We start from the raw sequence: 230,686 nt of genomic DNA, 5'->3' as shown, positions 1-230,686 counted from the left end.
CGATACCGTCCGGGCCGAAACTGTCGACCCGAAGCAGCGGAAAGACCTGCAGCAGATGCGCGAGATGGTCATCGCTTATGGGGGCGATCTACAGAAGATCGAAACCCTGGTTGACCGGCGGCAACAGCTGGCACGGGAGGGGATCGACGCCTTGGGCGATGCCGCCTCGGCGGCCTTGGCCCGGATCATGGATTCAGCGATGGCGGAAGGCGATCTGGAGGGAGCCGCCCTGACCGGCGTCGCGGTCGATGCCCTTCTGCGCGCGCGTGTCACGGCGGCCCATTTTCTGGCGGCCCCGTCGCAACAAGCCGCCGATGAGTCCATGCCGGTCATGGAAGAGCTGTACAGTCAGGCCTTCGCCCTTGAGGCTCAGTTGCGCAGCCGCAGCCGCAAGCAGATCGCCGGTGAGGTTCTGGGTATTGCCGAGAAACACCGCGATGCGTTCGCCGAGATCGCCACCACGGCCGTGGCGGTCGAGACGCTGATGCAGGGCATGGTCACCAAGTCGGCGGATTTCGCCAAGGCCAGCGAGTCCGTCCGTGTCAGTGCCCAGTCGGCCCTGGCCGGAATCCGCGAGGTCACGGACACCCGGTTGTCCAGCATCCGCAATTTCACAGGCTGGCTCGGCCTGATGGCCGTGATTCTGGGTGGCGCCCTGGCGGCCTCCATCGCCATTGGCACGACACGGCCGCTGCTGCGGATGACAGAGGCCATGGAGCATCTCGCTGCCGGCAATCTCGAAACCGAGGTTCCAGCCCGTGATTTCCGCGACGAGATCGGCGAAATGGCGGCCGCCGTCGAGGTCTTCAAGCAGAATGCGCTGCGTGTCCGGCAGATGGAGGTCGCGCAGAAACAGGCCGAGCAGGTTGCCGCGGAGGAGAAAAGGCGGGCCATGGCCGACTTGGCGCAACGCTTCGAGCAGACCGTGGGCAAGGTGGTGCGGAGCCTGACCACGGCGGCCACCGACATGCAGGCCACGGCCCAGTCCATGTCGGCCATTTCCGAGCAGACCAGCCGGCAGGCCGGTGCTGTTGCGTCGTCGTCGGAGGAAGCATCCACCAACGTGCAGACGGTCGCCGCGGCCGCCGAGGAACTGGCCGCGTCGAGCCAGGAAATTGGCAATCAGGTCAAAGCGTCCACCGCCATTATCCATCAGACCGCCGCTCAGGCGAAGCACACCCATGATGTGGTCCAGGACCTGGCCGATACCACCGGTGAGATCGGCCACATCGTCACCCTGATTTCCGAGATCGCGGCTCAGACCAATCTGCTGGCGCTGAACGCCACCATTGAGGCCGCCCGCGCCGGGGAAGCCGGCAAGGGCTTCGCCGTTGTCGCCAGTGAGGTCAAGAATCTGGCCAATCAGACGGCGAAGGCGACGGAGGACATCACCCGGCAGATCAGTGCGGTCCAGGGCAACACGCGCGATGCTGTCGAGGCCATTGAAACGATCGTCAGCCGCGTCTCCCAGATCAACATGACCAGCGATGCCATCGCCGCCGCCGTCGAGCAGCAGCAGGCGGCCACGGGCGAGATCGCGCGCAATGTCGAGCAGGCGTCCGTCGGTACGCAGGCGGTGACGGAGAACATCGCCGGGGTCAATCAGGCTGCCATGGAGGCGGGCGATGTGGCGGCACGGGTGGTTGCCGCCGCACAGGAACTGTCCGTCGATGCCAACATTCTGGAGCAGGAAGTCCGCCACTTCCTCGACAGTGTGCGCGGCGCCGCGTGAAGCCGGTCCAGGGTCGCGCCGCCGGGAGGTGCCGCGACCCCATGCCACTGCGTGCCCCCTGTGCTGCAACGCCGCTTGTGCGCTGCACGCGCTTTGTCTAGCGTCTGCGCCGTTCCGATCGGGGTAGCGGGCGATGTGAGGGTGTATGGCGGCGGCGACACAGGATATGGAACAGGGCATTGAACGGTCATCGTTCGGTGCCCTGTTCCTGGCTGCCATCGGTGTGGTCTTCGGCGACATCGGCACCAGCCCGCTCTATGCGATGAAGGAGGCCTTCGCCGGCCCCCATCCCCTTCCGGTGGATCATCTGCATGTCCTGGGTGTGCTATCGCTGGTGTTCTGGACGGTTCTGCTGGTGGTGACGGTGAAGTATGTCTCCGTCATCATGCGAGCCGACAACAAGGGCGAAGGCGGGAGCCTGGCGCTGCTGGCGCTGTTGCAGCAGGCGGTTTCGGACCGCCCGCGGTTGGCCGCGTTGGCCGGCACCCTTGGGATCTTCGCGGCGGCCCTCTTTTATGGCGACAGCGCCATCACCCCGGCTGTTTCGGTTCTCAGCGCCGTGGAAGGTCTGCAGGTGGCGGCCCCTGCCCTCGCCCCCTGGGCCGTTCCGCTCGCCATTGTCATCCTCATCATCCTGTTTTCGGTCCAGTCGAAGGGGTCGGGGGCCGTGGGTGGCCTGTTCGGCACCGTGATGCTGGTCTGGTTCGCCGCCCTGGCTGTACTGGGTATCCGGAACATCGGACAGGCTCCATCCGTTCTCGCTGCCCTCAGCCCGCATTGGGCCTTTGCCTTTATTGCCCATGACGGCTGGACGGGCTTTCTGGCCCTGGGATCGGTCGTGCTGTCGGTCACCGGTGCAGAAGCCCTCTATGCAGATATGGGGCATTTCGGCCGCCTTCCGATCCGGCTCGCCTGGTATCTGCTGGTCTGGCCGGCCCTGATGCTGAATTACTTCGGCCAGGGCGCGTTGCTTCTGGCCCATCCCGAGGTTGCGGAAAATCTGTTTTTCGTCATGGCCCCGACCTGGATGGCACCAGCGCTGGTGATCCTGGCCACGGCTGCCACCGTGATTGCGTCCCAGGCCGTCATTTCGGGTGCCTTCTCGGTCACGCGACAGGCAATCCAACTGGGATATCTGCCGCGGATGTCCATCGTCCATACGTCCGAACGGGAAATCGGCCAGATCTACATTCCCTTCGTGAACTGGACCCTGATGCTTGTCGTGGTCGGCTTGGTTCTCGGGTTCGGCACATCGACCAATCTTGCATCGGCCTATGGCATGGCCGTGACGGGCACCATGGTCATCACCACGGCTTTGGTGGCGCTTCTTGCCTTCAATCTCTGGGGATGGCGGGGTAAATGGGCCTGGGCACTGCTGTTGCTGCTGTTGAGCGTCGATATCGCCTATTTCCTGGCCACGGCGACGAAGATCACCCATGGCGGCTGGTTCCCGCTGGCGGCGGGCATTGCCGTCTTCCTGGTGCTGACCACCTGGAAGAAAGGGCGCAAGCTGGTCCAGGCCAAGCTCCGCGATGAATCCATGCCCATTGAGGAGTTCCTCTCCACCTTGTCCAGCACGGTGACGCGCGTCCCCGGCACCGCCGTTTTCCTGACCTCGGCGGCCGAGGGTGTACCCCTGGCCCTGCTGCATAACCTCAAGCACAACCACGTCCTGCATGAACGTGTCGTCCTGCTGACGGTGAAGGTGGAGGAAACGCCGACCGTGCCCGGCTGCGACCGTGTCCGCTCCGAACAACTGCGGGACGATGTGTTCCGCGTCACCGTCCGGTGCGGGTTCATGGAGGATACCGACGTGCCGAAGGCTTTGGCCAATGCCCGGCGCGCCGATCTCGGCTTCGATTACGAACCGCTGCGATTCTCTTATTTCCTGACGCGGGAGACGGTGGTCCCCTCACGCGATCCCGGCATGGAACCCTGGCGGGAACGCCTTTTCGCCTTCCTGTCGCGCAGCGCCACGACGACGGCCGACTTCTTCCATCTTCCCCCGAACCGGGTCGTGGAACTGGGCGGGCACGTGGAGATCTGATCCTTCTTGTGCCCTGACCGGTCAGTTATGAGATGCCGGTGCCATGGCCGGGCGCCGCAGCCTTTCCTCGGCAACCGAGACCAGCCAGAGGACGAAACCGCCAAAGGCAAGGCCGCTGCCGACCCATCCCGTAGAGGCCCAGCCATAGCCGGCGGAAATCGCCATCCCTCCCAGCCAGGGACCGAGTGCATTGGCCAGATTGAAGGCGCTGTGGTTGAGGGCGGCCGCCAGGGTCTGCGCGTCTTCGGCCACATCCATCAGCCGCGTCTGCAGCACGGTTCCCAGACCGCCGCCACCGCCGATCAGGAAGACCGCCAGCGTGACCGTCCAGACATTGCCCACCATAAACGGGAACAGAGCCAGGGCCGCTGCGCTCCATAGCAGGATTCCCGCGGCGGCCGGCATAAGGGCACGGTCGGCGGCCCAGGCCCCGACCAGATTGCCGATGGTCATGCCGATGCCAAAGACGCACAGAACCAGCGGCACGACATCGGCCGACACCCCGGTCACGGCCATCAGCGTGTTGGCGAGATAGGTATAGACAGCGAACATCCCCCCGAAGCCGATGGCGCCGATACCCAGGGTGAGCCAGACTTGGCGCCGGCGCAGCGCCCCCAGTTCGCGCAGCGGGCTCGCCCCTGGCTGCGGGCGGTCGTGCGGAGCGAACAGCCAGACCAGAAGGACGGTCAGTGCCCCCAACAGACCGACGACACCGAAGCCCCAGCGCCACCCCAGGACCTGTCCCATCCCGTTGGCCAGGGGCACGCCCAGGATGGTGGCGATGGTCAGACCCAGCATGACCCGCGCAACTGCCTGCGCCCGCCTGTAGGGCGAGACCAGCGAGGCGGCCACCAGGGCGGCAACGCCGAAATAGGCACCATGCGGAAGGCCGCTGAGGAAGCGGAACGCCAGCATCCAGCGATAGGAAGGGGCCAGGGCGCTGAGAACATTGGCGATGGCGAACAGCGTCATCAACCCCAGCAACAGGGTCCGCCGAGGCAGTTTCGCGGCAAGGACGGCCAGGATCGGGGCTCCGACCACGACGCCCAGCGCATAGGCGCTGATGACATGGCCCGCCGTGGGCTCATCGATTCCCAGGCCCGCGGAGAAATAGGGCAATAGACTCATCACCGCGAACTCGGTGGTGCCAATGGCGAAACCGCCCATTCCCAGGGCGAAAATCACCAGTCCCGGCCGGACCGGTGTCTTCCCGTAAATCGCCGTCATGCTGTGCTCCGTGGCGGCCGCGGGCAGTCTCCTGTGGGTGGGCGACTGCCTGTCAGATGCCGCGTTGCCGACAAATGGTGACCCGGGATAACCGATGGCGCGTGCGCTGTTGCAGTGCAGCTTCGTGGGGATTGCCATGCATCTGGACGGCCTGCGTCAACGCAGGTCTGTCGCAGGCAACAGATCGCTACGTTCGAGTGGGATCGGGAGAGGCTGTCTGCCGTCAGGTCGCTACCATGATTGATTACGCCTTGAAGGTATGGCGGCGCCCGCTGTTGGCATGTTTCTGCGACGTAGTTCGAAAAGGACGTTTGAGTTGGATATAGCGATATTATAGACTACGCGTAGTCGATAATATCGATGCGCTTAAATGAGTCGGAAAGCAGTCACAAACCGAACCGGAATCGCCTCCAAGAGCCGAGGGTTTGGTTTCTGGCGCCTCTCGGCTCTGACCATCAGATGAAAAACGAGAGGGCTGTTTACAGGGCCACCCTGTCACCCCCGCGAGAGTTGGCTATTATTTCGGCGCACACGCCAACCCCTGCGGCGACAGATCTGCTCACATTCCCTCTCCACAGAGACTGACGAGCGGCCGGGGGATCCAGACAGGCGCGATACCGCCCTGTCGCATCCACTCGCATCCAATGGGCGTTGATGCGCCGCCGTCCACGCAGATATAGGGACCGCTGACGGGGCAACGCTTCGATTGCCGCGCCCGTATTTATCAGACCCGGCCTGACGGGACGCTGATTTCATCCCTTACGGGCCGGTGCGCCCTTCAGCAAAGGGAACAGGCCGTGATGCAGCACCAGAACCAGGAGGAAGCCGATCATCAATCCGATCATTCCCGCGCCGGCCGCTCCCACAAGCCACTCGATAACAGCCGACAAATCAGGCAGCGCGTGTCCGGCGCTGGCCGCAACGGCATGCACCGCATGGGCCGGGCCGGCAAGGCCAAAGACCTCCAGACCATGCAGGATGATCCCGCCGCCGACCCACAGCATGGCCATGGTCCCGATCAGAGCCAAAAGGCGAAGGAAGACGGGCATGCCGTGAACCAATCCCCGACCAAGGGCCTTGGTCAATGGCTGCAAGGCCCGGTCCGCCCCGCGCGGGGCCAGACCGCGCCAGGAGCGCAGCCCCAGGAAACTGCTGGCGGGAGCGGGATTCTGCGCCAGCGACAAGCCAATATCGTCGGCCTTCACGATCAATGCCACGGCACCATAGACGGCCACGGTAATGCCGGCACCGACCAGGGCAAGGATCAAGGCCTGTCCCCAGAAGGAGGATGTCTCCGCCGCAACAGTCGACAGCGTGATGGCCATGATCTCGGCAGACAGGATCAGGTCGGTCTTGATCGCCCCGGCGACCTTTTCCTCTTCCAGTTGGCGCGCCGTGGCCGTCACTTCCGCGTCCGCCCCGGCATGTTCGTCCCCATGCCCACCGAACAGGGCCTCGTAGACCTTCTCGGCACCTTCGTAACAGAGGAAGCCGCCCCCCAACATCAGCAGCGGTGTGATCGCCCAGGGGGCCCATACGCTTAACACCAGCGCTACCGGCAGCAGGTAGAGCAGCTTGTTCTTCAACGACCCCAGAGCGATACGGCCGATGATCGGAAGTTCGCGTTCCGCGGTGAAGCCGACGACGTAGCGGGGGGTCACCGCGGCATCATCCACCACCACGCCAGCCGCTTTCACTCCTGCGCGTCCAGCCTGACCGGCGACATCATCCAGCGACGCGGCTGCGACCTTCGTCAGCCCCACCACATCATCCAGCAGTGCTATCAGTCCGGTACTCAAGCCGAAGACCTCCTGCGACACGGCCCGCTGTCCCGGACCGGGGTTGTTTCCGTGGCCCCACCGTAATGCGGTGGCTGAACTTTCTCCAGAAGGCACTGAGGCAGATGAGCCGAAGACAAAGCACAGGCTCCCGCTCCTGCCGTCATCCCCGCTGGCGCCTGAATTCAGTCAGGGCAACTCCGGCGCAAACATCACACCATACCCCAGCGTTTCGGTTTCTGCATTGCAGGCAGAGCCGCAGTCGATGGCATGGTAAAATGGCGAATGACAAGGAAAGAAACACCTAAGGACGAAACTGCCTCTTGATCGCACGCTCGTCTGACTATACATATCGTCTAATATTTTAAGTGGAGACCAAAATTGTCTGATCTCGTCGGCCTGACCGCCAAAATCATATCGGCGTATGTGTCCAACAATCCTGTGGAGCCGGCAGCCCTGCCAGATGCGATCCAGGCGGTCCATATCGCTCTTGCCAATCTCGGCAAGGAGCCGGAGCCGGTGGCTGAACCGCTGGTCCCGGCTGTGCCGATCAAAAAGTCGGTGACCCCCAGCCACATCATCTGCCTGGAAGATGGCAAGAAGCTGAAGATGCTGAAGCGGTATCTGAAGTCGACCTATGGCATGACCCCGGAGGAATACCGGGCGCGCTGGGGCCTGCCGAAGGATTACCCGATGACAGCGCCTGATTATGCCGAACAGCGGTCCACCCTGGCCAAGCAGATTGGCCTCGGCCGCAAGTCGCGGAGAGCCTGATGCCGGACCAGCAGGCGCGCGCTGACCGTGACGAGGCCGTGTCTCCCGCTTCCGCGCGGAGAGCGGCTGTGGATGCCCATATCGGCGCCCGTATGCGCCAGCGCCGCATGCTGCTGGGCATGAGCCAGGACAAGCTGGGTGAGGCCCTCGGCCTCACCTTCCAGCAGGTCCAGAAATACGAACGGGGCACCAATCGCCTCTGCGCCAGCCGCCTTTGGCAGGTCGGCCAGGTTCTCGGTGTCGCCCCGGATTGGTTCTTCGAGGGGCTGGACATCAACGGATTGTCTTCCGACGCAGACAGCGACTCCGCGGTCGGTCCCGCCTTCGAGGGCCGGCGCGAAACGTTGGAACTGGTGCGGGCCCTGGACCGCATCCAGTCCCCTACGGCGCTGGACGCCATGGAACACCTCATTCTTGCCGCCGCCGATCTCGATCCCTCCGGGCGGCCCGCCAAGGTTTGACAGTCCGCGACTCACGGCGCTGTGGGGTTTCGGCCCCAAACAGATTAGACTGCGCCGACTTCCCATGACCGATTGCGGGGGCGGCCCATGGCGGACACGCTGGTGCAGAATGGCGTCGCTCACACGCTTTTCCTGCTCCAGATTCTGTTGCTGCTTGGTCTTGCCAATGGCGCGCCGATCCTCGCCGCGAAATTCATGGGTGAAACCCTGGCCTATCCGGTCGATGGCGGCTGTCGCTTCGGCGATGGCCGTCGCCTGTTCGGGCCGGCCAAGACCGTGCGCGGGCTGGTGGCGGGAACGGCCGCCGCCGCAGGTGCCGCGCCGCTGCTGGGACTCGATGTCCTGACCGGCGCCCTGCTGGGCATCGGATCGCTGTGCGGCGATCTGGTCAGCAGCTTCATCAAGCGCCGTCTCGGCCTGCCGCCCCACGGGCGGGCACTGGGTCTGGACTATATACCGGAGGCCCTGCTGCCGCTGGCCCTGTTGCGCCCGGCCCTCGGGCTGAGTTGGATCGACGTTGGCCTGCTGGTCGTCGCCTTCGCCATCGTCGACTTTACCCTGTCGCGGCTGCTGTTCCGGATCAGGCTGCGCGACCGCCCTTACTGACGGCCACCGGTCCACCGCACCGCAACCGATGCAGGGTCACCTCCGGCGGACAGTTCAGGCGGATATCGACGATGCATGTCCCGGCACCGGGCGAGGTGTAGCCCTGCAGACCATGATAGCGCCAAGCCCCCCGGGCATAGGCCCGGGGGCTGTCGGCATCAGTCAGGATAGGAATGCCGCCTGGCAGGCAGATCTGGCCGCCATGGGTGTGGCCACACAGCATCAGGGCAAAACCGGCATGGGCAGCCCGGCGGTAGACCTCCGGCGTGTGCGACAGCAGAACCGAGACGGCATCGGATGGAATATCGTGGCCAGCCCGATGAAAATTCTCGGTCCGGTAATAATGGGCGTCATCGATACCGGCCAGATACAGAGAGGCGCCGTTCCGGTCCAATCGGACACTCTCGTTCATCAGCATGCGATAGCCCATGGCTTCCATAGGTGGCACCAGACGAATGGTGTCGTGATTGCCGAGGATGCCGTAAAGCGGGCCATGCAGTGCCGTCCGCAACCGCCCCAGTGCCTCGATCACCGCATCAAAAGGGCCGAAGGTCCTGGCCCGGTAATCACCGGTCAGGACGCAGGCATCGTAGCGCAAGTCCCGCACCCGCTCGACCAGCGCCGCGGTGAAGGTCGTATTGATGTCCAGATGCAGATCGGACAGGTGCAGCAGGGTGAAGCCGTCGAAGGCTGACGGCAGGCCCGGCAGGACCACATCCTGCTCCCGGAGCAGGATTCGCCGGGCGTTGCGCTGCCCAACGCTATGCAGGCCCGACAGACGCAGCGTCCCCCGGATGAGCCCATGCACGATCAGCAGGTTTTCCAGATGCAGGAAACGCCGGCCGCGCCGCAGCACCCAAGCCTCATGGTCCTGTTCCAAACCCAGGCGCTGGCGGAGATAGGTGGCACCAAGACGCGGCCGCAACGACTCCAGCACCGCCGTCTCGTCGGGCGTAAGCTGGAGGGGCATCGGGTGAGGAGCATGCATCGACAGACATGGACTCCATACGGAAGCCGCCGTGAAGGCGGGCGGGCACCTTAACGCAGACGACCGCATCCGACCAAGGACAACGGCGAGAAGGCAGGCCAAGGAAACATTGTGCGCCGCCTGCGACGGAATGACCACACACTCGGCATCCGGATGATCGAGGCGGGATATTCCCCCGAAAACGGCAGATCGCCTGCCTGCCATTGTCGCACACAGTGCAGGCATGTCGCTTCGCTGCGCGAAGGGAGCAGACCTGCCGCCTGTGCCACCTTGCCCATCCTGCCGTCTGCGTCCATAGTGCGGCCCCGGTTGCAGCCTGACATTGAGGCGGTAGATGTCACATGCTCAGCAGCAAGCGGCTCCCGTTCTGGAGCGTGTGGTGCATGTCCTCGAACTGAACGGGTTCAGTCGGGATGAAGCAATCCAGCGCATTGCCCTGGTCAGACGGCTGGGGGGCCATCCCGAGGAGATCCTGGGATTGGAGGAGGATGCGCAGGCGGCGAAGGCCTCCTGATCCGGCCGGATCAGGGGACGCTCCAGCTTTCGTTTGCCAGGGCCGGTCCAAGCAGGCCGCGCATAGTCCCACCGGTCCCGTCACCGGGCGGTGTTCTGCCGTGGCGCTGCCAGTCCGGTGAGCCGGCCTTTCCTCCTTCGCGCGGCGTCTTTGGCTTGATTGCAGTGGCACTGCTACCGTCTGCGCGCCGTTGGCCGGACGACTGTCACAGAAATTTCAACAAGACCCCTTGCCACGCCCACCGGATAGCGACGGTTGAGCGTCCGCTTCTCTGCTGGATGGGAGAAACGGTCCATGTCGCGCTGCTCCACACACAGACGACTGTTCGTTGCGCCGCGCCCGGGTCGGGTACTGGCCCTGATCGGGGCGCCTTTTCTGGCGCTGCTGCTGTCTACGACCGTGCTGGCCCAGGATGGTGCGCCGCAACGGATCGACTGGTGGCAACTGGCCATCGAGTTCATCGCCGGCCTGTCGCTGTTCCTCTACGGCGTTACCCAGCTGTCCGGCGCATTGCGCCAGATGGCCGGCGATCGCATGCGCCAAGTGCTGGAACTGTCGGCCCGCAACCGCGTGGTCGGCGTGGGCACGGGAACCCTGGCCACCTTCATCCTCGACAGTTCCTCGGTGACCATCATCATCCTGATCGCCATCGTCAATGCAGGGCTGTTGAGCTTCGCCCACGTCATCCCGGTCATCATGGGCAGCAACATCGGCACGACGCTGTCCAGCCAGATCTTCGCCCTGGATATCGACCAGTACGCGCCGCTGGCCCTTGCCATCGGCCTGCTCCTGGCCTTCCTGCCCCGCTCCGAGGTTTGGCGCCGCGCCGGCATGGTCATGTTCTCCATCGGGCTGATCTTTTTCGGCCTGCATGTCATCGGCAGCAGCGCGGAGCCGCTGGAGGGGCACCCCGGCCTGCTGCGCTGGGTCGAGCGGATGGAAACGCCCCTACTGGGCGCCGTGGCGGGGTGCGTCATGACACTGCTGATCCAGTCGAGCAGCGCCACCATGGGCATCATCATCACCCTGGCCAGCCAGGGGCTGATCACGCTGCCGGCCGGCGTCGCCATGATGCTGGGGGCGGAAATCGGCACCTGCAGCGACACGCTGGTCGCCACCATCGGCCGGTCCCGTGATGCGGTGCGCGCCGGACTGTTCCACCTGCTGTTCAACATCGCCACGGTGGCCCTGGGGCTGCTTTTCATCGAGCAGTTGACGGGCTGGGCCGCGGACACGGCGGGGAACGATGTGCCCCGCCAGATCGCCAACGCCCATGTCGCCTTCAATGTCGTGGGGGTGCTGCTGGTTCTGCCCTTCACCCGCGGCGTGACCCGGGCACTGCGATGGTTGATCCCTGATGCCCGGGCAAAGGGGCCGGTGGAGCAAGAAGCGGCACAGCCGGCCGAATGACGCCGACAGGCACGGCCCGGCGGGCATCCCCGCCGGGCCGCATCCACCGATCCGGCGTTTGCGCTTACAGCAGGAAGCCGTTATGGGCGTTGCCGCCCACATGCAGCGTGAAGGCGTCCTGGCCGATGGCGTGGCCGTCGGCATAGGCTGTGACCATCAGATGATGGTCGCCCTTGTCCCAGGCCTTCGGCGTGAAGCCCAAACTGCCGTCCTTGGTCAGCATCCAGCTCGGCAGGGCCTTCCCGTCCGCCATGCTGACCTTGTATGTGATGGCGTCGCCGTCGGCATCCTTGCCGGTAGGCAGGCGGAAGCTGAAATAGCTGCCCGGCCGCACCGCCAGATCCTTGATCACGTCACCGATGCCGGCGGGCTGTTCCGGAGCGGGAACCGGCGTCGGCGAAGGCGCCGGGGTGGGCACCGGCTGCGGTGCGGGGACGGGCGTCGGCACGGGCTTCGGGGCCGGTGCGGGAACGGGCTCCGCCGGGATCGGCTGCACATCGACCGGTGGCTTGGTCACAGGAATGGCGGAGTCCCCGAGATGGGTGGAGATGTTGTCCGCCGTCAGGCTGGAGGCCTGAACGCCCTTCAAGGTCGCCAGCGTCACCGGGGCGGACTTTCCGGCAGCGCCATCGCTGTCGATCAGCACCAGCGTATCGCTGCCCGACTGCTGCAGGCCGACATGGCCGCCGGCCATGGCGTCCCTGAACATAAGGCCGGCGCGCACCATCAGGGCTCCCAGTTCCAGCACGTCGCCGCCGGCACCGGCCTGGAAGTCGGTGATGACGTCGCCCCTCTCGTTCAGGTCATGGAACATGAAATGGTCGCGGCCGGCCCCGCCCGTCAGCACGTCGCTGCCGGCTCCGCCCCAGATCACATCGCCGCCGCCCTGGCCCGACAGGGTATCGTTGCCGGTGCCCCCCAGCAGGATGTCCAGCCGGTCGGTGCCGGTCAGGGTTTCGTCGGCTGCCCCGTTCTTCAGTTGGGTGACATTGTCCAGCTTCAGCGTGCTGCTGGCCTGGAGCTTGTAGTCCTTCACCGTCTCCAGCACGGCATTGCGGACCAGATTGTCCTGGGTGGCGCCGGCGGAATAGACGGTCTTGTCCCGGATGTCGCGGAAGGCGACATTGTCCAGCACCAGTTGCTTGCCGTCACCATCGCCATAGCGGAACAGCTGCACCGCGCGACCCAGGTCGCTGCCGCCGCTGTTGATCATCTTCACGTCGATGCCGCGTAATACGGCTCCCTGGCTGGGGCCGCCGAAGGCGAAGACGTGGTCATAGACGGTCTGCTTGGCCTCGGAATGGGTGGAATAGGCAGAGTTGGCATTGTCGAAGGTGACGGCGTTCCGCACCGTCATCCCGATATCGCCGCCATATTTCTGGATGCCGCCATTGGCCGGGTCGGACCCGGAATTGTTGTCGGTGACGTGCCGGGTGTTCTGGCCGTAGATGCCGTCGACCGTGGTCTGGAACGAATTGGCGGAGTGGACGCCATAGCCGTAATGGCCGTGGGCGATGTCGTCCTTCAGGTTGATGACGGCAATTTCCGTGACCTTGGCGCGGACGGCATTCTCCAGTTCCAGACCGGGGCCGCCGCCGTCGCGCAGCATGATCTTGTGGATGTCAGGCTCGACCAGCGACATGGTCCGCACCAGCGGCGAACCACTGACGCCATCGCCCTTGATGGTGCCGTTTTCCAGGGTGAACTGGCCGCCCTCATAGGCCGCGGCCCGGATGTTGGTCTTGTAATGGCTCTGCTCATGCAGCGGCGGCTCGCAGATCACCTTGTTGCCGTCGATGGCGACGATCTTGGTGGCCTGGCCGATACGCACCGGATTCTTCGAGGTATGGGTGCCGCCGGGCAGCTTGTCCTCGGCCCCGATCTTCAGCCAGTCCCCGACCTTCAGCCCTTCCGGCGCAGACTTGAAGGTCACGACGGTCTTGCCGTCCTGCAGGCCCAGGCTGCTGACGGCCTGGGTCTTTTCCAGCGCACCCTGGATGTTCAGGACGCTGCCGGCACCCTTCTGCTGCACCAGTGTGGAGCCGTTGAGGTCCAGGGTGATGGTCCGGCCCTGCAGGTCGAACTTCACGGAACGGTCGATGGTCAGCGTTTCGTTTTTCGGGAAGACAATACGAGTATTCGCACCAGCTCCATTGATCGCCGACAGAATATCGCTGGCCGCAGCCCCGGAACGAAGGTTGATCACATCGGTCATTTCGGCATCTCCGCTTGGTCGTCTTGATGCCGCAAAAGGTAGGACAAGCCCCCATTCCGTGGTTGTGACCGATGGCTTTACCGCATCCGAGTGGGTAGCGAAGCGTAAACCATGTTATTCAAATGGCTTTTCGTCTCCACGCCGCGACACTCAAGGCCTTTCGCGCTGGGACAATTCGCAGCCCATCCCGTCACACAGCTTAATTTACATTAACCTTTCCGATCGCATATAACAATCCGATATTATCCTTCTACATCTTGATTTCGATCCGGATTACTGCCCGGCTCCTGATGCGGATACTATCACCGGCGCCCGCCCGCCGATTTCCGCCATGATGCGACCGGCCGTCTCGACCGCCATCTGCCCCAGTACCGGCACGCGCTCATCGGTGATGCGCGCCTTGGGTCCGGCCAGCGACACGGCGCAGGCGGCGTCCCCATGCTCGTCGAACACGACGGCAGCGACACAGCGCAGGCCGATGGCATGTTCCTCATCGTCAATGGCATAGCCGCGTTGGCGGATCCGTCCCAGATCGGCCCGCAGGACATCCGGGCTGGTCAGGGTCAGCGGCGTCAACGCCGGCAGCAGCGACGGCAGCCTTTGCCATTGCGCCTCCGGCACGGCCGACAGCAGGGCCTTGCCGACACCGGAGCAATGCAGCGGGATGCGCCCACCCAGCCGGGCAAAGCTGCGCATCATCTCCCGGCATTCCACCTGCCCCACATAGACGGCGCTGCCCTGATCCTCGATGGCCAGATTGACCGTTTCGCCGCTGCGCTCCATCAGCGTGCGCATATGCGGCCGCGCCATCTGCACCACATGCCGGGTTTTCAGGAAGCCGCTGCCGGCGATGAAGGCCTGTACCCCCACCGACCACAGACGGGTTTCCGCGTCGAAGCGCACATAACGCTCCGCCTCCAGCGACGTCAGGATGCGGTGGGCGGTGGATCCGGCCAGCCCGGCCGCCCTGGCCACCTCGGTCAGGGACAGGCCGCTGTCCGACTGCGCCAGATGGTTGAGGATGGCAATGGCCCGGCCCAGCACCTGAACCGGATTCTGTGCTGCGCCCATCGCCACCTCCCCCTGCCAAGACCACCCCTGCCGGCGCCGCTGGACGTGGCCGTGGTGCAGCATCCTACCCCATCTTTCCACGATGCGGAAAGTATTCCACTGGAACTTGTGGGCAGTCCGGCGGGGCCTTATTCCTGTGGCAACCGTTGTCGCATGAGATCCAAGCCTGCCAGGGGGAGCGCGTACCATGTCCCAGACTGTCGATGTCCATGGCCTGAGGGTGGATGCCGGACTGCACCGCTTCGTGGAGAGCGAAGCCCTGCCCGGCACCGGGCTGGACCCGGCCACCTTCTGGACTGGGTTCGCTGCCCTGGCGACCGACCTGACGCCGACGAACCGTGCCCTGCTGGCCGAGCGCGACGCGTTGCAGGCCCACATCGATGCCTGGCATCAGGCCCGCCGCGGCCAGGATTTCGATCCCGCCGCCTACGAGTCCTTCCTGCGGGAGATCGGCTATCTCGTGCCGGAAGGCCCCGATTTCCACATCGGCACCACCAATGTGGACCCGGAGGTGGCCAGGGTGGCCGGACCGCAGCTGGTGGTCCCGGTCACGAACACCCGCTTCGCCCTCAATGCCGCCAATGCCCGCTGGGGCAGCCTCTATGACGCGCTTTACGGCACGGATGCGCTCGGCATCGTGGGCGACCCGTCCGTCAAGGGCTACGACCCCGTGCGCGGGGCTGCCGTCATCGCCAAGGGGCGGGAGATCCTGGATCAGGCCGCCCCCCTGTCCGGCGGTTCCTACGCCGATGTCACCGGCTTCCGCGTCAACAACGGCACGCTGGTGGTGATGCTCGCCTCCGGGTCGGAGGTGGGGCTGACTGATCCCGACAAGTTCGCCGGCTATCGCGGCGAACCCGCGGCGCCGACGGCCATCCTGCTGCGGAACCATGGTCTGCATCTGGAGATCGTGATCGACCGCAGCCACCGAATCGGCAAGGATGACGCCGCCGGAATCGCCGATGTCGTCGTGGAATCGGCCCTGACCACGATCATGGACTGTGAGGACAGCATCGCCGCCGTCGATGCCGACGACAAGATCACGGTCTACCGCAACTGGCTGGGCCTGATGCGGGGTACGCTCACCGCCAGCTTCGAGAAAGGCGGGCGCACGCTGCAGCGGGCCCTCAACCCCGACCGGGACTATACGGCGCCGCACGGCCAGACGCTGACGCTGCCCGGCCGCAGCCTGATGTTCATCCGCAATGTCGGCCATCTGATGACCACCGACGCGGTGCGGCTGCCCGACGGCTCGGAGCTTCCGGAGGGCATTCTCGACGGCGTCGTCACCGCGCTGATCGCCGTCCACGACCTCAAGGGCACCGGCACGTACCGTAACAGCCGCGCCGGCTCCGTCTATATCGTCAAGCCGAAGATGCACGGACCGGAGGAGGTCGCCTTCGCCAACACCCTGTTCGACCGGGTGGAGGATCTGCTGGGGCTGGCCCGCAACACGCTGAAAATCGGCATCATGGACGAGGAGCGGCGCACCACCGTCAACCTCAAGGAATGCATCCGCGTGGCCAAGGACCGGGTCTGCTTCATCAACACCGGCTTCCTCGACCGTACCGGCGACGAGATGCACACCTCCATGCAGGCCGGCCCGATGATCCGCAAGGGCGACATGAAGGCCGCCGCCTGGATCGGCGCCTATGAGAATCAGAATGTGGATATCGGTCTCGCCACCGGCTTCCGCGGCAAGGCGCAGATCGGCAAGGGCATGTGGGCCATGCCGGACAAGATGGCCGACATGCTGAAGGCCAAGATCGGCCATCCCATGGCGGGCGCCAACACAGCCTGGGTGCCCTCGCCCACCGCCGCCACGCTGCACGCGCTGCATTATCATCAGGTGGACGTGGCCGCACGCCAGACCGAGCTGTCCACCCGCCAGCGTGCGCCGCTGCGCGACATCCTCACCATCCCCGTGGCCCGTGGCATCAACTGGTCGGCCGAGGAGATCCGGCAGGAGTTGGAGAACAATGCCCAGGGCATCCTGGGTTATGTGGTGCGCTGGGTCGATCAGGGCGTCGGTTGCTCGAAGGTGCCCGACATCCACAATGTCGGACTGATGGAGGATCGGGCCACCCTGCGCATCTCCAGCCAGCACATCGCCAACTGGCTGCTGCACGGGATCTGCACGCGTGAGCAGGTGTTGGAGGTGATGCAGCGCATGGCCGCCGTGGTGGACAAGCAGAATGCCGACGACCCGCTCTACCGCCCCATGGCGCCGGACTTCCAGGCCAGCGTCGCCTTCCAGGCCGCCTGCGATCTGGTGTTCAAGGGTGTCGAGCAGCCCAGCGGCTATACGGAGCCGCTGCTCCATATGCATCGCCGCCGCCTGAAGGCCCAGGACAAGGCCATGACTCGCACGGACGCGTCACCGGTGTGATACCGGACAAAGCGCGGGGCTGCCGGGTGCCGGTATCCCGACAGCCCCGCTTCGCCGCTCAGGCCCGCAGGTCCTGGTAGTCCGGGTGGCGTTGGATCCAGAGGGCGGCATAGCTGCACACCGGATCGACCTTGACCCCGTCGATCCGGGCCTGGTCCATGACCCCTTGCATCAGCCGGCCGGCGGCACCGCTGCCACGCAGGGCGGGCGGCGCCTCCACATGCAGGATCGACAGGACCGTACCGCTGCGGCGGTAGCGGGCGAAGGCCACATGGCCGTCCACCTCCAACTCGTAGCGGCTGTCGGCTTCGTTGTTGCGGATATCCGTGCTCATGCCGTCCCTCATTTCGGCTCCCCGGATTTGGGGGCCACGGACCGATCATCGCCGCTGCCGTCCGGCGGTGGCAAGACCGGCATGGTGTTGGGGCCGGGGTCCGGCGGTGTCCGCTGCATGCCCGGCCCCTCCTCGGGGTTGGGGGGCACCAGAACCCCATCGGAACGGGCCAACCGTTCGCTGAGACTGTCACCGGGAGCCGGGGCACTGGCCTCCGGCCGGGTCGGATCGACGATGGGCGGGCCGGTGGGCGGCACCGGTTGCGGTTCCCCGGGCTGGGGCTGATCGGGTGCCGGTTGATGCAGGCCCGGTGACGTCCAGGGCGCGTCCTTGGGGGCCGCGGGCGACGCTGTCGATGGCCTCTCCTGGGCAAAGGCGGCACTGCCGCCCTGCAGCAAGAACGCCAGGATCAGCGCCGCTCCGCCGCAGCCGGCGGATGCTGTGCCGGAAATCGATGTCATGGCCGTCACTCCACAAAGGGGGACATGCCCTCTGCAACAGACGGGGATGCTCCCCGTCCCGGCCCGCCCTCGTCAGGGTATCAGCGCCGCCTGCCGGTCCTGCCCCAGCAGCGACAGGGCCTGGGCCAGCTGCACGTCCGTGGTCGGATCGGGCGTGGCCCCCCAGCCGACCGGGGCAGCGTCCGGCTCCCCGATGACGATGTCGGGCGCGATCCCGGCCTCGTGCACGGGATGACCCAGCGGCGTGTAATAGCGCGCCGTGGTCAGCTTGAGGGCGCCACCGCCGCTGATGGACCGGGTGGTCTGGATGACCCCCTTGCCATAGGTGCGCCCGCCCACCAGCTTGGCCCGGCCATTGTCCTGCAGCGCACCGGCCAGGATCTCCGCGGCGGATGCCGTGCGGCTGTTGACCAGCAGCACCAGCGGCAGCCCGCCGCTGTCATCACCGGACTGGGCCTCCACCTGCTCATCACCGCCATCGCGGGAGCGGGTGGACATGATGCGCCCCCGCTCCAGAAAGGCGTCGGCGACGCGGATGGCGCTGTCCACCAGCCCGCCCGGATTGTCGCGCAGATCGATGACGATGCCCCGCAGCGTCCGCTGTCGCCGCAACGCCCGCAGCGCATCGCCCAGCCCCGGAACAGTCTGCCGGTCGAACTTGGCGATGCGGATATATCCTATCCCGGACAGCAGGGTCGAGCGCACGGACGGAACGGTCACGGCCCGACGCTCCAGCACCAGCACGCGCCGGGCTTCGCCCGCCTCGACTGTCAGGCGCAGCCGCGTGCCGTCCTCACCGCGGATCAGGGCGCGCACCGCATCCAGGTCCAGCCCGGCCAGCGGCTTGCCGTCCACTTCCAGCATCCGGTCGCCCAGCGTCAAGCCGGCCTGCTCCGCCGGCGTGCCCGGAAACACCTCGGTCACCCGCACTGCCCCCTCGCGCAGGGCATAGCGGATGCCGATACCCACCAGGGTCCCCTGGTTGTCGGCCTGCATGTCCTTGTACTGCCCCTCGGACAGGTAACGGGACCAGCGGTCGCGCCCGGCCATGGCCTGCACCGCGATCTCGGCCAGTTCGCGGTTGCTCATGGGATCGACGTAATGATCACGGACCTCGCGCAGGGTGCGCAGGAACAGCATCACCGCCTCGTCCTCGCCATCGCGGCTGGCGGGAGCGGCAGCCGGGGGCGCCGTGCCCATGCTGGCTTGCGGCTGCGGCGCCGGATCGGCGGACCAGGCCGGCAAGGCCCCCACCGCCAGGGCCAGGATGGAAGCTGTCAGCAGGAAGCGCCGGAAGATCATGGTCTCTGCCCCAGAGATGCGGCGCGGTAACACGCGCTGGTCCTGGGTCGCAGTATCCGAAGGGGGTGGTTAACAGTCCCTTCGCGCGGCCGTGACGAAAAAGGGCAAGGCGGCCCTTGTCACGGGTCCGTCATCTCAGCCCAGCCGCCCGGTGCGCACATAGGCGGCGGCGGCATCGGCCGCCCCGGCATGGCGCAGGATGCCGGTATGGGTGGAGCGGATGAACAGATGCGCCCCGGCCCCGTCCAGTTGCGCTTCGCGCGTGCGCACGACAAAATCGTTGTCCCCGTCCAGCAGGGGATTCCAGCCGCACCGGGCATCGCCCCGCCCGGCAGCGATGGTGGCGAAGCCGCATCCCGGTGGCGGCAGCGTGCGCACTGGCTCCGGACGGATCTGGGCGGCGCAGGGTCCCATCAGGCCCAGAAACGGTGTCCGGGCGAAGAACTCGGCCAGCGACGCCCCGCGGTTCGGTGTCGCCACCAGCACGGCCCGGCGCACGGCCATCCGGTCGGACCAGGGGGTGCGGTCGCGGCCGGTCAACATGCGCACCAGCAGCCCGCCCAGGCTGTAGCCGACAAAGGACAGCGAGCGCACGCCGTGATCGGCCAGGAAGGTCAGGGCCTGATCGATGGCCTCCAGATGCTGGGGCATGTCGCCCAGCGTGCTGGCATAGCAGATGCTGACAGCCGACAGGCCGGCGGCGGCCATGGCCCGCTCATACTCGTGCATGCTTTCCGGGCGGCAGGACAGGCCGTGCAGCAGCACCGCCATATGCTTGCGTGGCCGCGGCAGCCGCGGCAGCCCGGCCAGACACGCCTCCGCCGTGCCGATGCGCCGCACCACGCCGTCCGGACCGACCAGCCGGCAGGACTGGTCGATGGCATGGCGCTGCACGCGCCAACCCGCCAGCACGGCCAGATCGGTCCAACTGTGGCGGCGCCCCCAGACGAGGGGCAGGCGGGCACGCCGGCGAAGCGGCCCGGGAATGGGCTCAGCAGGGGTCATGGGACAAGGCGGATGTTGGCAGAAGCGGGCCGGAGGCCCCTGCCGCAACTCTGACAGTTCTGACGTTACGATTTTGTTACCCTACCCCCTTCGCGGCTCCCCCGCTCGCGGTTTGACAGCAGGTCTCGCCTGCGCCTATATCGTTTCATATGATACAATCACGGGAAGGACGCGCCATGAGCATCGACCCGACCACCACCGCAGGCGGAGCCGCAGCGGCCCCGCTGTGCGGCTTTGGCAACCATTTCGCCAGCGAGGCCGTACCGGGCGCACTACCGTCGGGCCGCAACTCCCCCCAGCACGTCCCGTTCGGCCTCTATGCCGAGCAACTGTCCGGGACCGCCTTCACGGCGCCGCGGGCGGAGAACCGGCGCAGCTGGCTGTACCGCCTGCGGCCCACAGCCTCCCACCCACCCTTCCAGCCCTATGGCAAGGCGACGCTGCTGTGCGCCGGCCCGTTCGACGAGGTGCCGCCCACGCCCAACCGGCTGCGCTGGGACCCGCTGCCCCTGCCGGCGTCGCCGACAGACTTCGTCGATGGCCTGGTCACCTATGGCGGCAATGGCGACCCTGCCACAGCGGCGGGCATCGCCATCCATCTCTATGCCGCCACCGCCTCCATGCAGGACCGGGTGCTCTGCAACGCCGACGGCGAACTGCTGATCGTGCCGCAGCAGGGCCGGCTGCGGCTGGTGACGGAACTGGGCATCCTCACCGTCGACCCGCAGCAGATCGCACTCATTCCCCGGGGCCTGCACCTGCGGGTGGAGGTGCCGGACGGAGCTGCGCGCGGCTATGTCTGCGAGAATTACGGCGCCCTGTTCCGCCTGCCCGAGCTTGGCCCCATCGGGGCCAACGGGCTGGCCAATCCCCGCGATTTCCTGGCGCCGGCAGCCTGGTTCGAGGATGTGGAGCGCCCGACCGAGCTGGTGCAGAAGTTCGCCGGGCGCCTCTGGCACACCACGCTGGATCACAGCCCGCTGGATGTGGTGGCCTGGCATGGCAATCTGGCACCGCTGACCTATGATCTGCGCCGCTTCAACACCATCAACACGGTGAGCTACGACCATCCCGACCCGTCGATCTTCACGGTGCTGACCAGTCCCAGCGACACGCCGGGCACGGCCAATTGTGACTTCGTCATCTTCCCGCCGCGCTGGATGGTGGCCGAGGAGACGTTCCGCCCCCCCTGGTTCCACCGCAATGTCATGAGCGAGTTCATGGGACTGGTCCATGGCGCCTATGACGCCAAGGAGGGCGGATTCGCCCCCGGCGGCGCCTCGCTGCACAGCTGCATGGCCGGCCATGGCCCCGACCGGGCCAGTTATGAGAAGGCGGTGGCCGCCGACCTCGCACCGCACAAGATCACCGATACCATGGCCTTCATGTTCGAAAGCCGCTGGATCATCCGCCCGACCCGCTTCGCCATCGAAACGCCGCTGGCCCAGCTCGACTATGACACGTGCTGGTCCGGCTTCCGCAAGGCCGAGGTGCCTCCGTGCCGCTGACCACCGACCGCATGATCGACATCCTCGACGAAACCCACGACCCCGCCCGGCGCAGCTGGGTGGACTCGGCCAACGGGCACCCCGACTTCCCGATCCAGAACCTGCCGCTGGGCGTGTTCAGCCCTGCCGGGGATGCGCCGCGCATCGGTACGGCCATTGGCGGCCATATCCTTGATCTCACCGCCACGGCGCGGGCCGGGCTGCTGCCCGAAACCCTGACCGGGTGTCTGGGCGCCGACAGCCTCAACGCTCTGTTCAGCCGCCCGGCGGCTGAGCGGCGGACCCTGCGCCGGCATCTCTCGGCCCTGCTGTCCGATCCGGCGCAGAAGCCGGTGCTGGCGCCGCTGCTGTTTGCCGCGGCCGACTGCCGGCTGCATCTCCCGGCCCGGATCGGCGACTACACCGATTTCTATGTCGGCATCCATCACGCCACCAATGTGGGCCGGCTGTTCCGCCCGGACAATCCGCTGCTGCCCAACTACAAGCATGTACCCATCGGCTATCATGGCCGCGCCTCGTCGGTGCGGCCCTCCGGCACGGCGGTGCAGCGCCCCTGCGGCCAGCGCAAGCCGCCCGATGCCGATGCGCCCCTGTTCGGTCCCAGCCGCCGTCTCGACTACGAGCTGGAGCTGGGCATCTGGATCGGTCCCGGCAATGCCCTGGGCCAGCCGATCCCCATCGCCGAGGCACCGGCCCATGTGGCCGGGTTCTGTCTTCTGAACGACTGGTCGGCGCGCGACCTGCAGGCCTGGGAGTACCAGCCGCTGGGTCCTTTCCTGGCCAAGAGTTTCCTGACCAGCATCTCACCCTGGGTGGTGACGGCCGAGGCGCTGGCTCCCTTCCGTTTGGCCCAGCCCGCGCGTCCCGCCGGCGACCCGCAGCCCCTGCCCTATCTCTGGGATGAGGCCGACCAGGATCGCGGCGCCCTGGCGCTGACACTGGAGGTGCATCTGTCCACGGCCGCCATGCGGGCGGGCGGGCTATCCCCGCACCGCCTCAGCCGCGGCGAGGCCACGGCCATGTACTGGACGGTGGCGCAGATCGTGACGCACCACGCCAGCAACGGCTGCAATCTCAACCCCGGAGACCTTCTCGGCAGCGGCACCCTGTCGGCCGCCGATCCTGGCGGTTACGGGAGTCTGCTGGAAATCACGGCAGGCGGCAGCCGACCGGTCACGCTGCCCAATGGCGAGCAGCGCACTTTCCTGGAGGACGGTGACGAAATCACGCTCAGCGCCAGCGCCCAGGCCGACGGCTATGTGCCCATCGGCTTCGGGCCCTGCACCGGAACGGTGCTGCCAGCGCTGTGACAGCACCGCCCGCCCCAGACCGGCGGTCAGGCGGTCTGGCGCTGATACAGATAGGGGTGCGGATTGGCCCTGGCCGCCGCCTGGGCCGCCTCCAGCGTGTCGCGGCCGCCCTGCTCATCACACAGCACGAATCGCAGCGCCGTGATGATCCAGTCGCGGCCGTCGCGGGCCAGGGCAAAATCGTACCGGCCACAGACCTGCCAGTGCCGGTCGTCGATCCAGTGGTCGGCCACGGCGGTTGCCGTCGCTTCCGCGTCATTGCCATGGACGCGGACGGTCAGGTCGCTGAGGGCGTGGCGGGTACGCTCGAATCCCGGCAGCAACGCCGCCCAGCCGGACACCAGATCCAGCGGGCGCTGGACCGACGCGGCACTGCCGGTCAACGAGCTGTAGTCGACCAGCACCTGGCTGGCGAACAGCTGCTCCAGGCTGCGGAATTCACCCCGATCCGCCAGGGTGGTCATGCTTTCGATGACGGTCTTGATGGCGGCTTCGTCGGGAGTTTGGATCGGGGCCTGTACGGCACCGCAGGGAAGAATGGGCATGGTGCGGACTCCAGTTCCGGCGGGGGCGGGAGACCATCGTCCCTGCGGCGGCGAGGCCACGCCAGTGTCGCATTGTCGCTGCGCGCAAATGGCCGCCCCTGTGCCCGCGTGCCTGGCCAGAACCGGGCACGCGGGTCACTGCGGTCAGCCCTTCAGGCCGACAAAGGCGGCATGGCGTTCGGCCATGTCCGCGGTTGCCGCCTCCAGCAGCCGCAGCCCGTGTTCGGCACTGGACAGGTTGGGGTTCGAGCCGATGCGGCCATCGGCATAGGCCGCCCGGTAATCCTTGGCGTCGGTCCAGCTGTGGCCCTTGGGCGCGATCTCCGGCGATAGGTCGCCCTTGCGCTCCAGCTCGGGATGCAGGGCCCAGGTCACCGACACCTCGCTGGCCGTGGCGTGGCTGCCGTCGGCTACCCCGTACAGTTCCTTGCACAGGGTGGCCACACGCTGACCATCCCACCAGTTGACCAGCTGGCAGCGCGCCGGCGCCCCCTCCCCGAACGACGCGCGGGCGTTGATCTCCTGGAAGGCGGTGTTGGCGGTGGCCACATTGCCACCATGGCCGTTGATGAACAGGATATGCTCGAAGCCGTGCAGGCGCAGCGACGCCACCACGTCCTGGATCAGCGCCATCAGCGTGCTGGGGCGCAGGGCCACGGTGCCGGTGAAGGCCAGATGATGATGGGCCATGCCGATGCCCAGCGTCGGCCCGACGATGGCGCCGACGCGCTCACCCAGACGCCAAGCCACGGCCTCCGCCGTCAGGGCGTCGGTGCCGATCAGCCCGGTCGGGCCATGCTGCTCCGTGGATCCGATGGGAACGATGATATCGCGCCGGCTCCGCAGATAGCTCTCCACCGCAGGCCAAGTCATCAACTGCAAACGCATCTGTCCGTCCTTCCGACACAGGCAAAACCGGCAGGGGCATGGCGGTGGTAAACCGGACCGCGCCCTCTGGCCCCGTGGCCAGGGCCGCCGCAGGGTCACACCCTACAACGCGGCGTCGGTCAGGCAAGCGCCAGCCGGACCATGCCAGATCTGAAAGAAAGCACGGAAACCGGACCTGCAGCGAATCACGGCCGTCTCGCAGACGGATCCCTGGACGGGAAGGCGGATTCGCAATGGCCGGGTCCCCCGGACACATCGCGGCCATCCATAGGGAAATGGCGGGAAACGCCCGTCAACCTATCCGTAAGCTATCTCGCAATCCCGCCATATCTCGATACTCTCCCTCTTTCGGTCTAGCCTCAAAGATGTGCTCATTCGGAGATCTATCGGTGGGACAGAGGTTGGGACATAAGCCTGCGGCCCTCTCCGCCCGACAAGGCTGGCCGGCGCCGGCTGTGCCGATCCGGCGCAGCCCATGATCGGGAACGGCGCATGAGTCGCAACGGTTCGCGCTGAACCGGCTGCCGATTACGACATCCTCCCGGCGCTCTCCACCCCCTGCCCCCTCCTGATCCAATGCCTGACACCACGCCTCATTCCCAGGACAGCGCCCCCCTGACCAGCCATGCCGCTCTGGTCGGGCATCGTCTGCTGTCGCTGGGTCTGATCAGCAGGGATCAGCTGGACGCCGCGCTGGCGGTGAAGGCACGTTCCACCAGGATGCTGGGGTCCATCCTGGTGGATCTGGGCTTTATCACCGAGGATGCACTGTGCGCCGTGCTGTCGGAGGGCATGGGGCTGGACCGGTTCAATCCGACAGGTACGCTGCTGGACGCCGAGACGGCGCGGCGTTTACCGAAGCAGTTGGCCCTGTCCTGCCGGGTCCTGCTGCTGTCCCAGACCCAGACCACGGCCGAGGTGGCCATGGTCGATCCCTACGACGTGCTGGCCATCGACCAGGTCCGCCGCCACCTGCCGGCCCAGGTCCAGGTGGTGCCGCGTGTCTGCACCGCTGCCGACATGGCCCAGGCCATCGACCAGGCCTATGGCCATGAAATGTCGATCGACGGCATTCTGCGGGAATTGCGGAACGGGACCGACCACTTCGCCCGATCCACCGGTGAGGAGGGGTATACCCACCCGGTGGTCCGGCTGGCCCATGCCATCCTGCTGGATGCAGTCAAGCAGGGCGCCAGCGCCCTGCATTTCGAACCGGAAGACCTGTTCCTGCGCCTGCGCTACCGCATCGACGGTGCCCTGCACCAGATCCGCGCCTTCCACAAGGACTTCTGGCCACCCCTGGCGCATCGGCTGAAAACCCTGGCCGGCCTCACCGACACGCTGTCCCCGCAGGACGGCCGCTTCTCCCTGAACCTGGGCAGCCGCAGCATGGAATTCCGGGCGGCGGCCCTAGACACCATCCAGGGCGAGAACATCGTCCTGCATGTGGTGGACAAGAGCAAATCCGTGAAGTCACTCGCCGATCTCGGTTTCAGCGGCCGGAGCCGCCTGCGGCTGGACCAGGCGCTGAAACGGCCGGAGGGGATCATCATCGTCACCGGTCCCGGCGGCAGCGGCAAGACCACCAGCCTTTACGCCATGCTCAGCCGGGTCAACCGTGTGGATGTCAACCTGATGACACTGGAAGCCGGGGTTGAACACCGGCTGCCGCTGATCCGCCAGACCGAGATCCGCGACCAGAGCGGCCTGCCCGCCGCCGAGGGAGTCAGGGCGCTGCTGCGCCAGCACCCGGACATTCTGTTCATCGACGAGTTGCGTGATCCCGGAACGGCGCAGATGGCGCTGCACGCCGCCATGAGCGGCCATCAGGTCTTCACGACCCTGGATGCCAACGACGCCATCAGCGCCTTTGCACGCCTGCTGGATCTGGGGCTGAAGCCCGGCCTGCTGGCCGGCAACATCATCGGCATTGTGGCTCAGCGCCTGGTGCGCACGCTCTGCACCCGTTGTCGGCGCGAACGGCCCGCCACGCAGGAGGAATGCCGGCTGCTGGGCATCTCCGCAGAGACACCGCCGCGGCTCTACGACGCCACCGGTTGTCCCGAGTGCCATCATACCGGCTATCGTGGCCGCGTGGCCGTTTCCGAACTGATCCTGGTCGATGAGGACGTGGACGACGCCATCGCCCGTGGTGCCGATCGCGCCGAACTGCGGCGCATCCTGCCACGCACCGGATTCCGACCGATGCGGGAAGAGGGGCTGGAGAAAGTCCTGGCCGGGGAAATCTCGTTGGAAAGCCTGGGACGCGCCATCGATCTCACGCCCCTGCTGCGGCAGGTCGAAACCGGAACACGATGACGACGATGCGCCCCCGTGTCTGCGTACCCGCCAACCGCAGGGTGCCCCTCACCCGACCGGCGCTGATCGCGTGGCACCTCGCCCGCTATCGCTGTCGCACGCCGCCCCCTCATTGTCGCGGATCTCGCGTCGATAGGGGTGGGTATGTTAACCTTCCACCGGCCCTTTGCTTCGGAGTCGCTGATGCCGATCCAGGATGAGGAGACGCATCCTCTGTCGCCATCCGTGCGGGAAATCCCATGCCCAGCGGCCCTCCACCGGACCTGGATCGAGGCAGGCATTGCTCTGGCGGATAATCCGGATCTGGTCTGGAGCTGCCGCATCCTCGATATTTCCAGCGGCGCCTGCGCCCTGTATTGCGAGGAGCCGACGCCCCAGCTGGCCGCAGTCCTGCTGACCCTGCCGGGGCTGGAGGACAGCATCATCGGCCGCATCGTGGCGGATCAGGGCTTCGTCAAGCACCTCAGCTTTGCCCTGCCGCTGGATCTCTCCCGCCTGACGCCAGCCCTGGCGCAGGGAACGTGACGGTCTTGCCGGCCTCGCTGGCAACTGCGTCGCTCGCCTTCCTTCTCGGTCTGAGCGTCGGCAGCTTCGTGGCGGCCGCAGCCATCCGCATTCCCTGCGGGACAACATTGTGGGGCCGGTCGGCCTGTCCCCACTGCGGCAGCAGCCTCGGTGTGGCCGATCTGGTTCCGGTCCTGTCCTGGCTTGTCCTGCGCGGCCGCTGCCGCCACTGCCACGCCCCCGTTCCCGGCCGTTACACCCTGGTGGAACTGGCAACGGGCTGCCTGTGGCTTGGCTGCTCCCTTTGTCTGCCGGACCCGGTCTGGGGTCTGACGCTGGCTCTGCTGGGGACGATCCTGCTGTTGGCAGGATTGATCGACCTGGACCATCTTTACCTGCCGGACCCGCTGATGCTGGCCGCGGCCCTGTTGGTGCTGTTGCCCTGGACCGCCGGTCTGTCCAGCCCGGTGCAAGGCTTGGCGGGTGCCGGATTGTTCGGGGGGCTTGCGCTGCTTCTCCGCTGCATCGCCTCCTGGCGCGCGGGACGGGAGGCGATGGGACTTGGCGATGTCAAGCTGATGACGGTCGCCGGACTCTGGCTCGGCCCCTGGCTGCTGGCCCCGTTCCTCTTCTTGGCCGGGACGATGGGCATCGGTCTGGCTCTGCTGCGGCAGCGGTCGGGGCCGGACCGGGGGCCGGAAGTGCCATTCGGCCCGGCACTGGCTCTGGCGCTGCTCATTCTTCTGTTCCTCGTCATTCGGCAGTGGCCGCCGCTCGCCTCGATCAGCGGACCGCTTTGACCGGCAGGGAATTGGCGACGGCAGGATGACGGTTGCCCGGGCCATGCAAGGGGCGGGCCGGCTGCCGGGCGCCGAACGCATCGCACCCCCGTTTTTCATTGTGCCAAAAATGATTGCGCACAATTCAATTGCTCGCCATATTTGACTCACCACACGGCGCCCGGTCCCGTCCCGGCACCAGGCAGCCCCCTCGTCCTGACGCAAGGAGACTGACAATGAAGGTTCTTTACAGCACCAAGGCCACTGCCACGGGTGGTCGTGATGGCAAGGCCGTGACCGAGGATGGCCTGCTGTCCGTCGCCCTGGCCACCCCGAAGGAACTGGGCGGTGCCGGGGGCGCCACCAATCCCGAGCAGCTGTTCGCGGCCGGCTATTCCGCCTGCTTCATCGGCGCGCTGAAGTTCGTGGGCAACCGCGACAAGATCGCCGTACCGGCCAATGTCGCCGTCTCTGCCCGGGTGGGCATCGGCCCGCGCGATGATGGCGAGGGTTTCGGCATCAGCGTCGATCTGGAGGTGTCGCTGCCCGGCCTCGACCGTGCCCTGGCTGAGGATCTCGTGGCCCGCGCCCACAAGGTCTGCCCCTACAGCTTCGCCACCAAGGGCAATGTGCCGCTGACCACCACCCTTGTCTGAACGCACACCGGACCGGCGCCGGCCGGTCCGGCCGATATCATACCGCGATATGGAAGCGATCCCCTGGCCCGCCAGGGGATCGCGCGCTATTCCTGGGCCTGTGTCCCGTCGGAGGAGTCCATGCCCGCCACGCCCGATCCGCTGAACCCGCTGCTCCTCTGCAACCAGCTCTGCTTCGCCCTCTATTCCGCCCAGCATGCCATGACGCGGGTGTACCGTCCGCTGCTGGAGGCCATGGGGCTGACCTATCCCCAGTATCTCGTCATGCTGCTGCTGTGGGAACAGGACGGACGCTCGGTCAAGGCGCTCGGCGAACAGCTCGGCCTGGACAGCGGGACACTGACTCCCCTGCTGAAACGTATGGAAGCCCAGGATCTCCTCCACCGCTCCCGCGACCCCGCCGACGAGCGCGTGGTCCGCGTCCACCTGTCGGACAGTGGCCGGGCGTTGAAGCAGCAGGCGGCCTGCATCCCGACACAGGTCGCCGCCGCCACCGGCCTCTCGCTGACGGAGCTGGTCACCCTGCGGGAAGAGCTGAAGCGGCTGCGCGCCGCTCTGGACCGGTCCGCAAATAGCTGACTGCCCCGCCGGGGCTGCCATCCCCGACTGCACTGCCGCGAACTGGCAGACGCATGGGCCGCCCGGCACGCCGCAACACACCGGATGGAGCGCTGTTTCCCGCGCATGGACCGGCCGATGGCCGGCCGGTCGCCACCTCCGGAGTGCCCATGCCCCCTGTCGTCGGAATTTCCGGCTCCTATGGCGGCCTCAATGTCGGGGACGAGGCCATCCTCAGCTCGGCCATCCGGCAGCTGCGCACGGCCTGCCCCAGCGTGGAGATCGTGGCCTTTTCCCGCGATGCCGAGCATACGCGGCGCCACCAGGACGTGGACCGGGCGTTGAACGCCCGCACGGCTCTGCGCGACCAGATCCTGCCCGAGGTCGGGCGTCTGGACCTGCTGCTGCTGGGCGGCGGCGGTATCCTGTATGACAGCGAAGCTCAGGCCTATCTGCGCGAAGTGCGTCTGGCCCATGAGCTGGGCATTCCCACCTTCGCCTTCGCCGTGGGCATCGGCCCATTGAAGGAACGGGATGAGCGGCGTGCCGTGCGCGACGGACTGAACCGCATGGCCGGCATCACCGTGCGCGAGGTCACGGCCAAGCGCCTGTGCGAGGAGATCGGGGTCCGTGTGCCGGTGGAAGTGACGGCCGATCCGGCCTTGCTGCTGGAACCGCTGGCCTTCACCGACGCCATGCTCCAGGCCGAAGCCATCCCCAGCGACCGCCGTCTGGTCGGGCTTTCCGTGCGGGAACCCGGTGCCGCCGCGCCCGGTCTGGCACCGGGGGCCTATCACGCGCTGGTAGCCGATGCCGCCGACTTCATGGCCGACCGCTTCGACGCCGATGTGGTGTTCGTGCCCATGGAACGGGTGGACCGCAACGAAAGCCATCAGGTCATTGCCCGCATGCGTCGGCCGGAGCGGGCCCATGTGCTGCGGAGAGCCTATGATCCACGCCAGATCATGGGGCTGGTGGGCCGCTTCCAGGCCGTGGCCGGCATGCGGCTGCACGTCCTGATCTTCGCCGCGGTCATGGGCGTGCCCTTCATGGCCCTGCCCTATGCCGCCAAGGTCCAGGACCTCGTCGACAGCCTGGGCATCGCCGAACATATGGCAGCCGGCGACGCCCGCACCGGCGCCTTCCTGGCCGCACTCGACCGGCTCTGGGACCAGCAGGACATCCAGCGCCGGCATCTCGCCGGGCGGCTGCCGGACCTGCAGGCGCTGGCCCGCCGCACCGTACCGCTGGCCCTGGCCTGCATCGGCCAGGGGCCGGGGGGCGATGCGGCCCCACCGCCACGCACGGGAGAAGACCTTGCCAATCCTCCGATTGCTTTCTGAGACTGAAACCCTGGCCCTGCCGCCCCGCGCGGCCCCGGTGGCGGCCCGGTGCGACGTGTTGGTCATCGGCGGCGGCCCGGCGGGCATGGGTGCCGCCCTGGGTGCCGCCTGGGCCGGGGCCGATGTCATCCTGACCGAACGCCAGGCCTTCCTCGGTGGCAACCCGACCGTCGCCCTGGTCAATCCGCTGATGTCCTGGCACACCCAGCGCAAGCCGCCGGCGGCGGCGGACATGACCCGTCTGCTGCCCCAGGATCATGGCGAGGGCGACCCCATCGTCGCCGGGGCGCTTCAACATGTCCTCGACCGGTTGCTGGCGGCCGGTGGGGCCCTGCCACCGACAGTGGAGACGGGCTACACCGTCCCCTTCGACCCCGAAACCTATAAATCTGTCGCGCTGGAGGTTCTGGACGAGGCCGGTGTGCGGATATTGCTGCACGCCTTCGCCACCGATGTCTGCCGCCGTGACGGCCGGCCCCGCGGCGTCATCTATGAAAGCAAGTCCGGCCCCTTCGTCATCCAGGCCGGCTGCATCGTCGACGGCAGCGGCGATGGCGACATCGCCGTGAAGGCCGGGGCCGATTTCGCCATCGGTCGCAGCGAGGATGGGCGGGTGCAGCCGATGACGCTGATGTTCCGCATCGGCGATTTCGACCCCGATGCCTTCGCCGCCTATGTCCGCCAGAATCCGGACCAGTGGCGCGGCGTGCACGGCCTGTGGGACCTGATCCGGCAGGCCACCGAAAGCGGCGAGCTGGACCTTCCGCGGGAGGATATTCTGTTCTTCGCCACCCCCCACCCGCACGAGCTGTCGGTGAATTCCACCCGCGTCACCGGCATGCTGGGCACCAGCATCTTCGACGTTTCCCGCGCCGAGATCGAGGCGCGGCGGCAGATGGGCCAGATCATGGGGTTTCTGCGCCGGCGGGTGCCGGGCTTCGCCCATGCCTATGTCATCCAGGCCGGCACCCATATCGGCGTGCGCGAAACCCGCCGCATCGTCGGCGACTACACGCTGACGGCCGAAGATGTGCTGGGGGCCGCCAAGTTCGACGACGGCATCGCGCGCGCCAGCTACCCCGTGGACATCCACAATCCCACCGGCAAGGGCACGGTGTTGAAGCGACTGCCGCCCGGCGCCTGGTACGATGTGCCGCTGCGCTGCCTGCTGCCCAGGGGCGTCGAGAATCTGCTGGTGGGCGGCCGCTGCATCAGCGGCACGCATGAGGCCCACTCCTCCTACCGCGTCACGCCCACGGCCATGGCCACGGGGCAGGCCGCCGGGGTCTGCGCCGCGCTGGCCGCCCGGCAGGGCCTGCGCACGCGGGAGGTGGCGTCAGAGGCGATCCGCACCGAACTGCGGCGCCAGGGTGCGATCCTGTAAAAGGAAACCCCGCCCGGACATCCGGTCCGGGCGGGGTCTGGTCACAGACCGGTGTCAGCGGACCCGCGTCAGCTGGCCCGGATCTTGGCCAGGGACGCATCCACCGCCTGGCGCAGACGACCGGACTCCTCGGCCAGCTGCACCGAAACCGACAGCACCTCCTCGGCGGATTTGCCGGATTCGGCGGCGGCATCGCGGACACCGGCGATGTTGCTGCTCACCTCCTGGGTGCCGCTGGCGGCTTCCTGGACGTTGCGGGCAATTTCCGTGGTGGCGGCGCTCTGTTCCTCCACCGCGGCGGCGATGTTGGAGGAAATGTCATCGATCTGGGCGATGATGCTGCCCACGCTCTTGATGACATGGGCCGTATCTCCGGCCACCCGCTGCATGTCGCTGACCTGGGCCGAGATGTCCTCCGTGGCCTTGGCCGTCTGATTGGCCAGGGCCTTGACCTCGCTGGCAACGACGGCGAAGCCCTTGCCCGCCTCACCAGCCCGCGCCGCCTCGATGGTGGCGTTCAGCGCCAGCAGATTGGTCTGACCGGCAATGTCGGAGATCAGCTGGACCACGGCCCCGATGCGGTTGGCGGTCTCGGTCAGGCTCATCACCTGACTGTTGGCCTGCTCCGCCGCACCGACAGCATCGCGGGCGATGGTGGCCGAGCGCGTCACCTGCTGCCCGATCTCGCGGATGGAGCTGGACAGTTCCTCCGTGGCCACGGCCACCGTCTGCACATTCTGGTTGGCATTGAGGGACGAGGTGGCCACCACGTCGGCCTGCTGGCTGGTCTGGGTAGCGGTGGCGGTCATGGACTGGGCCGTCCCGTTCATGGTGCGGGCAACCCCGTCCACGCGCTCGACCACGGTCATGACCTGCTGTTCCAGTTGATCGGCCAGTTGCAGCATACCGGCCCGCCGCTCGGCCTCCGCACGGGCCTGATCCTTGGCCCGCTGATCGATCATCTGCTTCAGGTCGTTCATCATCTTGCGCAGCGCATCGGCCAGGGTGCCAATCTCGTCGGATTGCTGCACATCCAGCGTCTGGTCGAAACGGCCCGTGGCGATGCCTTCGGCGAAGCGCACGCTGGCCCGGATCGGACGGGCGATACCCCCGGCCACCAGCCACATCAGCCCCACGGCGGCGGCTGTCACCGCGATGCCGACGACGATCTGCCACAGCAGACTGGTGCCGGCACGGTCCTCCAGCGCGGCGCTCAGTTTGAAGCTGTCGGCCAATACCACATCCTGCGCCACCTGGATCATCACGGCCCAGGGCTTGCCGGTGTTGCCCAGCGGGATGGGAGAAAAGACGCGGATCTGGCCGGGAGTGGTCTGGGTGTCGATGCTGGCCTTGCCGCTCTGGACCACGCCCAGATCCTGCTGCCAGCTGCCAGCCAGTTTCGACAGGGGCTGACCGATCAGATCCGGCTTGGTGCTGTGGGCCACCACCAGCCCCATGTTGCTGATGATGACCACCTGATTCTGACCGCCATAGACGGCCTTGCTGACGTCCTCGGCCAGCTTCTGCACGAAATCCAGATTGAAATCGGCGCCGGCGACGCCGCGGAACTTGCCGTCGATCACGACGGGCACGGACAGGGTCGCCAGGAACACCGACTTGCCCTGAACGATGTAGGGCAACGGATCGAGCACGCTCTCCTTGCCGTTTTCCTGCGGGCCGATGTACCAGCCACCCTTCATCACCCCGTTGGGATGGCGTTCGCGGCTGTCATACTCGACCAGCGTCTGCATGGCGATCCGGCCATTCTGGTCGCGATTCCAATAGGGCAGGAAGCGGCCGGTGCCATCCGTCCCCGTCTCCCGGCGGCCGCGGAACTGAGCGTCGGCAGCGTCCAGCGCGTCAGGCTCCCAGGCGCTGTAGGTGCCGTTGAAACGCGGATTGTGCTCCAGCACCTTCAGCAGAACGGCGTTTAAACCATCGCGGCGCCGGTCCACCGGCAAATTGCCCGGGTTCTTCGGATCGGCCAAGGCAGCGAAACCGTCGGCCATGGCCCGGGCCGCATCCAGTGCCTTCTCGAACTCCGACTGGATGTCGCCGGCCTGCGCATCGGCCAAATTCTGCAAGGACTGGGTGGCCGAGCGCTCGACGATGCCACTGACGGCGTTCTCGACGAACTGGTTGTTGGAGCGGCTGCTCAGCACCGCGAACATCACCAGAATGACGACCGTGCCGACCAGGCACAAGCCGGCCAGCAGGCCAATCTTGGCCTGAATCGATTTCAATTGCATAACGCCCCTCCTGAACATCTGCCGCCGCCGACCGTTCGGCACCCGCGCAGGGGCCGCCACCTATGGTATAGGACGGCCAAAATCAACCACAACTCAGAGCGGGTCGCATCGAGAAATGCTTCACTCGGCAAATCAATGCGAGGGTGAAAATATCCGCTTTTCAATTATGGTCGGGAGAAGAGCCGCAATTCAAAAGTTCTTAGGGATAGATTGCGCGACGTTGGCGGCTAAGGAATTTCTCGTTATTCTTTGATTTGCACTTCTCGCGCCTTAGTAATTCCGTAACGAACCAGTTCGTATTCGAAGGGTGAGCCGGTTTCATGATAGCGGAAGGGCACGCGGGCACGTGCGTCGATCGGTTGCAGCGTGTAGCTGGAGATGGCATAGGCATCATTGTGCTGGATGCCGTCGGGCAGCACAAAATCAAAGGCGACCCAATCCGCCACCCGCCCGACCCCGTCGCGCAGGTTTGACGGGCCGAGAGCCGGCAGCACCAGATAGGGGCCGGGCGCAACACCCCAGTAGCCCAGCGTCTGACCGAAATCCTCGTTTTCCCGCTTGATCTCCAGATCGGTTGCCACATCGAACAGGCCGAAGACGCCGACGGTGGAGTTGATGACGAAGCGCGCCAGAGTGGGGGCGGCCTTGGTGACGCGGAGTTGCAGCACCGAATTGAGGAAGGTGTTCACCTCCCCCAGATTGAGGAAGAAATTCGAGACCCGGGTTCGCACGAAGCCGGGCGTCACCGCCTCATAGGCATCGACCACGGGGATCAGCACATAATCGTCCAGCTTGGCATTGAACTTGTAGAGCTGGCGGTTGGTGCTCTCCAGCGGATCGGCGACATAGAGCGGGTCCCGCACCTCCGGCGGGCGCTGGTACAGTGCGGGCAGTTGGCGCTCCGGCGCCTGGACCGGCGAAGCGGCTTCCGGGCCGGACGCACAGCCGCCCAGGGTCGGTCCGCCCAGAGCCAGGACGCACAGCAACGGGATGAGGCGGGTGCGCTGCGGCATGGTCGGCCTCAGGGAAGCGACGGGGTGGGAGCGGCGAAGAAGCGGGTGATGGTGTCCATCACGGCCCGGTGCGCCAGATTGCCCATATGGCCCCCGTTGGGAAAGATATGGGCGCGGCCGGCGAAGATGCGGCGCAGCCCATCCAGGTCGCCCGGGGCCAGGATCACGTCGTCGGCATTGGTCATCAGCCAGACACGCCGGTTCTGCGCCAGCCAGGGGCCGATGCTGGTGAGGCTGGTCTGGGCCAGCAGGTCGGCCTGCGACAGACCGGGATACTGTTGCAGGTAGTGGCCGGCATAGATGTCCTGGAAATAGTCCAGCAGACTGGTACGGATGGCGACCGAGAAGACATCCGACAGCCGGGTTTCCGAGGTGAAGGTCTGGTCCTTGGGAAAGATGTAGCCGGCCCGGCGCATCACATCGGCGGAGAAGATCAGATTGGCCGCGGAGAGGCGGAAAGACAGACCGATGATGGTCGCCAGCCGGTCATCGCTGGGCTGCAAGCGGTTGAACGCCTCGAAGGTCACATCGGGGTCGTTAAAATCCAGCGCATCGGTGCCGGCCGTGCTGGTCAGCCGCGCCACAGCCTGATCGAGGAAGCGGTTCAGCCCGTCGATGCCACCCGGCAAGCCGCGCAGAAGCATGGCATCGATCTGCTGGATCGAATGATAGAGGCTGAGCGGCGGGTTGATCAGCAGCACCCACTCGAACCCGAACCGCTTCTCCCGCTCATCCAGCCGGGCCACGAAGGCGGCATGCCAGGCGCCCAGGCTGTAGCCGGTCAGCATATGGCCGGTGATCCGGTGCCGCTTGCGCAGCCGCTGTTCGATCCGGTCCATGACCCGGTACAGATCGGCCGCATCGGCGTCCGCCCGTCCGGGCAGGCGGGTTTCGCTGGCGGTGATGATGAAATTGGGATGGGTGGGCGATGGCAACAGCACCACATGCAGCCCGGCCCGGTACAGGGCCTGGGCCAGCATCAGCATGTGGCGGGACTGGTCGTCGGCCCCGGTCCCGGCGATGACGAAGGCCAGGGCGGCGGGACCGGGCTGCATCAGTTCGGAATAGTGGAGCCGGTCCTGGTACCAGAACCCCTCGGGGATCTGACGATCCGGGAAGACCAGGAGATCGCGCCGCCGCGGCTGCAAGGCGGGATTGTCCGGCAGTTGCTGCGCATGCGGCGTCCCCAGCACCGTCGCCGCCCAGCCATTATCGATGGCATAGTCATACGGGGGCGGGGTCTGCGGCAGCGGACCCGCCGGGTCCGGCCCCTGGGCGCACCCTGCCAGCAGCATCAGCAGGATCAGCCCCAGCACCGGCCATGGCCGGGTGGCGGGCCACGCCCTCATGCCCGCGCCGCCGACGCAGCGGACGGGGGCGCGGCGGACCGCCAGCACAGGACTTGCCGCATGGATCACTCCTTCGGACGTCGTGTCGTGCAACATCCCTGACCGGCGCGATCGCCCGGATGCCGTCCCATGTCCGCATCCATGAACGCGCAAAAGAGGATGGGGGTTGCACGCACCGCCACTTTTCCGTGGATGGCCCCATCCGTCAACCCTGCCCCGCCGGTCCGCCCGGCAACAGGGATATCGCGCAGGATCAGACCGCTGGACGGGGGACGTCGGAAGGCGGGACAGGCTGACACGCAGATCTTGCGGCGGCACGCTGATCCGTATGGGCGTGGTCAGCAGCCGGACCATCCGCTCCAGCAGGGCCAGGGGGGGCCATTCGCCGGGCCAGCGATGGTTGGCGGCATGCCGTCCACCGCCGGGGAGAAGGGATGGAAGCACCGGCCTCATGCAGGGCGATGGCCTGCCTGGGATTGCGGACCTTGCGGCCGCCCCGCGTTTCCAGCGCACCCTCCGTGAAGGCGTGCGTGACCCGTTGGATGGTATCCCGCTGGGCTGTCGACGGGCGCCGGGGCATGGCGGTCCCCTGTGCTGGCGGCTGGGTGGCGGCTGGGTGGCGGCTGGGTGATGGTGCGGGCCGGACGGCCCCGCCGACAACAGCGCCGCCGGCCGGTGGGGACCCTGCCCCTTCCGGGTTTGCTCCCGTCCCACCAAGCCGCCCACGCCTTGACAGCGGATCGATATCGGCATTTAATGACTGACCAGTCAGTTATGAGGGAACCATGGACCCACGGCCCACCCGCAGCCGCCGCAAGGAAGCCCGCCCCGCGGAGGTCCTTGCCGCCGCGCTCGACTGCTTTGCCGTCACCGGCTTCGCCGCGACGCGGATGGAGGACATCGCTGCCCGTGCCGGCGTGTCAAAGGGGACGGTCTATCTCTACTACCCCTCCAAGCAGGCCATCTTCGAAGCGCTGGTGCAGAACAGCCTGGTGCCCCGCATCGCCCAGATCGAAACCGCCCTGGCGGCCTTTCCCGGGAGCGCGACCGACCGGCTGCGCCTGTTCGCCAGCGTTCTCGGCAACACCATCGCCGAGCCGCGCCTCGTCGCCATCCCCAAGCTGGTGATGGCGGAAGCCGGCAATTTCCCGGACATGGCCCGCTTCTACCGGCGGGAGGTTGTAGGGCGCGGTCTGGCCCTGGTCGGCGGCATTCTGCGTCAGGGAGTTGAGGCCGGGGAGTTCCGGCCCCTGGACCCGGCCATTACGGCACGACTGTTCATGGCTCCCCTGATGCTGGTGGCCATCTGGCAGACCACCTTCGCCCCGGTGGAGGAACAGCCGATCCCCCCCGACCAGATCCTGTCCCAGCATCTCTCCCTGTTCCTCGCCTCGATCCGTGCGCCTGGAGGCTCGCCATGACCCGGCTCCCTATCACGTTGCTTCCCCTGCTGCTCCTGTCCGCCTGCGGCGGGGACGAGCCGCCCGGCCATTTCCAGGGCTATCTGGAGGGGGACTATCTGCACATCGCGGCTCCGGAGGCCGGGTGGCTGGCCGACCGGCCCGTGCGGGAGGGGGAGCGCGTCAGCGCCGGCACCCTGCTCTTCACCCTGGAGGATACGGACCAGATCGCCGCCCTGGCCCAGACCCGGGCGCAACTGGCCGAGGCCGAAAGCCAACTGGCCGACCTGCGGCTGGGCAGCCGGCCGGAGGAGTTGGCCTCCCGCGCCGCCCAGGTGGAGGAAGCGCGGGCCACCCTGCGCCTGGCCCGCCTCGACCTCGACCGCCAGCGCAAACTGGCCGCCACCAATGTGGCAGCCCAGGCCCGGCTGGACCAGGCGGAGGCCACGGCCGCCAGCGCCGCCGCCACCGTGGCCCGACAGGAAGCCGACCTCGCCACTGCCCGCCTGCCCGCCCGCAGCGACCGTATCGCCGCCGCCGAGGCGACGGTGGAGGCGGCCCGCGCCGCTGTGGCGCGGGCGGAGTGGCAATTGTCCCAGCGCCGCGTGGTCAGCCCGGCCGACGCGCTGGTGGATGATCTGGTGCGCGATCCCGGCGAATGGGTGCCGGCCAACGGCACCGTCGTCAGTCTGCTGCCCGCCGGGGGCATCAAGGCCGTGTTCTTCATCCCGGAACCGCAGCGCGCCAGCGTCAAACCCGGAGACCAGCTGACGGTGCAGTGCGACGGCTGCGCCGCCGGCCTCACGGCCCGCGTCAGCCGGCTGGCGACCGAGGCGGAATATACCCCGCCGGTGATCTTCAGCGGGGAAACCCGGGCCAAGCTGGTGTTCCGGGCCGAAGCCCGCCTGGAAGGGTCGGCGCCGGCGGAAGGGGGAGCCGGACTGCTGCCGGGCCAGCCCCTGACACTGACGGTGCAGCCATGACGGACCCGGTCATCGCTGTGCGCGGCCTGACCAAGCGCTTTGGCGGCCGTGCCGTGGTCGACAGCGTCGATCTGGAGGTGGAACGCGGCCAGATCCACGGCTTCCTCGGCCCCAATGGCAGCGGCAAGACCACGACCATCCGCCTGCTCTGCGGCCTGTTGGTCCCCGACGGCGGACAGGGCACCTGTCTCGGCTACGACATCCGCCGCCAGAGCTGGGCCATCAAGCAGCGGGTCGGCTACATGACCCAGAAGTTCAGCCTGTACGAAGACCTGACCATCCGCGAGAATCTGGACTTCGTGGCCCGGCTCTACGCTCTGCCCGACCGGCGCATCCGGGTGGCGGCGGCGCTGGACCGGCTGGGACTGGCCGACCGGCGGGACCAGCTGGCCGGGACATTGTCTGGGGGCTGGAAACAGCGGCTGGCCCTGGCCGCCTGCATCCTGCACGAGCCCGACCTGCTGCTGCTGGATGAGCCCACCGCCGGCGTCGATCCCAAGGCCCGACGGGAGTTCTGGGACGAGATCCACGCGCTGGCCGCCGACGGCATGACCGTCCTGGTCAGCACCCATTACATGGACGAGGCGGAGCGCTGCCACCGCATCGCCTATCTGGCCTATGGCCGGCTGCTGGCCACCGGCACGGTGGAACAGGTGGTTCAGGGCTCCGGCCTTGCCACCTGGCATGTCAGCGGCCCGGACCGCCAGATCGCGGCCCTGGCCCGCGATCTGAGCGGGCGGCCGGGGGTGGAGATGGTGGCGCCCTTCGGAGCCACCCTGCATGTCAGTGGCGGCGACGGCGCCCGGCTGGACGCGGCCGTCGCCGCCTTCCAGCAGATGCCCGACCTGCGCTGGAGCCGGGGCCTGCCGACGCTGGAGGACGCCTTCATCCATCTCATGGGCGGTGCCCGCGACAATTTCGCGGCGGCGCCGACTGCGGCGCGGAGGTCCGGGCCATGAGCCGCCGCTTCTCCCTGTCCCGCCTGCTGGCCATGATCATCAAGGAATTCATCCAGATGAAGCGGGACCGGCTGACCTTCGCCATGATGGTCGGCATTCCGGTGCTGCAGCTGCTGCTGTTCGGCTATGCCATCAACTCCGATCCCAAGCACCTGCCGACAGCGGTGCTGGCCCAGGACAACAGTCCGTTCAGCCGGGCCATCATCGCCGGCCTGCAGACCAGCGACTATTTCCGCCTGACCCGCACGGCCGCCACCGTGACGGAGGTGGAGGATCTGGTCGCCCGCGGCCGCGTGCAGTTCGCGGTGGAGATCCCGGCCGGTTTCGGCCGCGACCTCCTGCGCGGAGACCACCCCGCCCTGCTGGTCATCGCCGATGCCACAGACCCGGCCGCCACCGGCAATGCCGTCGGTGCCCTGCAACGCATCGTCGACAGTGCCCTGACACCGCTGCTGGACGGGCCATTGACGGCCCTGGCGCCGGTTTCCGGGCCGGTGGAGGTGCGCATCCACCGCCGCTACAACCCGGAGGGACTGACCCAGTACAACATCGTGCCCGGCCTGGTCGGCACCATCCTGACCATGACCATGATCATCATGACGGCGCTGGCGGTGACGCGGGAACGGGAGCGCGGCACCATGGAGAACCTGCTGGCCATGCCGGTGCGGCCGCTGGAGGTCATGCTGGGCAAGCTCGCCCCCTTCATCCTGGTCGGGGCCGCGCAGGTCATGGTCATCGCCGCGGCGGCGCGGCTGCTGTTCGGTGTGCCGATGGTGGGCAATCCCGCCGTGCTGGCCCTGGGCATGGTGGTGTTCATCAGCGCCAACCTGACCATGGGCTTCCTGTTCTCGACGCTGGCGCGCAACCAGCTCCAGGCCATGCAGATGAGCTTCTTCTTCTTCCTGCCATCCATCCTGATGTCGGGCTTCATGTTCCCCTTCCGCGGCATGCCCGACTGGGCCCAGGCCATCGGCGAGGTGCTGCCGCTGACACATTTCCTGCGCATCGTCCGCGGCGTCATGCTGAAGGGAAACGGGCTGCCGGAGATCTGGCCGGAGTTGTGGCCCCTGCTTCTGTTCCTTCTGGCTGTTTCGGCTCTGGCCATCCGGCGCTACCGCCAGACCCTGGATTAGCGGTCTTGACGCGGACCTTGAGCGGATTTGCGTGGAAATCCAGTCTGTTTCTTTAATCCTGTGAAAACCGGGACAAGGCACCATGACGCCTGCAGAGGTAGGGAGAACCCGTCATGGATGCCTGGACTGACCAGAGCTTGAACCTGCACGACACGGCCTATCCCGGCATTTTCGGGCCGGACCGGTTCACGGCAGACGATGCCCCGGTCGATGACCGGGTGGCCGAGGCGATGCCCTCCTCTTGGGCGAAGGCCGGGGAACGGCTTATTCTCTGGCTGGGACAGGCCATCGCCCAGGCCAACCATGCCCGCTCAAACCTGTCGCCCGACCGTCTGACCCATCTCGGCGCCGACGCCGCGGAAACCGTGGTCAAGATCCAGCTCGACCTGCTGCATGCCGCCCGGGCCACCATCCTCAACGCCCAACAGGCCATCCGCGACCAGTTCACTGTGGTCGGGGAGCTGGTGACCTGCCGGGCCGATGGCGCCCTGGCCTTCGGCGATTTCGCCCTGGTCAAGGGCGATGGCGCCGGCGGGGTCTGCATCACCAGCGCCGCCGGCACCTTCCTGCGTACCGCCGATGGTGGTGTGGTCCAGGCCACGGAAACGCGACAGGATCTGGAAAGCCACTATCTTCCGCCCTCCTTGGCGACGGCGCGAATGGCCGGCATCGGCTGACAGCCATCCCTTCCCGGCGAAAATCCGGGATTCCGGCATCGAGCCGGGAGGCCGCCGCCCGATTGCCTGCTATGCTCCCCGCCGGAAACGGCCGCGGTCCGGCGGCCGGCCAGGAGAAGGGGACCATCACCATGAGCTGGCAACCCGGTCACGATCCCGTGCAGGGGAATGTCCCGTCCTGTGAGGCCATCGAACTGATGGTGGTGCCGCGTGCCCGCGACATCGGCGGCTTCGAGGTGCGCCGCGCCCTGCCCCATATCCGGCGGCAGATGGTCGGCCCCTTCATCTTCTTCGATCAGATGGGGCCGGCGCAGTTCCTGGCCGGACAGGGCATGGATGTCCGCCCGCATCCCCATATCGGGCTGGCCACCGTCACCTATCTGTTCGATGGCCGGATCATGCACCGGGACAGCGAGGGCAACGCCCTGGAGATCACGCCCGGCGCCCTGAACCTGATGACGGCCGGGCGCGGCATCGCCCATTCCGAACGCAGCCCGGCGGACGCCCGGCGCACCACCCAGCCCATGTTCGGCATCCAGAGCTGGATCGCCCTGCCGCGGAGCTGCGAGGAGATCGCCCCCTCCTTCCAGCATGTGGGCGCGGACCAACTTCCCCTGGTGGGGGATGCCGGCCTGCGGGCGCGGGTCATTGCCGGCAGCGCCTTCGGCGCCACCTCCCCGGTGGAGACCCTGACCGAGACGCTGTATGTGGACCTGTCATTGCAGCCCGGCGCCGCCGTCCCCCTCGACCCGGATTACGAGGACCGCGCCCTCTACGTGGCCGCCGGCACGGTGGAGATCGCCGGCGACCGTTTCGAGGCGCCGCAGCTGCTAGTCTTCCGTCCCGGCGACAGCATCACCGTCCGCGCCGTCACCCCCTGCCGGCTGATGCTGCTGGGCGGCGCCACCATGGACGGGCCACGGCACATCTGGTGGAATTTCGTCTCCTCGTCGCGTGAGCGCATCGAGCAGGCCAAGGAGGACTGGCGCAGCGGCCGCTTCCCGCCCGTGCCTGGCGAGAGCGAGTTCATCCCGCTGCCCGGCGCCTGAGCCGCCCCGCCCCTCACCCCCCGTGCGGGTCGAACAGGCGGCGGTGCCGCTGCGCCAGATCATGGATGAAGCCGACTGTGGCCCGGATGCGCGCCAGCCGCTGGCTGTCGGCATGGATCAGCAGATAGAAGGTGCGGACCAGGCTGATCTCGGCCGCCAGCACCGGCTTCAGGGCCGGATCGGTCTGGGCGATGAAGGCCGGCAGCACGCCGATGCCCAGCCCGGCCCGCACCGCCTGGACCTGGGCGATGAGGTTGGCACTGCGGAAGCGCGGCGCCGCCTCCGGGCAGATCAGATGCAGATAATCCAGCTCGGGCGTGTAGAGCAGCTCGTCGATGTAGCCGACCAGCCGGTGCCGGGCCAGGTCCGTGGCGGCGCGTGGCAGGCCGTGGCGCGCCAGATAGTCCGCCGTGGCATAGAGGCCCAGGTGGTAGTCCGTCAGCTTGCGTCCCACCACCCGGCCCTGGGCTGGCAGCGACAGGGCAATGGCCACATCGGCCTCGCGCTTGGACAGGCTGAACAGGCGGGCCGTGGCCACCAGTTCCACCTCCAGCCGCGGATGGGCATCGCACAGGGCCGCAATGTGGGGGGCCAGGAAATAGGTGCCGAACCCGTCGGGCGCCCCGATGCGCACGGCCCCGCTGACGGCGGCGTTCTCATCGCCGATCTCCGCCTCGCCGGCCAGCACCGCCGCCTCCACCGCCTCCGCCGTGCGCAGCAGCCGCTCGCCGGCGGGTGTCGCGGCATAGCCGGTCTTCATGCGGTCGAACAGCTTGGCGTTCAGCGCCCGCTCCAGCCGGTCGATGCGGCGGCCGACCGTGCTGTGGTCCACGCCCAGCCCCTGGGCGGCACCGGTCAGCGAGCCGGCCCGCGCCACTGCCAGCGCGAACCGCAGATCATCCCAATCCATGCCGCTTTGTCCTCCCGCCCTCGCGCTATTTGGCCCCGGATGGGGAACGTTGTGCGATTCCGCACAACGGTTTCGCATTTTCTTGCCTTCGTCGAGGGAGTTCTGCACAGGATAATCGACATCAAGCGCGGGCGTGCCGCGCGGGAGCGGGCCGCCATGGCTGCGCGTTTCCCGTGGGCGGACCCGCACAGACACTGGGAGAGAGACGCCATGACCACCGCCACGCCCGCGTCCCCATTGACGCCGACCCTGGACCCCCATGCCCTGGCACGCACGCTGTCGGGCAAGCATCTGATCGGCGGCGCCCTGGTGCCCGCTGCCTCGGGCCGGACCTTCGACGTGGTCAACCCCGCCCGGGGCGACGTGGTCGGCCAGGCTGCCTTCGGCGAGGCGGCGGATGTGGAAGCCGCCGTGGCCGCCGCTGCCAAGGCGCAGAAGGAGTGGGCCAGGCGCCCGGCGCGCGAACGCGGCCGGCTGGTGGCGGATTGCGGCCGTGCGCTCCAGGCCCATGTGGAGGAGCTGGCCCGCCTCATCACGCTGGAGACGGGTAAGGCCCTGCGCACGGAAAGCCGGGTCGAGGCCGGGGTTCTGTCCGACAGCTTCGTCTTCTATGGCGGGCTGGCCCCGGAGCTGAAGGGGGAGACCGTGCCCTTCTCCCCCACGGTCATGACCATCACCCAGCGCGAGCCCATCGGCATCGTCGGCGCCATCATCCCCTGGAATGTGCCGCTGCTGCTGATGGCGCTGAAGATCGCCCCGGCCCTGGTCGCCGGCAATGCGGTGATCGTCAAATCGGCGGAGGAGGCACCGCTGGCCGTGCTGCGGGTCTGCCAGATCATCAACCAGATCCTGCCGCCGGGCCTGTTCAACATGCTCTCGGGCTTCGGGCCGGACTGCGGTGCGCCCCTGGTGGCCCATCCCAAGGTGGGCAAGATCACCTTCACCGGCAGCGTGGAGACGGGCCGCATCGTCTATAGGACGGCGGCCGAGAAGCTGATCCCGGTGACGCTGGAGCTGGGCGGCAAGTCGCCCATGATCGTGCTGGCCGATGCCGACCTGGACAAGGCCGTGGCCGGGGCCATCACCGGCATGCGCTTCACCCGCCAGGGGCAGAGCTGCACCGCCGCCAGCCGCATCTTCGTTCACCGCTCCATCCATGACGATTTCGTGGCCCGCCTGAAGGCGAAGGTGGACGCCATGGTCATGGGCGACCCGCTGGACGAGAAGACCGACATCGGCACCATCGTCTCGCCGCAGCAGTTCGAAAAGGTGCAGGGCTATATCGCCGCCGGCAAGGCCGAAGGCGGCACCGCCCACACCTGCTCCGCCCTGCCGACGGCGGAGGCCCTCAGCCCGGGCCTGTTCGTCCAGCCCGTGATCTTCACCGGCCTGACCAATGACAGCCGGCTGGCGCGGGAGGAGATCTTCGGCCCCGTCACCTGCGTCATCGTCTTCGACGATTACGAAGAGGCCATCACCCAGGCCAATGACACAGAGTACGGTCTGGCCGCCACCATCTGGACCAACGACCTGAAGAAGGCCCTGGACGCCACCCAGCGGCTGGAAGCCGGTCTGGTCCAGGTCAACCAGAACCTGGTGGTGCAGCCCAACATCTCCTATGGCGGCGTCAAGACCTCCGGCCTGGGCAAGGAGGCAAGCCTGGAAGCCATGCTGGAGCACTTCACGCACAAGAAGACCATCATGATCAACATGGCCTGACCCGGCCCGGATTCGACCAAAGAGGACATGATGGATTTCGAGCTGAACGACGATCAGCGGGCCGTGCAGGATCTGGCCCGCGGCTTTGCCCGCGATCATCTCGCCCCCTTCGCCGCGGCGTGGGACGAGGAGGGCATCTTCCCCGTGGATACGCTGCGCCGCGCCGCCGAGCTGGGATTCGCCGGCCTCTATTGCCGCGACGAGTTCGGCGGCACCGGCCTCGGCCGGCTGGACGCCGTCCTCCTGTTCGAGGAGCTGTCGGCGGCCTGCCCCTCCACCGCCGCCTATATCTCCATCCACAACATGGTGGCATGGATGATCGACAGCTTCGGCGATGCCGGGCAGCGGTCGCGCTGGCTGTCGTCGCTGTTCAGCATGGAGACACTGGCCAGCTATTGCCTGACCGAGCCGGGCAGCGGCTCCGATGCCGCCTCGCTGCGCACACGGGCCGAACGGGACGGCGACCATTACGTGCTGAACGGCACCAAGGCCTTCATCTCCGGCGCCGGTGCCACCGACCTCTATCTCATCATGTGCCGCACCGGCGGGCCGGGGCCGAAAGGCATCTCGGCCATCGTGGTGGAGAAGGGCACGCCCGGCCTGTCCTTCGGCAAGAAGGAACGCAAGATGGGCTGGAACAGCCAGCCCACGGCCACGGTCATCCTTGAGGATTGCCGGGTGCCCGTCGGCAATCGCCTGGGGGCGGAAGGCGATGGTTTCAAATTCGCCATGAAGGGGCTCGATGGCGGGCGCATCAACATCGCCGCCTGTTCCCTGGGCGGAGCGCGGGCCTGTCTGGAGCAGGCGCGCGACTACATGAACACCCGCCAGCAGTTCGGCAAGCCGCTGGCCGATTTCCAGGCGCTGCAATTCATGCTGGCCGACATGGCCACCGAGTTGGATGCCGCCCGGCTGATGGTCCACCGCGCCGCCCTGTCCCTGGACCGCGGCCACCCCGATGCCACGGCGCACTGCGCCATGGCCAAGCGCTTCGCCACCGACATCGGCTTCCGCGTCGCCAACGAGGCGCTGCAGCTGCATGGCGGCTACGGCTACATCAAGGACTATCCGGTGGAGCGCTTCGTCCGCGATCTGCGCGTCCACCAGATCCTGGAAGGCACCAACCAGGTCATGCGCATGATCATCGCCCGCCGCCTGCTGGCCGGCGACTGACAGACAAGAAGAACGGGAGGATACCATGGCGACGGTCGCCTTTATCGGGCTGGGCAATATGGGCCTGCCCATGGCCAGGAACCTGCTGAAGGCCGGGCACGGCGTGACCGGCTTCGATCTCTCGGCGGCCAGCCTGACGGCCCTGACCGAGGCCGGGGGCCGCACGGCCGCCACGGCCGGCGACGCGGCCGCCGATGCGGACGTGGTCATCACCATGCTGCCGGCCGGCCAGCATGTGCGGCAGGTCTATCTGGGCGAGGACGGCGTGCTGGCCCGGGCCAGGACCGGGGCGCTGCTGATCGACTGCTCCACCATCGATGTGGACACGGCCCGCACCGTCAACGCCGCCGCCGCTGCCAAGGGCTTCGACATGCTGGATGCCCCGGTGTCCGGCGGCACCGGCGGCGCCACCGCCGGGACCCTGACCTTCATGGTCGGCGGCAGCGATGCGGCCTTTACCCGCGCTCACCCGCTGCTGGAGGCCATGGGCAAGACCATCGTCCATGCCGGCGGGGCCGGCACCGGTCAGGCGGCCAAGATCTGCAACAACATGGTTCTGGGCATCTCCATGATCGCCGTGTCGGAGGCCTTCGCCCTGGCCGACCGGCTGGGGCTGGACCGGCAGAAGCTGTTCGACATCAGCGCGAAATCCTCCGGCCAGTGCTGGTCGCTGACCAGCTATTGCCCGGTGCCGGGGCCGGTGCCCACCTCCCCCGCCAACCGCGACTATCAGGCCGGCTTCACCGCCGACATGATGCTGAAGGACCTGAAGCTGGCGCAGCAGGCCGCCTCCAGCGCCGGCGCCTCCACGCCCCTGGGCGCCCAGGCCGCGGCCCTGTACCAGCTGATGTCGGCACGGGGCCAGGGCGACAAGGACTTCTCCGCCATATTCAAGCTGCTGTCGGGGGGCTGATCCGGGCCTCCACCCATCTGCTGCCGTGAAGCCGGGCGGTCCTGCGGGGCCGCCCTTTTTCGTGAAGGCACCGCGCCGGACTCCGCTTGCGCCAAGAAATGAACCATGTTTCATTTCTTCCATGGCCTATCGCCGCACCGACAGGGTCGAGATCCGTCTGGCCGAGACGCGGGAACGCATCGTCGGGACAGCCCTGGCGCTCGTCGCGGCCCAGGGCTATGGCGCTGCCGGCATGCCGGCCGTCGCTGCCGCGGCCGGCGTGTCCACCGGCCTGCTCTACCGCTATTTCCCCTCCAAGGCCGCCCTGTTCGACGAGGTGTTCCGCCGGGCCACGGCTCGGGAGATCGAGGCCTGCACCCAGGCCGTGGCCGCCCCCGGCCCGGCCCGGGACCGGCTGTCCCGGCTGGTGCAGACCTTCGCCCGCCGCGCCCTGAAGGGCCGGCGTCTGGCCTGGGCGCTGCTGGCGGAACCGGCGGAGCCGGTGGTGGAGGCCGACCGCCTGCGGCTCCGCGAGCCGTACCGCGCCCTGCTGGCCGGGATCATCCGCGATGGCATGACGGCCGGCGAGATCCGGCCGCAGGATGAGGCCCTGACCGCCGCCGCCCTGGTCGGCGCCATCGCCGAAGCCCTGCGCGCCGCTCTGACCGGCGCTCCGGCGGGGGAGCCGGCGGGCGCACCCATGGATGAGGAGACGCTGGTCGCCGGCCTCACCCGCTTCTGCGTACAGGCGCTGGGGCCGCCACCGGACTGACGCGGGGGCGGGCCGGCAAAAACAGACCGGGAAAAACCAGGATCAAGGGGAGGATCGCCATGGACAACCGCATCGACACCACGCTCATGCCGCCCAGCCGCATGCTGGCCGCCACGCATGAAGTTCAGAACCAGCCCCTGCCGCTGGAGGATTACAACAGCTTCCGTCAGGACCGGGCCCTGCAGGAGGGCGTGATCCGCAACGGCGCCGGCTGGGCCGAGGCCGGGCTGGAAGCGTTCGGCGCCCTGACTGGCCGCGCTGACATCATCGAGCTGGGCTTCCAGGCCAATGAGAACCCGCCGGTGCTGTATACCCATGACCGGCACGGCCACCGTGTCGATCTGGTGAAGTTCCATCCGGCCTATCACCAGCTGATGCGCACATCGCTGGAGAACGGCCTGCACAGCAGCCCCTGGACCGATCCGCGCCCCGGCGCCCATGTGGCCCGTGCCGCCAAGGTTTACCTGCTGAGCCAGGTGGAGGCGGCGCACCAATGCCCCGTCACCATGACCTTCGCCGCCGTACCGGCCCTGCGCCACCAGCCCGATCTGGCCCGGGACTGGCTGCCGAAGATCACCGCCCGGGCCTATGATCCCCGCAATGTGCCGGACGGGCAGAAGCAGGCCGTCACCATCGGCATGGCCATGACGGAGAAGCAGGGCGGCTCCGACGTGCGGGCCAACACAACCCGCGCCCATCCGCTGGGCGCCGGCGGCCCTGGCCAGCCCTATGAACTGGTCGGCCACAAATATTTCGTCTCCGCCCCCATGTGCGACGCCTTCCTGGTGCTGGCCCAGGCACCCGGCGGCCTGTCCTGCTTCCTGCTGCCGCGCTGGCGTCCGGACGGGGAGAAGAACCCGCTGCAGATCCAGCGGCTGAAACGCAAGATGGGCAATGTCGCCAATGCTTCCAGCGAGACGGAACTGCGCGGCGCCCTGGCCTGGATGGTGGGGGCTGAAGGGCGCGGCGTCGCCACCATCATCGAAATGGTGGCCATGACCCGGTTCGACTGCATGATCGGCTCCGCCGCCGGCATGCGGCAGGCCGTGTCCCAGGCGCTGCATCACTGCCACCACCGCAGCGCCTTCGGGGCACCGCTGGACCGGCAGCCGTTGATGCAGAATGTGCTGGCCGATCTGGCGCTGGAGGCGGAAGCGGCCCTGGCGCTGACGCTGCGCATCGGCCGTGCCCTGGACACCACCGCCGATGAGGGCGAGCGGCTGCTGGCCCGGCTCGGCACCGCCGTCGGCAAATACTGGATCTGCAAACGCGCGCCCAACCACGCCTATGAAGCCATGGAGTGCATTGGCGGCAGCGGTGTGATGGAGGATTGCATCATGCCGCGGCTGTTCCGCGAATCCCCAGTCAACGCCATCTGGGAGGGCAGCGGCAATGTGCAGTGCCTGGACGTGCTGCGCGCCCAGGCCAAGGAGCCGCGTGTGCTGGACGCCTATCTGGCCGAACTGGCGCGGGCGGCGGGGGCCGATGCCCGCTATGACCGCTTCCTGGCCCGGCTGAAGGATGATCTGGCCGACCGGGACGGGCTGGAATACCGTGCCCGTGATCTGGTGGACCGGCTGGCCCTGGCCCTGCAGGCCGCCCTGCTGCTGCAGGACAGCCCCGCCGCCGTGGCCGACGCCTTCTGCGCCGGCCGACTGGACCGGGGGGACGGGGCCAATTACGGGACCCTGCCCCGCGGCATCGATGCCCCCGCCCTGATCGAGCGCGCCCGCCCGCGGCTCTGATGCAGGACACCCGCCGGCCGCAGGCATGACCTCCGGCCGCGTCGGGCGCACCGCTGGCGTCGAGCACGGCCGACGGATCTTGACGCCTCCATACATTTCCATCATTCTGGAATTATGAAAACCGACACCGCCATCGCTGCCTTCGCCGCCCTGGCCCAGGAAACCCGCCTGGGCGTGGTCCGTCTGCTGGTGCAGGCGGGACCGGCGGGATTGAGCGCCGGGGATATCGCCACCCGGTTGGCGGTGCCGGCCTCCACCCTGTCGCACCATCTGGCGCAGCTGGAACGGGCGGGGCTGCTGCGGTCCTGGCGGCTGCAACGGCAGATCTTCTATGCCTGCGACTATGACGGCCTGCGGAGCCTGCTGACCTTTCTGATGCAGGATTGCTGCCAGGGCCGACCGGAGCTGTGCCCCCCCTGACGCGGGGTTCCCGACTGCCGGACTGATCGCCCCCGGCACACTGACGCCACCACAGAACAGGACACACCCTCATGGCCGCCATCACCATCTATCACAACCCCGCCTGCGGCACGTCGCGCAACACCCTGGCCATGATCCGCAACAGCGGGGTCGAACCGACGGTGGTGGAGTATCTCAAGACACCGCCGACCCGGGCGGAGCTGGTGGATCTCATCGCCCGCATGGGCGTGCCGGTGCGCGATGTGATCCGGCAGAAGCAGGCGCAGTACACCGATCTGGGTCTGGACGATCCGGCCCTGACCGACGACCAGTTGCTGGACGCCATGATCGCCCATCCCATCCTGATCAACCGGCCGATCGTGGTGACGCCGCTCGGCGTGCGTCTGTGCCGCCCCTCGGAACGGGTGCTGGACATCCTGCCAGACGCCCAGCGGGGTGCCTTCAGCAAGGAGGATGGGGAAGCCGTGGTGGACGCGGCCGGTCAGCGCATCGCTCCGGCGGAGTGACCGGCATGACCCGTGTGACGCCTGCCCGTGCGGCACCGCCGGCCATGGGCCTGTTCGAGCGCTATCTCAGCCTCTGGGTCGGGCTCTGCATCCTGGTCGGCATCGGGCTGGGCCATCTGCTGCCCGGTCTGTTCCAGACCATCGCCGCCGCCGAGCTGGCCCGGGTCAATCTGCCCGTGGCTGTGCTGATCTGGCTGATGATCGTGCCCATGCTGTTGAAGATCGATTTCGGCAGTCTGGGATCGGTGGCGCAGCATTGGCGGGGCGTGGGCGTCACGCTGCTGGTCAATTGGGGGGTGAAACCCTTTTCCATGGCCCTGCTGGGCAGCCTGTTCATCGGGCACCTGTTCGCGCCGTTGCTGCCCCCGGACCAGATCCCGTCCTACATCGCCGGCCTGATCCTGCTGGCCGCCGCCCCCTGCACCGCCATGGTCTTCGTCTGGTCGAACCTGTGCGAGGGCGAGCCGACCTACACTCTCAGCCAGGTGGCGCTGAACGACCTGATCATGGTCTTCGCCTTCGCGCCGCTGGTCGGACTGCTGCTGGGGGTCGCCTCCATCACCGTGCCCTGGGGCACGCTGCTGCTGTCGGTGCTGCTCTATATCGTGGTTCCGGTGGTGGCGGCCCAGCTATGGCGCCGCAGTCTGCTGGCCCGCGGTGGCGCGGCGGCTCTGTCCCGCACCCTGTCCCGGCTGCAGCCGCTGTCGCTGGCGTCGCTGCTGCTGACCCTGGTGCTGCTGTTCGGCTTCCAGGGCGAGCAGATCCTGGCCCAGCCGCTGGTCATCGCCCTGCTGGCCGTGCCGATCCTGATCCAGGTCTATCTCAACGCCGGCATCGCCTACTGGCTCAGCCGCCGGCTGGGTGTGGCCTGGTGCGTTGCCGCCCCGGCCGCCCTCATCGGCGCCAGCAACTTCTTTGAGCTGGCGGTCGCCGCCGCCATCAGCTTGTTCGGCCTGAATTCGGGTGCCGCCCTGGCCACCGTGGTCGGTGTGCTGGTGGAGGTGCCGGTGATGCTGTCCGTCGTGCATCTGGTGAAGCGCACCCGCCCCTGGTACGAGCGCCGGGCCGGCTGATCACATCCCCCGCCCTTCCCACACGGAGAGCCCCCTGTCATGGTGACCGATGGCAGCCTGCCCAGCTTGGACGAGACCTATTTGGATATTCCCGCGCCGGCCAAACTCGCGGTCGCGTCCCCTTCAACGCACCCGCCCCGCATCCTGCTGCTCTACGGTTCCCTGCGGGAACGCTCCTACAGCCGGTTCCTGACGGAAGAGTCGGCCCGGTTGTTGGGGCGCATGGGGGCGGAGACCCGGATCTTCGATCCGCATGGCCTGCCGCTGCCGGACAGTGTCAGCTCCGATCATCCCAAGGTGACGGAACTGCGCACCCTGTCACAATGGTCGGAAGGCCAGGTCTGGGTCAGCCCGGAACGGCACGGCACCATCACGGGCATCCTGAAATGCCAGATCGACTGGCTGCCGCTCGAAAGCGGCGGAATCCGTCCGACACAGGGGCGGACGCTGGCCGTGATGCAGGTCAGCGGCGGGTCCCAATCCTTCAATGCGGTCAATGCCATGCGGGTGCTGGGCCGCTGGATGCGCATGGTCACCATTCCCAACCAGTCCTCCGTGCCCAAGGCATTTCAGGAGTTCGACGAACAGGGCCGCATGAAACCCTCCGCCTATTATGACCGGGTGGTGGATGTGATGGAGGAAATGGTCAAATTCACGCTGCTGGTACGGGATCGCAGTGACTATCTGACCGACCGCTACAGTGAGCGGCGCGACGCCGGGCGGAAGGAAACCACCCAGGCGGCGGCCCTTGTCGCAACGGCCATGGCAGCGGAAAGGCCAAGCCGGACCTAGGGCGCCGATGCAGAAGCGCATCCGCCCCTGGCACGAGCGCCGGGTGGGCCGATCCCGACCGCGCCGGAGGTTCCGCGTCCGCGACAAGGGCCAAGCGCTTCCAGCCCGTACTGCCGCTGGCGCCACCGACAGGGTGTCTGTGAGATCGGCAGGAGCAGACGCACAAGGGATCATGGATGTCCACAAGGCAATCGCCGGGAGCTGCGGAAGAGTGACGATGCTTCGGACAAGGCGATGGGGATGGAATCGAAAATGGCTCCGCGACGAAACTATCGCACTATTATATCAATGATTTAACGCCCCGATTCGGAAACATTTTGTTTACTATTTGATGCGATTCTTATGACCCATTTCTCTCGTTGCCCCCTTGACGGCAGACGGCCGGTCAACGGCCCGCGACTTTCCGAATTGGAGTAAAACAATGATTATCCAGCGCCTGCGCGATGCGTCGATCACCACGCGTCTCCTGGGTAGCTCCGTTCTGGCCGTCGTGATGATGGTCGCCCTCGGCACCATCGCTTACACGACCCTCACCGCGACCATCACCAACGCCATTGCCGTCAACAAGGCGACCGAAACCTCGCGCATTGCCATGGACGCCAAGGTGAAGGTGCTGCAAAGCGCCACCCTGCTGCGCGACATGTACCAGGCCTCGACGGTCGATGAGGCGACCGCGGCCGGGGCTGCAGTCGCCGAGGCCGCCGGCAAGGCGGCGGAATCGCTGAAAGAGATTATTGATGAGAGCAGCAGTGCCGGTCAGCGCGCCCGGCTGGTCGCCCTGGCGGAAACCTGGGAAGCGCACCGCCAGTCTCTGGCCGAAGTGACGGAACTGGTCATCGAGCAGTTGCGGGTCCGTCAGAATGAGCTGTTCGGCCTCGGACCGCAGGTCGCGGAAAAGATGCGGATGCTGGCGACGGCTGCCTCGGCTCCGGGGGCCCCTGCTGATGCACCGGCCAAAGTGGCCCGGGTCCTCGAACTTTATAATGATGCCCGCGGGGCCACGCTGCGCTTTCTCAGCGAGAATGATCTCAAGCTGATGGAGCGCGTGCGCAAATCCAGCAGCGAAGCCGACAAGATCCTGCAGGATCTCCAGAAAGTCCCGTCTCTGGCAGCACCGGCCACGGCGGCACAGGAGGTTCTCACCACCTATGTCGGGATCTCGAAGAAACTGGGCGATCTGAACCGGCAGGTCACCGACATCCGCTTCAACCATGCGACTCCGACCCGGGAGAAGGTCATGGACGGGGTGAACGGCTTCGTCGATGTCTCGGCCATCGAGCAGACAAGCCGGCTGGATGAGATCGAAAGGTCCAGCATCGACACCCGCGCCACCATCCTCGTGTCGCTGACGGTGATCGCGATCATCCTTTTCGTGGCTCTGTTCATGATCTCCCATTCGGTCAGCCGGCCTGTGCGTGCCCTGACGGCGGCGATGCAGCAATTGGCCGGCGGCGACCTGCACACCTCTGTCCCGGCCACCGAGCGTGGCGACGAGGTCGGCGCCATGGCCAAATCGGTGCTGGTGTTCAAGGAAAGCATGGTCCGCAACCGCGACATGGAAATCGTGGCCAAGGATGCCGCCGAGCAGGCGCAGCGCGAACGGCGCGAAGCACGGCTGCGTCTGGCCGAGGCCTTCGAAGCCAGTGTCAAGGGCATGGTCGAGGCCGTGGCCTCCGCCGCCACCGAGATGCAGTCTGCCGCCTCGGCCATGACCGGAACCGCCCAGCACGCCAGCAGCCAGTCGACCGCCGTCGCCGCCGCCGCCGAGCAGGCCAGCGCCAATGTCAACACCGTGGCCGGTGCCACGGAGGAGCTGTCGGCCTCGATCCAGGAGATCAGCCGTCAGGTCGCCCAGTCCAGCAACATCGCCACCGACGCGGTGCAGGAGGCTGAGCGCACCGCCCGGACCATGGAAAGCCTGGTGCAGGCGGCGGCCGAGATCGGTCAGGTGGTCGAGCTGATCAGCGAGATCGCGGCCCAGACCAACCTGCTGGCACTGAATGCCACCATCGAGGCGGCCCGCGCCGGCGAGGCCGGCAAGGGCTTCGCCGTCGTCGCTTCGGAGGTGAAGGCGCTGGCGACCCAGACCGCCCGCGCCACCGACGAGATCCAGGCCAAGGTGGTCGAGATCCAGACCGCCACCGGCGGCGCCCACAAGGCGGTCGAAGGCATCGGCAGCACCGTGACCCGGGTCAGCGAAATCTCCGCCACCATTGCCGCGGCGGTGGAGGAACAGGGGGCGGCCACTCAGGACATCGCGGCCAATGTGCAGGAGGCCGCCCGCGGCACCCGCGACATGTCCGGCAACATTACCGGCGTCAGCCAGGCTGCCACCGAAACCGGCGCCGCGGCGGAGCAGGTTCTGGCGGCCGCCGGCGAGCTGTCGCGCAATGCCGAAGGGCTGCGCAACGAAGTGGACAAGTTCCTGTCCAGCGTCCGCGCCGCGTAAACCACGCAGACGCCGCAGTCTGGATATGAACGGCCGGGAGCGATCCCGGCCGTTTCCTATTCCGCGGCCGTGGGCAGGCTGCGCGCCTGCAACTGCCACATGCGGGCGAAGGGACCTCCCTGCCGGATCAGGTCACCCGGCGGCCCGTCCTCGACGATATGGCCGTCCACCAGCACGATGATGCGGTCGAATCCGGCCACGGTGGACAGGCGATGCGCCACCGACACCACGGTCCGTCCCCGCATCAGACCATCCAGGGCCTGCTGGATCTCAATCTCAGACGCCGTATCCAGGGCGGAGGTTGCCTCGTCCAGGATCAGCACGGGCGCGTCCTTCAGAAAGGCGCGGGCGATGCCGATGCGCTGGCGCTGCCCGCCGGACAGCAGGATGCCCCGTTCCCCCACCAGCGTGTCATAGCCCTGGGGCAGCGACCGCACGAAGTCGTCGCAGCGGGCAGCCCGGGCCGCAGCCTGGACCGCCGTGTCGGGTGCGTCCGGACGGCCATAGCGGATGTTCTCCAGCACCGAGCGATGGAAGAGCGAGACATCCTGCGGCACCACAGCGATCTTGCGCCGCAACCCGTCCTGGGTCAGCGCTATGACCGGTTCGCCATCGATCAGCACCCGCCCCTCCTGCACATCCTCCAGCCGCTGGATCAAGGCCAGCAGCGTCGATTTGCCCGCCCCCGACGCCCCGACCACGCCCAGCCGCTGGCCGGCCGGGATATGCAGGTCGAGATCGCGGAACAGCGGCGTCCGGCCGGCATGGGCGAAGGTGACACCCTCCAGCCGCACCTCGCCCCGGGATTCCGCCGCAGGCGGGCGGGCATCCGGCCGGTCCGGCACGTCATGGGGCCTGGCGATGATGCGCAAGGTGTCGGCCACGGCCCCAAGCTGCTGGGTGATGCCCACCAGGGCGAAGGCGAGATCGCGCGAGCCATGCAGGATGCGGAAGGTCAGGGCGCTGACCATGACCACGTCGCCGGGCGTGACGCCGCCGCGCTGCCACAGCGACACCACCCAGACCAGCATGGCGCCCGCCAGCACGGTCAGGCAGAGATCGTGCAGGACACGGGTCTTCTCCAGATGCATCCAGCTGCGCACCTGCGCCTGCCCCTCGATCCCCAGGGCCTGGTTCAGGCGCGCATGTTCGCGCTGCCGGGCGGAAAAGGCCTTCACCGTCCAGATGTTGGAGACCACATCCACCAGTTCGCCGCCGACGCGCGCCCCTTCCTCCGCATAGAGGCGGTGCAGCCCACGGCCTCGGCTGCCATACCACAGCACCGACAGGCCGGTGATGGCGACGAACAGCACCAGCGCCAGCCCCATGCGCCCATCGACCGTGGTCAGCACGATAACGGCACCGATGAAGTCGATCACCGGCGGCATGATGCTCCAGGTCAGGGTGCCGAGGACGCTGCCGATGGCGCCGGCCGTGGCGGTGATGCGTCCCCCCAGCGCTCCCACCATGTTCTGCGAGAAATAGCGCAGCGAATGGCCGCTGAGGTGACGGAACAGGTCCAGCCGGATGTCGATGCCGCTGGCCACCACCGCACGGCAGCCCAGCCAGCCACCGGCGCGCCACAGCACATTCTCGGCCAGGATCAGCCCCAGGAACAGGGTCAGCGGCGTCCAGACATCGGCGGTGGCCCGGTCGGACGACGCCATGGCGTCGACCAGCAGCTTCATCCCCCACTGGACCGCCACGGCGCAGCCGGCCGCCCCCAGGATCAGCAGGAACAAGCCGCCGAACTGCAGCGGTCGCCGCCGCATGTAATGCAGCAGGAAGCGCACCGGCGTACCGGGAATGGCTGCGTCGCTCCACATCGGCTCCATCCCCGCCCGTCAGGCCGCCGTGGCCCGGCGGACGGTATCACCGGCCATCGCGAACCGCGGTTGCAGCCGGGCCAGTGCCTCCGCCAGCGGCGCATGGACCGGCCTTTCGCCGCCGGCATCCCGGTTGCCCAACAGTCCCACGGGGCAGTGCCGGTCATTGTCCCAGCCGGGATAATCCAGCACGGGATAGAGACACAGTCCCTGAACCGGGACTCCGCCGCCGATGGCCGCCGCCACCTCGTCGGCCACATAGTGCAGCCAGGGCGCACGGGCATCGCCCTCCGCCCCGGTCTCCGCCACCAGCAGGGGACGGCCGTAGCGGGCATGGAATTCGGCCAGGATCTCCCGGAAGGGCCGATAGTCCGCCGCCCCCGGTTCGATGGTCCTGCCGCCGATATACCATTGATTATCGGCGTAATAGTTCACACCGACGATGTCCAGGCACTCCGGCGCGCCGCCCAGCTCGGGACACATGCGGCCGGTGACCATGTCCATGGCCTCGAACTGGGCCAGGCGGTAGCACTCGGCCTCGCGCCGGTCACCGGACCTCCCGGGCCGCCCCACCACATGGATGGCGGGATCGACCTGTATGATGCGGGCGCGGGGGTCCACCAGGCGCACCTGCTCCACGGCGGCGATGTGGGCGCGGACCAGCTGGCGTTTCAACTCCGCCCCGCGGCCGCGGGCCAGGGGATTGAAACGCGCCACCTCACCCCCGGCCCAGGCCCAGAAGGAGATCTCGTTCACCGGGCACCACAGGGGCGGTGCGTCCGTCTCCGCCGCCACCAGCCGCGCCGCCGCGCGCGCGAAGCGGGCGAAAGCGAAGACGAAACCGGGGTCCCAGATGTCCAGATGGTCCGGCCAGCCATAATGGCACAGATCCCAGATCACCTGGGTTCCCGTCTCCCGCGCCGCCCGCAGCATGGGCAGCACGCTGGACCAGTCATAGCGTCCCGGGGCGGTTTCGATCCTGTGCCAGCGGAACCCGTCACGCACGGTGCGGATGCCATGCCCGGCCAAGGCCCGGTAGTCCGCCGCCGCCGCATCGTCATGGCCGGTGGAGGCGAGAAGATCCAGCCGCCGTCCGTCCCGTCGCCGGTGGGTGGAACACTCGAACCCACCCTGGAAGAAGCTCAGGAACGGGGATGCTGGCACAGCGGCGTCCGAAGCGTCACGTCGATCAAAAGGCATGCGCAATCCTCATTCCGCCGCGGGCACCTGGGGGCGGGCATCGGCCCCCAGGGCCAAGTGCCGGTCCTGCGCCCGCAATTCCTGCGCTGCGCGTCGCAGGCCTGTCCCCGTCTGCTCGGCCGCCGCGATGCGATTGAACACTGAAAGTGCCTGCGCCACCACCTGATCCATATTGTAATATCTGTAGGTGCCCAGCCGGCCGACGAAGGTCACATTCGGTGTGGCATCGGCCAGGGCCTGATAGCGGCGGTACAGTTCGGCATTTTCCGCCCGCGGCACGGGATAGTACGGGTCGCCTTCGGCGGAGGGGAACTCGTAGGTGATGCTTGTGCGTGGATTCTGCTGCCCGGTCAGATGCTTGTATTCGGTGATGCGGGTATGGCTCACATCCTCCGCGGGATAATTGACCACGGCCACGGGCTGCAGCCACTCCCGCTCCAGCGTCTCATGCCGGAAGGTCAGCGAACGGTAGGGCAGCTTGCCGAAGCGATAATCGAAGAATTCGTCGATGGGTCCCGAATAGATCAGCTTCTCGTACTGGACCTCGTTGCGGATCTCGGCGAAATCCGTGTTCAGCATGATCTTGATGTTGGGGTGGTCCAGCATCCGCTCGAACATGCGGGTATAGCCGTGCTTCGGCATGTTCTGGAAACTGTCGGTGAAATAGCGGTCGTCCGTGTTGGTACGCGTCGGCACCCGCGCCGTCACGGCCTTGTCCAGGGCCGCCGGGTCCACGCCCCACTGCTTGCGGGTGTAGCCGCGGAAGAAGGTCTCATACAGTTCCCGTCCCACCTGACTGACCACCACATCCTCTGACGTGCGGATGCTGGGCACGGCCTCCGCACGTTCGGCCAGGAACCGGGCCGCGCCCGCCTCATCCAGCTCCAGCCCGTACAGGCGGTTCAGCGTGGTCAGGTTGATGGGGATGGGCACAAGCTGGTCCCGCACCTTGGCCAGCACGCGATGCTGATACGGCCGCCATTCGGTGAAACGGGACAGGTATTCCGCCACCTGGGTGGAATTGGTGTGGAAGATGTGGGGACCGTAGCGGTGGATCAGCAGCCCCGCACCATCATGGCAGTCATAGGCATTGCCGGCGATATGCGGACGCTTGTCGATGATCAGCACCCGCTTGCCCAACTGGGACGCCAGCCGTTCGGCCAGCACGCTGCCGGCGAACCCTGCCCCGACGATCAGATAATCGAAGCCGGTGCGCCGGCTCCGCTTCTCCACCAGGGCCGGCCTTTGCGTCGGCGGGCGGCGCAACAGGATGGCATTGTCGGCCGCCCGGGTCTGGGCCCGGGCGATGGCATCGACCATGCGCTGCCAGGTACTGTCCCAGGACATGCTGCTCAGCACCAGGTCGATACGGGCCTGGAGACGATCGGCACTACGGCCTGAATCCAGGGCCGTGTCGATGGCCCTGACGAAGCCGTCCCCATCGCCGGCGATATGGACCACGCCACTGTCGCCATAGCCACGCACCACATCCGTGACCGGGGTGGACACCACCGGCCGCCCGGCGGCCAGATATTCCGGCGTCTTGGTCGGGCTGATGAAACGGGTGGACTCGTTCAGGGCGAAGGGCATCATCGCCACGTCCCAGCCGGCCAGATAGAGCGGCAGCTCGTCATAGACCTTGGGGCCGAGATAATGGATGTTCGGGCGCCGCGGCAGATGGGCCGGATCGATCTTCACCACCGGCCCGATCATGACGAAGTGCAGGTCCGGGCGGGCGGCGGCGACCGCATCCAGCAGGGCGATATCCAGCCGCTCGTCGATAACACCATAGAAACCGACACGCGGATGCGGGATCGCCGCCTGATCGGTGGGGTCCGGCATCGGGCGGCGGGCAGCGGCGAAATGCGCCACATCCACGCTGCTGGGAAAGGCATGCACATCATGGTGCAGGGGACGCTTGGCCTCGTACAGGCTGACACCGCCGGTGAAGACCAGATCGGCCCGGCCGAGCAGAATCCGCTCGCGCTCCACCAGTTCCGGCGGCGCACCGCGGAAGGCCGACAGCTCATCCATGCAGTCATAGATGATGACCGACGCCTTGAGGTGGTCGGAATACGCCAGGCTCATCGGCGTGTAGTACCAGAGCACCGGCGCCGTCACGCCGGCCGCGGCGAAGTGCCGGTCCAGCAGCATCCGCTGGATCAGCGTCGTTTCCGCGGTATCGCCCAGCACCCGCTCCGGGATGCGGGGCACCAGGATCTCGACGGCCGCCTCCTCGCGTACATCCAGCCAGGGCTGCGGCGCATCGGTCGGCACCGGCTCCTCGACGAAGAAGACCCGGTGGGTGCGGGCGAAGCGCGACATCAGATGCTGGGGGCGCTGAAAGACGAAGCTCCAGCGCAGATGGGAAAAACAGACCAGATCACCGTGGCGGACCCGGCTGCCGGGGAGAGTGCTGCTGCCCTGGCCGCCGGTACGCAGGGACTTGCCGATATGAACCTGGAAAGGGCCGGCCCAACTCATTCCGATCATCCCTCATTGCCAGTCGCAGAACTCCGTTGCCGCCGGTGCGGATGCAGACCGTGCGGCCGGAGCGGTCGCGGCAGGAACCCGCCCTGCAGGCGTAGGGTTCCTGGGGCGTTGCAATCGGACCTGGGAGTACTTCGCATACCGCGGAAAGAAACGGCCCTTTCATCTTTCGATAAGGCGGATAAAGACCAGGGCTACCGCAGATTATTACGCAGCTGCGAGATAATGATCGGCAGACAATCCAGCGCGAAAACCGTCATCCTCTGTGGTACATTGTGACAATACTCGGCATTTCTCAGAAAACCTGCGACCGCAGGGAATAGTTCCACTCAGTGCGGTGTTTATTGCCGTCGGCCCGCGCAGCACCCGGCAACGCCGCACAAAGCGGCGGAACGCCTTGGTGCCAGGCAGGCCGGCATGCTGGCTAGACACGGTCGGGCCGGCCTTGCAGCGAGAAACCAAGGGAGGAATGCATGTCTTATGTCGACGGATTCGTCCTGGCCGTGCCGAAGCAGAACATGGATGCCTACAGGGACCTGGCCAGCCGGGCTGGCCGCCTGTGGATGGAGTATGGCGCCATCGCCTTCGTGGAATGCGTGGGCGACGACGTTCCGTTCGGGGAACTGACGTCCTTCCCCCGCGCCGTCCAGGCCAAGGACGATGAGATCGTGGTGTTCTCCTGGATCGTCTACCGCTCGCGGGAGGACCGCGACGCCATCACCGCCAAGGTCATGGCCGATCCCCGGTTGCAGTCCGATCCCGCCAGCATGCCCTTCGACGGCAAACGCATGATCTATGGTGGCTTCACACCCATCGTTGAATTGTGAGTCCTTGGCGGGTGCAGACTGCCTGCCTGTTCATCCTTCCGCCGGTCCCGATGTCGGGACCACCAGAGGCGGCCCCACCGGGGGCGAAAGCGGCGCAGGCGCAACCGATGGGGGCCGGCCCGGCAACGGGTCCGGCCCTCCATCCACGGAGCGGATCAGATGGTCGGCCAGCCGCTCCGCCGCGGCTGACAAAGTGCCGGGCGCCTTGTAGAGAGCGATTTCCGTGTCGGCCAATGCTGGCAGGTCGCGTTCCAGTACCCGGAACCCGTCGGGCACCATCTCCCGCGGCAGGACGGTGACGCCCAACCCGGCCCGCACCGCGGCCAGGATGCCGGCCAGGCTGGGGCTGGTGTAAACGATGCGCCAGGGAATGCCGGCGTGTTCCAGTGCCTCCAGCGCCCGCTTGCGATAGACGTCGGGCCGCGGCGCCAGCACCAGCGGCAGTCCACCGTCCCGGCGGCTGACGGCCCCCGTGCCGGCCGGGCCATCCGCCCAGACCAGCGGTTCGCGCCAGACTCTGACGCCCCCTTCCGGCCCTTGCGGTTCACGTTTCACCAGCACCAGATCGAATTCCCCGCGGGCGAAGCCGTCCAGCAGGTTCAAGGTGAAGTCGCAGCGGACCTCCAGGCTGACCCGCGGATGGGAACGGGAGAAGCGGGCCAGCGCATCGGGCAGGTGGACAGTGGCGAAATCCTCCGGCGTACCCAGCCGGACTGTGCCCTGCATGTCCGGGGCGGCGATGCGGGCCTGGGCCTCGTCGGCCAGATCCAGGATGCGGCGGGCGAAGCCCAGCAGCACCTCGCCGGCCGGCGTCAATTGCAGACCGCGCACGCCCCGTTCGAACACGGGCTTGCGCAACTCATCCTCCAGCCGCTTGATCTGCAGGCTGATGGTGGACTGTGTGCGTCCCAGCCGCTCGGCTGCACGGGTGAAGCTGCCGCAATCCACGATCATGGCGAAGCTGCGCAGCAGGTTCAGGTCGAACCCGGCCTCGGGCGACAGCATGGGTGGCGTATCGGCGGGAGATCTGGTCATGCGGCCTCGAACGGAACGGGGCGGCCGTCGGCCGCCCCGCAATTGAAGCGCAGCGTGCGATGCTGCAGAACCGCTTTGTTGGGATGACGGACTATTGCCCCTGGCCCAGGCTGAAACCCGGCTTGCCGTCGAACAGATAGAGATGCTCGGTCTTGATCACCTCGATCCCGGCCTGCGCCAGCCGGCCGGCCAGGGCGATGGCGGTGGCGCTATCGACCGGCTGCTCCGGGCGTGGCTGGAAGCGGCAACGCCAATGGTCGGTGCAGAAGGTTTCCGGCAATCCCTCCGGCCAGACCTTGACCCCCCGGTTGGTGATCAGGGTCAGCGTCAACGGCCCAGCGGCCATGGCCTGCACCTCCGCGGCCAGCGCATCGACGGTGCCGCGATGCTCGACGAAGATGTCGATGCCCGCGAACTTCTTGTCGGCCGGCTCCCGACGGTGCGGTTGCTCCAGGATCACGCGCGGAGCCTGTCCGGCGAGGCGGGCCGGCGTCAGCCGGGTTGGCGTCCGCCCCAACCGATCGATGACCGCCTCGGCAAAGCCCCGGGTGCCGACACGGCGGTGCGACAGCCCATCCCGGTACAGGTCGGCAGTGTGGATGCCGTCCTCCAGCGTGGTCAGCCAGGCATTCTGGATGCGCTCGGCCACCGTTCCCTGGCCGATATGCACCAGCATCTGCACCGCCGCCTGCAGCAGGCCGGACGGGTTGGCGATGTCGCGTCCGGCGATATCCGGGGCACTGCCATGGATGGCCTCGAACATGGCCCCCTGCAGACCGATATTGGCGGAACCGCCAAGCCCGACTGACCCGGCCACCTCGGCGGCGATGTCGGAGATGATGTCGCCATAAAGGTTCAGGGTGACGATGACATCGAAGCGTTCCGGGCTGTCGGCCAGCCGGGCGGCGCCGATATCGATGATCATGTGCTCCTGCTCCAGATCGGGATACTCGGCCCCGATCTCATCGAAGACCCGATGGAACAGCCCATCGGTGAGCTTCATGATATTGTCCTTGGTCATGCAGGTGACCTTGCGCCGGCCATGGGCACGGGCATAGTCGAAGGCATAGCGGATGATCCGCTCGCAGCCGGGCCGGCTGACCAGCTTCAGGCATTGATAGACCTCATCGGTCTGCCGGTGCTCGATCCCGGCATACAGGTCCTCCTCGTTCTCGCGGATAATGACCAGATCCATGGCCGGATGCCGGGTGGCGACCATCGGCGCGAACGCCGTGCAGGGCCGCACATTGGCGAACAGCCCCAGCGTCTTGCGCACGGTCACGTTCAGGCTCTTGAAGCCGCCACCCTGCGGCGTTGTGATCGGCGCCTTGAGGAAGACACGGGTGCGCCGCAGCGACTCCCAGGCCGACGGTTCGATTCCGGCAGTGATGCCGCGGCGATAGACAGCCTCGCCGATCTCGACGGTTTCCGGCGCCAGCCGGGCACCGGCCGCCGTCAGGATGTCCAGACAGGCGGCCATGATTTCCGGGCCGATACCATCACCATGGGCAATGGTGACGGGAACCGGTGCCGCGATCAGGCTGCTCTCGACCGCCGGGTGGACGATCATGTTCATGCGGGTGCTCCCAAAGAGGATTGGTCCGCCCAAGGACCTAATCCCCTCACCCGCATTTTTGAAATTGATAGAGCAAAAGATCTTCATTGAAAAAATCAATGAACATAAGCAAGGCCACGCCAGCCCCGCCTCTCGACGGACACCCGCTCAGCCCATACGGGCGCGCCGCCGCAGCTTCACCAATCCATAGTGCAGTTCCCGCAGCCGATAGCCGCGCCCCCCGGCCAAACCCTGGCGCAGCAGATAGCGGCCGATGCGGGTACGCAGATAGGTCAGCGGCGTCCGCCAGTGTTCCCGCGTCAGGTCGGTCTGGCTGCCATCGGCCATGGCCAGGCGGGCCATCAGTTCCATGGCCCGGGCCGGCAGGGAGTCCTGGATCTCGGCTTCCACCGTCGCCGGCAGCGGCAAACCGAGCCAGCGCCGGCATAATGCCAAGGCATGCAGCAGGGCGGGCCGCAGCCCGATCTCGGCGGCGGCCATGATTGCCGCCTCCATATCGGCCGGGCGGCGCAGCATCACGGCCAGATCGGCCAGCCAGCGCAGACGCTCCCACCCATGAAACAGGGCATGGACCAGCAGATACAACGGCTCCTGCGCCGACGACAGGACCGGCACGGCGATACCGCCTATCCGCACGGTTTCATGTCTGGCCCACAGCGTATCGAAGTCCCAGGGCAGCACATGCGGGTTCGAAGTCAGGCGCCGATGCACCTCGACCACGGTTCCGGTGCTGGGACAGCAATGGCGCACCTCGTGGTGGACCAGATCCTCTTCCGCCGCGTCACCCACCGGTTGACCAGCCTGGCTCCAGGATTCCCGCGGCAACCCCATGGCGGTCAGCCGTGCCGCAGCCCGCTCCAAATGGTCAGGGCGCACCAGAATATCGATGTCACCGGCTCCGCGCATGTCCAGCCGGCCGTACAGACGCTGGGTCAGGCCCACGCCCTTCAGCAACAAGGCGTCAATGCCATCGGCCTGGAACGCCTCCCAGATCCGCTTCACCTGCCCGGCCGTCATCAACGACCGCCGCGCCTCGAGGGCAGCCCGCTGTTCCAGTGCGCACCGGGCCACTGGGTCCATCCGGTCCAGCCACCCCTCGCGTTTCAGCGTGAACAGCAAGGGTTGAACCAACCGATGCCGACGGGCCGCCGCCACCAGATCCTCCCAGTTGGATTCGTTGGAAAGACTCTGGTGCAGCAGAGCCGCTGCGCCGTCAGCGAAGGGAGCACACGCACAAAGGCCAAGAATGCGGAACCGACCCTGTCTCTCAAGCAGTAGCTGACCCATACCCTTCGACTCTTCGTGGTACCTCCGGCCATTCTATCGGGGGACAGGGGGCGGAGCGACCGGAAAGGTGCGGGGGCGCCCATTTTATCACGTCGGCTGGACGTCACCGCCACGGGGACGGCACGCCAATAATTTGACACATATCAATATGCCGGATCAGCACAACCATGTCACATCCGGATTAACTCTTCAGTAAGAAATACCACAGGAAATAGCAACCAGAACACGTGGAGAGGGGGCCGCACAATGTCTTCCTGGTTTGCCAACCTGCGGTTGGTCACAAAGCTGCTTTTCCCTGCAGCGCTCATGCTCATGATGGTCGGCATCATCGTCTGGCAAGCCTCCAGCTCGCTGGACAAACTGGCAGACAGCCTCCAGGAGGCCACGGGTCGGACGGCTGTGCGCACTGGCCTGGCTTTCCAGATCGAGGCGGCCGTCAATGGCGCCGCGGTGGCCGAGAAGAACGTGATTATCGAGACTGAAGCGGACAAGATGGAGGAAAGCACCGGGATTTTTAACGACCGCATCGCCCGCGCCCGTCAGGCCGCCGAACAGATCATGCCGCTGGCCCAGCCCGACCGGCAGATTGTGCTTCGGCAACTGGGAGAAAAGATCACCGCCTATGAAGCCATTGCCCGGGACGTCATCCGCCTGTCCCGGGCGCAGAAGCCGGAGGAAGCGCAGGCCATTTCCGGCACGGCAGGCCGCAGCATCCGGGCCGAACTGGCGGCCCTGATCCAAGACATCACAAGCTACAACCTGAAGGCGATGGGCCAGGCCCGGACCGATGGAACGGCACTGGCCGCTTCGTCCCGCAGCCTTCTGCTTTCGGTGGCGGGCATCGGGTTGCTGGTGGCGGCCCTGCTGATCGGCGTCATCGTGCTGGGCTTCGTCGTGCGTCCTCTGCGGCGGATCAGCGATGCCATGGACCGTATTGCCGGCGGGCAGCTGGACACGCAGGTGGTCGGGGCCGATCGCCACGACGAGGTCGGTCAGTTGGCACGGGCTCTGCAGACCTTCAAGGACAACACCCTGCATATGCGCCAGCTGGAGGCCGAAGCGGCGGAGCAGAAGCGGCAGAGCGAGGCCGCCCAGAAGGCGGCGCTGCATGCCATGGCCAATACGTTCGAGGCCAGCATCAAGGGGGTGGTCGATACGGTGGCCGCGGCGGCCACGGAGATGCAGTCCGCCGCCCAGTCGATGGCCGCCATCGCCGAGCAGTCCAGCCATCAGGCCGGGGCTGTGGCAGCCGCCAGCGAGCAGGCCAGCGCCAATGTCAATACGGTGGCCGGCGCCACGGAGGAACTGGCGGCCTCGGTGCAGGAGATCAGCCGGCAGGTCGCCGAATCAACACGGATCGCCGGACAGGCCGTCACCGAAGCCGGCCATGCCAACGATCTGACCGCCGAACTGGCCGGCACGGCGCAGCAGATCGGTGATGTGGTGGAACTGATCACGGCCATCGCCGCTCAGACCAATCTGCTGGCCCTGAACGCCACCATCGAGGCGGCCCGGGCCGGTGAAGCCGGACGGGGCTTCGCCGTGGTCGCCGGCGAAGTGAAGAATCTGGCCACCCAGACCGCCAGGGCGACTGATGACATCAGCGCCAAGGTCACGGGTATCCAGCAAGCGTCGCAACAGACGGCCCAGGCCATCCAGGCCATTGCCGCCACCATCGGCCGCGTCAATGAGATCGCAGCCGCCATCGCCGCCGCGGTCGAGCAGCAGGGCGCGGCCACGCGTGACATCGCCGGCAATGTCACCCAAGCGGCGCAAGGGACGGCCGAGGTCAGCGCCAACATCACCGGCGTCAACCAGGCCGCCGGGGAAACCGGTTCCGCCGCGAGCCAGGTGCTCGATGCCGCAGCCAGCCTGTCCCGCGATGCCGAGGCGCTGCGGGCCGAAGTCGCCCACTTCCTGGCCAAGGTGCGCGCGGCCTGACATCGACCGGCTGCATGGCCGGTGACGGCCAGACACTCCGCCGTGGCCGGCTAAGGTCACGGCGGAGTGTCATGGGCCGAAGCGGCGACGGGGCATTGCGACAAAGTGTGCCAAGGGCAGCGCCCCGCTCCCTGTTCTAAAGTTAAAGGCTTTGCAGCACACCTGCTGTTGGAGGCGGGCCGTGCGATAGACGGGGACAGGGCGTGGCGGACAGCGATACCCGATCAGGAATCGGCTTACGAATCCCATATTCGTCGCCGCACATTTTCCTTATTGCCTTCGTCATTTCCCTGTCTGTCACCGTTCTGGCCATCTGGTCCCTTATCAACAGCTACCGGGAACGCGCCGAGCGTCTTGCCATCAACGCCAGCAATCTCGCCGGCAGCCTGGAGCAGAGCGTCGGCATCATCATCGACCGGGCGGATCTGGCGCTGCGGGCCGTCGTGGATGATTATCAACGCCGGCTGGCCCAGCCGCCGTTCGACGATGCGGCCTTCCGTCAGTTCGTGGACCGGCAGGTCACCCAGATGGGCGCCTTCGAAGGCCTGCGCATTTCCGATGCCGATGGCCGGATTCGCTACGGAACGGGCGTCGAACCCAATGGAACGGCAACCATCGCCGACCGGGCCTATTTCACCCGGCTGCGCACCGAGCCGGCGGCAGGACTGGTCATCGCCGCCCCCCTGACGGCGCGGATCAGCGGGATTCCCGCCATGGTTCTTGCCCGCCGCATCAACCAGCCGGATGGCTCCTTCGGCGGCGTTGCCATTGCCGTCATCGAGTTGGACCACTTCACCCGCCTGTTCTCCACCCTGGACCTGGGGCATGAGGGGGCCGTGGCCCTGCGTGGGGCCGATCTGGGCGTCATCGCCAGATTTCCCGATCAGGTCAACGGTCAGCCGGCCATCGGCCAGAAGGCGGTGTCACCGGAACTGCTGGCACATGTGCAAAGCAATCCAGTGCGGGGCACCTATCGCGCGCGGGCCGGTATCGACGGTGTCGAACGCATCCTGTCCTACCGCCGGATCGGCCGGCACCCGCTCCACATCGTCGTCGGGCAGTCCTGGACTCTCGGCATGCAGGAATGGCGGAGCAACGCCGTATGGGTGGGCAGCTTCATCCTGCTTTTCGTGCTTGTCACCGCCATCGGCGCCTGGATCGCATCAAAGATCTGGACCCGCGAAGTCGCGGCCGTGCGCCGGGCCGAGGTGGCGTCGGCGCGGCTGCACGCCGTGTTGCAGAACGCACCCATTGGACTGGCGATCCTCACGGGCGACCGCATCATCCAGCTGGCGAATTCGGCACTGACCAGCATGTTCGGCGTAGACGGGGAGTCCCTGGCCGGGCAGTCCATCGCCCCCTTCTATGAGGTCCGGCAGCAATTCGAGGCCATCGGGCAGCAGGCCTACCCCATCATCAATGCCGGAGGCGGTTTCGAGCAGGAATTGCTGATGCGGCACCGGGATGGGCACAGCTTCTGGTGCCGCATCAGTGGCCGGATGGTCGATCATACCCAGCCGGCTCTGGGCACGGTCTGGATCTTCGAGGACATCAGCGAGCGGAAATCCTATGAACAGCGGGTCATTCATCAGGCGACTCATGACCCGCTGACGGGCCTGCCCAACCGCGTGTTCCTGGTGGAATGGCTGCGGACCCGCCTCAACGCCAGACCCCAGCAGCATCCGCTGGCCGTCCTTTCGCTGGATGTGGACGGTTTCCGGCTGATCAATGATTCGCTGGGTCATCCCTTTGGCGACGAATTGCTGACCATGATGGCCGACCGGCTGCGGGCGGCGCTGACGGGTGGCGAGACCATTGCCCGGATCGGTGGTGACGAGTTCATCCTGGTGGCCGATGGGGCCGACACGGCCCACGCGCTGGAGCGTGCGCGGCAGATGGCCACGGAAATGGAACTGCCCTTCCTGGTCCAAGGCACGGCTGTCCGCATCAGCGTCAGCATCGGAATCGCCGCCCATGACGGCGACCCCACCGATCCCGAGAATCTGCTGCGGGATGCCGATCTCGCCCTGACCCATGCCCGGGAGCGTGGCAAAGGACATATCGAGCTGTTCAGCCCGCGTCTGGGCGAGGAGATCGTGCTGCGCCACCGGTTGCAGACCGATCTCGGGCAGGCCATCCCCGCCGGCCAGATCTCGGTCGCCTATCAGCCCATCGTCGCATTGCGCGATCTGCGGCTGGTGGGCATGGAAGCGCTGGCACGTTGGAGCCATCCCGATCTCGGCGCCATCCCGCCCTCCATCTTCATTCCGCTGGCAGAGGAAACAGGGCAGATCCTGCCTCTGGGCCGCTACATCCTCGAAACGGCGGTGACCGATGCCGCCCGGCTGCGACAGTTGGCAGCGCCGGGCCAGGGGCTGTTCGTCAATGTCAATCTGTCGGTGCGGCAGCTCTGGGACGAGCGCTATGTCGATGATCTCCTGGCCTATCTGGCCGATGGTCACACCGACCAGCTGAAAATCGAGGTGACCGAAAGCATGACCATGGTCAATCCGACCATGGCACTGGCGGTCTTCCAGCAGTTCCGCACCCTGGGCATCTCCCTCTGCATGGATGATTTCGGCACCGGCTATTCCTCCCTGGCCCAGCTCAGCCGCTTTCCCTTCGATGTGCTGAAGATCGACAAGGGTTTTGTCAGTGCCCTCGGCCAACGGCCGGAACAGCGCAATCTGTTGCAGGGCATTGTGCGGCTGGCGCACAGCCTGGGCCTGGAAGTGGTGGCGGAAGGGGTCGAAACCGAAGAGCAGCACCGCATTCTCTGGGAGATCGGCTGTGACTACGGCCAGGGCTTCCTGTTCTCCCAACCGGTTCCTGCCGAGGAGATCAAGGCCATGCTGCACCGGAAATGGCCCGCGCATTCCGCGCATATCGGTGTCGCCGACATGGCCGACGCCGACCTGGTCAGCGGCTGATCCGGCCGCATAAACCTTTTCCGATCATATTTTTCTAATATTCTCTTTTTTGCTCGCCTTCACATACACGCAAAGATACATTACATAAAATTTTATCATTCCCTGACGAGCATCAGTCACCCCACCCCATCCCCCTCAAAATCCGGCATACGATTGGCTGCTTCATCGAAACGATGAAATGTATCGCCATTTTTCGCTTGCGCCGCGAATGGTACAGCCATGGACCAGAGCTGCCGAATCCATATCTTCCTTATCGAAGATGACCAGACGGATGCCGATCGCATCCAATCGGTCTTGCAGTCGCCACAGTTCAACCTGACCCTGACCCGATTTGGCACACTGGACGCGGCGCTGCTGGCCTTCGCCAGCACCCGATGCGACCTGCTGCTGCTGGATCGGGCTGCCCCCCGCCTGGACCCAGCCCTGCGCCATCTCGGCAGCGTCCACCCGGACTTGCCGGTGATCGTGCTCTCCACCCGGGATGACGAGGATGCCGCCATGGCCGCCGTCTCGGCGGGCGCGCAGGATTATCTGGTCAAGAATGGTCTCGATGGGCACGGGCTGGTGCGGACGATCCGCTATGCCATCGCCCGCAAACAGCTGGAAGACCGTCTGCGCCGGTCGGAGCGGCGTCTGTACAGCATCATCACCATGGCCCAGGACGCCATCATCTCCGTCGACCGCGAACATCGCATCGTGCTGGTCAACCCGGCCGCGGAGCGCATTTTCGGCTATACGGCCGCGGAAATGTTGGGACAGCCGCTGGACCTGCTGCTTCCGGAGCGGCTACGGACCACCGTTAGCAGCAGTCTAGACGCCTATGCTGCACGCGGATTGGCCACGCCCCTGCTGGACAGCCGCCGGGAGATGCTGGGGCAGACGCGCGGCGGGCGGGAATTCCCGGTGGAAGTGTCCTTATCGCCGGACATCCGGCCCGACGGGTTTCCCGTGACTGCCATCGTCCGGGATATCACCGAGCGGCGGCGGTTCGAGGACGAATTGCGGCAGCTGGCCACGACCGACGCTCTGACGGGCCTGTTCAACCGCCGTGCCTTTCTCGACAACGCCCAGCAAGTGGTCGGGCGCTGCCGCCGCCATCATCGGCCATCCTGCGTGCTGATGTTCGATATCGACCATTTCAAGCTGGTCAATGACACCTACGGCCATGCCGAAGGGGATCGGGTGTTGGCTCTCGTGGCCGACACCTGCCGTCGTTTGTTGCGCAACGGCGATCTCATCGGGCGGCTTGGAGGGGAGGAATTCGCGATCCTGCTGCCGAAATCAGGCATGGACGCCGCCATGGCCGCGGCCGAACGGCTACGACTGGCCGTTGCCGCGCTGGCCATCCCGATTCTACGGGACCAGACCCTGTCGCTCACCGCCAGCTTCGGCGTTGCCCCCATCCGCGGACAGGAGGCCGGCATCGAACAGGCGCTAAGTCAGGCGGACACGGCGCTGTACCGGGCCAAGACCGACGGCCGCAACCGGATCATGGCTGCGGACGCCGATCATAGTCCGTTCCCCGCGGCTACGACCCCGACGGCAGCTTGAAGGTGCGGCGGCGCACCACCACCACCTCCGGCTCCGGCCGCTGACGGACCGGCGCGGCAATGGCGGGCGCGGCCGGACGCAGGCGGGGCCGGCGCAGCGTGGTCGGCCCATCCTCCGACTGGCCCCCGGTCGGGCCTTCCCACAGGCTGACCGGATTCACCGGCATGATGGTGGACAGCGCATGCTTATAGACCAACTGCTGCACACCACGATGTTCCAATAGGATGCAGTACTGGTCATGGCCCACGACCTGCCCCTGCAGTTTCACGCCACTGGCCAGGAAAAGCACAAGATCCACCTGTTGGTTCAACAGGTGATCGAGGAACTGCTTCTGAAGGGGATTGGGCTTCGGCGCGGCGGTCATGGGACAATCTTCGTTGATGGCGGCGCATCATGTCAGCCCTTTCGCGACACCGGTAGCGACTTCTTCGCAGCCCAGAACCAGCGTCGCGGCATTGAGTATGGATGGACAGGGGAGGATTCCCGCGCACCTCCGCCGTCTCAACCGGTCAATGGGCGATCAGCAACGGCAGATCCGCCTGCCGCAGAAGGCTGCGCGTGACACCGCCGAACAGCATCTGCTGGCTGCGGGAATGGCTGTAGGCCCCCAGGACAATAAGGTCGGCCGCCGTCGACCGGGCCCGGTCGCGGATGATCTCGGCCACGGGCCGGCCGGCCGCCTCCATCTGGTCGACGGTGACCTTGACCCCTTGGCGCGCCAGCGCCAGACCCAGATCGGCACCGGGCTCGGCACCATGTCGCGCATTCTTCTCGGGATCGATCACCAGAACCCGGACCGCCCGGGCCGCCAACAGCAACGGTGCGGCGTCACGGACCGCTCGCCGGGCTTCCCGGCTGGCGTTCCAGCCGATCAGCAGGGATTCGGCAACACTCCCGGTCCAGCCGGTGGGCACCAGGATCACCGGAATGCCGGTGGTCAGCAGCAGTCCCTCGGCCGTGGCCACGCCGCCGACACCCTCACCCAAGACCAGCAGATCCGCATGCAGGCAGTGCAACGGCAATTCCCGGCTCGCCGCATCGGGGCCGAGAACGCGGAATTCCACCGGGATATCGTAGGGCATGGTCGTCGCCTGCACCTGGCCCGCGACCATGGCGATGTCGGCCCGCTGCCGGACCCGACAGCGCTCGATGACCTGCTGGATGGCGCTGTCACCACGGGCGAAACAGTCGGCCGGAGTCGCCGGCCACCCCGGCGGCAGGACGAACAGGGCGACCAGGTGGGCGTGATGGCGGGCGGCCAGAAGGGCTGCATAGCGGACCCGCCCGGCACTGGCGTCGGTGGTGTCGACAATGACGGCGATGGTCTTCATTGGCATGACGTTTTCCCCTCTCTGCGCGCCGGCCGATCCATGCGACCGACGCATATCTTTGTTCTCTCACCATTTTAGAGGCGCAGGGAAAATGGGAAATGACGCGGGTCACAGCCGAAGCCAACGGGTACGGAAGAGGGCGACGCCAACGAGCGAGGCTGCATTGACGCCCTTCGGCGCCCCCCTGTATGACACGGTTCATATCGCTTGCAGGGGATGGGGGCTGGCCATGCGCGGGTCAGGCCGCCATTGGTGACGCATGCGAGGAGGTTCCATGCTGAGCACCCGCCGTGAGCTGCCCGCCGGCTCCGTACTGTTCCAGGCCGGCGAGGCGACGGACCACGCCTATGTCATCGAGAATGGCCATGTCGCCATCCTGTTGCCCGGAAACGGTGAGGATCGCCGGGTGGTGCTGGGGCCGGGTGAGTTCGTCGGCGAGATGGGGCTGCTCGACGGGTTGCCCCGGTCGGCGACGGCGGTCACCCTGACACAGGCCAGCCTTCTGGTGGTCACGGCGGAGCAGATCAGCCGCCGCATCGATCTCGCCGATCCGGTGCTGGCGGCCCTGGTGCGCAGCCTGTCGCTGCGCCTGCGCGGACAGCAACAGCACAGGGATGACGATGCCGCGCCGGGTGAGTCGGCGGCCCGCACCGAAAGCGAGGTGCTGCGCTGGTTGCGGCAAGAGCGGGATCTGGCCCGCGATCTGGCTGCGGATCTGATCGTCCCTTACCTGCAGCCGATCGTCAGCCTGGAGAGCCGCCGCGTCGAGGGATACGAAGCCCTGGCCCGCTGGCATCATCCGGCCCAGGGGCTGATTCCGCCCGGCATCTTCATTCCGCTGGCCGAAACAAGTGGGCAGGTGGCAGACATCGACCAAACGGTGATGCGCCAGGCCTGTACGGCACTGGCACGACATGGCGATGCCCCGTTTCTCAGTTGCAATGTCTCGCCCTGCTGGCTGGCGGATGCCCCAGCGGTCATCGCCGATATTCTGACCGAGACCGGGTTTCCGGCGGCCCGTCTCAAGGTCGAAGTGACGGAGAGCGCCGCCGTCTCGCCCCAGGCGGTCAGCGCGCTGCATGCGCTGCGCGCCATGGATATCTCGATTTCCCTGGATGATTTCGGAACCGGATATTCTTCCTTCTCCTGCCTGTCCGACCTGCCACTGAGCGTGGTGAAGCTGGACCGCTCGCTGGTGGCTGATGTGGCCGGCGGTCGGCGACCGCGCGCCGTGGCCGCCGGCATCCTGGCCCTGGCACGGGAGCTGGGATTGCATGTGGTGGCGGAGGGCATCGAGGAGGAAGCGGTCGCGGCGACCATCGCCGCCCTGGGCGGGCGTTGGGGCCAGGGCTGGCTGTTCGGCCGGCCGGCACCGCTGGAGACGCTGCGCTGGGAGTAGCCGGAGCGTCCCCGGCGATTCGGCACACTGGCCCTGTCAGCGTCGCTCTGGCAGGCTGCCATCCCCTGCCCCCTACGCACAGCCGCACCATGTCCCGTCCCCGCCTTGTCGTGACCCGCCGGCTTCCTGTTCCCGTGCTGGAGCGGATCAGAGCCGAGTTCGAGGCCATTGTGCCGGACACCGACCTTGATGCCGGCATGGCTCTTGCCGCGATTCGGCGGATTCGGGCTGATGCCCTGCTGCTGACGCCAAAATTGCGGCTGGATGCCGATTTCATCGCCAGTTTGCCGGACCATCTGCGCGTGGCCGCCACCTGCAGTGCGGGCTTTGATCACATCGACGTGGCAGCGGCCCGGGCCCGGGGACTGGTCGTGACGAACACGCCCGATGTCCTGACCGAGGCCACGGCCGACCTAGCATTCCTGTTGATCCTCGCGGCCGCCCGGCGGGCCGGCGAGTATGCCGCCATCATGCGTGCGGGCTGGCGCCGCAGCTTCGGCCTCGACGAGATGCTGGGCGTGGATGTCAGCGGGCGGACCCTCGGCATTCTTGGCATGGGGCGCATCGGTCAGGCCGTGGCCCGCCGGGCCCGGGGTTTCAACATGCCCATCCTCTATTGTAACCGCCGCCGGTTGCCGCCTGACCTGGAGCAGGGTGCCCGCTATTTCGCCGACCTCCATGCCATGCTGCCGCACTGCCAGATCCTGAGCCTGCATGCGCCGGCCAGCGGCGATACCGAAGGCCTGATGAATGCCGATGCCTTCGCCCGGCTGCCGCGCGGGGCCATCTTCGTCAACACGGCCCGGGGAACGCTGGTCGATGAGGAGGCGTTGATCGATGCGCTACGCTCCGGCCATCTGTTCGCCGCGGGACTCGATGTTTTCCGGCGCGAGCCGGATTTCGATCGTCGGCTGGCCGAACTGCCCAACCTGATCCTGACACCGCATGTGGCCAGCGCCACCCTTGAAACCCGCACGGCAATGGGTTTTCGCGCCCTCGACAACATCGCCGCCGTCTGTACCGGCCAGACACCGCGGGACCCGCTCTGGCCCTGACGGCCGGCGCCCGGCACATCCGGAACGTGGCGTTTGCTGCCGTGTGCATAAGGAATTGTGAATAAGGGTTGGATGTTTCGCCGTATTCGCTTAGAAAGAAACTCTATAAGCCGCTTGGGAAACACTCTCCCGAATGTCGAAATTTTTAATTTCTGCAATAAACAGGTTATCATTTGCCGGCCTGCGGCGGCGGGCGGCGCATATCGCGCTATGTTGTTCTCTGCTTCTTCTGCCCAATTCGCCGGCCCACGCGGAAGGGCTGGTTATGCTCTATCCGGACATGCGGCCCTTCATCGAAACGGGAAGTCATCCCAGCGGCTATGTGGTCGATCGGATTGAGGAGATCTTCTCCCGGGCCGGGCTGACGCCGCTCTGGTCGGGACCGGTGCCGCGTCCGCGGATATTGAAGGATCTCGCCCGACCGGATCTCGTCGCCTGTCTCCCCAACGCCCGGCTGACTCCCGACCGCAAGGGGGTCTTCCAGTACACCGACCCCCTGTTTCCCGCCCCGCACTGGACCATCATCTTCCGCCGGGATGATCCGCGGCCGGCCCGGCATCACAGTCTGGCCTCGCTGCTGGCCGATGAAACGCTGATTTTCGGCCACCAGCAGAGCATGCCGCTCGGCCCGACCCTGGACCCGCTGCTGCAGGACGGACGCCCCAATGTGCAGATCATCCGGGGGTCGCCGGCATCGGTGCTGGAAATGCTCCAGGCCAAGCGCATTGATTATGCCGTGGCCGACGCCAACAGCCTGGATGCTCTCGAAGAGAAGACACCCATCCAGCGCAGCGCCCTGGCGGTGCATGATGTCGAGGACCTCGGCGAGGATGAGCCCGGCCGCATCCTCTGTTCCCTATCGGTGCCGGTCGAGGTGATCTCGCGCCTCAACCAGGCCATTGCCGCCATCCGTGAACGCGACACGGCGATAGAACCGCGCAAATCATAAGCTTACCCTCCCCGGTCGATGCCATGAAGGGCATCACAACCAGCCGTGGAGAAAGCTATGTCTGTGAAGAAGATCGTTGCTGTCACCCTGACCATTGCCGGCCTGTCGTCCCTGGCTGTCACGGCCCTGTGGTCGTCGGCACAGAAGGAGGGTGAGGTGCAGATTTCGGCGACCAAGCCCAATCAGGGCTGCCGCAGCTGCTGGCCCATGTGATCGCGGGCGGGCAGAGGAAGGAAGACCCGCCGCCCGGCTTTTCCTCACTCCCGCCCCGACTGTAAGGCGGACTGTGAGGCAGCGGCGGCGGACCGGGGCTGTGTGGCAGACCGCACGGCCCCGGACCTGCTGTCATCCGCGTGAGCGGCCGGCCCTGGCAATCAGGGCCGGTCGATACGCCGATGAACCGGATCAGCCGTTGACGGCGTCCTTCAGCCCCTTGCCGGCCGAGAATTTCGGCTGCTTGCTGGCCGCGATCTTGATGGTCTCGCCGGTCCGGGGATTCTTGCCTTCGCGCGCCGGACGATCGGACACCGAGAAGGTGCCGAAGCCGACCAGGCGGACATCGTCGCCCTTCTTCAGCGCGCCGGTGATCGCGTCGAACACAGCGTCCACGGCCTTGCCGGCCGCGGCCGAAGTCAGACCGGCGGCGCTGGCAACAGCAGCGGCGAGTTCACCTTTGTTCATTTCCGTAATGCTCCCTTCGTATCGCAGAGGCTGAACGGCCTCTTACGCCCTTGTGACGCGGGTTTCCGAGAATGGCAAGCGGCAGTATTCGGGCGACCCTATGACAAAGGCGCTTCCGGCCGCCGGTCCCACGGCCCCGGATGCGCCCCGGCACCGATGACGACCGCCCCGCGCCTGTCCGCCGCACCCCGGCAACGACCGCGCCATTGATGTGAGTCATTTCACGGCCAGCTTGTTCGGCTTTTACCACAGCTTAAGGGATTAAGCCCTTATGGTGAGCATGAAGAGAATGACGCTGGCGGCAAGCGTGATTCGCGCCAGTAATATGCCGGGGATGAAACGATGAACACGTTATCGATCAGAGCGAAACTGCTCAGCCTGGTGGCCGTCTCCAGTCTCGTCATTTTTGCCATTGCCGGGCTTTGTCTGTACCAGAACTATCAGCGGATGTACGCGGACCGCCTCCAGGAGTTGAAATCCGTGACGGAGTCCGCCGTCGGCATCGCCGTCAAGCTGGAGGATGAGGTCACGGCCGGGCGTATGACCCGGGACGAGGCGAAGATCCGCTTCCAGCAGGCGGCCGGCGCCATCCGCTACCGTGGGGGCGAGTACATGTTCGCGCATAGCTGGGATCTGATTGGCTTTGTCCATGCCAATCCCAAGCTGGTCGGGGCCGATGTATCCGGGATCAAGGATGCCAACGGCGTCTATCTCATGCGCGAGCTGGCCACCATGACCAAGCGGCAGGGCGGCGGCTACATGGAATATGGCTGGCCGCGCACCCAGGGCGGCACCGACTATGCCACCAAGCTGGCCTATGCCCAGGGGTTCGCACCCTGGGGCATTTTCGTCGGCACGGGCGTGTTCATCGATGACCTGCAGGCCGATTTCCGCGGCATGCTGTGGAAGATCGGCGGCATCATCATCGTTCTGGCCCTGCCGGCCATCGGTCTGATCGCCCTGGTCGGCACCGATCTCAGCCGGCGTGTCCATGGTTTGGCGGTCAAGATGCGGGCGCTGGCCGATGGCGATCTGTCCGTCAGCTTTCCCGAGGCCGATCGCGGCGACGAGGTCGGCGCCATGGGCAAGGCTGTTCTGGTGTTCAAGGACAGCATGGTCCGTAACCGGGAGATGGAGGCCGACGTTCGGGCGGCGGAGGAGCGGGCGGCCCGGGAACGGCGGGAGGCCCGCCTGCGCATGGCCGAAGCCTTCGAAGCCAGCGTGAAGGCGACGGTTGACGCCGTGGCCGCAGCCTCGACCGAAATGCAGACGGCGGCCGGCTCCATGACCGACATGGCACAGCAGGCCAATGCCCAGGCCGCGGCCGTGGCCGCCGCCGCCGAGCAGGCCAGCAGCAATGTCAGCACCGTGGCTGGCGCCACCGAGGAACTGACCGCCTCGATCCAGGAGATCGCCCGTCAGGTGGCGGCGTCCAGCAGCATCGCCGGAGATGCCGTGTCGGAGGCAGAGCGGACGGCAAGCACCATTGCCGGCCTGGTTCAGGCGGCGGCCGATATCGGCCATGTGGTCGAGATGATCAACACCATTGCCGGCCAGACCAATCTGCTGGCGCTGAACGCCACCATCGAGGCGGCACGCGCGGGCGAAGCAGGGAAGGGTTTTGCCGTCGTGGCCTCGGAGGTCAAGGCGTTGGCCACCCAGACCGGCCGTGCCACCGAGGAGATCCAAACCAAGGTCGCGGAGATCCAGGCCGCCACCGGGCAGGCGCGGCAAGCCGTCACCGGCATTGGCGGCACCATCACGCGCATGAGCGAGATCTCCGCCACCATCGCTGCCGCCGTCGAGCAGCAGGGCGCCGCCACCCGCGACATCGCCGGCAACGTCCAGCAGGCGGCCCGCGGCACCCAGGATGTGTCGGGCAATATCACCGGTGTCAGCCAGTCGGTGTCGGAGACCGGCGCCGCAGCCGAGCAGGTGCTGGGAACGGCCGCCGAACTGTCCCGGAATGCCGAGACTCTGCGCCAGGAGGTTGACCGCTTCCTCAGCAGTGTGCGGGCTGCCTGAGGTCATCGGGGCGGCACGGGTCCGCCCCCTGGCTGCCGCCGGTATCACAGATCCGGGCGGCCACCGGCACGGTCCCACGGGGCCGTGACCGGGGCGGCCAGCGGCGCCAGGACTTCTGCCGCCGCCATCAGCGTCCGGTCCAGCATGGCTTCCAACGACAGCAGGCGCATCAGCCGGGCCGATGTCGCCGCCATCAGGGTTCTCACCGGAGCCGATGGCATCGGCTGCTGCCGCAACTGCCACAGCAGTCGGGTCGCAGCATCGACCTGTGCCGAGGTCTCCTCCAGATGCCGCAGGACCGACCGCACCGCCGTCGTCTCGGGCAGAAGACGGCGGTGCCGGCGCATCCGATCGATCATTCCGGCATATTCACTTCCGGCCTGCATGCCGTACTCCATCCCAATCGGGGTTCGCCCAACAACTCCGCATCGGACCACCCACCAGCCCAACCAGTAGACACAGCCACGTTGCCAGACATAACCTTTTTGTATGTATCTGCATAATATGTGCGGATTCGTTTAATTCTTGCTAATTCTGCGGATGACAGGCCCACGCCAACAGCGCCATCAGACGAACTTCGTTGCGCACGGAATGATCGATATGGATTTTGCTGCGTTCATGGCCGCCAGCGGCTTCGGTGACTGCCTCCGCTATTGGTTGCGGTTGCCCAGAACGGATGGTGTCCCGGAAAAGCGGCAATTGGACCCGGCACAGATGCCGCGGCATATCCTGCCCTGGCTGGTCCTTTACCAGCGCATGCCCAACGGGCGCTATCTTTGCCGTCTGATGGGCACGGGGGCCTGTGCCATGTGGGGGGAAGACCCGACCTGGCGCTATGTGGACGAGATCCTGCCGCCGGCGGCCTACGCAGCCCGGCGCGCGCCCTTTGATGAATGCCTGGACCAGGGGCGACCTCTGGGGTTCCAGGCCCGGCTGGTGATGCGCGGCCGTGAATGGAAAACGTATCGCCGCCTGATGCTGCCCCTGCGGTGCGGGGCGGTCGTGGACCATGTGTTCAGCATGGTGTCCGCACTGAAGGTGGCAGAGGCCGGACGGATGCAGGCCCCTCCAACCCTGGACGGCCCGGAGACTATCGTCCGTCCGACGGACAGGGATCTGGCCCCCTGGTCCTGACCGCGATCGGCCGGCGCCATCACGGGCCAGCGCCGGCCGGTCCCATCGCTTCCCGGTTGGTCGCAGAGGCAGCCCCATTGGCAAACCGCACGAGTTTGCCGCGGCTGACCGTGCCGGTCACGGCATAGGCATAGGCGCCTTGGCGCCAATAGACCACGGGGCGCCCATCGATGCCCACCACCTGCGGAACCAGATCCAGCGGCCGCGGCGGCCGGCTTCCCGGGTCCTCCACGGCAAAGATCACCAGCAGATCGCCGTGTTTGTCCCGCCAGAAGACCTGTGCGGCATCCCCCTCGTCCCAAGGTGCCAGCCGCGCACCCAGCAACTGCCAGCCGCGGCCCTGCGGCGATGGCAGGGGAACTGGAATGTCAGGATCGGCGGAGGCCAGATGGGCCACCTCCTCCACTGCATCATCGGCCAGCCCGCGCTCCGCCACACGCTCACGCAGCGCCGTATGGAACGCCTCAGCCGCCTCGTCGGCGAAGACCGGCACTGGCAGGGCGGCATCGGCCGGGGCGGTGAAGCCGGGACTCATCGCGTTCAGGCCCCAGCCCACCGCAATCAGCAGACAGGCCGCAAGCCCGCGCTGCACTCCGCGGCGCACCAGCCGCAGCAGCAGCTGACGCTGCAGCCGGCCGGCCAGCTGATCGGTCGCGACCAGACGGGTCGGCGGCACCTCCGGGGCGACACATCCCACCCGCAGCAGATCAGACAGGCTCTTGTCGGCCATCACCCGGGCCGCCACCGCGGGATGACCGGCAAGCCACTGCTCCACCACGGCTTGCCGGGGCAGGTCCAGCTGCCCGTCGATATAGGCGGTGAGGTCATCCTCGGTCACAGGATCATGCATGGGCAGCATCCTCCTATTCCACGACCGTGAGGTGGGGCCGGCGGGAAGCCGGGATCGGCGGCGCCGCGGCCAGTTGCTGGCGCAGCTGTTCGCGCGCCCGCGACAGACGGGACATCACCGTGCCCAGTGGCACGCCCTGGACCTCGGCGATCTCCCGGTAACTCAACCCTTCGACGGCGGCCAGCATCAGGATGTCGCGCGCGCCGTCCGGAAGGCGGAGCAGAGCGCCCATGACCTGATGCGCCTCGACCACGGCGATCTGGCTCGGCGGTTCCGACGGCTCCGCCGCATCGGGGAACAGCTGGGCCAGCCCGCGGCGCTCGGACTGTTCCCGGCGCCAGCCCGAGACACAGGTGTTGTGAACGATCGACAGCAGCCAGGTCCGCAGATTGGCTCCCGGCTGCCAGGTGGAGGCCCCGGCCAGTGCCCGGACCAGACTTTCCTGCACCAGATCCTCGGCCCGGTCCGCATCACGGGTCAGAACCATGGCATAGCGCCGCAGCGCAGGAAGATGGGAACGGATATCCGGAAGCACGGGGAAATCACCTGCCGGCCAGAGCGGGGCACCCCGCCTCACCTTATTATACGCCGCACCGGCACACCTATTCCCAGGAAAACCGTCACGCCCGATCAACGCCGCACCGGATGGGCATCAAGGCTGGGTTGCGGGAAAAAGCCGGCCCTGCATGGACGTTTTATGACATTTCCATGTGCGTTTTATTTCACCCACGGGCGGCATCAATGCCGCCCTTCTGCTTTTTGCGACCTGGATATCATGTTCCTGACTCACAGCGATGCCGTCGCTCCGGTGACGACGCCCCACCTCACTGTCCGCCTTCTCACCCTCTACGCCCCGGCGCTGAGCTTCATCCTGATTCTGTTTCTGGAGGGTCAATTGCAGTGGCCCCTGACGGGTACGGAAATGGGGCCGGTGGAAAGCCTGCAGGTCCTGCTGCTGCTGCTGGGCATCGGATACGGGCTGCGCTGCTGGCATCACTGCCGCCGGCAGGATCCCGCCCACAGCTGGTGGTTTCTGCTGGCCGTCGCCGGCTGCACCTATGCCATGCTGGAGGAAATCAGCTATGGCCAGCATCTTCTCCACTGGGCCACGCCGGACCTGTGGCAGCAGCTCAACGATCAGGGCGAAACCAATCTGCACAACACCTCGGCTTGGTTCGACCAGAAGCCGCGCATCATCCTGGAGATTGGCGTCCTGGCCGGCCTCGTCATCGCCCTGCGCCGTTGGCGCGGCCGGCCGGTCCGCCTGGGCTGGCTGACCCCCGTGCTGCCTGGATCGGCCATGCTGATGCCAGGCCTGCTGGCTGTAGCCGCCTTCATGCTCGACAGCATCCTGACCAACGGCTTCGACCTGTCTTTCGGGCTGGCCCGCCCCAGCGAACTGGAGGAACTGTTCCTCTACTGGTCGGTATTGGCCTATCTGGCCGGGTTCGCACAGGAAGCCGCCCGGCGCCGCTGACTGCTGCAAAAAGTTCGGCCCGGGTCGCGAAACCCGGGCCGAAACCATCCTACTCAAGTGCCCCACGCCGCGGACGGCCGCGGGGAGGTCGACGTCAAAGCTCCGGCCACTGGCGCACGACCAGGGCCCGCACCTCTTCGGCACTGTCGACACCCAGGGCCGCCTCGGCCACCGCGCGGCAATCTTCCATGCGCAGGGTGCGGATGAAGGCCTTAAGGTCGGCGATGACCGCCGGCGTGGCCGACAGCTCGGTGACACCAAGGCCCAACAGCAGCGGTGCCGCCATGGGATCGGAAGCCGAACCGCCACAGACCGCAACAGTGCGTCCCAACGGCGCCGCCCCCTGCACCGCCTGCCGGATCAGGCGCAGAACGCCCGGATGCAGCGCGTCCAGATGGGCCGCCACATGCGGGTTGCCCCGGTCCATGGCCAGCACATACTGGGTCAGGTCGTTGGTGCCGATGGACAGGAAGTCCGCCAGAATCGAGATGCGGTCGGCAATCAGCGCCGCCGCCGGCACCTCGATCATGGCACCCAGGGCGATGGGTTCGGCCCGGCCCAGCTTGGCCCGCTCCTCATCGACCATGGTCCGGACGATCTTCATCTCCGACGGAGACGCGATCATCGGCACCATGATGCTGCAGACACCATAGGGTTTGACCCGCAGGATGGCCCGGATCTGCGTGCGCAGCAGTTCCGGCTCACGCAGACCGACGCGCACGCCGCGCAGGCCCAGCACCGGGTTTTCCTCCGGTGGCAACGGCATGTAGGGCAGCGGCTTGTCGCCGCCCACGTCCAGCGTGCGGATGATCAGCGGGCGGCCGCCCAGACCATCGGCGATCTGCTGGTACTGGTCATACTGCTCCTCCTCGGTCGGTGCCGACTGGCGCTCCAGGAACAGGAACTCGGTGCGCAACAGACCGCAGCCCTCGGCCCCTTCCTGCACCGCTTCGGCGGTATCGCCGACACGGCCCAGATTGGCGAACACCTCGATCCGGGTGCCGTCGGCCATGACGCACAGTTCACCGGCCGACTTGCGGTTCTCCGCCCGGCGGGCGGCCCGCTGCGCCGCAACGTCGCGGGTGGAGGCCAGCGCATCTTCCGGCGGGAACACGCGCAGTTCGGCACGGTTGCCGTCGACGATCACCGGCGCCCCGTCGGGAATACGCTCCGCCTGGCGTCCCAGCGCTACGATCGTCGGCACGCCGAGAGCCGAGGCCAGGATCACGGCATGGGAAGTGGGGCCGCCATGGGCCATGCAGATGCCGCCCAGCAACCCGGCCGGAACACCGGCCAGATCCGAAGGCAGGATCTCATCCGCCACCACGACGCTGCCCTTGGGCAGATCGGCCAGCCCGGCCCCGGCACTCCGCCCGGCCAGGACGGCCAGCACCTGCTGCTCCAGGTCACGCAGATCCGCGGCGCGTTCGGCCATGCGGGCGTCGGCCAGGCGCGACAGCACCTCCGCATGGGCCTGCGAGGCCCTGCTCCAGGCCCATTCGGCGCTCTGGCCCGCCCGCACACCGGCCAGGGCGGCGTCGACCAGTTCAGGATCTTCCAGCAGCGCCTGATGCGCCTGGAAGATGGCCCCCTGCTCGGGCATGCGCGTGGCCGCATCCGCCAGCTGGGCCGTGACCTGGGCCAGGGCCCGGGTCAGCCGCGGCTCCTCGACGGCGGCACCGGCCCCCGTCTCGTTGACGGCCTGGACCGTGCGGAAGCGTCGCACCACCGGACCGACAGCCACGCCGGGGACGGCGATGGTGCCCTTCAACAGCACCTCTTCACCGGCCGCGAATGGCGGGCCGACCGCCTCCTCCGCCGGAGCCGGCACCGCAACCGCCGGAGCGGCTGGTGCTGCGGCCACCGCCGGGGCACTGCCCGGCTGCACGACCGGGTCGCCCAGGCCGGCGCGGATCAGCCCGACAAGCTGTTCGACCACGGTCGCGGCGTTGCCGCCGGAGACCTGGACGGTCAGCTCGTCGCCCAGCACCGTGCCCAGGCCCATCAGCGACACCACGCTCTTGGCATTGGCGCTGCGGCCGCGACAGACGATCGCAACGGCACCCGGATGGGCCTTGGCCGCATTGGCCAGGGCCGCGGCGGGACGCGCATGCAGGCCCTGGGCGATGCACAGCTGCACCTGCCCTTCGGCCGTCGGCGCGTCGGCCGGCACCGCGTCGGCCGCGGCCGGGCTGCTGTCCGCGGCCAGGGTTCCGCCGATCACGGTCATGATGCGGTCACCGATCTCCACCGAGCGGCCGGTGGCACAGTCGCCCACCTGGAAGGAGTCACCGTTGACCACCACCATCATGCTGACCAGGCTACGCGCCCGGCTGGCTAAAACGTTGATGTCGAAGCTCAAAAGGAGATCCCCGGCGCGCACGGCCTGCCCGTCCTTGACATGGGCGGTGAAGCCCGTGCCATTAAGGGCAACCGTGTCGACACCGACATGCAGAAGGATCTCGGCGCCGCTGGCAGCCCGCAATGTGCAGGCGTGCCGAGCGCGGTGGACGGACAGGATCACGCCGTCGCACGGGGCCCGCAGCTCGTTGCCGACGGGATCGATTGCCAGTCCATCGCCGACCAGACGCTGGGCGAAGGCCGGGTCAGGCACCTCCTCCAGCGACATGGCCCATCCAGCAAGTGGAGCAGTGAGATTGATCTCGGTCATAGTGGTCCCACTTATTTCAGCCCATAAGCCATCACCAAGGGTGTATGGCGGAGGTCGCAGCACGGCCTTCCCGGTACGGCTTCAACACCGTCCGGACATGCTTCCGAACCGCGGGGTGCCGGGGAAATGTAGCTAAACCTTCGGCACCATCGCAGAGCAGGAAACCTTCACGGCTCCATGTTGTATTAGGCTTAATTAAGGGTACGACACGGCAGCTGTCAACCAACAAGCGGGGAACCGCAATGACACTAAATCCCTTCGCGTTCCTGCAAAAAGTCGGTAAGTCGCTAATGTTGCCGGTGGCTGTTCTGCCGGTAGCTGGCCTTCTTCTTGGTATTGGTGCGGCGAATTTCGGCTTCATGCCCGAAATCGTCTCGCTGATCATGAAGAATGCCGGCGATGTCATATTCGGAAACCTGCCTCTCATCTTCGCCATCGGCGTGGCTCTCGGTTTCACTGAAAACGACGGTGTGTCGGCTGTGGCCGCGACCATCGGTTATATGGTGATGCTGGCGACCCTCGGCGTCATGGCCCAGGTCTGGGGCATGGAGCCGAAGACCATCATGGGCATCAAGTCCATGGAAACCGGCGTGTTCGGCGGTATCCTGGCTGGTGGTCTCGCGGCGGCGATGTTCAATCGCTACTACAAGATCAATCTGCCCCCCTATCTCGGCTTCTTCGCCGGCAAGCGCTTCGTGCCGATCGTCACGGCCCTGGCCGCGATCGTGCTCGGCATGGTCCTGTCGGTGATCTGGCCGCCCATCCAGGACGGCATCAACGTCTTCTCCCGCTGGGCCGCGGAAAGTGATCCGCGCATGGCGGCGACGGTGTACGGCTTCGTCGAGCGTCTGCTGATCCCGTTCGGTCTGCATCACATCTGGAACGTGCCGTTCTTCTTCGAGATCGGCAGCTTCACCGATGCGACCGGCAAGGTCGTGCATGGCGACATCGCCCGTTACTTCGCCGGCGACCCCACTGCCGGTATCCTGGCTGGCGCCTTCTTCTTCAAGATGTTCGGCCTGCCGGCCGCTGCCATCGCCATCTGGCATTCGGCCAAGCCGGAGAACCGGGTGCGCGTCGGCGGCATCATGATCTCGGCCGCTCTGACCTCGTTCCTGACGGGCATCACCGAGCCGATCGAGTTCTCCTTCCTGTTCCTCGCCCCGGTGCTGTACCTGATCCATGCCGTGCTGGCCGCCTCGACCCAGTTCGTGGCGAACACGCTCGACATGCATATGGGCTTCACCTTCTCCCAGGGTGGCATTGACTTCGTGGTCTTCAACGCGCTGAGCCCCTATGCCAAGAACTGGTGGCTGGTGCTGATTGTCGGCCCGATCTACGGCGCCATCTATTACACCGTGTTCCGCACCGCTATCCGGGTCCTCAACCTGAAGACCCCGGGCCGTGAGGATACGACTTCGGAAGATGTCGGCGTGCAGGTCGGCACCGGCCGCGCCCGTGATCTGGTCGTGGCCTTCGGCGGCCGTGGCAACATCCGCAACCTGGACGCCTGCATCACCCGCCTGCGCGTGGTGGTCGGCAACCCGGCCGCGGTGGACGAGCCGAAGCTGCGGGCCATGGGCGCCTCGGGCATCCTGCGGGTCGGTGACAGTGTGCAGGCCGTGTTCGGCACGCTGTCGGAAAACCTGAAGACCGAAATGGAAGAGTATCTGCGCGGGACCACCGCGGACGCCGACGGCCCCATCGCCGCCCCGGCTGCCGCGGCCCCGGCTCCGGCCGCAGCTGCGCCGACCACGACCACCCTCTCCCCGGACCGCATCCGTGCGGCCCTGGGTGGTGCTGGCAACATCAAGAGCCTGGACGTCTTCGCCGCCACCCGGCTGCGGGTGGAACTGGTGAATGTGGCCAAGGCCGATCAGGCTGCTCTGAAGCAGGCTGGCGTGCGGATGATCATGGGTGTGGGCACCACCGGGCTGGACCTGGTTGTCGGCACCGAGGCCGAGGCGCTTGCCGCGGCCATCAACGGCGGCAAGCGGGCCGCCGAGTAACGGGTCAAAAGGTCGCCGTCCCTCCGGGGACGGCGACGCTACCTGTGAAGGGTTTGTCCCAGGCGGCCATCCGGTCCATCCGGATGGCCGCCGTCTTTTTGATCAGAAGCTGGCGTTCAGGCCGACGAAGAAATAGCGGCCCAGCTGATCATAGACACCGACACCACCGCCGGTGATGGCGCCGCTGGGCGGCTGCCGGTCGAGTACATTGTTGACGATGAAGCGCGCCGTCACATCGTCCGTCAGATCGTAGCTGACCGTGGCATTGAACAGGTAATAGGGTGCCACCTCCAGCACGTCGCGGGTCTCGTTGGTGAAGTCGTTGTTGAACTTGGCCGAGCTGATGTAGTTGGTCTGCACCAGCAGAGCCGCCGGTCCATACTGGTAACGGGTGTTCAGCTGCCACGTCCATTTTGAGGAGCCGACCTCGCCGCGGTCGTCATCCTCGTCCGCCTTCTGGCCGGAACTGGACTGCTTCAATTTGTCGATATAGTTCAGGTTGAAGCCGAGATCGACGCTGCCGTAATCACCAGCACCGAGATCCGCCAGGTCGAACTCGTAGTTCACTTTGGCCTGCAGGCCGGAATATTTGATGTAACCGGCGTTGATGTAGCCCGTATCGATGGACAGGACCTGGCCGGCATCGCCGCCAGCCGTGCCGCGGGTGAAACGGTCGCAGGCCGGGGTCGACGGATAGGACGGGCTGTCATAGCAGGCACGCAGCGTGTCACTGGCATCGAAATCGACAATGGCGTCCTTGATCTCGATATTGACCCAGTCCAGAGAGGCGCTGAAGCCCGGCAGGAAGCGCGGCGTGACCACACCGCCCACGGTCCAGCTCTTGGCCCGCTCATTCTCCAGGTCCAGGCTGCCGGCGCTGGTGCCCTCCACCGTGGCTGTTTCGATGTTCGAAACGAAACCCGCGGGATCGACGCCGGCGGCCGACAGGGCGGCGCGGCAATTGGCCTCGCGCACGGCGGCGTTGGGACCGGCGTTGAAATTGCCGCTGCTGCAAGGGTCGGTCGCCGTGGTGAAGACGGGCGAGGTCGGCAGGAACAGCTCCACCACCGCCGGAGAGCGGATGGATCGGGTGTAATTGCCGCGGAACTGGACGTCGCGGATCGGCGCATAACGCCCACCGGCAGTCCAGGCCTCATCGCCGCCGGCCAGACTGTTGTCGACGTAGCGGAAGGCCCCTTCGAACTGCAGATTGTAGATGAAGGGCACATCCATGTCGGGCCCGACGAAGGGCACGACGGTTTCGGCATAGGCTTCCTTGCTGGTGAAATCGCCCTCCACGCCGCTGACGGCGATCGTGCGACCCAGACCGGCCCCGGTGATGGCGCCCGGCTGGAACTCGCCCGATTCCTTGCGCCAGGTCAGACCACCGGCGATGGACAGGTCACCGCCCGGCAGCGTGAACAGCGGGGCCGAGAAGGTGCCTTCGAACACCTGCTGCTGCAACTCGCCGCGGGAGGTGTCGGTGATGGCGACATAATCGATCGCGTCGGGATCGGGCACGCCGTTGCCGAACAGGTTCAGCGGGCGGCAACCCGACAGCTGGCTGTCCGGCACAGCACCGCCCGTCGCCGGCGGCGCCGGGAAGACATTGCCGGCGCAGATGATCTGACCGGAGGCGTTGCGCGCCACGTCGATGGCCGAGAAGAAACGTTCGTCTGGAATCTGGGTGTCGCGGGTGGTGCCCGTGGTCTTGCCGAACTGGTAGTAGACGTCCCAGGTCACCGTGCGGTCGGCCACGTCGAAATCACCCTTGAAGCCGCCGACGATGCGGTACAGCTCGTTCTCGGCCTCGGTCACCGAGCGCCCGACCAGATCGACCGAGGCGCGGTTGAGGAAGAACTCGGTGATGCCCTGGCTTTCCAGCAAAGCGCGGTCGGCCGGGTCCAGGAACGGGTTGTCGGTGGTATAGGCGATGACGTCGCTGTCACCGCTGAAGATGGTGGAGTTGTAGATGGGCTGGTCCGCCAGTTCCTTGCCCTCGGTGCGGGCATAGTCGAATTCGAAATAGGCGGTGATGTTCTCGGTCAGGTCCAGATGCGCCAGGGTGTTGGCCAGATAGCGCTCGGTCGGGGCCAGCAGGTTGGTCACCTCGGCCAAGTTCAACCCATCGCCGCCGGACGCGACGGAGGTTGAATAGATGGTGCCGGGATCATACGGGGCCAGGCGCCCATTGATGAACTGGGCCGGTACCGTGGCGCCGGGATTGTTCGGATCGGGGATGCGGATGAGGTTCGATCCGCTGCGCCCGCCGATGCTGCCGGTATTGGCCAGGATCGGCACGCCGTTGGTGTTGACGATGGGAATGCGCCGGTTCTCGATCAGGATATTGGCGGGAATGCCATCGCTGGCGCCGGTGTTCAGCGGGTTCGGCGCAAAGAACTGCTGTTTGGACGGCAGCGGCCGGTCGGTATAGAGCAGGCCGTTCTGCTTGTTGTACTCCAGGCTGACCGTGACATTGCCGCGATCGTTGGAGAAGTTGCTGCCGACCAGTGCGCGGGCGCGGTAATTCTCGGCATCGCCTTCCTCGGCAATGCCGTATTGGGCGTCGAACTCGGCCCCCTCGAAATCGTCCTTCAGGATGATGTTGACGGTGCCGGCCACAGCGTCGGCGCCATAGATCGGCGCCCCGCCCACGGCGATCACCTCGACCCGATCGATCAGCGCGGTGGGGATGGAGTTCAGGTCCACCTGCAGGCCGGGGCTGGCGCCGTTGAAATTGCTGGGCGCATTGCCGGGCACGAAGCGGCGGCCATTGACCAGGGTCAGCGTGCGCTGGCTGCCCAGATTGAACAGGTTGACGAAATTCTGGCCGATATTCTGGCCGGCCTGATCGCCGACGGTGCCCACCGGCACGCCGAACCCCGGCAACTGGTTCAGCGCATCCGCCACATTGGTGAAGCCGCGCTCGTCCAGGAACTCGCTGCCCACAACCGAGGTGGGTTGCAACGTGTCATAGCCGGGTCGCGCGATGCGCGATCCGGTGACGATGATCTCCTCGATTTGCGGCGCCCCTTGCTGGTCTCCCTGCTGCGCCATCGCCGGCGCGCCGATCAGAAGTGCAAGCGCCGTCCCGCCGAACGCCAGTCGTCGAACGCCTACCCGCTTATTAGAAAGCATAAATATTCCCCCGTTATTTTCATTGTCATTACAGGCCCGCTCCGGGCCTTTTTCGAGTCATGCCAAGACAGACAAATTCAGCGCAATCAAAAATCAGCAAAAAAATCGAGATGGATCCACCACTGTGATCTGCCAAACACATATATTTTGACAGATATGCTGCCGACATATCCGCATTATCGAATGCAATACAACTATACTTGCCGAAGTCATGCGCAATTACTTATGACATATGCCCATACTTCTTTGGATGCGCGCCTTGGAGATGAGGCTGTGACGCCCGTCGCAGAAGGATCACGGGCACCTGCTGTTATGTCGGCAGTCGCCGCCGTAGCAAGCAGAGGCCATCCATGATCCCCTATTCCGTTCTGGACCTCGCCCCCGTGCCGGAAGGGGCCGATGCCGCCCAGGCCTTCCGCAACAGCCTGGACCTGGCCCGCCATGCCGAGCGCTGGGGTTACACCCGCTTCTGGCTGGCGGAGCATCACAACATGCCCGGTGTCGCCAGCGCGGCCACGGCCGTGGTCATCGCCCATGTGGCCGGCGGCACCAGCCGCATCCGGGTGGGGGCCGGCGGGGTGATGCTGCCCAACCATGCGCCGCTGGTCATTGCCGAGCAGTTCGGCACCCTGGCCTCGCTTCATCCCGGCCGTATCGATCTGGGGCTGGGACGGGCGCCCGGCACCGACCAGCGCACGGCCCGCGCCCTGCGCCGCACGCTGGACGGCAGCGACGATGCCTTTCCCGCCGACGTGGCCGAATTGCTGGGCTATTTCCAGCCGGAGCAACCGGGACAGCCGGTGCGGGCCGTGCCCGGCGCCGGGCTTGACGTGCCGGTCTGGCTGCTGGGGTCGAGCCTCTACAGTGCCGATCTGGCGGCACGCCTGGGATTGCGCTTCGCCTTCGCCTCGCACTTCGCGCCCGACCATCTCCTGGATGCGCTGGAGCTGTACCGAAGCCGTTTCCAGCCGTCCGCCTGTCTCGCCCGGCCCTATGCCATGGTCGGCCTCAACGTCTTCGCCGCCGACAGCGATACCGGGGCGCGGCGCCTGTTCAGCTCGTTGCAGCAGCAGTTCATCGCCCTGCGCCGCGGACGGCCCGGCAAGCTGCCGCCGCCGGTGGACGGGATGGAGGATCTTTGGTCGCCGCAGGAACGGGCCGGGGTGTCGCATGCGCTTGCCTGTTCCGCCGTGGGCACGCCCGAGCGGGTGCGCGACGGAATCGAGAGTTTCCTGGCCCTGACCAAGGCCGACGAGGTCATGGTCACGGCGCAGATCTTCGACCATGCTGCCCGGTTGCGCTCCTTCGAGATCGCGGCGCAGGTCTTCCAGGACATCGGCCGGACCCCCGCCGCTTGAACCGGCGGACCGGGCTGGGCATGGTGGTACCGCCCCCATTGGCCGCGCCCTCTCCCGGCCCACCAGCCCAGCCGAGCTCCTCCGCATGCCCGACGCCCCGCCGTTGACCGCAAAATTCACCCAGGGCAGCATCCTGCGCCATGTGGTGACCATGGCCCTGACCGGAACGTTGGGGCTGCTGGCCATCTTCGCCGTCGATCTGGCCAACCTGTTCTACATCTCGCTGCTGGGGGTGCAGGAGCTGGCGGCGGCCGTCGGCTTTGCCGGCACGGTGCTGTTCCTGCAGACGGCCCTGTGCATCGGACTGACCATCGGGCTGGGCGCCACAGTGGCCCGCGCCATCGGGGCCGGCCGACGGGACGAGGCCTGCCGTCTGGCCGGCAGCGGTCTGGCCGCCCTGGTGGCCATTGCCGCCGCCGTCGGCCTGCTGGCCCTGCCGCTGCTGGATCCGATGCTGTCGGCCCTGGGTGCCGCGGGGGAGACCAAGCGGCTGGCGCTGGGATATCTCACCATCGTCTCGCCCAGCCTGCCCCTGCTGGGGGCAGCCATGGGTCTTTCGGCCCTGCTGCGGGCCGTGGGCGACGCCCGCCGCGGCATGAATGTCACGCTCTACGGCGCGGTGGCGACGCTGGTGCTGGACCCGCTGCTGATCCTGGCCCTCCACCTTGATCTCACCGGCGCGGCCATCGCCACCCTGGCGTCGCGCACCACCATGCTGGCCTTCGGCTGGCACGGGGCCGTGCGCGTCCACCGCATCGTCGGCCGCCCCAGGGCTGATCATCTCTGGCGGGATCTGCGCCCGCTGTTCACCATCGCCGGGCCGGCGGTGCTGACCAATCTGGCCACGCCGGTAGCCTCCGCCTATGTCACCGGGGCGCTGGCCCGCTTCGGCGATGCCGCCGTGGCCGGTCAGGCCATCGTCGACCGGCTGGTGCCGGTGGTGTTCGCCGCCATCTTCGCCCTGACCGGCGCTGTCGGTCCCATCTTCGCCCAGAATCTCGGCGCCGGGCGCGGGGACAGGCTGCTGGAAACGCTGCGCGCCAGCCTGCAGCTGGTTCTGGCCTGCGTGGTTGTGGCATGGCTGCTGCTGTTCCTCGGCCAGGACCTGCTGGTGGCCCTGTTCTCGGCCCGCGGCATCACTGCCGATCTGGTCCGCCTGTTCTGCACCGGGCTGGCTGCGACCTTCCTGTTCCTGGGCTGTCTGTTCGTTGCCAATGCCGCTTTCAACAATCTGGGCTTCCCCTGGCTGTCCACCCTGTTCAACTGGGGCCGGGCCACGCTGGGCACCATCCCGCTGGCCGCGCTGGGCGCCGAACTGGACGGGGCGCGCGGCGTTCTGCTGGGACAGGCGGCCGGCATCGTCCTGTTCGGCACCGCCGCCCTGCTGACGGCCTTCCGCGTGGTCGGCCGCCTGGGCAAACGGCTGGAGACGCGGACCGGGGCGCCCGCCCCTGCCCCGTCCTTCTGGCGTCCCCCGCTCAGCCCGGCCGCCTCCGGCAAGGCCAGCATCGCCACCCTGGCCGTGTCGGAGGAACCGGCGCCGGCAGAGGACAAGCCGGCCTGAAGGCGCGGCCCTACCGCCGCGGCAGAGCGAAGGCGATCACGTGATCGCCGGTGGTCGTGCCGATGGAGCCGTGGCCGCCAGCCACCTGCACCACGAACTGCCGGTCGCCCACGCTGTAGGTCAATGGCGTGGCCTGACCGCCCGCCGGCAATCGGTGCCGCCAGAGCTGCTCGCCCGTGGTCAGATCATAGGCCCGGATGTAATTGTCGATACTGGCGGACAGGAAGACGACGCCGCCGGCAGTGATGATCGGCCCGCCCAGTCCCGGCACACCGATCCTGATCGGCAGCGGCACGGGTGCCGCGTCACGGATGGTGCCGTTCTTGTGCATCCAGACGATTTCGCCGCTGCGCAAATCGACACCGGCCACATAACCCCAAGGGGGGGCCTGGCAGGGCAGCCCCAGGGGCGACATGAAGGGCTGCATGATGACGCCGTAGGGGCCACCCACATTGAGGTTCAGCCCGGCCTCGCCGGTGTTCACCACCTGGCCCGGGCCGATCTCGTCACTGGGGATCAGCTGCGACGTGAAGGCCAGATAAGTGGGCATGCCGAACATCACCTGCCGCACCGGATCGACGGCGACCGACCCCCAGTTGAACACACCGAAATTGCCGGGATAGACCAGCGTCCCCTGCAGGGACGGCGGCGTGTACCGCCCCTCATAACGCAGGGAGCGGAACTTGATGCGGCAGGCCAGCTGGTCGAACAGGCTGACGCCCCACATGTCTGACTCGCGCAGCGCCGGCGGGTTGAAACTCAGGCTCGACACGGGCTGTGTCGGCGCACTGAAATCCTCCGGAATGGTCCCCGTGGGCGCCGGGACCTCCTTCACCGGCAGGATGGGCTGGCCGGTACGGCGGTCGAGCACGAACACCTCGCCCTGTTTGGTCGGCTGCACCAGCGCCGGAACCACCCCGTCGGGGGTGTCGAGATCCAGCAGTGAAGGCTGGCTCGGCACGTCCATGTCCCAGAGGTCATGATGCACGCCCTGGAACACCCAGCGCACCTGTCCCGTGCGCAGGTCCAGCGCCGTGATGGAGGAAGAGAAGCGCTCCACCGCCGCACTGCGGCCCATGCCCAGCTGGTCCGGCGTGCGGTTGCCCAGCGGCACATAGAGCAGGCCGAGATCCTGGTCCGCGCTCATGATCGACCAGCTGTTGGGGGAATTGGGCGTGTAGGTCTCCCCCGGCCCCAGCGGCTCCGTCCGGTCTGGATTGCCGGAATCCCAGTTCCAGACCAGGACACCGCTGTCGATGTCATAGGCGCGGATGACGCCGGACGGCGCCTCCACCGCGTAGTTGTCGTTGACGGCGCCGCCGACGATGATCAGGCCCTGCGCCACCACGGGCGGCGAGGTCGAATAATAGAAACCGGCCTTCTGGTTCGGCATGTTGGTCCAGAGATTGACCGTACCGCCCTCCCCGAAGCCAGGGCAGATGCTGCCGGTTCTGGCATCCAGCGCGATCAGCCGCGCATCCGAGGTGGGCAGATAGATCCGTGCCCCGCAGCTCTGCCCGGTCAGGGCCGGATCGGCATAATAGGAGACGCCACGGCAGGTCTGGTGCTGCCGGTTCTGCTCCATACCGACCTTGGGGTCGAAACGCCAGCGCTCCTGCCCCGTGGTCGCGTCGATGGCGATGGCCAGATTGTGCGGCGTGCAGAGATAGAGAAGATCATCCACCTTCAGCGGCGTGACCTGATAGGTGGTCTCGGTCACGTCGGTGGGGCGCTTCATGTCTCCTGTGCGGTAGGTCCAGACCTGTTCCAGCTGCCCCACATTCTGCGGTGTGATCTGGTCCAGCGGCGAATAGCGCTGAGCCTTCAGCGTGCGTCCGTAATGGTGCCATTCGCCGGGTGGCACCGGACTGTCCGCCGTGGCACCGGCCACCCGCTGGTCGTTCAACCGACCGTTCCGGTCATGGGGATCGCGGATCAGGGCTGCCCCCGCCACCAGAATGGACAGCACCACCGCCAGGGCCAGGGCCGCCCGTCCGGGCCGCCAGGGCGTCTCCTCGCGCACGGCCCAGGGGGTCAGCAGCCAGATGCCCAGCAGCACGATGAGGCCGCCGCGCGTGCCCAGGGGCCACCAGTCGAACCCGACTTCCCACACGGCCCAGGCCAGGGTGACGATGATGATGACGGCGTAGAGCGGACGCGCCAGCCTGTGACGCCGCAGCACCAGGAAGGCCGTCACCAGAAAGGCGATGCCGGCCAGCAGATAATACCAGCTGCCGCCCAGGGTGATCAGCCAGGCGCCGCCGATCCCCAGGAACAGACCGGCGATCAGCAGAAGCAGGAAAGAGACGACCATCAGTCCCGACCCCAAATATGTCACGGGAATACCGATGGTTGTCGAACAAGCGGGCTGCCGATTGCGCCCTTGCGCGATACGCGCACCTCCCATGTCTGCGGGTATTCATTAGAAACAAAAGCAGGCACCGGTTGTCAGGTTGCGGCCTTCAGCAATTCGGTCAAGGCGGCCAGCAGGGTGGCAATGGCCAGGATCAGGGCCGTGATCTCCCGCAGGCGGGCGGTCCACCGTCCTGTCCACCGTCCGGGCCGCCGGTCGGTCTTGCGCATAGTCCACTCTCCCCGTGTTGAGAGGGATCATTAGCAGGTAATGGGTTTTTTGTCCTTATCGCTGCGGACATAGACCGCCATCACAGGCCCTATATCCCGGCAAGACACCGGAAGGGCACAGCCGCTAACGGTGCTTATTCCTATTTTCTGGTCCTGCGCCACTCCCCCACCGGCTGTGTTCCCGGTGTATCCGCCGTACCGCCGTCGGCGGCGGCAACTGTGGCTGCCGTCCCGACGTTCCGCCGTCAACGAACAACAGGTCCAGCGGGAGGCTCACACGCATGCCCTGGTCACAGATCTACGATCCCCTTGGAAATCCGTGGCTTTCAACCCTGTTGGCCGCCATTCCCGTTCTGGTGCTGCTGGGCGGTCTCGGCTTCTTCCATATGAAGGCGCATGTGGCCGCCCTGCTCGGCCTCGCCTCCGCCCTGGGGGTTGCTGTCCTGGTCTTCGGCATGCCGGCCGGGATGGCCGGCGAAACGGCGCTGTTCGGCGCGGCCTACGGGCTGTTCCCCATCGGCTGGATCGTGCTGAACATTATCTTCCTCTACAAGCTCACGGAGGAACGGGGCCTGTTCAAGGTCCTGCAGGAAAGCATCACCGGCATCACCGTGGACCGCCGGCTGCAACTGCTGCTGATCGCCTTCTCCTTCGGCGCCTTCTTCGAGGGGGCGGCGGGGTTCGGCACGCCGGTGGCCGTGACCGGCGCCATCCTGATCGGGCTGGGCTTCTCGCCCCTGGCGGCGTCGGGCCTATCGCTGATCGCCAATACGGCGCCGGTGGCCTATGGCGCGCTGGGAACGCCGGTCATCGCCCTGGCCGGCGTCACCCAGCTGCCGCTGGAGGATCTGTCGGCCATGATCGGCCGTCAGCTTCCCTTCTTCAGCGTGCTGGTGCCCTTCTGGCTGATCGTGGCCTTCGCCGGCTTCCGCGGCATGGTGCAGATCTGGCCGGCCATCCTGGTGGCCGGTGTGTCCTTCGCCATTCCGCAGTTCCTGGTTTCCAACTATCACGGTCCCTGGCTGGTGGATGTGGTGGCGGCCATCGTCTCCATCCTCTGCCTGACCGCCTTCCTCAAGGTCTGGAGGCCGGCCCAGGTCTGGACGTCGCCCCATGGCGCCGCCCCCGATGCCGCCCCGGCGGTGGCGGCACCCGGCAATCACGGCCATGACACCGGCCTGGTCATGCGTGCCTGGGCGCCCTGGTTGATCCTGTCGGTGCTGGTGTTCCTCTGGGGCATTCCCCAGGTCAAGGCGGCGCTGGACGGGATCTTCGCCCCGTCCATCCCGTTCGAAGGTCTGGACAGGATGGTGCAGCGCGTGCCGCCGGTGGTGGCGGCACCGACACCGGAAGCGGCCATCTTTAAGTTCAACCTCCTATCGATGACCGGCACCGGCATTCTGGTTTCCGCCATCATCGCCGGCCTGCTGATGGGCTTCAGCCCCCTGGGCATGCTGCGGGTCTATGGCCGCACGCTGTACACGGTACGGTTCAGCCTGCTGACCATCGCCGCCATGCTGTCGCTGGGCTACACCACCCGCTATTCCGGCCTGGACGCCACGCTGGGGCTGGCCTTTGCCCAGGCGGGCTTCCTCTATCCCTTCTTCGGCACGCTGCTGGGCTGGCTGGGCGTGGCGCTGACCGGTTCCGATACGGCCAGCAACGTGCTGTTCGGCAGTCTGCAGCGCATCAGTGCCGAGCAGCTGGGCCTGTCGCCCACCCTGATGGCGGCGGCCAACAGCTCCGGCGGGGTCATGGGCAAGATGATCGACGCCCAGTCCATCGTGGTGGCCGCCACGGCCACCGGCTTCACCAACCAGGAAGGCACCATCCTGCGCTATGTCTTCATCCACTCCATCGCGCTGGCCTGTCTGGTGGGGCTGGTGGTCATGCTGCAGGCCTATGTGCCGCCCTTCACCGACATGGTGATCCATTCCGGGCATTGAGCGGCGGCGGAGAACCGGACGCTGCGCCTGGCCGTCAGGCTCCGGCCAGACCCAGGCGCAGCAGGATCTCCACCAGCCCGGCCTCGCCGGTGGTCATGGCCGCCTGGCCGGGGGTCATCCAGCGCCGTTCACGCTGCCCCTTCTCCGGCCAGTCCTCCAGGATGCGGGTCACGGCCAACGGGTAGACATCGACCTCCAGCGGCACCAGCGTCCCGTCGGCCAGCCGCTTCTCATAGCGGTAGCGGCCGAAGGGGGTGGGATCGATCTCCCCCACCACGCCCGCCTCCTCGAAGGCCTCCAGCGCCGCCAGCTCATGCGGCGGCACGCCGGACTCAGCCCAGCCCTTGGGCACCAGCCAGCGCCGGGTCTCCCGCGAGGTCACCAGGAGCACCTGCAGGCCTTGCGGGCCCAGCCGGTAGGGCAGCGCTGCGAACTGCCGGTCGGATTTCTTCTTGTTCTTCGCCATACCTTCTCAAAAGCGCCGGATAGGGGATGGTGTCCCCGGCCGGTCATCCATGGATGTGTCGGAATCTAAAGCACAAGCCGGCAGGCGTGATAGGCCGCCCAGCCCACCGCCCCCGCCGCCGGGATGGTCAGGACCCAGGCCCAGACGATACGCCCGGCCAGGCTCCAGCGCACGGCCGAGGCCCGGCGGGCCGAGCCGACACCGACAATGGCGCCGGTGATGGTGTGGGTGGTGGAGACCGGCACGCCCAGCCAGGTCGCCCCGAACAGGCAGGCCGCGCCCGCCGTCTCGGCACAGAAGCCCTGGAACGGGCGCAGATCGGTGATGCGGGAGCCCATGGTGCGGACGATGCGCCAACCCCCCATCAGCGTGCCAAGCCCCATGGCCGTCTGCGCCGACAGCACAACCCACAGCGGGACGTGGAACTCCGACCCCAGATGCCCCTGGGAATAGAGCAGAACGGCAATGATGCCCATGGTCTTCTGGGCATCATTGCCGCCATGGCCCAGGGAATAGAGCCCGGCCGACAACAGCTGCAGATGGCGGAAGCGCCGGTCCACCGCGAAGGGTGTCGCCCGCCGCACCAGCCAGGACAGCAGCAGCACCATCAGCATGGCGAGAAACAGCCCGATGGTCGGCGACAGCACGATGGCCGCCGTCGTCTTCTGGAAGCCGCTGGCGACGATGGCCCCGGTGCCCGCCTTGGCGATGCCGGCCCCGGCCAGTCCGCCCACCAGGGCGTGCGAGCTGGACGAGGGAAAGCCCTTCCACCAGGTGAACAGGTTCCAGCCGATGGCGCCCAGCAGGGCCGCCAGGATCACCGCCGGGTCAACCACATCGGGCGTGATGATGCCGGTCCCCACCGTCTGGGCCACATGCAGGCCGAAGAACAGGAAGGCGATGAAGTTGAAGAAGGCGGCCCAGACGACGGCCAGCTTCGGCGGCAGCACACGGGTGGAGACGACCGTTGCGATGGAGTTCGCCGCGTCGTGCAGGCCGTTGATGAAATCGAACGCCAGCGCCACCAGAATGATGAGGGCCAGCGCCGGCAGGGCGAGTTGTGCCGCGTCCATGGGAATGCGCGTCCTCAGGCGTGGTCGAGGACGATGCCCTGGATCAGGTCCGCGGCGTCCTGGCAGCAGTCGGTGATGCCTTCCAGCTTGTCATAGAGCTCGCGGGTGCCGAAGAAGGCGATGGCGTCCGGCCGGGTGGCGATCAGCGCCTTCAGCGCCCGGCGCAGCACCTCGTCGGCCGCTGTCTCGATCTCATCCACCCGGGCGCACAGGGCGGCGATGCGCGTCGCGTTGGCGGCCACATTGCCCAGCATCGGGATGATCTCCGCCAGAACCCGGGCGCCCTCCCGCGACAGAGCCGCCAGTTCGCGCATGGGCGTGTCGAACTCGCTGATGCCATAGAGCGCGGCCTGGCGCGGCACGTCGTAGATCAGGTCGACGGCGTCATCCAGCGCATTGATCAGCGCCAGAATGTCGGAGCGGTCGAACGGCGTGATGAACGAGCGGTGCAGGCCGCGCGTAACATCGCGGCACACCTCGTCCGCCCGTTCCTCGATGGCGGCCAGCCCCTTCTGGCGGTCCTCATGCTCGGCCGCGGGCGCCGCCATCAGCTGTTGCAAGGCTTCGGCTGCTTCCACCAGCAGCCCCGCATGGGCGGCAAACTGGGTGACAAACCGTTCTTCCTTGGGCATAAGACGGCGGAACAGGGACAGCGGCATTGCGGCAGAACTCGTCATCGGCGGGCCGGGTCACCCAGGCTCCGTGCGCTGGCCCGGCAAGGGGTAAGCGCTGGCTTCTATCACTGTCATAAAAATGAAACAAATGGAATCCGTGGCCATCCGCGGCCGTCGGGATGCGCCCGCGCCCGCCAGCCACCGGCAGGGCGCGCTCCGGCGATTCCCAGCCCTTTGAAACAACGGACGAATTCGGCGCGCCCGTGCCCGCGGGCCGGTGGAGTGCGGCCTCGTGACACCGGGCCGCCGCCCCTTGAGCAGACCAGGACTGTGCAAAGGGCAATCCCCGGCGGACAGCCGGCGGCCCAGGCTGCAGTCAGTGGCCGCCGGCCCAGGCCGGCAGTCTGAACGGAAACCCCGGTGCGACGACGCGGCCCCGGTCGCGCGGCCCGGCACCTGCTACCGTGGCGGCCCGGCCCCGTTGCCACTGATTTCGTGCCCAGGACTGGTTCCATCATGTGTTTCGCCCTGCTGCGTCCCATCCTGGTTGTGCTGGTGGCGGCGTTCATGATGATGGCCGGCATGGGCACCTTGGCCACGGTGCTTGGCATCCGTCTGGTTGCCACCGGCTCCTCCACCCTGGTGATCGGGCTGGTGATGGGGGCCTATTGGGCCGGTCTGACCATCGGATCGGTTTACACCGGCCGGCTGATCAAGGGTGTCGGCCATATCCGCTGCTTCGGCGCGGCGGTGGCGGCGATCTCCGCCGCCACGCTTCTGCATGCGATGATCCCTGGCGCCGCGGCCTGGGGCGTGCTGCGTCTGGTCGAAGGTGTCTGCATGGCCGGCGTCTTCGTCTGCATGGAAAGCTGGCTGAACCAGAAGGCCGCCAGCGACAGCCGCGGCCAGATCCTGGCCTTCTACATGATCGCCCTCTATGCCGGTCAGGCCAGCGGTCAGACGCTGCTGCTGCTGGAGGATGGCCAGGGGCCGACCATCTTCCTCGCCCTGTCGGTGCTCCTGTCCCTGACCATGCTGCCGGTGACGCTGACCCGGCAGACACCGCCGACGCTGCCGGATATCGTCTCGTTCGGGCTCAGCCGGCTCTACCAGGCTTCCCCCCTGGGGCTGGCCGGGGTGGTGGCCGCGGGTCTGGTCGGCGGTGCCGTGGTCAATATGGCGCCGGTGGTGCTCGTGCAATCCGGCCGCAGCGTCGGCGACACCGCCCTGTTCATGAGCGCCGTGATCCTGGGCGGGGTGCTGCTGCAATGGCCGCTGGGGCGGCTGTCCGACCTGTTCGACCGGCGCACGGTCCTGGTCTCCCTCTTCATCGCGCTGGCTGTCATGGGCATGTCCATGGCGCTGACGGTGGAGGCCGGCTTCGGGCTGATGCTGACGGGCGGGGTGCTGTTCGGCGGCATCATCTTCACCCTCTATCCCGTCTCGGTGGCCCATACCAACGACTGGCTGCGGCCCGCCGACATCGTGCCGGCCAGCGGCGGGCTGGTGCTGGGCTACTCCATCGGGGCCGCCGCCGGCCCCTTCGCCGCCAGCCTGGTCATCGACAGCGCCGGTCCCGGCGGGCTGTTCCTGTTCAGTGCCGGCATGGGCCTGCTGGCGGCCCTGTTCGGCCTCTGGCGCATGCTGATGCGGCCGCCGCAGCCGGGCGAACGCCAGTCGCCCTATCAGACCCTGCCGCAGACGACCCCGGTGGCCGCGCCGCTGGACCCGAGGGCCCCGCTTCCCCCCCGGCCGCATCGCTGACGCAGGCGAACGGATCAGGACGGCGACAGCCGGCGTTGTCTGAGCGTCCGATCCGGGTCAGGATGCCGGGGCCGGTGACCCCACAGCGACGGGAGGAACGCATGGCGGAGTGGTGGCGTGGCGCGGTGATGTACCAGATCTATCCGCGCAGCTTCCTCGATACCAATGGCGACGGCATCGGCGACCTGGCCGGCATCACCGCGCGCCTGGACTATGTGGCGGGACTGGGCGTGGACGGGATCTGGCTGTCCCCCTTCGCCAAATCGCCGATGAAGGATTTCGGCTACGACGTCTCCGACTATTGCGACGTCGATCCGCTGTTCGGCACGCTGGACGATTTCGACCGGCTGCTGCGGGCCGCCCATGACCGCGGGCTCAAGGTCATCATGGACATGGTGCTGAGCCACACCAGCGACCGGCATCCCTGGTTCCAGGAAAGCCGCGCCAGCCGTGGCACTGCCAAGGCCGACTGGTATGTCTGGGCCGATGCAAAGCCAGACGGCACGCCGCCCAACAACTGGCTTTCGGTCTTCGGCGGCTCCTCCTGGCAGTGGGACACGCGCCGCCAGCAATATTATCTGCACAATTTCCTGGCCAGCCAGCCCGACCTCAACCTGCACAACCCGGATGTCGTCGACGCGGTGTTCGACGCCGTGGCCTTCTGGCTGGACCGCGGCGTGGACGGCTTCCGCCTGGACACCGCCAATTTCTATCTGCACGACCCGCAACTGCGCGACAACCCGCCCCGGCCGCCCAGCGCCGGCAACGCGCCGGACGTGCCGCTGACCAACCCCTATGGCCGGCAGTACCATGTCTATGACAAGTCGCGGCCGGAGAATCTGGAGTTCCTGCGCAAGCTGCGCCGGGTGCTGGACCGCTATCCCGACCGCATGACCGTGGGGGAGGTGGCGTGCGATGCCGGGGTGAAGCGCATCGCCGAATATTGCGCCGGCAACGACCTGCTGCACACGGCCTACAGCTTCGACCTGCTGAGCCCCGGCTTCAGCGCCGCCAAGATCCGCGGGGCCGTCACCGCCTTCTTCGACGAGCCGGGCGGTGGCTGGCCGGCCTGGGCCTTCTCCAACCATGACGTCATCCGTGCCGTCACCCGTTGGGGCGGCGACAGCCCGGCCGGGGCCTCGGCGGCTCTGGCCAAGCAGTTGCTGGCCCTGCTGACCAGCCTGCCCGGTACCCCCTTCCTCTATCAGGGGGAGGAACTGGCCCTGCCGGAGGCGGAGATCGCGTTCGAGGATCTGCAGGATCCCTACGGCATCGAATTCTGGCCGGTCTTCAAGGGCCGCGACGGCTGCCGCACGCCGATGCCCTGGCAGCATGACGCGCCCGCCGGCGGCTTCAGCACCGGCAAGCCCTGGCTGCCGGTCGTGCCGGCCCATCTGGAGCGTGCCGTCTCCCGGCAGGAGGGCGACCCCGCCTCGCCCCTGGCCTTCGCCCGCAGCTTCCTGCGCTGGCGCAAGACCCGCCCGGCCCTGATCCATGGCCGGGCCAGCTTTTTCGATACGCCGGAGCCGCTGCTGGCCTTCGAGCGCAAGACTGCGGGCGAGCGGCTGCTCTGCCTGTTCAATCTGGGGGCCGATCCGGCCCGCTGGACCCCGCCCGCGGTGGCCCTGACGCCACTGGACACCGGAGCGGCCGCCCATGGCCTGCAGGGCCGGCTGGAGAATGGCAGCGTGCTGCTGCCCGGCCATGGGATCTTCCATGCCGTGCTTGACCGCTGATGGACCGCAGATACGGGCGGTCGGACACGGCATGACACAAGATGCATTGCAGACGAAGGGCAGGCCGGGTCCGGCCCGACCCGCCGCCCGTCCCCTGACCATCCTGGTCATGGGCGTCAGCGGTTGCGGCAAATCCAGCGTCGGGGCCGCCCTGGCCCTGGCGCTGGACCTGCCCTTCCTGGAAGGCGATGCGCTGCATCCGCCGGAGAACATCGCCCGCATGGCGGCCGGCATCGCGCTGACCGACGCCGATCGCCGGGGCTGGCTGGACAGCATCGCCGACCGGCTGGACCAGGCCCGGCGCGCGGGAGCCGGTCTGATCGTGGCCTGCTCCGCCCTGAAACGGCGGTACCGGGACCGGCTGCGCGCCGCCGCCCCGGATCTGCGGCTGCTGTATCTGGCCGGCAGCCCCGATCTGATCCGCGCCCGTCTCGCCGGCCGCACAGGACACTTCATGCCGCCCGGCCTGTTGGACAGCCAGTTCGCCGCGCTGGAACCGCCCACTCCCGACGAACACCCGCTCATGGCCGATATCGCCCGGCCCGTGGCGGAGATCGTGGTCGGGGCCGCCTCCCTCTGGCGGCCCGCGGCCGGATAAATGGGTCTTACAGCTTCGGCTTGGCGGAGGAGGAGTTGGAGAACTGCTTGTCCACCGCTTCCTTCAGCTGAGTATCGGCGGCATTGGTCGCTACCACGGTGTTCTCATAATCCTCGATGGTCACGACCAGAGAGGTGAGCTTGTTCGAATCGGCCTTGGTGTAAAGTAACGCACTGATCCCAACCTTGAATCCGGCCTTCATCGCCCGTTCCGCCACATCGGGGCTGTCCCGGTTGGACGCAACCGTCACCGGGCACATCGGCACTTTCCGCCCGGGGTCAACCGGACAGACATAATCGCCGGCATCCTTCACCAGCCAAGTCAGAGTCATGAGCTTCTCACTCTGCGACTGCCCCGACGGCTTACCGTACTTGGCCGTCAGCGCGGCCACCACATCCTCCCGCGTCGGCGCCTTGAACGGGTCACGGTAGTCGACATTGCGCAGCAGACTGGTCAGCTGGTTTCCCGAAGCGGGGCTGCCGAAAAAGAGAGAAATCAGGCCATTGGCGTCGCCACCATTGACAAGGAGGCCGCCGGTGTACTGTTGGAACTTGACCGTCGCCCCTTTGTAGTTCAGCCCGACCGTCAGCATGTTGGTGCGGATACTGGCGTCAGGCATGTCGGCCTTCAACTTGGCCGTGACCTCCTGCAGTGTCATACCGCTGGAAAGCCCGACAATGTCGACATTACGGCCCGGAAAGGTCCGGCTGACAGGCTCCGTCGTCTTCTGCGGCTCGATAACCAGATCGGCGGCGGCAGCCTGCTGACTTGTTACCAGGACGCCAGCAAGGAGAACCATCTTAAAAGGCGACATCCAAGACTCCATCCATAAGATCGTCACCGTCCGTAAAGGCGAACCCCATTCCGGGACAGGACTAAACCAGGACGGTCAAGGGATCATGAAATAAAGACAAGATTTTGTCCGTATGTGCCTGACTGCGTGACGCTTGGCCGCAACCGACGATCCCCATGCCGCCAGCATCCTCTCCGGTAACGGCCTGGATGCGGGGTTGCCGACCTCTCGCGGCCATGGCTTAATACGCATGATATGCGCATTAAATGCGCATTCACTGCTGCGTCCGGGGATGGACCATGGATCACCGCCTCTATGACCCGACTGCCGCCAAGCGGCCGACCAACCTCAGCCTGAACCAGGATCTGGTGGCCAAAGTCCGCGCCATGGGCGGCAGCCTGTCGGAACGGGTCGAACGCTTACTGGCCCGCGATCTGGAGACCGAGGCGATGCGCCGCGCGGCCCTTGCCGCCAGCATCGATGAGTCCAATGCCCTGATGGAAAACCACGGGCTGGTCGGCGAGGATTTCAACGACGGGCGCTTCGCCTGATGCCACAGTATGATGTTCATCGCAATGTCGGCCGCGCGCAGGATGCAGCACCCTACCTGCTCGTCGTGCAGTCGTCTCTGTTCAACCGCTCGGCCTCCCGCGTGGTGGTGCCGCTCTTCCGGGCGGACCTGTTCCGCCAGCCCGATCCGGGCTTCCATGTCCGCCTGCATGTGCAGGGCGCCAGCGTCGTCATGGACCCCTTGCAGATCTTCGCCATCCCGGCTGCACGTCTGACACCACCGGTCGAGAACATCGAGGATCAGGGCGATGCCATCAGTGCCGCGCTCGACCTGCTGCTGTCGCGCGCCTATCGCTGAGCCCCCGGCGCCGGAACCGGGAGGCGTCGCCGCCTCCCGGTCCACCAGTCAGAACGCCGCTCCCGCCGGGGCCGGCAGCGAGGCCATGTCGATGACGAAGCGATAGCGCACATCGGCCCGCTCCATGCGGGTGAAGGCATCGTTGATCTCGGCCATGCCGATCATCTCGCATTCCGGCAGGATGTTCATGCGGGCGCAGAAATTCAGCATCTCCTGCGTCTCGGCGATGCCGCCGATCAGCGACCCGGCCACGCGGCGGCGGCCCATGATGAAGGGCACGGTCAGCGGCTCGTTCAGCGGGCCGACCTGACCGACGATGACCAGCGTGCCGTCCACATCCAGCAGCGGCATATAGGGGGTGACGTCATGTTTCACCGGAACGGTGTCGATGATGACGTCGAAGCTGGCCGTCGCGGCCTTCATGGCGTCCTGATCGCTGGACACCAGCAGCCGGTCGGCGCCCAGGTCCAGCGCATCGGCCTCCTTGTCCTTGGTCCGGCTCAGCACCGTCACCTCGGCCCCCAGAGCCACGGCCAGCTTCACCGCCATATGGCCCAGCCCGCCCAGGCCGATGACGCCGACACGGCTGCCCGGGCCGACACCCCAGGTGCGCAGCGGCGAATAGGTGGTGATGCCGGCGCACAGCAGCGGCGCCACCCGCGACAGCTCCAGCCCCTCCGGCACCGCCAGCACGAACGCCTCCCGCACCACCAGATGCTTGGAATAGCCGCCCATGGTCGGCGCGCCGGTGATCCGGTCGCGGTCATTGTAGGTCTGCGTCATGAGGTTGCGGCAGAACTGCTCCTCGCCGGCATGGCACATGTCGCAATCCTGGCAGCTGTCCACCATGCAGCCCACGGCCACGGCATCACCGACCTTGAATCCGGTGACATCCGCGCCGACGGCGGCGACGCGGCCGACGATCTCGTGTCCGGGTACCAGCGGATAGCGGCTGAAACCCCAGTCATTGCGGGACATGTGCAGATCCGAATGGCAGACGCCGCAATAGAGCACGTCGATGGCCACATCGTCCGGCCGCAGGGCGCGCCGCTCGAAGGTGAACGGGGCCAGCGGGCTTTCCGCGGCCTGGGCCGCATAACCGATGGTCTTCATGCCGGGAACTCCGTGAAAACAGGAACAACGCGGGATAGATCGGCCGCCCGGACGGGAAATCCAAGCGACCGCGCGGGGGAAGGTCGGATTACCCGACCCCGGATCAGCGATCCACCATCGCCTGCGCCTGCGGCGTGTAGCGGTCGCCCTGCACGGGAATGTCGGCCAGGGCCGCATCGATGGTGTGCAACTCGTCGGGGGTCAGCGACACTGCCGCCGCCCCCAGATTCTCCTCCAGCCGGTGCAGCTTGGTGGTGCCGGGGATCGGCACGATCCAGGGCTTCTGCGCCAGCAGCCAGGCCAGGGCGATCTGGGCCGGCGTCGCCCGCTTCGCCGCGGCGATCTCTCCAAGCCGGGCGACCAGCCCCTGGTTGGCCTCGCGGTTCTCGGCGCTGAAGCGGGGGGCGTTGGTGCGGAAATCCTTGGCATCGAACCGGGTCTCCGCCGTGATGGCGCCGGTCAGGAAACCGCGGCCCAGCGGGCTGAAGGGCACGAAACCGATGCCCAGTTCCTCCAGCGTCGGCAGGATCTCGGCCTCCGGTTCACGCCACCACAGGGAATATTCGCTCTGCAGGGCCGTGACCGGCTGTACCGCATGGGCACGGCGGATGGTGCGCACCCCGGCCTCGGACAGGCCGAAATGCCGGACCTTGCCCTCGCGGATCAGGTCCCGCACTGTACCGGCCACGTCCTCGATCGGCACGGCCGGATCGACCCGGTGCTGATAGAACAGGTCGATGACCTCGGTCCTCAGCCGCTTCAGCGACGCCTCGGCCACGGCCCGGATATGCTCCGGCCGGCTGTTCAGCCCGCGCTGCGCCCCGGTCGCGGGGTCGATGTCGAAGCCGAACTTCGTGGCGATCACCACCCGGTCGCGGACCGGCGCCAGCGCCTCGCCCACCAGCTCCTCGTTCGTGTAGGGCCCATAGACCTCCGCCGTGTCGAAGAAAGTGACACCCCGGTCGACGGCCGCCCGGAGCAGGGTCACGGCCAGCGGCCGATCCAATGCCGGCCCATAGGCGAAGCTCAACCCCATGCAGCCCAGGCCCAGGGTCGAAACCTCCAGCCCGCTGCGTCCCAGAATACGTTTGCCCATGCCGATCCTCCGTTGGGTCTGCGTGCAGGGTCCCCACCGGCCGGCAGACTGGCTCATTCCATGTCCCGGCGACTAGCTGGTAAAATCGGCATGGACTTGTGAATGGAATTCAGCAAATGGCACGCGAAACCCTGGGTGACCTTCTGGCGTTCCTGGCCGTGGCGCGGGACCGCAGCTTCACCCGCGCCGCCGCCCGGCTGGGTGTTTCCCCGTCGGCCCTCAGCCACACCATGCGCGGGCTGGAGGAGCGGCTGGGCCTGCGCCTGCTGACGCGCACCACCCGCAGCGTGGCCCTGACCGAAGCCGGGGATCGGCTGTTCCGCGGCATTGAACCCAGGCTCGACGCCATCGCAGGCGAGTTGGAGGCGCTCAGCGCGCTGCGTGACAAGCCGGCGGGCACCATCCGCATCACCACGGGCGAACATGCGGCAGCCTTCGTGCTCTGGCCCAAGCTGCAGCGGTTCCTGCCGCTTTATCCGGACATCCGGGTGGAACTGTCCATCGACCAGGGCCTGACCGACATCGTGGCCCGGCGCTTCGATGCCGGGGTGCGCCTGGGGGAACAGGTGGACAAGGACATGGTGGCTGTGCGCATCGGCCCGGATGTGTGCTTCGCCCTGGTGGGGGCGCCGGCCTATTTCGCCCGCCGCTCCCCGCCACAGACACCCCAGGACCTTACCGGCCACGACTGCATCAATCTGCGCCTGCCCACGTCGGGCGGCCTTTATGCCTGGGAATTCGAAAAGGACGGGCGGGAAGTGCGGGTGCGGGTCGAGGGGCAGTTGACCTTCGACAGTCTCGCCTTCTGCCAGCGTGCCGCCCTGGACGGGTTCGGACTGGCCTTCCTGCCCGAGGATCAGGTACGGGCCGAGATCGCAGCCGGCCGTCTGCTCCGGGTGCTGGCGGATTGGTGCCCGCCCTTCCCCGGCTATCATCTCTATTATCCCAGCCGCCGCCATCCGGCTCCGGCCTTCTCCCTGCTGCTGGAGGCGCTGCGTCACCGCGACTGACCGCTGGCCCGGCCATTGCCGATGCCGGCGCAACGCCCTATAGGCACAGGCCCGCGCGCGACGTCCTGTTCGCCGCCGCGCCGACACCTGGATCTCCCTGTCATGCCCCTGCCCCACACTGCCACACCCCGCCCCGCCCCGACGGGGATTGCCCGGGGCGCCGTCGGCCTCTTCCTCCATGATCGCCAGGGGCGGGTGCTGCTGCTGCGCCGCCGGGGGGCGCATGGGGCGGGGCAATGGGGGCTCACCGGCGGCAAGGTGGATTTCGGCGAAAGCCTGCCCGCCTGCGCCGCCCGCGAACTGCGGGAGGAGACCGGCATCAGCATCGACCCGACCGAGGTGCGCATCGGTCCGACCATCACCGATTATTGGCCGGTGGAGGGGCGTCATTTCGTCGATGTGTTCTGCTCCGCCCCCTGCCCCGCCGGAGCGCAGGCCCGCATCATGGAACCGGACAAGGCCGACGCGCTGGGCTGGTTCGGCCTGCAGTCCCTGCCGTCGCCCTTGTTCACGCCGCTGCAGCGGGTGCTGTCCCTGGGCATCACCCTGCCATTCCCGTGGACCGATGCCGGGGCTTGCATGCGGCCGGCCGGCGGATGATATGGTCCGCGGCCCGACCCTCCTGCCGGATCGACTTGGATGAACAAGGCCCAGCTTGCCGATGCCCTGGATCGCATCGACCGCCTGTACCCCAACGTGACCCGCCCCGATTACCGGGATGAGGTGCGGCGGATCGGCCGTGCGCTGCCGCCACTGGGCCGAACGGCCCGGCAATTGGCGGACCTGGTGCAGGGGCAGCGCTCCGTGCCCCAGGAGCAGCTGTTGCAGGAGAAAGGCGAGATGATCCGCCATCTGCATGACAGCCTGCGCGACCAGGGGCTGAACCTGCTGCACGGCCCCGACTGGGACTACGACTGACGGCTGTCCCGCTCATCCGGCACCCCGCCCTTGGACAGAGGGATCACTTCCTCTGTGCAGGGGAACGGCATCGCAATCCGGGGTAGATGTGGCGGAGACTTATAAAGCCGAATGGAAGCGGAAAACCCCATGGCGCTGCATGATTCCCCGACACGGCGCGATCCAGGTGATGTGCTGCTGCTGTTTGCCGCCATCATCTTCGCCGTTCTGGCCCCCGTGCTGCCGGCCCGCCTGAAAGCCGGGGACGACAAGACCCTGGCCACGGCGGTGTCTCCGCCGGGCGACGCTGCGACCCCAGAGTTTCCCACTGTCACCGCCCCACCGGAACAGCCCGCCGAACGGCCAGACGGGCAGATCCCCGCAGCCACCGTCCCGTCTGCGGCTGGTCACCCGGACCGGATCGACGAGGGCTGATCTCAGGCTGGCACTGGCTCCAGATCGGCTTCCGCCACATATTTGACGATGGTCCCGTCCTGGAGGCGGATGTCGTAGCTGGGTTCGCCCGACAGCACGCGCCCGACCACCGTCCCTTCCCGTCCTTTGAACCGGACCTTCGTGCCCAACCGGAACATCGTTTCCCCCGCCGCAAAGCCGTTTCACAGCGGGACCGTAGTGCGGACGGTCCGGCTCAGGGTGTGGCTTCTTGCGGACAGGACGGCATTCGTACCCCGTCCAGGAACAGACGGACAGACGCGCGCACCATGGTCTCCACGGCCGCCATGTCCACGGGTGCCTGCGGCAGCATCAGCCGCCGCATGATCATGTTGGTGGTGATCATGGCAATGAAGGCATGGGCCGCCATCAGCGGATCCTCGACCCGCAGCTGCCCGCTGGCCGCGGCATGACGCAGATAGTCGGCCACCCGCTGCACGCCGGTGTCCGGCCCGATTTCCCAGAAGGCTTCGGCCACGGCCGGAAGGCGCTCGGCCTCGGTGATAAGGATGCGCAGCACGGCGAAGATCTGCTCGTCCATCAGAGCCCAGACGAAGCGAAGGCCGAAACTGGTCAGCGCCGCCTCGGGGCCGCGCCAGCTGTTGGCGTGGGCCGCCGCCATCTGTTCGCTGATGCGGCGGTTGTTCTCCTCCATGACGGCCCGGAACAGCCCTTCCTTGTCGCCGAACTGCTCATAAAGCGTCGCGCGCGACCCGCCGGCCAGATGGACGATGTCGCTGAGCGTCGTCTTCTCGAACCCCTTTTCCACGAACAGCTTTGCCGCCGCATCCAGCAGGGCCCGGCGCCGGGCCTGACCGCGCGGTCCCAGCATCGGCGCATTCCTGCTGCTCTCCCCCGACATTCTTTCCCTCCTTGCCGAGCCCCCGGCATTTGCGTACCGTACAGTACAGTGTATCCGTCAGTACAGTCGCAAAGCGTCGCTGCCGCCTGCTAAATATCGTTGCGATAGCGTGGATGGCGAAGGCCCGACGGTGTGTCCAGGGAAGGCCAGGGAAGAGATGATGTCGAAGCTGAACAGGATGATGGGCCTCATGGCTCTGACGACGGTCGCGCTGTCCGTCGCGGGCTGTGGTGAGAACAGTCAGAAGCAGGCGGGTGGCCCGCAGGGTCCGATGGAAGTGGGGGTGGTGGAAATCCAGCCCCGCCGCCTCGATGTGACGACCGAGCTGCCGGGACGCACCTCGGCCTACCGCGTCGCCGAGGTCCGGCCGCAGGTCAACGGCATCATCCAGAAGCGCCTGTTCCAGGAAGGCGGACTGGTCAAGGCCGGCCAGCAGCTCTATCAGATCGATCCCGCCCCCTACGAGGCGGCCCTGGCCAGCGCCAGGGCCCAGCTGGCCGAGGCCGAGGCCAACCTGAAGGCGCTGCAGGCCAAGGCCGAGCGCTACAAGGATCTGGTGAAGAACAGCACTGTCAGCCGCCAGTCCTATGACGACGCCATCGCCGCCGCCGGCCAGGGCGTCGCCCAGGTGGCCGCGGCCAAGGCCGCCATCGAGACGGCCCAGATCAACCTGGACTACACCAAGGTCTTCTCGCCCATCGGCGGCATCATCGGCAAATCCTCGGTCACCGAGGGCGCGCTGGTGACCGCCAACCAGGCCACGGCCCTGGCCACGGTGCAGCAGATCGACCCGATCTATGTCGATATCAACCAGTCCACCACGCAGCTGATGCAGCTGCGCCGCGACGTGGCCGAGGGCCGCATCCAGACGGTGGAGGGGCGTGCCACGGTGACGCTGGACGTGCAGGGCCAGCCCTACGGCCAGACCGGCGAACTGCAGTTCGCCGAAGTCACGGTCGACCCGACCACCAGCTCGGTGCAGCTGCGCGCCGTGTTCCCCAACCCCAACCATGAGCTGCTGCCGGGCCTGTTCGTCCGTGCCAAGGTGCAGCAGGGTGCGCGCGAGAACGCCATCCTGGTGTCGCAGCGCGCCGTGACCCGCCGGCCCGACGGCGGCGCCCAGGTCTGGGTGGTGGGGCAGGACGGCACGGTCCAGGCCCGCCCGGTGAAGACGGCGCTGGCCGCCGGTACCGACTGGCTGATCACCGACGGGCTGAAGCCCGGTGAGAAGGTGGTGGTGGACGGGCTGCAGAAGATCCGCCCTGGCGTTCCGGTCAAGCCGACCCCCGTCGAGGGACAGCAGGCCGCCAACCAGACGACCCCGCCGGCTGCGGCCCGCTAAGGCCCCGGAAGGATAGATCCCATGGCCAGGTTCTTTATCGACAGACCCGTGTTCGCATGGGTCATCGCCATCGTCATCATGCTGGCGGGTCTTCTGTCGATCCGGGCGCTGCCGATCGAGCAGTACCCGAAGATCGCCCCGCCGGCGGTGACCATCACCGCCTCCTATCCCGGCGCCTCGGCGAGCACGCTGGAACAGACGGTCACACAGGTCATCGAGCAGAAGATGACCGGCATCGACTATCTGCGCTACATGTCGTCGTCCAGTGACTCCGCCGGCAATGTCAGCATCACGCTGACCTTCGAGCCGGAGGCCGATCCCGACATCGCCCAGGTGCAGGTGCAGAACAAGCTGCAGCTGGCCACCCCGCAGCTGCCGCAGGAAGTGCAGGCGCTGGGCCTGACCGTCACGAAGTCCACCAACGACTTCCTGATGATCATCGGCTTCGTCTCCGCCGATGGCAGCATGAACCGCGGCGACATCGCCGACTATGTGGCCTCCAACGTCCAGGACCCGATCAGCCGCGTCAACGGCGTCGGCGAGGTCAACGTCTTCGGCCCGCAGCATGCCATGCGCATCTGGCTGGACCCGGACAAGCTGACCAGCTTCGGCCTGACCATCACCGACATCACCGGCGCCATCGAGACGGAAAACTCCCAGGTTTCCGCCGGCCAGCTGGGCGGCCTGCCGGCCGCGCCGAAGCAGGAGCTGAACGCCACCATCGTGGCCCAGACCCGCATGCAGACGGCCGAGGAGTTCGGCAACATCCTGCTGCGCGTCAACACCGACGGGTCGCAGCTGCGCCTGCGCGATGTGGCCCGTATCGAGGTCGGCCAGGAAAGCTATGCCGTCGAAGCCCGCTACAACCGCAAGCCTGCCGGCGGTCTGGGCATCAAACTGGCGACCGGCGCCAACGCTCTGAATACCGCCGACGCGGTCAAGGCCCGCATCGAGGAGCTGAAGCCTTTCTTCCCGCAAGGGCTGGAGGTCATCTACCCCTATGACAGCACGCCCTTCGTAAGGCTGTCGATCGAAGAGGTGGTGAAGACGCTGCTGGAGGCCATCGTCCTGGTCTTCGTGGTGATGTATGTCTTCCTGCAGAACTTCCGGGCAACGCTGATCCCCACCATCGCCGTGCCGGTGGTGCTGCTGGGCACCTTCGGTGTGCTCTCGGCCTTCGGTTTCACCATCAACGTGCTGACCATGTTCGCCATGGTGCTGGCCATCGGCCTGCTGGTCGATGACGCCATCGTCGTGGTGGAGAACGTCGAACGCGTGATGGATGAGGAGAAGCTGCCTCCCAAGGAAGCCACGCGCAAATCCATGGACCAGATCACCGGTGCGCTGGTGGGCATCGCCCTGGTGCTGGCCGCGGTGTTCGTGCCCATGGCCTTCTTCGGCGGCTCCGCCGGTGTGATCTACCGCCAGTTCTCCATCACCATCGTCTCGGCCATGGCGCTGTCGGTGCTGGTGGCGCTGGTGCTGACCCCGGCGCTGTGCGCCACCCTGCTGAAGCCGGGCGCCCACGGACACGAGCCGCGGCGGGGCTTCTTCGGCTGGTTCAACCGCAACTTCGATCGTGGCAACACGGCGTACCAGCGCGGTGTGCGCGGCGCCCTGGCCCGCATGGGCCGCTATGGCCTCGCCTATGTGCTGATCCTGGCCGGTCTGGGCTTCCTGTTCGCCAGGATGCCCACGGCCTTCCTTCCGACCGAGGACCGCGGCCAGCTGTTCGTGCTGTGGAGTACGCCGCCGGGCGCCACCAACGAGCGCACGCTGGAGACCACCTATACGGTCGAGGACTACTTGCTTGACCAGGAAAAGGACTCGGTTGAAGGCCTGTTCGCCATCAACGGTTTCAGCTTCTCCGGTCGCGGCCAGAATGCCGGCATGGCCTTCATCCGCCTGAAGGACTGGTCCGAGCGCAAGGGAAGCGCGCACAGCGCCACAGCCATCGCCGGCCGGGCCATGCGCACCCTGGCCAGTGTACGTGACGCCATGATCTTCACCATCCTGCCGCCGTCGGTTCCGGGCCTGGGCAATGCCACCGGCTTCGACCTGCAGCTGGTGGACCGTGGTGGCCTGGGCCATGAGAAGCTGGTGGCCGCGCGCAACCAGCTCCTGGGCATGGCAGCCCAGGACCCGCGTCTGGCCGGTGTCCGCCCCAACGGGCTGGAGGACACGCCGGAATACCGCATCGACATCGACCGCGAGAAGGCGCGCGCCCTGGGTGTGGCCCTGTCCGACATCAACCGCACCCTGTCGGCGGCCTGGGGCTCGTCCTACATCAACGACTATATCGAGAATGGTCGCGTGAAGCGCGTCTACGTCCAGGCCGATGCACCGTTCCGCATGCTGCCCAGCGATCTCGACCGCTGGTATGTACGCAATGCCGAAGGGGGCATGGTGCCCTTCTCCGCCTTCAGCACCTCGCACTGGTCCTATGGCTCGCCCAAGCTGGAACGCTACAACGGCGTGCCATCGCTGAATATCCAGGGCGGACCGGCACCGGGCGTCAGCTCCGGCACGGCCATGCAGGTGATGGAGGAGCTGGTCGCCAAGCTGCCGCCGGGCGTGGGGTATGAATGGACCGGCCTGTCCTACGAGGAACGCGCCTCCGGTGCCCAGGCCGCCCCGCTCTATGCCCTGGCCATGCTGGTGGTGTTCCTCTGCCTGGCAGCCCTGTACGAGAGCTGGTCGATCCCGTTTGCGGTGATGCTGGTGGTGCCGCTGGGCGTTATCGGCGCCGTGGCGGCGGCCACGCTGCGCGGGTTGCCCAGCGACGTCTATTTCCAGGTCGGCCTGCTGACCACCATCGGCCTGGCGGCAAAGAACGCCATTCTGATCGTGGAGTTCGCCAAGCTGCTGCATGAGGAAGGGATGGATCTGGTCGAGGCGACGGTGATGGCGGCCCGCCAGCGCCTGCGCCCGATCCTGATGACGTCGCTGGCCTTCATCCTGGGCGTGCTGCCGCTGGCCATCGCCAACGGGGCCGGCGCCGAAAGCCAGAACGCCATCGGTGTCGGCGTCATGGGCGGGATGATCTCGGCCACGGTCCTGGCCATCCTGTTCGTGCCGGTCTTCTACGTCGCGGTCATGCGGGCCACCCAGCGCTTCCGGAAGGCGCCGGAGCCGGTCCCCGTGCCGGGCGAATAATCCGCCGGCCACGGGGACGTCCGGGCCGGGTGGCGTCCGCGGGGTATCCCGCGGTCAGCCACCCGGCCCTTTTCTTTGGCGGCAGGCCATGGCCTGCATGCCCGAGCGGGCCATCGGAAGGCCGAGCACCGAACGCCACATATGGACAAAAGTCCTATTTTATGCTCGCATGTTCCTGGCTCCCAAGGGGCCGGGTTCTTGGACACGGTCAACAGCAAGGTATGGCCGACGCAGCGTCTGTCACTCATGTCACCGACGCGACAGTCCCATGAGCGGCAGATCGTGCGGCAAAGGGCTGCTCTGCAGCTCTCTCATGAGCGCATGGAGACCCATTCCCGTGATTGCGGAAACCACCTCGACATGGGCAAGGCGACCGGGTCTGGAAATGCGTTACGTTTGTCGCATTAAAGATAATAATCCTATATTTACAAGACCATGCAAGGCGACATCCCCCGCCACCATGTCAGCTTAGGGTCATGTTTGTCACCTTACCGTCAGCTTGGGGTTGCCTTTACGGTGCATTACGTCCGCGGTCAGGACCAGAACAGCGGGATCATATCGGCGGCCGGCCGAGTGCTGGTGCCCTGCGGGGCGGCCCTGCCCCTTCCGATGGCAGCCCTTCTTCCTGCCCGCATTCTAGGCAAGAGCCGGCGAGATCCAAACGAAAGACGCATGCCAGCCCCCGCACCGGCGCCGACCAGAGACAGATTTGCAGACAAGCTCCAGCAGATACGAAATTATAATTCTTTGTCTGAGGTAATTAAACTACAACAAAGGCCGCGTCACGCCGAAATGGCCTATTTTTTAGGCTTTTTGCTCGCACAATGCGCATGTCAAGATATTTCGGTAAAAATATCACTATTGCATCGCCCGGCGCCTGCCCTTAGTCTTTGCAGTGCAGCACACGTGCTGTAACGCACTTCTTGGGCGTTTCCTCCCTAAACTCAGGCCGCCTCCGGGCGGCCTTTTTCTTTATATTCAAAGTGTTATTGCTTCGCGCCGCTCCATCCGGCGCAAGTGGCCGGCGACGATCAGCGCGGCAAGCAGCAGCAGCAGCACCAGACCGACGACACCGGTCCAGTGCCAGCATCCGAAGAGGACGCCGCCGAACCCACCGGCCAGACTCGATCCCATGTAATAAAAGTACAGATAGAGCGACGACGCTTGCGCCTTGGCCGCCCCGGCCCTACGCCCGACCCAACTGCTGGCCACGGAATGGGCACCGAAGAAACCGAAGGTCAGGGCGGCGATGCCGGCCACCACCGCCGGCAGCCAGGGCAGCAGCGTCAGGACCGTTCCCAGCAGCATCAGCAGCACCATGCCCCCCAGCATCAGTCCGCGCCCCAACCGACCGGCCAGATTGCCGATCCAGGCCGAACTGCCCATGCCCAGCAGATAGGCGCTGAAGATGAGGCCGACCTGGGTCTGGCTGAGATCGAAGGGCGGCCCCAGCAGCTGGAACCCGATATAGTTATAGACGGTGACGAAGCTGCCCATGACCAGGAAGGCGGACAGGAACAACAGGCGCAAGCCGCGATCGCGGAACTGTGCCCCCAATCCGCGCAGCAGCAGCCCCAGGCGCAAGGGCTGAGGCTGGAACTGACGTGAAGCCGGCAGCCAGCGGGCCAAAGCCAATCCCGACAGCAGTCCGCCCATGCCGATGGCCAGGGTCGCCACCTGCCAGGGGACATGATCGGCCACGACGCCGGTGACCAGCCGACCGGCCATGCCGCCCAGCGCCGTGCCGGAGATGTAGAGTCCCATGGCCAGACCGATGGCCCGGGGATGCATCTCCTCCCCCAGATAGGCCATGGCCACGGCCGGCAGTCCGCTGAGGGTGATGCCGGCCAGCGCCCGCATCAGCAGGAAGGCATGCCAGGACGACACACCGGCGGAGGCCAGCGTCAGCAGGGCCGAGGCCATCAGTGACGCGACCATGACCGGTTTGCGGCCCCAGACATCGGACAGCGACCCGGCCAGCAGCAGCGAGACCGACAGCAATCCCGTGGCCAGCGATAGGGACAAAGCGCTGGCCGCGGCACTGACGCCGAATTCCTGTGCGAACAGCGGCAGCAGTGGCTGCACATGGTACAGCAGCGCGAAGGTGGAGAAGCCGGCTGCGGCCACGGCCAGCGTGATGCGGCGGAAACCGGCCGTCCCGGCCTCGATCATCGGGCCGGCCTCGCCTTGCTGCTGTACGCCCATCATCCCGCCCTGTTCCGGTGCCATTCCTGCTCTGCATTAAGAAATGAGAATGCTCTGCGGGAAGCGCAGAGCTTGCATGGATGCTGCCCGCCCGGCACGTCGGGCGCCCTTTCATAAATCCGGTATGCGAATTACCGTGGGAATGCAGAAAACGCGTAGCAATTATTCCTGTGGCAAACCGGCACGGCTTGGCATAGGATCAGGCCATCCAGAAAAGCCGCTCTTAAGCGGCTCCTGAGTTTAGGGAGCAAACGCCCGGGAAGGTGCAGTGGTCGGGTCGGAGCCGAAATCGGCACGGCCCTCACCTCCCGGGTTCCGCGGCACCGGTATGGTGCCGCGACCTCCGGGTTCCATCCGACATTCTCCGAAATTCGCTGGCATTGAAGAGTTGGTCCAGAATGCGACCCGCTGGGTCCTGTCTGCGACTGACGCATGGTTGTCCGCGCATCACGCGATGAGCGCGCGGATCTTGGCGGCATCGTCGGGCGCTGCCGGGATATAGACCAGCATCATCAGATCCGGCCGTCCATCAACGGCGAAGGCGGAATATTCCAGGGCCAGATTCCCCAGTTGCGGGTGGTGGAGATGCTTCGTGCCTTCACCGAAGTTGCGGACATCGTTGGACGCCCACAAGCGGGCGAAGTCCGGGCTCTGCCGTGACAGGTCCGCGATCAGACTCTGCACCTCGGCTCCTGCATGGGTGGCGTCGGCACGGGCAGCGTCGGCGCGGAAGGCGCCGACGACAAAACGCGCCACGCTTTCCCAATCGAACTGGGCAGCCCGCACGCGGGAATCGCAGAAGATCTGCCGCAGAATGTTGCGCCGCCCAGGTGGCAGGGTGCCATAGTCGGTCAGGACTGCCGCGGCCGCCCGGTTCCAGGCCACCACATCCCAGGTCACGGTCTTGATCAGAGCCGGGTTGGGGTTCAGGGCATCCAAGACGCGCTGCAGGCGCGGCGTCACATCCTCACCCACGGAACAGCGGACCTCTGGCGGGCGGCCCAGCCCGAGCAGGAACAGATGCTCCCGCTCCGCATCGGTCAGCATCAACGCCCGCGCGATGCGATCCAGCACATCGGCCGAGGGCGAACCGCCACGACCCTGTTCGAGCCAGGTGTACCAGGTGGCGCTGATATTGGCGCGCTGGGCCACCTCCTCCCGGCGCAGGCCGGGTGTGCGCCGCCGACCAGCGGGGAATCCGAAGGCGACCGGGTCCAGCCTCGTCCGGCGGTCCTTCAGGAAACTGCCCAGCCAGTTCTCTACTGTCGCCGACATGCCGATCCTGTTGTTTTCTATACCATGATAACATCACTACTTTACTAGGATAGTGCGTGCACGAACAGTGGAAGTCGCCCCCTTCCTTCCAGAGGTTCGTCATGCGCGTCTTTGTCACCGGTGCCACAGGGTTCGTCGGCTCCGCCATCGTGCAGGAGCTGATCGCCACCGGCCACCAGGTCCTGGGGCTTGCCCGCACGGAGGCCAAGGCCGCCGTGCTGACCGCCGCCGGTGCCGCTGTCCACCGTGGCAGTCTGGAGGATCTCGACAGCCTGCGGCGCGGCGCCGCCCTGGCCGACGGGGTCATCCATACCGCCTTCAACCATGACTTCTCCCGCTATGCCGCCAACTGCCAGCAGGATTGGGCGGCGATCCTGGCTATGGGCGAAGTCCTCTCCGGTTCGGACCGGCCGCTGCTGGTGACAACGGGGGCAACCCTCCAGGCCCGCGGGCCTGTGGCCGACGAGGAGGATCCCCACCGGCCGCCCTCCGAGTCCCTGCCCCGCCTGTCCGAGGTCGCCGCGGCGGATCTCGCGGCCCACAATGTCCGCGTCGGGGTCGTCCGCCTGCCGCCCTCCACCCATGGCGTCGGCGATCACGGCTTCGCCCGCATCCTCCATGACATCGCCCGGCGCACCGGCGTCTCGGCTTATATCGGCGACGGCGAGAACCGCTGGCCGGCGGTCCACCGCCGGGATGCGGCGCGACTGTACCGTCTGGCGCTGGAGGCGGGTGCCCGGGGCGGCCCCTTCCATGCCATTGCCGAAGAGGGCGTTCCCATGCGCCGGATCGCCGAGGCCATCGGGCGGCAATTGGATCTGCCGGTGGTGTCCATCGCACCGGTTGCGGCAGCAGATCATTTCGGCTGGTTCAGCCGGTTCGCCGGCCTTGACTGCCCGACATCCAGCGCACGCACCCGCGCGCACCTGAACTGGTCGCCCCGCGAGATCGGCCTCATCGACGATATCGGGCAGACGGGCTATTTCGGGGCCTGAGCCTTCCTCATTGGGGCGGTCCCGGGTCCGTCGGAGGCCGGGTGCCGACGCCCGGATCGCGTCCATCAGGAAGCGGCACAAGCCGCCGGCACACCAGATGGTCAGCACCTCCCCGCACGCGAACCGAATCGACTGGACCTCGGGACCGGGCCTGCTCACACCGAGCCATCATCCCCTCCCCGAGTCATCACCCTGGTCGACGCCTCAATCCTCATACTGGATGCGGATACGGGCGGCGGCCTCGCGGGCCGTGGCGCGGGCCTCGTCGGTGTTGGCACCCTTGGCCAGGGCCACGCCCATGCGGCGGTAGGGGCGTGTGGCCGGCTTGCCGAACAGACGCACATCCACCTCCTGCTCCGGCCGACCGACGGACAGGGCCTCGGCCAGACCGGTGATGCGGAACCGCTCCGATCCCCGGTCGGCCAGGATCACGGCCGAAGCGGTCGGCTGGGGCACGGCGATCGCGGGAATCGGCAGCCCCAGGATGGCGCGGGCGTGCAGGTCGAACTCCGACAGGGTCTGGGACCGCAGCGTCACCATGCCGGTGTCATGGGGGCGCGGCGACAGTTCGGAGAAGATCACGGCGTCACGGGTGACGAAGAACTCCACGCCGAAAATGCCGTAGCCGCCCAGATTGTCGACAACCTTGCGCGCCATATCCTCGGCCTGGGCCAGCAGGGCCGGCGCCATGGGGACGGGCTGCCAGGATTCCTGATAATCCCCGCGCTCCTGCCGATGCCCGATGGGCGGGCAGAACACCACGCCGTCGCGGCCGCGCACGGTCAGCAGGGTGATCTCGTAATCGAAGGCGATGAATTCCTCGACGATGACCTTGCGGCGGTCACCGCGCATGTTGGCCACGGCATAGTCCCAGGCCGCCTCCAGCCCGGCCTCGTCCCGGACCGTGCTCTGGCCCTTGCCGGAGGAGGACATGACCGGCTTGATGACACAGGGCAGGCCGGTATGGGCCACGGCGGCCCGCACCTGCTCCAGGCTTTCGGCATAGCGGTAGCGCGAGGTGCGCAGGCCCAGCTCGGTGGCCGCCACCTCACGGATGCGGTCGCGGTTCATGGTCATGACCGTGGCGCGGGCAGAGGGCACGACGGTGTAGCCCCGCTCCTCCATCTCCTGCAGCACCTCGGTGCGGATGGCCTCCACCTCCGGCACGATGAAGTCCGGCTTGTGCCGCTCGATGGCGGTGCGCAGCAGCCCGGCATCGAGCATGGGGAAGACCTCGCAGGCGTCGGCCACCTGCATGGCCGGCGCCCCGGCATAGCTGTCGCAGGCCACGACATGGCAGCCCAGGCGCTTGGCCGAAATGACGAACTCCTTGCCCAGCTCGCCGGAGCCGAGCAGCAGGATCTTGGCGGTGACGGTCATGATGGCGGCTTCCCCTGTCTGCACCCGCCCTGTCCGAACCCGGTGGCGGCGGGACCTCGCGCCGCTGTTTGTCAGATGTCGGCGCCGGCGTCCAGGAAATCCCCGAACAGATGGTCCATGCTGCGGGCCGGGTCGGCACAGCCGGCCTGACCGACGATGCGGGCCGGCACCCCGGCCACGGTGACGCAGGGCGGCACCGGCTTCAGCACCACCGAGCCGGCAGCGATGCGCGAGCCGCTGCCCACCTGGATATTGCCCAGGATCTTGGCATAGGCGCCGATCAGCACGTTGGAGCCGACCTTGGGATGGCGGTCACCCGTCTCCTTGCCGTTGCCGCCCAGATTGGCCCCGTGCAGCATGGAAACCCCATCGCCCACGACAGCGGTCTCGCCGACGACGACGCCGGTGCCATGGTCGATCATCACGCCGCGGCCGAAGCGGGCGGCAGGGTGGATGTCGATGGCGAACACCACCGAGGCGCGGCTTTGCAGGTAATAGGCCATGTCGCGGCGGCCGGCCTGCCAGAGCTGATGGGCCAGACGATGGGTCTGCAGCGCGTGGAAGCCCTTGAAGAACAGCACCGGCTCCAGATAGCGGGTGCAGGCAGGGTCGCGGTCATAGACGGCGCTGATGTCGGCGCGCATGGCCTCGCCGATACCGGGGTCACCGGCCAGGGACTGGACAAAGGCCTGCACCAGCAGGTCGCCGGGCAGGTCGGGGTGATCGAGCCGGGCGGCGATGCGGTGGATCACCGCCTCTTCCAGCGACCCGCGGCTGAGGATGGCACCATAGAGCAACGTGGCCAGCATCGGCTCCTGCCGCACCGCCTCTTCCGCTTCCCGGCGCAGGCGGGCCCAGACCGGGTCGAGCTGCATCAGGGGCGAGGTCTGGTCCTGGGACAACCGGCCGCGTTCACTCATCTTCGTCTCCACTGGCTGGCCTCCCTGACCTCCACCGGCCGGCGTCGGCCGCCGGGCCTGCCGCTGTGCTGGAAAGCTGGGAGCGGTTGGGCAGGCCGACAAGGCATAGCAGAGATCGGGCGGCGCTGCTGCCCCAACGCATGTCCTGGCCGTGATGCGGCACTGGCATGGGCAGCCCGCCTGGGGAAAGAAGCCCGTCAGCGCACCGGCGGCGGCAGGGCCTGCAGGAAAGCGACGACCACGCGGGCGGCATTGCCCGCGGCCAGGGACAGGAAGGTGTACATGCGGTTCTCGTCCTGATCGCCCCCGGCCAGATCGGACAGGCTGCGGAAAGCGATGAAGGGCACACCGTTCTGCTGCGCGACCATGGCGACGGCAGCACTTTCCATATCGACCACCCGGGCCTGGAAGGTGGAGAAGAGATAGGCGCGCAGCCGGGCATTGTCGACAAAGGCCGGTCCCGTGACGCCATTGCCCCCCACCCGAACCGCCGGCGCATGGTCGAGGCAATGGTCCGGGCCGTTGCAGCGCTCCAACGGCACCTGGGGCGCGACACGCTCCGCCACCGCCAGCAGGGCCGGATCGGCCGCGAACCAGAACTGCTTCTCACCGGCGGGCCTGGCGGTGCTGCGCATGGTGACCGGCGCCGGGAACAGCATGTCGAAATTGGGGTAGGGCGTGGTCGCCCAGACCGGCGGCTTGAAGCGCCCCTGTTCCTCCCGCGCCATGTAGCTTTCCATGAACTGGCCCCATTGGCGGGGCACGGCCACATCGCCGACCATCAGCGCGGGATCGACGCCCCCGGCGATGCCGCTGAACACCAGGGCCGTGACCTGGAACCGGTCCAGCAGCATCTGCGTGGTCATGGCGGCATTGACCATGCTGATGCCACTGAGCACCAGAACCACGGGCTGTCCACCCAGGCGGCCCGTGGTGAAGTCGATGCCGTTCTCGCTGAAACGCTGCGGCTGCTCCGTCGCCTCCAGCAGCCGCGCCAGTTCGGGCGCGAATGCCGACATCACCGCCACCCGCGGCGTCGGGTCGAGCCGGCCGGCCGCAACAGCCGGTCCCACCGGTAGAAGCAACAGCATCAGACAGAGAAACAGCCGCATGATCCTTCCCCCTGGCCGGTGCCGACGGGGGCACCGGCGGTAGGGGTAGCAAAGGCCGGACCAGCCGGGAACCGCAGGGTCTGCGGCCCCGCGATGCGCCCCGGATGCGGCGGATGCCGCTGTTGCTCCTGCCATGGGCAGCCGGGCTGCACGCTTTGCAGGCACGTCAAATGCAAACCCCGGGACCGATCGGTCCCGGGGGTATTGTTCCGCGGCGGGAGCGGGCAGGTGTCAGCGGCTGGCCGACACCACCGTACCGTTGTTGCCGTCCACACGGACGGTCTGGGCCTGGTCGCCCTTCAGCACCGATACCTCGTACTGGATGGCCCCGTCATTGCTTTCCACATCCACCTCATAGGCTTTGCCGCCGGCGCGCTGCTCGGCGACGCCAATGGCCTGGCTCAGTGTGGTGCGGGCGGTATTCAGACTGGAGGCGTCGGCCCCCAGGCCCAGATCCTTGGCCCAGCTTTCCAGGGTCTGCTGCTCGGAACCGACCACCTGACCGGAGCGGGCATCGATGGCATATTCCGTCACCGTCTGACCGGCCAGGACCTTAATTTCATATCGGCCGGCCCCGTTCTCTGTATCGAACTCAGCTTCCAGGGCCTTGCCCTTGCCCTGCTTCTCCGCCGTCTCGATGGCCTGAGTCAGCGACACCGACGCGCTGCGCAGCGCCTGGGCGTCCTCCTTGTCCGGGGCGGCGAAGGCGACCGGGGCCGTCAGCATCAGACCAAGACCGAGGGCGAAAGCCGGAATCATCCGTGTCATCATGGGTCTCCACGTTGTGGCGTCCTGCCATCAACGACAGGGGGCCACCCCGGGTTCCGCCGCCACAGAATCGCCCTGAAGCCGCATGCCCCGCAGCCGTACCGCCAGTCGTGAGAGGAACCCGCGGACCTGACCCGGTGAGGACAGATCCGCGGTCCAGCTGTCAGGGGGCCATTGTCCGCGGCGTCACAGCCGCCGTCCCGGTCAGGACGGCCTCGGCCGCCGAGGGGCCGACCACCACACGGTAAGGGCCGCCATCGATGCGCCAGCGGCGTCCGGCCTCGTCGAACCGGGCCAGCAGCCGCGGATCGGCGCGCAACGTCACCGTGCGGCGCTCCCCCGGATCCAGCGCCAGTTTCTCGAAACCGATCAGGCGCCGCAGCGGCTGGCCGCCGATCCCGGCCAGATAGACCTGGGGCACATCCTGTCCGGCGCGTTTGCCGGTGTTGGTGACCTGGAAACGGACGGTCAGCGTCTCGCCACCGGTGACCGTCAGCCCGCCATAGCTGAACGTCGTGTAGGACAGGCCATGGCCGAAGGGGAACAGCGGCGTCAGCCCCTTGGCCGCGTAGCGGCGATAGCCCACATCGGCACCCTCGTCATAGACCACGTCGAAAGGCTGCGTGGGCAGCAGCCCCCAGCCCGGCAGCTGTGGGCGCGGGACCTGGTCGGCCCCGGCCGGGAAGGTGATCGGCAGCCGGCCCGACGGATTGACGGCGCCGGTCAGCACATCGGCGATGGCTTCCCCACCCTGCTGGCCGCTGTACCAGGCCGACAGCACCGCCCCCACCCGACCCAGCCAGGGCATCAGCACCGGTCCGCCCGTCTGCAGGACGACGATGCAATTGGAATTGGCCGCAGCCACCGCCTCGATCAGTGCGTCCTGTCCTTCGGGCAGGGTCAGGTCGTAGGCGTCCTGTCCCTCAGCCATCCACTGGTTGGCGAAGACGATGACCACGTCCGACGCCCGGGCCAGGGCCGCTGCCGCCGCGGGATAGCGCCCGTCGTCGAACGTCACGCTGGCACCGGGCAGCCGGGCGCGCAGGGCTTTCAGCGGTGACGAAGCGTGGAAAACCATGCGCCCCCAGAAGGCCAGCGCACCTTCCCCACCGACGGGAACCGAACGGGCATCGCCGCCGATGCCGGTGACCTGGGACGACCCAGCGCCGGACAGCACACCGGCATCGGCATGGCCACCGATCACGGCGATGCGCTTCACCGCCGGTGCCAACGGCAGCAGCCCCTTGGGATTGGCCAGCAGCACGATCCCCTCGTCCGCCACCTGCCGGGCGATGGCGCCATGGGCCGCCAGATCAACGGGCGGTCGGGCAGGCCCGGCATCGAACAGGCCGGCGGCAAACATGGAGCGCAGGATGCGCCGCGCCATGTCCGACAGCCGGTCCTCCGGCACCGTACCAGCGGCAACGGCCTGTTTCAGCGCCGGGCCGAACCAGACCTGACCGTCCAACTGCTCGCCCGATTGCTGGTCCAGCCCCTTCAGCGCGAAGTCCGTCGCTTTCACCGCGCCCCAATCGGACATGACCCAGCCGGGATAGCCCCAGTCGCCCTTCAGCACACCGTTCAACAGATGCTCGTTGCCGCAGGCATAGGCACCGTTGACCTGGTTGTAAGCGCACATGACGGCACCGGGCCGTCCGCGTTCGATGGCGATCTGGAAGGCCAGCAGGTCACTTTCGCGGTGTGCCGCCTCGTCGATGACCGCGTTGGCGACGAAGCGGCCGGTCTCCTGCCCGTTGAGACTGAAATGTTTGACGGTGGAGATCATACCCTGGCTCTGGATCCCGCGGATGCTCTCCCCGGCCATGATGCCAGCCAGCCAGGGGTCCTCGCCCAGATATTCGAAATTGCGGCCGTTGCGGGGGTCGCGGGCCAGATTGGCCCCGCCGGCCAGCAGCACATTGAAGCCCTTGGATACCGCCTCGCGCGCGATCATGGCCCCACCCTCATAGGCGAGGCGGGGATTGAAGCTGGCAGCCAGGGCCAGGCTGGCCGGCAGGGCCGTGGCCGTATCGCCCGGCCGCACATTGGCGGGATTGGTCACGCCCAGGCTGGCGTCGGTCTCCTGCAATGCGGGAATCCCCAGGCGCGGCACGCCGGGAATGAACCCGGCCCCGCCCAAGGCGCCGGCCGGCAGCGGCTTGCCGTCGAGGCTGAGTGCCATGGGGCCGTGCAGCAGGCCGATGCGCTCCTCCAGGGTCAGCGCGGCATCCAGCAGACGCGCCCGCTCGTCGGGGGAGAGCGACGGGTCGCGCCACGCCTCACCCGCCGCGGCGGAACCCGCCATCAGCGCCAGGCCCATTCCCACTGTCGACAATACAATCCGCGCGCCCATCATGACTTCCCGTCCCTTCCGGCGCCGTGCCACGCCGCTGCTGGTCCGATGCCGACCGTAGGTGAGCGGTGCGGGGCTTGTCACGGCGCAGGGTGTCGCTGCCGGGGCGGGCGGGGAAAGATCAGACGGCTTCCAGGACCGGCGACAGCCCCTGCTGCCGCAGGAGCGCTGCGATCTCATCGCGGTAGACCGGGTTCATCACCACCACCACATCCGGCCGGATCTCGGCCAGATCGGCGGGACCGACCACGGGATGGCCGGTCCCGGCCACATAGCTGCCGCGCCGGTGGGGATTGATGTCGACGACGGCCTGGACGCGATCATCCAGTCCGACCATGTTGGCCAGGGCCGTAGCACGGGAACCGCTGCCCCAGAGCACGACTTTCCGTCCCGCCTGTCCCCAGCGTTCCATCCGGTCGCGCCAGCCGTCCAGCCTCAACCGGGCCGCATCCCCGAACCGCCGGGCGGCATCCACCACCTGCTGCGGCTTCTCCTCCGGCAGATCCAGTGCCGTGATCGCCCCGGCCGCGTCCGGCATCGCTTCGATGATGAGGTAATGGCCGTCAAAGGCCGTGCGCAGGACCGTGGGCGCCAGCCCGTGGGCACGGAACAGCCGGGCCAGTGACCCTGGTGTGAAGTTGCTGCAATGCTCGTAATACAGGTCCCAGACCTGGAGCCGGTCGAGAATGACCAGGGTTTCCGGCACCATGAGCACAAGGGGGGCGTTCCCGCTGGCCCGTGCCGCCCGGCCGATCAGGTCCAGGAAGTCCGGCGGGTACTGGATATGCTCCAGCGTCATCTTGCAGACGAACAGATCACCCCGAACCCTGTCCGCCTCCGCCGACCCGAACAGGATCGGCTCCACCCGGATGCGATCCTGACCCGGACCAGCGCGGCCGGGGACGAAGGCGGGATCGAAGCCGTGGCCGCTGCCCATGGCCATCCGGGCCAGCAGCGCCAGGAACTCCCCCTTGCCGCAGCCGATCTCCACGATACGCCGACCCCGCAGCCGGTGGCGCCGGACCAGATCTGCGGCCAACGCTTCGTGGAAGCGCACGAAGGTGGGAGAGAATCCCTGGGTTTCCTCCAGATCCGTGTCCATGCGGATCCGGGCCGGATCGAAGGCACTGTTGAAGAGGAAGCCGCAACCGGGGCAGACGCACAGACGCAGGCGTCCCCGCGGCTCCGCCAGAGCCGCGGGGCGGCTACGCATCAGCGTGGTGCTGTTGACTGGCAGCTGGCCGCCATCGAAAAAAAGTTCCGCCACCGTCCCGCAACAGGGACAGTCCTGGGAGGATCGGGTGTTCACGGGACCATGCTCCTCGATCGGCGCATCGGCTCAGGCGTGGAGGGGGTGGACACCGACCCGGCTCTTCACGAAATGGACCCAGTCCACCCGCCCGAGAACCACGGCGGCGCAGTGCAGGCGCTGGGCTGGGCCGAGGCCGGGCACCCGCAGGCAAGCCCCCAGGATCTGCAGATACTGCTGCCGTTTGGGCGACCAGCGGGACACCTCGGCCCGGGTGTCGATCCAGCGCCGCTGTTCCTCCGCCGACAGAGTCAGCGAGGTACGGTCGTGATCGCGCTTCATGAACAGCGGCTCCGGCACCTCATGGAACCGCCCGCGCAGGGCCAGTTCGGTCAGCAGCGCCTTGTCCGAGCTGTAGTAGGACCGGTGCAAGGGCGTCTGACGCAACACGTCGGCCCGGATGAGGCCGAAAATGTCGGTGCAACGGATGGTGCGCAGGAACAGGTCCGTGAAACGCTCCACCGGATCATCGGAACTGGCCCGTCCGGCCGGCGGCGGACCAACCCTTAGGTTGCCGGCCCGGTCCCGATAACAGCCCGACAGCGAATCGAAGACCAGATCATGCTCGTTCTCATCCACCAGCCGCGTCCGGCTGTGGGCCAAGACCACACCGGGATCGGCCTCAAGAGCGGCAACGGTCCGCTCCAGAAAGGTGGGTTCATGCACGTCATCAGACGCGGCCCATTTGAAATAGCGGCCACGCGACAAGGTGAAGACGCGGTTCCAGTTCGGCGCCGCCCCGATATTCTCCGCATTGCGGTGCACCCGCAGACGCACATCGTCGGCGGCCAGCCGCGCCAGGATCTCCGGTGTCCGGTCGGTGGAAGCATTGTCGCAGACCACCAGTTCAAAATCGGTAAAGCTCTGCGCCAGGATGGCGCGGACGGCCCGCTCCAGATACGCCTCACCGTTAAAGACGGGCAACCCGATGGAAACCAACGGCATGATGGCGATCACTCCCCCATCCCCACGCTGCGTTCCCGCATTGCCGGAACCAAGCTGCCAGAGCCAGCGGCACACCGGAAGCAGTCCAGGGGGCCTTACACCACAGGGCATTGGGCTACCACGACCGGCGACCCACCTGCACGTTCTCGCACCCGGTGGCAGCACCACCAATCTGACACTTCATCAATTGGACGATCTTGCCGGTTCTGAGAAGTAATGAACCTGCCCGCCGCACAATTGATGCGGGCCGTATCCGGGGCGGACATTTTCGGTATCGATGTCAGATTCTAACGGAAACGGCCGGCAATTGTTCGACACCTCTTCCGGGCAATACGACTGTTCCAGAATTCTCCTTTGGGGAATTTGCGCTCAACGCCGCGGTGCAGCACCCTCACACTATCCGCAGATGTGCGGCGGACCTGTGGGGCCAAGGTGCAAGGAGGCGCAAGTGGATTCGATTCTGCCCGATCCGATCGTGACGGCGGACGGACGGACGGAGGGGCGTGGACGCACGGTCTGCCGGGCCTGCGGTCACGCGGGCCTGCTGCCCTTCGTCGATCTCGGCCTCTCTCCCCTGTGTGAAAGCTTCGTGCCGGCACAGGCGCTGGGGCATGGCGAACAGTTTCACCCCCTGGATGTGAAAGTCTGTCCCGCCTGTTGGCTGGCGCAGCTGGGCGAGTATGTGGCGGTGGAGGAGATCTTCAGTGAATACGCCTACTTCTCCAGCTACTCGCAGGCCTGGCTGGAGCATGCACGCCACTATACCGAAATCATGGTCGGGCGCCTGGGTCTGGACGCCGGCAGCTTCGTGGTCGAGGTGGCATCCAATGACGGCTATCTGCTGCGCAGCTTTGTCGAGCGCGGCATTCCCTGCCTGGGCATTGAGCCGGCGGCCAATGTGGCGCGGGCGGCGGCCGATGTGGGCGTGGACACGCTGGTGCGGTTCTTCGGGCGCGATCTGGCAACAGAACTGGCGGCCATGGGGCGGCAAGCCGACCTGATCACCGGCAACAATGTGCTGGCCCAGGTGCCGGATCTCAACGATTTCGTGGCCGGGCTGGCCCGGCTGTTGAAGCCCGACGGGGTGCTGACGCTGGAGTTCCCGCATCTGGCCCGGCTGCTGGCGGAAAACCAGTTCGACACCATCTACCACGAGCATTTCAGCTATTTCTCACTGGGCACGGTGCGGCGTCTGCTGGCCGCCCACGGGCTGCGCGTCTTCGACGTGGACGAGCTGTGGAGCCATGGCGGCTCACTGCGCGTCTTCGCCTGCCGGGAGCAGGGGCGTTGGGCCACAATGCCCGCAGTCGCCGCACTGCTGGCGCGGGAAGAAGGGGCCGGACTGTTCCAGGCGGAAACCTATGCCGCCTTCGGCCGCGCCGTGGCGGAAACCAAATTCCGGCTGCTGGACCTGCTGATCGACCTGAAGCGCCGGGGCAAGCGCGTGGTCGGCTACGGGGCCCCGGGCAAGGGCAACACGCTGCTGAACTACTGCGGTATCCGCACCGACCTGCTGGACTTCACAGTGGACCGCAACCCGTACAAGCACGGGCGGTACCTGCCAGGAACCCGCATCCCCATCCATGCGCCGGAGCGCCTGCTGGAAGCGAAGCCGGACGCCATCCTGATCCTGCCCTGGAACCTCAAGGACGAGATCATGGCCCAGCTGGCCGAGGTCCGGAGCTGGGGCTGCCGCTTCATCGTTCCGGTCCCGGTGCCGACAGTGCTGGACTGATCCGTTGCGCACTTCTGATCAAAGGAGTCACCCATGAAGGTGGTTCTGTTCTGCGGCGGCCTGGGGCTGCGCATGCGGGATTACTCGGAGACGATACCGAAGCCGATGGTCCCGCTGGGAAACCGTCCGATCCTTTGGCATGTGATGAAGTATTATGCCCATTACGGGCATACGGATTTCATCCTGTGTACGGGCCACAAGAGCCATGCCATCAAAGAATTTTTCCTCAATTACAATGAGTGCATTTCCAACGACTTCGTCCTGTCCGATGGCGGGCGGCGCGTGGATCTGCTGTCCCGCGACATCGACGATTGGCGCATCACCTTCGTCGAGACCGGTCTGAACGCCAATATCGGCGAGCGGCTGCTGGCGGTCCGTCCCTTCCTGGAGGGGGAGGAGATATTCCTGGCCAATTACAGCGACGGGCTGACGGACTGTCCGCTGCCGCGGGTGCTGGCGCGGCTGGACCGGCCGGAGGTGGTGGGCGCCTTCATGGCCGCCCGTCCCAATACCAGCTTCCATTTCGTGCAGCAGGATGCCGATGGCACGGTCTGCGGCGTTGAGGATGTGCAATCGGCCGATCTCTGGGTCAACGCCGGCTACTTCGCTTTCCGGCAGGAGATCTTCGATTTCATCCGACCGGGCGAGGAACTGGTGGAGGAGCCCTTCTCCCGGCTGATTGCCGCCCGCCGGCTGGTGACCCATCGGCATGACGGGTTCTGGCGCGGGTGCGACACCTTCAAGGATCTGCAGACCCTGGAAAGCGCGGTGCAGCGCGGTCCCGCGCCCTGGGAACTGTGGCGGCGTCCCACGATGGCGCCCCCGCTGCGCGCCCTGGCACCGGCGGCGGAGTGACACCCCATGCTGTCGTTGCTGCCGGGGAGGGATCTGGGACGACCGCTGCGCCTGCTGTGCATCGGCGCCCATTCCGACGACATCGAGATCGGCTGCGGCGCCACGCTGCTGCGACTGCTGGCCGGACCGCAGCCGGTGACGGTGGACTGGGTGGTGTTCGCCGCTGCCGGGGACCGCGGGCGCGAGGCGGCGGAGAGCGCATCGGCCCTCCTGCGCGGAGCCGCAGCCGTGCGCACGCGCCTGCGTGGCTTCCGTGACGGCTTTTTCCCGGCCGACTTCAGCGGAATCAAGGAAGCGTTCGAGGATCTCAAGCGCTGGTCCAGCCCGGATCTGGTGCTGACCCATTGGCGCGGCGACCGACACCAGGACCACCGGCTGCTGGCGGAACTGAGCTGGAACACCTTCCGCGACCATCTGCTGCTGGCCTATGAGATCCCGAAATATGACGGCGATCTGGGCAATCCCAACCTGTTCGTGCCGGTGACGGCCGAGACGGCCCAGGCCAAGATCGACGCGCTGATGGCCGGCTTCGGCAGCCAGCGCAGCAAGGGCTGGTTCAGCCCCGACACCTTCCATGGCCTGATGCGTCTGCGCGGTGTGCAGGCAGCCTCCCCCACCGGGCTGGCGGAAGGATTCCATGCCGAGAAACTGAACCTTTCCCTATGGTGATGCCCATGACTTCCTCTGCCCTTACGGCGGCGAAGCAGTTGCTGAAGCCGCTGGTGCCCCGGTCCTGGCGCCAGTCGTTCCGCATGCGCAAGGCCCTGGCGACAGCCGAGATCGAGCTGCCCCTGGTGCATCTGCTGTGCGACCCGCAGGGGTTGGCCGTGGATGTCGGGGCCAATCGCGGCCTCTACACCTGGCAACTGGCACGCGGGTCGCGCGCCGTGCTGGCGTTCGAGCCCTTTCCCGATCTGGCCGACCGCCTGCGCCAGGAGTTCGGCCCCAAGGTGAGGGTGGAGGCTTGTGCCCTCTCCGACCGGGAAGGGGAGGCCGTGCTGGCTGTCCCCCAGCATGGCGGCGGCGACCTGCCCACGCGCGGCACCCTGGAAAGCGGTGTGAACACCGAATTCCCGCGCCGGACCCTGACCGTGCCCGTGCGCCGGCTGGACAATTATGACCTGAGAGATGTGGCCTTCATGAAGGTGCATGTGGAGGGTCATGAATATCCGGTGCTGCGCGGTGCGGAACAGACCATCGCCCGCAGCCATCCCACCCTGATGGTCGGCAGCGAGGAGCGGCATGTTCCCGGCGCCCGGGATCGTATCCGCACGTTCCTGGAGGGGCTGGGCTATGGCGGCTGGTTCCTGGATCATGGGCGGCTGACGCCCATCGCCGAATTCCATGTCGAGCGGCACCAGCGGCCGGAGTTGGCGAAACCGCCCGGCCAGGGCGGCTACACTCCGGACTATGTCCATAACTTCTTCTTCGTGCATCCCGGGCGGGCGCAGGGCCTCGACCGGCTTCGACAGGCGTTAGGGTAACGGCATCAGGGAGCCAGGAGCATCAACGGCGCCAAGCTGGCCGACAGCCGGTCGAAAGGCAGGTTGGCCAGTTCACCCCGCCAGCGGCGCAGCTTCAAGGCCCAGCGCTGGACACGGCGCCGATGACGGCTGTCGAGGGCGGGATTGACAGGCATTGCCGCCAGGCCCGGTGCGGCCAGGGCGATGATCCGGTGTTGCAGGGCGCCACTGCGACGGGCCTCGGGCGTGGCCGCCAGCATGAGATCATGCTGATAGGCACTGTTCAGCACCTGGACACAGCGACCATCCAGAAGGTCGACCCCCTGCTCCACCGCCGACAGCCAGCCGGCCATGCGCTGGTCACGGTAGAAGTGATCGCCCAGGGAATAAGCGCGGCTGCCACGGGCTGCCCAGCCAAGCCAGCGCGCCGCCTGCCGGCCCAGCAGCCGGGTACTGCCGAAGCTGTCATAGGACGTGAACAGCCGTTCCGGTTCTGTCAAAGCCTGCTCCCAGTCCAGTCCCCGGAGCCGGTCCTCCATGCGGTCGCGGCCGATCTCGAATCCGCCGCCGCGCAGCAGCACCTCGCCCGATTTCAGGTTGGCGTAACCGCCACGTGGCCATAACCCGTTGTCAGCATCGGCAACATTGCCGAAACAATGCTGCTGGAACTGGCGCTGCCGCTCCGGGTCCAGGCGGCCCGGGCGGATCAACCGGTGGGAGACGCCGGCCTTGGCCGCGATGGTTGGCGGCAGGTCTCTGTCTGCCCGGCTGATCTGCGGCACGGCATGGGTGACGCAGTCCACCTCGACCCCCGACGCCAGGGCAGCGGCCAGGAGCGTCCGGCTGTCCAGCCCCGCGGTCAGGCCCAGCACCAGCCGGTCGTAGCGGGCAGCCATGACCCGCATGAAGCATGACAGGCTGGACAGCAGCATGGCCGCCAGAGCCGCCTCCCCCATCCCCCGGAACCGCGTCGGCTGCCAGCGCTCCGCCCGGTGAATATCGCCCGAGCGGAGATCCAGAGCCTGGTCGGGCAACAGCTTGTCCACACCCTTGATGCGGGAGCCGGGCGGCGGAAACCAGTTGGCCCCATACCAGCCGAGCCGGCGGGGGTGAAGCGGCAGGTCGGGCCGTAGCCCATGCAGCAATGCCAGACTGGGACTGACCAGTACGGACTGACCACAGGCCGACGATGTCAGGAACAGGCCGAGCAGGCCGGACGGGTCGGTCAAGACGACGCCACCGGCAATCAGGCACCAGCGGCCCGACCAGGCATAGGTCTGCCGCGCCAGTTGCTCCGGCGTCGACCAGGGGCCGAGACGCAGACCCGGCGGGCTGTCGGGATCGATGTTCACCGCGATACCCAGCAGCAGCGCTTCCCCGCCATTGCCGTCCGGCAATCTCTCCAGCTCCAGCCAGGGACAGCAGGCCAGCTCCAGACTGTTCTGAAGCGGGACCCGGCGCCAGCCGGCGGGTGCGGCAGACCCCGGCGGGCTGATCAGAAACTGCCGGCGATGAAGAGGGGACATCGTCATCGATCTGTCCGGTGGGAGGGTGGCTTGCTTAACATCCGGAAACACCGTTGCTCCCGGCGCATCCGGCTGGCGCAGTGGTCGCAGGCGCGGTGCAGTCCCTCCCCGAATGGGTGGGATCGCCCCCCATCCGTGTGTTGGAAATGAACGGGCCGTTCAGCCGGGATCTTCGCGCAGTGCAGATCCGGGTCCGGATTTCCGACTGGCGATCCTCGACACCAGCCCCCATCTCCTGCGCTAGAACCACACCGTTTCGCCTTCGCCGTTTCCGTCGCCCAGGAGTGCCGTTCCGGTGGACCGGACCACCCGTTTTAGCCCCGCCCTGCCCTGCCTGCCGCCGGATCGGTATCCGGCTGGGAACCGCCGGCGGTTCGTCGGCGCCATGGTGGCCGTGCTGGTGCAAGTGGGGCTGGCCGGACTGTTGCAGACCGGCGGCTGGCGCGCCATACAGCTCGACGGCGCCCCCGTGGTCAGCACGTTGGTGCGGGTACTGGGGCCGGAGGACGGACAACCGGTTCGGATCCAGGCGGTGGCCATCACGCCCCCCCCCGTACCGATGGTGACTGCACCGCCGGTGCGGCTGGCCGTACCGACCATCCGTCTGGCCTCCACAGCCGCGCACGGCAGCCTGGTCATGACGCCGGCCGCACAGGTGGCCGGCCGCAGCGGCCGGGATGATTACATCGCCCGGATCCAGGCCCATCTCGACAATTTCCGCCGCCGCACCGACACTGGTCTGGTCTATGTGCGCTTTTCCATCGACCGCGGCGGCCGCGTGCAGAGCGTGGCGGTCGAACGCAGTTCCGGCGCCGCCGATCTGGACCAGGAAGCGTTGCGGCTGCTGCGGCTGGCCTCACCGCTGCCGCCGGTACCGCCCGCGCTGGCCGGACAGACCTTCAGCGTCACCATGCCCATCACCTTCGGCCCCCGCAGCACTTCCTGAGGCCCATGACCACGGATGAGCCTTATAATCCCTGCATCAAGATCTGCCGCTTCAGCCCGGAAGGCATCTGCCTGGGTTGCCATCGCAGCCGGAGCGAGGTGAAGGGCTGGAAACAGCTGAGCCGGGAGCAGCGCATCGCCATCAACCGCCGGGTGCGGCCGCTGATGACAGCGGCGGCAATGGACAGGGGCGGCCGCAAACGGGCCAAGCGGCTGAAGACGCTGGACCGCAAGATCGCCAAGCTGACGGCGCGGCTGGACAAGGCCCGCATCAAGCGGGCAGCCTTGATGGGTGGCGGATGACCCTCCACCATCAACCGCGCCTGTCGGGAACCCCCAGCCGTATGTCTACCATGATCTCGCCCGACAGATCCTCCAGCGCGGCCTGGAGTTGATCCAGCTTCAGGCTGTCGGGGATCAGCAACGCCGCCCGCGCCCTGAACAGCCGTTCCCCGGACCAGGCGCCGTGCGCCAATTCGGTGGTGAAGGACTCGATGTTGACTCCAAGACCGGCCAGGACGCGCGTCACCTCCCGCACGATACCCGGACGATCCTGGCCGACAAGATCCAGCTGGATCGGCGTTGCCACGGATTCAGGCGTCGGTCCGGCCTCCACCAGGGTCACCGTCAGACCGGCGGAGTCCGCCTGCTGAAGACGTTGCCGCAGCCCGTCCAGCGCCGTGGCCGGCACCTCCACCAGCACGGCGCCGACGAAGCGGCCGGCCAGATGGGACAGGTGGCTTTCAAGCCAGTTGCCGCCGGCCGCCAGCACGGCATCGGCCAGGGTTTCGACGAGGCCGGGCCGGTCACTGCCGACCACAGTCAGGATCACGGTGCTTGTCACGGGGGCGCCTCCCTGTATTGGCCGTGGACAGGATGGACCCGGCCACCGCGGCTGCCAAGCGGACTTCAGGTGCAGGTCAAGGCTTCGATCCGTGCCGCCACCAGCGCCGCCGGGAAGCGGCGGGCATCGCGCGGGGAAATGGCGGAACCGAAGCGGAAGCGTCCCGGCCGTGTGCCGCGCCCAGGGCGCTCCTGCCGGTCCGGCAGGTAATCGGGCGGCGGCAGGAACCCCTCACCCTCGCGCAGGGGCAGGTGAAAGCCGAAGCGCAGCCGCTCCACCCGCACCTGGATATCGTAAAGGTCGTTGTAATCCCCGACCGGATAGATCTGACAGTCTGGACAGTCGTCGATAAGGCCCCGGTTCCACAGCAGCCATTGACCCTCCGGCAGCGGATCGCCCGTCGCCCCCCGACTGGCAGCGGCATCGGCAGCATAGATCGCCTGATGGGCCGGGCAGAGCAGCACCTCGTCGCGCGGCAGCGCCCGAAGTACGGACACCTGGGCAAACCCGGTGCGGGAGAGCTTCCGCAAGGCGGCATTCTTCAAGGCATAGAAACGCCCGGCCTCGTCCTCCCGCCCCTCAAGCCGGTGGCGCTTGGCCCACTGGCTGGCGATGCGCGCATAAGCGGCCAGCCGGACGACATCGGCCGCCGCATGGCTGCCGCTACGCAAGCCGACAGCAGCGGCCAAGCGCTCGATGCTGTTGGTGGACATATCGGCCATTAGCGGCAGATCGGCAGGGGAACAGGCCATGGATCAATGCTCCTCGCCCGCCATCCTAAGACCGTTCGCAGCAGATGGATACAGATCGGCAACGCCGCGTCAGAACCGACGCCCAGCGCAAGGGGACACAGAACAGAACTGCAGGAGTCCTAGACGCACACGAGAAGAAAAGATGAAACCAATCCCCCCATGGCCGGGCCGATCATCCCCACGGCACGCACAGCGCATACATTGAGGGGCAAAACACGTGGCCGCAGTCAAACGATGAATACAAAGCCATTCACGAGTACGCATAAAACAATATATTGTTCTTTTTAGATTTTGTTTCACATCGACTCGGCCGGAGCCGAGGTTCACGAAACTTTAGCAATGATTACTCGTGAATTTGGTTCCGGGAGCCCACCATCTGTGCAATAAGCACCACCCATCCAGGTTGTTTTCTTACCAATCGCGCAGGGTATCGGGTGTGATCATCTTCACTCCCTCCACCCCGCGCGGTGTTTCTGTCTGCCCCGCAGCATCTGCGGCAAAGAGGGCGCAGGCAGGGATGGCAGCGCCGGCAGCCGCGGCGGAGATGGTGACGACGGGGGTTCGCGTGATGCGCGTTTGGGGTTGCAAGCCGCTGCCGCGTTGGCAGCGACGGATGCTTCTCGGCTGTGTGTTCGGCCTGGGGACGCTGGCGCAGGCTGCCATAGCCGTGGAGGCGCGGGCCGATACGCCCGCACCGGCCGCCGTGCGCACCTTCGACATCAATGAGATCGTGGTGGACGGCAACAGCGTGCTGGATGTGCGCAGCATCGAGCGCGCCATCCTGCCCCATGTCGGCCCGGGCCGCAGTTTCGCGGACCTCGATGCCGCGCGCGCCGCGCTGGAGGAAGCCTATCATCAGGCGGGATACCAGACTGTGCTGGTGGAGATCCCGCAGCAACGGGTGGTCGCCGGTGTCATCCATCTGTCTGTGACCGAAGGGCGGATCGGTCGGCTGACGGTCAGCGGGGCGCAATATTACGACGGCGATGCCATCAAGGCCGGCGTGCCGGCGTTGCGGGAAGGCACGGTTCCCAACTTCACCCAGGCCCAGCAGGAACTGGCCGAGCTGAACGGACAACCCGGCCGCCAGATCCAGCCGGTGCCGAAGCCGGGTTCGGCTCCGGGCGAGATCGATGTCGATCTTGTCGTCAAGGACGAGAACCCGCTGTCCGTCGCCGCCGATCTCAACAACGACCACGGGCAGGACACCACGGCCCTGCGGGCCAGCGCCACGATCAGCTACGCCGATCTGTGGAATCTCGGCCACACGGCCTCGCTGACCTATGTGGTCGCGCCGAAGGACCGCAAGGAATCCGAACTGTTCGCCGCCTCCTACCGGGCGCCGTTCCCGGGCAGCGGCTGGAGCCTGGACCTGTCCGGCTATATCTCCAACAGCAATGTCGCCACCCTGGCCGGGGCCACCGTGGTCGGCGACGGCGGTGCCGTGTCGCTTCGAGCCTATTACCAGCTGCCCGACGCCCGCGACGTCGCCCAGACCTTCCTGATCGGGGCGGATTACAAGGATTTCAAGGAGAAGCTGGGCTACGGCCCGGACAGCATCGGCTCGCCCGTGCGTTATTGGCCGGTGACGGCGGGCTACAGCGCGGCCTGGGCCATTGACGACTGGTCGGGCTCGGCGCTGCTCAGCGTCACCATGGGCACGCGCGGGCTGGGCAGCGACAGCGACGAGTTCGCCAACAAGCGCGCCTATGCCCGCACCAACTTCGTCTATGCCGCCCTGAACTATGGGCAGACGCTGACGCTGCCCTGGGATCTGCAGCTGGTCTCGCGCCTGTCGGGCCAGCTGGCCGACGGCCCCCTGATCTCCAATGAACAGTTCGCGCTGGGCGGTGCATCCAGCGTGCGTGGCTATCTTTCGGCCGAGGCCCTGGGCGATGACGGCATGCTCGGCGCCGTCGAACTGCGGAGTCCCTCCGCCGCCCCGCTCTGGCCCGACATCATCCGCGATGCCCGGCTCCATATCTTCGTGGAGGGTGGGCGCGTCTGGCTCAAGGACCCGCTGCCGGAACAGGTCGCGCGCTATGACCTGGCCGCCGTGGGCGTCGGCGCCACCCTGGAACTGCAGCGCTATCTGCAGGGCGGCCTGGATGTGGCCTGGCCACTGCGGGACAGCACTGTGACTCAAGCCCATGACCCGCGGCTGCACTTCAATCTCCGCTCCCAATTCTGAACCGCCCGCCAAGTCGAGGAAGACAATGTCCCTGCGAATCCTCCCCCTTCTCCTGGCAGCCTTGTGCCTGCTTGGGCCCGGCCCGGCGAAGGCCTGGTGGGACCAGGCCTGGACCTTCCGCAAGGAAATCACTGTGGATACGGCCGCGGCCGGCAGCCAGCTGCCGGATACGGTCCGCCGCTTTCCGCTGCTGGTCCGGCTCGACAGCGCGGCCTTCGCCTTCGCCGACGCCGACCCCAGTGGCAAGGACCTGCGCTTCATCGCCGCCGACGACAAGACCCCGCTGTCGTTCCGCATCGAGAGCTACGATCCCGGAGCCGGGCTGGCTATGATCTGGGTCGAGTTGCCGGAGCTGCTGCCGGCGGGCCAGACCAAGCTCTGGCTCTATTTCGGCAACAAGGATGCGGCGGCGGCCGGAACTCCGGCGCGCACCTATGATCCGCTCTACCGGGCCGTCTACCATTTCCCCGGCACCACCGAGGATGCCACGGCCAACCGCACGCCGCTGGACGGTGCCGCCGCTTTCGGCACGGCCGGCATCGCCGGACGCGATCTGCGGCTGACCGGCACGGCGCCGCTGACCATTCCGGCCCCGGCTGCCAGCATCACCCAGCCGGACGGCTTCACCGTGGAAATGTGGGCCAAGCCCCAGGCCACGCCCGGCGACGCCATCCTCTATGCTCTGCGCAACGATGCCGGAACTCTGACCCTGGGTCTGGCCGCCGGCATCCCCTATGCCGAACTGCAGCTGCCTGGCGTCGCGCCCAAGCGCATCGCCAGCACTGGCCCGCTGGGCAGCGATTGGACGCATCTGGCCGTCACCGGCACTACCAGCGCCCTGATCCTCTATGTCAACGGCCAGGCGGTCGCCACCCTGGCCGAGGCCGTACCGGTCCTGACCGGCACAGCCATTCTCGGCGGCGCCCCGGCCCCGCTCCCGGCGGCTCCTGTCACCGGCACGTCCGCCGGCAGTGCTCCCACGACCGGAAGCGATCCCGCGGCAGCGCCCCCGGCCGTCATCCCCGGCTTCGTCGGCGAGGTCGACGAGTTGCGCCTGTCGAACACGGCCCGCAGCGCCGCCTATTTCCAGGCCGTTCGCCTCAGCCAGGGCACCGGCACGCCGCTGCTGCGCTTCGGCGCCGACGAGGAGCTGGCCGCCGGCGGCTTCGGCTATTTCGGCGTGATCTGGAAGAACCTGACCGTCGATGCCGTCGCCATCATCATCGTCCTGGGGATCATGGCCGTGATCTCCTGGATCGTGATGGGCGCCAAGAGCCGCTACATCAACCGCACGGTCGAGGCAGACGAATATTTCCAGGAGCTGTTCCGCGAGCGGCGCGGCGACCTCAGCACGCTGAGCGCCAACGAGCAGTCCGAACTGCGCCACTCCGCCCTCTTCCGCATTTATCGCAGCGGACTGGCCGAGTTGCTGGACCGACATGCTGAAGAGCACAACCCGCACCTGTCGGACGAGGCTGTGGAATCGATCCGCGGCGCCATCGATGCAGCCCGGGTCGAGGAGACCGAGGGGCTGGACCGCTGGATGGTGCTGCTGACCATCGCCATCGCCGGCGGCCCCTTCATCGGCCTGCTGGGCACGGTGCTGGGTGTGATGATCACCTTCGCCGCCATCTCCCTGGCCGGTGACGTCAATGTCAACGCCATCGCCCCCGGTGTCGCCGCGGCCCTGGCCGCCACCGTGGCCGGTCTGGCCGTCGCCATCCCGGCCCTGTTCGGCTACAATTACCTGTCAACCCGCGCCAACAGCGTCAGCAACCGCCTGCAGGTCTTCTCCGACCGGCTGGTGGGGCGTCTGGCCGAACTGCACCGCCGCAACGGTCTCGGTGCCATCCCCCAAGCCGGTGAGTAAGGGGGCCGCCATGAACGTCCAGGGCAAGGGCAAGCGCTACGACGAGATCAACATCACGCCGATGCTGGATCTGGCATTCGTGCTGCTGGTGATCTTCATCATCATGACCACCGCGTCGGTCCAGGGGATCAAGGTCGATCTGCCCAAGGCCAGCACCGCGGCCCAGATCGAATCCCAGACCAAGGCCATCACCATCAACGATGCCGGGGACATCTTCTATGAAGCCGTCCCCGTCACGCTGGAGGTGCTGGAACAGCGCCTGCGCGTGCAGCAGGCGCTGACACCGGAATTCCCGGTGGTGGTGAAGGGCAGCGGCGGCGTGCCCTATTACCGCGTCGTCGAGGTGCTGGACCTGCTGCGCAAGCTGGAACTGACCAAGGTCGGGCTGGCCACCGGCAAGCTGCAACCGCCGCCGGCCGGGTCCTGACGCCCCCCATGCGAAGGCACAGACCATGAGCCCCCATCATCCTCATCGGGGCCGGACCTGGCTGAAACGGGGCGTGGTGCTCCTGGTCCTGCTGGGTGTCGGCGCGCTGCTGTGGTCGCTGTCCGGGGAGGAGACAACCCGGACACGGCAGCGGACCATGCTGTCCGCCATCCTGCCGGTGACGCCCCCGCCGCCGCCGACGCCTCCACCGCAGCAGCAGCCCAAGCCGGAACCCGAACCACAGAAGCCAACCGCCATCCCCCCGCCGAAGCCCAGCGCCGCACCGAAGCCGGCAGAAGCGCCGAAACCGGCGCCCTCGCCCCCGGCCGGCAACCGCATGACCATGGATGCGCCGGCCCAGGCCGGCGGGGACAGTTTCGATATCGCCGCCGGCAGCGGCGGCGGCGGTATGGGCAGCGGCACGGCCGGGGGTACCGGCGCCGGCACAGGTTTCTTCGAAGGCACCTATGGCCGTTATCTGACCGCCGTGATGAAGCAGGCGCTGGAGGCGGACCCACGCACCGCCAATTTCCGCGGCCAGCTCCGCTTTTCCCTGTGGCTGGACGCCGCCGGCCGGATCACCCGGGTCCAGCTGGCGGATTCATCCGGCACTGCCGACATGGACGAGGCCCTGGTGGCCGTCCTGACCAAGGTCACGCTCGATCAGCCGCCCCCCGCCAGCATGCGCTTTCCGCGCACCGTCATGCTGACCGGACGGGCCGTGGGGGGATGAACAAGTGAACAGCGTAAGGAAGATGCACATGGTTGCTCACGTTGCGTCGCTGCGCTCCGCAGCCATGGCGGGACCGGATCGCGTGTCCCGCACCGCCCGGCGCGCCCGGCTCATCGGCGGCGTCTCCGCGGCCGTGCTGCTGGCCATGACGGCCGCCCCGGCCCTGGCCCAGCAGACCTCGCCGGAAATGGCCGTTGTCGACAAGCTGATCCAGCGTCTGGTGGCCCGCGGCGTGCTGGACCAGTCCGACGCCGATGCCCTGCTGGCCCAGGCCAAGGCCGAGGCGGCGCGGGCTGCTCCCCAGGGGCAGCCGCCGGCTCCGGCGGCTGCGGCGGTGGCCCCTGGCGCGGTGCGCGTGCCCTATATCCCACAGACCGTGCGCGACGAGATCAAGAACGAGGTGCGCGGCGAGGTCATGCAGCAGGCCAAGGAGGAAGGCTGGGCCGCGCCCGGCTTCCCCGACTGGGTCCGCCGCATCCGCTGGAGCGGCGATCTGCGCGCCCGCCTGGAAAGCCAATATTATGATTCCGGCAATTTCGCCGGCTACCTGGATTTCAACGCCATCAACAATGGCGGCGGTCTCGATGTGAACCCGGTGACCAATCCGGCTGGTGGCGCGACGCTGAACACGCGGAACGACCGCGAAGCCGTGGCCCGGCTGCGGGCGCGGCTGGCCGTCAGCGCCGATGTGGCGGAGAATGTCACCGCCACCATCCGTCTGGCCACCGGCTCCGACGGCAGCCCGGTTTCCACCAACCAGACGCTCGGCGGTGGTCTCAGCAAGAAGGAGATCTGGCTCGACCGCGCCTATGTGGAGATGAAGCCGATCGACGCGGTGACGGTGGCGGTGGGCCGGCTGCCCAACCCCTTCTTCACCACCGAGCTGATGTTCGACGACGATCTGAACTTCGACGGAATGGCGGTGTCCGGCACCGTGCCGCTGGGCGGGGCCAAGCTGTTCGCCACCGCCGGCGCCTTCCCGCTGGATTTCCGCTCGAACAATAGCCCGTCCGTGGCCGCTGACAAGCCCACGGTGGACAATGAGAACCGCTGGCTCTGGGCCGGACAGCTGGGTGCCAGTTGGGAGGAGAAGAACCACTGGCGAGTCAAGGGGGCTGCCGGTTACTTCTTCTTCGACGGGGTGCGCGGCCGGTTGGACCCGGCCTGTGAGATCACGCCGGAAAAGAGCTATTGCGCCACCGACGGCACGCGCCCCGGCTTCATGCAGAAGGGCAATACGCTGTTCCTGCTGCGTAATCTGCTGTTCCCCACGGCCACCAACCCGGATCAGCAGAAGCAGGTCCAGTATTTCGGCCTGTCGCAGGATTTCCATATCCTCAATCTCGGCCTGGAGGGCGAAGCCTCGATCGGCCAGGGCCGCGTCGTCAATCTGCGCGGCGACTATGTCAAGAATCTGGGCTTCAGCCAGCGCAAGGCCCCGACCAGCGGGCAGTTCTATGTCCCGGTCACCAATGTCAACACCGCCGACCCGGACCGTTATTACGGCGGCGATACTGGCTGGATGGTGCGGGCCACGGTCGGACACCCCAGCACCACCGAGCCGTTCCAATGGAACCTGTCGGCCTCCTACCGCCGGCTGGAGTCCGATGCCGTGCTGGACGCCTTCACCGACAGCGACTTCCACCTGGGCGGCACCAACGCCAAGGGCTACACGGTCAGCGGCAATCTGGGCCTGTTCCACAATGTCTGGCTGAACGCCCGTTGGCTCAGCGCCGATGAGGTCAACAACCTGCCCTTCTCGGTCGATGTGCTGCAGATCGACCTCAACGCCAAGTTCTGAACCGTGGCGGGACGGGGCGCGCCGACCGGCCGCCCCACCCGTCCCAGTCCGCGATCCCCGGCTGTCCGACCCCCGGCTGTCCCATCCGTCCGCCACGCCGACCCGACCTGATCCGTAGGAGCCCGCCCATGTCCGGCACCACCGCCTTGATCCGCCCGTGCTCCCCCTTCAAGCGCGGACTGCTGGGAGGAACCAGCCGTGCGGCCCTGGCCCGCACTCTGGCCCTGGGGTCGCTGGCGCTGATGGCAGGCATGGTGCCGTCCGGACCGGCCGCGGCGCAGAGCCTGTCCAGCGTGCGCGGGCAGGGCAAGGCCATGGCCGCCGCCCTGCCCGCCGGGGCCGGCAGCTCCGCCGTGCTGACCGGAGCGCAGCAGAATGCCATGCTGCGGCAGATCCAGATCCAGGGCCGCGTGGGTGCCTCCGCCGATCTTGCCCGCCAGGCGCAGGCCGCGGCACGGGCTGCTGCCATCGCCGCGGGTTCGGGTATTCCCGACGGGATCGCCACCGGCGGCCTGATGCCGGTCACCGACAAACGCCGCAACAATGACCCGACCAATCTCGAAGGGCTGCTGACCTGGGATGGCGCCGCCGAACAGGTCAAGAGCAGCACCAGCGACGGCAAGACCACCGTCACGGTGGACCAGACCCAGTCGCGCGCCGTGCTGTCCTGGAACAGCTTCAATGTCGGCAGCAACACCACCCTGGTCTTCGACCAGAAGGGCAACAGCGACTGGAGCGTGCTGAACCGCGTTGTCGGCTCCACCGCTCCCAGCACCATCGCCGGTTCGATCAAGGCCGACGGGCTGGTGATGATCCTCAATCAGAATGGCGTGCTGTTCACCGGCTCGTCCCAGGTCAACACCCGCTCGCTGGTGGCCTCCACCCTGGAGATCGGTGCCCGGACCAAGACCGTCAACAATGTGCAGGTCCAGCGCACCTTGGTGGAGCGCAGCCAGGAATTCCTGGATGGCATGACCCGGCTGCAGCTGGAAACCGCCCCCACCACCAGAACCGGCACGGTGGAGGTGGCCGCCGGGGCGCGCCTGACCAGCACCGGCGACGGCTATCTGGTCCTGTCCGGCATGACCGTGAAGAATGCCGGCAGCCTGTCCGCGGCCAATGGCGATATCGGGCTTCTGGCTGGAACGGCCTATATCGGTGTCAATAAAAGCGATACCAACGAGGCCAATCCCAACGACATCAAGCTCAGTTCCACGGAAAGCCAGAATTTCCATGGGCTGACCTTCCGCGCCGCCAGCACGAACACCAGCACCACCGGCCTCGGTGGTGTGGCCACCAACACCGGCCTGATCGAATCCGCCCGCGGGTCCATCCAGATGCTGGCCGGCAAGGCCAATTATAACACCCGAACCGGTCAGCTGGATCAGGAAGCGGGTGTGGTCGTCAATAACGGTGTTCTGCTGTCCAGCACCTCGGTATCGCGCAACGGCGCCATCAAGCTCAGCGCCCCCATCGTGTCGCTGCTGTCCAACAGCGTCATCAGCATCCTGCCCGACAGCAGCCCCACCGCCCTGCCCACCGACAGCACCTCGCTGGCCAATTTCCGCCCGTCCTTCATCCAGATCGACGGCACCCCCACCACCACGGGGGTCGACAAAACCACCGTCGGCGTGGAGATCGCCGGTGGCAGCCTGATCTACGCCCCGTCAGCCGATATCCGCATCGGCTTCAACACCACCACCGGCGGTGCCAGCACGGACGCATTCGACACGGTGTCCCAGTCCGCCATCAGCGGCGGCCAGGTGCTGATCGACAGCGGCGCCGTGATCGATGCGTCCGGCCTGAAGGACGTGACTATTCCGGCCAGCCGCAACCTGATCAAGATCAGCCCGGTGACCGGCAATGATCTGGCCAACACCCCCAATTACCGCGATGGCAGTGTCCTGAAGGGCGCCACCGTCTATGTGGACCCGCGGCTGTCGGGTGTGCGCGCCGACGGCACCCGCTGGGTCGGCTCACCGCTGATCGATGCCGCCGCCTATGCCGAGCAGGTGGGCGCAACAGCAGCCGAACTGATGACCAGTGGCGGGACCATCACCATCGCCGGTGGCACGGTTCCCACCTCCGGCAGCCGTCCGGCCAATGGCCTGACCCCCGGCCCCGGCGTGGTGATCAAGCAGGGCGCCAGCCTGGATGTTTCCGGCGGCTGGACCCGGTTCGAAGGCGGGCCGGTCCGCACCACCAAGCTGATCGCCGCCGACGGCAGCATTGTCGATATCGGCAGCGCTGATCCCAACGTGCAGTATGTCGGCATCTATACCGGCACCACCGTCACCCAGCCGCGCTGGGGCGTCAGCACCACCTATGGTGATCCGCTCAGCAACATCTATCGCCAGACCAGCCCCTATGCCCTGGGCGCCGACGCCGGTGCCGTGCTGATCTATGGCTCCAGCCAAGTGCTGGACGGGACTCTCTATGGCGAAGCCTATGCCGGCCGTATCCAGGCCAGCCTGGGCAAGGAGGGGACGGCCAGATCCGGCCTGACGGGTGATCGGCGGCACATGCAGGGCAGCAGCGACGAGTTGCCGGCCGATGCCCTGCTGGTCATCAACGATCTGGGCCGCGGCTCCGGCACCGGGAACCCCTATCCCGGCGGTGGCGATGTGGAGATCGTCGCGGCGGGCGCTTACGGCGCCCTGGCCGGCGATCTGCCGCTGCTGCAGACCGTGAGCATGGATGCCGCCACCGGGACCGTGACCCTGACGGCGCCGACGCGCAATGCCGAGCAGCAGGCGGCGCTCGACGCCCGCCTGCGCGTGGTCACCCTGTCGGACTCCATGCTGACGGGGCTGGGGCAGGTCTCCGTCACCACCAACGGAACCTTCACCATCGCCGACGGCGCCCATGTGCGGCTGGGCTATGGCGGCATCCTCGACGTGCTGGCCGGCCAGACCATCACCATCGCCAAGGGCGCCGCGATCACCGCCCCCTCCGGCGAGATCTTGCTGAAGACGGCGCGGCTGGGCACCTACTACACCGCTGTCAACGACACGCCTCTGGCTGGAAACGCGATCGGAGCCACCGGCTCGATCTTCGAGCCACTGCGTAATCCGACCAGAGGCAATCTGCCCATGGCCGGCGATTATGATGTCATCGTCGATGGCGCGCTGTCGGTGGCCGGGCGCTGGGTCAATCTGCTGCGGGACCGCAGCAACGAGGACGTCACTGGCGGTGCCTATCTCGATGGCGGCAGCATCACCATCACCGCCGCTGCCAATGTCGTCGCCCCCAAGGCGGGAACGGAAGCGGCCACCGTCGGCCTCTCACGGACCGGCGAGTATGTCGATGTCAGCGGCAGTGTGCTGGTCAACGAAACCGCCCTGCTGGACCTGTCGGCCGGCGGCCGGGTCCTGGCCGATGCCGGGTTCGACCTGTCCGGCAGGGGCGGCAATCTCAGCCTCTCCGCCGACACGGCCTATTTTACGGGGGCAACCAGCCAGGGTGCACGGACCAGCCAGACATCGACAGGCGTGGCGACCGGACCGGACGACGGCAATTTGCCCAGGAACCCGGACAAGGTGCGGGCACGGGTGCTGATCGCCCCGGCAGCCCGCATCCGCAGCGACGGCTTCGCCGGTGGCGGCAGCTTCTCCCTGGTCACACCGGAATTCTCGTTCGGCGACGGCGTGGCCGCACAGACGGGCACACAGCTGCCGCTGGATTTCCTGGCGACCCATGGCTTCGCCACCTACACCATCACCTCCAACAAGACCGCGCTGTTCGCGAACACGCTGAACAATCTGGGCGGCTATCATGCCATGCTGGCCACCCAGACGCTGGAGATCGGCGAGGGGCAGACGCTGCGCCTGACCCACACCGCCCTGCCCGGGGCCGCGCTGTTGACGGCTGACCAGGCAACGGCCCTGCGCGATCTGGCCAGCGGTGGCAATGTCTACAGCGTCCTCACCGCCGCCATTCCCACGGATGCCTATGACCGGGAGAGCACCAGCCTGGCCCTGGGCGGATCGCTGGAGCTGGTTGTGAGCTCCGGCGGAGCCATCCTGGGCGATGCCGGCAGCCGGCTGACCGTGGGCCGCCTGCTGAATGCGGGCAGCATTGTCATCCATGGCGGCACCATTACCCAATCCGCGTCCCTGTTCAGCTATGGCACGCTCGACACATTGGACGCCCGCCTGATCCGGGGCATCCAGGTCGAGGGGCAGGACATCACCCGGCTGTTGAATCTCGATGCCGGCTGCATCACCAGCAACCGCTGCGAGACCCGGACCAACACAGGCGGCGTCCTGATCAAGGTGACAGGGGCGAACAGCTTCCGCTTGGCCACCAATGCCGAAATCTTCGGCACCAACAACACGATGGAGACAGGCTATTATCTGCTCGGCGAACTGGGGGCCATGGACGGCATCGTCCTGGCCGCCGGCAGCACCACCGACCTCAGCGGCATCAGCCTGCATAATCCCCGCGCGTTCGGCCTGAAGAACGGCGTCTATTCCGCGCTGACCCAGGGACGGATCTATGCCGGCGGCACCCTGGAAGCCGCGGCCCCCGTGGTGGGCCAGACCCTTGGCGGGACGGGCCGCGGGTTCCACATCACCATCGAGGGGACCCGGACCGCCGACGACGGCACGGTCCAATCGGGCGCCGTGCTCGATCTGCGCGGCAGCAGCGACCGCTATGACCAGCTGGGCCGCGGCAGCGGCCTGGTGCAGCGCTCCGCCTACGAGTTGTCACCGGTCTGGAGCAATGGCGGCACACTCTCCGCCTATGGCGGCCTGGACCTGGGGAACGGTGCCCGCATCTCTGCCGGCGGCGGTGGCGGCGGCGCCAGCGGCGGCAGTCTGCTGGTGCGCGATCCGACCCTCAGCCAGTCCACCGGCCCCCTGGCCGCCGACGCCATCACCGCGGCCGGTTTCGTCAATTTCACCGCCGTCGGCACGTTGACGGCCACGGGCAATGTGCAGTTGAGCCTGCCCGGCCGCTTCACCCTGACCGGCATCACCGCTGCCGACGTCAACTATCCCGCCGGCGGCATCAACAGCTGGCTGCGTGCCGGTGATGGTACCCTGCGCATTGACGCCGCCTATGTCCGGCTGGAAAGTGCCGCCCAGACCGCCTCCAGCGCGACCCTCGGCGGCAGTGGCAGCATCACCCTGCATGGCGGCCTTGTGGATGTGGCGGGTGGCATCCGCGCCACCGGCAATCTGGCCCTGATCAGCGACGGCGACCTGCGCCTGATCGGCGCCCCCTATTCCGTCCAGATACGCTCTCTTGGCACCGACGGGGTTCTGGGCGGCACCCTCTCGGTCACCGGCGATCTCAACCTCAGCGCTGCCCAGATCTACGCCACCACCGGAACCAGCTTCAATCTCAGCGCTCCCGGCCGCACCATCACCCTGGGCCGGACCACGGCGGTCCTGCCGGCCACGCCCTATTCGGCCGGGTCCAGCCTGACGCTGACCGCCAAGGACATTGTCCAGGGTGGCGTGCTGCGTGCTCCTCTGGGCAGCCTGACCTTCAACGCCACCGGCGCGGTGACCCTGCGTGATGGCAGCCAGACCTCCGTCTCCGCCAACGGGCTGAAGATCCCCTATGGCACCACCACCGACGGGGTGGAATGGTATTTCACGCCCACCGGCGGCAGCGCCCTGGTGGCCCCGCCGGAGAAACGGCTGACCATCAACGGCAGCACCGTGGATATCCAGACCGGCGCCACCGTTGACATCTCCGGCGGCGGCGATGTCTATGCCTATGAATTCGTGCCCGGCAACACCGGCACGCGCGACGTGCTGGACCGCTACAATGCCGACCGCTACAGCAGTGGCAACGGCTACCTCTATCCCGACGGCCGTCAGGTTTATGCCATCGTCCCCGGCCTGTCCGACGCGGCCGTGGCCGGCGCCTATGATCCGATCTATTCCGCCGATTATGCCAACCTCTATAGCGGCAGCCTGGTCGGCCAGCGTGTCTATCTCAGCGACGTGCCCGGCCTCGCCGCCGGCTGGTACACGCTGTTGCCGGCCAAGTACGCCATGCTGCCTGGCGGCGTCCGCGTGGTGGAACGCACCGAACTGGCCGGCAAGATCGCCCCTGATTTCCACAGCGGTTCGCTGGACGGCACCGTCACCGTGGCCGGACAACTCGGCACCCTCACCGGCACCGACCATACGCTGCGCGCCTTCGACGTGCAGAGCCAGGACGTGTTCCTGAAATACTCGAAGATCGTCCTGACCACCGGCAACGACTATTTCGCCAAACAGGCCGCGCATAACTCTACGACCGTGCCGCAGCTGGCCCGCGATGCAGGCCGGCTGATCCTGGCCCCGACCCGAAGCCTGACCGTCAACGGCAACATGCTGACCGCGGCCGCCGAGGGCGGACGCGGCAGCCAGGTCGATCTCTCCGCCGCGGTCATCGACATCGTCTCCACCCTGCCGGCCACCCCGGCCAGCGACAGGCTGGTGCTCACCGCCGGTACGCTGTCCGCCCTGAAGGCCGACAGCCTGCTGATCGGCGGCACCCGGGTGGAGCAGTCCGACGGCTCCACCCTGCTGGGCGCCAGCCGGACCACCCGCCCCTCCAACTCCGCCGCCCCGCCCGTCGAGATCTATACCCCCGTCATCGCCAGCCGCATCACCATCGCCAATGATGCCGCCCATGTGCTGACGGCAGGCGAAGTGCTGCTGCTGGCCAGCGGCAGCATCACCCTGGCCGACGGCGCCGCCATTGCTGCCACCGGGACCCTGGCCGACAGTCGCACGACCAACTACGTCGTCGGCCGCGCCGCCGACAGCGCGAATGCGGCCATCGCCGGCACCGGTGCCCTGGTCCGCATCGCCAACGGGCCGGAGCGTCTGCTGGCGCGCAACGGCACCGTGGCCGGCACCGCCATGCTCAGCGTCGGCGCTGCCAGTCTGGCCGGCCAAAGCCTTCTGCTGGACAGCAGCGGCGGCTTCAGCCTGTCCAGCGATGTCCGCCTGTCGGAGGTCAAGAGCGTGGCGCTGGGGGCCGACCGCATCACCCTGGGAGCCAGCGCCAGCACCGGGATCGTGCTGACACCGGCGTTGCAGGCCACGCTGACCGGCCGGGCCCTGACCCTCAATGCCCGCAGCAGCATCGATCTGGCCTCCGGTAGCTACAGCTTCGGCACGCTGCGCCTGGACGCGCCCACCCTGCGCAGTCTCGATGGCGGCAGCGTCAGCATCAGCGCCGACCGCCTGACCCTGGGCAATGTCAACAGCGCCGCCGCCGTGTGCAGCGCCGATTGCGGCAGCGGCCAGCTGGCCCTGACGGCGAAGGAGATCGTCGTCGGCCCCGGCATGGTGACCCAGGCCGGCTTCGGCGGCGGCCTTGATCTCAGCGCCAGCGCGGGCCTCTTCACCCGCGGCAGCGGTGGCCTGGCTGCCGGCCTGGCCGACCTGCGCCTGCATACCCCCTATCTCGGCGACCGCGACGAGCAGACAGCGGCCGGCGCCGATGTCGCCCCCCAGGCCAGCCTGACCAGCCTGGCCGCCCTGTCGATCGACACGGCCGGGGCCGGCAGCATCACCCTGCCCGCGGGCCTGTCCGGATCGTCCCTGGCCCTCAGCGGTGCCAGCGTCGATATCAGCGGCAGCCGCGTGCGTGCCACCGCCGGCAAGCTGGATATCAAGGCCACCCGTGGCGACATCCGTATCGGCGATGGCGCCGTGGTGGAGACGCCCGGCTTCACCGCCCGGTTCGGAGCCAGCGATGACCAGGTCAACGCTACGGCGCCCGGTGGCAGCCTCAGCCTGACCGCCGTCACCGGCACGATCCGGCTCGGCAGCAGCGGCACCCTGTCCGTGGGCGGCAGCAGCGGGGCGGGTGGCAGCCTGTCGCTCAGCGCCGGCGGCAGCGTGGCCCTGGACGGGCGGATCGACGGCAAGGCCCCGGAGGGCGGCGCCCGCCTTGCCATCGACAGCGGGGCGGCCCTGGACGTGTCCGCCCTCGTCCGCTCCGGCACCGCGGCCGGCTTCGACAAGAGCATCAGCCTGCGCAGCGGCAGCGGTGATCTGGTGCTGGAGGCCGGGCAGAGCGTCAAGACCGGCAGCCTGTCCCTGACCGCCGACGGCGGCGCTATCCGCATCGCCGGAACCATCGACACCTCCGGCATCAATGGCGGCGATGTCAGCCTCTATGGCCGCAGCGGCGTCACGCTGGACTCCACCGCCATCATCGATGCGTCGGCCAAGGGCTATGGCAGCGACACGGTGGGCCGCAATGACGACAGCCGCAGCGCCAGCGGCGGCACCGTCACCCTGGGCACCGACTTCCTGGCCGGCAGCACCAGCACCGATGCCGACGGTGCCATCAGCGGCCGCAGCGGCGCCATCCGCATCGACAGCGGCGCCGTCATCGATGTCTCGGCCAGACGGCCGGGCGACCGGCTGGTGCGCATCGTGCGCGCCGGCGTGGTCAATTATCAGGTGGTCACCGGCGACCGGGGCGGCAGCGTGCATCTGCGCACGCCCGTTATCGGCAGCGCCGGATCCGGCAGTGTCAATGTCGCCGTGGCCGATGCCGTCGGCAGCATCCGCGGCGCTGCCAGTGTGGTGCTCGAAGGGTACCGCCGCTGGGATCTGGCCCAGGTTGCCGCCAGCGGCACCTATACCGGTGTCACCATCAGCAATGGCACCGCCAGCCTGAACCCGGCCACCGGCCAGGACGGGCTGCGCTACAGCGACAGCACCGGCTTCAGCTATGATGTCCGGGGCGGGCTGAACTTCCTGGCCGACCGCGACGCCAGCGGCAGACACGAGACCATGGTCAGCTTCGTCCAGGATTTCGATGTCTCCGGCTCCATCGGCAGCCTCGCCCGGCTGACCAACTTCACCGCCGCGCCGGGCGTGGAACTGTCCTACAGCGGCAGCATCAGTCTGGATGCGCCCTGGAACCTGGCCGCCGGTGCCGTGGACTATGCCGCCGGTGTTGCCGACGGCTCCATCACCCGTCTGGCTGACGGCACCCATGTGGCCGTCAGCGGCCGCGAAGGTGACATCTTCTCCCGGCATACGGGCCTGCTCTACCGCGTCGACGGCACGGTCGGGGGGGCAGCCGGTATCCTGGCCCTGCGCGCCGGCGGGGACGTGAACATCAACAAGGCTGTGAATGATGGCTTCTTCACCTTCGCCGATGGAGAGAATCTAACCTATCTGCGCGGCCAGACCGGTAACCGCATCATCCCGCTGACGGGAACGACGCTGGTGCTCGTCAACAACGATAGTGCGAATCCACCTGCCATCTACAACCCGGTCCGGTTGACGGCCGATGCCAATGCCGTTTCGCCGACGGACAGTGCCCGCCCCTTCAATGCCGCCCAACTGTTCCCCTCTCTGGGCGACGGCAGCGCGGCCGACAGCTGGTCCTATCGGCTGGTGGCCGGAGCCAGTGACAGCACGGCACCGGATCGTACTCTGCCTGTCTCCACAGGCCGGCTGATGATAAGCGGAGCCACATCCGGGACGGTGACAACCCCTGCGGCCAGCTTCACCGGCGATGTGCTGTTCGATACTACAAGTGCGACCGGTCTGCCGACCGGTGGTTTGGCTCTGAACGCATGGGCCGCTTGGTATGCCGCCACCTACGGCACGAATGCCAGGGTCGCACTCAACTATAATGGCAACCAACTGTCGGCAACCGAGCGCGCAGCCTATACCAATGCTTATGCGGCCTACGGCCTGAACTTCACGATCACCCAGGTCGGCAATGTTCCCATCGGCATTCTGGCCGGGCTGCTGACCCGCACGGACCTGACCAGCAATGGCGTCTCGCTATTGTCGCGGGTCAATTGGAGCATTTCCGGAACCACCAACTATTATACGGCGCAGACTTTCGTGCGCACGGGAACTGGAACGATCCGCCTGGGCGCCGCCGGCAATGTTCAGCTCTATGATCCCAGCACGGCATTGCCCACCTTCCGTGAAGGCAGCAACACTCGGACCCTGGGCGGGTCCGCGGTCTATACGGCGGGACGGCAGCTGACATCGCTGCCGGCACGGACCCTGTCCGACCCGCTGACCGGCGCCGTGGTTAACCTCCCAGCCTTCCGCCTTACACCTGCGGCTGGCAGCTACTATTTGACTGACGGTGGCGATATCCGCGTGACCGCAGGTGGCGATGTGCTAAGTGTGCGGGTGAACAGTCAAAGCTCCACTTACGGTTTGGGCGGCTCCGCTTATCAGACGACCCAGGGCACAATCCAGGCTGGTGCTGTGGTCAACGCGACCTGTACCAGCCTCGCCTGCGCGCTGATGGGCTTTCCTGAGGGCTTTGGCGCGCTCGGCGGCGGGGATATTTCCGTGGTAGCCAACGGCAATATATCCGACGTCACCCTGGTCGCCGCGGCCAGCACCGTTAAATCCAGTGCTGGCAGTACCAACCTGCTGTACCTGTTCGGCGGAGGAGATGTCACAGCCAGCGCTGGCAAGTCACTGCTGGGCAATCGGGTGGACGTAGCGTCTGGCCGGGCCGACCTAAGCGCGCTGGGCAATGTCGCTACTGCATCGGCAACTGGCAGTGCTTTCCCGCCGGTCACCAACGGTCTGCGTCTGCGCCTCTATGATGCCGATGTCACTGTCAGCGCCGGCGGCAGTCTGTTCCTGTCGGAGGTGGCAACCTATACCGCCAGTGACAACAACAATACGGAAAACCTGGATTTCACCTATGCCCCCGGCGCCAGCCTCGACCTCCGCGCCAACGGAGATGTCGCTTATCAAGCGTATGAAAGCGAATCCAGCAAGACCTACGATCTGCTGCCCGGCAGCTTGTCGGTGCTGTCGGTAACCGGAGATGTCGACCTCTATTCCATGCCTGAAGCCGGCAGAACTCGGCACCTGACCCTCTATCCTGACGCCACGGGCCAGTTGCAGGTCCTGGCCGGTGGCAACATCGGCGCCGTGGTGATCAATATGGAGGACAGCGATCCCGGCTATCTGCCCGGCCTGTTCTCCAACGTCCTGTTCAGCAATGCCAGCAGCAATCCCACCCCCAACGGCCGGCAATGGGGACTGCCCTATATCCTGCCGGGCCAGAGCGAGGCGCAGAAGCGCTACAACCACAGTGAATTTCTCCTGACCAACCGCGACAACAGCCCGGTGCGGATGGCGGCCGGCGGCGATATCAGCAACCTGTCGCTGTTCCTGCCGAAGCAGGCCCGGATCAGCGCCGGAAACGACATCGTCAACATGGTCTTCATCGGCCAGAATCTCGGCGCTGACGATATCAGCCGTATCACCGCTGGCCGCGATATCACCGCCAGCTCCGTCCTGGCGCGGCGCTCGCCTTATGGGCTGGTCAACAGCAACGGTGCCGTGGTCACGGGCGACTATCGCCCCACCGTGGCCGGCAACCTGTTCATGATCGGCGGCTCCGGCGCCCTGTTCCTGGAAGCCGGGCGCGATCTGGGACCCTTCGCCTCCAGTGCCGAGATCGGTCTTTTCCTGTCGAACGGATCCGGGAACTCCTGGTCCACGTCCAACATGAACCTGGGCGGCGGTATCCTCTCGGTCGGGGCCGAGATGAACCCCTATCTGCAAAGCCTGGTGGCTGCGGCCGGCGGCACCGACCTCTATACCTTCTTCGGTGTCGGCAACGGCGCCGACTGGAGCGCGCTGCGCGAGACCTATCTGAACCCGGCCAATCTCGACAAGCTGGAGGATGATCTGTTCGAGCAGAAGCGCACGGTCCGCACCGTCGCCGGCTTCACCGTGGAGGAAACGGAGGTCTTCCGCGACAAGCCGCTCTATGCCCCCATCCTCATCGCCTGGATGCAGGCCGAGCATCCCGAGGCACTGGCGGCCAAGGGCGTGGCCGCCGGCCAGAGCCCCAGCTTCCAGCAGGCCTATGAGGCCTTCACCAGCCTGGATGTGCTGACGCAGCGCCGCTTCCTGATCGACAAGGTCTATTTCAACGAGCTGGGAGCGGCGGCCGATCCCAAGGGCAATTCCTACCTGCAATATTCCCGTGGCTATACCGCCGTGAACCTGCTGTTCCCGGCCAGCCTGGGCTACACCCAGAACGGCCTGAGCGGCGGGCTGGGGGCCGTGGGCGAGACGAAATCCACCGGTGATCTCGATCTGCGCCTGGCCACGATCCAGACCGGCTGGGGCGGCGATATCCGCATCCTCGGCCCTGGCGGCCGAATCCTGGCCGGCTCCACCGTGCGCACCGATCAGCAGATCCAGCGCCGCAACAGTGCGCTGACCAACCTGCTGCTGGGCCGGCCGCGGACGGACGATTTCATCTCCGGCATTCCCGGACAGAATACGGTCTACACCAGCACCATCATCTCCATCCCCTCCGGCCTCGAGGGGATCCTCAGCCTGCGCGGTGGCAGCATCTACAGCTTCACCGACGGCAGTCTGGTGCTGAACCAGTCGCGCCTGTTCACCCAGGCCGGCGACAACATCATCCTCTGGTCCTCCAATGGCGACCTCAATGCCGGCCAGGGACCCAAGACCAGCGCCAACTATCCGCCGGTGACCATCACCACCCAGCCCGGCCCGGTCTATCTGGTGGATGCCCAAGCCGGCACCAGCGGCGCCGGCATCGGTGCCTTCGATCCGGACACGGAGGATGATCAGGTGCCCTCGGTGGCCCTGCTGGCCCCGCGCGGTACGGTGGATGCCGGCGATGCCGGCGTGCGGGTGCGCGGCACCCTGTCCATCGCCGCCGCGGCAGTGGCCAACGCCGCCAACTTCGATGTCTCCGGCCCGAGCTTCGGGATGGTCGCCCAGGGTGGCATCAGCAACAGTGTCCAGGTCCAGTCCCTGGGCGCCACGGCGGCAGTGGATGCGGCGGTGAAGGAGCTGACCAGCCGCGACCGCCCCACCACCCGCACTGAATTGCTGCTGGAACTGGTGGACGACCCGAAGGACGACAAGGACAGCACCCTGCAATGAGCCGGCGGGGCGCACCCGGGGGAGCCGGGTGCGCCCCGGGCTGCTGCCGGGCACCGGGCATGGCATGGGCCGAGCGCGGGCGGGGGATCAGGGGAATGGCTTGACGGGCCGGCAGCCGTGCCAGGCTGAACCGGAAGGGGCGCCGGGTCAGGCGTTGCCGCCCTCCACCCGGCGCAGGAAGCGTCCGACGCCAATGCCGCGCAGCAGGGCCGCCCGGTATTGATCGTTCAGTACCGACTGGTTCCAGCCCATGGCCGCCAAGTCGGCCGTCGGCGTGTCGGCAGCGGGCAGGCTGTCCACCAGATCCTGCATCCGGGCGACATCCAGGGCACGGCCGGCCAGACCGGACCGGGCCTGGCGCTGCACCTCCTCGGCCAGTTCGTCGCGGGCGGCGACGACCCCCTCGTACCAGTCGGCAGCCTGCAGGCCTCGGCAGCGCCGGCGCAGCAGGGCCGGCGGCAGCAATCCCGCCATGGCATCGCGCAGCAGGGCAGCGCGGCGGCCGCCATCGATATAGTGGCGCTCCGGCACCGACAGGCAGAATTCCAGCAGCTGCCGGTCAAGCAGCGGGTTGCGGCGGTCGATCCCTGCCAGCGCGGCGTCGGCAGCGACATAGGGGCCGGGATCAATGCGCTGAAAGCACTGTTTCCGCACAGTCCAGCCATCGGCTGGCGGCGGATCGCTGAAGCGGCGGTAACCCTTCTGGTCATACAGGCGCTCCAGGCCGGACGCCGCCGCGAACTCCGGTACCAGCATACTGAACTGGCTGGTACTCCCGATGGCATGCCGCCCGGCCAGCCGACGTAGCTGCCGGTGCAGGCCCGGCGGCAGATGCGGCGCCAGCGCCAGCCACAGGCCGCGCAGGGCCGCCCGGTTGTCCCGGTGCATGCCGGCCAGCAGCCGGGCCAGCTCAAGCCAGCGGCCCCGGATGAACAGCTGGGGCAGATACTTCTCGCCCTCATAGCTGACGCCGAAATTGCCGCCGGCACCACTCAGCAGGACCCGCGCGCCCCCCTGACGCGCCTGCTGCGCCAACCGGCTGGTCCAGACGGCGTTGCAGGGGTTCAGCACCGGCAGATCCGTATGCTGAAGGAACAGATCCACGGTCTGCAGGTGCGAGCGCGTGCCCGAGGGGACCAGCATATGGTCGATGTTGGGGTGGAGCGCCGCCACCCGGGCCGCCAGGGTGGATTCGTCCACCACCCGACCGGCACCGGCCGAGGCCGGGAAGCCGGACCGCGGCACCGCGGTCAGCGCCAGCAGCCGTTTGCCAGCCGTCCCCAGCAACGAGGCGGCGATGGAAGTCACCGAGCTGCTGTCGAGGCCGGCGCTGAGCATGCTGGCCACCGGACCGCTGCTGCGCAGCCGGCAGCGCACGGCGCGGGTCATCTCCGCCCGCAGCGCCTCGGCATAATCCTGCTGCCGCGGCAGATGCAACTCCCGGCCGCGGTCGGGGTTCCAATAGCGATGCAGCCGCACCCCGTCGGCGTCGGCCAGCAGCAGATGGCCGTTGGGAACCCGCTTGATGTCGCGATACAGCGTGTCCGGCCCCTCCAGCATCAGCAGCGCCAGATAGGCGGCCAGTTGGCTGTCATCGATGGTGCGGGAGATCTCGGGCACGGCGAACAGGCCCCGCGGCATGCTGGCGAAGGCGATGCCGTCGCCACAGCGGGCCCAGAACAGCGGCCGGGTGCCGGTGGCATCGCGCGCCAGCAGCAACCGCCGTTCCTGCGTGTCCCACAGGGCGAAGGCGAAATCCCCCAGCAGCCGGGCCACGCAGCCCACGCCCCAGCGGCGATAGGCGTCCAGGATCAGCCGCGATTCCACCCGCGGCTGCGCCGATTCCGGCGGCCAGCCCAGTTCGTCAGCCAGTTCGGCGCCATTGTCGATGCGGGCATCGGCCACCAGCACGTGGCGGCCATCGGCGGACACCAGCGGCTGCCGGTCATAGAGATCCTCGGGCAGCACGGACAGCTGGCGCCAGACCAGGGCGATCCCGTCGCCCCGCCATTGGCCCTTGCGGTCCGGACCATAGGCCGACAGGCCGCCGCCCATGCGTTCCACCACCGCCAGCAGGTCGGGCCGATCCCTGCCGGGCCAGAAACCGCCGATCGCGCTCATTCCGCCACGTCCTGCTGTTGCTCCGCCGGCATCGGCGGAAAGGTCGCCACCACGGCGAAGCCGGGCGCCTCGCGCCCGCCCACCACATCGCAGCCGGCGGCGCGGACCCAGACATGGGCCTTCAGCGCTCCGTCCGCCTGTTTCAGCCCATAGTAAAGCCGGCTGCCGACCCGGCGGCGGGCCAGCATCATCTGCGCCGCCAGTCCCTGGGGGAAACAGACGGCGGGCACCGGCCCGCGCCGGGCGGCCGTGCGCACGGCCCAGCCGACGCGCCGCACCCGCTCCGGCGCTTGCAGCCCGCTTTCCCGGTCACCGCCGGCCCGGACCATCAGGCGGGCCAGGGTGCGGAAGGGCAGCAGCAGCAGCGCCAGCCGTGCGACGGCGAGACAGAGAACCGCTTCCGCCAGCAGGCCGTAATCGGCCGGCGGCCGCCGCCACCTAGTCCTGCGGCGCATCGATCAGAACCAGCCCCTTGGCCTGCATGCGGCGCAGCAGGGTCAACACCTCGGCCTGGCAGACCTCCGGTGTGACACGGAACCGAGCCAGCAGATCCTCGCACAGGTCGCGCACCCGTGTGGCTGTCTCGATCCCGTCCCAGATGCGGGTGCCGACCGGGTTCAACCCGAAGCAGGTGCCGGCCGACACATCCAGCATCATCACCTCCGCCCCGATCTTGGTGGCCAGGATGTCGGGATTGCGGCGGATCACACTGTCCAGGCCGAGACTGCCCGGATCGGGGGAGGCAGAGACGGCGGCAAGGGTGGTCGCAGGGGTGGTCGCGGTCGTCACGTCAGTTCTGTGCATGCTCGTCACCATGGGAAACCGTAGAAATGCCGGGTGCGTCGGGCCGGGCTGCGGCCAGGGTCCGGTGATGCGCGAGCAGCAGATCGACACTGTCCTGCATGCGCCCCAGATCCCAGGGCCGGGTCAGGCGGAACACGGGGACCTGGGCGGCCAGACGGGCGCAGGCCAGACGCAGGGCCGCGCCTTGCCCGCTGCGCAGCGCATAATGCCGCCGGAAGATATTGGCCCATACCGCCTCCAAAGCGGACAGGCCGGATATCGGGGCGATGCCCGGCACCTCCCCCCGGTCGAGGATGTACAGCGCCCGCAGCGGCGCCGGCCGGGCCGCGGCCTGTGGCGGCGGCGGCAGCGCCCGCTTGTCCAGCTGGTGCTGCACCGGCGGCAGCCGGTCGGCATCATGGCCCAGCGCGGTCAGGGCATCGCGCCACAGCTTCAGCCGGCGGACGCCGGGAAAGGCCAGGGCCCGGTCCGCGTCCAGGCGCAGGATACAGAGATCATCGGTCATCAGCCCGTGCCCCTGCGCCGCCAGATGGGCGGCCAGGGTGGACTTGCCATGGCCGGACGGGCCGGAAAAGGCAACGACACCCGCATCCGGCCCCAGCGCCACGGCACTGGCATGCAGCGGCAGCAGGCCGCGCTGATGCGCCAGCGCCCCCAGCCCGGACCCCAGCAGGAAGGTGCGGATTCCAGCCGGGTCGTCCGGCGCCGTGGGCCGGATTTCCAGGGTCTCGCCCCCACGGATCACCAGGCTGCAGGGCGGCGGATGCAGGGCGATCTCCCCGTCGGAGAAGACGGGACCGCCCGGCCGGTCGGGGTCCGCTGCCCCGGCCAGGGTGATGCGGATGGCGGCCTTCCCTGCACCCCCGGCATCCGGCGCCAGTTCCGGCAGGGGGAACGGGCAGGCGATCGGCCGGTCCAGCCCCTGATAATACCAGATGCTCATGGATCCACTTCCTCGGCCTTCCGCGGCAACGCTTCCCGATTCCCCGGACTGTTCCAACCGTCATGCTGTCAGCGATCGTGATACCCCCATGCAGACGGGAACAATCTTATCGAAGGGGCGACATCTTTATGCGTATGGCCTATGTGATTTTCAACATCAGTTTTATCGTCATTCAAATTTCACAATTATTAATAATCATTTCCTCAATATCTGCCACCGCATTACTGGACATTTTCTTGGCAGAACCGGCATCGGAAACAAGGGACTGCGTGGGGTGAGCCGTATACGATCTGCGCATTTACGGCTGGCCTCTACGCTCGGCCCTGCCTATGCCTGCGCTGCCGGATCGAGGTGCGGCCATGCCAGCTTTCACCGCCGGCCGTCGGACCGCCGGCGGTGTTGAGACCACAGGACCGGTCGTCCCCTTCTGTCTTCCCCCGCACAGGCGGAGCGGACAGTGGGGGACACAGACCGCGCCTCCCCGGGTGCCCGGCTGCGCGAGCACGACGCCGGGGTACGGGCCACCGCCCCCAGACGGAGCGCAGGCGATTCGGCCCCGAAAAACAAACCCTCCCGTCCGGGGACGGGAGGGTCGTTCAGAGCCGGCCGATGCGATCCGGCGCCGGCAAGATCAACTGTTGTAGGTATCCGTGTCGGCCAGGGTGGGTTCAGTAAATCCGGATTCCGCCGCGTTCACGGGCAGTTCCACCATCTCCGGCGTCTGCCATTCCAGCTTTTCCGTCACCATCATCATCCTCTTGCTCTGCGTTATAGTCCTGATTGGACTTACACGCTTTTTACCCGACAGCCGTATGTCTGTCTAAATCACTGATCGATCTTCACAATACAATCATATATCTTAATGATCGGCAGGACAAAAGACCCCCGCCTGGCGGGCGGGGGTCGAAGTCATGGGCCTTTGTCTGCCTGGATCAGGCGCCGGTGCCCGTCACGCCGGACGCGCAGGTGCCGGCTTCCTTGGAGCCGATCGCCAGGCTGGAGCTGCTGTTGAAGAAGGTGCTGGTGATGGCGTTCCGCAGCGCGGTCGGAAGGGCAACAAAGCCGGCCTGCCCCAGCAGCGGCGTCACCACAGAGGGCGTGTTGTAGTACCAGTAGAGATAGCCGGGGGTGGCGCCGCTGGCATTGGTGCCGGCCACGGCCAGACGCCGGGCCTCCGTGCTGTAGCAGCTGTAGACCAGATGATTGCTGGTGCCGATGATGGGATAGCCGGCGGTGGGGTTCTCGATGGCCGAGTTGGCCGCCAGCGGCGCCCACTTGGCCGGATCGGCGGCATCAGCACCGGTCGGAGGAGTGAAGCCCACGGCAAGGGAAGCCGCCGTGATGCCGGCCACATTCGGATCGTAGGCGGTGCCGTTATTGGCGTTGATGATGCGGGCGGCGGTGATGCCATAGCCGGCCCAGGCGCTGCCCGGACGGGCATGGTTCAGGCCATTGACGGCATCGGACAGGTAATCGTTGCTGAGATAGCCGATGCGGATGGTGTTGGCCGGGGTGGCGGTGCTGTAGTTCAGGGCGGCGGCCACGCCGTCATTGCCATTGGCCAGGGTGGTGTAGATGCCGCTGTTCGGCAGGGTCTGGGTCCCTTCCGGATTGCTGAACACGCCACCGCAGGCCGAGGCCAGGAAGCGGGTGAACAGCTCGGTGGTGCCGGACCCGTCCGAGCGGCCGACCAGCTGGATGGCCAGGCCGTTCAGGGTGGTGATGCTGCCGGTGAAGATGCCGCAGACATCGCTCTGGCTCAGGGTCACGCGGCCCAGGCTCTGCTCGACGCCATTTTCATCGCGGTAGGTCGGGTCGAAGGCCACGGCGACGGCGGCATACAGCGCCGGCACCTGGATCACGGCGCCATAGTTGGCGACGAAGTTCTTGTAGTCGTTGGCATTGCTGGGATCGTCGGCCACGCCGTCGGCGCGGATGTCAACCGTGCCCTGGACATTGTCGGTGGCACCGGCGGAGGCCAGGGCCGCCAGCTGGGCCGTGGTCAGCGCCGCGTCGGAGCCGCTGAACAGCGGCATGGTGCTGTTCAGGGTCAGCAGGCTGCTATCCGCCGCCCGCACCTGGAAGCCGGCCGCGGAGCTGTCCTTGTCGGTATAGAGATAACGGGCCGCATCATTGGCGATGTAGCCCTCGATGCCGCGGCCCGAGCCGGTGGAGACATAGCCCAGCGACACGCCGCTGTTCACGGTGCCAGGGCAGCCGCTGTAGTTGGCGATGACCTGGTCGGTGTTGTTGTTGACATGCAGCGTCTGGTCGGTGTTGCCGTAGCAGTTCATCGCCTGGGTGTAATAGGCGTTGGGCAGGCTGGCGCCGCCGGCCAGATAGGCGTCCTCGGCCGCCGCGGTCTGGGCGAAGCCGGCGCCGGCCAGAGCGGTGGCGGCCAGCAGAAGGCTGTGAATGCGCGTCATCGATCACTCCCTGATTGTCGGTCTATAGGCAATATTCGATGGTCTGCCCGGATGGTTATCCGGCACAGGAACAGTGTTCACGGCAATGACCCGTGTAGAACAGGAACCCTTGCCGTCGCACCCCCCACACCGGAATGACGCATCGGGCCGGCAGACCATATATCCGTGGGGTTGCATTGGTAAAATGATCGTATCGTGAAAGATTGATGTCGCATGCTTAAAATGCCGTGGAGTTGCGCGGATTTCCGACATCATCGCCATATTGGGTATGTCCTTATGGGTGGCGACAGCCTCAGCACCCACCCCACACCACATCTTTGAGGCGATGTCGCCGGCCCGATCATAAAAACGCAATATATGTTACGAATATTGTTTCATGCCGCCCGAAATCATATTGTCATTTGACCGCGAGTCCACAAAGACGTCATATACATGAACTTTTCGAGCGACTACTTATGTAGTCAGAGCGGCCCTGCCGGAGCGGCGGGGTGCGGAAGGGGAGTGTGCTGGTGTGACGGACCCGCGGACGCTGCCACGGCCGGCCCTGGATTCTGCCCCGGACCCGACCCTGGATTCCGGCCCGGCCGCCCATGCCGCTGTGGCGCCGCTGCCGGCTGGCGGCGACCTGGACCGCATCCTGCTGGAGCGGGCGCTGGTCAGCCCCGATGGTCTGGCCCGCGCCCGGCTGGTGCGGGACCAGACCGGCGACCGGCTGGATGCGGTGCTGACCCGGCTGGGTCTGGTCAGCGAACAGGCGTTGGCGGAAGCGCTGGCGGCGGCCTGCGGCCTGCCGCTGATGCGGCCCGGCGACTGGCCGCAGGCGGCGCACGGGACCGACCGCGCCGGCCCGCGCTTCCTGCGCAGGGTGCGGGCACTGCCCCTGGGCCAGCCCGGCGCGGTGCTGGAGCTGGCGGTGGCCGATCCCACCGATCCCTATCCGGCCCGCGCCCTGTCCTTCGCCTTCGGCCGGCCGGTGGCGCTGCGGGTGGCGCGGCTGGGCGACCTGGACGCCGCCATCGACCGGCTGTATGGCGGCGAGGCCGGCCCCGCCCCCGCCGATGACGCCAGCGCCGACGATGCCGATCTGGAACGGCTGCGCGATCTCAGCAGCGATGCGCCGGTGGTGCGCGCCGTCAATGCGCTGATCGCCCGCGCCGCGGAGGCCCGCGCCTCCGACATCCATATCGAACCCACCGAGGACCGGCTGCGGGTGCGGCTGCGGGTCGACGGCGCCCTGCGCGAGATCGAGGGATTTCCGGCCGGGCTGCGCGGCCCGCTGGTGTCGCGCATCAAGGTCATGGCCGGGCTGGACGTGGCCGAACGGCGCCTGCCCCAGGATGGGCGGCTGCGGCTGGCCGTGCGCGGGCACGACATCGATTTCCGCGTGGCCACCGCCCCCACCATCCATGGCGAATCGGTGGTGCTGCGCATCCTCGACCGGTCCGGCCTGGCGCTGGAGCTGGAGACGCTGGGCTTCGGGCCGGACCTGCTGCCGCTCTATCGCGGCATCCTGGACCGGCCGCACGGCATCACCCTGGTGACCGGTCCCACCGGCAGCGGCAAGACCACCACGCTCTATGCCTCGCTGGCCGTGCTGAACACGCCCGACCGCAAGATCCTCACCGTCGAGGACCCGGTGGAATACCGGCTGGAGGGGGTGAACCAGATCCAGGTCAAACAGCAGATCGGCCTGGATTTCGCCGCCACCCTGCGCTCCTTCCTGCGCCAGGACCCGGACGTCATCATGGTGGGGGAGATCCGCGACCTGGAAACGGCCCAGGTGGCGGTACAGGCGGCGCTGACCGGCCACGCCATCCTGTCCACCCTGCACACCAACGACGCCGCCAGCGCCTTCACCCGCCTGCTGGACATGGGGGTGGAGCCGTTCCTCATCGCCTCCACCGTCAACGCCGCGCTGGCGCAGCGGCTGGTGCGCCGCCTCTGCCCCCACTGCCGCCAGCCCGCCCCCGCCGGGTGGGTCCCGCCCCTGCCGCCCGGCCTGACCCAGCCGGCCGGCGCCCGCTTCTGGCAGCCCGCGGGCTGTCCCGCCTGCCATGGCGAGGGCTTCCGCGGCCGGCTGGCCGTGCTGGAGCTGCTGCCCATGGACGAGGCCGTGGCCCGGCTGGTGCTGGCCCGGGCCGAGGCCCGCGACATCCGCCGCGCCGCCCAGCAGGCGGGCATGCGCGCCATGCTGGCCGACGGCCTGGCCAAGGCCATGGCCGGGGAGACGACGCTGGAGGAGGTGCTGCGTGTCACCCAGGACGCCTGAGACCACCGGCCTGTCCCCCGGCCACCCGGCCCCCGGCCGGACCCTGAAGCGCTTCCGCTACCGGGCCGTGCTGCCCGGCACCGGCGAGGTGCGGCAGGGCACGGTGGAGGGGGCGGACCAGAGCGCCGCGCTGCACCGGTTGCGGGCCGACGGGCTGCTGCCCATCGAGGCCCACGAGATCGCCGCGGCGGCAACACCGGACGGGCTGGCCGTGGATCGCCGCGCCCGCGCCCGCCTGCCCGACAGTCTGGGCGAACTGGCCGTGCTGCTGGGCGCCGGCCTGCCGCTGGAGCGGGCGCTGGCCGTGGTGGCGGAAACGGCCCCGCATCCCGGACTGCGCGCCGCCTTCGCCGGGCTGCGCGCCCAGGTCAAGGCCGGGGAGCCGCTGTCGCGCGCCATGGCCGGCCTGCCCGGCCTGTTTCCCCCCGTTTCCTGCGCCATGGCCGAGGCGGGGGAGATGAGCGGGCGGCTGGATGCCGGCCTGTCGCGGCTGGCCGAGCTGCTGGAACGCGCCGCCGCCCTGCGCCAGACCCTGATCTCGGCCCTGATCTATCCGGCCATGCTGGCCCTGGTGGCGATGGGCGCCATCGGCGTCATGCTGGGGCTGGTGGTGCCGCAGTTCGAGACGCTGTTCGCCGACATGAAGGGGGAGCTGCCGCCGGCCACGGCCCTGGTGCTGGGCGCCAGCACCGCCCTGCGCCAGCACGGGCTGACCGCCCTGGCCCTGCTGGCGCTGCTGGGGCTGGGACTGGCGCGCTGGCTGAAGCGTCCCGCGGTCCGGGCAGCGCTGGACCGGCAGGTGCTGCGCCTGCCGCTGCTGGGGCCGCTGCTGTCCACGGCGGAAACGGCCCGCTTCGCCCGCACCCTGGCCGGGCTGGTGGAGGCGGGGGTGCATCTGCCGGTGGCGCTGGCCATCGCCCGCAAGGCCCTGGGCAACAGCCATATGGGTGCCGCGGTGGAGCAGGTGGCCGCCGGCCTGCGCGAGGGGGGCGGCCTGTCCGGTCCCCTGGCCGCCACCGGCTGCTTTCCGCCCATCGCCCTGAATTTCCTGCGCACCGGCGAGGAGACAGCCCAGCTGCCGCTGATGCTGACCCGGCTGGCCGATGTGCTGGACCGCGACCTGCGCACGGCGACGCAGCGGCTGATGTCGGTGCTGACGCCCGCCATCACCGTGATCCTGGGCCTGATCGTGGCCGGGATCATCGCCGCCATCCTGTCCGCCATCCTTGGACTCAACGATCTGGCCCTGCGATGAAAATCCTCCTCCCCTCCCCCGCCCGTCCGGCCCCCGTCCGTCCCGCGACGCCCCCCGACACCCGCGCGTCCGGCCCCGGGTCAGGCCCCCGCCGGTCCGGCCGCGAGGCCGGCTTCACCCTGCTGGAACTGCTGGTGGTTCTGGCGATCCTGGGCCTGCTGGCCGCCGTCGTCGGCCCGCAGGTGCTGAAATATCTCGGCTCCTCCCGTGCGCAGACGGCGCGGGTGCAGATCCAGAACATCGTCTCCAGCCTCGATCTCTACCGGCTGGATGTGGGCCGCTATCCCAGCGAGAAGGAGGGGCTTAAGGCCCTGGTCGAACCGCCGCCCGGCGTCGTCGGCTGGAACGGCCCCTATCTGCGCAAGGCCGAGGGGCTGACCGACCCCTGGGGCGTCCCCTACGGCTATCACTATCCCGGCAAGCGGGCCGAACTGGAGGTGTTCACCCTGGGCGCCGATCGGGCCGAGGGCGGCAGCGGCGAAAACCAGGATATCGGGACCTGGTGATGCCCCCCCGCAGCGCCCAGGCCGGCTTCACGCTGATGGAGATGCTGGTGACGCTGGCCGTCGCCGCCCTGATCGGCGCCATCGCCGCGCCGCGGCTGGAGCTGGCCGTGCAGGCGCTGGAGCTGGGCGGCAGCGCCCGCCAGCTGGCCCTGGATCTGGCGCGCGCCCGGGCCATGGCCCTGCGCCGGGGTGAGGTCGTGGCGCTGTCGCTCCTGTCCGACGGACAGGGCTATCGCAGTCCCGCCGGAACGGTACGGCTGCCGGCCGGGCTGCGGCTGGACGGACCGGCGGAGATCCGCTTCGGCGCCGACGGGCAGACCGCCGGCGCCCGCCTGCTGCTGACCGGTACCCGCCGCCGCATCGCCCTGGAGATCGGCCCGGTCGCCGGCACTATCAGCCTGGAGCGGCTGCCTGCCGCCGGGGGGCGGCCATGACGCCACATCCGCCTGCCGGCCGGCCCGGCGGCCGCCGCTCGGCCCAGGCCGGCTTCGCCGTCATGGAAGCCCTGGTGGCCACCCTCATCGTGCTGGCCGCGCTGGGCATGCTCTATCAGGTCATCGGCAGCGGCAGCCGGAACGCCAGCCGCACAGCCCAGATGCGGGACGCGCTGATGCTGGCGCAATCGCGGCTGGCCAGCGTCGGCGCCGATATCCCGCTGCGCCCGGGCCGCTGGAGCGGGCAGGAGAACGGGCTGGTCTGGCAGGTGGAGCTGACCCCCCAGCCCGGCCCGCCCGGCCTTGGCCAGGCCCTGCTGGTCACGGTCCATGCCGGCGGCCGGACCGCGGACGTCACCCTTCGGAGCCTGCGCCTTGCCCGCCCCTGATCCCCGCCGCCAACGCGGCTTCACCCTGATGGAGCTGCTGGTCAGTCTGGCCCTGCTCGGCCTGCTGGCCAGCCTCATCGCCGGGGGCCTGCACACGGGTCAGCGCGTCTGGGAGCGCGGCGACCGGCGCGACCAGATGGTCGACCGGATGGCCGCCGCCCAGCGGGTGCTGCGCGAGCGGCTGGAACGGGCCGCGGTGCAGCCGCCCTCCGCCGTCAGCGACGGGTCGGTCGACTTCACCGGCATGCCGGCCCGGCTGAGCTTCGTTGCCCCGCCGCCGCCCGACGAGGCGCCGGGCACGCTGCGCCTCTATACCCTGACCCTGCGCGACGGCAGCCTGATCCTGTCGTCGGTCAACACCGCCTGGCGCGGCCAGCGCGAGGCGCCGCAGCGCAGCCTGACCCTGGCCGACGGGGTGCAGGCGCTGGATCTGGCCTATTTCGGGTCCGCGGCCCAGGACGCGGCCGGCCCACCCGGCTGGCAGCAGCAATGGCGCCGCCGCAGCACCCTGCCGGCCGCCATCCGCATCCGTCTGCGCTTCGCCGCCGATGATGTCCGGCGCTGGCCGGATCTGGTGATCCGCCCCGGTGCCGACGCCGATGTGGGCTGCCTGATGTACAACCGCACCGACTGCCGGAAAGCAGCCTCCTCATGACCACCGGACCGCTGCACCGCCTCTCCCTGGCCGGATTGGAACCCCTGTGGCGGGCGGCGCGGACCGGCCTCGGCTGGTGGGGCCGCGAACTGGCGCTGCTGGTGCCGCCGGCCCTGGCGCGGCGACTGCACCGGCCACTGGCCATCGTCTGGCTGCAGCCGGAGGGTGTGCGGTGGGGGCGGCTGCAGCACGGCCATTGCCGCCCCGCCCCGGCGTCCGACGGCGCCTCGGCCCTGCTGGTGCTGCCGGCGGAGGAGGTGCTGGAAGCGCGGGTGGAGCTGCCGGCGGCGCTGACGCCGGACGATGCGCAGCGCCTGCTGGCGCTGGAGCTGGACCGCTACACCCCTTTCCCCGCCGCCGCGGCACTGTACAGCCTGGACCCGGCCGGAACGGACGGCGGCAGTCAGCGCCCCTACGCCCTCACCGTGCTGCCTCGGCCGCGGGCCCTGGATCTGGCCCGGCAGGCCGCGGCGGCCGGCGTGCGCCTGGACGGGTTCGTGGTTGCCGGGCCCGATGGGCGGGCGCGGCAGCGGCTGCCGGCTCCGGCGACGGTCGGCATCGGCCTGCGGGCGCAGCTGCGCCGGCACGGCTGGTGGGGGGGCGTGGTCCTGCTGCTGCTGGCCAATCTGGGCCTGCTGCTGGGCCGCGATATGGCCGGGCTGGCGGCGCTGGAGACCGAGGTGGCGTCACAGCGCGATCTGGCCGCCCGCGCCGCCGGCCTGCGCCGGTCGGTGGAGGAGGAGGAGGCTCGCCGCGCCACCCTGCTGCGGGACAAGCAGGCGGCGGCCCCGCTGCCGCTGCTGGAGGCGGTGGCGTCCGCCCTGCCCGACGGGGCCTGGGTGCTGCGGCTGGAATGGGACCCGGCCGGCCCCCGCCTGCATCTGGTGGGGGAAGCCGATCCGGCGATCGATGTGCTGGCGCTGATCGAGGCCTCCCCCCGCCTGGAGCAGGCGCAGACGGCCACGGCCGCTCCGGCCGCCACCGCGGGCAAACGTCCCTTCGACATCACCCTGCGTCCGGAGAGCAGCCCATGATCGCACTGCCGCAGCGCCCCCTGTCCGCACGGGAACGACGGCTGGTCGCCGCCGGGCTGCTGCTGCTGGCCCTGGCCGCCGGCTGGTCGCTGCTGCTGCACCCGGTCCTGGAGGGCATGGCGGAGCGGGCCGAACGGCGGGAGCTGCTGCTGCGGGAACGGGAGCGCAGCCAGCGCCTGCTGGCCGGGCTGGCATCGTGGCGGGCGGCGGCCGAGCGGCAGCGGCAGAGCGCCGGCGATTTCGCCCTGCAGGCACCCACGCCGGCCCTGGCCGCCGAGGCGCTGCTGGTTCGGCTGCGCGATCTGGTTGCGGCCCAGGGCGCCGGCACCGCCGCCGTCACGGCGCTGGACGCCGACGACCGCTGGCCGGGCTGGGTCCGCGCCCGCATCGAAGGGCCGCTGACCGAGGCGCAGCTGACGGCGCTGCTGCACCAGCTGGAGGCGCCGCCGCATCTGGTGCTGACCGATCTGGCCATCAGCGCCAGCCCCCTGCCCACGGCGCCGGACCAAAGCCGGCCGGTGGAGGTGCGGCTGGATCTGGCTGCCCCCGTTGCTTCCGCCAACGCCCCAGCCGCCGACCCGGCCACAGCCATGGAGGGCCGCTGACATGCGCCGTCTCCGCCTGCCGCCGGCCCTGGCACTGGGTCTGACCGGCCTGCTGGCGGCCCAGATCCTGCTGACGCCGCCGGACATCGCCCCTGCCCCCGGACCGGGCGCCGCACCGCCGCCGCCGGCGGTTGCCGCCGACCCGCCGGTCACGCCGGATCTCGCCGCCCGCCCGCTGTTCACCCGCCTGCGCCGGCCACCGGCCAGCAGCACGGACAATGCGCCCGATGTGGCCGGGCTGGCCGTGGTCGGCATCGTCACCGGCCGGGGGGCCGATATCGCCCTGGTCAAACCCCCGGACGGTCCACCCGGCAGCAAAGCCCGCACCCTGCGCGTGGGCCAGAATCTCGGGGATTGGACCCTGACCGGTATCGAACAGAACGCCCTGATCTTCCGCCGGGGTGACAGCATCCACCGCCTGACCTTCAAACGGCCGCCGCCCGCTCAGCGGCCCTGACCCATGCCCAGCCCCGGATCTGCCATGAGACGACCGACCCTGCGGGGCCCCCTCGCCCTGTTGACCATCCTGGCCCTGGCCACGGGCTGCGCCACGCCCCAGGCCGGCACGCCGCCACAGCCGGCCACCACGACGCCGGCCGCCGCCACACAGCCCCCGGCGGCACCGGCAGCACTGGCCACGGCCCAGGCCGGTCCTGGGCCGGCCACACTGCCGCAATCGCCGTCCACCCGCATCGTGCGCGGCTCCGGTACCTTTCTGGCCCCGCCGCGAGCCCTGGCGCAGACCACCCCGGCGGGGGACATCACCCTGGCCTTCGCCGCGGCCGATGTGCGCGATGTGGCCAAATCGGTGCTGGGCGACATTCTGGGGCTGGGCTACAGCGTCGATGCCGCCGCCCAGAGCGTGGTGACGCTGGAAACCGCCCAACCGATCCGGCGCGAGGATGTGCTGCCGACACTGGAACAGGCGCTGCGGACGGCGGGACTGGCGCTGATCCGCCGTGATGGCGGCTACACCATCGTCCCTCTGGCTGAAAGCCGGCGGCAGCCGGCCCTGCTGCCGGCCGATGCCGCGGGCTACGGCACCATGGCGGTACCGCTGCGCTTCGTCGGGGCGGCGGCGCTGAAATCGGTGCTGACGCCGCTGATGGCGGAAGGGGCGCTGACGCAGGCGGATCCGGCCCGCAATCTGTTGCTGGTGACCGGAACCGAAGCCGAACGCCGCAGCATCCGCGACCTGATCGCCCAGTTCGACGTCAACTGGCTGCACGGCATGTCCTTCGCTCTGTTCACACCGCGCCGGACCGATGCCGCCCGGCTGGCGGATGAGCTGGGCCAGATCACCGGGACGGAAGGGTCGCCCATCCGCGACCTGGTCCGGCTGGTACCGATCGAGCGGCTGAACGCCGTGCTGGCCATCTCGCCGCAACCGGCCTATCTGGAGACGCTGCGCGTCTGGATGGAGGAGCTGGACCGGGCTGGGGAGGCCGCGGAGAAGCGGCTGTTCGTCTATCGCGTGCAGAACGGGCGGGCCGGCAATCTGTCCCGCGTCCTGGCCGCGGCCTTCGGCGGTGATCCCGGCACGGACATGGGGGGAAACAGCAGCGGAGCAACGGACACCACCGGCACACGCGCAGCCGGCAATAGCACCAAATCGATGTCCGCCGATGCCGGAGCCGGTCAGCTTGTCGCCGATCCCAGCCGCGCCGACCACGGCATCGCCGGCCCCACGGCCATGGCCGGCGCCGGCACACGCACGATCCAGGTGGCCGAGGGCCGTACCGTCAGCCTGACCGCAGACGAGGAGAACAATGCCCTGGTCATCTATGCGGCCCCGCGTGATTACGAGACCGTGCAGCAGGCGCTGCGCCAGCTGGACGTGGTGCCGATGCAGGTGATGATCGAGGCCGTCATCACCGAGGTGACGCTGAACAATGATTTGCGCTACGGCGTGCAGTGGTATCTGCGCTCCGGCAACCATGGCTTCCGTCTCAGCACCAATGACAATGGCGCCCTGACCCCGACCTATCCCGGCTTCTCCTATCTCTTCGACAATGGCCGCACCATCACCGGTGTGCTGGACGCGCTATCATCGGTGACGGAGACCAAGGTGCTGTCCTCGCCGCAGCTGCTGGTGCTGAACAACCAGACGGCCCTGTTGCAGGTGGGCGATCAGGTGCCGGTGGCCACCGCCTCGGCTGTCAGCACCGTCGGCAGCTCTCCCATCGTGAACTCCATCGACTACCGCGACACCGGCGTCATTCTGCGGGTGACGCCGCGGGTCAATGATGGCGGGCTGGTGCTGCTGGACATCGCCCAGGAGGTCAGCGACGTGACCACGACCCGCACCTCGAAGCTCGACAGCCCCACCATCCAGCAGCGCCGCATCGCCAGCTCGGTGGCGGTGCAGGACGGCCAGTCCATCGCCCTGGGCGGGCTGATCCGCGACAACAGCGACCGCGGCAAGGACGGCGTGCCGCTGCTGAAGGACATTCCGGTGCTGGGGTCGCTGTTCAGCAGCACCAACGACAGCAAGAGCCGGACCGAACTTCTGGTACTGTTGACGCCGCGGGTGGTGCGCGGCAGCCAGGATGCCAGCATGGTGACGGAGGAGCTGCGCCGTAAGCTGCGCAGTCTGGCCCCGCTGGCCGGCTCATGACCCCGGGCCGCCACAGGACGCGCAGGGGGCCGGACGGTGCCGGAGCCGACAGGCGGGCCGGCGAGCGGGGCTTCGCCGTGGCCATGGCCGTGGCCGCCTGTCTGGTCTTCTCCTATCTGGCCCTGGACGTCATCGCCCGCGGCCGCGCCACCCTGCTGACGGTGGAGGCGGAGCGCGTCCGCGCCCGCCTGTCCGCCGCCGCCGATGCCGGCGTGATCCTGGCGCTCCAGGGTCTGGGCAGCGACGATCTGCGCCAGCGCTGGCCTCTGGCGGGTCCGGCACATCACCTGATGTTCGGCGGTACGGCACTGACGGTCACGGTCGAGGATGAGCGTGGCAAGATCGCCCTCAACCAGGCGCCGGAGGCGGAAATCAAACAGCTGCTGGCCGCCGCCGGCCTGGAGGGGGAGACGCTCGACGCCGTGACCGACGCGGTGCTGGACTGGCGCGACAGCGACGACCAGCCGCGCCGGCCCGGAACGGAGGAAAAGGGATACCGGGCCGACCGGCTGCCGGTGGTCCCCCGCAACGGCCCGTTCCGTACCCTGGACGAGCTGGGGGATGTACGCGGTATGTCGGCGAACTTGGTGGAACGGCTGCGGCCGGCCTTGTCCGTCTCCTTCCTCGACCCCGGCCGCTTCGACCCGCGGACCGCAGCTCCCCTGGCCCGCGCGGCGAAATCGGCACTGGATGGCCCCGGGGCGGAACGCCCCCCCGCCGCCCTGGACGGGCGCGGCCCGGCCCTGGACACCGAGATCGCGCCGGACCTGGATGGCCGCCGCCTGACCATCCGGGTTCTGGCCGAAGCCGAGGGCGGACGCTTCATCCGTACCGCCCTGATCGAGTTCACCGGATTGCCCGACGCGCCAGTGCGTGTGATCAGCAGCGAGTAGCGCTTGCATCAGGGCGGCCTGTCCCGGGGCCGACAGTCCCGGCGCCATCAGCATGGTGGCAGCCGGGGCTTTCTCTATCCCGCCAGCAGCGGGCCGTAGAGCCAGGCCAGCCAGCCGGCGCCGGCCAGGAAGGGGCCGAAGGGCAGCGGGGCGCGCCAGTCCGGCCGGGACCCGCGCATGCGCGCCAGCAGCAGCGCAGCCAGCCCGCCCGCGGCGGCCAGGAACAGCAGGCCGGGCAGGGCCTGCCAGCCGGTCCAGGCTCCCAGCCCGGCCAGCAGCTTGGCATCCCCCTGGCCGAGACCGTCATGGCCGCGGACCCGGCGATACAGGCCCGCCAGCAGGCGCAGGACACCATAGCCGGCCAGCGCCCCCAGGACGTGATCCAGGGGCCGCGCCCCATCCAGCAGGGCCGTGGCAGCGGCCCCCGACGCCAGCAGCGTCAGCGTCAGCCGGTCAGGCAGCAGGCCGGTGCGAAGGTCGCTCCAGGCCAGCAGCGTCAGCAGCAGGGCCAGCCCGACCGTCAGCGGCAGGGCCCAGCCGCCACCGGCGGACAGGGGCATCACGGAACAGGCCCAGAGACCCAGGGTCGCGCCGGTCAACAGCGGCCCCCAGGACCTGACCGTGTCCCCCGCCGACAGTCCTCCACCGCCCCATCCCCTGTGCATGGTCTCTCCCGCCGCCGGCCCGTCCGGGGAAAGCGCCACCCCGCTGGCCGGGGTGGACATTCGGGCGCAGTCCCAATGAACCCGGTGCCCGAGGCTTCCCATCTTCCGCTGCCGTTCCAACATAGGCTATCCATGCCCGCAACGGCCCCGCAATCGCGTCGCCTGTCGAGGAGAAGTGACCCATGTCCCAGGGTGAGGCAACCCAGGCCAAAACCATGCTGTTGACCGGGGCCAGCCGTGGCATCGGTCACGCCACGGTGAAGCTGTTCTACCGGCATGGCTGGCGCGTGCTGACGGTGTCGCGGGCGGCGTTCGATGCGGACTGCCCCTGGCCCGGCGGGCGGGAGAACCATATCCAGGCGGACCTGTCCGATCCCGCCGGCTATGAGGCACTGGCCGACGAGGTGCGCAACCGGCTGGGCGGCGGCGGCCTGGGCGCCCTGGTCAACAATGCCGCCATTTCCCCGAAGCAGCCGGGCGGGGCGCGGCTGGGCGTGCATGACACCGACTACGCCACCTGGCTGACCGTCTTCAACGTCAACCTGTTCTCGGCCGCGGCACTGTCGCGCAATCTGCTGCCGGAGCTGCGGGCGTCGAAGGGCACCATCGTCAACGTGACCTCCATCGCCGGCTCGCGCGTCCATCCCTTCGCCGGCGTGGCCTATGCCTGCTCGAAGGCGGCCATGGCGGCGCTGACACGGGAACAGGCCTTCGATTTCGGTCCCTTCGGCGTGCGCGTCAACGCCATCGCCCCCGGGGAGATCCACACCTCCATCCTGTCGCCCGGCACCGACCAGATCGTGGAGACGCAGATCCCGATGAAGCGTCTGGGTGACCCGGCCGAGGTGGCACGGACCATCCTGTTCCTCTGCTCCGCCGACGCCTCCTACATCAACGGCGCCGAGATCCACATCAATGGCGGCCAGCACGTCTGACCGCACCGGGCCACGGCCAGGACGGATCAGGCCACCACGCCCCGGTCCCGCAGATGGTCGATATCCCCTGGCTCCAGGCCCAGCAGGTCGCGCAGGATGGCAGCCGTATCGGCCCCCAGGGCCGGCGGTGCGGCGCTGTCCACCACCGGGCTGGCGGAGAACTTCACCGGGCTGGCCACGCCGGGCACGGCGCCCAGGGTCGGGTGCGGCATCTCCAGGGCCAGACCGCGATGGCGCACCTGCGGGTCGTCGAACATCCGGCCCAGGCTGTTGATGGGGCCGGCCGGCACCTCCGCCGCCTCCAGCCGCTCCAGCCACCAGGCGCCCGGCTGCGTGCGCAGCCGCTCGGACAGCAGGTCGGTCAGGACCAGCCGGTTGGTGACGCGGGCGCTGTTGCTGGCGAAACGGGGATCGTCCGCCAGCGCCTCCAGCCCCAGTACGGCGCACAGGCGCTGGAACTGCCGGTCGTTGCCGACGGCCAGATTGATATGGCCATCCGCCACCGGAAACGTGTCATAGGGGACGATGCTGGGATGGGCATTGCCGAGACGACCGGGGTCGCGCCCGCCCACCAGCCGGTTCAGCGCCTGGTTGGCCATGGCCGCCACCATGCAGTCCAGGAGGGCGATATCCAGCCGCTGCCCCTCGCCCGTGCGCGCACGGTGGTGCAGGGCCGCCAGCATGGCGTTGCCGGCATAAAGCCCGGTGATGATGTCGGCCAGGGCCACGCCGGCCTTCAGCGGCCCGCTGTCGGCGCTGCCGGTCACGCTCATCAGCCCGCTCATGCCCTGGATCAGGAAGTCGTAGCCCAGGCGCTGGGCATAGGGGCCATCCTGGCCGAAGCCGGTGATAGAGCAATAGATCAGGCGCGGATTGACCGCGCGCAGACTGTCATAATCCAGGCCGTACCTGGCCAGTCCGCCGACCTTGTAGTTCTCGACCAGGATGTCGGAGCGGGCCGCCAGATCCCGGACCAGCGCCTGCCCGTCCGCCGTGGTGAAGTCGATGCACAGCGACCGCTTGTTGCGGTTGGCCGTGAGGAAATAGGCGGAGGGGCCGTCCGGCCCGTCCAGGAAGGGCGGACCCCAGCGGCGGGTATCATCCCCCTCCCCCGGCCGTTCGACCTTGATGATCTCCGCCCCGAAATCCCCCAGCATCTGCGTGGCCCAGGGTCCCGCCAGGATGCGGGACAGATCGAGGACGCGGATGCCGGCCAAAGCCCCTGCCATGGATGAACGCTCCCGACTGGAGATGGAGAGACCGGCGCGCCACCGCCGACGCTAGGCGCCCGGCGCCTCGTCCTCAGAAGAATGCCTGGATACCGGTGATGGCCCGGCCCAGGATCAGGGCGTGGATGTCGTGCGTGCCCTCGTAGGTGTTGACGGTTTCCAGGTTCAGCATGTGGCGGATGACCTGGAACTCCTCGGAAATGCCGTTGCCGCCATGCATGTCGCGGGCCTGCCTGGCAATGTCCAGCGCCTTGCCGCAATTGTTCCGTTTCACAATCGAAATCATTTCCGGCGCCACCGTTCCGGCATCGAACAGGCGGCCGACCCGCAGGGAGGCCTGCAGGCCCAGCGCGATCTCGGTCTGCATGTCGGCCAGCTTCTTCTGGACCAGCTGGGTGGCGGCCAGGGGCCGGCCGAACTGCTTGCGGTCCAGCGTGTACCGGCGGGCGGCCTCGAAACAGGCTTCCGCCGCACCCATGGCGCCCCAGGAGATGCCGTAGCGGGCCCGGTTCAGACAGCCGAACGGCCCCTTCAGGCCGGAGACGTTGGGCAGCAGCGCCTCCTCCGGCACCACCACCCCATCCATGACGATCTCGCCGGTGATGGAGGCGCGCAGGGACAGCTTGCCACCGATCTTCGGCGCCGTCAGACCGGGCAGCCCCTTGTCCAGCACGAAGCCGCGGATGGCGCCATCATGGGCGTCAGACTTGGCCCAGACCACGAACACATCGGCGATCGGCGCGTTGGAGATCCACATCTTGCTGCCGGTCAGCCGGTAGCCGTCGGCCACCTTCTCGGCCCGGGTACGCAGGCCGGCGGGATCGGAGCCGGCGTCCGGCTCGGTCAGGCCGAAACAGCCGATCCACTCGCCCGAGGCCAGTTTCGGCAGATAGGTGCGCCGCTGCGCCTCGCTGCCATAGGCGTGGATCGGATGCATGACCAGCGAGGACTGCACGCTCATCATCGAGCGGTAACCACTGTCCACACGCTCGATCTCGCGGGCGACCAGCCCATAGGAGACATAGCCGACGCCGGCGCCGCCATAGGTTTCCGGAACGGTCATGCCCAGCAGGCCCAACGCCCCCATCTCCCGGAAAATGGCGGGATCCGTCTCCTCGGCGGCGAAGGCCTGGGTCACCCGCGGCTGCAGCCGCTCCTGGGCATAGGCGCGGGCGGTGTCGCGGATCATCCGCTCCTCCTCCGTCAGCTGATCCTCCAGCAGGAACGGATCATCCCAGCGGAACGCCTCGGCCATCGCGCATCTCCTCCCCAAATCTCCCGGCAGGCAGCGACCCCGCGCCGGGCTTCCCGCTCCGTTTACGCCGGGATCGGCCCCGGATCAAACCAGCTTTGATCATCCACTTCATGATTTTTACTCATCAACAGGGCAGACCGGACTGGCGATGTCGGCACGGGCGTGTAAAGTCGCCATGATCATCATGCACAGGAAGACCGCCCATGTTCGCCCGCCGCCTGCTGCCCGGCACCGCCGCCCTGGCCGCGTTCGAGGCGGCGGCCCGGCTGGGCAGCTTCACCCGTGCCGCCGCTGAGTTGAACCTGACCCAGGGGGCCATCAGCCGGCATGTGGCCCAGCTGGAGGCGCAGCTGGGCGTCGCCCTGTTCCACCGGGTGCGCCAGCGCATCGGCCTGACCCCCGCCGGCCGTTACTTCGCCGAACAGGCGCGGGAGGTGCTGTCGCGGCTGGCCCAGGCCAGTGCCCGCACCATCGCCTTCGACAGCGGCGGCGGCACGCTGGATCTGGCCATCCTGCCCACCTTCGGCGCCCGCTGGCTGATGCCGCGCCTGCCCGATTTCTTCGCCCGGCACCGCGACATCAGCATCAATTTCTCCACCCGCGTCCGCCCCTTCGATCTGCGGGCGGAGGGGATCGACGCGGCCATCCTCAGCGGCGCGCCGACGGCGCCGGGTCTGGTCTGCCTGCGCTTCCTGGGGGAGGAGCTGGTGCCGGTGGCCGCCCCCGCCCTGGCCGAGCGCGCGCGCGCGCCCGCCGATCTGCTGCACCTGCCGCTGCTGCTGCAGGAAACGCGCCTGGATGGCTGGGACCGCTGGTTCCGGACCCAGGGGCTGCAACGCGGCACGGACCAGCCCGCCCTGGTGTTCGAACAGTTCCTGCTGGTCATCCGCGCCGCGGTCGCCGGGCTCGGCTGTGCCCTGGTGCCCAGCATCCTGGTCCAGGACGAGATCGACAGCGGCGAGTTGCGCAGGCTGCCCGGCCAGCGACTGGACGGGAGCGGTGGCTATCATCTGGTCTATCCGCCGGAGCGGGATGCCTATGGCCCGCTGGCGGCCTTCCGCAGCTGGCTGGTGGAGGCGGCCGGCGCAGCCGCCCGGGCGGCGCCGGTCTGATGCCCCATTATTCCGCCGCCACCGGTGCCGTTGCCTGACCGCGCCGCGACAGGCGCACCTGCAAGCGGTCGAGATAGAGATAGATGACCGGCGTCGAATAGAGCGTCAGCACCTGGCTGACCAGCAGGCCGGCCACGATGGTGACACCCAGCGGCGTTCGCAGCTCCGCCCCATAGCCGCTGGACAGGGCCAGCGGCACACCCCCCAGGATGGCGGCGAAGCTGGTCATCATGATCGGCCGGAACCGCTTGAGACAGGCCTGACGGATGCTCTCGGCCGGGCTTCTGCCCGTCCGCTCCTCCTGAATGGCGAAGTCCACCATCATGATGGCGTTCTTCTTGACGATGCCGATCAGCATGATGATGCCGATGATGGCCACGACGCTCAGTTCCAGCCCGGTGCCCCACAGTCCCAACAACGCCCCCAACCCGGCCGAGGGAATGGTGGACAGGATGGTGATGGGATGGATGAAGCTCTCATACAGCACGCCCAGCACCACATAGACGGCGAACAGCGCCGCCGCGATCAGCAGGGGCTGGCTGGACAGGGAACGCTGGAATTCCTGCGCCGTGCCCTGGAACAGGGCCGAGATGGTGGGCGGCGCCCCGATCCCGGCCGGAATGGCCTGGATCTGCGGGATCACCTGGCCCAGCGAGGTGCCGGGGCGCAGATTGAAGGACAGCGTGACCGACGGGAACTGCTGGGAATGGTTGACCGACAGGGCCGCCACCGCCGGCTTCACCGTGGTGAAGGCTGTCAGCGGCACCAGCCCGCCGCTGCTGGAGCGGACATAGAGCCCCTCCAGCGCGCTGGCGTCGGTCTGGAAACGGTCGGCCACCGACATCACCACCCGGTACTGGTCGGTATCGGCATAGATGGTGGAGACGAAACGGTCGCCGAAGGCCCCGTAAAGGGCCGCATCCACCGACTGGATGGTGACGCCCAGACGGCCCGCCTGCACACGGTCCACGGTCAGGGCCAGACGCGGGCTGATTGATTGCTGGTCGGAAGCCACATCCTCCACCCCGTCCACGGTCCGCAACGCCGCCTCGATCCGCGGCGCCCAGCTGTTCAGAGTCGCCGCATCCAGGGAACGCAGCGTGAACTGATACTGGGAGCGGGTCTGCATCCCGCCGATGCGGATATTCTGGCTGGCCTGCAGGAACACCTTCACCCCCTGCAGTCTGGCGAATTTCGGCCGCAGCGAAGCGATGACCGCATCGGCACTGCGGTCACGGTCTCCCCGTGGTTTCAGGGTGATGAACATGCGTCCCGTGTTTCCCGAACCCGCGCGGCCTCCCAGGAAGGCCGCGGACGCCTGGACGTCGGGATCGGCATTGACCACGGCCGTGACCTCGCCCATCAGCTGCAGCATGCGGGTGAAGGAAACGTCGGGGGACGCCTCCACCTGTCCCTGGATCTGGCCGGTATCCTCCTGCGGGAGGAAGCCCTTGGGCAGATGGATGTAAAGCGCGACCGTGCAGGCCATGACCAGCAGCGTGGCCAGCAGCGTCACGAGCTGGTGACGCAGCACGACATCCAGGCTCCGCTCATACGCCTGCAGCATACCGTCGAAAGCACGCTCGGACAGGCGGTAGAGCCGGCCCCGGCGCTCTGGCGGAGGCTCAGGCCGGATGTAGCGGGAGGCCAGCATCGGCGTCAGTGTCAGCGACACCAGCATGGAGACGATCAGTGCTGCCGTCACGGTGACAGCGAATTCCCGGAACAGCCGGCCGACGATGCCCCCCATCAGCAGCAGCGGGATGAACACCGCCACCAGACTGATGGTGATGGAGACGATGGTGAAACCGATCTCCGACGCGCCCTTCAATGCCGCGCGGAACGGCGGCAACCCTTCCTCGATATGGCGGACGATGTTTTCCAGCATGACAATGGCATCATCCACCACCAGCCCCACGGCGATGGTCAGCCCCATCAGGCTGAGATTGTTCAGGCTGTAGCCGCAGGCATACATGACGGCGAAGGTGCCCACCAGCGACAGCGGCACCGCCGTGGCCGGTATCAGCGTCGCCGTGATGTTGCGCAGGAACAGAAGGATGGTCAGCACCACCAACCCGACGGTCAGGACCAGCGTGAACTCCACCTCGTGCACGCTGTCGCGCACCGAAAGCGAACGGTCGGAAACGACGGCGACCGAGACGGTCGGCGGGACGCTCTGGGTCAGTTGCGGCAGGCGCCCCAGGATGCCGTCGACCGTGTCGATGACGTTGGCATCGGACTGGCGGGTGATCAGCAGCAACACGCCAGGACGGTCACCGAAAATGGCGCGCTGCCGGTCGTCCTCGACTCCATCATAGACACGGGCCACGTCCTGCAGCTTCACCGCTGCCCCGTTGCGGTAGGTCACCAGCACGTCGCGGAAGGCCTTGGCCTCCTTCAGCTGGTCGTTGGCATCCAGCCCCACGGCCCGCCCCGGCCCCTGCAGCTGGCCCTTGGGCTGGTTCTGGTTGCTCTGCTGGATGGTGGTGGCCACCTCGTCCACACCGATGCCCAGGGCCGCCAGCGCCGTGGGGTTGAGATCGATACGGACGGCGTATTTCTGCTCACCGGCGATGCGGACCTCGGCCACACCGGGTTCTGATGAAATCTGCTGCGCCAGCGTGTCGGCCCAGCGCGTCACCTCGTAGCTGGGCAATTGATCGGAGGTCAGGGCCAGCAGCAGCACGGGCGCTTCCGATGGGTTCACCTTGCGATAGGTTGGCGGATCCGGCAGATCGCTGGGCAGGCGCCCGCGGGCCGCCTGGATGGCCGCCGCCACGTCCTGGGCCGCGGAATCGATGTCCCGGCTCAGATCGAACTGCATGGTGATCTGCGTGGTGCCGGTTGAGCTGGTGGAGGTCAGCTGGGTGGTGCCGGCGATGGTCGCCAACTGCCGCTCCAACGGAGCCGCCACGGAACGCGCCATCACCTCGGGGCTGGCTCCCGACAGGCTGGCACTGATCTGGATGGTCGGGAACTCCACCTGCGGCAAGGCCGCCACCGGCAGCAACAGGAAGGCGACGCTGCCGAACGCCAGCAGGGCCAGTGACAGCAGCACCGTGGCGATGGGACGGCGGATGAAGGGGGCGGAGATGCCGGCATGGCTTTCCGTTGGGGGCGGAACGTCCGGTTCGCCGGTCCCCGGCTGATGGGTATCGTTGCTCATCGTGCCGGCGCTCCCTGCGGCAGGGCTGAAGCCTGGGCCGGACCGGGCATCTGATCCGGTGCGGGCGCAGTCTGCCGGACCCGTACCTTGCCCCCCGGCACCACGCGCAGCTGACCATTGACGATGACGCGCTCACCACCGCTCAGACCCGCATCGACGACGGCCCGCGCGTCCTGCAGATCGGCCAGGGTCACCGCCCGCGCTTCCACCGTATCATCGGGACGAACCACATAGACGTAATAGCCGTCGGGTCCGGTGGCTACGGCCGCCGGATCCAGCAGCACGGCATCGGGCCGCTGGTCAATCTGTGCCGCCATGGTCAGGAACTGACCCGGCCAGAGCACCCCGTCCTCGTTGGCGAAGCGGGCCTTCATCGACACCGTCCCGGTCGCGGCATCAACCGTGTTGTCGATGAAGACCAGCGCCCCTTGGGCCAGCGTACGGCCTGTCTGTGAATCCCGGGCAATGACCGGAACAGGTCCCTGGCCGTTGGCCGTATGCATCTGGGGCAGGCGCGCCTGCGGCAGGGCGAACTGCACGTCGATGGGACTCAGCTGGTTGATGGTGGTCAACGGGGTGGTCTGACCCGGACGGGCGATATTGCCGACGGTCAGTTGCGCCTGCCCGACCTTGCCCGCCACCGGGGCCGTGATCCGGGTCCGCTCCAGATTGACCCGGGCGGCCGCCACCCGGGCCTCGTCGGCCTTGACTGCCGCCGTGAGGGCTTCGACCGTGGCGCGCTGCTGGTCCAGGGACTGCCGGCTGGTGAAGCGCTTCTCCGCCAACTCTTCCGCCCGCGCCAGATCGAGCCGGGCCGAGGTAAGATTGGCCCGGTCCTGGGCCTGCTGCCCCTCTGCCTGATCAAGAGCGGCCTGATAGGGGCGCGGATCGATTTCGAACAGCAATTGGCCCGGCTGGACCAGTTGTCCATCGGTGAAGGCCACCCGGATGATGGGTCCCTCGACCAGCGGCATGATCTGCACGGACTGGATGGGCCGAACCGTGCCGACGGCAGCAACCGACAAGGCGGCTGGCCCGCGGCTTACTGTGGCGACCGTAACCTCGGGCGGAGGTGCGGCCGCGCGGCCCTCCCCCCCGGACCGGCGACCAAAACCGTACCACGCCCCGGCTGCCACTACCGCCGACAGGACCAGGACCACCCACACCGAACGCTGCATCGTCACTCCTCAAGCCGGACTGTCACCGGCTCATGGCCGCCCAGCCGAAGGATGGAGGCCGGATCGGGGCTGATTGTGCCGTTACCGCTTCAACGGACCAGGAGGGCAAACCCTGCACATCGCGGTTCATTCTCCCAAGGCGGCATGATGATGCGGCCCCGGAGCGGCAACAGACCCGCCCCCCCCCCCCCCGCAGACGCCAGACCCGCATCCCGCCCGCCGTCCGAAAAAAAGGCGAGGCCGGCGTAGGGCGAAGGAACAGCAGAACAACCAATGAGTTGGACGGCACGACTTTCCCATCGGGGATGCCGGCATAATATCCCTGATACGGTAAGGAAAATCCTGCACCAGGCGCGACGAATGAAGGATTTCAGAAAGCCATCGGATGATGGGCTCTGGGATGGGACACACGGCCCCCCCATCCCCGATTGCCCGCATGCACGCGCAACATTCTGCCATCTCGCCCGGGTCACACACCAGGTGGATAGCTTGCAGCATCAGCTGAACCATCTGTGTGCGCCGGACGCCGAGAAGGATGACGATACGGCCCGCCGGACACAGATCAGCATGGCGGCGGCCCGCCTGATCCGTTTGCGCGCCGTGGAGGATGCGCTGGACGCCACGCTGTTGCTGGTGGCGCAACTGCTGCGCCGACGCTCATCGCAACGCGTGGATGTCACCGGCCCGTCTGCGCGGATGGGCAATCCCCCTCCGCGCCGCCCCTCACCCCGGACGGTCTGACCGACCTGCCGATCCCGCATCCGAAGCGGGTCCCGCGGCATCCCACTGGCCGCGGCGGTTCTGTTCATGCAACAAGAGGATCAATCTGAATTCCTCGGAACAGAGGTAATTCTGCAGATCCCGATCACTGACATCGCCCATATCGGCGGATGTCCGCATGGTCACATACAACTCCATCGCCGACATATGCAGGTCGATTGGAACGTTGGCATAGAGCAATGCTTGTAATGACTGCGGCGCTGACACGGCCATCACCCCGCGGAAGTGGGACACGCCCCGGCAAGGGGCGGCGTTACATCGAATAAATACCTCCAATTCGTTAGGCCCCTCTTAATGCCAGGGGCATGGATCAGGCCGATTGCCGTCCTTTTCCGGCACCGTCCCCTAACCGGTCCGATCCGGAGCGGTCTGCCGATGGTGTCGCGGCGAAAAATGTTACGGCACGCTCGCCGCCATTCCGGATTTCCGCCGCACATCCCTTCCGCTGCTGCACTGCACAGTCGGATTGGACAAAGGCCACCACTGGTTATGCGGCCGAATTGTGCGCGCAACGCAGCACTGGCATGCATCCTGCTAAGTGGGATCGGCAATGTGCGGCCGGTTCGCCCCGGCCGCACCGAACAATGTCGATAGGGACGAAACCTCATGAAAACGCGCTTGCGCCTGTTCGCCGCCCTTCTTGCGTCTGCAAGCCTGCTCTCCACCGCCGCGGCCGCCGAGGATGTCATCCGCGTCGGCAACCTGAAGCTGGCCCATTTCGGCGCCGTCTCCTATGTGCAGGAGATCGCCCCCTCCTGCGGCATCAAGGTGGAGACCAAGATCTTCGCCAAGGGTCCGGACATCATGCAGGCCATCATGGCCGGTGAGCTGGATGTGGGTGCGACCGCCTCGGAAGCCGCCATTTCCGCCCGTGCCAACGGCGCGCCGATCTATGTGGTGGCCGGCTTCGCCCAGGGCGGCGCGCGTCTGGTCGCCACCCCGGCCTCCGGCATCAAGACCGTGGCCGACCTCAAGGGCAAGACCGTTGGCGTGACCCGCGGCGGCATCCAGGAGGTGCTGCTGGCAGCCGAACTGGCCAAAGTCGGCCTCACCGGGTCAGACCAGCCGGGCAAGGACGTCAAGCTCATCTATCTGAACTATCCCGACCTGAACCAGGCCCTGCTGCTGAAGCAGCTGGATGCCATCATGCAGACCGAGCCCCAGGGGTCGCAGGCCGTCAGCGCCGGCTTCGGCATCGAGGTGGTCAAGCCCTATGACACGCCCATCGGCTCGCCGGTGCGCACCCTGGTCATGACCGAGACCTTCGTGAAGGAACATCGGGATCTGGCCGAGAAGTACATGCGGTGCTTCGTCAAGGCCACCAAGACCTTCATGGACAGCAAGGAGACCGCGTCCAAATTCGTGCGTGAGAAGCTGTTCAGCAACCAGCTGTCGGAAGCCGACTTCGACGCCGCTATCGGCAATGCCCCCTACACCCTGTCGATCACGCCGGAGCACATCCAGGCCACCACCGACACCATGGCCAAGCATGGCATCGGCAAGATGTCCAAGCCGCCCAAGGCCACCGACTTCGTGAAGACGGAGTTGCTGGACGAGGCCAAGCACGCCCTGAACGTCAATTGAGCCTCGCGGGGGGATCGGGACAATGAAAGCCGTTACCTGGAAGTCCGTGGCGGAAGGGGCGATGGTGCCCCTGGCCACTCTGGTGGTCTGGCAGGCCGTGTGCAGCATGGGCTGGGTCAATGCCCATGTCCTGCCGTCTCCGCTGGCTGTGGCGGAGAAATGGTGGGCCTATCTGCTGCCGCTGACGGAGTATGATCCGGCCAGCCAGTCCTGGCTGGGCTGGGCCCTGTCGGGTGAGCTGATCATCGACAGCATCGGCAGCCTGTACCGGGTGCTGATGGGCTTCCTGGTCGGCGGCGTGCTGGCCTTGCCGCTGGGGCTGCTGATGGGGTCGTCCAACCTCATCTACCGCTGGATGAACCCGCTGATCCAGGTGCTGCGCCCGATCCCCCCCATCGCCTACATCCCGCTGTCGATCCTGTGGTTCGGCCTGGGCAACCCGCCAGCCATCTTCCTGATCGCCATCGGCGCCTTCTTCCCGGTGCTGGTCAACACCATCGCCGGCGTGCGCCATGTGGACGGCATCTATCTGCGCGCTGCCCGCAATCTGGGCGCCGGCCGGGGCACCATCTTCCTGCGCATCATCCTGCCGGCGGCCACGCCCTACATCCTGTCCGGCGTGCGCATCGGCATCGGTACCGCCTTCATCGTGGTGATCGTGTCGGAGATGATCGCCGTCAACAACGGGCTGGGCTTCCGCATCCTGGAGGCGCGCGAGTATTTCTGGTCCGACAAGATCATCGCCGGAATGCTGACCATCGGCCTGTGGGGCCTGGCCATCGACGCCGGCGTCTCCCGCATCAACAACCACCTGCTGCGCTGGCACCGCGGACTCGACCATTGAGGTCGCGGCGGACAGGCCGGCCACGTGCCGTTCGCCCGGCCGCCACACCGCATCAGCGACCGCCAGACGATCAAAGGACCAGAGCATGAGCAGCGCGATCGAGATTCGCGACGTCCATAAGCGTTTCCCCATCCCCGGCGGGGAGGTGGTGGCGCTTCAGGACATCAACCTGACCGTGGAGGCCGGCGAGTTCGTCTGCCTTCTCGGCCCCTCCGGCTGCGGCAAATCCACCCTGCTGAACGCCGTTGCCGGCTTCTCGCAGCCGACCTCGGGAACCATCCTGGTCGATGGCCGCCCGGTGACGGGCCCCGGCCCAGACCGCGGCATGGTCTTCCAGGAATACGCCCTGTTCCCCTGGATGAGCGTGGCCGAGAACGTGGCCTTCGGCCTGGATATCAAGGGCCTGCCCAAGGCCCAGATCGCCGAACGCGTGAACGTCCTGCTGGAGAAGCTGCATCTGCGGGAATTCCGCGACCGTTATCCCAAGGACCTGTCGGGCGGCATGCGCCAGCGCGTCGCCATCGCCCGTGTCCTGGCCCTGGACAGTCCGGTGCTGCTGATGGACGAGCCCTTCGGCGCCCTGGATGCGCTGACCCGGCGCTCGCTGCAGGACGAGTTGCTGAAAATCTGGCAGGAGTTGGGCAAGACCATTATCTTCGTAACCCACTCCATTGAGGAGTCCATCTATCTGGCCGACCGTATCGTGGTGCTGACCTACCGGCCGGGCACGGTGAAACGGGATGTCCGGGTCGATATTCCGCGCCCGCGGGATTCCGGCACCAACGCCTTCAATGAGTTGAAGCGCGAGTTGGCGGTCATGGTGATGGAGGAACAGCATCGCCACGAGGCGGCGGAGCAGGCCGGTCTGACCACCGATTAGCCACACCGCCCGCGGCCAAGACGGGACGCCATCCGTGAGCAAGCGCCTGAGCCCGGGCCTTCGCCTTTTCCTGCTGGTCGTTGTCGTCCTGCTGGCCGGGTCCGCCGCCATCATGGCGGGCCGGCAGGCGGCGGCCTGGGCCTTGCGCGGGCTGCTGGCCGAGGTCCAGGGCCGACTCGAGGTCTATGCCCAGAGCCTGGATGTGGCGGTGGAGCGCTTCGCGCATCTGCCCTACACCGTCGCCCTGGACCCGGCTGTGGCCGCACTGGCCCGCACCCCGGATGATCCGGCCCTGGCCGGCAGGGTCAACCGCTATCTTGCCGCCGTGGGCGACCGGGCCGGCAATGCCGTGCTGTATCTGATCGGTCCCGACGGCAACACGCTGGCCGCCGGCAACTGGGACCGGCCGGGCAGTTTCGTCGGCGTGAACTTCGCTTACCGCCCTTACTTCCAGGCGGCCCTGGCCGGTGGTGAGGGCCGCTTCTACGGGGTTGGCAACGTCACCGGCATCCCCGGCTACTTCATCGCCAGCCCCGTTCGCGACGGCGGCCGCGTCATCGGGGTCGTTGTCGCCAAGGTGTCGCTGGATACCGTCGAGGCCGTCTGGCGGGAAGCCGGCGATGCGGTGCTGGTCACCGACCGTTTTGGTGTCGCCTTCCTCGCCTCGCGGCCCGACTGGACGTTGCAGAGCATCCGCCCGCTCGATGAACCGGTGCGCCGGCAGTTGGCCGAAACCAAGCAATACGGCACACATCCGCTGCCGGAGCTTCCCTTTTCCACCGCCCTGGCCATGGCGGACCCGGTACGGTGGATTCCGGCAGGTCCGGCCGGGGAGGAGATTCCCTTCGTTCTGGCCCGGAAACCGCTGGGCCAGGAGGGCTGGACCATGCTGCTGCTGGGCGATGCCTCCCTCGTCGTCCGTACCGAACGCACGGCCATGGCGGGTATTGCCCTTCTCGCGGTGCTGGCCGCTGTGATGCTGTTCGCCTGGCGCCAGCGCCGCCGGCGTCTCAGCGAGCAGATCCAGGCCCAGGCTGCGCTGGAGCGGGCCTATGGCGACCTGGAACACAAGGTGGCGGAGCGCACCGCTGATCTGGAGGCGGCCAAGGGCCGGCTGGAACGCGAGGTGGAGCAACGCACCCAGGCCGAGCAGGAGCTGCGCGCCGCCCAGAACGATCTGGTGCAGGCGGCCAAGATGGCCGTGCTGGGCCAGATGGCCGCCGGCGTGACCCATGAACTGAACCAGCCGCTGACGGCACTGCGCGGCTTGGCCGACAATGCCGCCCAGCTTCTCGACCAGGGACGGGAGAGCGAGGCGCGGGAGAATCTGACCTTCATCGCCCAGCTGGTGGACCGCATGTCGAAGATCACCGCCCAGCTGCGCGGTTTCTCCCGGCGCGGCGACGGTGCTCCCGGTCCGGTTCCAGTGGCAACGGCCGTGCGTGAGGCCCTGGCCCTGGTGGAGCGGCGCTTCGCCAATGAACGCATCATTGTCGATGTGGATGTGCCGTCGGACATCAAAGTGGCGTTCGAGCCGGTGCGGCTGCAGCAGGTCCTGGTCAATCTGCTGCGCAACGCCGCCGATGCGGTCAAGGGCATGCCCGACCCCTTCATCGAGATCGCGCTGCAGCGGACAAGCCGGCCCGGCCTTGTGGCGCTGGTGGTGCGCGACAATGGCCCTGGCATCCCCGATACCGTCCGCGGCCGCATCTTCGACCCCTTCTTCACCACAAAACCCGCCGGTGAGGGGTTGGGCCTGGGCCTGGCCATCAGCCTGGCCATCGCCCGGGACTATGGCGGCACGCTGGAGGCCAGCAGCCTGCCGACGGGGGCCGAATTCATTCTGACCCTGACGGAAATCCGCACCGGAGGGAGACCCGCGTGAGCAACAGGCTTTCCGTCCTCTTCACCGACGATGAGGAGATGATCCGGCTTACCTGCCGGCAGACGCTGCAGCTGGCGGGGTTGACCGTCCGCACCTTCGCTTCCGCCGAAGCCGTGCTGCCGGAGCTGGCGGCGGAGCTGCCGGGAGTGCTGGTCACCGATGTGCGGCTGGGCGGCATGGACGGGCTTGAGCTGCTGGCGCGATGTCGGGCGATAGACCCGGAACTGCCGGTGGTGCTGATCACCGGCCATGGCGACATCGCCATGGCGGTGCGCGCGATCCAGGAAGGCGCCTACGATTTCATCGAGAAGCCTTTCGTCAGTGAGCATTTCGTCGGCGTCGTCCGCCGCGCCCTGGAGAAGCGGGCCCTGGTGCTGGAGAACCGGCGGCTGCGCCGGGCCCTGGACCGGGAGGGGGATATCGGCCGCGCCCTGCTGGGCCAGAGCGCAGCCATGGTGCGGGTGCGTGATCTGGTAGCCAATCTGGCCGCCACCGACGTGGATGTGCTGGTGCTGGGCGAAACCGGCACCGGCAAGGAACAGGTGGCCCGCGCCCTGCACGCCGGCAGCCCGCGCAAGGACAAGCCCTTCGTCGCCGTCAATTGCGGTGCCATCCCCGAGAGCATGTTCGAAAGCGAGATGTTCGGGCATGAGGCCGGCGCCTTCACCGGCGCCGCCAAGCGCCGTGTCGGCAAGATCGAACATGCCGGGGCCGGCACCCTGTTCCTGGACGAGATCGAGAGCATGCCCTACCCGTTGCAGGTCAAGCTGCTGCGGGTGCTGCAGGACCGCATGCTGGAACGGCTGGGCGGCAACGAACCGGTGCCGGTGCGCTGCCGGGTTGTGGCCGCCACAAAGGAGGATCTCAAGCTCCTGGGCGACCAGGGCCGTTTCCGCCCCGACCTCTATTACCGGCTCAATGTCGTCACCCTGACACTGCCGCCGCTGCGCGACCGCCGCGACGACATCCCGCTGCTGTTCGAACATTTCGTGCTGCAGGCCGCCAGCCGCTACCAACGCGAGGTGCCGGAGGTGCCTCCGGCCCTGGTGCGCCGGCTGATGCTGCAGGACTGGCCCGGCAATGTGCGCGAGCTGCGCAATGCCGCCGACCGCTTCGTGCTGGGGCTGCTGGGGCAGGAGCTGGCCGAGGCCGGGGACATCCCCCTGACCCTGCCCGAATTGATGGATCGGGTGGAACGCCAGCTGATCCAGGAAGCGCTGCGCACCGCCGGCGGCCAGGTCACGGCCGCCGCAACCACGCTGGGGGTCCCGCGCAAGACCCTGTACGACAAGATGAAGCGGCTGGGACTGGCCGTATCCGATTGAGGCGCCGATGACCGTTCCCCCCTCCCCCATCGACTGGACGCCCCTGGCCATCACCGTGGCGCCCAACGGGGCCCGCCGCCTGAAAGCCGATCATCCGGCCATCCCGCTGACGGCCACCGAGCTGGCCCGCACCGCCGCCGCCTGCCGGGAAGCCGGCGCCGCCATGATCCATGCCCATGTGCGCCGCCCCGACGGCCGCCATCTGCTGGATGCCGACGCCTACCGCGAGGCCACGAACGCCATCCGCCGGGAAACCGGGGGCCGCATGATCGTACAGATCACCACCGAGGCCGCGGGCCTGTACCAGCCGACGGAGCAGATGGCGGTAGTCCGGGCCGTGCGGCCGGAGGCGGTGTCGCTGGCCATCCGCGAGATCGTGCCCGATGCGGCCCATGAGGCGGAGGCGGCCCGCTTCTTCGCCGACCTGCGGGCCGGGCACTGTCTGGTCCAGGTCATCCTTTATGACCCGGAGGATGTGGCCCGCTATCTGGACCTGAAATCCCGTGGCATCATACCCGATGGCCGGGACGTCCTGCTGTTCGTGCTGGGCCGCTACACCGTGGGCCAGGTCTCCGCACCGCAGGACCTGCTGCCCTTCCTGTCCGCGACGGCGGAGCCGCTGCCCTGGACCGTCTGCGCCTTCGGCCGGCGGGAGAATGCCTGCGCCCTGGCCGCGGCCGCCCTGGGCGGACATGTACGGGTCGGGTTCGAGAACAATCTGCATCTGGCCGACGGCACCCTGGCGCCGGACAATGCCGCCCTGGTGGCCCAGATCGCCGCCGGTGCCCGGCTTCTGGGCCGGCCCCTGGCTGGCGTGGATGACATCCGGGCCCTGCACGCCGCCTGATCCCCCCCTGGGAACCGCGACCGATCCATGCGCCGGATCTTGTCACGGTGGAAAATTCAGCCGGGAAATTGCGCGCCGTCCGCCTTATGCTGCGCCCCCGTTTCCCTGCCACGTCACAGGTGCCGGCCATGTCCTTCTTCAGCCCCCTGCAACAGCAGCCCGCCGACGCGCTCCTGGCCCTGATCGGCCAGTACCGGGCCGACCCGCGCCCGCACAAGCTGGATCTGGGTGTCGGCGTCTATCGTGACGAGGCTGGCAACACGCCGGTGCCAGCTGCCCTGAAGGAGGCGGAGCAGCGCCTGTGGCAGCGGCAGGACAGCAAGTCCTATCTGGGGCCGGAGGGAAACGAGGCCTTCACCGCCCATATGCAGCGGCTGGCCTTCGGCGGCATGGACTTCGGTGGCCGCATGACCGGGGTGCAGACGCCCGGCGGCACCGGCGCCCTGCGCCTGAGTGCCGAACTGATCGCGGCCACCGTGCCCGGCGCCCGTGTCTGGCTCGGCACGCCCACCTGGCCGAACCATCCGCCGATCCTGCGCGCCGCCGGTCTGACCGTGGAGACCTATAGCTATTTCGATCCGGCCAGCCAGACACTGTGCTTCGATGCGCTGATGGCGGCGCTCAACCGGGCCGGGGCCGGCGACGTGGCCCTGCTGCATGGCTGCTGCCACAACCCCACCGGTGCCGACCTGACGCCGGTGCAGTGGCAGGAGGTGGCGGCCCTGCTGTCCGCCCGCGGGATCATCCCGTTCCTGGATCTGGCCTATCAGGGGCTGGGCACCGGCTTCGACGCGGACGCGGCCGGCGTGCGCACCGTGCTGGACCATTGCCCCGAGGTATTGGTCGCCTATTCCTGCGACAAGAATTTCGGCATCTACCGCGAGCGTGTGGGCGCCCTGTTCGTGCTGACCGGCAGTGCCGCCGATGCCGCCCGTGTCCATTCCAACATGCTGGCGCTGGCCCGGGCCAACTGGTCGATGCCGCCGGACCATGGAGCCGCCGCCATCGCCCTGCTGCTGGACGATACCGAGCTGACTGCCCTCTGGCAGGCGGAGCTGGATGCCATGCGCAGCCGCCTGCGCGGCGTGCGCGCCGCCCTGTCCGCCCATGGCGGGCCGCTGGCGGCGGTGGAGCGGCAGAACGGCATGTTCTCGCTGCTGCCCCTGGCCACGGACACCATCGCCCGGCTGAAGAGCGAGCATGGCATCTATATGGCCGGGTCCGGGCGCATCAATGTGGCCGGCCTGACTCTGGACACCGTCCCGGTGCTGGCCGCCGCCATCGCCGCCTGCGCCTGATTGGCCGGAGCCCCCGGTCCCGACGTCGGGACCGGGGTCGGCAGGCGCCTCACGCCTCCACGGCGTCGAAATGCAGCAAGGTGGCGCCGCCGCTGGCATAGTTGGCCACGTCGCCGGCCACCGCGCGGCCGATATCCGACCCCAGCGCCGCCATCAGCGCGTCCTCGCTGTCGAACTCGCCCTCGAAGATGCAGAAATAGGGGGGCTCACCGCCCAGCGCCCGGGGGGAGAAGCTGTAGCGCCCGGCCCGCAGGCCGGGCAGCCGCATGGCCAGCGGCACATGCGTCTCCACATAGTAGCGGCGGAAATGGTCGGGGTCCTTGGGATGCCCGTAGAGAACCAGCAGCCTGTGCATGATTGTTCCTCCCTGGTGTCGCGCCGGGACTTCGTCGGTGCCCCCGGTCGCCGATCATGCAATGACAGTCCGGGCCGGACCACGCAAGCGTCCTGCCCGGGCTGCCCCCATCGCATCAGAAGTCGAGGGAGGCGGACAGCAGGAAGGTCCGCGGTGCGCCGAGAACCAGATAGTTGGAACCGGGATAGCCACCCACCGAGACCCAGTCCTTCTCGTCGGTGACATTCTCCACACGGCCGCGCAGCGTCACGTCCTTGTCGGCGAAGGCCGTGGTGTAGCTCACGCCCAGATCCCAGCGGGTCCAGGACGGGGCCTTGGCCGTATTGGCGGCATTGATGTACTGGGAGTCCGTATAGGTCAGGCGGGTATCGAGGCTGAGGCCAGAAACAACCGGCACATCCCAGGTGACGGTGATATTCGCCTGCCAGTCCGGCACACCGACCGCCGTATTGCCTTCGTTGGCACCCCCCTGGGTCTTGCGCAGTTCCGCATCCAGGTAGGTGAGGCCGCCGATCACCTTCACATCCTCCACAGGCTCGCCGAAGACACTAAGTTCGACGCCGCGGTTGCGCTGCTCGCCATCCTTGGTCAGGCGGACCTGTGTGCCGGCCGGCTCCTCCACCGTGTTGGGAAGGGTGATGGAGAACAGGCTGAGGCTGCCGCCGAAGCGGCCACCATCATACTTGGCCCCGGTTTCGTACTGCTTGGCCTTGAAGGGGGACAGGACCTGGTTGGCGTTGACATAGGTCTGGTTCGACGTGTTCCGCTCGGGCACGACGCTGCCGGGCTGCAGGGCTTCGGCATAGTTGGCATAGAGAGAGATCTGCTCGGTCGGCTTGTAGACCAGGGCCACGGCCGGCGTGACGGCATCATCCTTGTAGCGCGAAGTTTCCACCGCCGTGCCATAGGCGAACCCCCGCGTCTCGATCTCCTGATAGCGGGCACCAACGGTCAGCAGCACCTTGCCGTCCCAGAACGACAGCATGTCGGCCAGGGCGATGCTGGAATTGTCGGTCTGCTCGGTCTTGCGCGGATTGTCCAGATCACCCCCGACATAGGGCGTGGCCGGCGCCGCGACACGGACCGTGTTCCGCAACGTGCCGGCATTGAAGCTGTCCGAAACAGCATAGGCATTGAGGCCCTTTGTGGAAATGGCCGAGCCCGACAGAACGACCCGGTGTCCGATCGCACCGGTCTTGAAATCGCCGCGCACACCGACATCGGCGGACAGCACCTTGTCCTTGCGCGCATTGTCGAAGCGGGAGTTGGTTATGCTGCCGTCCGCCGCTGCTGTCGGGTTGGCCAGGACATTGTGTTCCTTGCCGTCGCGGCCGCCGGCCGCCGCCCAGACGGTGATGGCATCGGTGAGGTCATACTCGCCGCGCACGGCCCCGAACAGCTGTTGCTCGTCGGTGTAGGTCCAGGACTGGGCGAAATTGGTTGAAGCGTCGGGCGCAGCAGGCACCGCTGCACCGATATAGACACTCGGCCGCGGTGAATCGATGTGGTGGTCCTGATAGCCGGCATCGGCGGAAAAACGGAAACGCTCGCCCTCGTAATCGACCCCCAGCGAGACGACGTCGAGATTCCGGTCCTCACGGTCGACCCCGGTCTTGCCGTCGCGATGGACGGCATTGACACGGCCCCCCCATTCCTTGCCCGAACCGAAGCGCCGGGCCAGATCGACAGCGCCATAGATTTGGCCGTCGCTCTCATAGCCCAGGGTGACCCGGTTCAGCGGGTTGGTCGGCGCCCGCTTGGGCACGATGTTGATGGCACCACCGACGCCGCTGCCACCCGGCGCCGCACCGTTGAGGAAGGCGTTGGCACCGCGGAACACCTCGACGCGCTCCACCAGTTCGGCGGCCAGGAACTGGCGCGGCAGGATGCCGTAGACGCCGTTATAGGTCATGTCGTCGGAATAGACGGCGAAGCCGCGGATGACATACAGCTCCTGGAAATTGCCGAAACCGCGGGCCACCCGCACCGTGGGATCGTTGCGCAGCACATCGGCCACGCTGATGGCCTGCTGCTGGCTGATCAGGTCGGCGGTATAGGCCGTGCCAGCATAAGGCGCATCCATCATGTCCAGATTGCCCAGCAACCCGGCGCGGCCACCGCGGGCCACCTGTCCGCCGGCATAGCTGTCCGTCAGTTCCACCTGGGAGGCGCGGCCGATAACGACGATCTCCTCGATCTCCGCTGCGGTCTGCTGCGCCCGGACCGGCGCCACATATCCAACCGCCAGCGCCAGAGCCGCCGATCCAAGAAACAGGGTCTTCATCATCTGCTGTCCCACGCCATGAGGCATAAATTCTGCGAACGCCTCTCAATTTCATATCGAGGACAAATCCGCAAGAGGGGCAGCACAGAAAAGGGCTGCTGTGGCAAAGTTCACACGCAAGCAACCCGGAATCAGAAAAGCTCGTCCCGAGCGAAGAGCTACGTCCTGAACAGCCAAGACGGATCTTCAGCTGGAGCGTTGCAAATTAAAGTAACCCGGCAGCATCTTTATATTGCAGAACGACATCAGCCGACAGCGTCGATGCTGGATCCGAGATAACGGCCGGGTCTGTGATTGATGGCGATGATCATGTTGGCGATGACGGCGCCCAACACGGAAAACACCAGATTCTGCACTGGCAGCACGAACAAGGCGGACAGCAGGATGGCCCCATCGATGGCCATCTGCACATAGCCGGCGCGGATGCCCCAATGGTCCTGCAGATACAGGGCCAGGATATTGATGCCACCGACCCCGATGCGGTGACGGAACAGGATCAGCAGCCCCGTCCCGATCAGCCCGCCGCCGACAATGGCGGCATAAGCGGTGTTCAGGCTGGCGAAGTCCACCCACTGGCTGGTCAGTCGCGTCAAGGCCGAGACCAGACAGACGGCGATGAAGGTGCGCAGCGTGAACTGCCAGCCCATGCGCTTCCAGGCCAGCACATAGAAGGGCAGGTTCAGCACAAAGAACAGCAGCCAGAAGCCGACCCCGGTCACATACTGGAACAGCAGGGCCAGACCGGCGATGCTGCCCACCAGCAACATGGCCTTGGCATAGATCATGGTGCCGAAGGAGACGAACAGCGTCCCCACGCCCATGGCAATGCAATCCTCATAGAGCCGGTGGCGCTGAAGACCAGGCGTCTGCATGTAGGAACCGTTTTCCTGCGGGGGTGATTGGATTGCATGAATCCGGTCTGACGCCAGCCCTGTCCATGCGCCCCTTTGTCGCGGCACATGCGGAAGCCCCCGGACGCGATCGGCCGACCAGGAACCCGCTGACAAATAAGAAAGTTCAGTGACAGTCCGGATTTTCGGAAACGGCCGCGTCTTGGCTGGTGAAGGCGGACATGGGGACCGCCTGCGCAGACTGAGGACGAAGATGCGCCCTATTCCGTTCAAGAGCCTGTTGCTGGTCACCGCCGCCCTGACCGGCCTGACGCTTGTCGATGCCGCCCGCGCCGATGATGCCACCCAGTTGGAAGAGATCCTGGTGGTGGCCAACCGCTATCAGGCGACCGATGCCCAGATGCAGGCGACCAACAGCGTCAGCATCCTGTCGACCGAGGATCTGGAACATACTGCCGTACACAATGTGGCCGAAGCGCTGGGCCTGCTGCCCGGCGTCACCGTGGTCAATACCGGCCAGTCCTTCTTCGGCGGCATCGACGGCGCCTCGCGCGGCGAGGGCATGTTCACCGCCGTGCGCGGCCTGAACAGCGAATACAATGTCAACATGATCAACGGCGTCACCGTGGCCCAGGGCATGCCCTACAGCCGCGGCGTGCAGTTGAGCCTGCTGCCCCCGTCGGGCCTGCAGACCATCGCCCTGAACAAGACCTCCACCGCCGACATGGATGGCGATGCCATCGGCGGCACCATCGATTTCCGCACGCCCACCGCCTTCGACTTCAAGGACGATGTGCATGCCAGCCTCGGCCTGTCCGGCCGCATGGAAAGCCGGGCACGCGACTATGACAAGGACGGGCTGGGCGGCGGCGCCAACGGCGATGTGGCCTGGACCTTCGGCCGCGACCATCAGTTCGGCGTCTATGTCAGCGCCTTCTACGACAAGCGCAACTACACCAACAGTGAGATGGCGGGCAGCATGGCGGCCCGCAATGACGGTGGCTGGTCCTACGCCCTGACCAGCGATGCGGCCGGCAAGCTGAACCCGGCCGGCACCGACCCACTGTCGAACCTGGTGCAGACCGGCCTCAATGTCGGCGTCTCCAACGGCAGCACCGAGCGCTATGGCGGCAACCTGTCGCTGGACTGGCGGCCGGACGATAGCTTGAGCGCCTATTTCCGCGCTTCCTACGCCTATGCCGAGACGGTGCAGAACAGCACCTTCAGCCAGATCGTCAGCACCAACAAGAGCCGCGTGCTGCAGCCCAGCGGCCTCTACGCCCTGTCCATCGACAAGTTCCGCACCTCCGTCTGGTATGAGACCAACCCGGAGGAAGCCGATCTCGCCACCTTCCAGCTGGGGGGCGACAAGACGGTGGGCGCCTGGACCATCTCCCCGCAGCTGTTCTACAGCTTCGGCAACAATGACCGGCCCGACCATATCGAGGCCTCGGCCCGGAATGACCAGTTCAGCTCGGCCGACCGCTTCAACTATGGCGGCGGCACCTCCATGGGGTATCAGAACAACTTCCCCATGCCGCTGCTGACGCCGGAAATGGCCAATGCGCTGAACAATGCCGGGACCGCGCTCTGGGCCCGCCGCGCCGGCCAGCTGACATCACAGTACAGCGGCCAGGACAAGGGCGGCGCCAAGCTGGACGTGCAGTATGATGCCGGCAATGACAGCGCGCTGCGTGCGGTCAAGGTCGGGGCCAAATACATCGACAGCAAGCGCACGGTCACCAACCGTGACTGGACCAACGCCTATTTCTCCGATGCCACCGGCAGCCGCCAGACCTGGGACAGCCTGGGCATCGCCAAGGGCGTCTATGACGACGTCTTCCCCGGCAAATACAGCTGGTCGATCCCCAAGGTCGACCACGACCGCATGCTGGAGCTGTTCTACAAGTACCAGACCCCCGGCAGCTTCGACAGCTGCGGCAGCAACCGTTCCTTCACCGACAACATGAACTGCAATACCCAGAAGGGGACGGAGGCTGTCACCTCCGCCTACAGCATGGCGACGCTGCAGTTCGGCGATCTGGAGGTGATCCCGGGTCTGCGCTTCGAGCACACCGCCATCAGCAACACCTTCTGGCAGCTGCCGGCGTGGGATGATACGAAGACCGCCGAACAGAATACCGGCAGCTGGGGCAAGAGCCACACTACCTACAACGAGGTTCTGCCCAGCCTGTTCGCCAACTGGCGGCCGGATGGAGACAGTGTCTACCGTGCCGCGGTCTGGACCTCCTACACCCGTCCGGCCTTCGTGCAGCTGGCCGGTGGCGCCCGCTACGATCTGTCGGATGACGGCGTCACGACCATCACCATGGGCAATCCCGACCTGAAGCCGATCCGGGCCACCAACGTGGATCTGGGCGGCGAATGGAGCAACGACCATGGCGGCCATGCCGCGCTGGGCGCCTATTACAAGCACCTGACCAACTACCTCTATGAGAACGGCTCCGACGGTGTGAATGCGGCGCTGGGCGGCAGCGGCAAGACCCGCACCATCCAGCCGCGCAACGGCGGCGATGGCGATGTCTACGGCATCGAACTGTCGTTGCGGCAGAAGCTGGTGGATCTGCCCTCGCCCTTCGATGGCTTCGGCTTCGGCGGCAATGTCACGCGCCAGTGGACCAAGGTCGATCTGGGCAATGACACGGTCGGCCGCAACCAGCGCATCCAGAACGCGCCGGACTGGCTGGCCAACCTGCAGCTGTTCTACGAGAAGGATGGTTTCTCCTTCGACGTGATCTACAGCTACACCGGCTCCTATGTGTCCGTGTACAACTACCTGGACCAGCCCGGCACCTGGGACGATCTGTGGGCCCGGCCGTCCAAGCGGCTGGACCTGCATGCCGGTTACGCCATGGACAACGGGCTGAGCCTGGACCTGTCGGTGTCGAACCTGCTGGGCGACTACACCTACTGGACCCATGTGGGCCAGCACAGCCTGGCCCTGTCCGATGTGGTGGACAGCGGCACCACCAGCCTGCTGACCCTGCGTTACAGCTACTGATCTCACCGCTTGTGGGGCTCCGGCGCGGCCGGAGCCCCTTTTTCGTTTCAAAAAGCCCGGAAGACCGCCCGATGCGCCCTTCCCATTCCGGGAGCATGGTCCCGCTGCGGACCGCACCGGACCCCTTCGCCGCCCCGGTACGCCGGGCGGCCCTGCAGGATCGGCAAAGCCCATGAGCGCCACCGTCATAAAATGGCAACCGCGTTCGGATAAGACCGCACACGCCGATATGCAGCGGCAGCGGATCGCGGGTATGTGCGCAACCATGGCGGATCAGGCGCCGATCATCGACGCGGCGGGACCGGACGTACCCGCCCTGGACAGGCTCGGCGGGCCTGAGCAGCAATCGCTGCTGCGTTCCTATTTCAGCCGGCAGGTCGCCACACGTCAGGACGTGGACGACTATGTGCAGGACGTGTATCTGCGTGTGCTGAGTGCGGCGCCGCAGGAAAAAATCGGCAACTGGCGCGGATTTCTGCTGCGCGTTGCGTCCAGTCTTATGGTGGACCGGTTCCGCCGCGACCAGGTGCGCCATCGCGACCAGCACCAGGATCTGGAGCAGACCGGCGAACTGGTGGATGACAAGGCAGCCTGTCCGGAACAGGCGCTGATCTGCCGTGAGGAACTGGCCCTGCTGGAGGATGCGCTGAAACAGGTGGACCCGATCGCCCGCAATGTCTTTCTGCTGGTGCGCGTGGACGGCCTGCGCCACCGCGAGGTGGCCGACCGGCTGGGGCTGGAGGTGAAGACCGTGTCCCGCCATGTGGAGCGGGTGCTGGCCCATCTCGGCCGCACGCTGGGGGAACGGGCACTGTGACCGCCGCCGATCCCGATCAGACCATCCTGACCGAAGCGGCGGCCTGGCTCCGCCGCAGCAGCACCCACGGCCTGACCCCGGCCGAGCGCACAGAGTTGCGGGCCTGGATGCAGCGCAGTCCGCAGCATGTGGCGGCCTTGGATCTGGTCAGCCGCGCCTGGACCAGCAGCGGCGGCATCACCGACCAGGGGGCGTTGCGCCCCGATCTGCTGCGCGCCCGCAGCCTGCGCCTGGCCCGCGGCCAGGGTCCGGCTACGCGGAACTGGTCTCGGTCCCTGGCCGGCAGCGTCGCGGCCGTGGCCGCCATGCTGCTGCTTGTGGTCGGCTGGAACGCCAGCGTCAGCGAAGCCGATTTCGCCAGCGGCCCCGGCGAGGGCCATGCCGTGACCCTGGCCGATGGTACGCGGATACAGCTGGATGCCGGCACACGGCTGCATGTGCGCATCGACCCGCTGGGCCGCCGCGTCACCCTGGAGCAGGGGGAGGCCGATTTCCAGGTGGCGCATGAGGCGCTGCGTCCGTTCCGGGTCCTGGCCCGCGACCTGGAGGTGCGTGACCTCGGCACCCGCTTCACCGTGCGCCACCGGGCCGACAAGGTGCGGGTGGTGCTGCTGGAGGGGGCGGCCGACATCCGCGACGCCGACAACGGCCGGGTGCTGACCGTGCTGAAGCCGGGGCAGCAGGTGGAGCAGGCTGCCGATGGCGCGGCCCTGCGGCAGAAGCCGGCCAATCTGGCCCTGGCCCTGGCCTGGCGCGACCGTCAGGCTGTGTTCGAGGATACGCCGCTGGGCGAGGCCCTGGCCGAGATCGAGCAGCGCGCCGGGGTGCATGTGGCTCTGGCCGACCCGTCCCTTGCCGCGCTGCGGGTCAGCGGCGTGTTCCATCTGGCCGATGTCAGCGGCTTCCTCACCGCCCTGTCCGGCCTGCATCCCGTGGTCTGGCGGCAGACGGCGCCCGGGGAATACCGGCTTGAGCGGCGCCGGCCCTGACGCCGGCCGGGGGCGGCCCATCCTGGCCGGCCTGATGGCCGGCCTGCTGCTGACCCTGTCCGCCCGGGCCGCGGAAAGCGGCTTCACCATTCCGGCCCAGGACCTGGGGGCGGCTCTGCTGGAGCTGGGCCGCCAGTCCGGCCGCAACCTGCTGTTCCGTCCGGACATGGTGCAGGGCCGCCGCTCCACCGCCGTGACCGCGATGGAAGATGTGGAGACCGCCCTGGGCCAGGTGCTGCGCGGCCAGCCGCTGGACTACCGTCTCAACCCCGACGGCACCATCCTCATCCTCGCCGCAGCGGCGGAGCCGGCCCCCCGTCCGTCACCGGCCAGGACGGCGGCGGAACCGGCGCTGGAGGAGATCCTGGTCACCGGCCTGCGCCCCGGCACCGCCGTTCTGCTGGAAATGGCCGATCCCCAGGTGACCAGCGTGCTGACCGCCGACGGCATCGCCCTGGCCCCCGATCTCAATGTGGCGGAGACGCTGGGGCGGCTGGCCGGGGTCAACGTCATGCTGACCTCGCTCCAGGGCGATCTGGGCGGCATCGACCGCGCCGCCCGTGCCGAAGGCCAGTTCACCGCCATCCGCGGCCTGGGCAGCGCTTACAACCAGGTGCTGGTCAACGGTGTCGCCGTGGCCCAGAGCATGCCCTATGGCCGCGATGTGCAGCTCAGCCTGCTGCCATCGCTGGGGCTGGAGCGCATGGTGCTGGAAAAGACGCTGGGCGCCGACCGCGATGGCGATGCAGCCGGCGGCGTCATCGATGTGCGGACCCCCGACGCCTTCGACACGGCGGGTCCGCGCACGCGTCTGTTGCTGGAAGGTCGGCTTGAGGATCAGGCCCGGGACTATGGTCTCGATGGCGGCGGCGGCACCCTCCAGGCCGAAACCCGCCACCGCTTCGGCCGGGACGGGGCCTTGGGTCTGGCCGTCGGCGCCTATTACGGGCGGCGCCACTTCGCCAACAGCCAGCAGACCTATCAGACCGGCCAGATCGAATACCGCATCACCGACGCCGCCAACCAGAACCCCGCCGGCATGGACCCGGCGGCCAATCTGCTGCTGACCTCGCTGAACGCTCAGTTCGTCCGCGGCCGGACCGAGCGCTATGGCACCAGCGCCGCCCTGGACTGGCGGCCTGACGCCCCCTACAGCGGCTATGCCCGCCTGACCTGGGCCAGGGCCGATACCGAACAGGATGTCTATCAGATGGGCTTCCAGGGCGGCCGGGACTCCAGCTTCCTCAGCCACACGCCCCTGGGCAATGGCCTCTACCGCACCGAGAGCGTCAAAACCCAGCTGCACGCCTGGTTCCAGACCAATCCCGATGTGGCCGTGCTGGGCACGGCCCAGCTGGGCGGAAACGTGCATCTGGGCCGGCTGACACTGGCGCCGTCGCTGTTCACCAGCTGGGGCCGCAACGACAAGCCCCGTCATATCGAGATCTCGTTCTGGAATCCCACGGCCACCACCGTGGCCGAGGGGCTGCGCCTTGCCAGCCGGGATGGCTATCCCGTCCCGCAGCTGGGGCCGGCCACACAGGCGCTGCTGGCCACATCCGACGGCTTCCCCGTCTCCAACCGGGGGGAGCATGCCAGCCTGCGCAGCCGCCAGGACCGGCGCGGCGGCGCCCTGGATCTGCGGTACGAGTTGGGGGAGCAGGGACTGACCCGGATCGAGGGCGGGATCAAACTCAGCGACAGCGACCGCACCCTGACCCGGCGCAACCAGCGCCCCCAGGACAGCGACGGCGGCACGGCTCTGGCGCCGGGAACAACGCTGGGCGATCTGGCCGGACTGGGGCTGGTCACCGGCCGCTTGGACTCGCTGCTGCACGGCCGTTACGACTACGGCCTGCCGCTGATCGACCATGACCGGCTGCTGGCCCTGTTCACCCAGGCCAGCCGTGGCTTCGTCTGGACTGCCGACGCCTGGAACGGCAACAGCGTCGATGGCGGCGAGCGGGTCCTGGCCGGCTACGCCCAGGCCCGCATCCTGGCCGGTGGGCTGGAGATCCTGCCGGGTCTGCGGCTGGAACAGGCCGATCTGGACAGCCGCTATTGGCTGTCGGGCAATGACGGGGTGCCGAAGGACGGTATCCCCTATGGCTGGAACGACAGCCGCAGCGATTTCACGGCCCTGCTGCCCCGGCTGCAGGTGAATTACCGCCCCGACGGGCGGACGGTCTACCGGGCCGGGCTGTGGACCAGCCAGACCCGCCCCTCGCCGCACCAGCTGGCCGGCGGCGCCAGCACCGACGTCGCGGACGACGGCAGCATCACCATCAGCCGCGGCAATCCCGACCTCAAGGCCGTGGACGGGCTGCATGCCGACCTGTCGGCCCAGTGGCGCCGGGATGACGGCGCCCATGCCAGCCTCGCCCTCTTCCACAAGCGCCTGTGGCATTACCTCTATGATGCCGGCGCCAACTACGCCACGCCGACCACCCAGGACCAGCGCGGCCTTCGCGTCACCATGCCGATCAATGGCGGCACCGCCCGCATCTGGGGGGCGGAGCTGACGGCCGGCTACGACTTCCACGGACTGCCGGCCCCGTGGGATGGATTGTCCGTGGAAACCGGCGTGACCTGGCAGGCCACCCGCGTCCGCCTGAACCACCCGCTGCTGGAGCCGGTGGAACGGTTGCAATATGCGCCGGACTGGCAGGCCGTTGCCCAGCTGCTCTATGCCCGTGACCGTTTCTCCGCCGCCCTCAGCTACCGCTGGACCGGCGATTACATCCAGGAATACGGGCTGTTGGGGACCTCGGCCGGCGGCGGCGCCTCCCTCAACGGCAGCGCCCTGGATGTGTGGGTGCGCGCCAGCCGCCGCCTGGATCTGGAGGCCGGCTACCGTCTGGCCGACCATGCCGAGGCCGGCCTGTCCTTCCGCAATCTCCTCGGCGATCTCGCCTACCGCGCCACCATCGGCCGGCACACCGACACCGTGCCGGAAACCATCGATGGCGGCCGCACCGTCCTGCTCTCCCTTCGTCTGGATTATTGACCATGCGCCTGCGTCCACTTCTCGCCGGGGCCATTCTGGCCCTGTCCGTCCTGGCCCCGGCGGTCGCCGCCCCGGCGGCCGAGCAACCGCCGCCGGGCGATCTGGCCCTGGACCGGGTGGTCCTGCTGCTGCGCCATGGCGTGCGCGCGCCGCTGCCGACGGAAGCCGCCGTCACCGGCCTGACCGAGCAACCGCTGCCGGTCTGGGACACGCCGGCCAGCCATCTGACGCCACACGGCTATGAGGCCTCGGTGCTGCTGGGCCGCTATGACCGCCAGCTGTTGGCCCGGTGGGGCCTGCTGCCGGCCACGGGCTGCCCGACCCCGGCCCAGCTGTCGATCTGGACCAACACGGCGGAGCGCACCATCCGCACCGGCCAGGGCTTGGCCGAAGGGCTGGCCCCCGGCTGTCCGGTGGAGGTCGGCCATCTGCCGGGCGGTCAGCACGACCCCCTGTTCGAGCCGGAGCCCGCGCTGACCGGCTTCGATCCGGCCGGCGCCGTCGCCGCCATCCGGGCGGAGATCGGCGATCCCCAGGCCCTGACCGCCCCCTATGGCGCGGAGATCAGACTGATGGAACGGGCGCTGGGCTGCGACCGCCGGCCGGTGCCCTGCGACATTGCCAACAGCAAGGCCACCCTGTCGGTCAGTGCCGACGGGCGCGGCATCGACCTGCTGGGGCCGATCTACATCACCTCTGGCACGGCCCAGGTGTTCATCCTGCAATATCTGGAAGGCATGCCGCTGGACCAGGTGGCCTGGGGCCGGCTCTCGGTGGCGGATCTCGGCCGCATCTCCCGCCTGCACGCGCTGTTGTTCGATGTCTATGCCCGGCCCGCGGTCATGGCCCGGCGCACCGCCATCCGTCTGGCCCCGCATATCGCCGACCGCCTGTCCGATCCGGCCGCCCCGGCGCTGACGGTGCTGGTGGGCCATGACAATACCATCGCCGCCATCACCAGCCTGCTGGGTGTGCATTTCCAGATGGACGGCTATGGCCAGGACGACCCGCCCATCGGTGGCGGCCTGCGTTTCGAGGTCTGGCGCGACCGGCGGAGCGGCGACCGCTCCGTCCGTCTGGTCTACCAGGCCCAGACCATGGACCAGATCCGGGCACTGACTCCGCTGGACCCGGCCCATCCCCCGGCGACGCAGATCCTGGTTCCGTGCGGCCCGGCGGCGGTGAACGGTCGCTGTCCGCTGACCGCCGTGACCGACCGGCTGCACCTGCCCTGAGGCCCAACCCCCGCCCGACCATGAAGACCGGCACGCCCGATCCCGGGCGCGCCGGTCCGTGCGGGAGGCCGTCAGCGCCGCCACGGGGCGGCCTGGACCAGCACGGCCAGCAGCGACAGGCCACCGCCCAACAGGCTGACCGCCCACCAACCGCCCTGGTTCCAGGCCTGCATGGCGGCGGCGGAGCCGGCAGCCCCGCCGAGGAACATGCTGCCCATGAACAGCGTGTTGAGGCGCGCCCGCGCCTGCGGGCGCAGGGCATAGACGATGTGCTGGTTGGAAACCAGGGATGCCTGAACCGCCAGATCCAGCACGATGACGCCGATCACCAGCCCGGCCAGACCCGGCCACAGCCCGAAGACGGCCCAGGCCACCACCGTCAGCAGCGCTCCAGCCAGCACCACACGGCCGGGGCCGCTGCCGTCCGCGATGCGGCCGGACACCGGGGCAGCGATGATGCCGACCAGCCCCAGTACCCCGAACAGGCCGGCCACCTCTGCGCCCAGGCCCAGATCCGGCTGCCGCAGGCGCAGGGCCAGCACCGTCCAGAACACGCTGAAGGCGGCGAACAGCAAGGCCTGGGTCAGGGCCGCCTGGCGCAGGGCCGGGAACTCCCGCCACAGATGGACCATCGAGTGCAGGGCATGTCCATAGCGCAGACTGCTCTCTGCCGGACTGCGTGGCAGCCGCAGAGCCATCCAGCCGGCCGCCGCCAGCGCCACCGGCACCGCCAGCCAGAACATGGCGCGCCAGCCGCCATGGCTGGCGACAAGACCGGCAACGGTCCGGCTGAGCAGGATGCCGGCCAGCAGGCCCGACATCACCGTGCCGACCACGGCACCGCGGCGGTGCGGCGGGGCCAGATGCGCGGCGAAGGGCACGATCTGCTGCGCCACGGTGCTGAACAGCCCCACCGCCAGCGACGCCGCCAGCAGGGCTGACGCTCCCGGCGCCAGGGCCGCACCGGCCAGGGCCAGGGCCAGCAGCAGGAATGTCGTCACCACCAGCGCCCGCCGCTCCACCAGATCGGCCAGCGGCACCAGCAGGAACAGGCCTGCGGCGTAGCCCAACTGGGTCGCCGTCGGCACCAGACCGACCGGCCCCAGCTCCTGGGCCATCAGCCCCAGCATGGGTTGGTTGTAATATATATTGGCCACAGCCACACCGGCTCCCGCCGCCAGGGCGAAGGTCAGCCCGCGCCCAAGGCTCTGGTCTTTGTCCGCGGTCGGCACGGCGGTCGGCCCGGCCGGGATCGATTGCACGTCCATTGTCATCACTCCCCTGCTGGAACACGGGGCAGACTGTGGATTGGATCGGATTTTGGTGGTAGTCATGGGAATCGATATGTCAACCTATCGGAAAACGAGATGATCGACCTCTGGGCCGCCAAGGTCCTGGTGGAAGCCGTGGGCACGGGCAGTCTGGCCGCTGCCGCCCGTCGTCTGGGCATCGCCCCCATGGTGGCGTCGCGGCGGCTGGCTGCGCTGGAGGCCGAGCTGGGGGTGCGGTTGGTCCACCGCACCACCCGCTCATTGTCCCTGACCACGGCGGGTGAGTCGTTCCTTCCCCACGCCCGCGCCCTGCTGGAAGAGGAAGCGGGCGCCCGGGCCGCCGTGCGACCGGAGGCGCTGGGCGCCTCCGGCCTGCTGCGCGTGACCACCTCCAGCGCCTTCGCGCGCAAGGTGGTGGCACCGATGCTGCCGGCGTTCCTGGCGGCCAACCCGGCCCTGAAGCTGGACCTGCTGGTCAGCGACCACCGGGTGGACATCGTGGCGGATGGTGTGGATCTGGCCATCCGCATCGCCAATCCGCTGGATAACAGCCTGGTGGCCCGCCGGCTGGCAGACAGCCCGCGCCATCTCTATGCCGCACCGGCCTATCTCGCGGCACGGGGCCGTCCGGGCCGGCTGGCGGATCTGGCCGGACATGATTGTCTGACCCTGTCCGACAATCCCTACTGGGACTTTCTGGCCGCGGGCCGGCGGCTGCGCCATCACGTGGCCGGCCGTGTCACCACCAACGCCATGGAGACCCTGTACGAGGCTTGCGCCGGCGGCGTCGGCATCGCCTGCATGGCCGAATGGAACACAGCCCAGGCCGTGGCCGCCGGCGACTTGGTTCCGCTGGAATTGGAGGACGCGGCGGTGGAACCGGTGGGCATCTGGGCGGTGACACCGACCGCGCGTCTGGTCCCGCCCAAGGTGCGGCTGTTCCTGGCCGCCCTGCAGCAGGCCCTGACGTAGGGGCAGCGGCTGGCTGCGCTCTGATCACTCACCGCTCCGCTGTGCCGCCGTCGCCGGCCTGATGCTGCAGATATCCCAGCAGCAGCTGGAACTGGTCGTCGGTCAATGCCGTGTAGCGGCGCATGGCCTCCAGATTGTCCGCCCACTGGGCTGCCAGGTACCGGGTCGGCTCCGGCAACACATGGCAGATGCCGCAGCGGCTCTGGTAGAGCGTCGCGGAGAAACGCCACAGCGCGTCGAGATCGGTGGTCAGACCCGTGGCATCGATCCAGACGCTGAGGCGCACCGGCGACCAGATCTGGCCGTTGGCCCCGGTTGACGCGGCCCCCCGGCGCTGGACAGCGGCCATGGCCGTTTCGTCCAGCACGGCCAACATCAGGCGCGTGCCCCGGGCGGCATAGATGACGGAGGGAACCCCGTCGATCTGCCATCCCTCCAGCCGTACCTGCAACTGACTGCCCTTGCGGTCGAGCACGGCCAGCCTTGCCGGCGACAGCAGCCTGCCATTGCCGCCCGGCACCGGATCGGTGGCCGTTGATTTCAGGAAAAGCGTCTTGGTCTTGACGACATAGGCCGTCGCGGCAGCTTCGATCGCCGCTTGGTCCGATGTCGGCAGCGGCGCATCGGCCGGCCGGGCCTCGACCATGATGAGTTCATTGGGATGATGCGGTTCAGGCTGTGCCGGCCCGGCCTGGCCGGGAACGGGTGCCACCATCCAGGGCAAGGTCAGCACGAGGATGCCGGCAGCCAGACGCGCGGCCCGCTTCGGTGTTCCTTTCGAGATTTCCATCCTTCAATCCCGTCCCTGCCCCGATGGCCGTCCATCGACAGACACATCCCATAGGAGCACCGAAAGCGACAGCAAAGTGCCATACGCGGCAATTGGCGCCCCGCGGCACAGCATGACCGGATGACGCATGCCGGGTTCGATCCGATCATTCTGCTGGTTAAAAGTTATAAAGACGGACATTCCGGGCGGGCGCGGGGTGGAGCCGGTGACTAGGATCATTGGCGAACGAGCAATGACATCGTTCACCCGTCCCGCTTCCCGCAAGGATCAGGCCGGTCCCGCCCTGACAAGGACGTGGCCCCGTGGCCCGACAGAAGGAAACCGCCCCATGCCCATCACCGCGACCGCGACACCCGGCCCGCTGCTGCTGACGCCCACGGACCACACGCTGGTCATGATCGATTTCCAGTCACAGATGGCCTTCGCCACCAAGTCGATCGATGCCGTTCTGCTGCGCAACAACGCGGCCCTGGTGGCCCATGCCGCCGCCGGCTTCGGTGTTTCCACCATCCTGACCACCGTGGCGGAGAAGACCTTCTCCGGCCCCATGTTCCAGGAGATCACCGAGGCCTTCCCGGAACAGGCGCTGCTGGACCGCACCTCCATGAACACCTGGGAGGACGAGGCCGTCATCCGCGAGGTCAACGCCATCGCCAAGCCGCGCCTGGTCTTCTGCGGCCTGTGGACCTCGGTCTGCATCGTCGGCCCGACCCTGTCGGCACTGGCCCAGGGCTACGAGGTCTATGTCATCGCCGACGCCTGCGGTGATGTCTCCGACGAGGCGCATGAGCGGGCCATGGACCGCATGGTCCAGGCCGGCGTCCGCCCGCTGACCTCGCTGCAATACATGCTGGAACTCCAGCGCGACTGGGCCCGCACCGAGACCTATGACATGACCACCGGCATCGCCAGGAAGTTCGGCGGCGCCTACGGCCTCGGCATCATCTACGCCAAGACCATGTTCGGCGCCTCGGAAGGCGCGCACTGACCACCATGGCATGGGCGGTGCCCCATGCCGCTTGCGGGCCGGCGCCATGCTCCCGTGCGCCGGCCTCTTTTTCCCGCCGACCGGGGAGAGGAACCATGAAGCCCTATCTGCTGTCGCTCGCCGCCGGGCTGCTGGTCGGCGTTATCTACAGCCTGCTGAACGTCCGCTCGCCGGCCCCGCCCACCATCGCGCTGGTCGGCCTGCTGGGCATCCTGCTGGGTGAGCAGGTGGTGCCGCTGGCCAAGCGCGTCATCGGCGGCGAGCCGGTCATGGCCTATCTGCGCACCGGCTGCGCCAACCATGTGCTCGGCCGCCTGCCCGAAGGGGCCGCCCCCGGCGAAAGCCGCCGGTCATGACCGGCCCCAACCGCCGCACCGCCCTGAAAGGGGCGGCCTCGCTTCTCATGACCCCGTTCTTTGCTGCGCCCGGGAGAGCCGCCATGCCCGCCACCGATCTGATCCTGACCAATGCCAAGGTCACCACGCTGGACCGCGCCAACCCCCAGGCCCAGGCTGTGGCCATCCGCGACGGGCGGTTCCTGGCTGTAGGGTCCGAAGCCGAGGTGCGGGCGGCGGCCGCCCCGGATGCCCGCCTGATCGACGCCAAGGGGCGGCGTGTCGTGCCCGGCCTGATCGACAGCCATATGCACATCATCCGCGGCGGCCTGAACTATAATATGGAATTGCGCTGGGACGGGGTGCCGACCCTGGCCGATGCCATGGCCATGCTGAAGCGCCAGGCCGAAGTGACGCCGCCGCCGCAATGGGTGCGCGTGGTCGGCGGTTTCACCGAACATCAGTTCGCAGAAAAGCGCCTGCCGACGCTGGAGGAACTGAACGCGGCGGCCCCCGACACGCCCGTCTTCATCCTGCACCTTTATGACCGTGCCCTGCTGAACCGGGCCGCGCTGCGCGTTGTGGGCTATACGCGCGACACGCCCAACCCGCCGGGCGGGGAGATCGTGCGCGATCAGAACGGGGAGCCGACGGGCCTGCTGCTGGCCAAGCCCAATGCCACCATCCTTTATTCGACCCTGGCCAAGGGGCCGAAGCTGGCGCCCGAATACCAGATCAATTCCACCCGCCATTTCATGCGGGAAATGAACCGGCTGGGCGTCACCGGCGTCATCGATGCCGGCGGCGGCTTTCAGAATTATCCCGAGGATTACCAGATCATCGAGAAGCTGCATGCCGAGGGTGAGCTGACGCTGCGCATCTCCTACAACCTGTTCACGCAGAAGCCGAAGCAGGAACTAGCCGATTTCGCCGGCTGGTCCAAGCGGGTGAAGCCGGGCCAGGGCGACGACACCTATCGCCATAATGGCGCCGGCGAGATGCTGGTCTATTCCGCTGCCGATTTCGAGGATTTCCGCGTCGAACGGCCGGAGATGCCGTCCACTATGGAAGGCGACCTGGAGCCGGTGGTGCGGCTGCTGGTGGAGAACCGCTGGCCCTGGCGTCTGCACGCCACCTACAACGAGACCATCACCCGCGCGCTCGACGTGTTCGAGACGGTGAACCGGGATGTGCCATTCGACGGGCTGCACTGGTTCTTCGACCATGCCGAAACCATCGACCAGCGCAATATCGACCGGATCGCGGCGCTGGGCGGCGGCATCGCCGTGCAGCACCGCATGGCCTATCAGGGTGAATATTTCACCGAACGCTATGGTGCCAAGGCCGCTGAGGCGACGCCGCCGATTGCCCGGATGCTGGCCTCGGGCATCCCCGTGGGGGCCGGCACCGACGCCACGCGCGTCGCCAGCTATAACCCCTGGGTGTCGCTGTCCTGGCTGGTGACGGGCCGCACCGTGGGCGGCCTGTCGCTCTACCCCAACACCAACCGGCTGGACCGGGAAACGGCGCTGCGCCTATGGACGGAGGCCAATACCTGGTTCTCCAACGAACAGGGCAAGAAGGGGCAGATCAAGGCCGGGCAGCTGGCCGACCTGATCGTCCTGTCGGACGATTATTTCAGCGTCGCGGAAAGCGAGATCGCCCATATCACGTCGGTCCTGACCCTGCTGGGCGGCACGGTGGTGCATGGATCGGGCGATTTCAGCCCCCTGGCCCCGGCCCTGCCCAAGCCCATGCCCGACTGGTCACCGGTTGCCACCTTCGGCGGCTATTGGCAGCCGGCCCGCGACAAGGACGGCAAGCTGTTGAAGATGGGCTCGCTGTGCGGCTGCGCGTCGTCCTGCGCCGTGCATGGGCACGACCATGCGGCGGCGCTGGGGGCCAACGTCCCGGCGGCGGATGCCGGCGGGTTCTGGGGGGCGTTCGGGTGCGGGTGCTGGGCGGTGTGACGGCCATGCGCGACACGCCAGTCCCGACAGCCCCATCGGCTGACCCGCCTTCTGCTACCCCGCCTGCCGCGCCGCCGGGACCATTGCACCAGCCGCTGTTCCGGGCGCTGTGGATCGCCACCGTCATTTCCAACATCGGCACCTGGATGCATGACGCCGGGGCCGGCTGGCTGATGACCAGCCTGTCGGAGAAGCCGATCCTGGTGGCGTTGGTGCAGGCGGCCACCACGCTGCCGATGTTCCTGTTCGCCCTGCCGGGCGGCGCGCTGGCCGATATCGTCGACCGCCGCCGCCTGCTGGTGCTGGCACAGATCTGGTCCCTGCTTTGCGCCGGCGCCCTGGCGCTGCTGACCCTGGCCGGCCTGACCGGGCCGCTGGTACTGCTGGCCTTCACCTTCGCCATGGCTACGGGGGCGGCCCTGTCCGCCCCCGCCTTCCAGGCCATCGTGCCCGAGCTGGTGCCACGCCCCTTGCTGCCCCAGGCGGTGGCACTGAACAGTCTGGGCATCAACATCGCCCGTGCCGTCGGTCCGGCGCTGGGCGGCTTCATCATCGCCGCTGCCGGAACCCCGGCCGTCTTCGCCCTCAACGCCATCTCGGTCTTGGGGGTGATGCTGGTGCTGCTGCGCTGGAAGCGGCAGGCGGCGCCACCGACGCTGCCGGCCGAGCGGTTCCTGGGCGCCTTGCGTGCCGGGGCGCGCTATGCCCGCCATTCCCCGGCGCTGAAGACGGTGCTGATCCGTTCCGTGGGCTTCTTCCTGTTCGCCAGCGCCCTGTGGGCCTTCGTCCCCATCATCGCCCGGCGTGAGCTGGGCGTGGGCGCGGCCGGCTATGGCGCCCTGCTGGGCTGCATGGGCGGAGGCGCCATCATCGGAGCCATGCTGCTGCCACGCCTGCACGGCCGGATCAGCAGCAACAGCCTGACCGTCGGTGCCAGCCTGCTGTTCGCCCTGGCCAGCCTCGGCCTGTCGCAGGTGCGCGCGCTGTGGGCGGCGGCCCTGGTGCTGGCCCTGGCCGGCATGGCCTGGATCGCCGTGCTGTCCAGCTTCAATGTAGCAGCGCAGACGGCGGTGCCGACCTGGGTCAAGGCCCGCGCCCTGGCCGTCAATCTGCTGGTGTTCCAGGGCTCCATGGCGGCGGGCAGCACCGTCTGGGGCTGGCTGGCCGGTCATATCGGCATTCCGGCCACGCTGATGCTGGCAGCGGCGGGACTGGTCCTGGCCCTTGGACTGGCCCTGCGCTGGCGCATCGCCGGCGACATGGCCGGCAATCTTGCCCCCTCGATGCACTGGCCGGCGCCGGTGATGGTTGCCGAAGGAGCGACCGACCGAGGCCCGGTGATGATCACCGTCGAATACTGCATCGATCCCGCGCAGGCGACGGCCTTCACCGCCGCCATGCAGCGCCTGCGCCAGATCCGGCATCGTGACGGAGCCATCAGCTGGGGGCTTTACCAGGATGCCGGCGACCCGGGCCGCATGATGGAGAGTTTCGTGCTGGAAAGCTGGCTGGAGCATCTGCGCCAGCATGAGCGGGTGACCCATGCCGACCGCGAGGATCAGGCTCTGGTCCACGCCTTCCATCGCGGGCCGGAGCCACCGCGCGTCCGCCATCTGATCGCGCCGTGAAGGGAGGTGCTGCACCCTCTCCGTGATGGGGAGTTCAGCACGGCATCAATAGGCACAGCGGAAGCCGACATGCCCTGTTGCCGTGTCCGGAGGCAGGCCGATGCGGGCGGCGGGGCGGTAGCGGGCGCAGTACTCGGCAGCGCAGAGGTGGCTGCCGCCCTTCAGGGCCACGAGGGTCCCGGATGCCGGCCCGGCACCGCAGCAGCCGCCTGCCGGCGCCGCCCGGTATGGCGAGGCCGTCCACTCCCAGACATTGCCGATCAGGTCCACGAAACCGGGCCCAGACGGCGGAAAAGCACCGACAGGCGAGGTTCCCCGCCGCTTTGCCGCCTCCGGCCTGGCAGAGCCATCGAACCAATAGGGGAAAGCCCCGGTCCAGACATTGGCCAGGAGGACCCCATTGCGCATCGGCACACCGTCGCCGGGGCCGCCCGGTTCCCGGCTTCCCAGCCGCGCCGCCGACTCCCACTCCGCCTCCGTCGGCAGACGTCCGCCGACATGGGCGCAGAAAGCCTCCGCATCAGCCCGCGTCACCAGCACCACCGGATGGTCAAGACGGTCAGTGATGGAGGAGCCCGGGCCTTCGGGCGCCTGCCACGACGCCCTTTCGACAAAACGCCACCAGAGGGCCGGCCGCCGCAGGTCCACCGGACCCTCCGTCGGGCTGAAGACGGCCCCGCCCGCCGGGTCGGACCGTTCCGCCTCGGTCACATAGCCGGTGGCGGCGACGAAGGCAGCGAAGCGGCGATTGGTCACCGGAGCACGGTCAAGCCGGAACCCGTCCACCCGGACGGACCGGGCCGGACGCTCCTCCGGGTAATGTTCGTCAGAGCCGACGGGGTATAGCCCCGCCGGCACCGGCAGCCGGTCCGCCTCGGACATCGCGTCAGACACGGATGCGCATCTCTTGCAGGAAGCGCAGCGTTTCCTGCGGCGTGGTTGGCTTGTCCTCGACGCGGATCGTTACCCGCCGGATCGTACCGGCAATGGGGTTGGGGCCGCGATAGGCCCGCGACACTTGGTTCCCCACGTCGGCGCCGATGGAGAAGCCGTCATATCCAGGGCTGAGCAGGCAGCGGTCAAAGGTCTGCTCGGCGACCTTGCGCTCTCCGACATACAGCGCGCCGGAGCCGTCAAACGGCCGTGACGTCATCGTCTGACGATAGCTGACGACCAGAGGGCCGGTCGGCAATATCTCGCTGGAGACGATCCGGTCCGACCAGGGGCTCAGGCTCGCCTCGTAGATGAGACGACCGTCCGCGACATAGATGACATAGCCGGCATGCTTGGAGCCATGGGCGACCAGGACCCCGTCGCCTTGACGCTCCAACTCGATTTCGATGCTGTGGTTGAGGCCGCAGACCAGCGGAGCCACGTCGAACGGGATACGCTCGACCGGGGGCCGGAACTCCCAGAACGGCCGGATGCCGCGCGTCTGCCGGTCCTGCACCAGTTTCAACAGCAGCGCCCGGTCGTCGAGGGGGAAGACGTTGAAGCGGGCGGCGGCGGCCTCCCACTTGGCCTTCATCTCGGCGACGATCTCCGGATGTCTGGCGGCGAGATCGACCGTCTCGTTGACGTCGACCGAGATGTCGTAGAGTTCCCAGACATCGTCCTCGAACGGCTCGCCCCGCGTGTGCCGGGTGGTCAAGCGCCACCGGCCGTCCTCATAGGCGCGGTTGCCGCCCAGCTCGTAATACTGGCCCGTCCGGGTCGGCGCCTCTGCCGCCAGCAGGTTGGCGAAGAAGCTCTGCCCTTCCACCGGCTTCTGCGGCTGGCCGCGATAGAATGCCGGCCGGGCGACGCCCGCCGCCTCCAGCAGGGTCGGGAACAGGTCGATGACATGGACAAAGCGGCTGCGGATGGCTCCCTTGTCGGCGACGCGCTTGGGCCAGGACAGGATCAACGGATCGGCCACGCCGCCCAGATGGGCATACTGTTTGTACAAGCGGAACGGCGTGTTGGAGACGCAGGCCCAACCCATTGGATAATGGGGAAAGGTCTCGTCTGTCCCCATGGCATCATAGAGCTTGGCCGCTTCCTCCAGCGGCACGGGGCGGCCGAAGGCCGGGGCAAAAACGTTGGGTGAGCCGGTCTCGGTTCCTTCGCCGGACCCGCCATTGTCCGACAGCACCACCACCAGCGTATCGTCCAGGCTCCCCAGCTCCTGCAGCGTCGCCAGCAGCCGCCCGACATTGTCGTCGAGGTTGGAGACGAGCCCGGCATAGACCTCCATGTAGCGGGCGAAGACCTTGCGTTCCAGCGGCGACAGCTCCCCCCAGGGCCGCGCGCCGAACGACAGCGGCGGCAGGGTTGTCGTTTCCGGCACCAGGCCCAGTTGCTTCTGCCGGTCCAGTCGCGCTTGCCGCACAGCGTCCCAACCGGCGTCATAGGCGCCCTGATAGGCGTCGCGGTAGGCGGCTGGCACCTGCAGCGGCGAATGGGCGCCGGGGAAGGCCAGTTGCAGGAAGAAGGGCTTGTCCGGCGAGAATGCCTTCTGGGTTCTGATCCAGGATATGGCCCGGTCGGTCAGGTCGTCGCAGATGTAATAGTCGTCCCGTGCCGGCGCTTCGACCGGGGCCGTGCCGTCAAACAGGTCACCGGGCCTGAAATAGTCGGTTGAATGCCCATGGAACCAATAGGCGTGGTCGAAGCCGCGGGACGTCGGCCAGTTATGGAATGGCCCGGTCGGCCCATTGCTCTGCGAGTTGTTGACGTGCCACTTGCCGGCCAGGTAGGTGGCCCAACCGGCCTCGCGCAGGACCTCGGGAAGGGTCATCGCCTCCAGGGTCAGATCGCCGCGGTAGCCGGGATAGCCACTGTCGATGTCGGCCAGCCAGCCCACACCAGCGCTGTGGTGGTTCAGGCCGGTGAGCAGCGCCGCCCGGGTCGGCGAGCACATGGCCGTGGTGCGGAAGTTGGCATAGCGCACGCCGCGGCCCGCCAGGGCGTCGAAGTTCGGCGTGCGGATCTCGCCGCCGTAGCAGCCGAGATCGGCAAAGCCGACATCATCCAGCACGATCACGATGATGTTGGGGGCACCGTCCGGCGCCCTGGCGACGCTGGCGTAGGAGGGACGGGACTCCTGGAACGACCGGCCGATCACCGGCGGCGCACCGGCCGCGACCGGCGGTGGTGTCAGCATCGAGCGCGCGACATCCCGCAGGGTGAACAGGCCCGCCGTGGCGGCACCACCGGCGACGGCGCCGCCGGCCGCCCCCAACAACAATGAGCGGCGGCTGATCCTTGCTTTCTTGCGCTCGGGCATGTCAGGCATCAACGACCTCAGGGGCATGTCAGGGGGGCAAGCACGCCGGCCGATTCCAGCATGGGGGCAAGGCGCGCAACGGCTTCGGGGGGAAGAGCGGCGAACCGTGCCTGCAGGACGGCGAGGCACTTGGCCTGATAGCGCGCCGCGGGTTGGCGCAGGACGGCCCCGTCGGGAAGACGGAATTCGGCCTCGCGCTCCCCCGCGGCGACGGCCGCGGCATTGGCCATCAGGAAGGGAAGGTGCAAACGGCCGATCTCGTCGAGCAGTTCGGTGATGGCGGGGTAAGGAGCGGACCCGGACACACGCCAGGCCGTTCGTTCCCAGCCCGACAGGTCATCGATGAAGGAGATCCAACGGTAGGCATAGGGAAAACGCTCCCGGGCCAGCGCGTTCGGTGTCGGGTCGAACTGGAATTGCGACATTTGGCCGAACAGGGCGAACTCGGCCACGCTGGGCCGGTCGCCGAACAGGAAGGGGCGCTCAACGACGTGGCGATCGAGGATGTCGAGTACGCGGATCGCCGATGCCTCGATGGCGGACGACGTGGTTTCATCAGACCCGACCACCCGCAGGCGTGACACCTGCCGCGTCCGGAAGCCATCCGCGATCGCTGCGATGGTGTCGGCCCCCCCGCCCAGGGCATAATCCCAGGCGAGCCAGCGCGCCATCACCCGCTGGTCCAGCTCCCGCGTCCAGCGGTAATGGTACATGGGCTTTGACAGCCATTCGTCGGCGAAATCCTCAATGAGAAGAGCCAGAAAGGCGTCTGCCGGGTCCTCCGGCGTCAATGTGCGTGCGCCGGGATGACGCTCCTCCAGGTCCCGGATCAGCTCGGTTGAATCGTTACGGCGCGTCCCATCCGGGTATTGCAGCACCGGGATCACGGCTGCCTTCATCGCCTGTGCCGCCTCCAGCCCCTCGCGGGCCGAACTCCAGGTGAAGGGAAGGCGGCGATAGCGCAATACAGCCCGCATCTTCAAGGAATAGGGGGACCCAAGGGCGCCCAGCAGGCGGTACAACCCTTCGTTCATGGCCAGCCCCCATCGGCTTGGCAATGTCGCATCCGTTTTCCTCCCGCCATTGGGACCCGCAGGTCCATGATTTCGCCGCGCTCATTGTATTGGCACGTCTCATGCCATATTGGTCATCCTCCACGCCACCGTCAATCGCCGATATGGACGGGAGACATCAGGCGTCATCGCGCATGAAGTCGGCGGCACGTGTGGCGATCATGATTGTCGGTGCGTTGGTGTTGCCCCCGATCAGCCGTGGCATGACCGACGCGTCGACAACGCGAAGCCGCTCGACCCCGCGCACGCGCAAGCGGCTGTCGACAACGGCGAGTTCACCCCGTCCCATGGCACAGGTGCCGACCGGATGGTAAAGCGTCTCCGCCCGGGCACGCACATCGTCCAGAAGATCGGACCGGGTCCGCACCTGCGGCCCGGGCAGCACCTCGCAGACCCGATCGAAGTCGAAGGGTGATGAGGCCAGCAGATCACGGACCAGATCCAGTCCGTCGGTCAGAACCTCCAGATCCCATGGATCACCACCATAATTCGGATCGATCAGGGGGGGCACCGTCGGGTCCGCGCAGGCGATGCGGATCGTACCGCGGCTCCTCGGATAAAGCTGGCAGACATGCAGGGTGGCACCGTGCCCAACCGGCCTCTCCCGGCCATGCGGAGCCGCCAGAGCCGGTGTGAACACCAGTTGCAGGTCTGGAAGATCCCCAGCCCGGCTGGAGCGGATGAAGGCGCCGCCCTGTACCGGATTGGTCGAGAACAGGCCTGCACGCCCCCGCAGCGCATCAGCAACGCCTTTGGCCAGAGCCGGCAGGGCACGCAGGGACAGGCCGATCGACAGGGACGAGCGGGTCCTGATCTGCCCGATGACATCGAGATGATCCTGGAGGTTGCGACCGACGCCCGCCAGGTCCAGTTCCGGCGAGATCCCGGCATCCCGCAGCCAGGTGGAATCGCCAATGCCGGACAGCTGCAACAGCTGAGGCGAGTTGATCGCCCCACCACAGAGCAGAACCTCACCCGTTGCCGCGAACGTCTGCAGGGCACCGTCGCACAGGACCTCGACCCCGACTGCCCGTCGCTTGCCGCCGGGCCTCCCCTGAAGCAACACCCGTGTGGCGAGGGCACCGGTCAGAACCGTCAGATTCGGTCGGGCAAGGGCCGGCCGCAGAAAGGCATCGCCGGCGCTGCACCGGCGTAGCCCCCTCTGCGTCACCTGATAGGGGCCGAACCCCACCTGAGTGGGACCGTTGAAATCATGGTTGCGCGGATACTGGAACAGGGCGCCAGCGGTAAAGAATGCCTCGGTCAGCGGGTTCAGCCCGTCGATGTCCTGCACCCACAGCGGGCCGCCGGTTCCATGCAGAACGTCGGCGCCTTTCACCCGATGCTCGACCGCCATGAAGGCCGGCAGCACATCGTCCCAGCCCCATCCCTCACATCCGAACGCATCGCGCCATTCGTCATAGTTCGCCGGGGCTCCCCGGACATAATGCATGGCGTTGATGGCGCTGGAGCCGCCCAGCGTCTTGCCGCGCGGCCAGTAGAGGCGGCGGCCGGCAAGCGCCGGTTGGGGCACCGTCTCATAGTGCCAGTTGAAGCGGGAGGATTGGATCGCCTCGCCCATGAGCAGGGGGGCACGGATCAGGACGCTGTCGTCCCTCCCACCCGCCTCAAGCAGGAGCACCCGTCGGCGCGGGTCCTCCGACAAGCGGGCCGCCATGACACAGCCGGCCGAGCCGGCGCCAACGATGATGTGGCTAAAGAGGGATGTGTCCGAATTCACCATGTGCTCCCGCTCATGTGGAAATCTCCGTCAGGGTCAGTTTCCCATCCTTGTTGGCATCGATACGGGCAAAGGCACGGTCATAGAGAGCACGGGCCTTGACGGTCTTCGCCCGGTCCCCCCGGCCTCCGCCCTGAGGTCGATGAAGATGCGGAATTCGGCCGGCGTCAGTGTGCCGTCAGCATCGGCATCGGCCCGCTTGAAGGCATCCGCCAGGTCATCGGCCCAGGCGGAGCCGCCGGTAAGCAGGCCGCCCAGCAGGACAAGACCGAGCACCCGGCGGCGGGCGAGGTGGCTGCGCATGGTTCGTGCCTCGGATTGGCTGTATGAGACAGGTTAGAGCAGGCGATCGAGGAGAAGCGCCTGCGAGTCCGCTGGCAGGCTGAACAGCATGCCATCCTCGCCAATGGCGATGGCGCCCGGAAAAAGACCCGGCGCTTCACCCAGGAAGGCGGGGTAAAGCAGACGCAGTGGCAGAGGCGGCACCACATGGGTCAGAACGAGATGACGGACCTTCGCCTCGGTCGCGATCTGGGCGGCCTGCTCCGGTGTGGTGTGATAGGTCAGAATGTCAGCGGCGATTTTGGCCAGGCCGGCATTGCCGTGCTCCGCGGCTGCGGCCCCGATATAATTGACCAGCCTGGGCTGCAAGGCTTCATGAACCAGGAGGTCCGCTCCCATGGCCTGCACGGTCACGCTCGGTGAGGCCGCAGTGTCACCGGAAATGACCAGGGATCGGCCCTTGTAATCGAAGCGGTACCCAACGGCCGGCTCAACCGGCGAATGATTGACCCGGAAGGCAGTGACGGTGAGGCCGCCCTCCTCCAGCACCACGTGGTCCGCCGCTCGGCCAAGCCCGCCCAGAGGGATGGTGAAGGGCTGCGCGACTGATCCAGCACCGCCCGGGGGCACGGTGGCCGCGCCATGGTGGGCGACACGATAGGCACTATCGAGCGCATAGGCCGCGTTGAATCCGTCAACCACCCGGTTGACACCGATCGGCCCGATCACCGGCAAGGGTGTGCGATGGGCGCCGCCGACCCACCGCTGCAAGGCGACTTCGCCCAACCCGGCAATGTGGTCCGAATGGAAGTGGGTGATGAAGACAGCCTCGATCCGGCCGGGCGGCAGTCCCATCAGCATGACATTCCTGATGCCCCCTTCGCCGGCATCGACCAGAAACAGGCGATTGCCGGCGATCACCGCGGCGCACGGCCCGGCCCGGGTCCGATCCGGCATCGGCGAGCCGGTCCCGCAAAGCGCCAGGTGCAACCCATCGGGCAGGCCGGCCATGACATCACGCGCCAGGGTGCTGCGTGTGACGCGCTCGAACAGGGCCGCACCGATCAGGGCACGGGCGGCGAACAGCCCCCCGGCGCCGATCGCCAGCACAAGGATGGCTGCACCAAGGACTCTGCTGGCCCGCGTCATGGAACCGTCCCCTCCCCCGTTGCACAGGCTGCCCCGGCGATCCATTCCTCGACCAGCCATAGACGATCCTGACCCCAGGCCACATTGCCGCCGATCCGGAAGCTGGGCACACCCCACAGACCCGCGGTCAGCAACTCATTCCGGTTTGCCTCCGCCTCGGTGCGCCAGTCATCGCGCGTGAGGCCGGCCCGCGCTTCCGTCCAGTCGAGTCCGGCTTCGGCCACGAGTTGCGCCAGCCCCGCATCCCTGCCGACATCGATGCCGCGGGCGAAGATGCCGGACAGAACAGCACGGACATAGGCCGGACCACGTCCCTGGGCGACGGCGAAGGGGATGAGGGCCAGTGCGCGTTCCACAGGATGCCCGACAGGGTCGCAGATGCGGCCGAAGGGGAGGCCCAGCCGCGAGGCTTCCCTCTTGCAGTCGAGAACGATGTAGCGGCTCTTGCGCGGCGGCACCGGCAGCCCCCGCATGACCATGGGCAGCACGAAGCGCAGCTTCAGCGGCACGCCGTAATGGCTGGCCAGGGCCACTGTCCGGTCCATGGCAAGCCAGCTGTATGGACTGCGAAAGGACAGGAAGAACTCCAGGGGTGCCGGCCCGGCCCGGAGGGACCGGGCCGGCAGGCCAGGCAGCCGGATGTCCGGCGGCGGCAAGGACGGCCCCGGGGCGAGCCCTGTGGCGCCCAACGCGTCCAGCCTGGTCTCCAGATAGTGCAGCCGGTCGATACCCCAGTACCACTCCCCCTCATACTGCAACATGCCGCCCAGATAATGACCAAGCTCAGCCCGGAGCGCATCACCCCTGGCCAGGGTGTCGGTGACCGCCTGTGCCGGCGCCGGCCGATGCCGACGGGCAATCGCCGCCAGCCTGACCGCATCCCCGGCGTGGAGGGCCGTCAGCACGGCGTCAATGTCGCCCAGCCTTTCATCGCGGGCTTCCCCGGCCATTGAGACGAGCAGCGCCGTGGCACGCTCGATGGCGGTCGGCTCCAGCGGGGAAAAGGCCAACCCAAGACCGTGCCGGCGGGCAAGGAACGCCGCATCGGTCCGTGCCCAGGACTGCAACCGTTCCCGCTCGGGAGCAGCCCAGGCGGGGGGTGGCGGCACGGGCACGACCACCACCACCACACCCGCCCGGCGGGCGAGCGCCGGCAAGGCCCGGACCAGAAGCGCCGAATGCGGGTCATCGGCCTGCACGAAGGCACGGACCAGATGCGGTCGCGCCGCGACGGCCCGTCGCTTTTCCGCGTGTCGCCGCACCACATCCCGACGGGCGTCGGAGACCAGGGCGGAGGTCAGATACGGCATCAGAAGCCGGCGCAGGCGCTGGATCGGCACGGACCGCCCTCCGGTTAAAATCTGGCGCGCAGAGTGAGCCCGACAGTCCGTGGGGGTTCGATGAAGGCGCCAAAGGTGCCGGTCTGGAACGGCAGCGCCAGGGTCTGGTTGTAGATTTCGGTGTCGGTCAGGTTGCGCGCCCAGAACTCCACGGCCCAGCCGCCGTCCGGCGAACCGACGCCCACCGACAGGTTCAGCGTGACGTAATCATCCTGCTTCGAAACCTCCTCCAGCGTGGAATTGGTGTAGTAGTCGGACCGGTAACGGGCATCGACCCTGACCATGGCTCCCCATGTGCTGGTCACCGGAACCTTCAGGGTGGCCGCCAGGGTGGCCGTCACATCGGACGTCCGCGGCACCGGCCGACCCGACAGATCCTGTGTGGTCCTCCCAGCCGCCTGCTGAGCCGAAGTCGGCGGCGCATTGCGGTACTCGTCGAAATGGATGTCCTGAACAACAAGGCCGCCATCGAAGGTCAGATAGTCGGTGGCGGCGACAGAAACGTCGGTTTCCCAGCCATACCCTTCGACCGTGCCGTCGGCAACAATGGTAAATCCGGTTCCAGTGAAGATGTTGTTCTGGAAGTTATCGAGCTTCTGATAAAATATATCTGAATTTATCATGACGCGGCGCCCGAACAGCCGCAGTTTTGTGCCCAGTTCATAGCTTTCGACGGTTTCCGCATCGAACTTGACCCGGTCGGGATCGACCACTGGATTACCCGGCGTGGTCTGCGGCGCCGTCCGGCTGAGATTCAGGCCGCCCGATTTGTAGCCGGTGGCATAGCGGGCATAGACGGACGCGGAATCGGAGAACCTGTAGGCCGCGCTGAGAGTACCGGTGACGTTGCCGTCATCGTAGGTCCCCGTGAAAGGGTTCGCCTGCGGAAACTGCTGCAAGGGGCGCAGCGGTGCGAACGACGCCAATGGGCCTGTAAGCGGGATCTGCGACAGTGGATCGGCCGACAGGATGTCATAGTCGGCGTCCTTCTTCTCATAGCTGTAGCGTAGTCCACCGGTGACGCTCAGCCGATCCGTCACGTTCCACGTTGCCTGCCCATAGGCGGCATAGCTGGCGGACGAATAATCATACGTATCGGTCACCGCGCGGCCGGGCTGGGCAAAGGTCCCGGCGGGGCGACCGGTGACCCGTTCCAGCAGGCCCAGGATCGGTGTCGTGGTGCCAGGTGCGAAGGGATTGGCGACACGCGGCAGGGTCGCATCGAAGAACCGTCGCAGATCGGCACCATAGTCGATGTATTGATCGGCCAGGATCTCCTGGTCGAAATAGAACAGGCCGACCGTCCAATCCACCGTCTGCCGTCCGGATGAGGCCAGGCGGACCTCAAAGGTGTATTCGTCAATCTCCTGCCCGTTTGCGGTGGAGAAGAGGGCAAGTGGAGAGAAATCACTGTCCTGGACAGGATCGGTGTCAAAGTAGCGGTATGCGCCGATGGCGGTCAGCGTGGCATCGCCGAATTCCCAGGTGAGTTCCGTCGACACACCGCTATCGGTGTAGCTTGAGTCCGTCGGCTGGCGCGCCGCATCGGTCACCGCAACCTTGCCGGTGAAGGCGTCGGGGAAGCTGCCGGTGAATCCGTCAGCCTGGCCAGGTCTGCCGGGAAACACGGTCCCACCCAGCCCGCTGATGGCGGCCGCCGTCGGGCCATAGAAGATCGGCACGGCAATGCAGCATTTCTCGTCGGTTTCAGTGTAGTCGGCAATGGTGCGGATACGGACTCCGTCGCTGGGGGTCCAGAGCAGCTGTCCCCGTACCGTTGTCCGATCACGGTCATCGAACTCCTCACCCGTGCGCACATCTTCCAGAAAGCCGTCGCGCACCTGTCTGGTGACAGCAAGGCTCGCGGCGAGGACACCGGTGCTGAGCGGGCCGGACACGACCCCGCGCAGTTGGCGATACCCATAGTCGCCAACGGAAAGATCGGCGTTTGCTGAGGCCTGATCCCCGGGCTCCACCGTGCTGACTGAAATCACGCCGGCCGAGGTGTTGCGGCCGAACAGCGTGCCCTGCGGCCCGCGCAGAACCTCCACGCGGGACAAATCAATGAAGTCGGTCGTTGCCGCACCGGCCCGCCCCCGGTAAACGCCGTCGACGAACACGCCAACGGATTGCTCCAGGCCCGTATTGATGCCCTGGGTGCCGATGCCGCGGATGGTGAAGACCGTCTGCGTCGGCCCCAGGCTGGAATTGACCACCAGAGCGGGGGCAAGGATTTCCATCTCCTTGATGTCACGCACGCCCGCTTCGGATATCGTCTCCCCCTGAAGGGCAGAGACGGCTACGGGCACGTCGATCAAGGATTGTCGCCGCTTCGTCGCGGTGACGATGATCTCTTCCAACTCGTGACTGGTTTCCTGCTGCTGGGCCAGAGCCGGAATGCCCACAAGACTGCCAGCGGACATGACGGTGAACAGGGACGCTCCGGACAGACTTCGGCTGTAGCGTGACGGCATTGTTTCCCCCCTGATCTGCCAGATCTCTATCGGTCTGGCTTGTGGCAGTTGTTCTGCCAATTTTTTCGATGGTACCAGAACTATTGGCATGGGCAATGACGGAAACTGCACCCGACCGGCTTCCCGAGCCGACAGCAGGCTGCCGCTACCGCCGTCAGTTGGCGTAGTAGATGATCTCCTCGCCGGGCTTGGCTGGCGTGTTGAGCGGCCGGTCGATGGCGACAGGCGCTTCCAGCAGCATCGGCCAGAGGGGCTTTGCCTGAGCACGCTTGAAGGCATCGAGCAGAGACGTCAACTCCCGCACAACATCGGGATTGGTTGCCGCCACATCGGCCCGTTCCGTTGGGTCCGCCTTCATGTTGAACAGCAGGCTGCGTGATGGATCGGTCATCACCTGCAGTTTCCAGACCTCCGTCCGGACGGCGCGGTATCCCGCCGTCTGCCAGAAGATCGGCCGTTCCGGGATAAGGCCGGGGGCATTGATGAGACTGACGAGGTCAAGCCCGTCAAAGACCCGCCCCGTCGGCAATGTCACCCCGGCCGCTGCCGCCGCAGTGCTGAAAATATCGGTATGGGAGACCGGCCGATCGATGACCGTCCCTGCCGGGATCGCCCGGGGCCACTTGAGCAGAAACGGGACATGCGTGCCCCCTTCGTACAGCGTCGCCTTCCAGCCGCGATAGGGCAGATTGATGTCGGGCAGGCCGATGTAATGGGCTCCCCCATTGTCACTGCTGAAGAAGACCAGCGTATTGTCATCGAGCCCCCGTTCCTTCAGAGCCTGCAATATCTGGCCGACACCGCGATCGAGCGCCCGGATCATGGCGGCATACACCCGCAACCGATGATCCTCGATATGCGCCAGGGCATCGTAGTCGGACTTCAACGCCTGCAACGGCGTATGCGGCGCGTTATAGGCCAGATACAGGGCAAAGGGCCGGTTTGTGTTGGCATCGATGGCCTTGACCGCCGCTTCGGTCAGGTAATCCGTCATGTAGCCCTTCGGCGCAAACGGCTTCGACCCGTTGTATCGCACCGCGTAAGGCAGATTGGCCCAGAGGAATTTGTCGATGGGGTCAAACGCCTGCTTGGCGTTGACAGCGCTGGGGTCCTCCTCGGGCAGAAACATGGCCGCACCGAACAGAAAGCCGAGACTTTCATCGAAACCCCGGTCCTCCGGCCGCAGGCCGTCCGCCTCGCCAAGGTGCCACTTGCCGATATGAATCGTGCGATACCCGGCCGGCTTCAGCAGTTCGGCCAGTGTTGTCTCGCTGCGCGGCAAGCCAAGCACCTCACGCGACGGCATGTCGGCCAGATTCTCGTTATGGAAGCGCACCGGCGGCATGCCGGGTTGCTGCTTGAAGCGGGCAATCACCTTCATGAATTCGGGCGCGGTCGGGGTGAACTCGAAGCCGAACCGGCTGGGATAGCGACCGGTCATCAACGATGCCCGCGATGGTGCGCAGGTGGCACTGCCCGCATATCCATTGGCAAATCGGGCACCGTCCCGGGCAAGGCTGTCGATATTCGGCGTCGGTACCGTTCCACCGGCAACACCGCCGTTCAGGGTCAGGTCGTTGAAGCCCAGATCGTCGGCCAGAATGACGATGATGTTGGGCTTGCGCTGCTGCGGCGGCAGGTCCGGTGCTGCGGGACCTGCCGCGAAGGCGACTTCACGGTTTGGTGCAACAGCGGGAGCCAGCCAGCCGACGATATGCAGGATGATGTAATCCTGGGCCAGCCAGATCCCGCCTCCGAGGAAAATCACCAGGCCGGCAACGGTGATCACGATGGTGCGCAACAGTCTCATGCGGACGCTCCGATGCTGAGGACGATGGCAAAACGCGGACGAAGGTCGGGCTTTGGCGTCGTGACGGCGCCATTGCACGGCAGTGGACAGTGGTGGCGGAGCAGGGATGGCTGCGTGAAAGCGCAAGAGGCCGCGGTGGCGCCATCAGCCCGCGCAGGGCCGTGCCGCTGGCCGAGGCCGACGGCCCCTCGGTTCAGTTTGAACTTAGCGCCGGACGCCGTTTCCAACGGCGTGACCGCGGCTTGGCTCCGTGCCAGCCATGCCGGCAGCGGCAGTGCCATGTCGCCCATTCGTCGCCTCCCCCCCGGGAGCGGCGCTGTCACAGGCCCAGGTTCCTCCCGGTGCCGCCGCGCCGCCCATTGCCGCCCAGCCACTGTCTCCTATGCCGGACGGGGTCCTTTGTTGTGCTCGTTACAGTCTGATCATGTGGCCGCGATCCGGGGGCACCGTGCCAGCCAGCAGGCGGGCATAGAGTTCGGACAAGTCCCCTGGCCCACGGCCCGTCTCCACCATGATCCATCTGGCGGCATCGACGCGGAGACGAGACCAACCTGCGTTAAGCCGGCGCCAGAATTCATTGGCACCGATTTCGCCGATCAGCTGCATGGCATGGTTCGGGGCAAAGAAGAATTTCGGCTTGCGGCCCGGCAGATCCACCGGCGCGGCCGCCCAATGCGATTTCCCGACGGCACAATTGTACCGGATGTTGTCGGCGAAATGACGATGCAGCGTCGCCACCACCTGGCCGTCGCCGGCAAAATCCACGATCAGGGTCGGCACGCCTGGATCGAGTTCGGTCAGGGCATCATAGGAAACCGAGCGGTCATAACAGCCGAGCCGGCGGACGAAGTCGAGATTGCCGGGTGATGTCACACCGATCAGGTCCGGCCTGCCTTCACCGCGCAGCCACTGCGCGTAGGCGAAGCCGATCGCGGTCTTGGACGATGCGCTGAGGACCAGAACCTGGCGGGCACCAAAAAACAGGCTGGAAACGACAAAATGGTCGATCAGGAAGGACGTCGTGTATTGCGGCCGAAGCAGTGCCTGCATGTCCTCGAAATCAGGGTGATAGGCAGGATCAGCACCCAGGAAGCTGTAACTGTTGTAGACCGCGTGCAGATCGCGCCGGTGCGGCATATGGTCGATGAAATTCGCCTCGGAGACGTGTTCCGGTTCCATCACCAGATGGCTTGAGGTGGTGAAATAGCCGAAGAACCGCGTACCCTCCTTCAGCGCAGCGGAGCGCGAGCGTTCCACTGTCGCGAAGCCGAAGGCCGGTATACGGCCCCACCCCTCCTCCGGCACGGGGAAGAATTTCCAATAGCCGATGCTGTCTCCTGTCACCCGGTAGCTGATATTGTTGGCGGTGAAGGCGAACTTCTCAACACGCGCGACAACCTGTCCGTCGGCGGGTTCCAGGGCGGGACGCTCGATGATACGGGTCAAGGCCGGCTCGGTCCGGTGGACCAGGAAATCCAAACTCATCGCAGGCGTCCTCCGTTTTTGTTTTCAGGTGACAGCGCCCCAGACTTCGATGTGGCCACGCCGTTCGACCCGGCGGGCGGCCTTCAGCGTCAGCAGATCGGCAAGACCGGCCGCTTCGAACAGCGCATGCACGGCAGTTCGGTCGGACACGGTGAGGGCGGAATACGCATCCGTCACCCTTTGCAGCATCCACAGCGTGTAGGGAACGGCCCAGGATTCGATCTCGATACCGCGATAGGTGAAGCGGATCGAGCCGATGGCCCGGCGGGCTGGCTTTGGAGAGATCGGATCGCCCTCGACGACCCCTGTCTCGACCACCCACCGGTCGACGAAGTCGACCAACGCCCGCAGCTCCGGCAGATGATCGCGGGCCATGAGGTTCATCAGGGGCAGGATGGTGTCCGGTACGGCATCCCCGGTCAGAAAGGCATCCGGCGTGGCATCGGGATACTCTGCCATATCAGCATTCGGGGCATTCATGCGCTCGATCCAGCGGGCCGTGCGCGGCGCCTGCCGACGCAGGATGCCGGCCGGATAGGGATCGCGCCCGAGATGAGCGTAGAGCGGCCCGATCAGCCCATAGTCGCCAATGCTGGGACGACCGCCGAACAGAAAGGGATGCCGCAGGAAATGTGCCTCCAGCCTGTCCAGCAGCTCAAAAAAGGCATCTTCGATGACCGGCGCCGACTGCGGCGTAATCCCCAGCTTTGGCACATAGGTCTGCATCTGCCCCATCGGCAGGGCGGCCAGCCGGTCCTGTTCATCGATGGGGGCGGTCGGCGCCATGAAGGCGGCGAATTCCCGCCGGATGAACCGTTCCTGTTCGGCCAGATACGACCACCGGTAATGCATGGCGAGCCGAAGAAGCCCTTCATCCCCGAAAAGCTCCAGGGCCAGCGCGGCCACGCGCTGCTTCGACCCCTGCGGATAGCAGGGCAGAGCGATCGGCAGCCGGGCTTCAAGCCCGTCAATAATGTCCGTGCTATCCTGCAACAGGCTGCCGTCCGGCAGCTCGACCACAGGCACGATGACGCGCTTCAGCTTGGGCAGCACACGGGTCTGGAAACCCGGATCGATCGGCGGCCGCTCAATATAGGGCAGACGCTGCTTGCGCAGATAGCTCCGCGCCTTGCCGGTGTACAGCGATACGGACATTCCATAGAGGATGATCTCATCGGTCATCTTGCCCCCTCGGCCAACCACCGGCCGCCAGGATCGCGCGGGCAGCCGCCAGGATGGCTGTGGTTGTCTGCTCCGGGGACAAGCCCTGGTCATCGCGCAGCCGCAGCCAGAACTCGATCCCCATGATGGCGTCGAGGCTCTCAAACAGCGGCGGTGCCAACGTGTCCGGCCCGGCTATGTTGAGCACCAGGGATTTGCGCAGCATGCCGAACAGCCGCGCATGGTCTTCCTTGAGGAAGACCGATCCGTGCCGCAGAGCCAGAGCCGAGCGCTGGAACGGCTCAATGATCTGGAAGATTTCGGCGCGACGACGCACCAGTTCCTCCAGCCGTCGCAGGGGATCAGTCTCGGTCAGAGGCGCGGTACGCGGCGTCTCGATCTGCCCCCGGAGTGCGATCATCATCTCGCGGTACAGACTCTCCATATCGTTGAAGAGACGGAACACGGTGCGAAGGCCGACACCCGAGCGGAGCGCCACATCCTCGGCCCGCGGCTGAATGGTTCCCTCCCGCACCAGGTCGAGCATGGCCGCAATCACCTGCCGCCGGCTGCTCTCCCGGCGGAGCCGGCGTCCATCTGTCTCCTTGATCGCGCCCACTTGCATTCTCTTGTCCATCATGACTGCCGCGGCCGCCCTCCGGCCGCCCGCATCATCTTATGGGCTGTTTCGGCGCCGGCATTCTGATTTTGTCCGGTGACCAGCCGGCCATCCTCCACGGTCAGGTCGGCGAAGATGTCGAAGACAGCCCGGCGAGAGCGGAAATCCGAACCGGCTGCGCGCAGGTCGCGCTCCGGGTGCATCGGCGTATGGACGATGCCGAGTTGGCTGATCTGCCGGTCCGTCACGGCGGTCAGCGTGCGGCCCTTGACCAACGGCTGGCCGTCTGTGTCGACCGCCTTCAGCAAACCGAGCGGCCCGTGGCAGACGCCGCCCACCACCTTGCCCGCGGCCCATGCACGTGAGATCTGGGTGCCAAGCACCTCCGATGTGCCCAAATCATAGGCGGCCCCCCATCCCCCAGCCAGGAACACGATATCGTAGGCAGCGATATCGACCTCGGTGATGGGATGCGAAGCGTCGGTCTT

At 67.4% G+C, this 230,686-nt stretch carries 184 protein-coding genes (2 of these 184 running past the window's edge); 103 read left to right on the top strand and 81 right to left on the bottom strand.

Annotated features, from left to right (window positions below; genetic code table 11):
* Both DK368_RS06370 and DK368_RS06365 read left to right on the top strand, forming a co-directional pair.
* On the top strand, positions 1–1,732 hold the 3' portion of the coding sequence (locus DK368_RS06370; protein WP_162305908.1) for a methyl-accepting chemotaxis protein. The gene continues 275 nt to the left of window position 1, outside the view; only the last 1,732 of its 2,007 coding nucleotides appear in the window; the start codon falls outside the window, past its left edge; its stop codon occupies positions 1,730–1,732.
* A gap of 145 nt (positions 1,733–1,877) precedes the next feature.
* A complete protein-coding gene (locus DK368_RS06365) occupies positions 1,878–3,779 on the top strand; it encodes a potassium transporter Kup (RefSeq protein ID WP_240002360.1) in 1,902 nt (633 codons plus the stop codon).
* A gap of 21 nt (positions 3,780–3,800) precedes the next feature.
* Here DK368_RS06365 and DK368_RS06360 read toward each other — a convergent pair whose 3' ends face one another.
* Together DK368_RS06360 and DK368_RS06355 are read right to left on the bottom strand one after the other, a co-directional pair.
* Positions 3,801–5,006 carry an MFS transporter gene (locus tag DK368_RS06360; RefSeq protein ID WP_114393083.1) on the bottom strand — a complete coding sequence of 402 codons (1,206 nt, stop codon included), beginning with the start codon at positions 5,004–5,006 and terminating at the stop codon, positions 3,801–3,803.
* 752 nt (positions 5,007–5,758) lie between these two features.
* Positions 5,759–6,805 (bottom strand): DUF808 domain-containing protein, encoded by a 1,047-nt coding sequence (locus DK368_RS06355; RefSeq protein ID WP_114393137.1) that lies wholly within the window; start codon positions 6,803–6,805, stop codon positions 5,759–5,761.
* 360 nt (positions 6,806–7,165) lie between these two features.
* Between DK368_RS06355 and DK368_RS06350 the strand changes: the two genes are divergently transcribed.
* The 3 genes from DK368_RS06350 to DK368_RS06340 all read left to right on the top strand — a co-directional run bounded on the left by DK368_RS06350 (position 7,166) and on the right by DK368_RS06340 (position 8,625).
* Positions 7,166–7,558, top strand: coding sequence for a Ros/MucR family transcriptional regulator (locus DK368_RS06350; RefSeq protein WP_114393082.1), 393 nt, complete (start codon positions 7,166–7,168; stop codon positions 7,556–7,558).
* Positions 7,558–8,019, top strand: coding sequence for a helix-turn-helix domain-containing protein (locus tag DK368_RS06345; protein ID WP_193552257.1), 462 nt, complete (start codon positions 7,558–7,560; stop codon positions 8,017–8,019). Before DK368_RS06350 ends, DK368_RS06345 begins: the two co-directional genes overlap by 1 nt.
* Positions 8,020–8,106: 87 nt before the next feature.
* Entirely contained in the window at positions 8,107–8,625 is a 519-nt protein-coding gene (locus DK368_RS06340; protein ID WP_114393081.1) for a CDP-archaeol synthase, read from the top strand.
* Here the strand turns inward: DK368_RS06340 and DK368_RS06335 are convergent.
* Positions 8,600–9,595 carry a metallophosphoesterase gene (locus tag DK368_RS06335; protein WP_114393080.1) on the bottom strand — a complete coding sequence of 332 codons (996 nt, stop codon included), beginning with the start codon at positions 9,593–9,595 and terminating at the stop codon, positions 8,600–8,602. The two genes, DK368_RS06340 and DK368_RS06335, sit on opposite strands and share 26 nt — an antisense overlap.
* Positions 9,596–9,947: 352 nt before the next feature.
* On the opposite strand from DK368_RS06335, the gene DK368_RS21285 reads away from it, so the two are divergent.
* Positions 9,948–10,127, top strand: coding sequence for a hypothetical protein (locus tag DK368_RS21285; protein WP_155524495.1), 180 nt, complete (start codon positions 9,948–9,950; stop codon positions 10,125–10,127).
* 294 nt (positions 10,128–10,421) lie between these two features.
* Entirely contained in the window at positions 10,422–11,537 is a 1,116-nt protein-coding gene (locus tag DK368_RS06330) for a Na/Pi cotransporter family protein (RefSeq protein ID WP_114393079.1), read from the top strand.
* Between the two features lie 64 nt (positions 11,538–11,601).
* Here the strand turns inward: DK368_RS06330 and DK368_RS06325 are convergent, their stop codons facing one another.
* Together DK368_RS06325 and DK368_RS06320 are read right to left on the bottom strand one after the other, a co-directional pair.
* On the bottom strand, positions 11,602–13,752 hold the full coding sequence (locus DK368_RS06325) for a type I secretion C-terminal target domain-containing protein (RefSeq protein WP_114393078.1): 2,151 nt from the start codon (positions 13,750–13,752) through the stop codon (positions 11,602–11,604).
* Positions 13,753–14,025: 273 nt separating this feature from the next.
* Positions 14,026–14,823 (bottom strand): IclR family transcriptional regulator domain-containing protein, encoded by a 798-nt coding sequence (locus DK368_RS06320; protein ID WP_162305907.1) that lies wholly within the window; start codon positions 14,821–14,823, stop codon positions 14,026–14,028.
* A gap of 187 nt (positions 14,824–15,010) precedes the next feature.
* On the opposite strand from DK368_RS06320, the gene DK368_RS06315 reads away from it, so the two are divergent.
* Positions 15,011–17,212 carry a malate synthase G gene (locus tag DK368_RS06315; protein ID WP_114393076.1) on the top strand — a complete coding sequence of 734 codons (2,202 nt, stop codon included), beginning with the start codon at positions 15,011–15,013 and terminating at the stop codon, positions 17,210–17,212.
* 58 nt (positions 17,213–17,270) lie between these two features.
* Here the strand turns inward: DK368_RS06315 and DK368_RS06310 are convergent, their stop codons facing one another.
* From DK368_RS06310 to DK368_RS06295, 4 genes are all read right to left on the bottom strand, one after another.
* Positions 17,271–17,546: a GNAT family N-acetyltransferase gene (locus tag DK368_RS06310; RefSeq protein WP_114393075.1), complete on the bottom strand. Its 276-nt coding sequence runs from the start codon at positions 17,544–17,546 to the stop codon at positions 17,271–17,273.
* Positions 17,547–17,554: 8 nt separating this feature from the next.
* Positions 17,555–18,007 carry a hypothetical protein gene (locus tag DK368_RS21280; RefSeq protein WP_155524494.1) on the bottom strand — a complete coding sequence of 151 codons (453 nt, stop codon included), beginning with the start codon at positions 18,005–18,007 and terminating at the stop codon, positions 17,555–17,557.
* Between the two features lie 72 nt (positions 18,008–18,079).
* The gene (locus tag DK368_RS06300; protein ID WP_114393073.1) at positions 18,080–19,309 is read right to left on the bottom strand and encodes a S41 family peptidase; all 1,230 of its coding nucleotides are present in this window, start codon (positions 19,307–19,309) and stop codon (positions 18,080–18,082) included.
* 135 nt (positions 19,310–19,444) lie between these two features.
* Positions 19,445–20,314, bottom strand: a complete 870-nt coding sequence (locus DK368_RS06295; protein WP_155524493.1) for an esterase/lipase family protein — start codon at positions 20,312–20,314, stop codon at positions 19,445–19,447.
* A 176-nt stretch (positions 20,315–20,490) separates the two neighbouring features.
* Here DK368_RS06295 and hmgA point away from each other — a divergent pair, with 176 nt between their 5' ends.
* Positions 20,491–21,822 (top strand): homogentisate 1,2-dioxygenase, encoded by a 1,332-nt coding sequence (gene hmgA, locus DK368_RS06290; RefSeq protein WP_114393071.1) that lies wholly within the window; start codon positions 20,491–20,493, stop codon positions 21,820–21,822.
* Positions 21,813–23,132, top strand: coding sequence for a fumarylacetoacetase (gene fahA, locus DK368_RS06285; protein ID WP_240002359.1), 1,320 nt, complete (start codon positions 21,813–21,815; stop codon positions 23,130–23,132). Before hmgA ends, fahA begins: the two co-directional genes overlap by 10 nt.
* A gap of 26 nt (positions 23,133–23,158) precedes the next feature.
* Here fahA and DK368_RS06280 read toward each other — a convergent pair whose 3' ends face one another.
* The gene (locus DK368_RS06280; protein ID WP_114393070.1) at positions 23,159–23,677 is read right to left on the bottom strand and encodes a nuclear transport factor 2 family protein; all 519 of its coding nucleotides are present in this window, start codon (positions 23,675–23,677) and stop codon (positions 23,159–23,161) included.
* A gap of 144 nt (positions 23,678–23,821) precedes the next feature.
* The gene (locus DK368_RS06275) at positions 23,822–24,565 is read right to left on the bottom strand and encodes a creatininase family protein (protein WP_114393069.1); all 744 of its coding nucleotides are present in this window, start codon (positions 24,563–24,565) and stop codon (positions 23,822–23,824) included.
* Positions 24,566–25,141: 576 nt separating this feature from the next.
* Between DK368_RS06275 and DK368_RS06270 the strand changes: the two genes are divergently transcribed.
* The 7 genes from DK368_RS06270 to DK368_RS06240 all read left to right on the top strand — a co-directional run bounded on the left by DK368_RS06270 (position 25,142) and on the right by DK368_RS06240 (position 32,108).
* On the top strand, positions 25,142–26,884 hold the full coding sequence (locus DK368_RS06270) for a GspE/PulE family protein (RefSeq protein WP_114393068.1): 1,743 nt from the start codon (positions 25,142–25,144) through the stop codon (positions 26,882–26,884).
* Positions 26,885–27,067: 183 nt separating this feature from the next.
* Positions 27,068–27,409: a hypothetical protein gene (locus DK368_RS06265; RefSeq protein WP_114393067.1), complete on the top strand. Its 342-nt coding sequence runs from the start codon at positions 27,068–27,070 to the stop codon at positions 27,407–27,409.
* Positions 27,406–28,188, top strand: a complete 783-nt coding sequence (locus DK368_RS06260) for a prepilin peptidase (protein ID WP_205028077.1) — start codon at positions 27,406–27,408, stop codon at positions 28,186–28,188. Before DK368_RS06265 ends, DK368_RS06260 begins: the two co-directional genes overlap by 4 nt.
* Before the next feature lie 215 nt (positions 28,189–28,403).
* Entirely contained in the window at positions 28,404–28,823 is a 420-nt protein-coding gene (locus DK368_RS06255; RefSeq protein WP_114393066.1) for an organic hydroperoxide resistance protein, read from the top strand.
* A 120-nt stretch (positions 28,824–28,943) separates the two neighbouring features.
* Entirely contained in the window at positions 28,944–29,402 is a 459-nt protein-coding gene (locus DK368_RS06250; protein ID WP_114393065.1) for a MarR family winged helix-turn-helix transcriptional regulator, read from the top strand.
* Positions 29,403–29,551: 149 nt separating this feature from the next.
* Positions 29,552–30,724 (top strand): polysaccharide pyruvyl transferase family protein, encoded by a 1,173-nt coding sequence (locus DK368_RS21965; RefSeq protein ID WP_162305906.1) that lies wholly within the window; start codon positions 29,552–29,554, stop codon positions 30,722–30,724.
* Positions 30,699–32,108, top strand: a complete 1,410-nt coding sequence (locus DK368_RS06240; protein ID WP_114393063.1) for an FAD-dependent oxidoreductase — start codon at positions 30,699–30,701, stop codon at positions 32,106–32,108. The genes DK368_RS21965 and DK368_RS06240 overlap by 26 nt, the downstream gene beginning before the upstream one ends.
* Positions 32,109–32,176: 68 nt before the next feature.
* Here the strand turns inward: DK368_RS06240 and DK368_RS06235 are convergent, their stop codons facing one another.
* The 3 genes from DK368_RS06235 to DK368_RS06225 form a co-directional block, all read right to left on the bottom strand.
* On the bottom strand, positions 32,177–34,357 hold the full coding sequence (locus DK368_RS06235; protein ID WP_114393061.1) for a methyl-accepting chemotaxis protein: 2,181 nt from the start codon (positions 34,355–34,357) through the stop codon (positions 32,177–32,179).
* A gap of 242 nt (positions 34,358–34,599) precedes the next feature.
* Positions 34,600–35,370, bottom strand: coding sequence for an MlaA family lipoprotein (locus DK368_RS06230; RefSeq protein ID WP_114393059.1), 771 nt, complete (start codon positions 35,368–35,370; stop codon positions 34,600–34,602).
* An 8-nt stretch (positions 35,371–35,378) separates the two neighbouring features.
* A complete protein-coding gene (locus DK368_RS06225) occupies positions 35,379–36,719 on the bottom strand; it encodes an alpha/beta fold hydrolase (protein WP_155524492.1) in 1,341 nt (446 codons plus the stop codon).
* A gap of 785 nt (positions 36,720–37,504) precedes the next feature.
* Between DK368_RS06225 and DK368_RS06220 the strand changes: the two genes are divergently transcribed.
* From DK368_RS06220 to DK368_RS06195, 6 genes are all read left to right on the top strand, one after another.
* Positions 37,505–38,140, top strand: a complete 636-nt coding sequence (locus DK368_RS06220; RefSeq protein ID WP_114393055.1) for a TetR/AcrR family transcriptional regulator — start codon at positions 37,505–37,507, stop codon at positions 38,138–38,140.
* Positions 38,137–39,102 (top strand): HlyD family secretion protein, encoded by a 966-nt coding sequence (locus DK368_RS06215; RefSeq protein WP_114393053.1) that lies wholly within the window; start codon positions 38,137–38,139, stop codon positions 39,100–39,102. The genes DK368_RS06220 and DK368_RS06215 overlap by 4 nt, the downstream gene beginning before the upstream one ends.
* The gene (locus tag DK368_RS06210) at positions 39,099–40,061 is read left to right on the top strand and encodes an ABC transporter ATP-binding protein (RefSeq protein ID WP_114393051.1); all 963 of its coding nucleotides are present in this window, start codon (positions 39,099–39,101) and stop codon (positions 40,059–40,061) included. Before DK368_RS06215 ends, DK368_RS06210 begins: the two co-directional genes overlap by 4 nt.
* Entirely contained in the window at positions 40,058–41,194 is a 1,137-nt protein-coding gene (locus tag DK368_RS06205) for an ABC transporter permease (RefSeq protein ID WP_114393049.1), read from the top strand. Before DK368_RS06210 ends, DK368_RS06205 begins: the two co-directional genes overlap by 4 nt.
* A gap of 113 nt (positions 41,195–41,307) precedes the next feature.
* The gene (locus DK368_RS06200; protein WP_114393047.1) at positions 41,308–41,871 is read left to right on the top strand and encodes a hypothetical protein; all 564 of its coding nucleotides are present in this window, start codon (positions 41,308–41,310) and stop codon (positions 41,869–41,871) included.
* A gap of 131 nt (positions 41,872–42,002) precedes the next feature.
* Positions 42,003–42,920 carry a pirin family protein gene (locus tag DK368_RS06195; protein ID WP_114393133.1) on the top strand — a complete coding sequence of 306 codons (918 nt, stop codon included), beginning with the start codon at positions 42,003–42,005 and terminating at the stop codon, positions 42,918–42,920.
* 13 nt (positions 42,921–42,933) lie between these two features.
* On the opposite strand, the gene DK368_RS06190 is transcribed toward DK368_RS06195, so the two are convergent.
* Positions 42,934–43,830 (bottom strand): LysR family transcriptional regulator, encoded by an 897-nt coding sequence (locus DK368_RS06190; RefSeq protein WP_114393045.1) that lies wholly within the window; start codon positions 43,828–43,830, stop codon positions 42,934–42,936.
* A gap of 210 nt (positions 43,831–44,040) precedes the next feature.
* On the opposite strand from DK368_RS06190, the gene DK368_RS06185 reads away from it, so the two are divergent.
* From DK368_RS06185 to DK368_RS22265, 10 genes are all read left to right on the top strand, one after another.
* Complete coding sequence (locus DK368_RS06185) at positions 44,041–45,549, top strand: aldehyde dehydrogenase family protein (protein WP_114393043.1); 1,509 nt, start codon at positions 44,041–44,043, stop codon at positions 45,547–45,549.
* Between the two features lie 30 nt (positions 45,550–45,579).
* Complete coding sequence (locus DK368_RS06180) at positions 45,580–46,722, top strand: isobutyryl-CoA dehydrogenase (RefSeq protein WP_114393132.1); 1,143 nt, start codon at positions 45,580–45,582, stop codon at positions 46,720–46,722.
* Positions 46,723–46,747: 25 nt separating this feature from the next.
* Complete coding sequence (mmsB, locus tag DK368_RS06175) at positions 46,748–47,635, top strand: 3-hydroxyisobutyrate dehydrogenase (protein WP_114393041.1); 888 nt, start codon at positions 46,748–46,750, stop codon at positions 47,633–47,635.
* Positions 47,636–47,756: 121 nt separating this feature from the next.
* Positions 47,757–48,386, top strand: a complete 630-nt coding sequence (locus DK368_RS06170) for a TetR/AcrR family transcriptional regulator (RefSeq protein WP_114393039.1) — start codon at positions 47,757–47,759, stop codon at positions 48,384–48,386.
* Between the two features lie 59 nt (positions 48,387–48,445).
* On the top strand, positions 48,446–50,131 hold the full coding sequence (locus DK368_RS06165; protein WP_114393037.1) for an acyl-CoA dehydrogenase family protein: 1,686 nt from the start codon (positions 48,446–48,448) through the stop codon (positions 50,129–50,131).
* Between the two features lie 114 nt (positions 50,132–50,245).
* On the top strand, positions 50,246–50,551 hold the full coding sequence (locus tag DK368_RS06160; RefSeq protein ID WP_114393035.1) for an ArsR/SmtB family transcription factor: 306 nt from the start codon (positions 50,246–50,248) through the stop codon (positions 50,549–50,551).
* 71 nt (positions 50,552–50,622) lie between these two features.
* Positions 50,623–51,057: an arsenate reductase (glutaredoxin) gene (arsC, locus tag DK368_RS06155; RefSeq protein WP_114393033.1), complete on the top strand. Its 435-nt coding sequence runs from the start codon at positions 50,623–50,625 to the stop codon at positions 51,055–51,057.
* Positions 51,058–51,101: 44 nt separating this feature from the next.
* Positions 51,102–52,130 (top strand): ACR3 family arsenite efflux transporter, encoded by a 1,029-nt coding sequence (gene arsB / locus DK368_RS06150; protein WP_114393131.1) that lies wholly within the window; start codon positions 51,102–51,104, stop codon positions 52,128–52,130.
* Positions 52,131–52,169: 39 nt separating this feature from the next.
* Entirely contained in the window at positions 52,170–52,922 is a 753-nt protein-coding gene (arsH, locus tag DK368_RS06145) for an arsenical resistance protein ArsH (RefSeq protein ID WP_114393031.1), read from the top strand.
* 421 nt (positions 52,923–53,343) lie between these two features.
* On the top strand, positions 53,344–55,371 hold the full coding sequence (locus DK368_RS22265; RefSeq protein ID WP_114393029.1) for a methyl-accepting chemotaxis protein: 2,028 nt from the start codon (positions 53,344–53,346) through the stop codon (positions 55,369–55,371).
* 56 nt (positions 55,372–55,427) lie between these two features.
* Here the strand turns inward: DK368_RS22265 and DK368_RS06135 are convergent, their stop codons facing one another.
* The 3 genes from DK368_RS06135 to glf are packed head-to-tail and all read right to left on the bottom strand — an operon-like array spanning position 55,428 to position 60,881.
* A complete protein-coding gene (locus DK368_RS06135) occupies positions 55,428–57,197 on the bottom strand; it encodes an ABC transporter ATP-binding protein (RefSeq protein ID WP_114393027.1) in 1,770 nt (589 codons plus the stop codon).
* A gap of 18 nt (positions 57,198–57,215) precedes the next feature.
* Complete coding sequence (locus DK368_RS06130; protein WP_240002358.1) at positions 57,216–58,361, bottom strand: beta-glucosidase; 1,146 nt, start codon at positions 58,359–58,361, stop codon at positions 57,216–57,218.
* A gap of 45 nt (positions 58,362–58,406) precedes the next feature.
* Complete coding sequence (gene glf / locus DK368_RS06125; RefSeq protein ID WP_240002357.1) at positions 58,407–60,881, bottom strand: UDP-galactopyranose mutase; 2,475 nt, start codon at positions 60,879–60,881, stop codon at positions 58,407–58,409.
* 479 nt (positions 60,882–61,360) lie between these two features.
* Here glf and DK368_RS06120 point away from each other — a divergent pair, with 479 nt between their 5' ends.
* On the top strand, positions 61,361–61,714 hold the full coding sequence (locus tag DK368_RS06120; RefSeq protein WP_114393023.1) for a DUF1428 domain-containing protein: 354 nt from the start codon (positions 61,361–61,363) through the stop codon (positions 61,712–61,714).
* Positions 61,715–61,744: 30 nt separating this feature from the next.
* Here DK368_RS06120 and DK368_RS06115 read toward each other — a convergent pair whose 3' ends face one another.
* From DK368_RS06115 to DK368_RS06105, 3 genes are all read right to left on the bottom strand, one after another.
* Complete coding sequence (locus tag DK368_RS06115; RefSeq protein ID WP_114393021.1) at positions 61,745–62,749, bottom strand: LysR substrate-binding domain-containing protein; 1,005 nt, start codon at positions 62,747–62,749, stop codon at positions 61,745–61,747.
* Positions 62,750–62,840: 91 nt separating this feature from the next.
* On the bottom strand, positions 62,841–64,325 hold the full coding sequence (locus tag DK368_RS06110; protein ID WP_240002356.1) for an NADP-dependent isocitrate dehydrogenase: 1,485 nt from the start codon (positions 64,323–64,325) through the stop codon (positions 62,841–62,843).
* 147 nt (positions 64,326–64,472) lie between these two features.
* On the bottom strand, positions 64,473–65,612 hold the full coding sequence (locus DK368_RS06105) for a nucleotidyltransferase domain-containing protein (RefSeq protein ID WP_114393019.1): 1,140 nt from the start codon (positions 65,610–65,612) through the stop codon (positions 64,473–64,475).
* 246 nt (positions 65,613–65,858) lie between these two features.
* On the opposite strand from DK368_RS06105, the gene DK368_RS06100 reads away from it, so the two are divergent.
* From DK368_RS06100 to DK368_RS06090, 3 genes are all read left to right on the top strand, one after another.
* Entirely contained in the window at positions 65,859–67,553 is a 1,695-nt protein-coding gene (locus tag DK368_RS06100) for a methyl-accepting chemotaxis protein (RefSeq protein WP_114393017.1), read from the top strand.
* 203 nt (positions 67,554–67,756) lie between these two features.
* On the top strand, positions 67,757–70,483 hold the full coding sequence (locus DK368_RS06095; protein WP_114393015.1) for a bifunctional diguanylate cyclase/phosphodiesterase: 2,727 nt from the start codon (positions 67,757–67,759) through the stop codon (positions 70,481–70,483).
* 219 nt (positions 70,484–70,702) lie between these two features.
* Positions 70,703–72,034 (top strand): GGDEF domain-containing response regulator, encoded by a 1,332-nt coding sequence (locus tag DK368_RS06090; RefSeq protein ID WP_114393013.1) that lies wholly within the window; start codon positions 70,703–70,705, stop codon positions 72,032–72,034.
* Here DK368_RS06090 and hfq read toward each other — a convergent pair.
* A complete protein-coding gene (hfq, locus tag DK368_RS22375) occupies positions 72,012–72,398 on the bottom strand; it encodes an RNA chaperone Hfq (RefSeq protein WP_114393011.1) in 387 nt (128 codons plus the stop codon). The genes DK368_RS06090 and hfq overlap by 23 nt on opposite strands.
* Positions 72,399–72,543: 145 nt before the next feature.
* Entirely contained in the window at positions 72,544–73,371 is an 828-nt protein-coding gene (locus DK368_RS06080) for a universal stress protein (RefSeq protein WP_162305904.1), read from the bottom strand.
* Positions 73,372–73,639: 268 nt separating this feature from the next.
* Here DK368_RS06080 and DK368_RS06075 point away from each other — a divergent pair, with 268 nt between their 5' ends.
* The 4 genes from DK368_RS06075 (at position 73,640) to DK368_RS21275 (ending at position 76,981) form a co-directional block, all read left to right on the top strand.
* A complete protein-coding gene (locus DK368_RS06075; protein WP_162305903.1) occupies positions 73,640–74,764 on the top strand; it encodes an EAL domain-containing protein in 1,125 nt (374 codons plus the stop codon).
* 89 nt (positions 74,765–74,853) lie between these two features.
* On the top strand, positions 74,854–75,819 hold the full coding sequence (locus tag DK368_RS06070; protein ID WP_114393005.1) for a 2-hydroxyacid dehydrogenase: 966 nt from the start codon (positions 74,854–74,856) through the stop codon (positions 75,817–75,819).
* Between the two features lie 265 nt (positions 75,820–76,084).
* The gene (locus DK368_RS06065) at positions 76,085–76,768 is read left to right on the top strand and encodes a substrate-binding periplasmic protein (protein WP_162305902.1); all 684 of its coding nucleotides are present in this window, start codon (positions 76,085–76,087) and stop codon (positions 76,766–76,768) included.
* Positions 76,769–76,825: 57 nt separating this feature from the next.
* On the top strand, positions 76,826–76,981 hold the full coding sequence (locus tag DK368_RS21275; RefSeq protein WP_155524491.1) for a hypothetical protein: 156 nt from the start codon (positions 76,826–76,828) through the stop codon (positions 76,979–76,981).
* Between the two features lie 192 nt (positions 76,982–77,173).
* On the opposite strand, the gene DK368_RS06060 is transcribed toward DK368_RS21275, so the two are convergent.
* On the bottom strand, positions 77,174–77,449 hold the full coding sequence (locus DK368_RS06060) for an HU family DNA-binding protein (RefSeq protein ID WP_114393001.1): 276 nt from the start codon (positions 77,447–77,449) through the stop codon (positions 77,174–77,176).
* A 342-nt stretch (positions 77,450–77,791) separates the two neighbouring features.
* Between DK368_RS06060 and DK368_RS06055 the strand changes: the two genes are divergently transcribed.
* The gene (locus DK368_RS06055; protein ID WP_114392999.1) at positions 77,792–79,474 is read left to right on the top strand and encodes a methyl-accepting chemotaxis protein; all 1,683 of its coding nucleotides are present in this window, start codon (positions 77,792–77,794) and stop codon (positions 79,472–79,474) included.
* Between the two features lie 44 nt (positions 79,475–79,518).
* Here the strand turns inward: DK368_RS06055 and DK368_RS06050 are convergent, their stop codons facing one another.
* Positions 79,519–79,833: a hypothetical protein gene (locus DK368_RS06050; protein ID WP_155524490.1), complete on the bottom strand. Its 315-nt coding sequence runs from the start codon at positions 79,831–79,833 to the stop codon at positions 79,519–79,521.
* A gap of 181 nt (positions 79,834–80,014) precedes the next feature.
* Here DK368_RS06050 and DK368_RS06045 point away from each other — a divergent pair, with 181 nt between their 5' ends.
* Positions 80,015–80,608: a PAS domain-containing protein gene (locus tag DK368_RS06045; protein WP_114392995.1), complete on the top strand. Its 594-nt coding sequence runs from the start codon at positions 80,015–80,017 to the stop codon at positions 80,606–80,608.
* 19 nt (positions 80,609–80,627) lie between these two features.
* On the opposite strand, the gene DK368_RS06040 is transcribed toward DK368_RS06045, so the two are convergent.
* Together DK368_RS06040 and DK368_RS06035 are read right to left on the bottom strand one after the other, a co-directional pair.
* Positions 80,628–81,458 carry an anti-sigma factor family protein gene (locus DK368_RS06040; protein ID WP_155524489.1) on the bottom strand — a complete coding sequence of 277 codons (831 nt, stop codon included), beginning with the start codon at positions 81,456–81,458 and terminating at the stop codon, positions 80,628–80,630.
* 13 nt (positions 81,459–81,471) lie between these two features.
* Positions 81,472–81,993: a sigma-70 family RNA polymerase sigma factor gene (locus tag DK368_RS06035; RefSeq protein ID WP_275668478.1), complete on the bottom strand. Its 522-nt coding sequence runs from the start codon at positions 81,991–81,993 to the stop codon at positions 81,472–81,474.
* Between the two features lie 240 nt (positions 81,994–82,233).
* On the opposite strand from DK368_RS06035, the gene DK368_RS06030 reads away from it, so the two are divergent.
* Positions 82,234–82,935, top strand: a complete 702-nt coding sequence (locus tag DK368_RS06030; RefSeq protein ID WP_114392991.1) for a hypothetical protein — start codon at positions 82,234–82,236, stop codon at positions 82,933–82,935.
* A gap of 94 nt (positions 82,936–83,029) precedes the next feature.
* Here the strand turns inward: DK368_RS06030 and ptsP are convergent, their stop codons facing one another.
* Entirely contained in the window at positions 83,030–85,606 is a 2,577-nt protein-coding gene (ptsP, locus tag DK368_RS06025; RefSeq protein ID WP_114392989.1) for a phosphoenolpyruvate--protein phosphotransferase, read from the bottom strand.
* 242 nt (positions 85,607–85,848) lie between these two features.
* Between ptsP and ptsG the strand changes: the two genes are divergently transcribed.
* Positions 85,849–87,615, top strand: a complete 1,767-nt coding sequence (ptsG, locus tag DK368_RS06020) for a PTS glucose transporter subunit IIBC (protein ID WP_114392987.1) — start codon at positions 85,849–85,851, stop codon at positions 87,613–87,615.
* Positions 87,616–87,717: 102 nt separating this feature from the next.
* Here ptsG and DK368_RS06015 read toward each other — a convergent pair whose 3' ends face one another.
* Positions 87,718–90,672 (bottom strand): TonB-dependent receptor domain-containing protein, encoded by a 2,955-nt coding sequence (locus DK368_RS06015; protein WP_162305900.1) that lies wholly within the window; start codon positions 90,670–90,672, stop codon positions 87,718–87,720.
* Between the two features lie 431 nt (positions 90,673–91,103).
* On the opposite strand from DK368_RS06015, the gene DK368_RS06010 reads away from it, so the two are divergent.
* Both DK368_RS06010 and DK368_RS06005 read left to right on the top strand, forming a co-directional pair.
* On the top strand, positions 91,104–92,111 hold the full coding sequence (locus DK368_RS06010) for an LLM class flavin-dependent oxidoreductase (RefSeq protein ID WP_114392983.1): 1,008 nt from the start codon (positions 91,104–91,106) through the stop codon (positions 92,109–92,111).
* An 85-nt stretch (positions 92,112–92,196) separates the two neighbouring features.
* Positions 92,197–93,675: an MATE family efflux transporter gene (locus DK368_RS06005; protein WP_114392981.1), complete on the top strand. Its 1,479-nt coding sequence runs from the start codon at positions 92,197–92,199 to the stop codon at positions 93,673–93,675.
* A 10-nt stretch (positions 93,676–93,685) separates the two neighbouring features.
* Here the strand turns inward: DK368_RS06005 and DK368_RS06000 are convergent, their stop codons facing one another.
* Both DK368_RS06000 and DK368_RS22260 read right to left on the bottom strand, forming a co-directional pair.
* Positions 93,686–95,989 (bottom strand): glucose/quinate/shikimate family membrane-bound PQQ-dependent dehydrogenase, encoded by a 2,304-nt coding sequence (locus DK368_RS06000; protein WP_114392979.1) that lies wholly within the window; start codon positions 95,987–95,989, stop codon positions 93,686–93,688.
* A gap of 134 nt (positions 95,990–96,123) precedes the next feature.
* A complete protein-coding gene (locus DK368_RS22260) occupies positions 96,124–96,258 on the bottom strand; it encodes a hypothetical protein (RefSeq protein WP_275668477.1) in 135 nt (44 codons plus the stop codon).
* Between the two features lie 281 nt (positions 96,259–96,539).
* On the opposite strand from DK368_RS22260, the gene DK368_RS05995 reads away from it, so the two are divergent.
* Complete coding sequence (locus DK368_RS05995; protein ID WP_114392976.1) at positions 96,540–98,204, top strand: L-lactate permease; 1,665 nt, start codon at positions 96,540–96,542, stop codon at positions 98,202–98,204.
* Positions 98,205–98,238: 34 nt separating this feature from the next.
* On the opposite strand, the gene DK368_RS05990 is transcribed toward DK368_RS05995, so the two are convergent.
* From DK368_RS05990 to DK368_RS05980, 3 genes are all read right to left on the bottom strand, one after another.
* Entirely contained in the window at positions 98,239–98,670 is a 432-nt protein-coding gene (locus DK368_RS05990; protein WP_114392974.1) for an NUDIX hydrolase, read from the bottom strand.
* A 65-nt stretch (positions 98,671–98,735) separates the two neighbouring features.
* A complete protein-coding gene (locus DK368_RS05985) occupies positions 98,736–99,743 on the bottom strand; it encodes an inorganic phosphate transporter (protein WP_114392972.1) in 1,008 nt (335 codons plus the stop codon).
* Between the two features lie 14 nt (positions 99,744–99,757).
* Positions 99,758–100,402 (bottom strand): DUF47 domain-containing protein, encoded by a 645-nt coding sequence (locus tag DK368_RS05980; RefSeq protein WP_114392970.1) that lies wholly within the window; start codon positions 100,400–100,402, stop codon positions 99,758–99,760.
* A 471-nt stretch (positions 100,403–100,873) separates the two neighbouring features.
* Between DK368_RS05980 and DK368_RS05975 the strand changes: the two genes are divergently transcribed.
* From DK368_RS05975 to DK368_RS05965, 3 genes are all read left to right on the top strand, one after another.
* Positions 100,874–102,121, top strand: a complete 1,248-nt coding sequence (locus DK368_RS05975) for an MFS transporter (RefSeq protein WP_114392967.1) — start codon at positions 100,874–100,876, stop codon at positions 102,119–102,121.
* 74 nt (positions 102,122–102,195) lie between these two features.
* Entirely contained in the window at positions 102,196–103,857 is a 1,662-nt protein-coding gene (locus tag DK368_RS05970; protein ID WP_240002354.1) for an alpha-glucosidase, read from the top strand.
* 31 nt (positions 103,858–103,888) lie between these two features.
* Complete coding sequence (locus DK368_RS05965; RefSeq protein WP_205028072.1) at positions 103,889–104,455, top strand: gluconokinase; 567 nt, start codon at positions 103,889–103,891, stop codon at positions 104,453–104,455.
* 7 nt (positions 104,456–104,462) lie between these two features.
* Here DK368_RS05965 and DK368_RS05960 read toward each other — a convergent pair whose 3' ends face one another.
* The gene (locus DK368_RS05960; protein WP_155524488.1) at positions 104,463–105,269 is read right to left on the bottom strand and encodes a hypothetical protein; all 807 of its coding nucleotides are present in this window, start codon (positions 105,267–105,269) and stop codon (positions 104,463–104,465) included.
* 278 nt (positions 105,270–105,547) lie between these two features.
* Between DK368_RS05960 and DK368_RS05955 the strand changes: the two genes are divergently transcribed.
* Both DK368_RS05955 and DK368_RS05950 read left to right on the top strand, forming a co-directional pair.
* Positions 105,548–105,799 (top strand): type II toxin-antitoxin system CcdA family antitoxin, encoded by a 252-nt coding sequence (locus tag DK368_RS05955; RefSeq protein WP_114392960.1) that lies wholly within the window; start codon positions 105,548–105,550, stop codon positions 105,797–105,799.
* Positions 105,799–106,116, top strand: a complete 318-nt coding sequence (locus tag DK368_RS05950) for a CcdB family protein (RefSeq protein ID WP_114392958.1) — start codon at positions 105,799–105,801, stop codon at positions 106,114–106,116. The genes DK368_RS05955 and DK368_RS05950 overlap by 1 nt, the downstream gene beginning before the upstream one ends.
* 48 nt (positions 106,117–106,164) lie before the next feature.
* Here DK368_RS05950 and DK368_RS05945 read toward each other — a convergent pair whose 3' ends face one another.
* Together DK368_RS05945 and DK368_RS05940 are read right to left on the bottom strand one after the other, a co-directional pair.
* Positions 106,165–107,229 (bottom strand): NAD(P)-dependent alcohol dehydrogenase, encoded by a 1,065-nt coding sequence (locus DK368_RS05945; RefSeq protein WP_114392956.1) that lies wholly within the window; start codon positions 107,227–107,229, stop codon positions 106,165–106,167.
* Between the two features lie 103 nt (positions 107,230–107,332).
* A complete protein-coding gene (locus DK368_RS05940) occupies positions 107,333–108,325 on the bottom strand; it encodes an aldo/keto reductase (RefSeq protein WP_114392953.1) in 993 nt (330 codons plus the stop codon).
* 116 nt (positions 108,326–108,441) lie between these two features.
* Between DK368_RS05940 and DK368_RS05935 the strand changes: the two genes are divergently transcribed.
* From DK368_RS05935 to DK368_RS05920, 4 genes are all read left to right on the top strand, one after another.
* Complete coding sequence (locus DK368_RS05935; protein ID WP_114392950.1) at positions 108,442–109,335, top strand: LysR family transcriptional regulator; 894 nt, start codon at positions 108,442–108,444, stop codon at positions 109,333–109,335.
* A gap of 102 nt (positions 109,336–109,437) precedes the next feature.
* Positions 109,438–109,935 carry a nucleotide triphosphate diphosphatase NUDT15 gene (locus DK368_RS05930; RefSeq protein WP_193552255.1) on the top strand — a complete coding sequence of 166 codons (498 nt, stop codon included), beginning with the start codon at positions 109,438–109,440 and terminating at the stop codon, positions 109,933–109,935.
* Between the two features lie 39 nt (positions 109,936–109,974).
* Positions 109,975–110,253, top strand: a complete 279-nt coding sequence (locus DK368_RS05925; RefSeq protein WP_114392946.1) for a hypothetical protein — start codon at positions 109,975–109,977, stop codon at positions 110,251–110,253.
* A 129-nt stretch (positions 110,254–110,382) separates the two neighbouring features.
* On the top strand, positions 110,383–110,667 hold the full coding sequence (locus DK368_RS05920; protein WP_114392943.1) for a hypothetical protein: 285 nt from the start codon (positions 110,383–110,385) through the stop codon (positions 110,665–110,667).
* 2 nt (positions 110,668–110,669) lie between these two features.
* Here the strand turns inward: DK368_RS05920 and DK368_RS21270 are convergent, their stop codons facing one another.
* Complete coding sequence (locus DK368_RS21270) at positions 110,670–110,816, bottom strand: hypothetical protein (RefSeq protein ID WP_155524487.1); 147 nt, start codon at positions 110,814–110,816, stop codon at positions 110,670–110,672.
* A 65-nt stretch (positions 110,817–110,881) separates the two neighbouring features.
* On the bottom strand, positions 110,882–111,517 hold the full coding sequence (locus tag DK368_RS05915) for a TetR/AcrR family transcriptional regulator (RefSeq protein WP_240002353.1): 636 nt from the start codon (positions 111,515–111,517) through the stop codon (positions 110,882–110,884).
* A 220-nt stretch (positions 111,518–111,737) separates the two neighbouring features.
* Here DK368_RS05915 and DK368_RS05910 point away from each other — a divergent pair, with 220 nt between their 5' ends.
* Both DK368_RS05910 and DK368_RS05905 read left to right on the top strand, forming a co-directional pair.
* The gene (locus tag DK368_RS05910; RefSeq protein WP_240002352.1) at positions 111,738–112,889 is read left to right on the top strand and encodes an efflux RND transporter periplasmic adaptor subunit; all 1,152 of its coding nucleotides are present in this window, start codon (positions 111,738–111,740) and stop codon (positions 112,887–112,889) included.
* A 21-nt stretch (positions 112,890–112,910) separates the two neighbouring features.
* The gene (locus DK368_RS05905; protein ID WP_114392939.1) at positions 112,911–116,045 is read left to right on the top strand and encodes an efflux RND transporter permease subunit; all 3,135 of its coding nucleotides are present in this window, start codon (positions 112,911–112,913) and stop codon (positions 116,043–116,045) included.
* Between the two features lie 978 nt (positions 116,046–117,023).
* On the opposite strand, the gene DK368_RS05900 is transcribed toward DK368_RS05905, so the two are convergent.
* Both DK368_RS05900 and DK368_RS05895 read right to left on the bottom strand, forming a co-directional pair.
* Entirely contained in the window at positions 117,024–118,274 is a 1,251-nt protein-coding gene (locus tag DK368_RS05900) for an MFS transporter (protein ID WP_240002351.1), read from the bottom strand.
* Between the two features lie 423 nt (positions 118,275–118,697).
* Positions 118,698–119,525 (bottom strand): helix-turn-helix transcriptional regulator, encoded by an 828-nt coding sequence (locus tag DK368_RS05895; RefSeq protein WP_162305899.1) that lies wholly within the window; start codon positions 119,523–119,525, stop codon positions 118,698–118,700.
* Positions 119,526–119,626: 101 nt separating this feature from the next.
* On the opposite strand from DK368_RS05895, the gene DK368_RS05890 reads away from it, so the two are divergent.
* Positions 119,627–120,520 (top strand): SDR family oxidoreductase, encoded by an 894-nt coding sequence (locus tag DK368_RS05890; RefSeq protein ID WP_114392935.1) that lies wholly within the window; start codon positions 119,627–119,629, stop codon positions 120,518–120,520.
* A gap of 204 nt (positions 120,521–120,724) precedes the next feature.
* Here DK368_RS05890 and purT read toward each other — a convergent pair whose 3' ends face one another.
* The 7 genes from purT to DK368_RS05855 form a co-directional block, all read right to left on the bottom strand.
* On the bottom strand, positions 120,725–121,900 hold the full coding sequence (gene purT / locus DK368_RS05885) for a formate-dependent phosphoribosylglycinamide formyltransferase (protein WP_114392933.1): 1,176 nt from the start codon (positions 121,898–121,900) through the stop codon (positions 120,725–120,727).
* A 71-nt stretch (positions 121,901–121,971) separates the two neighbouring features.
* Entirely contained in the window at positions 121,972–122,820 is an 849-nt protein-coding gene (gene cysE / locus DK368_RS05880) for a serine O-acetyltransferase (protein ID WP_114392931.1), read from the bottom strand.
* 197 nt (positions 122,821–123,017) lie between these two features.
* Positions 123,018–123,932 carry a 5'-methylthioadenosine/S-adenosylhomocysteine nucleosidase gene (locus tag DK368_RS05875; RefSeq protein WP_114392929.1) on the bottom strand — a complete coding sequence of 305 codons (915 nt, stop codon included), beginning with the start codon at positions 123,930–123,932 and terminating at the stop codon, positions 123,018–123,020.
* Positions 123,933–124,163: 231 nt separating this feature from the next.
* Positions 124,164–124,703 carry a PepSY domain-containing protein gene (locus tag DK368_RS05870; protein WP_114392927.1) on the bottom strand — a complete coding sequence of 180 codons (540 nt, stop codon included), beginning with the start codon at positions 124,701–124,703 and terminating at the stop codon, positions 124,164–124,166.
* 160 nt (positions 124,704–124,863) lie between these two features.
* Positions 124,864–127,020 carry a beta-glucosidase gene (locus DK368_RS05865; RefSeq protein ID WP_240002350.1) on the bottom strand — a complete coding sequence of 719 codons (2,157 nt, stop codon included), beginning with the start codon at positions 127,018–127,020 and terminating at the stop codon, positions 124,864–124,866.
* Positions 127,021–127,174: 154 nt separating this feature from the next.
* Entirely contained in the window at positions 127,175–128,266 is a 1,092-nt protein-coding gene (locus DK368_RS05860; protein WP_155524486.1) for a class I SAM-dependent methyltransferase, read from the bottom strand.
* A 126-nt stretch (positions 128,267–128,392) separates the two neighbouring features.
* On the bottom strand, positions 128,393–129,307 hold the full coding sequence (locus tag DK368_RS05855) for a glycosyltransferase family 2 protein (RefSeq protein ID WP_162305898.1): 915 nt from the start codon (positions 129,305–129,307) through the stop codon (positions 128,393–128,395).
* 448 nt (positions 129,308–129,755) lie between these two features.
* Between DK368_RS05855 and DK368_RS05850 the strand changes: the two genes are divergently transcribed.
* The 4 genes from DK368_RS05850 to DK368_RS05835 are packed head-to-tail and all read left to right on the top strand — an operon-like array spanning position 129,756 to position 133,381.
* Positions 129,756–131,042, top strand: coding sequence for a class I SAM-dependent methyltransferase (locus DK368_RS05850; RefSeq protein ID WP_240002349.1), 1,287 nt, complete (start codon positions 129,756–129,758; stop codon positions 131,040–131,042).
* Positions 131,043–131,075: 33 nt separating this feature from the next.
* Positions 131,076–131,897 carry a glucose-1-phosphate cytidylyltransferase gene (locus DK368_RS05845; protein WP_114392918.1) on the top strand — a complete coding sequence of 274 codons (822 nt, stop codon included), beginning with the start codon at positions 131,076–131,078 and terminating at the stop codon, positions 131,895–131,897.
* A 6-nt stretch (positions 131,898–131,903) separates the two neighbouring features.
* The gene (locus DK368_RS05840) at positions 131,904–132,566 is read left to right on the top strand and encodes a PIG-L deacetylase family protein (protein ID WP_114392916.1); all 663 of its coding nucleotides are present in this window, start codon (positions 131,904–131,906) and stop codon (positions 132,564–132,566) included.
* Between the two features lie 5 nt (positions 132,567–132,571).
* A complete protein-coding gene (locus DK368_RS05835) occupies positions 132,572–133,381 on the top strand; it encodes an FkbM family methyltransferase (RefSeq protein ID WP_162305897.1) in 810 nt (269 codons plus the stop codon).
* A gap of 5 nt (positions 133,382–133,386) precedes the next feature.
* Here the strand turns inward: DK368_RS05835 and DK368_RS05830 are convergent, their stop codons facing one another.
* Positions 133,387–134,892, bottom strand: a complete 1,506-nt coding sequence (locus DK368_RS05830; RefSeq protein ID WP_114392912.1) for a hypothetical protein — start codon at positions 134,890–134,892, stop codon at positions 133,387–133,389.
* Positions 134,893–135,181: 289 nt separating this feature from the next.
* Between DK368_RS05830 and DK368_RS05825 the strand changes: the two genes are divergently transcribed.
* Both DK368_RS05825 and DK368_RS05820 read left to right on the top strand, forming a co-directional pair.
* A complete protein-coding gene (locus DK368_RS05825; protein ID WP_114392909.1) occupies positions 135,182–135,832 on the top strand; it encodes an energy transducer TonB in 651 nt (216 codons plus the stop codon).
* A gap of 5 nt (positions 135,833–135,837) precedes the next feature.
* Complete coding sequence (locus DK368_RS05820) at positions 135,838–136,134, top strand: DUF1289 domain-containing protein (protein ID WP_114392907.1); 297 nt, start codon at positions 135,838–135,840, stop codon at positions 136,132–136,134.
* 10 nt (positions 136,135–136,144) lie between these two features.
* On the opposite strand, the gene DK368_RS05815 is transcribed toward DK368_RS05820, so the two are convergent.
* The gene (locus DK368_RS05815) at positions 136,145–136,675 is read right to left on the bottom strand and encodes a glycine cleavage system transcriptional repressor (RefSeq protein WP_114392905.1); all 531 of its coding nucleotides are present in this window, start codon (positions 136,673–136,675) and stop codon (positions 136,145–136,147) included.
* A gap of 65 nt (positions 136,676–136,740) precedes the next feature.
* Positions 136,741–137,427, bottom strand: a complete 687-nt coding sequence (locus DK368_RS05810; protein WP_155524485.1) for a hypothetical protein — start codon at positions 137,425–137,427, stop codon at positions 136,741–136,743.
* A gap of 613 nt (positions 137,428–138,040) precedes the next feature.
* Between DK368_RS05810 and DK368_RS05805 the strand changes: the two genes are divergently transcribed.
* The 6 genes from DK368_RS05805 to DK368_RS05780 all read left to right on the top strand — a co-directional run bounded on the left by DK368_RS05805 (position 138,041) and on the right by DK368_RS05780 (position 157,348).
* Positions 138,041–139,618: a ShlB/FhaC/HecB family hemolysin secretion/activation protein gene (locus DK368_RS05805; protein ID WP_162305896.1), complete on the top strand. Its 1,578-nt coding sequence runs from the start codon at positions 138,041–138,043 to the stop codon at positions 139,616–139,618.
* A 133-nt stretch (positions 139,619–139,751) separates the two neighbouring features.
* Positions 139,752–141,488, top strand: a complete 1,737-nt coding sequence (locus tag DK368_RS05800; RefSeq protein ID WP_162305895.1) for a MotA/TolQ/ExbB proton channel family protein — start codon at positions 139,752–139,754, stop codon at positions 141,486–141,488.
* Between the two features lie 10 nt (positions 141,489–141,498).
* Positions 141,499–141,915 carry an ExbD/TolR family protein gene (locus DK368_RS05795; protein ID WP_114392897.1) on the top strand — a complete coding sequence of 139 codons (417 nt, stop codon included), beginning with the start codon at positions 141,499–141,501 and terminating at the stop codon, positions 141,913–141,915.
* A 73-nt stretch (positions 141,916–141,988) separates the two neighbouring features.
* Positions 141,989–142,648: an energy transducer TonB family protein gene (locus tag DK368_RS05790; protein ID WP_162305894.1), complete on the top strand. Its 660-nt coding sequence runs from the start codon at positions 141,989–141,991 to the stop codon at positions 142,646–142,648.
* A 28-nt stretch (positions 142,649–142,676) separates the two neighbouring features.
* Positions 142,677–144,449: a putative porin gene (locus DK368_RS05785; protein WP_162305893.1), complete on the top strand. Its 1,773-nt coding sequence runs from the start codon at positions 142,677–142,679 to the stop codon at positions 144,447–144,449.
* Between the two features lie 128 nt (positions 144,450–144,577).
* Positions 144,578–157,348 carry a filamentous haemagglutinin family protein gene (locus DK368_RS05780; protein WP_114392891.1) on the top strand — a complete coding sequence of 4,257 codons (12,771 nt, stop codon included), beginning with the start codon at positions 144,578–144,580 and terminating at the stop codon, positions 157,346–157,348.
* A gap of 147 nt (positions 157,349–157,495) precedes the next feature.
* Here DK368_RS05780 and DK368_RS05775 read toward each other — a convergent pair whose 3' ends face one another.
* From DK368_RS05775 to DK368_RS05755, 6 genes are all read right to left on the bottom strand, one after another.
* Positions 157,496–159,469, bottom strand: a complete 1,974-nt coding sequence (locus tag DK368_RS05775; protein ID WP_114392889.1) for an asparagine synthetase B family protein — start codon at positions 159,467–159,469, stop codon at positions 157,496–157,498.
* Complete coding sequence (locus DK368_RS05770; protein ID WP_114392887.1) at positions 159,466–159,924, bottom strand: lasso peptide biosynthesis B2 protein; 459 nt, start codon at positions 159,922–159,924, stop codon at positions 159,466–159,468. Before DK368_RS05770 ends, DK368_RS05775 begins: the two co-directional genes overlap by 4 nt.
* The gene (locus DK368_RS05765) at positions 159,908–160,273 is read right to left on the bottom strand and encodes a PqqD family protein (RefSeq protein ID WP_162305892.1); all 366 of its coding nucleotides are present in this window, start codon (positions 160,271–160,273) and stop codon (positions 159,908–159,910) included. The genes DK368_RS05770 and DK368_RS05765 overlap by 17 nt, the downstream gene beginning before the upstream one ends.
* The gene (locus tag DK368_RS21265) at positions 160,260–161,216 is read right to left on the bottom strand and encodes a hypothetical protein (protein WP_155524484.1); all 957 of its coding nucleotides are present in this window, start codon (positions 161,214–161,216) and stop codon (positions 160,260–160,262) included. Before DK368_RS21265 ends, DK368_RS05765 begins: the two co-directional genes overlap by 14 nt.
* A 631-nt stretch (positions 161,217–161,847) precedes the next feature.
* Positions 161,848–161,970 (bottom strand): hypothetical protein, encoded by a 123-nt coding sequence (locus DK368_RS22255; protein ID WP_275668475.1) that lies wholly within the window; start codon positions 161,968–161,970, stop codon positions 161,848–161,850.
* A 178-nt stretch (positions 161,971–162,148) separates the two neighbouring features.
* A complete protein-coding gene (locus DK368_RS05755) occupies positions 162,149–163,642 on the bottom strand; it encodes a PstS family phosphate ABC transporter substrate-binding protein (RefSeq protein ID WP_114392881.1) in 1,494 nt (497 codons plus the stop codon).
* Between the two features lie 511 nt (positions 163,643–164,153).
* Here DK368_RS05755 and DK368_RS05750 point away from each other — a divergent pair.
* From DK368_RS05750 to DK368_RS05705, 11 genes are read left to right on the top strand one after another with little or no spacing between them, the layout of a single operon-like run.
* Positions 164,154–165,911, top strand: coding sequence for a GspE/PulE family protein (locus DK368_RS05750; RefSeq protein WP_240002348.1), 1,758 nt, complete (start codon positions 164,154–164,156; stop codon positions 165,909–165,911).
* Positions 165,892–167,166: a type II secretion system F family protein gene (locus DK368_RS22250; protein WP_205028069.1), complete on the top strand. Its 1,275-nt coding sequence runs from the start codon at positions 165,892–165,894 to the stop codon at positions 167,164–167,166. Before DK368_RS05750 ends, DK368_RS22250 begins: the two co-directional genes overlap by 20 nt.
* Positions 167,163–167,672, top strand: coding sequence for a type II secretion system major pseudopilin GspG (gspG, locus tag DK368_RS05740; RefSeq protein ID WP_114392879.1), 510 nt, complete (start codon positions 167,163–167,165; stop codon positions 167,670–167,672). The genes DK368_RS22250 and gspG overlap by 4 nt, the downstream gene beginning before the upstream one ends.
* Positions 167,672–168,106: a prepilin-type N-terminal cleavage/methylation domain-containing protein gene (locus tag DK368_RS05735; RefSeq protein WP_114392877.1), complete on the top strand. Its 435-nt coding sequence runs from the start codon at positions 167,672–167,674 to the stop codon at positions 168,104–168,106. Before gspG ends, DK368_RS05735 begins: the two co-directional genes overlap by 1 nt.
* Entirely contained in the window at positions 168,103–168,495 is a 393-nt protein-coding gene (locus DK368_RS05730) for a type IV pilus modification PilV family protein (RefSeq protein ID WP_114392875.1), read from the top strand. Before DK368_RS05735 ends, DK368_RS05730 begins: the two co-directional genes overlap by 4 nt.
* Positions 168,482–169,150 (top strand): prepilin-type N-terminal cleavage/methylation domain-containing protein, encoded by a 669-nt coding sequence (locus DK368_RS05725; protein ID WP_205028063.1) that lies wholly within the window; start codon positions 168,482–168,484, stop codon positions 169,148–169,150. Before DK368_RS05730 ends, DK368_RS05725 begins: the two co-directional genes overlap by 14 nt.
* The gene (locus DK368_RS21605) at positions 169,147–170,184 is read left to right on the top strand and encodes a PilN domain-containing protein (RefSeq protein ID WP_162305891.1); all 1,038 of its coding nucleotides are present in this window, start codon (positions 169,147–169,149) and stop codon (positions 170,182–170,184) included. Before DK368_RS05725 ends, DK368_RS21605 begins: the two co-directional genes overlap by 4 nt.
* Complete coding sequence (gspM, locus tag DK368_RS05720) at positions 170,181–170,789, top strand: type II secretion system protein GspM (RefSeq protein WP_162305890.1); 609 nt, start codon at positions 170,181–170,183, stop codon at positions 170,787–170,789. Before DK368_RS21605 ends, gspM begins: the two co-directional genes overlap by 4 nt.
* A gap of 1 nt (position 170,790) precedes the next feature.
* The gene (locus tag DK368_RS05715) at positions 170,791–171,246 is read left to right on the top strand and encodes a hypothetical protein (RefSeq protein WP_114392869.1); all 456 of its coding nucleotides are present in this window, start codon (positions 170,791–170,793) and stop codon (positions 171,244–171,246) included.
* 24 nt (positions 171,247–171,270) lie between these two features.
* Positions 171,271–173,406 (top strand): type II secretion system secretin GspD, encoded by a 2,136-nt coding sequence (gspD, locus tag DK368_RS05710; RefSeq protein ID WP_162305889.1) that lies wholly within the window; start codon positions 171,271–171,273, stop codon positions 173,404–173,406.
* Positions 173,403–174,299, top strand: a complete 897-nt coding sequence (locus DK368_RS05705; protein ID WP_114392865.1) for a type II secretion system minor pseudopilin — start codon at positions 173,403–173,405, stop codon at positions 174,297–174,299. Before gspD ends, DK368_RS05705 begins: the two co-directional genes overlap by 4 nt.
* Before the next feature lie 74 nt (positions 174,300–174,373).
* Here DK368_RS05705 and DK368_RS05700 read toward each other — a convergent pair whose 3' ends face one another.
* Positions 174,374–174,898 (bottom strand): prepilin peptidase, encoded by a 525-nt coding sequence (locus DK368_RS05700; protein WP_162305888.1) that lies wholly within the window; start codon positions 174,896–174,898, stop codon positions 174,374–174,376.
* A 248-nt stretch (positions 174,899–175,146) separates the two neighbouring features.
* Between DK368_RS05700 and DK368_RS05695 the strand changes: the two genes are divergently transcribed.
* The gene (locus tag DK368_RS05695; protein ID WP_205028061.1) at positions 175,147–175,899 is read left to right on the top strand and encodes an SDR family NAD(P)-dependent oxidoreductase; all 753 of its coding nucleotides are present in this window, start codon (positions 175,147–175,149) and stop codon (positions 175,897–175,899) included.
* A 26-nt stretch (positions 175,900–175,925) separates the two neighbouring features.
* Here DK368_RS05695 and DK368_RS05690 read toward each other — a convergent pair whose 3' ends face one another.
* Positions 175,926–177,128, bottom strand: a complete 1,203-nt coding sequence (locus tag DK368_RS05690) for a CaiB/BaiF CoA transferase family protein (protein WP_114392861.1) — start codon at positions 177,126–177,128, stop codon at positions 175,926–175,928.
* A 73-nt stretch (positions 177,129–177,201) separates the two neighbouring features.
* Complete coding sequence (locus DK368_RS05685; protein WP_114392859.1) at positions 177,202–178,383, bottom strand: acyl-CoA dehydrogenase; 1,182 nt, start codon at positions 178,381–178,383, stop codon at positions 177,202–177,204.
* A gap of 203 nt (positions 178,384–178,586) precedes the next feature.
* Here DK368_RS05685 and DK368_RS05680 point away from each other — a divergent pair, with 203 nt between their 5' ends.
* The gene (locus DK368_RS05680) at positions 178,587–179,495 is read left to right on the top strand and encodes a LysR family transcriptional regulator (protein WP_114392857.1); all 909 of its coding nucleotides are present in this window, start codon (positions 178,587–178,589) and stop codon (positions 179,493–179,495) included.
* Positions 179,496–179,502: 7 nt separating this feature from the next.
* Here DK368_RS05680 and DK368_RS05675 read toward each other — a convergent pair whose 3' ends face one another.
* Positions 179,503–182,661, bottom strand: a complete 3,159-nt coding sequence (locus DK368_RS05675; RefSeq protein WP_114392855.1) for an efflux RND transporter permease subunit — start codon at positions 182,659–182,661, stop codon at positions 179,503–179,505.
* Positions 182,658–183,839: an efflux RND transporter periplasmic adaptor subunit gene (locus tag DK368_RS05670; protein ID WP_114392853.1), complete on the bottom strand. Its 1,182-nt coding sequence runs from the start codon at positions 183,837–183,839 to the stop codon at positions 182,658–182,660. Before DK368_RS05670 ends, DK368_RS05675 begins: the two co-directional genes overlap by 4 nt.
* 480 nt (positions 183,840–184,319) lie before the next feature.
* On the opposite strand from DK368_RS05670, the gene DK368_RS05665 reads away from it, so the two are divergent.
* On the top strand, positions 184,320–184,580 hold the full coding sequence (locus DK368_RS05665) for a hypothetical protein (protein WP_155524483.1): 261 nt from the start codon (positions 184,320–184,322) through the stop codon (positions 184,578–184,580).
* Here the strand turns inward: DK368_RS05665 and DK368_RS21260 are convergent.
* On the bottom strand, positions 184,563–184,826 hold the full coding sequence (locus DK368_RS21260; RefSeq protein WP_155524482.1) for a hypothetical protein: 264 nt from the start codon (positions 184,824–184,826) through the stop codon (positions 184,563–184,565). The genes DK368_RS05665 and DK368_RS21260 overlap by 18 nt on opposite strands.
* 399 nt (positions 184,827–185,225) lie before the next feature.
* Between DK368_RS21260 and DK368_RS05660 the strand changes: the two genes are divergently transcribed.
* The 7 genes from DK368_RS05660 to DK368_RS05630 all read left to right on the top strand — a co-directional run bounded on the left by DK368_RS05660 (position 185,226) and on the right by DK368_RS05630 (position 193,282).
* Complete coding sequence (locus DK368_RS05660; protein ID WP_114392849.1) at positions 185,226–186,203, top strand: ABC transporter substrate-binding protein; 978 nt, start codon at positions 185,226–185,228, stop codon at positions 186,201–186,203.
* Positions 186,204–186,225: 22 nt separating this feature from the next.
* Positions 186,226–187,047 (top strand): ABC transporter permease, encoded by an 822-nt coding sequence (locus DK368_RS05655; protein ID WP_114392847.1) that lies wholly within the window; start codon positions 186,226–186,228, stop codon positions 187,045–187,047.
* Positions 187,048–187,132: 85 nt separating this feature from the next.
* A complete protein-coding gene (locus DK368_RS05650) occupies positions 187,133–187,927 on the top strand; it encodes an ABC transporter ATP-binding protein (RefSeq protein ID WP_114392845.1) in 795 nt (264 codons plus the stop codon).
* 34 nt (positions 187,928–187,961) lie between these two features.
* Positions 187,962–189,812: an ATP-binding protein gene (locus tag DK368_RS05645; protein ID WP_114392843.1), complete on the top strand. Its 1,851-nt coding sequence runs from the start codon at positions 187,962–187,964 to the stop codon at positions 189,810–189,812.
* Positions 189,809–191,137, top strand: coding sequence for a sigma-54-dependent transcriptional regulator (locus tag DK368_RS05640; RefSeq protein WP_275668474.1), 1,329 nt, complete (start codon positions 189,809–189,811; stop codon positions 191,135–191,137). The genes DK368_RS05645 and DK368_RS05640 overlap by 4 nt, the downstream gene beginning before the upstream one ends.
* Positions 191,138–191,144: 7 nt before the next feature.
* The gene (locus tag DK368_RS05635; RefSeq protein ID WP_114392841.1) at positions 191,145–191,984 is read left to right on the top strand and encodes a beta-keto acid cleavage family enzyme; all 840 of its coding nucleotides are present in this window, start codon (positions 191,145–191,147) and stop codon (positions 191,982–191,984) included.
* Between the two features lie 128 nt (positions 191,985–192,112).
* Positions 192,113–193,282 (top strand): amino acid aminotransferase, encoded by a 1,170-nt coding sequence (locus DK368_RS05630; protein ID WP_114393120.1) that lies wholly within the window; start codon positions 192,113–192,115, stop codon positions 193,280–193,282.
* 49 nt (positions 193,283–193,331) lie between these two features.
* Here the strand turns inward: DK368_RS05630 and DK368_RS05625 are convergent, their stop codons facing one another.
* The 3 genes from DK368_RS05625 to DK368_RS05615 form a co-directional block, all read right to left on the bottom strand.
* Positions 193,332–193,637: an EthD family reductase gene (locus DK368_RS05625; protein ID WP_114392839.1), complete on the bottom strand. Its 306-nt coding sequence runs from the start codon at positions 193,635–193,637 to the stop codon at positions 193,332–193,334.
* A gap of 115 nt (positions 193,638–193,752) precedes the next feature.
* On the bottom strand, positions 193,753–195,924 hold the full coding sequence (locus DK368_RS05620) for a TonB-dependent receptor (RefSeq protein ID WP_240002347.1): 2,172 nt from the start codon (positions 195,922–195,924) through the stop codon (positions 193,753–193,755).
* A 242-nt stretch (positions 195,925–196,166) separates the two neighbouring features.
* Positions 196,167–196,793 carry a YitT family protein gene (locus tag DK368_RS05615; protein ID WP_114392837.1) on the bottom strand — a complete coding sequence of 209 codons (627 nt, stop codon included), beginning with the start codon at positions 196,791–196,793 and terminating at the stop codon, positions 196,167–196,169.
* Between the two features lie 232 nt (positions 196,794–197,025).
* Here DK368_RS05615 and DK368_RS05610 point away from each other — a divergent pair, with 232 nt between their 5' ends.
* The 5 genes from DK368_RS05610 to DK368_RS05590 all read left to right on the top strand — a co-directional run bounded on the left by DK368_RS05610 (position 197,026) and on the right by DK368_RS05590 (position 205,842).
* Positions 197,026–199,794, top strand: a complete 2,769-nt coding sequence (locus tag DK368_RS05610; protein ID WP_114392835.1) for a TonB-dependent receptor — start codon at positions 197,026–197,028, stop codon at positions 199,792–199,794.
* 253 nt (positions 199,795–200,047) lie between these two features.
* Positions 200,048–200,611, top strand: coding sequence for an RNA polymerase sigma factor (locus tag DK368_RS05605; protein WP_162305886.1), 564 nt, complete (start codon positions 200,048–200,050; stop codon positions 200,609–200,611).
* The gene (locus DK368_RS05600) at positions 200,608–201,600 is read left to right on the top strand and encodes a FecR family protein (RefSeq protein ID WP_114392831.1); all 993 of its coding nucleotides are present in this window, start codon (positions 200,608–200,610) and stop codon (positions 201,598–201,600) included. The genes DK368_RS05605 and DK368_RS05600 overlap by 4 nt, the downstream gene beginning before the upstream one ends.
* Entirely contained in the window at positions 201,581–204,607 is a 3,027-nt protein-coding gene (locus tag DK368_RS05595; protein WP_162305885.1) for a TonB-dependent receptor, read from the top strand. The genes DK368_RS05600 and DK368_RS05595 overlap by 20 nt, the downstream gene beginning before the upstream one ends.
* A 2-nt stretch (positions 204,608–204,609) precedes the next feature.
* Entirely contained in the window at positions 204,610–205,842 is a 1,233-nt protein-coding gene (locus tag DK368_RS05590) for a histidine-type phosphatase (RefSeq protein ID WP_114392827.1), read from the top strand.
* Between the two features lie 71 nt (positions 205,843–205,913).
* On the opposite strand, the gene DK368_RS05585 is transcribed toward DK368_RS05590, so the two are convergent.
* Complete coding sequence (locus DK368_RS05585; protein ID WP_193552254.1) at positions 205,914–207,116, bottom strand: MFS transporter; 1,203 nt, start codon at positions 207,114–207,116, stop codon at positions 205,914–205,916.
* Positions 207,117–207,209: 93 nt separating this feature from the next.
* Between DK368_RS05585 and DK368_RS05580 the strand changes: the two genes are divergently transcribed.
* On the top strand, positions 207,210–208,085 hold the full coding sequence (locus DK368_RS05580; protein ID WP_114392823.1) for a LysR family transcriptional regulator: 876 nt from the start codon (positions 207,210–207,212) through the stop codon (positions 208,083–208,085).
* Positions 208,086–208,113: 28 nt separating this feature from the next.
* On the opposite strand, the gene DK368_RS05575 is transcribed toward DK368_RS05580, so the two are convergent.
* Positions 208,114–208,875, bottom strand: a complete 762-nt coding sequence (locus tag DK368_RS05575) for a hypothetical protein (RefSeq protein ID WP_114392821.1) — start codon at positions 208,873–208,875, stop codon at positions 208,114–208,116.
* 328 nt (positions 208,876–209,203) lie between these two features.
* Between DK368_RS05575 and DK368_RS05570 the strand changes: the two genes are divergently transcribed.
* The 4 genes from DK368_RS05570 to DK368_RS05555 all read left to right on the top strand — a co-directional run bounded on the left by DK368_RS05570 (position 209,204) and on the right by DK368_RS05555 (position 213,796).
* Positions 209,204–209,863: a hydrolase gene (locus DK368_RS05570; RefSeq protein ID WP_114392819.1), complete on the top strand. Its 660-nt coding sequence runs from the start codon at positions 209,204–209,206 to the stop codon at positions 209,861–209,863.
* 95 nt (positions 209,864–209,958) lie between these two features.
* Positions 209,959–210,219, top strand: a complete 261-nt coding sequence (locus tag DK368_RS05565) for a DUF1427 family protein (RefSeq protein ID WP_114392817.1) — start codon at positions 209,959–209,961, stop codon at positions 210,217–210,219.
* A gap of 83 nt (positions 210,220–210,302) precedes the next feature.
* Positions 210,303–212,168, top strand: coding sequence for an amidohydrolase (locus DK368_RS05560; RefSeq protein ID WP_205028059.1), 1,866 nt, complete (start codon positions 210,303–210,305; stop codon positions 212,166–212,168).
* An 83-nt stretch (positions 212,169–212,251) separates the two neighbouring features.
* A complete protein-coding gene (locus DK368_RS05555; protein ID WP_205028057.1) occupies positions 212,252–213,796 on the top strand; it encodes an MFS transporter in 1,545 nt (514 codons plus the stop codon).
* Positions 213,797–213,841: 45 nt separating this feature from the next.
* Here DK368_RS05555 and DK368_RS05550 read toward each other — a convergent pair whose 3' ends face one another.
* The 13 genes from DK368_RS05550 to DK368_RS05490 all read right to left on the bottom strand — a co-directional run.
* Positions 213,842–214,690, bottom strand: a complete 849-nt coding sequence (locus DK368_RS05550) for an SUMF1/EgtB/PvdO family nonheme iron enzyme (protein ID WP_205028055.1) — start codon at positions 214,688–214,690, stop codon at positions 213,842–213,844.
* Positions 214,683–217,073 (bottom strand): arylsulfatase, encoded by a 2,391-nt coding sequence (locus DK368_RS05545; protein WP_162305884.1) that lies wholly within the window; start codon positions 217,071–217,073, stop codon positions 214,683–214,685. Before DK368_RS05545 ends, DK368_RS05550 begins: the two co-directional genes overlap by 8 nt.
* 8 nt (positions 217,074–217,081) lie before the next feature.
* A complete protein-coding gene (locus DK368_RS05540; protein ID WP_114393116.1) occupies positions 217,082–218,086 on the bottom strand; it encodes a glutathione S-transferase family protein in 1,005 nt (334 codons plus the stop codon).
* A gap of 169 nt (positions 218,087–218,255) precedes the next feature.
* Positions 218,256–219,881 carry a GMC family oxidoreductase gene (locus tag DK368_RS05535; RefSeq protein ID WP_114392811.1) on the bottom strand — a complete coding sequence of 542 codons (1,626 nt, stop codon included), beginning with the start codon at positions 219,879–219,881 and terminating at the stop codon, positions 218,256–218,258.
* Between the two features lie 33 nt (positions 219,882–219,914).
* A complete protein-coding gene (locus DK368_RS05530) occupies positions 219,915–220,181 on the bottom strand; it encodes an EF-hand domain-containing protein (RefSeq protein ID WP_114392809.1) in 267 nt (88 codons plus the stop codon).
* Positions 220,182–220,214: 33 nt separating this feature from the next.
* On the bottom strand, positions 220,215–221,309 hold the full coding sequence (locus DK368_RS05525) for an MBL fold metallo-hydrolase (RefSeq protein ID WP_114392807.1): 1,095 nt from the start codon (positions 221,307–221,309) through the stop codon (positions 220,215–220,217).
* Positions 221,306–222,649 carry a 2-hydroxychromene-2-carboxylate isomerase gene (locus tag DK368_RS05520; RefSeq protein ID WP_114392805.1) on the bottom strand — a complete coding sequence of 448 codons (1,344 nt, stop codon included), beginning with the start codon at positions 222,647–222,649 and terminating at the stop codon, positions 221,306–221,308. Before DK368_RS05520 ends, DK368_RS05525 begins: the two co-directional genes overlap by 4 nt.
* Before the next feature lie 14 nt (positions 222,650–222,663).
* On the bottom strand, positions 222,664–225,123 hold the full coding sequence (locus DK368_RS05515; protein ID WP_162305883.1) for a TonB-dependent receptor: 2,460 nt from the start codon (positions 225,121–225,123) through the stop codon (positions 222,664–222,666).
* A 154-nt stretch (positions 225,124–225,277) separates the two neighbouring features.
* Positions 225,278–226,933 carry a sulfatase-like hydrolase/transferase gene (locus DK368_RS05510; RefSeq protein ID WP_114392801.1) on the bottom strand — a complete coding sequence of 552 codons (1,656 nt, stop codon included), beginning with the start codon at positions 226,931–226,933 and terminating at the stop codon, positions 225,278–225,280.
* Positions 226,934–227,344: 411 nt separating this feature from the next.
* Complete coding sequence (locus DK368_RS05505) at positions 227,345–228,418, bottom strand: DUF2855 family protein (protein WP_114392799.1); 1,074 nt, start codon at positions 228,416–228,418, stop codon at positions 227,345–227,347.
* A 24-nt stretch (positions 228,419–228,442) separates the two neighbouring features.
* The gene (locus DK368_RS05500; RefSeq protein ID WP_162305882.1) at positions 228,443–229,600 is read right to left on the bottom strand and encodes a glutathione S-transferase family protein; all 1,158 of its coding nucleotides are present in this window, start codon (positions 229,598–229,600) and stop codon (positions 228,443–228,445) included.
* Positions 229,590–230,198, bottom strand: a complete 609-nt coding sequence (locus tag DK368_RS05495; RefSeq protein ID WP_155524481.1) for a TetR/AcrR family transcriptional regulator — start codon at positions 230,196–230,198, stop codon at positions 229,590–229,592. Before DK368_RS05495 ends, DK368_RS05500 begins: the two co-directional genes overlap by 11 nt.
* Before the next feature lie 17 nt (positions 230,199–230,215).
* A protein-coding gene (locus DK368_RS05490) for a type 1 glutamine amidotransferase domain-containing protein (protein ID WP_114392793.1) crosses the window boundary here: on the bottom strand, positions 230,216–230,686 show its 3' portion. It continues 366 nt past the right edge of the window; 471 of the gene's 837 nt are visible here — the last part of the coding sequence; its start codon lies off the right edge, out of view — the gene reads right to left on this strand; it ends in the stop codon at positions 230,216–230,218.

Origin of the sequence: Oleisolibacter albus, from assembly GCF_003336875.1 — a bacterium.
GTDB classification, from domain to species: Bacteria; Pseudomonadota; Alphaproteobacteria; order Azospirillales; family Azospirillaceae; genus Niveispirillum; species Niveispirillum album.
Note: the sequence above shows the minus strand (reverse complement) of the source record. Positions and strands in the feature narration are given on the sequence as shown.

What these genes read in the sequence shown, in the direction of transcription:
- DK368_RS06365 (WP_240002360.1), top strand. Translation starts at nt 1,878, where the DNA reads ATGGCGGCGGCGACACAGGATATGGAACAGGGCATTGAACGGTCATCG.
- DK368_RS06360 (WP_114393083.1), bottom strand. Translation starts at nt 5,006, where the DNA reads ATGACGGCGATTTACGGGAAGACACCGGTCCGGCCGGGACTGGTGATT.
- DK368_RS06345 (WP_193552257.1), top strand. Translation starts at nt 7,558, where the DNA reads ATGCCGGACCAGCAGGCGCGCGCTGACCGTGACGAGGCCGTGTCTCCC.
- DK368_RS06340 (WP_114393081.1), top strand. Translation starts at nt 8,107, where the DNA reads ATGGCGGACACGCTGGTGCAGAATGGCGTCGCTCACACGCTTTTCCTG.
- DK368_RS06335 (WP_114393080.1), bottom strand. Translation starts at nt 9,595, where the DNA reads ATGCCCCTCCAGCTTACGCCCGACGAGACGGCGGTGCTGGAGTCGTTG.
- DK368_RS21285 (WP_155524495.1), top strand. Translation starts at nt 9,948, where the DNA reads ATGTCACATGCTCAGCAGCAAGCGGCTCCCGTTCTGGAGCGTGTGGTG.
- DK368_RS06330 (WP_114393079.1), top strand. Translation starts at nt 10,422, where the DNA reads ATGTCGCGCTGCTCCACACACAGACGACTGTTCGTTGCGCCGCGCCCG.
- DK368_RS06325 (WP_114393078.1), bottom strand. Translation starts at nt 13,752, where the DNA reads ATGACCGATGTGATCAACCTTCGTTCCGGGGCTGCGGCCAGCGATATT.
- DK368_RS06320 (WP_162305907.1), bottom strand. Translation starts at nt 14,823, where the DNA reads ATGGGCGCAGCACAGAATCCGGTTCAGGTGCTGGGCCGGGCCATTGCC.
- DK368_RS06315 (WP_114393076.1), top strand. Translation starts at nt 15,011, where the DNA reads ATGTCCCAGACTGTCGATGTCCATGGCCTGAGGGTGGATGCCGGACTG.
- DK368_RS06310 (WP_114393075.1), bottom strand. Translation starts at nt 17,546, where the DNA reads ATGAGCACGGATATCCGCAACAACGAAGCCGACAGCCGCTACGAGTTG.
- DK368_RS21280 (WP_155524494.1), bottom strand. Translation starts at nt 18,007, where the DNA reads ATGACATCGATTTCCGGCACAGCATCCGCCGGCTGCGGCGGAGCGGCG.
- DK368_RS06300 (WP_114393073.1), bottom strand. Translation starts at nt 19,309, where the DNA reads ATGATCTTCCGGCGCTTCCTGCTGACAGCTTCCATCCTGGCCCTGGCG.
- DK368_RS06295 (WP_155524493.1), bottom strand. Translation starts at nt 20,314, where the DNA reads ATGACCCCTGCTGAGCCCATTCCCGGGCCGCTTCGCCGGCGTGCCCGC.
- hmgA (WP_114393071.1), top strand. Translation starts at nt 20,491, where the DNA reads ATGAGCATCGACCCGACCACCACCGCAGGCGGAGCCGCAGCGGCCCCG.
- DK368_RS06280 (WP_114393070.1), bottom strand. Translation starts at nt 23,677, where the DNA reads ATGCCCATTCTTCCCTGCGGTGCCGTACAGGCCCCGATCCAAACTCCC.
- DK368_RS06275 (WP_114393069.1), bottom strand. Translation starts at nt 24,565, where the DNA reads ATGCGTTTGCAGTTGATGACTTGGCCTGCGGTGGAGAGCTATCTGCGG.
- DK368_RS06270 (WP_114393068.1), top strand. Translation starts at nt 25,142, where the DNA reads ATGCCTGACACCACGCCTCATTCCCAGGACAGCGCCCCCCTGACCAGC.
- DK368_RS06265 (WP_114393067.1), top strand. Translation starts at nt 27,068, where the DNA reads ATGCCGATCCAGGATGAGGAGACGCATCCTCTGTCGCCATCCGTGCGG.
- DK368_RS06255 (WP_114393066.1), top strand. Translation starts at nt 28,404, where the DNA reads ATGAAGGTTCTTTACAGCACCAAGGCCACTGCCACGGGTGGTCGTGAT.
- DK368_RS06250 (WP_114393065.1), top strand. Translation starts at nt 28,944, where the DNA reads ATGCCCGCCACGCCCGATCCGCTGAACCCGCTGCTCCTCTGCAACCAG.
- DK368_RS21965 (WP_162305906.1), top strand. Translation starts at nt 29,552, where the DNA reads ATGCCCCCTGTCGTCGGAATTTCCGGCTCCTATGGCGGCCTCAATGTC.
- DK368_RS06235 (WP_114393061.1), bottom strand. Translation starts at nt 34,357, where the DNA reads ATGCAATTGAAATCGATTCAGGCCAAGATTGGCCTGCTGGCCGGCTTG.
- DK368_RS06230 (WP_114393059.1), bottom strand. Translation starts at nt 35,370, where the DNA reads ATGCCGCAGCGCACCCGCCTCATCCCGTTGCTGTGCGTCCTGGCTCTG.
- DK368_RS06225 (WP_155524492.1), bottom strand. Translation starts at nt 36,719, where the DNA reads ATGAGGGCGTGGCCCGCCACCCGGCCATGGCCGGTGCTGGGGCTGATC.
- DK368_RS06220 (WP_114393055.1), top strand. Translation starts at nt 37,505, where the DNA reads ATGGACCCACGGCCCACCCGCAGCCGCCGCAAGGAAGCCCGCCCCGCG.
- DK368_RS06215 (WP_114393053.1), top strand. Translation starts at nt 38,137, where the DNA reads ATGACCCGGCTCCCTATCACGTTGCTTCCCCTGCTGCTCCTGTCCGCC.
- DK368_RS06210 (WP_114393051.1), top strand. Translation starts at nt 39,099, where the DNA reads ATGACGGACCCGGTCATCGCTGTGCGCGGCCTGACCAAGCGCTTTGGC.
- DK368_RS06205 (WP_114393049.1), top strand. Translation starts at nt 40,058, where the DNA reads ATGAGCCGCCGCTTCTCCCTGTCCCGCCTGCTGGCCATGATCATCAAG.
- DK368_RS06200 (WP_114393047.1), top strand. Translation starts at nt 41,308, where the DNA reads ATGGATGCCTGGACTGACCAGAGCTTGAACCTGCACGACACGGCCTAT.
- DK368_RS06195 (WP_114393133.1), top strand. Translation starts at nt 42,003, where the DNA reads ATGAGCTGGCAACCCGGTCACGATCCCGTGCAGGGGAATGTCCCGTCC.
- DK368_RS06190 (WP_114393045.1), bottom strand. Translation starts at nt 43,830, where the DNA reads ATGGATTGGGATGATCTGCGGTTCGCGCTGGCAGTGGCGCGGGCCGGC.
- DK368_RS06185 (WP_114393043.1), top strand. Translation starts at nt 44,041, where the DNA reads ATGACCACCGCCACGCCCGCGTCCCCATTGACGCCGACCCTGGACCCC.
- DK368_RS06180 (WP_114393132.1), top strand. Translation starts at nt 45,580, where the DNA reads ATGGATTTCGAGCTGAACGACGATCAGCGGGCCGTGCAGGATCTGGCC.
- mmsB (WP_114393041.1), top strand. Translation starts at nt 46,748, where the DNA reads ATGGCGACGGTCGCCTTTATCGGGCTGGGCAATATGGGCCTGCCCATG.
- DK368_RS06170 (WP_114393039.1), top strand. Translation starts at nt 47,757, where the DNA reads ATGGCCTATCGCCGCACCGACAGGGTCGAGATCCGTCTGGCCGAGACG.
- DK368_RS06165 (WP_114393037.1), top strand. Translation starts at nt 48,446, where the DNA reads ATGGACAACCGCATCGACACCACGCTCATGCCGCCCAGCCGCATGCTG.
- DK368_RS06160 (WP_114393035.1), top strand. Translation starts at nt 50,246, where the DNA reads ATGAAAACCGACACCGCCATCGCTGCCTTCGCCGCCCTGGCCCAGGAA.
- arsC (WP_114393033.1), top strand. Translation starts at nt 50,623, where the DNA reads ATGGCCGCCATCACCATCTATCACAACCCCGCCTGCGGCACGTCGCGC.
- arsB (WP_114393131.1), top strand. Translation starts at nt 51,102, where the DNA reads ATGGGCCTGTTCGAGCGCTATCTCAGCCTCTGGGTCGGGCTCTGCATC.
- arsH (WP_114393031.1), top strand. Translation starts at nt 52,170, where the DNA reads ATGGTGACCGATGGCAGCCTGCCCAGCTTGGACGAGACCTATTTGGAT.
- DK368_RS22265 (WP_114393029.1), top strand. Translation starts at nt 53,344, where the DNA reads ATGATTATCCAGCGCCTGCGCGATGCGTCGATCACCACGCGTCTCCTG.
- DK368_RS06135 (WP_114393027.1), bottom strand. Translation starts at nt 57,197, where the DNA reads ATGTGGAGCGACGCAGCCATTCCCGGTACGCCGGTGCGCTTCCTGCTG.
- glf (WP_240002357.1), bottom strand. Translation starts at nt 60,881, where the DNA reads ATGAGTTGGGCCGGCCCTTTCCAGGTTCATATCGGCAAGTCCCTGCGT.
- DK368_RS06120 (WP_114393023.1), top strand. Translation starts at nt 61,361, where the DNA reads ATGTCTTATGTCGACGGATTCGTCCTGGCCGTGCCGAAGCAGAACATG.
- DK368_RS06115 (WP_114393021.1), bottom strand. Translation starts at nt 62,749, where the DNA reads ATGACCAGATCTCCCGCCGATACGCCACCCATGCTGTCGCCCGAGGCC.
- DK368_RS06110 (WP_240002356.1), bottom strand. Translation starts at nt 64,325, where the DNA reads ATGAACATGATCGTCCACCCGGCGGTCGAGAGCAGCCTGATCGCGGCA.
- DK368_RS06105 (WP_114393019.1), bottom strand. Translation starts at nt 65,612, where the DNA reads ATGGGTCAGCTACTGCTTGAGAGACAGGGTCGGTTCCGCATTCTTGGC.
- DK368_RS06100 (WP_114393017.1), top strand. Translation starts at nt 65,859, where the DNA reads ATGTCTTCCTGGTTTGCCAACCTGCGGTTGGTCACAAAGCTGCTTTTC.
- DK368_RS06090 (WP_114393013.1), top strand. Translation starts at nt 70,703, where the DNA reads ATGGACCAGAGCTGCCGAATCCATATCTTCCTTATCGAAGATGACCAG.
- hfq (WP_114393011.1), bottom strand. Translation starts at nt 72,398, where the DNA reads ATGACCGCCGCGCCGAAGCCCAATCCCCTTCAGAAGCAGTTCCTCGAT.
- DK368_RS06080 (WP_162305904.1), bottom strand. Translation starts at nt 73,371, where the DNA reads ATGCCAATGAAGACCATCGCCGTCATTGTCGACACCACCGACGCCAGT.
- DK368_RS06075 (WP_162305903.1), top strand. Translation starts at nt 73,640, where the DNA reads ATGCTGAGCACCCGCCGTGAGCTGCCCGCCGGCTCCGTACTGTTCCAG.
- DK368_RS06070 (WP_114393005.1), top strand. Translation starts at nt 74,854, where the DNA reads ATGTCCCGTCCCCGCCTTGTCGTGACCCGCCGGCTTCCTGTTCCCGTG.
- DK368_RS06065 (WP_162305902.1), top strand. Translation starts at nt 76,085, where the DNA reads ATGCTCTATCCGGACATGCGGCCCTTCATCGAAACGGGAAGTCATCCC.
- DK368_RS21275 (WP_155524491.1), top strand. Translation starts at nt 76,826, where the DNA reads ATGTCTGTGAAGAAGATCGTTGCTGTCACCCTGACCATTGCCGGCCTG.
- DK368_RS06060 (WP_114393001.1), bottom strand. Translation starts at nt 77,449, where the DNA reads ATGAACAAAGGTGAACTCGCCGCTGCTGTTGCCAGCGCCGCCGGTCTG.
- DK368_RS06055 (WP_114392999.1), top strand. Translation starts at nt 77,792, where the DNA reads ATGAACACGTTATCGATCAGAGCGAAACTGCTCAGCCTGGTGGCCGTC.
- DK368_RS06050 (WP_155524490.1), bottom strand. Translation starts at nt 79,833, where the DNA reads ATGATCGATCGGATGCGCCGGCACCGCCGTCTTCTGCCCGAGACGACG.
- DK368_RS06045 (WP_114392995.1), top strand. Translation starts at nt 80,015, where the DNA reads ATGACAGGCCCACGCCAACAGCGCCATCAGACGAACTTCGTTGCGCAC.
- DK368_RS06040 (WP_155524489.1), bottom strand. Translation starts at nt 81,458, where the DNA reads ATGCATGATCCTGTGACCGAGGATGACCTCACCGCCTATATCGACGGG.
- DK368_RS06030 (WP_114392991.1), top strand. Translation starts at nt 82,234, where the DNA reads ATGTTCCTGACTCACAGCGATGCCGTCGCTCCGGTGACGACGCCCCAC.
- ptsP (WP_114392989.1), bottom strand. Translation starts at nt 85,606, where the DNA reads ATGACCGAGATCAATCTCACTGCTCCACTTGCTGGATGGGCCATGTCG.
- ptsG (WP_114392987.1), top strand. Translation starts at nt 85,849, where the DNA reads ATGACACTAAATCCCTTCGCGTTCCTGCAAAAAGTCGGTAAGTCGCTA.
- DK368_RS06015 (WP_162305900.1), bottom strand. Translation starts at nt 90,672, where the DNA reads ATGGCGCAGCAGGGAGACCAGCAAGGGGCGCCGCAAATCGAGGAGATC.
- DK368_RS06010 (WP_114392983.1), top strand. Translation starts at nt 91,104, where the DNA reads ATGATCCCCTATTCCGTTCTGGACCTCGCCCCCGTGCCGGAAGGGGCC.
- DK368_RS06005 (WP_114392981.1), top strand. Translation starts at nt 92,197, where the DNA reads ATGCCCGACGCCCCGCCGTTGACCGCAAAATTCACCCAGGGCAGCATC.
- DK368_RS06000 (WP_114392979.1), bottom strand. Translation starts at nt 95,989, where the DNA reads ATGGTCGTCTCTTTCCTGCTTCTGCTGATCGCCGGTCTGTTCCTGGGG.
- DK368_RS22260 (WP_275668477.1), bottom strand. Translation starts at nt 96,258, where the DNA reads ATGCGCAAGACCGACCGGCGGCCCGGACGGTGGACAGGACGGTGGACC.
- DK368_RS05995 (WP_114392976.1), top strand. Translation starts at nt 96,540, where the DNA reads ATGCCCTGGTCACAGATCTACGATCCCCTTGGAAATCCGTGGCTTTCA.
- DK368_RS05990 (WP_114392974.1), bottom strand. Translation starts at nt 98,670, where the DNA reads ATGGCGAAGAACAAGAAGAAATCCGACCGGCAGTTCGCAGCGCTGCCC.
- DK368_RS05985 (WP_114392972.1), bottom strand. Translation starts at nt 99,743, where the DNA reads ATGGACGCGGCACAACTCGCCCTGCCGGCGCTGGCCCTCATCATTCTG.
- DK368_RS05980 (WP_114392970.1), bottom strand. Translation starts at nt 100,402, where the DNA reads ATGCCGCTGTCCCTGTTCCGCCGTCTTATGCCCAAGGAAGAACGGTTT.
- DK368_RS05975 (WP_114392967.1), top strand. Translation starts at nt 100,874, where the DNA reads ATGTGTTTCGCCCTGCTGCGTCCCATCCTGGTTGTGCTGGTGGCGGCG.
- DK368_RS05965 (WP_205028072.1), top strand. Translation starts at nt 103,889, where the DNA reads ATGACACAAGATGCATTGCAGACGAAGGGCAGGCCGGGTCCGGCCCGA.
- DK368_RS05960 (WP_155524488.1), bottom strand. Translation starts at nt 105,269, where the DNA reads ATGTCGCCTTTTAAGATGGTTCTCCTTGCTGGCGTCCTGGTAACAAGT.
- DK368_RS05955 (WP_114392960.1), top strand. Translation starts at nt 105,548, where the DNA reads ATGGATCACCGCCTCTATGACCCGACTGCCGCCAAGCGGCCGACCAAC.
- DK368_RS05950 (WP_114392958.1), top strand. Translation starts at nt 105,799, where the DNA reads ATGCCACAGTATGATGTTCATCGCAATGTCGGCCGCGCGCAGGATGCA.
- DK368_RS05945 (WP_114392956.1), bottom strand. Translation starts at nt 107,229, where the DNA reads ATGAAGACCATCGGTTATGCGGCCCAGGCCGCGGAAAGCCCGCTGGCC.
- DK368_RS05940 (WP_114392953.1), bottom strand. Translation starts at nt 108,325, where the DNA reads ATGGGCAAACGTATTCTGGGACGCAGCGGGCTGGAGGTTTCGACCCTG.
- DK368_RS05935 (WP_114392950.1), top strand. Translation starts at nt 108,442, where the DNA reads ATGGCACGCGAAACCCTGGGTGACCTTCTGGCGTTCCTGGCCGTGGCG.
- DK368_RS05930 (WP_193552255.1), top strand. Translation starts at nt 109,438, where the DNA reads ATGCCCCTGCCCCACACTGCCACACCCCGCCCCGCCCCGACGGGGATT.
- DK368_RS05925 (WP_114392946.1), top strand. Translation starts at nt 109,975, where the DNA reads ATGAACAAGGCCCAGCTTGCCGATGCCCTGGATCGCATCGACCGCCTG.
- DK368_RS05920 (WP_114392943.1), top strand. Translation starts at nt 110,383, where the DNA reads ATGGCGCTGCATGATTCCCCGACACGGCGCGATCCAGGTGATGTGCTG.
- DK368_RS05915 (WP_240002353.1), bottom strand. Translation starts at nt 111,517, where the DNA reads ATGCTGGGACCGCGCGGTCAGGCCCGGCGCCGGGCCCTGCTGGATGCG.
- DK368_RS05910 (WP_240002352.1), top strand. Translation starts at nt 111,738, where the DNA reads ATGGCTCTGACGACGGTCGCGCTGTCCGTCGCGGGCTGTGGTGAGAAC.
- DK368_RS05905 (WP_114392939.1), top strand. Translation starts at nt 112,911, where the DNA reads ATGGCCAGGTTCTTTATCGACAGACCCGTGTTCGCATGGGTCATCGCC.
- DK368_RS05900 (WP_240002351.1), bottom strand. Translation starts at nt 118,274, where the DNA reads ATGGCACCGGAACAGGGCGGGATGATGGGCGTACAGCAGCAAGGCGAG.
- DK368_RS05895 (WP_162305899.1), bottom strand. Translation starts at nt 119,525, where the DNA reads ATGTCGGCGACAGTAGAGAACTGGCTGGGCAGTTTCCTGAAGGACCGC.
- DK368_RS05890 (WP_114392935.1), top strand. Translation starts at nt 119,627, where the DNA reads ATGCGCGTCTTTGTCACCGGTGCCACAGGGTTCGTCGGCTCCGCCATC.
- purT (WP_114392933.1), bottom strand. Translation starts at nt 121,900, where the DNA reads ATGACCGTCACCGCCAAGATCCTGCTGCTCGGCTCCGGCGAGCTGGGC.
- cysE (WP_114392931.1), bottom strand. Translation starts at nt 122,820, where the DNA reads ATGAGTGAACGCGGCCGGTTGTCCCAGGACCAGACCTCGCCCCTGATG.
- DK368_RS05875 (WP_114392929.1), bottom strand. Translation starts at nt 123,932, where the DNA reads ATGCGGCTGTTTCTCTGTCTGATGCTGTTGCTTCTACCGGTGGGACCG.
- DK368_RS05870 (WP_114392927.1), bottom strand. Translation starts at nt 124,703, where the DNA reads ATGATGACACGGATGATTCCGGCTTTCGCCCTCGGTCTTGGTCTGATG.
- DK368_RS05865 (WP_240002350.1), bottom strand. Translation starts at nt 127,020, where the DNA reads ATGGGCCTGGCGCTGATGGCGGGTTCCGCCGCGGCGGGTGAGGCGTGG.
- DK368_RS05860 (WP_155524486.1), bottom strand. Translation starts at nt 128,266, where the DNA reads ATGCGTAGCCGCCCCGCGGCTCTGGCGGAGCCGCGGGGACGCCTGCGT.
- DK368_RS05855 (WP_162305898.1), bottom strand. Translation starts at nt 129,307, where the DNA reads ATGCCGTTGGTTTCCATCGGGTTGCCCGTCTTTAACGGTGAGGCGTAT.
- DK368_RS05845 (WP_114392918.1), top strand. Translation starts at nt 131,076, where the DNA reads ATGAAGGTGGTTCTGTTCTGCGGCGGCCTGGGGCTGCGCATGCGGGAT.
- DK368_RS05840 (WP_114392916.1), top strand. Translation starts at nt 131,904, where the DNA reads ATGCTGTCGTTGCTGCCGGGGAGGGATCTGGGACGACCGCTGCGCCTG.
- DK368_RS05835 (WP_162305897.1), top strand. Translation starts at nt 132,572, where the DNA reads ATGACTTCCTCTGCCCTTACGGCGGCGAAGCAGTTGCTGAAGCCGCTG.
- DK368_RS05830 (WP_114392912.1), bottom strand. Translation starts at nt 134,892, where the DNA reads ATGACGATGTCCCCTCTTCATCGCCGGCAGTTTCTGATCAGCCCGCCG.
- DK368_RS05820 (WP_114392907.1), top strand. Translation starts at nt 135,838, where the DNA reads ATGACCACGGATGAGCCTTATAATCCCTGCATCAAGATCTGCCGCTTC.
- DK368_RS05810 (WP_155524485.1), bottom strand. Translation starts at nt 137,427, where the DNA reads ATGGCCTGTTCCCCTGCCGATCTGCCGCTAATGGCCGATATGTCCACC.
- DK368_RS05805 (WP_162305896.1), top strand. Translation starts at nt 138,041, where the DNA reads ATGCTTCTCGGCTGTGTGTTCGGCCTGGGGACGCTGGCGCAGGCTGCC.
- DK368_RS05795 (WP_114392897.1), top strand. Translation starts at nt 141,499, where the DNA reads ATGAACGTCCAGGGCAAGGGCAAGCGCTACGACGAGATCAACATCACG.
- DK368_RS05785 (WP_162305893.1), top strand. Translation starts at nt 142,677, where the DNA reads ATGGTTGCTCACGTTGCGTCGCTGCGCTCCGCAGCCATGGCGGGACCG.
- DK368_RS05780 (WP_114392891.1), top strand. Translation starts at nt 144,578, where the DNA reads ATGTCCGGCACCACCGCCTTGATCCGCCCGTGCTCCCCCTTCAAGCGC.
- DK368_RS05775 (WP_114392889.1), bottom strand. Translation starts at nt 159,469, where the DNA reads ATGAGCGCGATCGGCGGTTTCTGGCCCGGCAGGGATCGGCCCGACCTG.
- DK368_RS05770 (WP_114392887.1), bottom strand. Translation starts at nt 159,924, where the DNA reads ATGCGCCGCAGGACTAGGTGGCGGCGGCCGCCGGCCGATTACGGCCTG.
- DK368_RS05765 (WP_162305892.1), bottom strand. Translation starts at nt 160,273, where the DNA reads ATGCACAGAACTGACGTGACGACCGCGACCACCCCTGCGACCACCCTT.
- DK368_RS21265 (WP_155524484.1), bottom strand. Translation starts at nt 161,216, where the DNA reads ATGAGCATCTGGTATTATCAGGGGCTGGACCGGCCGATCGCCTGCCCG.
- DK368_RS22255 (WP_275668475.1), bottom strand. Translation starts at nt 161,970, where the DNA reads ATGATGATGGTGACGGAAAAGCTGGAATGGCAGACGCCGGAGATGGTG.
- DK368_RS05755 (WP_114392881.1), bottom strand. Translation starts at nt 163,642, where the DNA reads ATGACGCGCATTCACAGCCTTCTGCTGGCCGCCACCGCTCTGGCCGGC.
- gspG (WP_114392879.1), top strand. Translation starts at nt 167,163, where the DNA reads ATGAAAATCCTCCTCCCCTCCCCCGCCCGTCCGGCCCCCGTCCGTCCC.
- DK368_RS05735 (WP_114392877.1), top strand. Translation starts at nt 167,672, where the DNA reads ATGCCCCCCCGCAGCGCCCAGGCCGGCTTCACGCTGATGGAGATGCTG.
- DK368_RS05730 (WP_114392875.1), top strand. Translation starts at nt 168,103, where the DNA reads ATGACGCCACATCCGCCTGCCGGCCGGCCCGGCGGCCGCCGCTCGGCC.
- DK368_RS21605 (WP_162305891.1), top strand. Translation starts at nt 169,147, where the DNA reads ATGACCACCGGACCGCTGCACCGCCTCTCCCTGGCCGGATTGGAACCC.
- gspM (WP_162305890.1), top strand. Translation starts at nt 170,181, where the DNA reads ATGATCGCACTGCCGCAGCGCCCCCTGTCCGCACGGGAACGACGGCTG.
- DK368_RS05715 (WP_114392869.1), top strand. Translation starts at nt 170,791, where the DNA reads ATGCGCCGTCTCCGCCTGCCGCCGGCCCTGGCACTGGGTCTGACCGGC.
- gspD (WP_162305889.1), top strand. Translation starts at nt 171,271, where the DNA reads ATGAGACGACCGACCCTGCGGGGCCCCCTCGCCCTGTTGACCATCCTG.
- DK368_RS05705 (WP_114392865.1), top strand. Translation starts at nt 173,403, where the DNA reads ATGACCCCGGGCCGCCACAGGACGCGCAGGGGGCCGGACGGTGCCGGA.
- DK368_RS05695 (WP_205028061.1), top strand. Translation starts at nt 175,147, where the DNA reads ATGTCCCAGGGTGAGGCAACCCAGGCCAAAACCATGCTGTTGACCGGG.
- DK368_RS05690 (WP_114392861.1), bottom strand. Translation starts at nt 177,128, where the DNA reads ATGGCAGGGGCTTTGGCCGGCATCCGCGTCCTCGATCTGTCCCGCATC.
- DK368_RS05685 (WP_114392859.1), bottom strand. Translation starts at nt 178,383, where the DNA reads ATGGCCGAGGCGTTCCGCTGGGATGATCCGTTCCTGCTGGAGGATCAG.
- DK368_RS05680 (WP_114392857.1), top strand. Translation starts at nt 178,587, where the DNA reads ATGTTCGCCCGCCGCCTGCTGCCCGGCACCGCCGCCCTGGCCGCGTTC.
- DK368_RS05675 (WP_114392855.1), bottom strand. Translation starts at nt 182,661, where the DNA reads ATGAGCAACGATACCCATCAGCCGGGGACCGGCGAACCGGACGTTCCG.
- DK368_RS05670 (WP_114392853.1), bottom strand. Translation starts at nt 183,839, where the DNA reads ATGCAGCGTTCGGTGTGGGTGGTCCTGGTCCTGTCGGCGGTAGTGGCA.
- DK368_RS05660 (WP_114392849.1), top strand. Translation starts at nt 185,226, where the DNA reads ATGAAAACGCGCTTGCGCCTGTTCGCCGCCCTTCTTGCGTCTGCAAGC.
- DK368_RS05655 (WP_114392847.1), top strand. Translation starts at nt 186,226, where the DNA reads ATGAAAGCCGTTACCTGGAAGTCCGTGGCGGAAGGGGCGATGGTGCCC.
- DK368_RS05650 (WP_114392845.1), top strand. Translation starts at nt 187,133, where the DNA reads ATGAGCAGCGCGATCGAGATTCGCGACGTCCATAAGCGTTTCCCCATC.
- DK368_RS05635 (WP_114392841.1), top strand. Translation starts at nt 191,145, where the DNA reads ATGACCGTTCCCCCCTCCCCCATCGACTGGACGCCCCTGGCCATCACC.
- DK368_RS05630 (WP_114393120.1), top strand. Translation starts at nt 192,113, where the DNA reads ATGTCCTTCTTCAGCCCCCTGCAACAGCAGCCCGCCGACGCGCTCCTG.
- DK368_RS05625 (WP_114392839.1), bottom strand. Translation starts at nt 193,637, where the DNA reads ATGCACAGGCTGCTGGTTCTCTACGGGCATCCCAAGGACCCCGACCAT.
- DK368_RS05620 (WP_240002347.1), bottom strand. Translation starts at nt 195,924, where the DNA reads ATGATGAAGACCCTGTTTCTTGGATCGGCGGCTCTGGCGCTGGCGGTT.
- DK368_RS05615 (WP_114392837.1), bottom strand. Translation starts at nt 196,793, where the DNA reads ATGCAGACGCCTGGTCTTCAGCGCCACCGGCTCTATGAGGATTGCATT.
- DK368_RS05610 (WP_114392835.1), top strand. Translation starts at nt 197,026, where the DNA reads ATGCGCCCTATTCCGTTCAAGAGCCTGTTGCTGGTCACCGCCGCCCTG.
- DK368_RS05605 (WP_162305886.1), top strand. Translation starts at nt 200,048, where the DNA reads ATGTGCGCAACCATGGCGGATCAGGCGCCGATCATCGACGCGGCGGGA.
- DK368_RS05590 (WP_114392827.1), top strand. Translation starts at nt 204,610, where the DNA reads ATGCGCCTGCGTCCACTTCTCGCCGGGGCCATTCTGGCCCTGTCCGTC.
- DK368_RS05585 (WP_193552254.1), bottom strand. Translation starts at nt 207,116, where the DNA reads ATGACAATGGACGTGCAATCGATCCCGGCCGGGCCGACCGCCGTGCCG.
- DK368_RS05580 (WP_114392823.1), top strand. Translation starts at nt 207,210, where the DNA reads ATGATCGACCTCTGGGCCGCCAAGGTCCTGGTGGAAGCCGTGGGCACG.
- DK368_RS05575 (WP_114392821.1), bottom strand. Translation starts at nt 208,875, where the DNA reads ATGGAAATCTCGAAAGGAACACCGAAGCGGGCCGCGCGTCTGGCTGCC.
- DK368_RS05570 (WP_114392819.1), top strand. Translation starts at nt 209,204, where the DNA reads ATGCCCATCACCGCGACCGCGACACCCGGCCCGCTGCTGCTGACGCCC.
- DK368_RS05565 (WP_114392817.1), top strand. Translation starts at nt 209,959, where the DNA reads ATGAAGCCCTATCTGCTGTCGCTCGCCGCCGGGCTGCTGGTCGGCGTT.
- DK368_RS05560 (WP_205028059.1), top strand. Translation starts at nt 210,303, where the DNA reads ATGCCCGCCACCGATCTGATCCTGACCAATGCCAAGGTCACCACGCTG.
- DK368_RS05545 (WP_162305884.1), bottom strand. Translation starts at nt 217,073, where the DNA reads ATGCCTGACATGCCCGAGCGCAAGAAAGCAAGGATCAGCCGCCGCTCA.
- DK368_RS05535 (WP_114392811.1), bottom strand. Translation starts at nt 219,881, where the DNA reads ATGGTGAATTCGGACACATCCCTCTTTAGCCACATCATCGTTGGCGCC.
- DK368_RS05530 (WP_114392809.1), bottom strand. Translation starts at nt 220,181, where the DNA reads ATGCGCAGCCACCTCGCCCGCCGCCGGGTGCTCGGTCTTGTCCTGCTG.
- DK368_RS05525 (WP_114392807.1), bottom strand. Translation starts at nt 221,309, where the DNA reads ATGACGCGGGCCAGCAGAGTCCTTGGTGCAGCCATCCTTGTGCTGGCG.
- DK368_RS05515 (WP_162305883.1), bottom strand. Translation starts at nt 225,123, where the DNA reads ATGCCGTCACGCTACAGCCGAAGTCTGTCCGGAGCGTCCCTGTTCACC.
- DK368_RS05510 (WP_114392801.1), bottom strand. Translation starts at nt 226,933, where the DNA reads ATGAGACTGTTGCGCACCATCGTGATCACCGTTGCCGGCCTGGTGATT.
- DK368_RS05505 (WP_114392799.1), bottom strand. Translation starts at nt 228,418, where the DNA reads ATGAGTTTGGATTTCCTGGTCCACCGGACCGAGCCGGCCTTGACCCGT.
- DK368_RS05500 (WP_162305882.1), bottom strand. Translation starts at nt 229,600, where the DNA reads ATGACCGATGAGATCATCCTCTATGGAATGTCCGTATCGCTGTACACC.